The organism is Mycobacterium sp. NPDC048908 (assembly GCF_043197955.1).
Taxonomy (GTDB): domain Bacteria; phylum Actinomycetota; class Actinomycetes; order Mycobacteriales; family Mycobacteriaceae; genus Mycobacterium.
In genome coordinates this window covers 420,859-650,028 of the sequence record NZ_JBICUE010000001.1, presented here as the reverse complement: position 1 = coordinate 650,028, position 229,170 = coordinate 420,859, and the positions used below count along the sequence as shown (strand labels likewise).

Sequence of the window (229,170 nt, the reverse complement as noted above, 5' to 3'; positions counted from 1 at the left end):
TCGGTCTGGGTGTTCTCGACGAGTTGGGTGGCGGCGTCCGTCCCGGCATAGGTGACCTCGCCGAGCTTGGCGGCAGCGGCGTCGTCCGCAACGGCGATGTTCGTCACGCCCGTCTCGGCGCGCTGCTGGGCCAGCAGGTCGGGGTTGCCGCCGCCCGCCGCCAGCCCGACGATCTCGAACCGGTCGGGGTTGGCGGCGATGACCTCCAGCGCCTGGGTGCCGATCGAGCCGGTGCTGCCGAGTATCAACACTCGGGTTCTGCTCACCGACCTATTGTCGCGCACTCGCCACTCCCGCGAACCCACGTTCGTGCTGAGGGAAAAGTGACGCAAATATGACGTGACCCATCCGTGACGGGCCTCACTCCGAATACCCGGTGTCAGAGCAAAGCGCGGGCACCACGCCCGTCACGACAAGGGAGTCACAGCGTCATGAAACTTTTTCACCCTCAGGCGATCTCGGTGGCGGGCTTGGCCGCGGTCGCGGTCCTCGGGCTGTCGGCGTGTTCCAACGACACGTCCACCGCCGCTCCGGCGCCGACCGCTTCGTCCTCGCTGATGGACGCCACCAGCGCCGCGCCGAAGCCGATGGACCAGCCGGTCGATGCAGGCTCCGGGCTGGTCGGGCCGGGTTGCGCCGACTACGCCGCGCAGAACCCGACCGGGCCCGCTTCGGTGACCGGTATGGCGCAGGATCCGGTGGCGGTGGCGGCGTCGAACAACCCGCTGCTCACCACGCTGACCGCCGCGCTATCAGGCAAGCTGAATCCGAACGTGAACCTGGTGGACACCCTCAACGGCGGCGAGTTCACCGTGTTCGCCCCGACCGATGCGGCGTTCGCGAAGATCGACCCGGCCACAATCGACAAATTGAAGACCGACTCCAACCTGCTCAGCAGCATCCTCACCTACCACGTGGTGCCCGGCCAGGCGAGCCCCGGACAGGTCGTCGGCATGCACAAGACCGTGCAGGGCGGCCAGGTCGACGTGACCGGCATGGGCGACAACCTGAAGGTCAACAACGCAGGCGTGGTGTGCGGCGGGGTCCGTACCGCCAACGCGACCGTGTACCTGATCGACACGGTCCTGATGCCCCCGGCCGCGTAGGCCACCGATCCCCCACCAGACGAGGCGGCCCGCCCCCACCGGGCCGCCTCGTCGTGTGCCCTCATCACCAATCAACGACGTTGTCTCACAACGACGCCCGCTTCGACCCAGGCTACGAAGTGCAGACATGACGCCCCTCATCGCAATCGGCTTCATCGGCGGACTGATCACCGGCATCTCGCCGCCATTGACGTCTGGGCGTACTCCTGCATCAACTGTGAGCCCACGATCCCCATGTCGTTGCCGAAAGGGCTGCAGGTGTTTTCGTTCACCTACGGATGACGAACGCACTGTCATAGTTTGGTAAGCAATGTCCCGACAGTTTGAGCCGTCGGCGTCACTAGCCTGAACCCGTGAGCGTCAAAGCGGGCACAGTCCTGACACTGTTCGTGGCATTGGGCGCCGCGCTGTTCGCTGTGCACCTGGGTATCGAACCGGCCCCACGTGCCAACGCCTCGGTAGCGGTTCCGAATCCGGCGATCGACGAGCCCGTGGGTGAACCCGGTACGACCGAGACCGCTTTGCTTGCGGGCGGCTGCTTCTGGGGCGTTCAGGGCGTCTTCCAACATGTGAAGGGCGTATCGGCGGCGGTCTCCGGCTACGCGGGCGGCGACGCGTCGACGGCCCAGTACCAGACGGTGGAAACAGGCACCACCGGGCATGCCGAATCCGTGCGCATCTCTTACGATCCCAGCCAGGTGACGTTCGGCCAACTGCTGCGCGTGTTCTTCGCGGTCGTACACGACCCGACGGAAGTGAACCGGCAGGGACCAGACGTCGGCGAACAGTATCGCTCGGCGATCTTTCCCCAAAACGACATGCAGCAGCGGATCGCCGACGCCTACATCGCGCAACTCAATCAACGGAACGTCTTCGACGCTCCGATCGTCACACAGACGAAGAAGGACTCCGGCTTCTTCCCTGCGGAGGACTACCACCAGGACTACCTGAACTCACATCCGACAGCGCAGTACATCGCGACCTACGACATGCCGAAGCTCGACGAAGTCCAGCATCAGTTCCCGAACCTCTATCGCGCACAACCCGTTCTGGTTCATCCGGTCAACCGCGGCTAGCCGCGGACGGATCGACGGTGGCCTCGATCTTCACGACCCGACCGTCGATCACTGTCAGCATCAGCACCACGGACAGCTCCCGGCCCGCGAACCCGAGCACCTCCCCCTCGGGCCCGGTGACCAGAGTCAAGCTGCCGCCGAGGAAGCGAAGGAGGTTGGGCGCCACCGCATCCCGGCCATGGTTGAGCTGCGGCGGTCCGCCTCCGACGAACGTGGCCACACCCCACACCGTCGGGTCCAGCACCGCGGCCAGGGACTCCAGATCGCCGTTCGCGCACGCGGTGATGAACTTCTCGGTGACGATCCTGTGCTCGACATCCGGCACCTCCGACGGCCCTGACTTTGCGGAGTCGGCGAACTTGGCCCTGGCCCGCCGCGCCAGCTGACGACACGTACCGACAGGCCTGCCCACCGTCTCGGCAATCTGCTCGAACGGCATTCCGAACACGTCGTGCAGGATGAACGCCACCCGCTCTCCGGGGCTCAATCGCTGTAACACTTCCAGCAGCGCGGTACGCACCTCATCGTCGAGCGTGACGCGATCGACGGGGTCCGCGTTTCGCGCAGGGACGACATCGAGAGCGCCTGAATCATCAACCTGTTCGTGCCGAGCCCGCGCTGACCGCAAATGATCCAGGCAGAGTCGCCCCGCGACAACCGTCAGCCAGGCGCGGACGTCGTCAACATCGGAAGCACGCGACAGTCGGAGAAACGCCTCCTGCGCGACGTCCTCAGCCTCCCCCACATCGCTGAGCATCTGATACGCGAGGTTCACCAGATACGGGCGATGGCTGCGTACCGCGGCGTCTACTGGAGTCATGAAGTGATGACGACGCGCGGGTTCGAAAAGTTACGTCGGCCGTTCGGTAACTTTTCACCGCGGGCCGCCGTCCTTGCCTTCATGAACACAATTCTCGTCACCGGCGCAACCGGCAACGTCGGTCGCCCACTGGTCAATGAACTCGCAGCAGCAGGCGTCGGGGTGCGCGCCGTGACCCGGCAGCCCGACGTGCGCTTCCCCGACGGCGTCACGGTCGTCCGCACCGCAGAGGAAGGCTTACCGGGCGCCACGGCGGTGTTCCTGAACTCGCGCGCGCTCGGCGACCGACTCGAGCCACTCATCCACGACGCCCGCAAAGCCGGCGTCACGCGTCTTGTCGCCTTATCGGCCATCAACGCCGACGACGACTTCTCACGCCAGCCGTCGCGGGTCCGCGGTGACCGCAACAGAGAGGTCGAACAACTCGCCGTCGACTCTGGCCTGGAATGGGTGAGCCTGCGCCCCACGGTGTTCATCACCAACTTCTTCGGCATGTGGGCGCCGCAGATACAAGCCGGCGATGTGGTCAGCGGACCGTATGCAACCGCGTCCACCGCACCGATCGTCGACCGTGACATCTCGGCTGTCGCGGCCACGGCACTGCTCACCGACGACCTCGTCGGCCGCAAGATTCCGATGACCGGGCCGAATGCGTACACCAACACCGAGATGGTGGAGATCATCGGCGCCGTCCTCGGGCGGCGGCTGCGCTACCAGGAGGTGCCCCCCGAGCTCGTGCGTCAGCGATTCAGTGGGATCGGCTTCTCCTCCGAGTTCGCCGACGCCTACCTCGCGTTCCTCGAGGCCACCGTCGACAAGCCCGCTCTCGTTACCCACGAGGTGGAGAAGATCCTCGGTAGGCCAGCCGAGACCTTCGCGGACGCGGTTTCCGCACACCAACACCTATTCACCAAATAGCCCGGGAGACAATCAATGTCAGAGTTGCGCCCACCGCGGTATCTGAAGCCGATGAACAAGTTCATGATGGCCGTGCAGAAGCTCGGCCTACCCACCGGCCCGGCGATGGTGCTCACGGTGCCTGGCCGCAAGACCGGTAAGCCGCGCAGCACGCCGATGACGCCGTTCGAGCACGACGGCGGCCTCTACGTGGTGGCTGGTTACCCGGGGGCCGACTGGGCATCCAACGCAAGGGCGGCCGGAGCGGGCGTCCTCTCGCGCGGACGCAAATCGCGCCGCGTGAAAATCGTCGAACTCGACGCGGCGCAATCGCGTCCCGTGCTGCGGGCATTCGCGGTCAAGGTGCCCGTCGGGGTCGGCTTCGCCAAGCGCGCGGGTCTGGTCCGCGACGGCGCGCCGCACGAGTTCGCGGCACTGGCAGGCAAACTCACGGTGTTTCGGTTCGACCCCGGCGACTAGCCGTGCGAACGCGCGTCCACGGAGGCCCGCTGCACGACGACGTCCCCAGAGGCGGTTTGGGCGTGGACGACGAGCGTCTCGTCACCCGGTGACGGGCCGTCCGACTGAGTCAACGAGTTGTGCACCGCCCCTGACCTGGTGTGCACGTCGAGCTTCGCCGCGGTTCCCTCGGCGATTCCGACCATGACGTCGCCGCTCGCGGTCTGCGCCGAGACGCCGCCGCTGACAGCGCTCGCGACAGTGACATCGCCGGAGGCGGTCCGCGTGTTGAGCTGCCCGCGTAGCCGCTTGACCACCACTGAGCCACTCGCCGCGCGGAACTTCAGATCTCCGTCGAGAGTTCCGATCACGGCGTCACCTGACGCCGTCGACACCGATGCCGAGCCGCTGACGTCGGCCACTGTGATACCGCCGGATGCACTGTCCGCCTTGAGGTTTCCCAACACCGAACCGACCTCGACATCGCCGCTCGCCGACGCGAACACGCAGTCGGCGTAGGACCCGTCGGCGGTGATGTCCGCAGACGCTGCTGCCGTATTCAGCCGTGAACCGGATGGCAGCGCGATGTCGACGATGACCGCACCCCTGCGCGGGAACGAGAATCCGCGCCGACTCGACACCAGCAGACCGCCGTTGTTGAACTCGACACGCACCTGCTCGGCGGCTCTGACGTCGTGGCTGCATGATTCGTCACGCGGCCGCACGTCGACCACGGTGTCGTCGCGGTCGCTGGCGATCATCCGTACGGATCCGGCCGAGATCTCCGCGGTCGCTGTAATGGGTTGTGGGGTATCGAATTTCGGCATCACTTCTCCTCATCGGTCTGGTGGGACTAGCGGACCCAGCCGCTGAAGTGCTTGCCGGTACCCCCGCGGGGGCGCCGCGGCCCACCGAGCGCGGCGGTGACCGCGCGAACCAGCCACGCGTTCACCGACACCCCGTCGCCGCGTGCTGCCGCGTCGACGCGAGCGCGCAACTGCTCCGGCATGCGCAGCGTGACCCGCCACGTGCCGCGGTCGTCGTCGGACTCCGGCGTGACGAAAGAGTCGCTGGATTCGGCCGTCCCCACTTCCAAGCCCGACGACACGGTGAATTCCGGGTCGCGGCCGCGTAACCGAACGTCGACCGAACCCGGCGCGAGCTCGCGGGTGATCTGCTCGGCCGCCTCGGACAGTGCCTCGAGCAGTGCCAGCCGGACGGCCGATTCCAGCGGCGCGGTCAGCCGATCGGCAAGCGCCTCGGCATCGGGGCCGCCGGCCGCGGCCGCCACCGATAGCTCGTGACGCACCGCGGCCACGTACGGCTGCAGCTCCATGATGTCATGGTGACACCACTATGGTGTCACCGCAAGCTTCAGGTTGACGCACCGCTTCTGAGCTGCTCCATCAGCCCATGCAAATCGAGTTGGCCGCGGTGGGCGACCAGCATGTCGCCCTGGAAGCGGTCGATGTGGATGCCCGCGATGCACACCTTGGCGCCAGTGGGCGCCACCCCGCGGAACTCTCCGGTGTGGGTGCCGGTGAACCGGCATCGCGAAATCCCGTGAGACCCGTCGACGAGCACTTCCTCGATGACGTGATGGCCGTCCGGAAATGCGCGGATGAACTCCTCCAGATGGGCGCGCCACTCGTCCCAGCCCAACGGCTGCGAGCTGCCCACCTCGACCCCCAACCGGGGCGACACCAACGCTTCTACTGTCGACCAATCACGCCGGTCGACCGCCGCGTACAAACACGCCACCAGCTCCCGCACCGCCTCATCTGACGAATGTGCCACAAAGCCAACGATATTTATCCGCGCACCTTCGCGATGATCGTTTCGGCGAAGCGCGGTCAGCTTCTGCACGAGCCGACCGCATCGTCCCAGGCATAGGCGTAACCGATCCAGCCGTCGCACAGCCGCGCCGCACGCCGTAGCGCCGCTTCGGATTCGCCGCCGCAGAGAATGGGCACCGGCGCGTCGGGGTGCGGCTCGATCATCAGCTCGGGGACGTGGTAGTGCTCGCCGCTCCAGGACACCCAGCCGCCCCGCCACAGCTGCCGCAGCGCCGGAAGCATCTCGTTGAGCCGCTTGCCGCGAGTGTCGAAGTCCTGGCCGAGCAGCTCATACTCCTCGCGCATCCAGCCGACTCCGACGCCGAGCGACACCCGGCCCTCTGACAGCACCGCCGCCGTCGCGACTTGCTTGGCCACCTCGATCAACGGACGCGCAGGCGCGACGTAGACGGCGTTGGAGAATCTCAGCCGTTGCGTCACCGCCGCCATCGCACCGATCAGCACCCCACTGTCGGGCCATGGGGTTTCAGGCGCCCACCCGGGCCGACCCGTCGGCGAATCGGGATAGGGAGAGAACAGCTCGCGCGGATAGATCAGGTGGTCGGAACAGATCAGCCCGTCATAGCCCGCCTTGTCGAACATCCGCGCCACCGCGAGAATCTCCGTGGTCTGCATGAACGGGGTGCCGCTCCAAAACTGCATCCTGTTTCTTTGGCGCGAATTTTGGGCAGCATCAATGGATGCCCACACTGTTGTGGTTCCGACGCGATCTTCGGCTGTACGACATGCCGGCGTTGCTCGACGCGGCGGCCGCCGATGGCGAGGTACTCGCCTGCTACGTGCTTGACCCGCGGCTGGAAGCGTCGTCCGGTCCGCGCCGACTGCAATACCTGTACGAAGCGCTGCGCGACGTGCGTGACCGCCTGGACGGCAGGTTGTTGCTCACCCGTGGCCGCCCAGAACAACGGATTCCTCAGGTGGCCAAGCAGATCGGCGCGACGTCGGTGCACGTGTCGGCGGACTATTCACCGTTTGGCCGGCGACGCGACGACGCGGTTCGCGATGCGCTGGGCGATGTCGCGCTGGAGGAGTCGGGTTCGCCGTACCTGGTGTCACCGGGCCGGGTGACCAAGGGCGACGGCACGCCGTACAAGGTGTTCACGCCGTTCTACGACGCGTGGCGGCGGCACGGTTGGCGTACTCCAGCGGACTCGGGTGCCGAGTCCGCGCGCTGGATCGATCCGGCGAACGTGCCCGGCGGCGTCGACATCCCTGACGCGGGAGTGCAGTTGGACCTGCCCGCCGGCGAGGCAGCCGCTCGTCGGCAGTGGGCGAAATTCGTTACCGGCGGCCTGGATACGTACGCCGAGGATCGCAACCGACCCGACCTCGACGCCACCAGCCGGATGTCGGCACACCTGAAGTTCGGCGCCATCCACCCCCGCACCATGGCCGTCGATCTGGGCCGCGGCAAGGGTGCGCAGGCGTACCTGCGGGAGTTGGCGTTTCGCGACTTCTACGCCGCGGTGCTGCACGACCGACCCGACAGCGCGTGGTGGAACTGGAACAGATCGTTCGACGCCATCCAAGTCGACGAGGACGAAGCGCTCTTCGCGGCGTGGAAGGAGGGCAGGACGGGTTATCCGATCGTCGACGCAGGCATGCGACAGCTGGCCGAGACCGGCTGGATGCACAACCGCGTGCGGATGATCGTGGCGTCGTTTCTGGTGAAGGACCTGCACCTGCCGTGGCAGTGGGGCGCGCGGTGGTTCCTCGAGCAGTTGGTGGACGGCGACATGGCCAACAACCAACACGGTTGGCAGTGGGCCGCCGGCTGTGGCACCGACGCGGCACCGTACTTCCGCGTGTTCAACCCGACGACCCAGGGGGACAAGTTCGACCCGGACGGAGCCTATGTTCGGCGCTGGGTGCCCGAGGTCGACGACGCCGACTATCCCGAACCGATCGTCGACCACGCCGCCGAACGCAAGGAGGCGTTGCGCCGCTACACCGAAATCGGGTAGTCACTTGGCGGTGAGACCGGCGTCGACCGGCAACTGGATGCCCGTGATGTAGCGGCCGGAATCTGCGCACAGATACAGCATCGCCTCGCTGATGTCGGCGGCATCGATCAACTCGACGGGCAGCAAGTTGTCGAATGCGGCCAGTGCCTCGGGATGCTTGCCGAAGTACTGCTCCGCGTACGCGTTGATCAGCATCGGTGTCGCCACCCCGGTCGGGTGCACGGTGTTGACTCGAATGTTCATCTCGGCGAGCGCCTTTGCGTAGTACCGCATCAGCCCGATGACGCCGTGTTTGGCGGCTTGATATCCCGCCAGGCCATGGTTGAGAAGTTCGTAACTGGCACATAGGCCGTTGAGACCGGCTGTCGAACTGGTGATGACAATGGCACCGCCGTCACCATGGCCGACGAGCGCGGGCAGCGCCGCTTCGATGGTGTAGTACACACCGTTGAGCAGGACGTCGACCGCATCGACGTAACACGCGACGGCGTTGAGTTCGTCGTCGGTGGCGGGCAGGATCCCGGCGTTTGCGAGCACGAAGTCGAGCCGACCGAATTCCGCGACGCCGCTGGCGACCACGGCCTTGAGCCGCTCGAAGTCGCGGACGTCGCCCGGCTCTGCGACGATCCGCCTACCCGTCTTCTCGACCAGGTTGACCGTCTCGTCGAGATCTTCTGGAGTGGCCATGGGATACGGCACGCTGGGTATCTGGTTGCACAGATCGAACGCGATGATGTCGGCGCCCTCTTCGGCGAACCTGACCGCGTGCGAGCGGCCTTGACCTCGTGCCGCGCCGGTGATGAACGCGACCTTGCCTTCCAACCGCCCCGCCATGGCCATCCCCCTTCGGCGCGCAAACGACGCTACGCCCCGCACCACCACGAGGTCAGCAAACCGAGAAACGTGAGCAGGACGGGTCTACGGCCGCCCGTAGTAGCCCTGTGCCAGAATGTCTGCAGATTCGCCCCCGATCGTGAGGAGCAGCCGTGGCCAGCACCGAGGTGGAACGACACACCGGCGTCGACGTCGAAGATGTGCCCTCCGCGGCGTGGGGTTGGTCGAAGGAGAACCACAAGTTGATCCACATCGGCGGACTGCTGTCGGCCGTGTTCATGCTCGCGATGCTGCGCGGCAATCATGTCGGCCACGTCGAGGACGGCTTCCTCATCGGGTTTGCGATCCTGATTCTCGTCGTGGTCGCGCGTGACTGGTGGCTGCGCCGCCGGGGCTGGACCCGGTAACCACCTCAGACCGAGTGCAGCGGGCGGATCGATTTCGTCTCGACCCGAAACAGCTCTTCGGTCGCGCCGCCCGCATCTGTGACGACGAGGCCCGCGGCCAGCAGGGCGTGCGATTTGAACGCCCGTGCGGCCGTGCTGACCCGGTGCGTCACCGTGTCCGCCGCCCTGCCGAGGCCGGTCGGCCACCGCCTGCCCCACACGATGACCTCGGTGGCTCCTCGCCCCAACACACGGCTCACCTCGGCGCGCACATCCGCATCGCTGGCGAGGACGTCCGCGCCGACGGCCAGCGTTCCGCCTGGCGCCGAGTTCCTGACCGTCGACAGCAAACCCTCCTCCACGTCGAGTGGTGTGACTCCCAGGATCGTCAGCGGGCGGGCGTCCCCCGCCGCCACCGTCACGTTGACATCCCATCCGGCGCGCGCGCGGTCGCACAACCATCCGCCCGCGGATTGCGGCACGTCCTGTGCGGTGGTGGCGACGACATTGAGTTGATACCGCAGCAGCGCGCCCGCGCCTGACGGCACGGAGTCGGCGGGCAGGACACCCGCGGTGGTCTTGTCGTCAGCGATGTAGGAGCGGGTTGCCATCTCTAGAGCGTGACAGTTTGGCCATGATCTGTAAAGGTTCGATTTTCAGCTGGAACGGGCCCCGCCGACCGTTACGTCCATGGCGATCACCGGGCGCGCGAGTGAGACGCGGGTAGGTGGCTGAGTTCGGCCGCGACGTCACGGTGGCTTGTCATCTGTAGGAATTTCGTCATCGCCCGCGTCGCAAGGGAATCCGGAATCCGCCCTGCCAGCCGCAGCACCGGTTCACTCTGCGGTTGCTGACGCGACGTCACCCACGACACTGCGGCAAGTGGCCGCCGCCGGGTCCGCTCATACCACCGCAGCGCGCCACACAAATCGAACCTGCTGGTGACCGACAGCGCCTTGCGCAGCACCATCGTGTCGAGCAGCGCCTGATTCGTTCCCTGCGCGAGGATGGGCGGCATCGTATGTGCGGCGTCACCCAGCAGCGTCACTGCGCCGCGCCGACTCGGCCGCCGTATCTGGTGCCGGAAATGAGGGAAGGGCGAGTCAGCCAGGTCATCGTCGGTCAACGTGGCGAGTACCCGATCGACCGCGTCGGACCATCCGCCGAAGTTCGCGCGAATCATCTCGATGGGGCGGGCCGGTCTGACGAAATCCCGCGACCAGGGCATCTCGAACCACCACTGCACATCTGAGCCGCCCGCGGGCCACAGGCCCACGTTGCCGCATGCGCCGATCATCTGCACGGCGACGTCCTGGTCGACCACGCCAGGCAACGTGCTCATCCCCTGCCAACTGCACCAGCCGGTCGGCTTCGCAGTTCGCCCACCGATGACGTCCCGAACCATCGAGTGCAGCCCGTCGGCGCCGATCACCAGGTCAGCGCCGACGCTGCTGCCGTCCTCGAAGCGCACCTGCACTCCGGTGGCGCGATCCAGCACTTCGACAGCGCGGGCATTGCAGCGAATGCGGTCGCCGGGAAAGCCGTCCAGCAGGCGGTCGAGCAGCACGCGCCGGGGCACCTGCCGGACGGCCCCGCCGAGCCGATCCGCCACCGACGCGAGGTCGATGGTCATCACGCTGCGGCCGGTCGATGTGGCGATCCGAGCCGAAGACAGCGGCTGCCCAACCCCTTCCATGTCGACGCCCAGCTGCGCCAGCACCGTCGACCCGGTGGGCCAGATCGTCACCGAGCCACCACCCGGCCGCATGTCTCGGCGGCGTTCGACAACGGTGACGTCGTGCCCGTCGCTCAACAATGCCCGCGCGACGGAAACACCGCCCACGCCGGCGCCGATGACCAGGACCCGAAGCGCCGTCATCGCGGTGCTCCAGCGTGGGCGTTCAACACGGCCGGCGGCAAAACCATTGCGTCTCCTTGTGATTCATGCGGCAGTGAGGCTGGTCCGGCGGCGTCGGTCAATAGTTGTGGCAGGTCGACCATTTCCGGCCCACCCAGCTCAACAGCCGCGGGTAGATGATCAGGTATCGAAGCGGTGCGATCGCCGCCAGATAAGCGCGGCCGAGTAATCCGTTGGGTTTGACCAACATCGCTATCTGACCGTGGTAGCCGCCCGGCCCGTGCTGCGTCCAGCCGACGTGGACGACGCCGTGCACGGTCTTGTTGATCAGTTCGGCCGCCCACTCGCTGTCCGTCTGGTACAGCGGCACAAGACCCATCGGCAGGGTCACCGGCGGCGCGTCGTCTGCCAACTCCTCGGGCAGCCGTCGACGCAGACTCGGTCTGCCGCTGCCGGCGAGTTTGCCGTCCCAGCCGAACATTCGGCCGACGGTCTCGCGTATCGCGAACAGTGTGCCGACCAGTGAACCCGGTCTGCGGGCCTCGTCGAAGCCGGTCAAGATCCGCACCAACCGCGGAAAGTCGTCCTTGCCGCCAGGTGTCGGCAGGGCCCACACCCCCTCGAACCGAAAGTCGCGTGTGACGCCGTGGATCAGCCACTGTTGCGTAAAGTGCTCGCTGTCAGGAAGTTTCATCGGATCGCCGCCAAGTCACTCATCGCGCAACGCTGTCGCGGGTGCCGCCTGAGTGTTCTTCCAGGCGGGCACGACCGCCGCGACGACTGCGGCGGCCGCGGCGAACACGGAGTACTTGATCGCTTCCGGCCACGGAAAGCTCAACGGGCTCAGTGACCCCACGACGACGACGGCCGCCCGCCGCACCGCCTCGGTGATGGCGACGGAGAGCACCGCGCCGAAGCCGGCACCCACCGCGCCTGCGATGATCGCTTCTACCGTGGTGATGGCGAAGATCTTCGACTTGGTTGCGCCGAGCGCCTGAATGAGCGCCATCTCACGCTGTCTGCGCAATCCGACGAGCAACAGCGTCGCCGACACCGAGACGAAGGCGATGGCGAGAAGCCCGTATTCGAGCGCGTTCAGCGGCACCAGGAAATTGTTGGCGCCGTCGGCTATCTCGTTGCGGTAGCTGGCCGAATTCACCACTTTGACAGGTTGAGTGAAGGTCGCCGAGTGGATCTCGTTTGCAATCTGCTCGACCGGAACGCCGTGGTCCGGCACGACGCGAACCAGCCCGGCCGGGTGGGAGCCGTAGATCGCCTGTGCCGTCGGGAACGGCATGTAGATTCGTCGACCACCGAGTTCCGGGGTGGCGACTATGGTGCCGACGACCATCGTGCGCGCACGGGTGCCTGTCCCGAGACGCATCGAGTCACCGACGCGAAGGTGCTCGTCGCGCGCGAGCGTGCTGCCGACGATGAGCTCGTCGGCGTGCATTGTGTCCTGCTGGGGCTGTCCTGCCACCACGGGAAACGGCAAAGCCGTATCATCCTCGGCGCGCACGTACGCCGATGCGCCGTCGGCCAGGGACACCTGGATCTCCACCATCCGCTCGACATGCCCGACGCCCGGCAGCGACGCCAACTTGGTGATCGTTTCCGGGGAGAACCCGGAGTCCAGGCCCTGCCAATTGTTGAATCGTGACGTGGTGGCGACCAGCCGACCGGTGGCCTGCGCCTTGGCGAGGACCTCGGAACTGCTGCTGATTCCGACGAGAAACGACGACAGTACCGATGCGATGACGACCGGCACTGCGACAGCGCCCGCCATCGCCGTGGTGCGTGACGCATCGGCGCGAAGACCGGTGAGCGCCACCCGCACCGTGGCGCCGCGCGCCCGGTTCTGCGGAATCCGTAACAGGGTTATCAGCTGGGCACTCAAATATGCTGCGGCCGAGAGAAATCCGACGATGGCCAAGACGACCGCGATGCTGGCGACGACAGCCTGCCATTGCTGCAGGCCACCCGACCGCGTCGTGATCTCGGTAGCGGCGACGCCGGCGCCGCCGACGATCAGCAGCCCCGCCGCTTTGGGCCAGATTCTGCGGGATTCCATGTTCGTCTGCGGCGCACGACCGGAGAGTTCGGATGCGATCGCGGTTTTCAGCACCGACAAGCCGGGCAGCGTGGCGGCCAGGACGGCCAACAGCACTCCGATCGCCACTCCGACGGCGGGGATCCACGGGTGGACCACCACCGAGACGTTCACCCCGAGAAAGATCTGTGTCAGCTCGCTGGCATGCGCGACCACGGGATGGGCGATGGCGACGCCTGCAAGCACCCCGAGGGTCGATCCGATCGCCCCGAGCACGGCGGCTTCGGCGAGGAATCCGGTCACCGTGGCCAGCGGTGAGGCGCCGTGGGCCGCGGCCACAGCGACCTCGTGTCGGCGCTCCTCGACCGAAAGCCGGGTGATCTGCGCGATCAGGATGACGCCCACTCCCACCGCGATCAGCGCGAAGATCGCCAGCAACGGCAGCAGCGCGGCGTTCACGTCGATTCCGGCGTCGGGGTCGCTTCGGGTCAGGACGCTGTAACCCGGTCCGAGCGCGGCGCGGATCTGCGCCTGAATCTGTGGTGCCTTCGAATCGTCGACCAAGGTGACATAAAGCAGGTCGGCCCGATCGCCCCTGGCGAATTGCGCCTTGGCGGTGCTCAGCGGGAGCACCACGGCGAGGCCGTTGTTGACGGTGTCGAGTTGGGACGTGTGCAGTACCCCGGTCAGCGGCAGCTGCCCCTCGTCGGTCACCAGTGTCGTCGGCTGACCGGCCCCTGTCGCGAAAATCGTTGAGGTGGCGGGCACGGGCGGTTCCTGTCGGCCTGGTGGACAGACGGCGGGGTCGATGATCCACCGCGCGGTGCAGTCGAGTCCGAGGGTCAGCACGTAGTCCTCACGGTCCGCGGTGCGCGCCAGAGTCACCGCGCGAACGATGGGGGCCGCCGCCGAAACGCCTTCTACCTGGCGCACTTTCGCTATCGCCTGCGCGTCGATGCCGCCTTCAGCGGCCGCACCGACGACCCGCAGCGGCGCGGGCCCGCCGATCTGGTAGCCCACGTTGTGGACGGCGTCGCTGACGCTGGTGGCCTCGATCATCACGGCGACGACGACGGCCACCCCGCCGCCGAGCGACACGGCGGCCAACAGCGCGCGAAAGCTGTGCCGGCGCAGCGCCCGCAGATTGATGATGCGAAGGACGCTCAGTGTCGCAGCCAGCGGTCGACGCGCCACGCTATGGCCCGATCCGCTCGGTCGATACTATCTGGGCGGCGTTGCGCGACGTGATGTCGCTTTCGATGCGACCGTCCCGGAACGAGATGAGCCTGGGCGCCTTCTCGGCAATCGAGAGGTCGTGGGTGACCAGGATGATGGTCTGCCCCTCGCGATTCAGCTTCTCGAGAACATCGATGACGTTGCGTCCGTTTCGGGTGTCCAGGTTCCCTGTGGGTTCGTCAGCGAGTATGACGTCGGGCTTGGAGAACAACGCCCGCGCGATCGCCACCCGCTGCTGCTCCCCTCCGGACAGCTCGGCGGGCACCCGTTTGGCCTTGCCTGCCAACCCGAACTGATCCAGCAGTTCGATCGCACGTCGGTGTTGCGCGGATCCGGAGTGGCCGGTGAGCAGACCGCTCAGCATCACGTTCTCGGCGACGGACAGTCCTGCCAGAAGGTTGAACGACTGGAAGACATATCCGAGCTTGGTGCCCCGAAGGCGGGCCAGTTGTCGCCGCGAAAGCTGCGTCACGCTGCGCCCGTTGACCAGAACGTCGCCGCTGGACGGTGGTTCGAGCAGGCCCAGAATGCTGAGCAGCGTCGACTTTCCCGACCCGGACGGGCCGATCAACACCACGAACTCGCCTGCGAGAATTTGCAGGTCGATGCCTTTGAGGATCTGTGTCTCGGCGTCATTGCGGCCGAACGACTTTCGCAGGTCGCGTACCTCGATGACAGCGCGTGCAGACACGCCGTTCCCGTTTGTGCCCGGCCGTGGACCGATCGGCGGCGAAGTGCCTGTTGGAGTGGATCGCGTCACTGGAACCTCAGAACCGGTACGTGGTGCAGCCGACCTGCAGGCCCGAACCGACGGTCACGATCAGACCGATGTCACCCGGTTGCGCCAGTCGTTGGCGCACCGCACGATCGATGCCCAGCGGCACTGATGATGTGAAAGGATCGGCCTCACCGTCGAATTCGACGAACCGCCCGATGTCGATACCGATGCGGTGCGCCAACTCCGCGCGGTCATCTGCCGGCAGGAACGGCGGCACCACCACCTTGATATCCGAGCAGTGCAGGTTCTCCATTCCAAGCAGTTCTTCGACAGCGGCGGGCACCATGTCCAGGTAGTGGGTGGCGAGTTTGGGTTCACGGTCGATCTGCAACCAGGTCCGGCCGCCAGCCTGCCGAGTGTAAGTGGTCAGCGCATCGGCGTGTTCGGGATCGTAGTGGAACACGAACCTGCCGAACCCGACCGAGTCGTCGCTTTTCCTGAGTACAACGGCTGACCCGGTTTGTTGAACGCCCAGCAGTGGGTGTTCACCTGCTGAGGCATTGTTCTCCGTCTCCGAGGTCACCACCATCGCGTTCTCGACTTTTCCTCCGCCGATCATCTGAGTGGCGACCTGGCAGGCGTTGAGGAACCCGACTGCACCGTTCAACACGTCGAAAGCCAGAGTCTTTGTGCCGTCTGCGGATCGGATGTCGTCGTTGGCGCCGATGTCGCCGGCGATGAACGTCGCGATGGCCGGTTCGCCGATGAACTCGTCCCGGTACACCCCTGCGTGTATCAGCAGGCCGAGCTGTGACGGCTCGAGACGGGCGTTGCCGAGGCACGACTTGGCGGCGCGTACCGCGTTCTGCACCGAGCCCGTTCCCGCCACATCCGCGGGAACGGTGCCCACCCCCGCGATCCGCACCCGTGGTGTGGCCTTGACATCGGCACTTTTCAATGCCGTAACACCCTGTGCCCGGCGGCTTGTGCGGCCATGGCGCAGGCGGTCGGGTAGATCGTCGAAGGTGTACAGTGCGGCGCCGACGGTCTGCCCGGAGCCGCTGATACCGAACACTGTGCGATCTCCTGATTGGATGCGGTTGTTGAGCATGTGATCCTTGAGCGCCACCCAGTGTGATGTGCTTGCGGTGTTACCACGCTCAGTCAGGTTGAAGATCGTGTTACCCGGATGGGCGGCGGTCTTCCCGAACTCCCTGTTGATCGCGAGCATCGCATCCTTGAGGGACGATTCAGATGTCTGGTGGATCAGAAGGTGGTCCGAAGTCTGCGGCCGCCATCCGTGCCGTCGCATCACCGCGGCGACGTAGGGTACCGCCGCCTTGACCGCGACGACCGTCGCCGCGATGGAATCGGTGACCATCACCGCTCCCCCGTGCTGCTCCTCGGTTGGTTTCGCGACGCAAAGCCTGCTGTACGCGCCCAGCGTGGCCATGTCGATGTCGTGGAACCCGATGCGGTCGTTGGCACTACGCTCCAGAATCACCGCTGCGCCTGCGTCGCCGAGGGTGAGGCACGCCAGACGCGGGTCCATCGGGCCTTCGATCTCCTTCTGCGCCGTCTCGGCAAGCAGGCTGATGTACTCGCCGCTGACCACCATCGCGCGCCGAATCTGGCCGGTCCGCAGATACGCGTCGGCAACGGTGATGCCGGTCCACATCCCGGCACAGGCGTTGCTGATGTCGAAGGCCAGCGCGTTGGTCAGGCCGCAGCGGTCTCGCAGTCGCACCGCGGTGCCTGGCTCGAATACCAGCTTGAATTCCGGCCCGTCGTATCGAGAGGTGTTGCACGCGATGATCAGATCGATGTCGTCCGGTTCGTGACTCGAACGCGCCATGCAGTCATCGATGGCCTGTCGGGCGAGGTCGATCGCATATTCGCCGGGCCCGACGACGCGCCTGTTCAAGATGCCGGTCAGGCGCCCCAGCGGGATACCGACCTCGGCCGTGCACCCCGCGACAACCGCGTCTGTCGAGACGACCTCGGCCGGTAGGTACGTGCCGATGCTCTCGATCACCGTGCTGCCACCCTGCTGCGTAGGTTTTTCGTCGCCGCCGTCAGTGGTTTCCTCTGACCCGCCTTCGTGTTGGGCGGCCAGTTCGGCGATCGTGCCACACACGAACACCGCTTCCGGCGTCAGCGGGATGCCCGCCGCCTTGGCCTTGACGGTGACCTCCATGCTGTGGGTCGAGCAGCCGCCGAGCGCGAAGAAATCGTCGTGTATGCCAACGCTTTCCACTTCGAGCACCTCGGACCAGATCTCCGCCAGGGTCTTCTCGGCCGGTGTGCGTGGGGCGACGAACTCGCGGTCGGGGGTCGGCGCGGCGGCGGCGGCCGCCATCAACGCGCGGCGATCCACCTTTCCGCTCGGGGTCTGCGGCAGCGCCTCGGTGAAACAGAACACCGCAGGCACCATTGATGCCGGCAACTGGTCGCGCAGGAACAGGCGCATCTCAGTGGTGCCGGGCCGATCCTGGCCGCCCGTGACCAGATGTGCGACCAGTCGCGTGTTCCCGCGGTCGTCAGGCCCCGCCACCACTGCGGCGTCCCGGATAGCGGGGTGCTTGACCAGTGCGGCCTCGATCTCCCCCAGTTCGATTCGTACGCCGCGAACCTTCACCTGATTGTCGCGGCGTCCGACATACTCGATGTTGCCGTCGGGCCGATACCGCGCCAGGTCGCCGGTGCGATACATGAGCTGACCCTCTGCGAACGGGTCGGGCGAGAAGCTCGCGGACGTTGCGTCCGGTCGATTGAGGTAACCGCGCCCGACGCCTGCGCCGCCGATGTAGAGGTCACCGACGACACCAACAGGCACCGGTTGCCGTTGTGCGTCAAGCAGATAGACGCGGACATTGGCGATCGGCCTGCCGATCGGAACCGATGGCCCCGACGCACCCCGCTTGCAGTGGAAATAGGTGGCCGTGACGGCGGCCTCGGCAGGGCCGTATTCGTTCCACAACTCGGCGTTCAGAGTGGCGTGGAATCGCTGCGTGAGTTCGTAGGGCACGATGTCGCCGCCGCACGACACGTGGCGCAGCGCGACGCAGTCCTTCGCCGCCGGTTGGGCGAGGAACGACCGCAACGTAGTGGGTACGAAAAAGGCTGCGGTGACCTGGTTTTCAGCGATGCTGTTGGCGATGTACTCGACATCTGTGTGTCCGTCGGGTTTCGCGACGACGATCTGCGCACCGGCGATCAGCGGCCAGAAAATCTCAAGCACCGAAACATCGAAGGCCACCGGAGTTTGGTGTAGTACACGGTCACCGACACCGAGTGGGTCGGTCTGCTGCATCCACAGCAGCCGGTTTCGGATGCCGCCGTGGGTGTTCAGCGCACCCTTGGGCGTGCCGGTAGACCCCGAGGTGTGCACGACGTAGGCGAGGTTGCGCGCTGTCACGCCGACCGAGGACGGGCTGGCGTGCTCGACCAGAGACGGTGAAGGAGCATCGAGGCACACCGGCTCACCGGTGAATCCGGTCAGCCTGTCGAGATGGCGTTGGTGTGTGAGGCAGACCGGTGCGCCGGGCACGCCCGACAGCATGGTGGCAATGCGATTCGCCGGCTGCGCCGGATCGAGGGGCATGAACGCGCCGCCGGCCTTGAGCGCGGCGAGCAGGGCGATGACCAGATCCTCCGAGCGGTCGAGGAGGACCGGAACGAGGGTGTCAGACCCGACGCCCAGGGTCTGAAGCCGGTGCGCCAGCGCGTCGGCGCGCCGGTCGAGTTCGCCGTACGTCAGTTGCCGGTCCTCGAAGGACACCGCCACCGCAGCGGGATGGCGTTGGGCCGTTTGCGCGACCAACTCGTGTAAGCATTCGGGAGCGTCGTAAGTTACCTGCGTTTGATTCCATGCCTTCTGCTCCCGCGACTCGTCGTCCGTGAGCACCGGCAACTGGGACAACCGCTTGTCGGGGTCGGCCACGACACCATGTAGCAGCGTGAGGAAGTGTCCGGACATTCGCTCGATGGTGGCCTGGTCGAAGAGGTCGGTGTTGTACTGCAATGCGCCGATCAGCCGTCCGTCCAATTCGCCCATCATCATCATCAGGTCGCTCAGCGCGCCGCCCTGGCCGATGTGCACCGACGTCAGGTTCAGCGAGTTCACGCCGGCCGCTGCAGAACTGCCCGCATCGCGGAAACGACGGACCTGCTCCCACGCGAAGCTGACCTGGAACAGCGGTGCGTGACTCGGATCCCGGACCGGATGCAGCCGCTCCACAAGCAGGCTGAACGGATATTCCTGATGTTCCAGTGCCCCAAGCACTGTCTGCTTGATGCGCCCCAGCAGGGCGGCGAACGTGGGGTCGCCGCTCATATCGACGCGCAGGACCAACGGGTTGGCAAGGTATCCGACGAGTTCCTGGATCGCCGCGGATTCCCGGCAGGCGAACGGTGATCCGATCGGCAGGTCGGATTGGCCGTTGTAGCGGTGCAGCAGAGCGGCGTACGCGGCGAGCAGGGTCATGTACGGCGTCGCTCCCGCACGACGGCCGATCTCCTTGCACTCGGCGGTGAGTTCGGCGTCGATCGTGAAATGATGTACCGCACCGCGATAGGTCTGCGCCTGCCGTCGCGGGCGGTCGATCGGCAGGTTGGTGACGGGCAATTCACCGGAAAGCTGCTCACGCCAATACTTCCAGAGGCGGTCCCCGTACTCACCTTCCAGCGCGAGGTTCTGCCTGCGGGCATGCTCGACATAGGTGTCCGCGCACCCGTCGGGCGCCTCTGCGCCGAACTGCGCGGCGTAGAGCAGGCGAAGCTCGTCGAGAAGGATATCGAGCGACCAGAAGTCTACTGCGATGTGATGGATGGCCAGGACCAGTACGTGGTCCTGCGGTCCGCGCCTCAGCAGGGTGAGCCGGAATACCGGCCCGGTTTCGAGGTCGAAGGGGCGGCTCGACTCCCGACGCAGCCAGTCCTGCAGTCCGTACTCGCCGGGGTCGAGGTCGTGTCGAGCCATCCTCAACCGCCAACGTGGGTGCACCCGCTGTATCGGTTGGCCGTCGCGGACGCCATAAGTGGTGCGCAAGACGGCATTTCGATCGACAAGAGCCTGAGCGGCGCGTTCCAGCGCATTTACGTCGAGTTCGCCGCTGATCAAACCCGCATACGTGATGATGTGTGCGGGGCTGCCTGGCGAGAGATTCTCCATGAGCCACAGTGATCGCTGCCCGAAGGACAGCCGATGCGTTGACGCGGAAGACTCCGCCTTTTCGCGCAGCAACCGCGACAGCAGTGCCCGCTTTTCGTCAGCGGACAGGCCCGCGATGTCCGCAATGTCTACGTCACGACCAATGGTCTCTGTCATTAGCAGCCTCACCAACATTCAATATTTCGCGGAGTAGAGCATCGACGTCGTCGTCCGACACTTCCTCCACCTGCGTGAGCAAATCGCTCCACCGTGCATTGCCGAAATCATCTGTCCCCGCGTTCGAGTCGGCCGCGACCACACTTCGGTCGGTAGACCCCCTCGCAGTCGATTCGTGCCTGCCCGACTCGGAGAACGCGGCGGCGAGCCAATTGGCCAGCCCGACGACGCTTGGCCCGTCCAACAGCGTGGTGAGAGGCACCACGATGCCGGTGTCGCACTCGACTTGTGCGCGCAGTTCCGCCGCGATCAGAGAGTCGATCCCGAAGCTGATCAGTGGCAGTTCGACGTCGAGGCGCGACGGCGCCATGTCGATTCTGGCCGCGACATGATCACGCAGATACTCCGTCAGGAGCTGTTGGCGCTCCCGCTGATTGGCACGGCTCAGTGCGGCCATCAAGCCGACTTCCGGCTCCAGGACCTCCTCGTCGGGCGTGCTCGCCGCTGCGTCGCCCAGCCAGAAACGTTCCCGCTGCCACGGGTAGGTCGGCGCGACGACCGGTCGGCAGCCCGATGGGTGAAGCGGTTCCCAGGTCACTGCGTGTCCGGCGGTGTACAGGTTGGCAAGCGATGTCAGCATGGCCGCGCGTTCGGATTCGCCGGAGCGAATGGACGGCAACAGAACCCCCGCAGGCACAGCCGCGTCTTCGCCGATGGACGGGTGCGGGCTGATCTCCACGAACGTGTCGTGACCGCGTTCGGCCAGCCGACGGATTGCTGACGAAATACGCATCGGTGAACGGAGATTCGCCATCCAGTGAGCATCGTGCCGAAGCTGGCCGTCCAGCGCGTCTCCGGTCACGGTGGAGTACACCGGGACCTTCGCGGGCTGCGGCGAAAGGTCGTCGAGTACCTCGTTGAGTTCGGCGCGCGCCGCCCGATCACTCGTGCGCCGGACCAGACGCGTGCGCACACAGATCAGGCGGGCGGCGTCCTCCAGGCTCAGCACGCCGGCCACGTGTGCCGCGGCTACCTCGCCGATGCTGTGGCCGATTACGGCCGTGGGCTCGATCCCCCACGACCGCCACAGAGACGTCAAGGCCACCTGCATCGCGAAGACCGCCGCTCCGGCGATGTCGACGTCGTCGAGATAACCGTCGGGACGATCGGCGAGCAACTCGGTGAGCACGGAGCGGGTGAGGTGGGGGCGTAAAGCGCGGTCGGTCGTCGTCAGCGCATCCCTGAAGGCGGGTTCTTGCGCATACAGCTGTCGGCCCATTCCGCACCACTCGGATCCCTCGCCGCCGAACACGAACACTGTGTTCGGTCGCCGGTCCGGACGTCGTCGCCCGATCGACACAGCGGGATGTGGCTGCCCGTTTCGGTGCGCAGCCAGTGCTTCCAACAGTTCGTCGCGCGTCCGGCCGACCACAGCCAGTCGGTGATCGTGGTGGGCGCGGCGGACGCCGGCGGTGTAGCAGAGGCCAGCGACGGGAGCCCCGTCAGCGAGGGCTGATGCGTAGCGCTCCGCCAATTCGACGAGGGCCTCGGGCGAACGGGCCGACAGCGGCAGCAACTGGATGTCGTCATCGGTGCCGTCGTCCGCCGTGCCCGTGGCTGAGAGCTGCGGCGCCTCGGCCAGCACGACGTGCGCATTGGTGCCACCGAAGCCGAATGCGCTGACGCCCGCGACTCCCCGGCCGCTGCCCTGCCACGGTGTCAGGCGCTCGGCAACCCGCAATGGCAGCCTGTCGAAGGGGATGTTCGGGTTGGGCCGCGCGAAGTTCAGGGTCGGCGGAACTGTCCGATGCTGCAGGGCCAGAGCAACTTTGATCAGCCCCGCGATTCCCGAGGCGGCTTCCAGGTGACCGATGTTCGTCTTGACCGAGCCGATCATGCAGGGTTCGTTCGGCGCCCTATCCTCGGCCAACACCGCGCCAAGGGCGTCCGCCTCGACGGCGTCACCGAGGAGGGTGCCCGTGCCCTGTGCTTCCACGTACTGCACCACGCCCGGCGACAAGCCTGCGCGTCGGTAGGCGTCGGTGAGGACGCTTTCCTGCGACTGCCTGCTGGGCGCCATCAAACCATTCGTCCGCCCGTCCTGATTGACCGCACTACCGCGTATCACCGCGTAGATCGAATCCCCGTCGGCCAACGCGGAACTCAACCGTTTGAGGACGACGACGCCTGCCCCTTCGCCACGCACCCAGCCATCGGCGCGGGAGTCGAATGTCTTGCAGCGCCCGTCTGTCGCCAGCACGCCGGTCTTCAAGAAACTGACGTTCGGTTCACGGGTCAGCATGACGTTCACGCCGCCGGCCAGCGAGAGGGTTGACTCGCCGTCGCGCAGACTGCGGCACGCGAGGTGAACGGCGACCAGCGATGACGAACACGCGGTGTCGATCGACATACTCGGCCCGCGGAAGTCGAAGGTGTAGGAGAGCCGGTTGGCGGCGATGCTGATCGCGGTGCCGGTCCCGCTGTAGGCGTCAGCAAGATCCGGGCGGAGCATCGAGAGGTGCTGGTACTCGTTGGTGGAGATGCCGGTGAACACACCGACGCGGCCGCCTGCCAATTCGTCCGGCACCTGCCCGGCGTCCTCGAGCGCCTCCCACGCCACTTCCAGCAGCAGGCGCTGCTGCGGATCCATGCGGGCGGCTTCGCGTGGGGAGATACCGAAGAATGCGGCATCGAACTGGTCGACCTGGTCGAGAAAACCGCCAAATTCCTGTGCGTCAGCCGTGAGACCGGTTTCTTTCCAACGGCTTTCAGGTGCCTTCTGCACTGCGTCCACGCCGTCGCACAGCATCCGCCAATACGCCGATGGCCCATCCGCTCCCGGGAAACGACAACCGATTCCGATGATCGCGATGGGTTCGTCGGCGTCGAGGGTGGGCGAAGGCTCATTAGGCGCCTGCTCGGCGCGCCGCGCATCGGAGGCCAGGTGATCGGCGAGTATCTCGATCGTCGGATAGGAGTAGGCGAGCGTCGGTGACAGCTCGCGCCCGATCCACGATTCCAGCGCCTTCATCAGCTGAATCGACCGCACCGAGTCGAGACCGTATGCCGCGAATGGTTGGGTGATGTCGATCTCGGTGGCTACCAGTCCGAGATCAGCGGCGAGTTGCTCCACGAACCAGGCTTGAATTTCCTCAGCGCTGCGCCCGGCATGCGCGAGTGGTTCAGCCGTCGCTGCCGTGACCAGCTGCCGGTTGCCGACCTCCGGCGCCTGCCACTGCGCGAACGCTTCGAGCCGGCCGTCAACGAACTCCCGCTTGCAGGTGCTGCGGCGAATCTTCCCGCTCGATGTGGTCGGGATTCTCAGCACGTCCACCAAAAGTATTGTGTGCGGCTTGATTTGGTGTTCGTCGGTGATGGCGGTGCGGATCGCGGCGATCACCTTGTCGGTGTCGGGATCGGCGATCTGTTGGCGATCGACCTCCTGCACGACGACAAGCTGCTCGGGCCCCGACTCCCCGGCGACCGAGAACACAGCGCCACGGCCGTTCATCAGACCCGAATGCGTCTGCTGCACAGTGAGTTCGATGTCGGTGGGGTGGTAGTTGCGCCCGCGGATGATCACCACATCTTTGAGCCGGCCCGTGACGAACAGCTCTTCATCGGCGGCCAGGAATCCCAAATCTCCCGTGCGCAAAAAAGGCCCCTCGTCCGTGTCGGCCGTTCGCGCCTTGAACGTCTCCTCTGTCTCGGGCTCCTTGCCCCAGTAGCCATTCGCGACATTCGGGCCCGCGATCCAGATCTCCCCCACTTCGTCTGGGGCGCGCCGGGTGCCGGTGTCAGGGTCGACGATGATGATCTCTTGGCTTGCATCCGCACGCCCGCAACCCACGATCGACATGGCGCTCACGTGATCGGATGGCACCGAGGTGATTCGGTTGTCCCGCAGCGCGGTTTTGTCGATGTGTCGCACGGTCGGCGCCACATCACGGTCCGGTTCGCCGGACACCAGCAGGGTGGCCTCCGCCAAGCCGTAAACCGGGCTGAACGCCTGCTGCCGGAAACCCGCAGGGGCGAAGGCTTCCGTGAAGCGCTGCATCGTCGCCGCGCGGACCGGTTCTGCGCCACTGAGTGCAGCGGTCCAGTGGGACAGGTCGAGCTTGGCCCTCTCCTCGGCGGTGCTGCGTTCAACGCACAGGTCGTAGGCGAAGTTGGGGGCCACGCTGATGTCGGCGCGATAGCGGGAGATCATCTCGAGCCAGCGCATCGGGCGCTGAATGAAAGCCGACGGCGGCATGAGGAAGGCGGTGCCCCCGGCGTAGATCACTTCGAGGGTTGCACCGATGAGACCCATGTCGTGATGCATTGGCAGCCAACTCACCAACCGTACATCGTCGCCGCGTACCAATCTGTGCATGTCCTTGAGATTGGCCAGCAGGTTGCCGTGAGTCAGCTGGACACCCTTGGGGGTGCCCGTCGAGCCGGAGGTGTACTGGACGAACGCCGTTGCCTGCGCGTCGGTCTCAGGCAGGGCCAAATCCCCGGCGTTGCGATAGGCCACGTCCGTGTCGACGGCACACCATTGCAGAGTTGCGCCATCGGGCATCTCGTCGATGACAGGCTTCAGCTCGCTTTGCACCTCCGCCGTCGTGAGCACGAAGCCGGCGTGGGCGTCAGCCATGATGGAGGCGACCCGCGTCATCAGCCGGGTATGGACCGGCGGATGCAGCGGTATCGCAACCGTCCCTGCGTAGAAGCAGCCGAAGATGGCGGCGATGAAGTCGAGGCCGGAGGGGCACAGCACCAGGGCTGTGCCCGTGGCCGTATCGCGGTGAAGCAACGTGGATCCGATCGCTCGCGCCCTAGCGTCGAGCTGCCGATACGTGATGCGCGCAGTCTCCTCTTCACCATCGCGGCTGTAGACGAATGCAATTTTGTCGCCGTAGCGCCTCGCGGCGTTGGCCAGCACATCCGCCAAGGATCCTGGTGGTGTTTGCGATTCCTGCGCCTGCATATTTCTCTCAATCGGTCTGCTAGTCGTGGTTGACGTTCACCCACCTGAGCTGGAGCGGACGAACCCCTTACTGCCTCACAGCGCACCGCGATGGAAATGAATCCCACTGGCAGACAGGCAATTTTGGCGTGGCGTCAAAAGGTCCCACCTCATCTCAAACGCTTTCGCACGTGTTCATGGTTGCGTGACAAATGTCACCGGGCGGCCGTCAGGTCGGCGATCGGCCGGTTGGGTGTCACGATTGGTCGGCGTTGACCGATCAGCAGTCGCAGGATCATCCCAGGGTGCAGTAACCGCACCGGGGAGTCGACCATCCCGGCAACCCTCAGAAATTGTGCGGTGACCGCCGGGTCGGATTCGGCTGCGGTCAGCAGGCGCTCGAGGTATGCGTTCGTCAATCGCATCCACAGTGGTCGCGGGCCGGTGACGCCCGGCAGGCTCAAATCCGACGACACCGCGGTCCGCCAGGCGGCACCGACCAGCTTCCCAGTCGCGCGAAAATATCGTTGCGGCAATCGCGACCGGCCCCGTCGCAGACAGTCCCTGAGCGTGACGGCTTCCAACGCTGCGATGGTCATACCTTGGCCATAGACGGGGTTGAAACTGCAGAACGCGTCCCCGATCACGACGAACCCCTCCGGGATGCTCCGCATCTTGTCGTATCGGCGCCACCGGTTCGACGGCACCCGATGCTTGCTCACCCCGCCGAGCGGCTGCGCGGCGCGAAGCACCCTCAACACGTCGGGCGGAGCGATGTCCTCGATGAACGAGAGGAGGGCGGCGCAATCCTCGGCCGGCTCGTTGGGCCCGGTCGACCCGACAGACAGCCCCCATCGGTCCCCCTCGTTCTCCAGCAGGGCGAACCCGCTGGTATGACCGGGCTCCGGAAAGACACCGGCGACGTCGACGGGCATGGTTCCGTGCGGGATTTGGAACCATTGACTGGTGTAGGTGAGGCGAATCATCAACTCGTCTTCGGCAGGTCTTCCATAACCGAGCTGTTCGAGGAACACCGGGGTCCGCGACCCGCGCCCGGTCGCATCGACGACCAGATCTGCCGCAATTGTCGACGTTTCGTCGGCAGCGCGGTTGGCGACTATGGCACCGGTCACGCAACCGTTGTCTGCGGTCGAGGTCAACGAGACGACTTCGTGGCGTTCGAGAAACCTGACATTCGCGATGGCGCCAACACGACGACGGACGACATCGTCCAACAGCGGACGGCTCGGGCGATAGTCGCGCAACGGACGGCGCATTCGCCCATGCCTGCTCAGCTGGCGGCCGCCTACCCGGATATCCCGCCGCGACAGATCCCCGTCATCCCACTTGGGCACACCGGCTTCCTCGAGCTCGTCGAGCAGCCCAGGGAACAGGTCCGCCAGAACCTCGACGCCGCGGGTGAGCAGGACGTGCGCGTGGCTGGCCTGCGGCACACCCCTGCGCATCTCCGGCCCCACGGGTAGCGCATCGCGCTCGACCACCACCACGGTGTCGTAGAAGTCGGAAAGTACTCGGGCGGCGAGTAATCCGCTCATGCTCGCCCCCAACACCAATGCGCCTGTCATAACGGGGCTAACGCACGGCACGACCATACTCTTCGGTCGCGTGCTGGAAAGGGGGGTATGTCACATGAGCGTGCATACCCGGCCGACCGCGGTCGGCCCATGCGCCGAAGGTGTGAGCGTCGAATGCGTTGGCGTCTCATCAGAGCCGATGCATCTCTCGCGCCATGCAGGTGTCTTGCATGAACCACTCTGTGCGCAGCGAGATTTGGGGCTTACTGGTGCGTATTGTCCGCTGCGGCACCATGGCGCTGAACCAGCTGCGGTAACGAATCCACCAGCTCCGATGCGCAACCCGCGGGCGGGCAATTGTCGAGTCAGCCAGATCAATGCTTGTAGTAACAATCGCTATGTTATCCACCTTGGCATAAACGGTTGCAGCGCCCGGATTATTCAACGTTCCACCGTGGCCCAGCAGGCGGCGTGAACTGCGATCACGCTCGATCGGAGAATCTCCAGAAGATTGACATTCCGGTGTCAGGCAGTCATAAGGATCGGACCGTGACGCCTCCCGCCGACCAGCCGGAAAGTGTTTGGTTCTCATAGGATTACGACTGCCGCCTCAGGGCAGGCGAATGCGACCACGGACCAAGCGCAATACACGGTGAAGTACAGCCCGACAACGTCATTCGCCGTCCGAGCGGCAATCGACTCCGGCATCCACAGATCTCTTGCAGCGTTGCCGGCAACCCAATCCGGGCCGTTGCCGAGATCGCACCGAAATATCCGTGCCGTCCCCGGCGTGCGGTTGACGGATACAGGCCGGGGAACGGTACTTGCTAATACGCCTCGCTCTGCGCAGATCTTCCATGAAGCAAACCGACATGTTTTCAAATGAACTGTGTGGGTTCGACGTTCACCAACGACTCCTCATCGCATCGAGTTGTGTTGGCACCCGCACCGCTTGGTGTCTCCGGGCTGGGCGGGCTGGCGAGTCCAGGCTGGAATCGCTGAGCCAGAAATAGGCACTTTCACGCCGTTGTTGTGTCGCAGGTGTTTTGCACCGTAGGTCGCCCGTAGTGACGTAATTTGAGGGCATGAGTCTCGTCGCAGGCCGCGGCCCCCTCAGCGAGGACCCCGCAGGCTGGTTCTCCTCACCGCTGCCCGACGATGTCGTGTTCGTCGAACCCCATCCGCGACGCGTACAGGCCATCCGCGCCGGACAGACGGTGATCGACACCGAGCGGGCGTTGTTGGTGCACCGACGCGGCCACCCACTCAGCTACGTGTTCCCCGCAGACGGCGTCGGCGACCTCGCCGGGCGCCCCGAACCGCACGCGCCGGGCTATGTCCACGTGCCGTGGGACGCCGTCGACACCTGGTTGGAGGAAGGGCGTCGACTCGTCCACTACCCGCCGAATCCGTACCACCGGGTCGACTGCCGCCCCACCAAGCGGCGACTGCGGGTCACCGCGGCAGGCGCGGCACTGGTCGACACGACCGACACGGTGATCGTGTTCGAGACCGCGCTGGATCCCCGCCTCTATGTAAATCCCACCCTGGTTCGCACCGACTTGTTGCGACGAACCGCGACGAGCAGCTACTGCAACTACAAGGGATACGCGACGTACTGGGCGGCGGTGGTCGGCGACACGGTGATCGAGGATGTGGCGTGGAGCTACCAAGATCCCCCGCCGGAAAGCCTGCCGATCGCGGGATTCCTCAGCTTCGACAGCGCCCGCGCGGACGTGATGGCCGAGCTGCCGGGGTTCGGTGTGACGCCTGTCACACATCGACGTCCGACCTCATACCCTACGGTTCCGTCACCGTAGGTTGCGCCTGGTTACGGTTGCGTACGTTTTCCCCGCTCAGCCACACTTTGCACAGCTTGCCGAGCGGAAGGAATCGCGTGGGCCACTACATCGCCAACGTCCGTGACATCGAGTTCAACCTGTTCGAGGTGCTGCGCATCGGCGACGTGCTCGCCGGTGACGGCTACGGCGATCTCGATGCCGACACGGTTCGCACGATGCTCGACGAGGTCGCGCGGCTTGCAGAGGGTCCGGTGGCCGAATCGTTCGCCGCGGCCGACCGGAATCCGCCCGTCTTCGATACTGAGCACCACACCATCAGCGTGCCTGGCGAATTGGCGAAGTCGGTGCAGGCGATCAAGGATTCGGACTGGTGGCGCGTCAGCATTCCCGAAGAGATCGGCGGGATCGCCGCGCCGGCGCCCGTGGTGTGGGCGATCAACGAGATCCTGGTGTGCGCCAACCCGTCCGCCGCGTTCTGGTGGGCGCTGGGCCCTGCGATGGCGCGGGCGCTGTTCGTCGAAGGCAACGACGAGCAGAAGCGTTGGGCGGCAATGGGTATCGAACGTGGCTGGGCGGCAACCATGGTGTTGACCGAGCCCGACGCGGGCTCCGACGTCGGCGCGGGCCGCGCCAAGGCCATCGCGCAACCCGACGGCACCTGGCACATCGAAGGTGTCAAGCGATTCATCTCCGGTGGCGATGTCGGCGACACCGCCGAGAACATCTTTCACTTGGTGCTGGCCCGTCCAGAGGGCGCGGGTCCAGGCACCAAGGGGTTGAGCCTGTTCTACGTGCCGAAGTTCTTGTTCGACCCCGAGACCTTCGAACTCGGTCCGCGTAACGGCGTCTTCGCGACGGGCCTCGAACACAAGATGGGACTGAAGTCCTCCCCCACATGCGAATTGACGTTCGGCGCGCACGGCATTCCGGCCGTCGGCTATCTGGTCGGCGACGTGCACAACGGCATCGCGCAGATGTTCACCGTCATCGAGAACGCGCGGATGACCATCGGCGTCAAGGCGGCGGGCACGCTGTCAACCGGCTACCTCAATGCGTTGGCATTCGCGAAAGAACGGGTGCAGGGTGCCGATTTGACCCAGATGACCGACAAGACGGCGCCGCGGGTGACGATCATCCACCACCCCGATGTGCGCCGCAGTTTGATGACGCAGAAGGCGTACGCCGAGGGATTGCGGGCGCTGTACTTCTACGCCGCAGCCCACCAGAACGACGATGTGGCTCAACTGGTGTCGGGAGCCACCCCCGATATGGCGCATCGGGTGGACGATCTGCTGCTGCCGATCGTCAAGGGCGTGGGCTCGGAACGGGCCTACGAGCTGCTGACCGAGTCGCTGCAGACACTCGGCGGTTCGGGCTTTCTTCAGGACTATCCGATCGAGCAGTACATCCGCGACGCCAAGATCGACTCGCTGTATGAGGGCACCACCGCGATCCAGGCGCTGGACCTGTTCTTCCGCAAAATCGTTCGCGACCGCGGCGAGTCGCTCGCCCACGTGGCGGCCCAGATCACCAACACGATCGACACCTGCGACGCCGAGCTGAAGACTCAGGGCGCGCAACTGCGCACCGCGCTGGAACACGTCCAGGCGATGACCGCCACCATGACCGGCTACCTGATGGCGGCGGCTGAACAGCCAACGGATATCTACAAAGTCGGCCTCGCCTCGGTGCGGTACCTGCTCGCCGTCGGTGACCTGATCATCGGGTGGCGCCTGCTGGCCCAGGCCAATGTGGCCCACGCCGCGCTGACGGCGGCCACGGGCGACGAGGCGTTTTATCGGGGCAAGATCGCGACCGCGAGGTTCTTCGCCGCCAACATGCTGCCCAACCTGGCGGCGGTCCGCAGCATCGTCGAGAACCTCGATGACGACCTCATGACGCTGCCCGAGGCCGCCTTCTGACCCACCCGCTTTCGCCCAGACTGCGGTGAGATCTCGATTTCCGCCGAAACCGCGATCTGACCGCAGTTTCGGCGCGCTTGTGCGCATACAAGCGCTATAGCAAGACGGTTCCGTAGGTGCCGATCTGCCCGACCAATGCCCGAAGGTGATCGTCGGTGGTGCCCAACGTGTTTCCAATCGCAGTGAGCCGGGCGGCGTAGTGGCCGACAGGGTATTCGGCCGTCATCCCGATGCCGCCGTGCAGTTGAATCGCTTCCTGCGCGATGTGTCGTCCGGACCGCCCGATCTGCAGCTTGGCCCTCGCCGCGATCACCGGGTCGAAGGTGCCGTCGGCGATCGACATCGCGGCATAGAAGTTCATGCTGCGGGCCAACTCGAGTGAGACGTACATGTCCGCGGCGCGTTGCGTCAACGTCTGGAATTTACTCAGCGTCACCCCGAATTGCTTTCGGCTGGTGAGGTATTCGGTGGTCAGCCGCAGCGCCTCCTCCATCGCGCCGACCGCTTCGGCGCACAGGGTCGACTGATAGCGGATCACCGCCCGCGCGATGTGCTCGGTGGCGTCGCCGCCGTCGCCGAGTGGTTCGGCGACAACGGAATCGAGATGGATGTCAGCGCCGCGCTGGCCGTCGAAGGTACGGTACGCCCGCCGTTCGGTGGCGGATCCGTCGACGAGGAAAAGGCCGACACCACCGTCGGGCAGCTTCGCGCTGACGATCACGGCATCTGCGGAATCGCCTGCGAGGACGGGGTTCTTGCGACCTGTGACCGACCATCCCTGTCCATGGTGTGCGGTGGTGGCGATGTCGTCAGACGGCCGGCGCATCCCCGGCTCCAGATGCGCGAACGCCAACAATCTGCTGCCCGAGGCGACGTCGTCGAGCACCTGCTTCTGTTGCTCGTTGCCCAGTTCAGCGATGAGTGTCCCAGGTATCAGGGCGGCGTGGGCCACCGGTTCAGGAGCCAGCCGCCTGCCGATCTCGGTGGCTACCACCATGACCTCGATCGGGCCTGCCTCGCCGGGGTCGAAGCCCAGGCCGAGAATCCCCACTTCCGCAAGTTGATTCCACACCTCACGGCTCCAGCCCAGCTCACTGTCGGTCACCTTGTTGAGGCGCTCGATATCGTAGCTGCGCGAAAGCAATTCACGAGTCGTGTCACGCAACAGCTGCTGTTCTACGGTCAGGTCGAAGTCCATGTCCGGCTCACAATCCCAGAATCGTCGACGCGATGATGGTGCGCTGCACTTCGTTTGTGCCGCCGTAAATCGACGTCTTGCGGAAATTGAGGTACCTCGGCGCGGATTCTTGCGCCCACACCGGTGTGTCGATGTCCTCACCCGCTGCAAACGGCAGCGCGTCCGGCCCCGCCACTTCGACGAGCAACTCCATCGCCGCCTGCTGCAGTTGGCTGCCGCACAATTTGAGGATCGACGACGCAGGGTTCGGCTTGCCGTCGGCCGCCGTGCGTGTGACACGCATCTGTGTCAACTCCAATGCCAAGAGTTGGTTCTCCACTTCGGCGACGCGTGCAGCGAAGATCGGGTCGGCGAGCAGGTCGCCAGCTCGTTCTTTCACCTGCGCCAACCACACCTTCGTGGTGCCGATGCGCGCGATACCCGTGCGTTCGTTGCCGAGCAGAAATTTCGCGTACGTCCAGCCCTGGTTCTCCTCACCGACCAGCTGGTCGGCGGGAACACGGACGTCTTCGAAGAAGACCTCGTTGACCTCGTAGCTGCCGTCGATCAGCTTGATCGGCCGCAGCGTGATGCCTGGCGTGGACATCTCGGCCAGCAGGAACGAAATGCCTGCCTGCTTCTTCGGCGCGTTCGGGTCGGTCCTGGCAAGCAGGAAGATCCAGTTCGCGTACTGGCCCAGCGTCGTCCAGGTCTTCTGGCCGTTGATGACGTACGTGTCCCCGTCGCGCACCGCGGTGGTACGCAGCGAGGCAAGATCCGAACCCGCCTCCGGCTCGGAAAAGCCCTGACACCACCAGATGTCCAGATTGGCGGTCGACGGCAGGAACCGCTGCTTGAGTTCATCGGAGCCGAACTGGGCGATCACCGGGCCGACCATCTTGGCGTTGAACGCCAGCGGTTCGGGCACACACGCCAGTTGCAGCTCATCCATCCAGATCTGCCGCTGCAGCGGCGTCCAATCCTTGCCGCCCCACTCCACCGGCCAGTTCGGCACGGCCAGACCGCGCGCGTTGAGGATGCGCTGGCTGGTCATCATGTCGTCGGGAAATTGGGGGTGGCCGGCCCGCACGCGGTCGCGGATCTCGGCCGGTATCTGCGTGGTGAAGAGTTCACGCAACTCCTCGCGGAACGCGGCATCCTCACTGCTCAACGCCAATTTCAAGGTCAACCCCGATCTATCGCGGACGTGCTGGGCGTTATCGACGATTGTGCCGGGCCTGCCCATGGGAGTTGCGCCGGGCTAGGCCGGAGTTCCCACGGCGGTGAAAAGGAAACGTCGGAGTCCGCTCAGCGTGTCAGTGCGATGACCGATTCGCCGAAGCGTTCGATCGTTTCCAGCACATGCGCCACGTTGTCACCCGGCAGGCTGACCTGCAGCCAGGTAACTCCCAGTGCTGCAAGCTTTTCCACACCGCTGAGGTAGGCGTGGGCGTTGAAGTCGTCGGCGCCGGGGCTTCCGCCCTCGGCGTTGGTGAAGCTGATGTCGAGAGTCGATGGATTCCGGCCCGCCGCCTCGAGTCGACGTTGCAGATCGTCGATGCCCTCGGCAAGGCTTTCCGAGTCCATCTGGGCGGTGCGCGCCGTCTGTGCCAGCGTGGCGGGCGCCGGGAACGGGCACCATCCGTCGCCGTGTGTGGCCACCCGCCTGCGTGCGGCGGCGGTGTTGCCGCCGATCCAGATCGGCGGGTGCGGATCGCTCACCGGTCGCGGATGCGCGGTGATGCCGCTGGCAGTGAAATGCTTCCCCTCGTAGGAGAAGTCGTCGGTGGTCCAGATGCCGCGGATCACCTCGAGTGCCTCGTCGAACAACTCGGCGCGCTCGTCGAACTCCACGCCGAGCGCGGCAAATTCGCGTTTGAGGTAACCGACGCCGACGCCGAGGGTGAACCGCCCATCCGACAGCAGATCCAGCGTCGCCGCCGACTTGGCCACCACGAATGGGTTGCGGTACGGCAAGACCACGATGTTCGGGATCAACCGCAGGGTCGTCGTGTGTGCCGCGGCAAAACCCATCGCCACAAAGGGGTCGAGCGCGTCGTGTCCGCCGGCCTCCAACCACCGCTGTGTCGGCGCCGGATGATCGGTGAAGCCGAATCCGTCGAACCCCGCCGCCTGCGCGGCGGCCGCGACCGTCGCGATGCCAGACCCCGTCAACAACTCGGGGTTGTACGGATGGCTGTGCATCGGGTGGGTGACCGTGTATTTCATCTGGATGCTTGCCTCAGAACATTCTTCTCGATTTGTGAGAATGTCGTTACCATGCGAACCACAGAAAGTACAGAGGTCGGGCATGAGCGAGGTGGTGCCGCCGCCGAAGCGGCACGGCCGCCATCAGCCATGAAGAATGGACTGCGGTCATGAGCAAGCCGGAGATCGGCGTCTACCTACCTCAGATGGGCTTCACCTACGAGCAGATCCTGCACCGGGCCCGACGATGCGACGAACTCGGCATCGACTCCCTGTGGCTCTACGATCACCTCTACGGGCCCGGCGCTCCGGATTACCCGTCGATGGAAGCGTGGACATTGGCCACGGCGCTGCTGAGCCGCACCGAACACATTCACGTCGGACACATGGTGTTGTGCAACCAGTTTCGTCATCCCGCAGTCCTGGCGAAGATGGCCACGACGCTCGACCAGATCTCGGCGGGCCGGCTTCGACTCGGCATCGGGAGCGGGTCGATCGAGGACGAGCACGACAGGGCCGGGCTGCAATGGGCAACGTTTCGTGAGCGCTCCGAAAAGCTGGGCGAAACGCTGGAAATCCTGCACCAGGCGTTCACCGACGAGGTCATCGACTTCACCGGCAAGCATTTCGCGGTCCGGGACATGCCGATCAAGCCTGGCGCGGTGCGGCAACCGAGGCCTCCGATCGTCGTCGGCGGGGTCGGCGAGAAGTACACGCTGCCGCTGGTGGCGCGTTACGCCGACGTGTGGAACGTGCCCACCTACGCGCTGGGTGACCTGGAGCACAAGGTGTCGGTGCTGCGCTCACTCTGCGACGAGGTCGGTCGCGATCCGTCGAACATCGTGCTGTCGGTGGAGGCGGTGATGGCCCTGGCTCCCGACGACGCGTCACTGCCCGCCGTGCTGGCTTCGGCCGAGAAGCGGTTCGGCGCAGCCGCATTCGGCCTCGAGGAAGGCGGGCTGATCGGCACGCCGGGCGCCATCGTCGACCGGCTGCACGAGTTGCGGCGGCTGGGCTTCGGCCAGATCGTGCTGTTCACCCACGACCGCGGATCCGACGAAACGCTCGAACTGCTGGCGTCCGAGGTGATCGCTCAGCTGTAGCGCGGCCGAAACTGTATTCCAGCAGGCGCTTACTCGCACTTCTCCTGGATGATTACAGTTTCGACGATGTGGGCGTGTAGCGCGGCCGGCCCAACCCGAGTGCGTGTTGGGCGATCATGTTGCGGAATACCTCAAGGGTGCCGCCGTAAATACCCGTCGGCCCGGCCAGTCGGAAGATGTACTCGGCGCGCTCGTTTGACAACGCCGCCGCCGTGCCCATGATGTCCATCAATTCCGGCGCGACGTCGCGCATGGTCTGGGCGATGGCCACCCTGCCGAACATGTCCGGACTGCTCATCGCGGCCTCCATCCTGGCGATGCTGCGGCCAAGACGGTACTTCACCGAGTCGTCGTCGCTGACCAGGGCCGCCACCTCATCCACGGCCTCGGCCAACAACAGCAGATGTTCGGTCATCGCGGCGAGTTTCTGCAGACCGTCGTCCTGCCGTTCGACCGTGCCGTGCTCATCGTTGAGCGCATCGCGCAGTACAGTCCACCCGCTGTTGACGTCGCCGACGCGATACCTGTCCTCGATGTGGACGTCGCTGTAGTAGGTGATGTTGGTGCGGTCGCCGTCGACCGTGCGGATCGGCTGGATCTCGACGCCCGGCCTGTCGAGCGGGACCAGAAACATCGTGAGGCTCTTGTGCTTCGGCGCGTCCGGATCGGTGTTGGTGATCAGATAGACGTACTGCGCGTTCTGGGCGTTCGACGTGAACATCTTGGAACCATTGATAATCCAGCCGTCGCCGTCGCGCACCGCGCGTGTCTTGCACGTCGCGACGTCCGATCCACCCTCAGGTTCGGTATAGCCAAGGCAGAGCCGGATGTGCCCCGACAACACCCCCGGCAGCACCTCGGCCTTGAGCTCTGCCGAGCCGAACTGTTCGACGGCCCGCGCCACCATCGCCGTCGTTCCCCAATGGAACCACGGGGTGTGCGCCCGACCGATCTCCAGATTCCAGATGCGGCGGCGCAGCCTGCTGAAGCCGCCGTGGTCCTCGTCCTTGAAGTCGGCGGCCAAGTAGCCCTTCGCGCCGAGCGCCAGGTGCACACCTTCGTCGAAGTTCTCGCCGGTTTCCCGGTCACGGTCGATCACCTCCTGGGTGACCAGGGTCTGCAGGCACGCTCGCAGTTCGTCGCGGAACGCCTGGTCCTCATCGGAGAGCGCTACGCGGGAGAAGTCCAATTTGTCCGCCTTTCCATCGTGTCATCGTCCGACTCGTGGAGCGCTCGGCGCAACGCGGCGCCCTGCAAGTCGAACAGCTGCTGGCTGGTCTCCCACTCCGGGATCAGCGAGTCGAAGCCATGGCACGTGCCAGGGAAGACGTGAAGTTCGCTGCCCACACCGGCCCACATCAGCCTCAGGGCATAGTCGATGGCCTCGTCACGCAGCGGGTCGAGTTCTGCGCTTGAGATGAAAGCCTCTGGTAGACCGCCTAACTCGGCACTGCGAGCCGGTACGGCGTCCGCGGGTGCCCCGCCGTCGGCGAGGTAGTGCCGCCACATCTGACCCACTGCGGGACCGTCGAAGCCCGGGGTGGTGACGAACTCGTCCTTCGACGGCGTCGGGCGGTCGTCGAGCACCGGCTGGTGTAGCAGTTGGAACACCACCGGCGGCGCCGCGCCGCGAGCCGCCCGCTGTGCCAGAAGCGCCGCCAGCGCTGCCCCTGCGCTGCTGCCCGCGACCGCAAGTCGGGCGGTGTCGATGCCGAGGTTCGCGCCGTTGTCAGCGACCCACAGCAGTGCGGCGGCCGCGTCGTCGAGTCCGGCCGGATACGGGTGCTCAGGAGCCAACCGGTAGTCGACCGAGATCACTGCGCAGTGCCCGCGGCGGGCCAACTCGACGCACTGCCGATGATCGGTGTCGAGGTTGCCGAGAACGAACGCACCGGCGTGGCAATAGATCACCGCTGGCGCGGGTGGCGCTGCCCCGCGATAGATGCGTACCGGGATGGAGCCCGCCTCGCGGTTTTCGATCTCCACTCCGACCGTGTTGACCTCGCTGCTGGCCTGGGCGCGGCGCTGGTTGAGCGAATCTCGGACGACCCCGAGGACGCTGGCCGACAGGTCTGTGCGCGCCGCCGCGAACTGCCGCAGAGCCGGGGCTAACCGCTCCGCGACCATGCGGCATTCACCTGCTCTCCTGCCTCGCTCGCGGTGCCGGGGGTGAAGACGTAGTCGGCGGCCTTGAAGCGGCGCGCCATCCGCCAAAATGCGCTGGCGCTGCGCGGCCACTGCGTGACCACCCGGCCGTTGGGGGCGCGAAAGTAATTGCTGCACCGTGTCAACCACACGGTGTCCGCCATCCAGCCGTCGATCTTCGCGGTGAAGTCGGCCATCACGGCGCGCCGCACCGCGATGTACGGCTTGCCCCGGCGCCGCATGTGTTTCAGCGAGCGCACGATGTAGCGGGCCTGCGCTTCCAGCATGAGAATCACGCTGTTCGACCCGACGTTGGTGTTCGGGCCGTACAGCATGAAGAAGTTGGGGAACCCGGGCACCGTCATGCCCAGGTAGGCGTACGCGCCGTCGCTCCACGTCTCCTGCAACGTCACCCCCTGTTCGCCGGTCACGTCGATCTGGCCGAGATAGTCGGCCGCGGCATAGCCGGTGGCGCACACCACCACATCGACATCCAGTTCAGTGCCGTCCTCGGTCACCAGCGACCGGGCGCGTAGCGTCCGCGCGGGACTCGACACCACCTCGACGTGCGGCTGCGTCAACGCCTGTAGATAGTCGGTCGCGAAGACCAGTCGCTTGCAGCCGAACGGGTGATCGGGAGTCAGCTTGCGGCGCAACTGTTCGTCGCGCACGGCCGCCTCGAGGGCGCGCAGCGCGACGCCCTTGAACTCCTGCGTCTTGGCGCTACCGTTCTCGATGACCGCGATGTTGGACTCGCTTCGCAGCCACAACCGCGTCCGGTAGACCTTCTTCGCGAACGGCACGTGGGCGAATATCCACTTCTCCCGACCGGTGTACGCCCGGTCGGGTTTCGGCAGGATCCAGGTGGGCGATCGCTGCACGGAGTACACCCGCTTGGCCACCTTGGCGACCTCCGGCACCAACTGCGCCGCGGTTGACCCCGTGCCGAGGACCGCGACGCGGGCATCGTGCAGATCGACGTTGTGGTCCCAGCGCGCCGTGTGCATGACCGTTCCGCAGAACCGTTCCTGCTCAACGAGGTCCGGCAGCACGGGCTGGATGTACTCGAGATAACCGGGCCGGGCGTTGGCGACCTCTACCCCGGTACCGGGCTGGGCAAGGCTGCCTGCGTTGACGGTGGCCAGCACGTCGGGGGCGAGATCGCCTGGCAGGCCCAACAATTCGCAGACGACCGATGCGGCGACGATCCCGCCGTACTCCTGTGTCAGGTCGAACGCACCACGTGGCAGCAGTTCATCGAGGCGTTGGTTGGCCAGCTCACGGATCCGGTCAGCCAGCGCGGACACCGACTGCGGCCGGAACGGCGCCGATGTGCAGCGGCGCACATTGTCGTAGATCGGTGTGTCGAAGTTAGCGTGGAACGGCATCGGATGCAGGGGCGGATCGGGCGCGGCACCGTCGTTGCGCCGTTCCAAAACCGCTGCGGCGGGCAGCGTTCCCTCGGATGCCACGAACGTACCGTCATTGACCTCGAGTACCTGCCAGATGGCGGAGAATCGGGAAAGGGCGTACGTGTCCCACTTGTCGATGTAGTAGACCGGATGTTCGTCGCGCAGCACCCGGTAGTACGGCAGCGGGTCGGCCATCACGGCCGGATCGAACGGATCGTACGAAAACTTCTGAAGTAGCCGTGTGTTCATTGCAGCGGTGATGGCGGCAGGGCTCGCAGGATGGAGTCCTCCCAGCCGTCGCGCAGAGCGGGCGCGACGCTCATCCAGGTGACGATCTCGGCCGGCGGGCTGTCTTTCCATGACGGATAGTGGTTTTCGAAGCAGCCCCAGTCGCCGTCAAGCGCCCAGTAATGGATCAACCTCGTTGAACCGGAAGGTCGTGATGAAGGAACCGAGCCAGCGCTTGCCGGTGCGCTCCGACCACGGCACGTAGAGCCGCTCGAGTTCGCGGATGTAGTCGTCCTGGCGACCCGGTTTGGTCTGCATGACCTCCTGGATCACCAGCCCCGCGGAAAAGTTCGTCTCCTTCAGTTGAGCGAGCGTCTTGTTGGTCGCACCGGCGTACATGATCCTGCCCTCCCCCGAGGCGCCGATATCGGACAACAACGCCGCCCGTTTCGCCGCGGTTTCTGCGTGGCTGCCGCCACGCGCCTGTGCTCGCCCGATGCGGGCATAGTCGGCGAACGCGTCGATCTCCCAGATGATCGTCACCTGCGGCCAATGCCCGTTGTAGGGCGTAGTCTCCCAGATGGCGAACAGCCGCACCCCGAGGTCTTCCATCATCGGGTGGTAGACGTCACTGAACAGCTCGGTGAATTGCTCGCCGCCCCCGGAGCCCAGGTCGATGGTCTCGTGCAAGTAGAGCAGCGTGTGGCTGTGGTAACGCTTCATCGTCGCCGAACGCCGCACCTGGTTGACAGTGGCACCTAGCGAGCGTGACACTTACGGCGTGATTTGTAAAGGTGCGACATTGACCCCGCTGGCCAACGGTTTCAGCTTCGGTGAGGGGCCCCGATGGTTCGAGGGGCTGCTGTGGTTCTCCGACATGCTCGGTGAGGCGGTGCACACGGTCAACCTGCATGGCGACATGACCAAACTTCCGCTCCCTGGGCACGCTCCTTCGGGTTTGGGTTTTCGTCAGGACGGGTCGTTGTTGATCGCGTCGACAGAGAAACGCCAGGTACTGCGTTATGACGGCGAGACCGTGGCGACCGTCGCCGACCTGTCCGATGTCGTGTCCGCGAACCTCGGCGACATGGTCGTCGACGACGACGGCAACGCATACCTCGGATCGCAGGCGCGCGCGGACGGCGCGATCGTGCGGTTGGGTGCCGGCGGCGATGTCTCCGTCATCGCCCGCGGCCTCGACTTCCCCAACGGCATGGTCATCACGCCGGATGGCAACACACTGATCGTCGCGGAGTCGACGGGCCGACGCCTGACGGCATTCACCATCGCCTGTGACGGATCCCTCTGCGATCGAAGGACTTTCGCCGATGGCCTGGACGGACCACCCGACGGCATCTGCCTCGACGCCGAAGGCGGCGTGTGGACGGCGATGACGCTGGCCCACCAATTCGACCGGATCGTCGACGGCGGCGAGGTCACCGATCGCATCCCCATCGGCGACCGGACCGCGATCGCGTGCATGCTCGGCGGCCCACAACGCCGAACGCTTTTCATGCTGTCGAGCACCAGCGCATACCCCGAGCGACTGGTCGGCACGAGGCTGTCGCGACTCGATGCGACCACCGTCGACATTCCGGGAGCCGGCCTGCCGTGAGCGACTCGTATTACGAATTGATCGATGCGACAGGCAACCTCGGCGAGAAGTTTCATAGCGACGGATCTGGTGCGCAGCACCTGGTCTGCAGCGATCCAGCACGGAGCACCGGTATCAGCGTTGCTGGTGCGCGCGCTGCCGCATTGAGCGTCGAAACTGTATTCCAGCACGCCTCTACTCGAACTTTGTCTGCTGGAATACAGTTTCGGCGCTCAATCAGCCAACCGCAAAGCCGCTGCGGGACACTGTGTTACCGCTTGCTGCATGCGCGCACGGTCCGATTCCGGGCGCTCGCTGTCGTGAATCGGCACGGTGCCGTCGCTTTGCACCTCCAACACGTCATCGGCGATCGATTCGCAGATCCCGTGTCCCGTGCACTTGTCGAGGTCGACTTCGACCCGCATGATGCCTCCTATTGGACGAACGCGGCGACGCGCTTGACGCCGTGCACAAAGCTGCTGTGCAGCAGTTCCGGCTCACCGAACTCGACCGTCGTCAGCCGGGTGAGCAACTCGCCGAACAGGTTTCGCAGTTCGGTCTTGGCGAGCTGATTACCAAGACAGAAATGCGGACCGCCCCCGCCGAAGCCGAGATGCGGATTGGGTGAGCGCTGCAGGCTGAACCTGCCGGGCTCGTCGAACACCGTCTCATCCCGATTCGCCGAACAGTAGAACAAGCCGACCTTGTCGCCCGCGCTGACCGGCTGTCCGTTGATCTCGGTGTCCTGGGTGACGAAGCGTGCGAACTGCAGAACCGGAGAGGAGTAGCGCACGAATTCCTCGACGGCCTGCCCGATCCGGTTATCGAAGTCAGCCATCAGCCAATCGCGTTGATCGGGATTCTCGGCCAACGCCATCATCGCGTGCGTGGTGGTCTGTTTGGTGGTGTCATTACCCGCCGACGCCAGCAGAATCAGGAACGCGCCGATCTCTTCGTCGGTGAGCCGGTGCCCGTCCACTTCGGCGTTGACGATGCTCGTCATCAGGTCGTCGCCCTGGTTGGCCCGCCGGAACTTCGCCAACTCCTGACCTGTGGTGTTGAGCAGCATGATCTCGTTGATGGTGTCCTGCGCGCGCTCCTCGATCGAGCTGTACTCGTCATCGCTGAGGCCGAACAGCTTCTCGGCGGCCTTCGCCACCGCCGGCTGATCAGCTTTGGGCACGCCGAGCATCTCCATGATCGTCAGCATCGGCAGCCGCGCGGAGCACGCCTCGACGAAGTCGACATTGCCCGCACCGACGAGATCGTCGACGATGGCGACCGCGTTCGCGTGTATCTGCTCTTCGATTCGACGCACGTTGCGCGGTGTGAACGCCGAACTGATCAGCCGCCGATAGGTGGTGTGCTGGGGCGGATCCATGGTCAAGAAGAACGACGCGAAGTGCTGGATCTCGGCGGGCATGGGGTCCAGCGCCACGCCGTCGGCCGACGTGAACAAGTCGGGGTGCTGGCTGACGAACGTGATGTCGGCGCGTCGCGTAAGTGCCCAGTAGCCTGGCTCCTCCATCGGGAACAGCGACGGAAACGGTCGGTGCCAGGACAGGCCCTCGCCGGCTCGAAGCTGGGCGAACTTTTCGTCACGCTGCGCGAACGGCTGGCTCCAGAAGTCGTGCGACGTGATGTCGATCGGGCTGTAATCGCGCGCATGCATCGTTGCCGCTGTCACCGAAACAGCGTGACACTTCGCCAAAATTTTGTAAAGCTGTGACGGTGCCGTCGGCCGACAATTCGAGCCGCGAGCGGATCCTTGCCGCTACCGCGGAGGTGCTCGGCCGCAACGGCATGGCAAAGCTGAGCCTGTCCGAGGTGGCGCTGCAGGCGCAGGTGTCCCGGCCGACGCTGTACCGCTGGTTCGCCTCCAAGAAGGAGTTGCTCGATGCGTTCGTGGTGTGGGAGCGGCAGTACTACGAACGCGCAGTCGCCGACGCGACCGCCGGTCTGCCCAAGGCGGAGAAGTTGGACGCGGCACTGCGGGTCATCGCCGGATACCAGCAGTCCTACCCTGGGCTGCGGATGATCGACATCGAACCGGCCCTGGTTACCCGGCGGTTGGCCCGCGTCATTCCTCTGATGCGCTCACGCCTGGAGCGGCTCGCGACAGGACCCGACGCCGCGGTTGCCGTCGCAACCGCCGTCCGTGTGGCGGTCTCGCACTATCTGGTGCGCAGCGACGACGAAAAGGATTTCCTACAACAGCTTCGGCACGCGGCGCGCGTCAAGCATCACGCGCCTTGAGTTCGGCGAGCACTTGGTCGGTGTGTTCACCGAGTCGAGGCGCCACAAATCGCGGCGCGCAGGGCGTGCCGTGGAAGTCGGCGGGCGTCGCGACCATCGGCATGCCGGCTTCTCCGTCGGGAACATAGACGATGCCTCCGGCGGCGTGGAATTGTTCATCGGCCACCACATCTTCGATGGAGTTGATCGGCGACCAGAAGAACTCCGGTTCTGCGGCAAAGACTTTGGCCCATTCCTCGAGCGGCTTGGTTGCAAAGATCTCGTCGAGTTCGCCCACGAGTTCGCCTGCGTTCGCGGCGCGCGCATGCGCTGATGCGAAGCGTGGATCCGTCAGCCAGTCGGACCGCCCGACCGCGCGGCACAGTGCCGGCCAGTGCCGACTGCCCTGCAGGCCGACGATCCAGAACCGTCGCCCGTCGCCTGCCGTGTAGTTGTTCATACACGGGTTGGCCATGGTCTCGCGCTGGCCGATCGCGATGGGATGCCCTGTCATCAAAAAGGTGTTGAGATCGAAGCTGATGGTGTACGCACCCTGCCGGTACAGCGATGTGCTGACCAATTGCCCCTTCTGAGTCCGCGTTCGCGCGATCAGCGCGGCACACACCGCGGCCGCGAGCGTCATGCCTGCCGAGTGGTCGCCCATACCGCCGCGCTGAAACGGCGGGGTGTCACCTGGGCGAGTCAGCAAGTGGGCCAACCCGGCTCGCGCCCAGAAGGCGGCGACGTCAAAGGCTGCCCGGTCGGCATCGGGGCCGCTTTCGCCGTAGCCGGTGATCAGGCCGTAGACCAATCCGGGATTGCGTGCGGCGACCGTGTCGAAGTCGAGTCCGATCCTCTTCAATGCGCCGGGACGGATGTTGGTCAGGAAAACGTCTGCGTCGCTGAGCAATTCGAATGCCGTGGCGCGGCCGTCGTCGCTGCCGAGCTCGAGCACGATGCCGCGCTTGGAGCGGTTGTCCATTTCGAATGGCGGGCTGGTGCCATCTTCGATACCGAGCATCCGCCCGAATGTGCGTGCGGGATCACCGTCGGGTGGTTCGATCTTGATGACGTCGGCGCCCCAGTCGGCAAGTATTCCGCCTGCCGCAGGGCCGGCCACCCAGACGCCGAGTTCGACGACCTTGACGCCCTCCAGCGGTCCGGACACGGTGTACAACGTATCGCCACCGACGCGCTTGTCGACCGCATTCGCTCATTGCCGGTGATCGACCATCTAGGATCATCTCGAAAAACCGATTGAGGTCTTGTGAACGAACCGCTACCCGACGCATCCGGCGCCGCTGAGGACACCTCGACGCGGCACCGGATTCTCGTCGCGACCGCGGAAGTGCTCGGCCGCAGCGGTCAGACGAAGCTGAGCCTCTCGGAGGTGGCGCTGCAGGCGGGCGTCTCGCGGCCGACGTTGTACCGGTGGTTCGCGTCCAAGGGTGAGCTGCTCGACGCATTCGGTGTGTTCGAGCGGGAGATGTTCGACGGTGGCATCAGCCGGGCCACGTCGGGGCTACGGGGCACCGAGAAGCTGGACGCCGCGCTGCGGTTCATCGTCGAGTATCAGCAGTCGTACTCCGGCGTGCGGTTGGTCGACATCGAACCCGAGGTCGTCATCGCCCAGCTGGGCAGGATCCTTCCAGTGATGCGGGCGCGCCTGCAGAAGCTGATGCCGGGCCCGAACGGAGCGGTGAAGGCCGCCACGGCGATCCGGGTGGCGGTCTCGCACTACATCGTGCGCAGTGATGATGGCGACCAATTCCTTGCGCAGCTGCGCCACGCCGCGGGGATCAAGCAGCAGGCCTGATTGCTTCGCCCTCGCCGAAGTGGTGACACTTTGCCAATAATTTGTAAAGCTGTCTGCCATGTCGGGAGTGCAGACAGAGTCCGGTGTGCTCGCCGGTGACGAGCGGATGCTCATCGACGGTGAATTGCAGATCACAAGCAGCAAAGCGACATTTGACGTCATCCATCCGGCCTCCGAGGAGGTGGCAGGCAGGGCGACCGATGGAACGGTCGAGGACATGGCGCGTGCGGTCGGGGCGGCCAGGCGCGCGTTCGACGTGACCGACTGGTCGCGCGACCTGGACTTCCGCTATCACTGCCTGACACAGCTGCACGAAGCGCTGGAGCGCAACAAGGAGCGGCTGCGCCGGGTGCTCATCACCGAGGTCGGCTGTCCCGTCACGGTATCGGGCAGCCAGGTAGAGAGTCCGATTGCAGAGGTCGCGCACTGGACCGAGCACGGAAGAGCGTTCGAGTACCTGGTCGACAACGGGGTGCACGAGACGCCGTTGGGTCCCGCGCGACGCAAGATCCACTACGAGCCGGTGGGTGTCGTCGGCGCGATCACACCGTGGAATGTGCCCTTTTACCTCAACGTGGCCGAGACCGTCCCCGCACTGATGGCAGGCAACACGGTGGTGCTCAAGCCGGCGCAGCTCACCCCGTGGTCGGGCAGCGAGTACGGCAGGATCGTGGCCGAGGAGACCGACATCCCGGCGGGGGTGTTCAACGTGGTGGTGTCGAATGCAAACGAGGTGGGCGCGGCGTTGTCGGCCGACCCGCGCGTCGACATGATCACGTTCACGGGGTCGACGGCGACCGGACGGGCGATCCTGGCCGCGGCAGCGTCGACGGTGAAGAAGACATTGCTGGAGTTGGGCGGGAAGTCGGCGCACATCGTGCTCGACGATGCGGACTTCAATTCCGCGCTGCCGATGGCGGCGATGATGGCGTGCGTGATGTCGGGTCAGAGTTGTATTCTGCCGAGTCGAATCCTGTTGCCGCGCAGTCGCTATGAGGAAGGTCTGGCGATACTCAAGGGCGCGATGGAGAACTTCCCTGTCGGCGACCCGTGGACGCCAGGCAACATGCAGGGGCCGCAGATCAGCCAGATGCAACGGCAGAAGGTGCTCGGGCTGATCCGCAGTGGCCTGGATTCGGGCGCACGGCTGGTGACGGGTGGCGGCATTCCTGAAGACCTGCCAACGGGTTATTACGTGCAGCCGACGCTGTTGGCCGACGTCGATCCGGATTCGCAAGTGGCGCAGGAGGAGATCTTCGGCCCGGTGCTCACGGTGACGCCGTACGACAGCGACGATGAGGCGATCGCGATCGCCAACAACACGATCTACGGACTCTCGGGCGAGGTCAGCAGTGCCGACGTGGACCGGGCGTTCGAGGTGGCCAAGGCGATGCGGACGGGCAACGTCACGATCAATGGAAAGAGCCACTTCGGTATTGGCAGTCCCTTCGGCGGGATCAAGCAAAGTGGGCTGGGCTATCGCAACGGCGAGGAAGGGTACAAGGAGTACCTGGAGGCCAAGACGATCGGCATGCCGAATTGACGGACGAGGTCGAGATCGCCGGTTTGTTGTACCGGTACGCGAGGGCGGTCGACAGCAAAGACTGGGAGTTGTATCGGTCGGTGTTCACCGAGGACGCGTACATCGACTATTCGTCGGCGGGCGCGGCGGTCGGCAATCGCGACGAGGTGGTCGATTGGTTCGCGGCGAACTTCGGCGTCATCCCGTGGAGCATGCACTACATCACCAACATCGAAAGCGATATCGACGGTGACACGGCGAAGGTGCGGGCGATGTTCTACAACCCGATGCAGTTGCCGGGACGGGCATCGATGAGTTCGTGCGGCGGCTATTACCACCACGAATTGGTGCGCACACCGGACGGGTGGCGCAGCAGGCATCTCCGCGAGGAGAACGTGTGGTTCGTCAACGCGCCTATTCGGTAACGCCGAAACTGCGGTGAGATCGCGTTTCCACGCGAGATCGCGATCTCCCAGGGCCTACGCGAAGCCGGGGACAGTCTCGGCGAACCAGTTACCCCTCGGCCGCCAATTGCCCGCAGGCGGCGGCGATTTCGCGGCCACGGGTGTCGCGCACCGTGCAAGAGACGCCGCGCTCCCGGACCCGCTTCACGAACTCGCGTTCGGCCGGTTTCGGGCTGGCATCCCATTCGCTGCCCGGCGTCGGGTTCAACGGAATCACGTTGACGTGTGCCAGCGGGCCCAGCGCCCCGTGCAGCCGTTTGCCCAAAAGGTCTGCCCGCCATGGCTGGTCGTTGACGTCGCGGATCAACGCGTATTCGATGGATACCCGCCGCCCCGTCACGTCGGCGTAATACCGCGCCGCTTCCAGCGCTTCGGAAACCTTCCATCGATTGTTGACCGGCACCAGCGTGTCGCGCAGTTCGTCGTCCGGCGCGTGCAGCGACAACGCCAGCGTCACGCCGAGCCGTTCGTCGGCCAGCTTGCGGATCGCAGGCGCCAGACCCACCGTCGACACGGTCACCGACCGCGCCGAGATCCCGAAGCCCTGTGGCGGTGCCTCCACGATTCTGCGCACCGCCCCAATCACTCGGTTGTAGTTGGCCAGCGGCTCCCCCATGCCCATGAACACGATGTTCGACAGCCTGCCACCGCGCGCTGGGCGCGCGATCCCATCCCCGTCGCGGTCGCGCAACTCCACCGCCGCGGCCCGCACCTGCTCGAGGATCTCCGCCGTCGATAGATTGCGCGTCAACCCACCCTGGCCCGTCGCGCAGAATGGGCATGCCATGCCGCAGCCCGCCTGCGAGGAGATGCACACCGTGTTGCGCTGCGGATAACGCATCAGCACCGATTCGAATGTCGTGCCGTCGACCGCCCGCCACAGCATCTTTCGCGTCTCGCCCGCGTCGCACTCGATCTCCCGCACGGCGTCCAGCAACCGCGGAAACAACGCCGAGGCGACCTGATCGCGCACCCCTGCCGGCAGGTCCGTCATCTGATGTGGATCGGCGATCAGCCTCCCATAGTACTGATTCGCAAGCTGCTTGCCCCGAAACGCAGGCAGGCCCAACTCCGCGACAGCTGCCGCGCGGCCCGCCTCATCGAGGTCAGCGAAGTGCCGCGGCGGCATCGCACGTCGCGGGGCATCGAAGACCAGGGGCAAAGACATGTCCTGCCAGTATCTCACCTGCGGTCGGTTGAAATTGATTGGCGGTGACAGGCGTTGATCGCAACCATGGGAACCATGACCCTGCCCCCAATGCCGCTGCGCGCCGCGTCGAACCTGACGTTCTTCTACGCACTGGGCTATCCCATTGGTGCACTTGCTGTTTCAGCGATGTCGCCGATGGCCGTGCTGGTGTTCCGGTTCGGACTGGCGGGCGCCATCCTCGCGGCATGGGCATTGCTTTCGCGTGTGACATGGCCCACTGGGCGCACTCTCGTGCACGTGCTGATCACCGGATTGCTCACCAACGCGCTGCAGTTCATCTGCCTGTATCTGGCCCTGATGCACGGCGCGCCCGCGGTGCTCGGCGCCGTCGTCATCTCGATGAACCCCGTCGTCACCGCCGTGCTCGCGACGCTGTTCCTGGGTGAAGGCCTGTCGTGGGCACGGGCAAGCGCGCTGGTCCTCGGCGTCCTCGCGGTATTGGCCGCCTGCGCGGGACGGCTGATCACCATCGGCGGCGTCGACACCGTCGTGCTGCTGCTCCTCGTCGCGCTGCTCAGCCTCGCCGCAGGCGGGGTCTACCAGCAGCGCTTCTGTACCGGAGTGGATTTCCGTGCCACCGCCGCCCTCCAAAATGGTGTCGCGCTGCTACCCGTCGCGGTGCTGGCCATCGTCATGCCCTTCTCGGTCACCGACCCGTGGAAGGCCGCAGGCGCGGTCGCGGCCGTCGTCCTCCTCAACGCGACCCTCTGCATGACGCTTTACGTGCGTGCCATCAACAACTACGGTGCCGCCGCGGTGGCGATGCTGTTCGCGGTCATTCCCGCCGTCGCGGGCCTGCTGTCCTGGCTGATGCTCGGCCAACGGCCGGATATCGGAATCGCCGTGGGCCTGGTGGTAGGCGCCGCCGCGTGCTGGCTGAACGCCCGGGTGTCACGCCAGCAGCGTCAAGACGATCCAGCCGGCGACAGCGGACGGCAGCATCGCGTCGATCCGGTCCATGATGCCTCCGTGACCGGGTAACAGCGTGCCCATGTCCTTGATGCCGAGATCGCGCTTGACCTGAGACTCGACCAGATCGCCGAGCACACCGGTGATCACCAGCATCAACCCCAGCGGCACACCGACCCACGCGGGCTTGTCGAGTAGGAACGCCACCGACAAGACCGCGGCGGTGACGCCGAATACCAGCGAGCCGCCAAGCCCCTCGAACGACTTTTTCGGGCTGATCGCAGGCGCCATCAAGTGCTTGCCGAACAACACTCCGGCCACATAGCCGCCGATATCGGCGAACACCACGGTCGCGATCACCGTGAACGTTCGGAAACCCCCGTGATCCTGGAAGATCAACAGCGCACTGAAGCTGGCGAACAGCGGCACCCACGTCGCGATCAGCACGGTGGCCGAGATGTCGCGCAGATAGTTCACCGGCTGCTCGCCGAGCCCCTCGCCGATCAGGCGCCACACCATGCATACGACGATCGTTCCGCCGTAGGCGCCGACCAGTCCGGCGGGGCCGAAGGGCCACGTCAGCCAGATCATGGCAAGGCCGCCGATCAGCAGCGGTATCACCGGAAGCGCGTAGCCTGCCTCTCGCAGCCGCCGCACCACCTCATGCATGGCAATCGGAATGAACACCGACAGCACCGGCAGCCAGCCGATCGGGGCGAAGAACAGCACCGCGATCGCCATCCCGCCGAGGACGACGCCGACGCCGATCGCCGCGGGCAGGTCGCGGCCCGCGCGGGATGTCTTCTTGGGCGGCTCGGTCGGGCCGGCGTCAGTGTCTGCCACGGGGGTCGCGTGCTGTTCGGTCACTAGACCTCCAGCAGCTCGCCTTCTTTGTGCTTGACCAGCTCGTCGATCTGGGTGGTGTAGGTGTGCGTGGTCTTGTCGAGATCCTTCTCGGCCCGCGAGACCTCGTCCTCGCCCGCTTCGCCGTCCTTCTTGATGCGGTGCAGTTCCTCCATCGCCTTGCGACGGATGTTGCGCACGGTGACCCTGGCGTCCTCGCCCTTGGCCTTGGCCTGCTTGACCAGTTCGCGTCGGCGTTCCTCGGTGAGCTGGGGAATCGCGACCCGGATGACGTTGCCGTCGTTGGTCGGATTCACCCCGAGATCGGAGTTGCGGATCGCGTCCTCGATGTGGCGCAACTGATTCGCCTCATACGGCTTGATGACGACGAGGCGAGCCTCGGGCACGTTGATGCTCGACAGCTGGGTGATCGGCGTCATCGAGCCGTAGTAGTCGACGTTGACGCGGGCGAACATGCCAGGGTTGGCTCGGCCGGTGCGGATCGACGACAGGTCGTCGCGCGCCACCGCCACCGCCTTCTCCATCTTCTCCTCGGCGTCGAAGAGGGTTTCGTCGATCAACGTGACTCCTTGTCAGGTGGTGACCAGTGTTCCGATCTTCTCACCTGCCACCGCCCGCGCGATATTCCCGTCGGTAAGCAGGTTGAACACCAGGATCGGCATGCCGTTGTCCATGCACAGGCTGAACGCGGTGGCGTCGGCCACCTTCAGCCCCTTGTCGATGACTTCGCGGTGGCTGATCGCGGTCAGCAACTGCGCGTCGGGGTCGACCCGGGGGTCCGCGGTGAAGACGCCGTCGACCGCCTTGGCCATCAGCACCACCTCGGCACCGATCTCGAGCGCACGCTGCGCGGCCGTGGTGTCGGTCGAGAAGTACGGCAGCCCCATGCCTGCGCCGAAGATCACCACCCGGCCCTTCTCGAGGTGCCTGCGGGCGCGCAACGGAATGTAGGGCTCGGCGACCTGGCCCATGGTGATCGCCGTCTGCACCCGCGTAGCGATGCCTTCCTTCTCCAGAAAGTCTTGCAGCGCAAGACTGTTCATCACCGTGCCGAGCATGCCCATGTAGTCGCTGCGGCTGCGCTCCATGCCGCGCTGCTGCAACTGCGCACCGCGGAAGAAGTTGCCGCCACCGATGACGACCGCCACTTGCACCCCGCTGCGGACCACTTCGGCGATCTGCCGGGCCACCTGGTGGACGACGTCGGGGTCCAAACCAACCTCGCCGCCGCCGAACATCTCGCCGCCGAGCTTGAGCAGCACGCGGGAGTACATCGGCCGGATCAGTGATGGTTCGTTGCCGTTGGGGCTAGTCGGGTCCGCCATCCGACTCCTTCGAGGTCCTCGGCTGTGATCGCACCTAATCCTGCCCCATAACGGCCGAAAAGCCGCTATGGGGTCAGGGGTGCGTGGCGGATCAGCTCGCGGGTAGGTGCGCGGTCAACAGGTGGGCTGGCACCGACTTGCGGCCATTGCCCTCGTCGCGGACGTCGCCGAACGGCATCGGCGCGGTCGCGATGTCCGGCAAATTGGCGTGGATGCGCGCGGGCCGGATCTCATCGATGATCCAGTACTTCGACACCACCTCGCGCAATTCGTCCGCTGTGACGGGGTTGGCCGGACCGTCGGGCAGACCGGCGCGGTCGAACACCAGGATGAAGTAGGACGCTTTCGGCGCGGCGGCACGGACGATGGACTGCTGGTAACCCTCGCGGGCCTCGACCGGAATCGAGTGGAACAGCGTCGAGTCGACGATGGTGCCGAACCGGTCGTCGTAACCGCCGAACGCGCTGATATCCGCGACCTCGAAGCTGGCGTTGGTCAGCCCGCGCCTGGCCGCCTCGGCCTTGGCCAGCGCGATGGCTGTCGGCGACAGGTCCAGGCCGACCGTGGTGAAGCCGCGCTCCGCCAGATGCAGGTCGACGGCCGCCTCGCCGCAGCCGACGTCGAGCACGTCACCGTGAAACTTGCCCTGTTCGATCAGGGCCGCGATTTCCGGCTGGGGCTCGCCGATGCTCCACGGCGGTTTGGTGCCGAGCCCAAGCTCCTCGGCCTCACCCCGGTATGCGGTCTCGAACAGATCTTGTGTGGGTTGGGTCATACCTCCGGTATATCAATGTGCTTGATATGTGTCAATATAGTTGATATGGATGACAACCTCGAGGACGAGCCACTCGGTTACCTGCTACACCGGGTGCTGCTCCCGTTGAAGACAGATGTGACGGCAACCGTCCTCGATCCCCTGGAGGTGGCGTTCCCGGAGTACCTGTGCATGCGGGTGCTCTCGAAATATCCAGGGCATTCCAATGCCGAGTTGGCCCGCGCGCTGAACGTGTCGCCGCAGGCGATGAACATGGTGCTGCGGGGTCTCGAAGACCGCGGACTGGTCAGCAGGCCGGCCAGCGTGTCGTCTGGGCGGTCGCTGCCCGCGCGGCTGACCCGCGACGGCGAGGACCTGCTCAAGCGCACCGACGACGGGGTGCGTGCGGCCGAGGGTCGCTTGATGACCAATCTGAGCGACGAAGAACGGCGCGAGTTCAAGCGAATCCTCGCCACGCTCGGCTCCGACCCGATCTAGGACAACGATGATCTACGTCTCCCGGCTGTTGACCGATCGCGCGATGGCCCATCTTCGCTCGCGCGGGCATGAATTGCGGGTGGGCAACGAAGATCCGCCGAGCCGCGCCGAATTGGCGGCGGGCATCGCCGGGGCCGGCGCCGCCGTTGTCACGCTCACCGAGCGAGTGGACGCCGAACTGCTCGCGGCGGCGGGAAAGCAGTTGAAGGTCATCGCGAATGTCGCTGTGGGATATGACAACATCGACGTCGCCGCCGCGCAGGCGGCCGGCGTCACAGTCACGAACACGCCCGGCGTACTTGATCGCGCCACCGCCGATCACACCTTCGCCCTCATCCTCGCCGCCACTCGGCGCGTGGTCGAGGGCGATCGATTCCTCCGCTCCGGACAGTCGTGGGTGTGGGGACCGCGGATGCTCGTCGGCCTCGACATCAGTGCCGACGCAACGTTGGGCATCCTGGGCTACGGCCGCATCGGCCGGGCTGTCGCGCAGCGCGCCAAGGCATTTGACATGACGGTCATTGCGTCGGCGCGCAGCCGCCAACCCGGGACCGAGGAGGACGGCGTCGCCTTCGTCGACAACCCGACCCTGCTTGCCGACAGCGATGTCGTCAGCGTGCTCACCCCGCTCACCTCGCAGACGCGACACCTGATCGACGCCGCGGCCTTGTCGGCGATGAAACCCACCGCCTATCTGGTCAATACGGCCCGCGGCGGCGTCGTCGACGAAGCGGCGCTCATCGATGCACTGACAGCCGGCCAGATCGCAGGCGCGGCACTCGACGTCTTCGAGGGCGAACCACACGTCAACCCTGCGTTGCTCGAAGCGCCGAATCTCGTTGTCACGCCGCATATCGCGAGTGCAGGCGAGGCGACACGCGACGCGATGGGCATTCTGGCCATCGACAACGCGGCGGCGGTCCTCGCAGGCAAGCCGCCGCTGACCCCGGTGAGTTGAGTCAGGCTCTGCGGCCGATCCCGGCGATCATCATCGGGGTGAGCATCCGGCGGTCCTCTGCGAAGAAGCTCCCCGCGGCCTCGGCTTGGCCGGCAGAGAGTCGTCCAGACTTCACGACGGCTTCACGAAGGCTTTCGAACGTCAACCGGAAGAAGTCGAAGCCCGGTGATGTCGATTCGATGAACCTGGCGCGGCCCTCGCCACGCATATCGGTGAGCCCCGCGGCTTCCATGTCGCCGACCAGTCGGCGTCCGTAGTCGCGCTCGAATCCGGCTGCCGTCATGAAATCGACGATGGCGTCGCCGATCTCGCTGAACTCCCGGGTGCCGTCCTCGAATCCGTAGTTGGTCCAGTCGTAGTCCTCCATGACCATCCACCCGCCGGGTTTCAGTGCGGCGACCAATCGGTCGAGAATCTGTTTGCGATCGGCGAGATGTTCGAGCACCAGCCGCGAGTGGACCAGGTCGTAGGCGGACTCGGGCAGGTCACCGCAACGAAGATCGAAGCGGCACACCGTGATCGAATCCGACGCCAGGTGGTCGATGAAGCGAGTGTCGATATCGATCGCTGTCACGTGGGCGCCGCGAGAAGCCATCCACTCGACCATCGATCCACCACCCGCACCGACCTCGAGGCATGTCCAACCCGGGCCGACGCCGAGTTCGTCGAGCAGCGCCTGGCTGCCCGGGTCCCACAGCGCCTCCATCCCCGCCAGCCTGGCGCGCTCCTCGCCGAAACCAGGGTCCAGGACGTAGTCGCGCGTCATGACTGGATTTTGGCCCAGGGCCGCGCCTCCTCGAGCTCATATGCCAATTTCAGGAGTCGCGCTTCGCCGCCCCATACCGTCGAGAGCATCATGCCGACCGGCATGCCCGAAGCGGACTCCCCAAGAGGCAGCGATATCGCAGGATCGCCGGTCGCGTTCTGCAACGGGGTGAACGCCACCCATTCCAGAAGCCGGTTCATGATCTGGTCGTAGTCCGCAGTCGGATCGAGATATCCGACCGGTGGGGTGTCCTCGGCCAGCGTCGGCATCAGCACCGCGTCGAACTCGCCGGACAACCGTTCGGTGAGGCGGCGCGAGCGAGCAAGTCGCGCGATGGCCAGGGGCACCCGGTGCAAATTCCTGGCCGCCATGCGATCGAGGCCGAGCGTCAGGTTGTCCAGCTTGCCGCGGTCGAAGCTCGGGCCGAACATCCGTCGGCCACTGCGCACGATCGAGAATGCCAGGAACGACCAGTAGGTCAGGAAGTCGTCCTTGAACCGCTCCGGCACGGGATTGTCGATCTCGGTCACCTGGTGGCCGAGCTCCTCCAGAAGCGCGGCCGTCTTCAGCGTCAGCTCGCGCATCTCGGCACTGGCTTCTCGCATGATCGATTTCGTGCAGAACGCGATTCGTAGCCGCGGCGATCCCGGCGCTGTGACGTCGCCGATCGCGGGCAGCTTCGGGTTGCGATGGATGCGTTCGGCTTCCCGCAGGAACGCCGCAGTGTCGCGCACCGAGCGAGTCACCACCCCGTTCGCGACGATGTGCAGCGGCATCCTGGCGGTCTCCTTGTCCAGCGGCAGCCGTCCGCGAGTCGGCTTCAAGCCGACCAATCCGTTGCAGGACGCCGGGATTCGAATGGAGCCGCCGCCGTCGTTGGCGTGAGCGATCGGCACCACACCCGCGGCGACGAACGCCGCCGACCCCGACGATGAGGCACCCGCGGTGCGCTCCGTATTCCACGGATTGCGCACCGGCCCGATCCGCGGATGCTCGGCCGCGCCGCTGAAGCCGAACTCCGACATCTGCGTCTTGCCCAGCGGGACAAGGCCGGTGCCGAGGAACACCTTCGCCCATGCACCGTCGGCCGGAAGCGGGCGCGGCTCCCAGGCGTCAGAGCCCTGCATCGTCGGCATGCCCTCGACGGCCACGTTGTCCTTGATGAAAGACGGCACTCCGTCGAAGTAGCCGCCGTACTGACGCCGGGCGTCGGCCCTGGCCATGGCCCGGCCGTAGGCCTCGAACGCAAGACCGTTGAGTGTTGGATTGACGGCTTCGGTGCGCGCGATGGCGGCCTCGACCAACTCCCGCGGCGACACCTCGCGTGCGCGGAGTTGCTCGACGAGACCGACAGCGTCGTGATCGCCGAGGGCGTCATCGCCGAAGGCGTGGATGCGAACCATGGCCCAGACGGTACCAAGTCGTACCGCGTGCATGGTTGCCGACGCAAAGGGCCCCTGGAATCCCAGGGGCCCTCGCGTGTGGTTTCGCGGCGTTACGCCTGGCCGACCTCGAACCGCACAAAGCGGGTGACGGTCACGCCTGCCTCGTCGAGCAGCGCCTTGACGGTCTTCTTGTTGTCGAACACCGACGGCTGATCGAGCAGCACGACGTCCTTGTAGAAGCCGGTCACGCGGCCCTCGACGATCTTGGGCAGCGCCTGCTCGGGCTTGCCCTCGTTACGGGCGGTCTCCTCGGCGATGCGGCGCTCATTGGCGACGATGTCCTCCGGCACATCCTCACGCGTCAGGTACTTGGCCTTCAGCGCGGAGATCTGCAGCGCGACCGCGTGCGCGGCCTCCTTGTCGGAGCCTTCGTACTCGACGAGAACACCCACAGCGGGCGGCAGGTCCGAAGCCCGCTTGTGCAGGTAGGTCTCCACGGTGCCGTCGAAGTAGGCGACGCGACGCAGTTCCAGCTTCTCGCCGATCTTCGCGCTCAAGTCCGCGATGACCTGCTCGACCGTGGTGTCGCCGGCCCCGCCAACAACCCGAGCCGCCTTCAGCGCGTCGATGTCGGTCGCCTTGGCAGCGGCGGCCGCCGCGACGATCTGATCCGCAACCGCCTGGAATTCGGCGTTCTTGGCGACGAAGTCGGTCTCGGAGTTCAGCTCGATCAGCGCACCGTCCTTGGCGGCCACCAGGCCCTCGGCGGTCGCGCGCTCGGCGCGCTTGCCGACGTCCTTGGCGCCCTTGATGCGCAGCAGTTCGACGGCCTTGTCGAAGTCGCCGTCGGCCTCAACCAGCGCGTTCTTGGAGTCGAGCATTCCGGCGCCGGTCAGCTCCCGAAGTCGCTTGACGTCGGCAGCGGTGTAGTTCGCCATCTCAGCCTTCCGTGATCTTGGGTTCGGTTTGAGTCTCGGCCCCGGCCGTCTCCGTCGACGCCGTGGCGCCTGCCAGCAGCTCCTGCTCCCACTCGGCGAGCGGTTCGGCGGAATCGGCCTCGGGCTTGTCGCCGTCACGGCCCACGTTGGCACGGGCCTGCAAGCCCTCAGCGACCGCCGAGGCGACGACCTTGGTCAGCAGCGCGGCCGACCGGATGGCGTCGTCGTTGCCCGGGATCGGGTAGTCGACCTGGTCGGGATCGCAGTTGGTGTCGAGGATCGCGATCACCGGGATGCCCAGCTTGCGGGCTTCACCGACGGCGATGTGCTCCTTGTTGGTGTCGACCACCCAGATGGCCGACGGCACCTTCTGCATGTCGCGAATACCGCCGAGGCTGCGCTCGAGCTTGTTCTTCTCGCGGGTCAGCATCAAGATTTCCTTTTTGGTGCGACCCTCGAAGCCACCGGTCTGCTCCATGGCCTCGAGTTCCTTGAGGCGCTGCAGACGCTTGTGCACGGTCGAGAAGTTCGTGAGCATGCCGCCAAGCCAGCGCTGGTTCACGTACGGCATGCCGACGCGGGTCGCCTCCTCGGCGATCGATTCCTGCGCCTGCTTCTTGGTGCCGACGAACATGATGCTGCCGCCGTGCGCCACCGTCTCCTTGACGAACTCGTACGCCTTGTCGATGTAGGTCAGCGTCTGCTGCAGATCGATGATGTAGATGCCGTTGCGGTCGGTGAAGATGAACCGCTTCATCTTGGGATTCCAGCGCCGGGTCTGATGCCCGAAGTGGGTGCCGCTGTCGAGCAGCTGCTTCATGGTTACAACAGCCATGAGTCCATGGTTCCTTTTCGTCGGTTGACGCGCGGCGCCGGTTGGCGCCGAGCCCTGGTGTCTGCTCAGATGCCGAACCCTCCGGAGAAGGGACCGACGACATCCGGATATGACCTTGACGAACCGGGTCATGTGTAGACACGCGAAGTCAGCCCGCTCTGCGAGCTGCGGTTAGCAGTTTACACGCTGGACAGGGGTGCTTTTTCCACAGTGGCCCGGCGCTGCACAGATCGTCCCAGCGCACTGGCGCAAACCGGCCGCGCCCCGCTGAGCTGGTCAGATGCGATGGATCACGGTGGTCATGGTCATGGTCATGGTCGCTGCCGCACCGGCAGCAGCCGACGACGGCAGGCTGGATTGGCCGCTGCGGCCGCGACCACCTGTTCTGCGGATGTTCGACGCACCGTCGCCGAACTGGAACCGCGGCCATCGCGGCGTCGACCTCGCGGCCAGGCCGGGCCAGCCCGTCCATGCGGCCGCCACGGGCACGGTGGTATTCGCCGCGGAGCTGGCGGGCCGGCCGCTCGTCTCGATCGCGCACCCCGGCGGACTGCGGACCACCTATGAGCCGGTGCGCGCGACGGTACGGCCGGGCCAACGGGTCGACGCCGGCGCGGTCGTCGGCAGGCTCGAGCCGGGCCATGCCGGTTGTGTTGCCGCCGCGTGTCTGCACTGGGGCGCGATGTGGGGTGCGGCGTCGCGAGCGGACTACGTCGACCCGCTGGGCCTGGTGCTCGGCACCCCGGTCAGGTTGAAGCCGCTGCACGGCTGATGCGCCTACCGTCGTCCTGATGACCACCGACGCTCATCGCTCACGCCCGCTTCGCTTCGGTCTGCACACCGCGCTGCCCCGTGGCACCGACTTCGGCGCATTCGCGAACTCGGTGCAAGACGCCGGGTTCGATGTGCTGACCATCCCCGATCATCTCGTCGCATCGATGTCGCCATTCGCAGGAGCGACGGGCGCCGCCGCGGCCACGAACCGTCTGCACATCGGGACTCTGGTGCTCAACAACGATTTTCGCCATCCGGTCGAGACCGCACGCGAAGCCGCGACCGTGGCCGCCCTCTCCGGTGGCCGCTTCGAGTTGGGTCTCGGCGCCGGGCACATGAAGTCCGAATACGACGCCGCAGGACTGCGATTCGACTCGGGTGGCACACGCGTCGACCGGCTCATTGAGGCGGTCGACGTCATTCGCCCGCTGCTTGACGGCGAGGCCGTCGACGTCGACGGCGCGCATTACTGCGTGCGCGCGGCGGCAGGCGAACTGGTTGCCGCGCCGGGTGTGCCGGTCCCTCTGCTGATCGGCGGCAATGGCACACGCGTGCTGCAACTTGCGGGCAGAGCGGCCGACATCGCCGGGCTGGCGGGTTTCACCCACAACCGCGACGCGACGAAGGTCAGTCTCACCCACTTCGACGCGGGCGGACTCTTGGACCGCATCGCCGTGGTCCGTGAGGCCGCGGGTGACCGATTCGACGCCGTCGAGCTCAACGTGCTGATCCAGTTCGTGGTGCACACCGACGACCGTGACGCATCAGCAGCAGAACTGGCCGCGGTGTTCGGCGGCATCTCGCCGGAGTTCGTGCTCGATTCCCCCTTCGTCCTGCTTGGCACGCACGAGCAGATGGCCGAGGCGCTTGTCGAGCGTCAACAACGGTTCGGAGTCAGCTACTGGACGGTGTTCGACGAATGGATCGGACGCGAGTCGGCGATGCCGGATATCGCGAAAGTCATTGCGCTGCTTCGTTAGCGATTCCGGGATCACGCCCGTGGGTGGGCCTGGTCGTGGACGGCTCGTAGGCGAGCGACCGTGACGTGGGTGTACAGCTGCGTGGTGGCCAACGTCGAATGGCCGAGAAGTTCCTGCACGACCCGCAAGTCTGCGCCACCTTCAAGTAGATGCGTTGCGGCGCTGTGCCGCAGCCCATGTGGGCCGATGTCGGGCGCGCCGTCGACCGCGGCGACGGTCTGATGCACGACGGTGCGGGCCTGCCGCGGATCCAGTCGGCGGCCGCGCGCGCCGAGCAGCAGCGCGGGCCCGGAATCCGCGGTGACCAGTTCCGGGCGCCCATCGGCCAGCCACGCCGTCAACGCGGCCTGCGCCGGCTCACCGAACGGCACCGTCCGCTGTTTGTTGCCCTTGCCGAGGACGCGCAACAGGCGGCGGGACTGGTCGACGTCGTCGATGTCTAGCCCGCACAGCTCGCTGACACGAATACCGGTCGCGTACAACAACTCGACGATCAGCTGGTCTCGTAGCGCGAGCGGATCGCCTTGCTGTGCACCGGATTTCGCCGCAGCCATGGCATCCATCACCTGATCCTGCCGCAACACCGACGGCAGGGTGCGTCGCGCCCTCGGGATCTGCAGCTTGGTGGCCGGATCGCTCGCCAGCAGCCCGCGCCGCATCGCCCACGCCGTGAAGGTCTTGACCGCCGACGTCCGTCTCGCCAGCGTGGTGCGCGCTGCGCCTGCGGACGCCTGCGCGGCGAGCCACGACCGCAACAACGCAAGGCTCAGCCTGTCCAAGTCCCCGCCAGGAATTCGCTCGGCGACAAAGTCGAACAGCGAGCGCAGATCACCCAGATACGCCCGGCGCGTGTGCTCGGAGCGGCCACGTTGCAACGCGAGATACTCGTCGAACTCTTCGAGCAGTGCCTCCACTCCCCTACGGTCGCAGAACCTGCCGCCGAGTCTCAGGTGACGCGCCGCAGCACGTCGGGTGTCAGATCCTTCAGCGTCGGATAACCGTCGACGGCCATGATGAGGTCCGCCTCGGCCAACAGCGAACGCAACACGTGCACCACGCCGTCCTCGCCGCCGATCGCCAACCCGTATGCGAACGGGCGCCCGACACCGACCGCCGTCGCACCCAGCGCCAGTGCCTTGACGATGTCGGCACCGCTGCGGATGCCTGAGTCGAACAGCACGGGCAGTCCGTCGGCGGCCGCGACCACGCCGGGGAGGCAGTCGATGGCCGGTATCCCGCCGTTGGCCTGACGGCCGCCGTGGTTGGAGCAGTAGATCCCGTCCACCCCACCGTCGCGCGCGCGACGGGCATCGTCGGGATGGCAGATGCCCTTGACGATCAGCGGCAGGTCGGTGAGCGAGCGCAGCCATGGGAGGTCGTCCCATGTCAGCAGATTGCCGAACAGCGACACCCAGCGCAGCACCGCGGCTTGCGGGTTCTCTTCGGGTGTCTGTTGCAGGCCGGCCAGAAACACCGGATCGCTGGTGTAGTTCGCCAGACAGCGACCGCGAAGTTGCGGGAAGTTCGACGTGGACAGATCACGCGGGCGCCAGCCAGGCACCCAGGTGTCGAGCGTGACGATGATGCCCTTGTATCCGGCGGCCTCGGCGCGCTGCACGAAGCTGGCCGCCAAGTCACGATCGGTGGGTGTGTAAAGCTGGAAAAACCCTGGGGTGTCGCCGAATTCGGCGGCAATATCTTCCAGAGGGTCCTCGGTCAGCGTCGAGATGACCATCGGCACGCCGGTGCGGGCGGCAGCCCGCGCGGTCGCGAGGTCACCGTGGCCGTCCTGCGCACAGATACCCGTGACACCGATCGGGGCCATGAACATCGGCGACGGCAGCGTCAGCCCGAACACCTCCACCGACAGGTCGCGCTCCCGCTGCGCGTTGAACATCCGTGGCATCAGGCCCCAGTTGTCGAACGCCGTGCGATTCACCCGCTGGGTGCGTTCGTCGCCGGCACCGCCGGCCACGTACGACCAGATGGACGGCGGCATCGCGGCCTCCGCCTTGGCCTCCCACCCCGCGAACGACATCGGGAGCGACGGCACGATGCCCGACAACCCCCGCAGATAGATTTCGAACTGGTAATCGCCGAATGCCATGCCCTTAGCCTGCCAGTCCGGCACCCGCAGCGTCGTTCACCGAACCAAACGGAGCGCCACCCCGGCGTACACCTGCCCCAACTTCTGCGCGTCGCGATGCTGGCGGGACGGAAACCACCGGCACACGTCCACGCACAACGACGAGATCGCCATCACCACCTCGTCGACGTTGTCGACGTCGAACTCGCCCGCGGCCACCCCGCCCGCCACGATCCCGCTGATGACGTCGGTCGCCTGGTGACGCAGCGGGGCGATCGTCCGGTAGTGCGCCGGTGTCAGGCCGTGCAGTTCGTACTGCACGACGCGGGCCTGCTTGTGATTCTCGGCGTGCCAGGAGGCGAACGCCGCCACCACAGCCCGCAGTCGCGCGGTGAATCCGGCGCCCGGATCGTCGGCGCGTTTCAGCGCCGCGAGCAGGCTGCTGTGGCCCTCCAGCGCGATGGCGTAGAGCAGTTCCTCTTTGGAGCGGTAGTGCGGGTACATCGCCGTGGCGCTCATGTTGAGCCGCTTGGCGATCTGCCGGGTCGAGCTGCCCCCGTAGCCGGACTCCGCGAACGCCTCTATGGCGGCGCGCCGCATACGTTCCGCCGCAGCTGAATCCGCAGCTCGATCGATGGTCATGACGGTCGGATCCTACACGTACTTGACTTCCGGTCACGGTCGGCGCATCATAAGCGAGCGCTCATAAAATGAGCGATCGCTAATGTCCACCTACCCCTCGGAAAGGCTGTCCCCGACATGGCGGAGTTCCTCTCGCGGCGTGATGTCGACTTCCTGCTCTACGAGTGGCTGGACGTGGTGGAGTTGACCAAGCGCGACCACTTCGCCGAGCATTCCCGCGACACCTTTGACGCCGTGCTGGATCTTTCCGCCGACATCGCCGCGAAATGCTTTGCGCCGCATAACAAGAAGGGCGACCAGAGCGAGCCGACGGTCGGGCCCGACGGCAAAGTAGTGCTGATCGACGAGATCAAAGACGCTCTGGGCACCTTCAGCGAAGCGGGCCTGCTGGCCGGATCGTTCGACGAGGCGGTCGGCGGTATGCAGCTGCCGATGGTGGTCGCCCAGGCGTCGATGGCGTTCTTCCGGGCCGCCAACCCGAGCACGACGTCGTACGCATTCCTGACCGTGGGGAACGCCAACCTGTTGGTCGAGTACGGCACCAAGGAGCAGATCGACACCTGGGTGCGCCCGATGCTCGAGGGCCGTTACTTCGGCACCATGTGCCTCTCGGAACCCGACGCGGGTTCGTCGCTGGCCGACATCACCACCAAGGCGGTTCCCGCCGCCGACGGCACCTACCGCATCACCGGAACCAAGATGTGGATCACCGGCGGCGACCACGAACTCACCGAGAACATCGTGCATCTCGTGCTGGCGAAGGCACCCGGAGGCGGACCTGGTGTCAAGGGCATCTCGCTGTTCATCGTCCCGAAGTTTCTGCCCGACGGCACCCGCAACGACGTCGCCCTGGTCAGCCTGAACCACAAGATGGGCAACCACGCCACCACCAACGCGCTGCTGAACTTCGGCGACGGCACGCACAGCCCCGCCTCAGAAGCCGGCGCCGTCGGCTATCTGGTCGGCGAGGAGCACAAGGGCCTGGCCTACATGTTCCACATGATGAACGAGGCCCGGATGGCGGTGGGACTGCAGGCGATGGCGACCGGCTACGCCGGCTACCTGGCCTCGGTCGAGTACGCCAAGGAGCGCACCCAGGGCCGCCCGGTCGACGACAAGGATCCCTCGCGGGCGCCGGTGACGTTGATCGAGCACGCCGACGTCAAGCGAATGCTCTTGGCGCAGAAGTCATATGTCGAGGGCGCGTTCGCGCTCGGCCTGTATTGCGCGATGCTGGTGGACGAGGGGCGCACCAGCATCGGGGCCGATCGCGACCGCGCCCGGTTGCTGCTCGAGGTGTTGACTCCGATCGCCAAGAGTTGGCCGTCGCAGTGGTGTCTGGAGGCCAACAGCCTGGCCATCCAGGTGCACGGCGGCTACGGCTACACCAAGGAATTCGATGTCGAGCAGTGCTACCGCGACAACCGCCTGAATGCGATTCACGAAGGCACACACGGCATTCACGGCCTCGATTTGTTGGGGCGCAAGGTCGTCATGGCCGACGGTGCGGGCCTGAGTCTGCTGGCCGAGCGGATCAACGCCACCATCGACAAGGCCTCGCAGTCCGACAGCACCGCGGGCTACGCCGAGCAGTTGCGCCGGGCGGTGCAGCGGTTGGTCGACGTGACCGCAACGCTGTGGGCCGCGGGCGACGTCGCGACCACACTGGCCAACTCGACCGTTTACCTGGAGGCCGCCGGACATGTGGTGGTGGCGTGGATGTGGCTCGAACAGCTGATCGCCGTCAGCGATCATCGCGGCGACTTCTACGACGGCAAACGCGCTGCGGCTCAGTACTTTTACGCCTACGAACTACCGAAAACCGGTCCGCAGTTCGATCTGCTGGCCAGTCTGGACCGCACCACCGTGGACGCCAACGCGGGCTGGTTCTAGACCGACGCTTCCGCCTCGGCCAGCTCGCGCTTCCACTGGCGGAAAGTCTCCTCTGTGCGGCCACGCCGCCAATAACCGGAGATCGACGCCGCCCACTTGGCCTCGACGCCGCGTTCCTTGCGCAGGTAGGGCCGCAGGTTGTGCATGACGGCCTGCGCCTCCCCGTGAATGAAGACCTGCACCTGCCCGGGCAACCAGGCGGCCTCCTTCACCGCCGCGATCAGCGGTGCGTGGTCGCCCGCGGTGTCCTCGGGCACCAGGTCGGCTCGGCCCCCGCGGTAGATCCACCGCACCTCGACACCGGAAGGCGCTGTCAACGCAATCTCGTCCTCGGGGCCGGCGACCTCGATGAAAACCTGACCGACCGCGTTGTCGGGCAACGCTTCCAGCGCTGCGCTGATGGCCGGGACGGCCGCCTCGTCGCCTGCGAACAGGTGCCAGTCGGCCGCGGGGTCGGGCGAGTACGCACCGTTGGCGTTCGTCACGTATGCGGGTTGTCCCGGGGTCACCGACGCCGCCCACGGGCCGGCCACACCGTGCTCGCCGTGTACGACGAAGTCGATGGCGATCTCGCGGCGCTCGTCGTCGACTCGGCGCACCGTGTACGTGCGCACCGTGGGGCGTTGGCTGGGCGGGAGTTCGGTGAAGCTGTCCATCGTCAGCGGTTGGGGCAACGCGCCGACGTCGACGCCGTCGGGCACGAACACGATCTTGACGTACGAGTCGGTGAACTCGTTGGGGACGAACGTGTCGAAGCCGGCACCCCCGAGGACAACGCGAATCAGGTGCGGGGTCAACTGCTCGGTGCGCACCACCTCGAACGTGTTCAACGGTCGCCCTGCCACTGTGTTCCTCCAGATTCGTTAGTCAACCTCATCGAGGATACGAGTGCAGCCGAGTCGGTGGCGTCCTACCTGGCCAGCACGCGGGCTGCGGCCTTGGGCTGCCAGTCCGACGTCAACAGCGCGCCGAAATTGTCCTGCTCGTTGTCCCTGTCGGCGGTGTCTACGTCACGAATCGAGTAGATGAACACCGGGCCGCTGAACCCCGACTCCGCCGACTTCCACAACACATCGGTGATCTGCCGAGCCTGCTCATCCCAGCTGACACCGGCGGCCGACGGCGCACTGGTGGGCGCACCGATCTCGGTCATCCAGATCTTTTTGCCGCCATCCCCGTTGGCGGCCATCAACTGATGCACCCGCTCGACATCCGACCACCCGTTGTGATCGTCGATGCCCAGCCCGTTGGGATAGACGTAGGGATGCATCGCCATGGCGTCGAAGGAACCCTTCGCACCCAGTTCGTACATCGTCTTGACGAATGCAGGCGGATCGTCGGGCGCCCATGCGCGGCTCAATCCCGCGGCGATCACGGTGCTCTCCGGCTGGGACGCCTTGATGGCGGGATACGCAGTCTTGAGCAGTTCGGTATAGCGGGCCGCGCGGTCGGGCACCTGCCCGAAGAACAGCGGAACGTTGGGCTCGTTCCAGATCTCCCAATTGGATACGCGGTCGCGGTACCGCTGCACCACCTTCTCGGCGAATGCGGCGAATGTATTGGGGTCCACGGGCGGCGCGCTGAAGTAGCTTCCCGGCGCCCTGGCCCAATCGGGGGTGTAGGCGATCAGCCCGAGCACGTTGAGGCCGCGCTGTCGCGCGCCGTTGACCCAGTGGTCGACGTAGCCCCAGTCGTAGGCGCCGGGCATCGGTTCGACGAGATGCCAGTCGATGAGCACCCGCAACCACGTCGCACTGGTCTTGGCCACGGCGTCGAGTTCGCGGTCGGCGTCGGCGGTGCTCATGTAGGTCATCGGCGCGCCGACGCCGAAACCGTAGCCGTCCCGCGGCGGGGTCACCGCCTGGGCGGTCACCGCCCGCTGTCCGACGACCGTCATCGCGGCGACGAGCAGGACCACGGTGACAACGCGGGCAACGAGCCTGCTCGTCGCGCTGTGCATGGAGTCAACTTACCGGAGCGCCCGTTTCCAGCGTCCACCCTGGCAGACGACCAAACCCGCGATCTCGAGCATCGAAAGCGGCCCGAGCAGCTGCGTGGGCGGCAAACCGGATGCGACCGCAAGCTCGTCGACGGTGCGGGCGCCGCGGGCGGGGAACGCGTCGTAGACCCGAAGCTCGTTGGCGGCGAGGCTGTCCAGACGCGACGTCGGCCGCTGCAGGTCGGCCGCCAACTCGCCCACATGGCCGACCAGTTCCAGCACCTCGTCGGCGCGGGTGACCAAGGTGGCATCGCCGCGCAACAACATGTGGCATCCGACGGACGTGGACGAGGTGATGGGGCCGGGCACCGCGCACACTCCGCGGCCGAGCGCCTTCGCCCACGCCGCCGTGTTGGCGGCCCCGCTTCGCACACCCGCCTCGACCACCACCGTCGCCCCCGACAGCGCGGCGACAAGCCGGTTGCGGGTCAGAAACCGATGCCGCTGCGGACGCAGTCCTGGCGGATACTCCGTGACGAGCACGCCCTCTCGACCGATCCGCCGCAACAACTCCGCGTGGCCCATCGGGTAGGGCACGTCGACGCCGCCTGCCAGCACCGCGACGGTAAGCCCGTCCGCGGCCAACGCGGCGCGGTGGGCCGACCCGTCGATGCCGTAGGCGCCACCGGACACCACCACCACATCCCGCTCCGCCAGACCCGCGGCCAGTTCCCCGGCGACGTGCTCGCCGTAAGCACTGGATGCCCGCGTTCCGACGATGCCCGCGGCCCGCTCGGCGACGGTATCCAGACGCGCAGGACCCACCACCCACAACGCCAGCGGCGGATGCCCTTCCGGACGCTTCGTCGTATCGACGCCGTTGAATCCCGTGAACGCCAGCAGCGGCCATTCGTCGTCCTCTGCGGTGAGCAGGCGCCCACCCAAGCGGTCCAGTTCAGCCAAATCCGCTGCAGCACAGTCGACTTCGTAACGCGCCTCGGTAAGTCGCAGCAAGCGCTCCTCGACGGCGCGTCGCTTCACTCGGTCGGCGGCCTCGACCGGGCCGACGCCGGCCACCAGCGCCGCCAGTTGCGGGCACGGCGGTTCCGCCACCCGAGACAGATACGCCAGCGCGCGCATATCAGGGTCGGTCATCGCGCACCTCCACCACGCCGGAAACTCAGGGCGGTGCTGACGTGGTCGGCACCCGGTGACGTCCGCCCGTCCAAATCCGCGAGTGTCCACGCGACCCTCAGCGTTCTGTCCGCGCCGCGGATGCTCAGGGAGCCACGATCGAGCGCGATGCGCAACGGTTCCATCGCTTTTGACCCGAGCCGGAAGTTTCGCCGTAGCAGTGCACCGCTGACTTCCGCATTGGTCCGGATGCCATACGGCCGCCACCGCTCTTCAGCGACCGCGCGCGCGGCAGCTACCCGCTGACGCACCGCTTCCGTCGACTCGCCGTCGCCCGCCGCGAACACGCCCGCCCGCGCCATGTGCATTTCGACCCGCAGGTCGACGCGATCCAGCAGCGGTCCGGACAGCTTGCCGAGATAGCGGCGCTTGACCGTCGAAGGACACACGCAGTCCTTCGGATCCGCGGGCGCGCACGGGCACGGGTTGGCGGCGAGCACCAGCTGGAAGCGCGCCGGGTAGCGCGCGACGCCGTCACGGCGGGCGAGCCGAACCTCGCCTTCCTCCAACGGAGTTCGCAACGCCTCCATCGCGCTGACCCCGATCTCGGCGCACTCGTCGAGAAACAACACGCCGCGATGCGCGCGACTCACCGCGCCGGGACGCGCCAGCCCGGACCCACCGCCGACAAGTGCCGCAACGCTCGACGTGTGATGCGGCGCCACGAACGGGGCCTGGGTGATCAGCGGGGTGCTTTCCGCGAGCATGCCCGCCACCGAGTGAATCGCTGTCACCTCCAGTGACTCGGCTTCCGACAGGGGCGGTAGGAGACCGGGAAGGCGTTGCGCCAGCATGGTTTTACCCACTCCAGGCGGTCCGGTCATCATCAGGTGGTGGGCGCCGGCCGCGGCGACCTCCACGGCATACCTTGCGTGCGTCTGGCCCACCACATCGGCGAGGTCGACGGCGGGTTCCGGGGCGGGCGACGGGGCCTCGATCCGGCCCTCCAGCGCAGCGGCGCCCGTCAACCACTTGTGCAGTTGCTTCAGCGTGTGCACACCCCACACGTCGACGCGGTCGATCAGGCTGGCTTCTGGTAGGTTCTCGACGGGGACGACCACGGTGGGCCAGCCTTCGCGCTTGGCCGCCAGCACCGCGGGCAGCACACCCTTGACTGGCCGCACCCGCCCATCCAGTGCCAATTCGCCTAGCAGCACCGTCTTTTCGAGCCGTGGCCACGCCTTCTTTCCGGTAGCCGACAGCACCGCGCAGGCAAGCGCGAGGTCGTACACCGAACCCATTTTCGGCAGCGTGGCCGGCGAGAGGGCCAGGGTGAGCCGGGACTGCGGCCATTGGTGATCACAGTTGGTGATCGCAGCGCGCACCCGGTCCCGCGATTCCTGCAACGCGGCGTCCGGTAAACCCACGAGGTGTACACCGGGCAACCCGGAACTGATATCCGCCTCGATCTCGACGATCTGGCCATCAAGGCCACGGATTGCCACCGAGAAGGCTCGCCCGAGAGCCATCAGCCCACTCCCACGAACGTCTCGGCGCGAGTCGGCGGTTCTGGTTGTCTCCCGTTGTCCATGGCCCCAGGCTCAGCGGGCCCACCGACAGAATCCGCCGCAGCGCGACTGTCGAGGCCCGGTTATCCACAGCTGCCGAGCTGGACCGAGCGGTCAGTGCGGTGCCGCGGTGATGACGGAGAACAGATCCGTGATGAGCTCATCGCGTACGAGCGCCACGTCGAACCCTGTCACGATCGGCGCGTCGCTGTCTGGCGCCACGACATGCCAAGCGAGATAACCGAATCCACGGGTCTGATATACCGTCCCTGCCATGACGAACGACAGCCCGGCCAGCTGCCCCTCCTGAAGCGCTTGCGCTTTCGCGTCGAGGGCCTCGTGGCCGACGGACACGCCCTCGTCATCGGTCCAGCGGACTTCTGGCGAGTAGGTTTCGACTATCGCGGCCCTGCGGCGGGCGGCATCGCGTTCGTTGAAGACACGCAGCAGATTGCTCTCCATCAGTCGCTCGATCGCGTCGGGCATGGCGGCTCCTCATGTTCGGTCGGCGTGCCGATGAGGTTATTCGGTCGACGCTCAAACCGCGCAGTTCAAGCGTTGTCAGCCCACTGCCTGAAGATGGGTGATCTCCGGGCTCCTGGTGCGCCCGATGCGCACCCCGATCACGTCGATGCGGACAGCGGCCCAACTCTGGTGCTGGGCGGCAAGCCACAGCCCGGCGAGGCGCCGCAGCCTTCGCAGCTTGGCAGGTGTCACGGCGTGGGTCACGCCACCGAACTGGTCGGTGGTGCGGGTCTTGACCTCGACGAACACCACGGCGCGCGCCTGGTCGTCGGCGACGATCACGTCGAGTTCTCCATATCGGCACCGCCAGTTGCGGGCCAACACGCGCAGCCCGAGGGAGGTCAGATGCTCGACGGCGAGTTGTTCGCCGAGTGCGCCGAGTTCAGCGCGGGTCAACGTCGTCATGTCGCCACGATCTGAGTCGGCACCGACAATGGCGAAGGTTCATCCCCCGCCGCAGTCTTGTCCACATTTGCCGACCGCACGGTTTCGCCGCCGTAAAAAGCGGGGTATACGCAGCGCCATGGTCGACAATTCAGTGCACGGCGCGGTCGACAGGGCAACCGACAGCGACGCTTTCGAGTACGCCGCCCGCGCGGGATTCGCCGTCAGCGGGGTGCTGCACCTCATCGTCGCTTTCATCATCGCCCAGATCGCGTTCGGCGCAGGTGGCAACGCGGATCAGTCCGGGGCACTGGCCACCCTGGCCGGCCACACCGGCGGGGCGGTGATCCTGTGGATCGTCGCGGCGGGACTGGTGGCGCTCGGCTTGTGGCGCATCGCCGAGTCGATCGTCGGCGCCAAACCCGGAGAAGGGTCTGGGCCTTATCGGGACGACACCCCGGCGTGGAAGCGCGCGAAACCGCTTGGCCTAGCCGCGGTCAACTTCGCGATCGCATTCTCCGCGGCACGTTTCGCGATGGGAAGCGGCCAACAGAGTAGTCAGCAGAATGCCGGCCTGAGCGCGCAGATGATGCAAACCGGTTGGGGTAGAGGAATTCTCATCGCCGTTGCGGTGGGCCTCATCATCGTCGGCGGATACCACGTCTACAAAGGGGCCAGTAAGAAGTTCTTCAAGGATCTGCGCGTCCGCGGCGGAACCGGGGTGACCTTCGTCGGCGTCGCCGGTTACGTCGCCAAGGGCGTCGTGCTGGCCGGCGCGGGCGTTCTGGTCATCGTGGCCACCCTGCAGGCCGACCCGTCGAAGGCCACGGGGTTCGACGCTGCGGTCAAGACACTCGGCCACGCCCCGTTCGGGAAGGTGCTGTTGATCGTCGCCGCAGTGGGCATCGCGGCCTTCGGCGCCTACAGCTTCGTTCGCAGTCGCTACGGCCGCATGTAGTCGGCCCCTGTCACCGCGACCGTGGGCTCCTGCTCGACTGTCGGACGATTTTTCGAGCAGAAGCTCCCGTTGGCCGCGGGCCGTGTCACGGGGAAGGGTAGGTTTCATTAGGTAAAGCTTCGCTAAAGCCGCCTACCACGGAGGGACCTGCTGGATGCGACGACGTTGGAGCCGGATCGCGGCAGCCGCTTCAGTCCTGGCCGTCGTGCTGGGCCTGACTGCCTGCTCAGGGTCTGAACAGTCCGACGAGCTGCTGGTCTACAACGCCCAGCACGAGTCGCTGACCAAAGAGTGGATCGACGCGTTCACCAAGGAGACCGGCATCAAGATCACCTACCGTCAGGGCGGCGACACCGAACTGGGCAACCAGCTGGTGGCCGAGGGCGGCAAATCGCCCGCCGATGTCTTCCTCACCGAGAACTCCCCCGCGATGGCCGCCGTCGAAAAGGCAGGTCTGTTCGCCGACCTGGATCCGCAGACCATCGGCCAGGTTCCCGCGCAGTACCGCCCAGCCAGCGGCAAGTGGACCGGCGTCGCCGCACGCACCACGGTGTTCGTCTACAACACAACCAAGTTGGCGCCCGACCAGCTGCCGAAGTCGATGCTGGACCTGCAGCAGCCCACATGGAAGGGCCGCTGGGGCGGAGCGCCGACGAAGGCGGACTTCCAGGCCATCGTCGCCGCCTTGCTGCAACTCAAGGGTGAGGCCGCCACCTCGCAGTGGCTGGCCGGCATGAAGGCCAACGCGAAGGTGTACAACGACAACATCGCGACGATGAAAGCGGTGAACGCAGGCGAGGTCGACGGCGGCATCATCTATCACTACTACTGGTTCCGCGATCAGGCGAAAACCAAAGAGATGAGCGGCAATACGGCGTTGCACTACTTCCGCAACCAGGATCCCGGCGCGTTCGTCAGCCTGTCGGGGGGCGGCGTGCTCAAGTCGAGCAAGAAGGCCGAGCAGGCCCAACAGTTCATCAAGTTCATCACCGGCAAGGCCGGACAAGAGGTCCTGGAGAAGGGCACGTCGTTCGAGTACCCGGTGGCCAGCGGCGTGCCCGCGAATCCCGCACTGGTGCCGCTGGCCGACCTGCAGGCGCCGGTGGTGGATCCGACAACGCTCGACGCGCAGAAGGTGACCGACCTGATGACGAAGGCTGGTTTGTTATAGGTGGTCGCAATAGCCGTCGGCCGAGCCGACGATCAGAGCCAGTCGCGCCAGGCGGAGCCTGCCTCGGGGCCTGATAAGGCATCGCGACCCGGACCCCTGATCACCGCGACGGTCGCGATTCTGGTGGCCGCGACGCTCATTCCGCTCGGCTATGTCGGATGGGCCGCGGTGTCGATCGGGTGGGTCAGGGCCTATCACCTCGTCGTGCGGCCCAGGGTCGGTGAGTTGCTGTTCAACACGGTGGCTCTGGTGGCGGTCACTGTGCCGCTGTGCGTGGTCATCGGCGTCGGCGTTGCGTGGCTGGTAGAGCGGACCGATCTGCCCGGCAGCGCATTCTGGCGGCCGCTGTTCGTCGCGCCCCTTGCGGTGCCCGCGTTCATCAACAGCTACGCCTGGGTCGGGGTCATCCCGTCGCTGCACGGGGTCTGGGCCGGGGTGCTGGTGTCGACGCTGTCGTACTTCCCGTTCATGTACCTACCGGTGGCCGCGACGCTGCGGCGGCTCGACCCCACGATCGAAGAGTCCGCACGGGCGCTCGGCTCCGATTCGGTAGGTGTCTTATTCCGGGTGGTGCTGCCCCAGCTGCGGCTTGCGATTCTCGGCGGGAGCCTGTTGATCGGTGTGCACCTGCTCGCCGAGTTCGGCGCATTCGCGATGGTGCGGTTCGACACCTTCACCGTCGCGATCTTCCAGCAGTTCCAGGTGACGTTCGACGGCGCGGCGGGCAGCATGCTCGCCGGTGTGCTGGTGCTGCTGTGCTTGGTGCTGCTGGTGGCCGAAGCGTTGGCCCGCGGCACCGCGCGGTTGTCCCGCGTCGGCGCTGGAGCGCCCCGGGTCGCCACACCGATTCGGTTGGGCCGCACCATGGTTCCGGCCCAGGCAGGTTTGGTCGCAGTGGCAGCACTGGCCCTCGGCGTTCCGGTGTGGACGATCGTGCGCTGGCTGTGGATCGGCGGCAGGCAGGTGTGGGTGTTCGACGACATCGCGACCGCGCTCGGCCAAACCATCGGGTTGGCGGCGGTCGCGGCCGTGCTGACCACGGTGCTGGCGTTTCCCGTCGCATGGGTCGCCGTTCGGTCGCACGGCGCGCTCGCCCGCATCGTGGAGGGTGCCAACTACGTCACCGGTTCGCTGCCCGGCATCGTCACCGCGCTCGCGCTCGTCACGGTCTCCATCAACCTGGCCCGGCCTCTGTATCAGAGCGTTGCGCTGATCGTGTTCGGCTATGTGCTGCTGTTCATGCCACGCGCCCTTGTCAACGTGCGGGCCGGACTCGCCCAGGTGCCACCGAGCCTCGAGGAGGCGTCCCGATCGCTTGGCAGCTCACCAACGACCACGTTCCTGCGCGTCACTCTGCGACTGACCGCACCCGCCGCCGCGGCCGCGGCATCGCTGGTGTTTGTCGCTGTGGCAACCGAATTGACCGCGACGCTGCTGCTCGCGCCGACCGGAACGAACACGCTGTCGATGCGGTTCTGGTCGTTGTCCAGCGAGCTGGACTACTCGGCGGCCGCCCCCTATGCGCTCGTGCTGGTGGTGCTCGCCATCCCCGTCACGCTCGTACTGTTTCGGCAGTCGACGAAGGTGGCCGCGCTGTGACCGCCGTCCTCGAAGTCAAGCGGCTCGCCAAGTCTTTCAACGGCCACACCGTGCTTCATGGCGTCGACCTCGACCTCGAGCCAGGCACCACCACCGCCGTGGTGGGCGCGTCGGGCTGCGGTAAGACCACGCTGCTGCGGCTGATCGCAGGGTTCGAAACACCCGACGCGGGGACGATCGCGATCGACGGACGCGAGGTGGCCAGCCAGAGCAGTGCGGTGCCGCCACACCGTCGGGGCGTCGGCTATGTCGCACAGGACGGTGCGCTGTTTCCCCATCTGACCGTCGGGCAGAACATCGCGTACGGGCTGCGCGGCGCCGGCCGACGCGAAACGCGCAGACGCGTCGACGAACTCCTCGAAACCGTCTCCCTCGACCGGTCTTTCGCGTCGCGGCGGCCGCATCAACTCTCCGGAGGCCAGCAGCAGCGCGTCGCACTGGCGCGCGCGCTGGCCCGACACCCCGTGCTGATGCTGCTCGACGAACCGTTCAGTGCGCTCGATACCGGCTTACGCGCATCGACCCGCAAGGCGGTCGCCGGCCTACTCACCGGAGCCGGTGTGACGACCCTGCTGGTCACCCACGACCAGGAAGAAGCGCTGTCGATCGCGGATCAGGTCGCGGTGATGCGCGACGGGGTCTTCACCCAAGTCGGCAGCCCGCAACAGGTGTACCGGCAACCCGCCGACCGGTTCACCGCGGAGTTTCTCGGCGACTGCATCGCCCTGCCCTGCCGGGTCGCATCGGGTATCGCCGAATGCGCGCTCGGCCGTGTGCCGGTGCACGCCGAGGATGGTCCTGGCACCCTGATGCTGCGGCCCGAACAGCTTGTCGCCACCGTGGTTTCGGACAGCGAACGGCTCGACGGTGTGGGCACCGTGATGGCCGTCGAATTCCTCGGCCACGATGTCTTGTTGACCATCGACCCCGCAGGCGACGCCGCGCCGCTCGTCGTCCGGCAGCACAGCCTCAATCCGCCGGCCATCGACGCCAAGGTGCGGATCGAGGTGGTCGGCAGCGGGATCGTGCTCACATGAGCCGACTGCTCGACCACCTTCGCAGCAACGGCCGAAACATCGCCGTACTCACCGAAACTCAGCAGCTGTCCTATTGTCAGCTCGCCGACGCTGTAGCGGACAGCGCGGCGGACCTGGACGGGCCGCGACGTCTGGTTCTGCTCGAAACACGCAATGACATCACCACTTTGGTCCACTACCTGGCGGCACTATCCGCCGGACATGTGGTATTGCCTGCCAGTGCGGGCCGCGACCACACCGCGATACTGCAAACGTACGACCCCGGCATCGTGATCGACGCCGACGGGATTCACCACCGCGGCGGTCGTCATGTGCTGCACGACAACCTCGCGCTGCTGCTGTCCACGTCCGGCAGCACCGGCTCGCCCAAACTGGTCCGGCTGTCCCAGCACAACTTGACCAGCAATGCCGAAGCCATCGCCGACTACCTCGGCATCACCGAAACCGACAGAGCGGCAACGACTCTGCCCATGTCGTATTGCTACGGGTTGTCGGTGATCCACAGCCACCTGCTGCGCGGCGCCGGGCTGATCCTCACCGACCGGTCAGTCGTCGACGACGAATTCTGGCGGCTGTTCCGCAGGCACCGCGGCACGTCGTTCGCCGGTGTGCCCTACACCTTCGAGTTGCTCGAGCACGTCGGGTCGCAGGCGCTGGATCTGCCGCACCTGCGGTACCTCACCCAAGCCGGCGGCCGAATGCCGCCTGAGCGGGTTCGACGCTTCGCCGAACTGGGTCGAGACTTGGGCTGGGACTTGTTCGTGATGTACGGGGCCACCGAGGCCACCGCCCGAATGGCTTACCTGCCACCAGAACTCGCCGCAACCCGGCCCTCGGCGATCGGCAGGCCCATCTCCGGTGGCACGTTCTCCATCGAACCCACTGGCGAGCTGCTGTACCGCGGCCCGAATGTGATGATGGGCTACGCGCACCGGCCCGCCGACCTGGCTCTCGGCAAGACCGTCGATGCGCTGCACACCGGCGACCTCGCCCGCCGCGACCCCGACGGGCTCTACGAGGTGATCGGCCGCAGCAGCCGGTTCGTCAAGATGTACGGGTTGAGGATCGACCTGCACCGTGTCGAGGCTGCGCTGTCCGATCATGGCGTGACCGCGTACTGCACCGACGTCGACGACATTCTCGCGGTGGCAGTCGCACGCGGCGACCGCATGCAGGTGCAGCGGATCGCGGCCGACGCGGCCGGTGTCCCCGCGGGCGCCGTGCGGGCCGTCACGGTCGACGAACTGCCGATGCTGCCGTCGGGCAAGCCCGACTATCCCGCGGTGCGTGACCTCGCCCGCGCATCGACCACCGCCCGCCCGAACAGCGTGCGTGAGTTGTTCGCCGACGTGCTCCACATCGACGCCCAGCGCATCGACCCCGACGCCAGCTTCGTCGACCTGGGCGGCAACTCGCTGTCCTACGTCGCAATGTCGGTGCGGCTGGAACGCGCCATGGGGCGGCTGCCCGCGGATTGGCAGCGACTCCCGCTGCGTGAACTCGAGGCCACGCCGACACAGGCGCGACGCAGGCGGCCGTGGTGGGGGGCGACCCTGGAGACCACCGTCGCACTGCGCGCGGTCGCGATCGTGCTCATCGTCGGGTCCCACGCGGAGTTGTTCGAACTGTGGGGCGGTGCGCATCTGCTTCTCGGCGTCGCGGGATACAACTTCGGCCGATTCTGCCTGACGCCGGTGCCACGCACCGACCGGGTCAGGCACCTTCGCAACACCGTTGCCTGGATCGCCGGCCCGGCGATCGCCTGGGTCATGGTCGCCCTCGTGGTCACCGACGACTACACGCCCACGAACCTGTTGCTGGCCAACAAACTTCTGGGGCCGCATGACAGCATGACCGCGGGCCGACTCTGGTTCGTCGAAGTACTGGTGTGGATCCTGGTCGGACTCGCGGTGCTGTGCTGGTTGCCCGCGTTCGACAGGTGGGAACGGCAGTGGCCCTTCGCCGTTGCGGTGACATTCCTGGCTGTCGGGTTGGCGCTGCGGTACGACGTCATCGGCCTGAACCTCGGCCACGACGCATGGTTCACCATGCTGACGTTCTGGTTCTTCGCGGTCGGCTGGGTCACCGCCAAAGCCTCGACTGCCGTCCAACGCGCCGCGGTGACGGTGGTACTCGTCATCAGCATGCATGGCTACTTCGACCGCACCGAACGAGAACTGTTGGTTTTGGCGGGGTTCGCACTGTTGATCTGGCTGCCGGCGCTGCGCTGCCCTCCGGTTGCCACCGTTGTCGCCGGTGTCGTCGCGGAGGCGTCGCTGTACATCTACCTGACGCACTTCCAGGTGTATCCGCTGTTCGGTGAGCACCGCCTGCTCGGCGTCCTCGCCTCTGTCATCGTCGGTGTGCTGCTGACGCAACTGGTCTCGCGGCTGCGCGCTCGGCTACCGTCGAGACTACGGTTTGTGACGGATTCCGGCCGATTTCCCTCAGAAACCGTAGTCTCGCGGCTGCGCGCTCGGCTACCGCGAGGCGATCAGCCCTTCCTGCGTCATGGTGGCCGCGATGGCGCCGTCGAGCCGGATCAGGCTGGCTGTCACGACGCCGCGCCCGCGCGCCGCGGCGGGTGATCGACACTCGAGCAGGTTCCACTCGTCGGCCCTGACGTCGCGGTGGAACCAGATCGATGAGTCGGTGGTGCCGCTGCGGTGGGTGCGCGCCTTCATCGAATGCCCGTGCACTTGTAGCGCGGGATCGATCATGTAGACGTCGGTGACATAGACCGCTACCAGCGTGTGCAGCGCCGGATCGGCGGGGAGCGGAACCGTGGCCCGCCACCACAGGCGGCGGACGAATTCGCCCGTCGATGTGTCGTCGGCGATCCGGATGTCGAGTTCGTCGAGCGGCATCGACGGTGCTGGCCCGGCAGGCCCGGTGGGCGGCAGCGTCCCGGGGTCATCGGGCATCTCCGAACGGCGGCCGTGCTCAGGGCCGGGCAGTTCCGCAGCAAACGACACCGTTGCGGCGGTCAACATCCGGCCGTTCTGATGGGAGTCGACGCGACGCGCCGCCGCTGTCCTGCCGTCGAAGACCCGTGTCACCGTGTACTCGACCGGGTCACCGGCCTCGCCGCCGCGCAGGAACTGCAGATGCATGTTGGTCGGCGGCCGGTCCGCGGCCACTGTCCGCGACGCTGCGGCCAGGCTCTGTGCGACGAATTGTCCGCCGTAAGAACGCTTTCCAGCTGGCCCGCTGGCGGGTCCTGTCCAGGTGTCGGCGGTGGCGCCCGCCGCAACGTCGAGCAGTTTGAGCAGCGCGCTCATGCGACGGTGCCCGAGGCGGTGAGCCCACTGATCTCGTCACCGGTCATCCCCAGCCATTCGCTCAGCACCGCGGCGGTGTCGTCGCCGAGGGCCGGTGCGGGGACGGCGGGTGGGTAGGTGCCGTCGATCTGGATCGGCAGTCCCGGCGCCAGGTACGGGCCGATCCGGGGTTGATCGACGCGACTGAACATCGGATTGGCGGTCACCTTGGCGTCGGCGGCGGTTTCGGCGAATGTCCGGTAGCGCTCCCACAGCACCGAGGTCGTCGAAAGGGCCGCGGCGACCTGGTCTGCGCGGTGTTGCGAGAACCACTCGCTGAACAGGCCGGAGAGCGCGTCGCGGTGCCGGTACCGCTCGCCTTCATCTGTGAAGTCAGCGCCGAGGGTGTCCTCCAGCGCAGCAACGGCTTTCGCGGTTTCGGTAAGTTCGCACAGATCGCGGAAATGACGGTTGGTGAGCGCGACGATCATGAACGAAACCCCGTCGCTGCTGGTGAAGTCCTGGCCGTACTGGCCGTACACCGAGTTGCCGATGCGCTCGCGCCCGGTGCCGTTCACCATGACCTCGGTGAACAGGCTCAAATTGCCGGCCGTCGCCAGCGCGACGTTCTCCAGCGGAATGCTGATCCGTTGGCCGTGGCCTGTCGCGTCGCGGTGCCGCAACGCGGCGACCACAGCCAGCGCGGTATAGATGCCACACGAGACATCCCATGCCGGCAGGACATGATTGACCGGCGTCGCGAGTTCTGCGGGCCCGGTCACCAACGGAAACCCGACGCCTGCGTTGACGGTGTAATCCACGCCCGTCCCACCGTCGGCGCGGCCTGACACCTCGACGTGAATCAAGTCGGGCCGCAACCGGGTCAGCGTGTCATACGAATGCCATTCCCGTCCAGCGACATTCGTGATCAGCACGCCGGCATCGGCGATCAGCCGCTGCACTAGGACCTGACCGTCGGGCGAGCGGAAGTCGGCGGCCACCGACCGCTTGCCCTTGTTCAGCCCGGCCCAGTAGATGCTGTCACCGTCCCCGGTGACCGGCCAGCGGTGATAGTCGGCGGCGCCGCCCATCGGGTCGACCCGGATCACCTCGGCGCCGAGTTGGCCCAGCGTCATCCCCGCCAACGGCACCGCGACGAAGCTGGAGATCTCGACGATCCGCACGCCGGACAGCGGCTGAGTCGCAGCGGGAGTTTCAGTCATCCGGCTAAGTGTAGGGACTTGGTGCGCAGCCACATCTACAGCTGATGACCTGCGCGTATCTACATGGTCGCGGCCACTGCCAGGTGACCCTCGTAGCCGAGGGATTCACACATCGCCCGGTAGCGGTCCGCGAATTCGCGGTACCCGGCTTCGTCACCATGCGCCCGCGCCAGCAACGCCCGCAGGCGCAACTCCAGCACGTCGAACACGACGAATCGGGTAAGCGCCGCGAAGGACGCCAGGTCGGACACGGCGCGCTCGGCTTCGGACACCGCGGCCGCGCCGCCACGGCGCAGCAGTGACTCCACCAAAACCCAAACCGCAGGCCCGAACACGCCGACCACCTTCCGATCAAGCCGCGTGTATTGACGAAGAAGCTCGATGGCCTCGTCGAGTTGTCCCGACTTCGCCTTCGCCCTCGCGAATTCGACATCGATATACGGCAACACGGGAAGGCTGAAGCGCTCACGCAGCGTCACTTCCCTGACCTGACTGAGAAGGCCGAGGCCCTCCTCACACTGCGGGGATTCGCGATACACCAGCGCCAGACCGCGAGCACCCCGCGCACAGCAGAGTATCGGGTCCCCGCCCGACCGCTCGGCAAGCTCGAGAGTCTCGGCGGTTTCGGTCAGCAGCACCTCATCGCATTGCAGTGTGCCGTGCGGAATCCCGATCAAGCAGATGTAGAAGATCACGATGGCGCGCGTGGCAACATCGGTTTCGCGTGCCATCACCATCGCCTTGCTCAAGTCGGCATGCCAACCCGGAGTACCGATTGCACACCCGATGCACCCGCGAAGCATGATCGCAAGCACCAGCGGCGAGCCGAAAAACAGGCTGCCCATGGCCGGATCGCCGTCGGCCAAGTCGATCACTCGCTGCACCAACCGCAACGCCTCATCGGGTTCGCCTGCGCCGTATTTGGCCACGGCCGCCGCGATGGACAGCGACACCATCAACTCCGGGTCGTCGATCGCCTCCAGCAGCCGGGTGTGCTCGGCGGCGAGACGCGAGGCATTTTCATACTCGGAGTTCAGCGCGTGCTTCATCACCACACCCGTCATTCCGACGGCCAACGAACGCTTGTCGCCCGCGGCCTCGCAGAGCTCGCGCAGTTCGTCGAAGTTGACCTCGGCGCCGCTGCCGCCGATGCGCCAGGCACCGCCGGTCAACAACGTACGCGGTGCGATCCGCATCGCCATCCGTTCGGGGTGGCCGGCGGGCATTCGGTCCGCCACCTGCTGCGCCCTGCGCCATGACGCGTCAGCGGCCGAGACGTCGCGGATGGTGAGCCACGCACCCGCACGCATGTGCCAGCGATACGCGCCGACAAGATCCTCCGCGGCTTCCAGATGCTCGGCGATCAGGGCTGCGTTCTCGTCGGCGGAGGCGGGATCCCGTTGTTCGATGGCGGCGGCCAGTCGCCGGTGCAACACCGCGCGGTCGGCCTTGAGCTGCGACTCGTAGGCGACGGTGCGGATGAGGGGGTGGTGAAACGCGTACTCAGGACGCGGGGTGAACCGCACTTGATCAACGAATTCCATCCGCACCAACTCACCGAGCACGGTTTCGTCGACCAGCGCCGTAAGCATGTCAGCGTCGAACCGCAGGCCGATGACGGCAGCGGCGTTCAGCGTGTGCTTGGCGACGTCGTCAAGCCGGTCGATACGCGCCGCGATAGCCGCCTGAAGCGATGCGGGCACGCTGACTTGTGCTGTGGGGTCAGCACATTCATACGCGCCCCGTCGGCCCTGCAACACTTGCCGCTCTGCGAGATCGCGCACGATCTCCTGGGCGAAGAACGGGTTGCCTCCTGCCCGCTCGGCAATCTGCGCGGTCAAGCCGGCCACTGACGGTTCGCTGCCCAACAGCTCGGCGATGAGCGCCATGGACTCCGAACTGTTCAGCGGTGCAAGTGCGATGGTTTGAGCGCCCGGTGTCCTGCTCAGCGTGCCAACATATTCCGGACGGTGGGTGATCATCACGAGGGATGAGGTCTGCGGAACCACCGAAAGGAAGTCGGCTAGCAGTGATTCACTCGCAGCATCTATCCAATGCGCATTTTCGATGACGTACACCGACGGTATCGATTGCGCCAAGTAAGCGGCGTTCACCAATGCCGTCAACCGCCTCCGACGCGCGTCGGGGTCGATGTCAGGTGGCGACTCGCTCGGTTCGCGAATCGCCAGCAGATCCTCGAGCAGAACCAGATCTTCGTCTTGTGCACCGATTATCCGGGCGCGCAAGCTGCTTCGCGCCGCCTCGTCATCGGCGAGCGCCTCGATTCCGAAGGCGGCCCGCAACAATCGGCTGACTGCTTGGAACGGAACCTCAGTTGCGTGGGATTCGCAATACGTCGAAAACACTGGAATCCCGCGATTCGCGGCCACGGCCGACATCTCGGCGACGATCCGGCTCTTGCCGATGCCCGCAGGCCCCACAATGTTGACGATGCTGCCGTGGCCGTCGACTGAGCGATCGAGCACGCCTTCTACCGCGGCCATCTCCCACCGTCGACCGACGAAGCTCGTCACGGCCCGCGGGGCGAGTTCTTGATGTGGCCCGGCTCCCAGAAGCTTCCGCGCCGCCACCGGCTCGTCGAATCCCCTGATGTGCACAGGCTCCGGTGCGCCGAGTACTACGGAGTTCGCGACTAGCCGCGCGGTCGACTCGCTGACCATCACCCCGCCTGGCGGTGCGACGGATTCCATCCGCTGGGCCATCCCGACCTGATCGCCGATTGCGGTATAACCCAATGTGCCGGAACCGATCTCACCGACTATGACCTCGCCGGAGTTGAGTCCAACTCGTATCTGTAGCGAAACCCCGTCGCGCCGTTGGACTTCGGCAGCGAGCCCCTGCGTCGCCCTCTGCATGTCCTGCGCCGCCAAGCAGGCACGGACCGCGTGGTCCTCGAGCGCGACCGGTGCCCCGAACACCGCCATGATGCCGTCGCCGGTGAATTTGTCGACAGTGCCGCCGTAGTGCTGGACGACCGCCGCGCAGCCTTCGACGAGCGCCGTCATGACCTCGCGCAGCCGTTCCGCGCCCAATGCCGCCGCCAAATCCATCGAGCGCACCACGTCGGCGAACAGCACGGTCACCTGCTTGTACTCGGCGTGCGCGTCAGGTGCGTTGAGAGCGGCACCGCACGCGTCACAGAACCGGGCGCCGGCGCGGGAAGCTTCCGCGCCACACGCCGCGCACGCGATCCCCGTAGCCGTCACCCGAGCCCTCCCCTAGGTCCCGGAACCTTCTCGGCTAAGCATAGGGCCGAGTTCGGTTATCGGACGAGCTTCACCGCGGCTGCCTCGATCGTCTCCTCAGACAGCAACACCTCGAGCGCTGCATCACCGAGCGGTATGAAGCAGTCCTTGCTGGCGACGCGGTCGACGGCACCTGTATATCCGTGCTCCAGCAATGTCGCTAGCACGCCTTCGCCAACCCCGCCGGTCGCACGGGTCTCGTCGACGATCAGCGCTCGCCCCGTGATGGTGGCCTCGCGAACCATGTCCTCGACTGGCAGCGGCGCCAGCCAGCGCAGATCCACGACGCGCACGCGGACGCCGGAAGCCTCCAGCTTGCGGGCCACCCGAAGGCTCATCCGCACCCCGTTGCCGAACGTCAGGATCGTCAGATCCGTCCCGTCGCCGTACGTGCGGGCCCGGCCGATCGGCACCCCCGCCTCGGGGTACTGCGCGAGCCATCCGTCGTCGCCGTCCTCGTACAGATCGCGTGTGTGATACAGCGCGATCGGTTCGAGGAACATGCACACCGCGCCCGCCGACTTGGCCGCCGCCGCGCAGGTGTGCAGCATCGCCGCGGCGTCGTCGGGGCGTGCAGGCGACGCGATCACCACGCCGGGTATATCGCGGATCGCCGCAACAGAATCGTCGTTGTGGAAATGCCCGCCGAAACCCTTCTGGTAGCCGTAGCCGGCCACCCGCACCACCATTGGGTTGCGGTACTGCCGATCGGAGAAGAACTGCAGCGTCGCACCCTCGCCACGGATCTGGTCGGCGGCGTTGTGGAAGTAGGCCAGGTATTGGATCTCCGGGATCGGGAGCAGCCCTGACACTCCGGCGCCCAGCGCGAGGCCGAGGATCGACTGTTCGTCGAGAAGCGTGTCGAATACCCGCGCCGAACTCGTCTTGCCGACTAGTCCGCGCGTCACCCCGTAGACGCCGCCTTTGCGCGCCACGTCCTCGCCGAAGATCATCGCCTCCGGATAGCGATCCAGGATGTCGTGCAGTGCACGGTTGATCGCCAACGCCAGGGTCAGCGGCATATCGGGCTCACCCGACCTCACGGTCGCGGCCAACGACGCAGGCGATGCCGCCGCGGCCTCTTCGAGGCCGTCGTGCAGGGGCTTCATCACCGCAGCCGCGCTGGACAGCTGCGGCAGCTCCGCTACCTCGGTGGCCAGCCCAATCACGTTGGTGCGCTTGGCTTCGTATCGATCGAGCACCTGCTGCGGCGTCAACACCCCGGCCCCGATCAGCGCCAGTGCCGTGCACAGCACCGGATCACGATCGTAGTCGGCAGATATCTCCGCGGGACCGCGGTATGCCGGTTCGTAATCCGATCCGGCATGGCCCATCAGGCGGACCATCCGTAGGTGCAGGAAAGCGGGCCGACGGTGTGTCCGCACATATGCGGTGGCGGCGGCCGCTGCCTCCGACGTCGCCGTCACATCCCAGCAGTCGGCAACGAAATACCGCAGCCCGTCCCGGTTTCCGTAGGTGTGTTCGATCCACCGCCGTGGCGTCTTGACGCTGATCCCGATGCCGTTGTCCTCACAGACGAGCAGCAACGGCATCGGCACACCCTGATACGCCGAGTGCAGCGCGGTGTTGATGGCCCCGACCGCGGTCGAATGGTTCACCGACGCGTCACCGAAGCTGCAGACCGTGACGGCGTCATCGGGCCAGGCGCACGCGACGCCGAGTTTCCTTGTCCGCGCTATGGAGAATGCCACGCCGACAGCCCTCGGCAGGTGCGATGCGATCGTCGAGGTCTGCGGGATGATGTTCAGGTCGTGGCGGCCGAAAACCTTGTGCCTGCCACCGGCGATCGGTTCGTCGGTGGCGGCGACCAATCCGAGCAGCACATCTCGCACCGGGTCTGTGCCGCCGACCTGAGCGGCACGGGCCAGGAAGAAGGCGCCGGACCGGTAGTGCAGAAGCGCAGGATCGGTCGGCCGCAGCGCGGCCGCGACTGCCGCGTTGCCTTCGTGGCCCGACGACCCGATGGTGTAGTAGCCCTTGCCTTTTGACCGCAGCCAGCGGGCGGCCAGATCGAGGTGCCTGCTGCCGAGTTGCGCATCGAACAGCGCCAGCATCTCGTCAGCACGCGATGCGGCGCGGTGCGGCCGCTCCGGGGCTGTCAGCGTGGAGATGGTCGAGGTGAAATACTCGTCGATCGGCTCAGCCAACCGGGCTCCTAAGGGCTTATCGTCGGTCGTACCAACACGTTTCGGATGAATGCCACCACCTGTGAGGCACCCGAACCGCCAGGATCCTGTTCGGGGTCGTAGATGGCGAGGCTGCCGCCGACGCACGACGCGGCCCCGGTGAACAGCGCCGAGACGAGATCGGTGAGCTGATCCCAGGTGAGTCCGCCGGGTTCGTCGTCGACGTCAGGCAGCCCCTGCGCGGGGAACTCGACCGGATCAAGGACGTCGAGGTCGATGTGCAGCCACCATTTGTCGACGTGATTCGACAGGTGCTCGATCGCCTGCCGTCCTGCCGCGAAAGAATCGTCGGCAACTTCGGCAAGCGGCGCCAGCCACACCCTGGAATCCGCGAGACTGCCGACGTTGAACTGCCGCCGCCAGTCATCGTCACGCGGACCGAGGATCGCCAGCTGCTCGGGCCGCAACGCAGGCAGGCGATCGCCGAGTTCACCGGTGAGCAGCCGACCGGTCAGCCCAAGCAGCAGCCCGATCTCGGCGTTGGCCGCCTCGCCGTCCTCGGAAACATCCAGCGGCATGGTGTCTTCGTGGCCGTCGATGAACACCAGTCCGACGTCGCCGACATGATCGCGCAGGCCCGTCACGATGCCGAGCAGCGTCGAGCAGTCGCCGCCGTAGACGAACGGGAATCGACCGGCGTTCACCACTTCTCCGACCTTGCGGTTGAGAGCGTCGGTCATGGCGAGCAGCGCCCGCTCGTTGACCAGGCTGGTCGTCGCGCCACGAGCCGGATCAGGTTCGGGCAGGACGAGATCCTCGTCGTCGATGACGTGGTGGTGGTCGAAGGCGTCGCGAAGACCCGCCGCGCGCAGCGCTTCTGCGGCGCGCGCTTGATGGCCGGGCCGTCCGTACCCGTCGAACGGCACCCCGATCAGTTCGATGTCTGCGATCTTCCCGCTCCTCGCGTCCGCGCCATGTCAGCCCTCGATGACCATTGCGCTGTCGCCCCTGCCGGTCAGCACCACGTCGCTTTCATCGTCGACGATCACTCCCCGAACATAGGTCGTGTAGGGCGTTGCTCCGTCGAAAATTCGGATACTGACGTCATCGCCGTCGACGAATCGCACCATTCGCCATTGGTCCTCGGTTCGGCGACCAACATGTTCTCGTCGACGCAAACGGCTCCTCGCTGCCACGCCGCGTGCACCTCGTGCGGGTTGCACGGGTATCAAACGAGTTCGATGCACTCGGCGATCGAGTCGAGCACCCGACCGGGTCGAAACGGATACCGTTCGATGTCGGCAACTGCGGTCGAACCGGTGAGCACCAAAACGGTGTCCAGTCCTGCCTCGATTCCCGCGACGACGTCGGTGTCCATCCGGTCGCCGACCATCATGGTGCTCTCCGAGTGGGCCTCGATGCGGTTGAGCGCGCTGCGGAACATCATCGGGTTGGGCTTGCCGACGAAATACGGTTCGCGGCCCGTCGCCTTGGTGATCATCGCCGCGACCGACCCGGTGGCGGGCAGCGGACCCTCCGCGGACGGCCCGCTCACGTCGGGATTCGTGGCGATGAACCGCGCGCCGCCGAGGATCAGCCTGATCGCCTTGGTGATCGCCGTGAACGAATATGTCCGCGTCTCGCCGAGCACGACGTAGTCGGGTTCGGTGTCGGTGAGCGTGTAGCCCACCTGGTGCAGCGGTGTGGTCAGTCCGGCCTCACCGATCACATAGGCCGACCCGCCCGGTAGTTGAGAATCGAGGAAGGCCGCGGTGGCCAGGCCGGAGGTCCAGATCGATTCCTCGGGCACCGTGAGTTCGGAGCGCTTCAGCCGGGCCGACAGGTCGCGCGGCGTGAAGATCGAGTTGTTGGTCAGCACCAGAAACGGCCGCTCCCGCTCGACCAGGCGCTGCAGGAACTCGGCGGCGCCGGGAAGCGCGTGTTCTTCGCGGACGAGCACGCCGTCCATGTCGGTGAGCCAGCACTTCGGTGTTGAGCGCACGCCCCCACCCTATGCTGACGCGCATGGGTGGGGCGTCATTACGACGAGCTACCGCTGCCGATGTGGCGGCGATCCGACGACTCGTCGCCGACGCGTACACCAAGTACGTCGAACGCATCGGCAGGTTGCCTGCGCCGATGACCGCCGACTACGCGGCGGCGCTCGAGCGTTCCCGGGTGTGGGTGCTCGACAGCGACGACGCCGTCGTCGGCGCGCTCGTGACCGAGGACCGGGCAGATCACTTGCTGTTGGAGATGATTGCTGTCGCGCCGGGCGCTCAGGGACGCGGTTACGGCAAGGTGCTGCTCGACCGCGCCGAACATGACGCGGCCGAACTCGGGCTGGCCGAGGTGCGGCTGTACACCAACGAGGCGATGACCGAGAACCTCACGTTCTATCCTCGGCACGGCTATCGCGAGACCGGCCGCGGGGTAGAATACGGCTTTCGACGCGTCTATTTCTCGAAAGCGTTGCACTGCAACGAGATCAGCGACTCTCAATAGAATCGTGGCCGATGCTCCTTGCCGGTTTCAGAGGATCTCGATTTGCATTCCCGTCGGTCGACCGCCGTTGATCTCGTTGAGATCCTGCGGACATGCCGAGAGGACGAACACGCAGTCAATGGCCGCGGCGAAGGTGATCGCGTCCCCGGGCCTGCTCGCGGCCGGTAACCAGCCGAGGTCCCCATCCTCCGTAACGGGGATCGACATGAACACGTTGACGGGCTGAGGCACGACGTCGGTATGAAATCCGCGTTGCTTCAGCGCGCTTCGTAAGTTGTTTGCACAGGAGGCGTGGTCTCCGACACCGAGTGTCCGATACCGTTCGGGATCGCACGCCGCGATCAACATGTCGTGAGTCCCTGGCTAGGTGTCCCCGATCAGCGTCAGAATCGGCCGACGCATATTGGTCACGAACGCTTCCCCGATCCGCGGAAACAGCCGACTCGTATGGGCGCGCGTATGCGATGCGCTGAGATGCTCGGACGGATCGTCGGCCGCGAAGGCGAAGACATCACCGACTTGGCCGCCTTCCACGTCCACCACGCGGACGTGCTGACCGGCGTGCAATGCGACCGCGCGGCCTTCGCGTGCCGGTACGGCGATGCTGCCGCTGGTGCCGTTGGTCATCCCCATGCCCTTCATCGAACTGTCCGATACGGCCACCATCGCCGAATTTTTCGGCGTCGACTAGCCCTGGGCAGGCAGCGCCACCGTGTCCGGGTCGTCCTTCGAGGTCCGTCGAGGCTGCGGCGGCAGGAAATGGTAGTCACCGCGCGGGTAGACCACCTGCGGCCACCAGAACCACCGGCCCAACAACGTCGCGATCGACGGCATCAGGAACGAGCGCACCACGAACGTGTCGACCAGCAGCCCGATCGCGATGGTCGAGCCCATCTGCGCCAGCACGATCAGCTTGCTGCCCATCATCGCCGCCATGGTGGCCGCGAACACCAGACCCGCTGACGTGACCACGCCCCCGGTGCCCGCCATCGAGCGGATGATGCCGGTCTTCAAGCCCGCGTGGATCTCATCTCTGAACCGCGAAACCAGCAGCAGGTTGTAGTCCGATCCGACGGCCAACAGGATGATGACCGACATCAGCATGACCAGCCACTGCACCTCGATGCCGAACAGGTCCTGCCAGAGCAGCACCGAGATGCCGAACGACGCGGCGATCGAGCTGGCGGCCGTGCCGACGATGACGAGCGCGGCCACTGCGCTTCTGGTCAGGATCAACATGATCATGAAGATCAGCGTCAGCGACGACACCACCGCGATCATCAAGTCGTACTTGGCGCCGTCGGCCATGTCCTTGTAGGTGGCCGCGACGCCCCCCAGGTAGATCTTCGCGTTCGACAGCGAGGACATCTTCAGGGCCTCTTGGGCGGATTTACGTTCGCCCTCCACCCGCTTGATGCCATCGACGGTCGCGGGGTCGCTCTCGTGCGTGATGAACATCCGGGCCGACTTGCCGTCCGGGGCAAGGAACATCACCAGGCCGCGTTTGAAGTCGGGGTTGTCGAACGCCTCAGGGGGAAGGAAGAACAGGTCGTCGTTCTTCGCCCCGTCGAAGGCCTGACCCATCGCGAGGGCGGTGTCGTTGGAGGCCTCCAACTGGTCGAGCAGGGCCTTCTGCGAGTTGTAGGACGCCAGCGACAGATCCCTGCTGGCCTTCATCGATGCGATCGTTTGCGGAAGCAGCGCGGTCAGTTTCGGCGCGAGGTCCGCCAACTTGTCGGTGTTGACCTGCACTGCCCCCGTCTGGTCGGTCACTTCGTCAATTCCGTCGAGGGACTCGAACAGCGACCTCGTCGCGGCGCACAGTGGAATGTCGAAACAGTGCGGCTCCCAATAGAAGTAGTTCCGGATCGGACGGAACTGATCATCGAAGTTGGCGATGTTGTCGCGAAGTTTCTCGGTGGTGGCAAGCAGATCCTGCGACTTGGCCGCCGAGTCCTGGGTCAGCTTGGTCTGCTCGAGCGAGAGCTGGTATTGCTGCTCCAGGATGTCGATGGAGCGGTTCGTCTCGTCGATTGTCTTGAGCTGATTGGCCAACTGATCCCGCTGAAACGGCAGGTTCATGTTGGTGGTCTGTCCCGAAATGCTCGTCTGGAACGGAATCGAGCTGTGCTGGATCGGAATCCCCAGCGGCCGGGTGATGCTCTGCACCATCGCGATGCCCTCGGTGTGCATGACATTGCTGGCAATCTTGTTCAACACGAGCATGTCGGCCGGGTTGCGCATGTCGTGGTCGGCCTCGACCATCAAGATGTCCGGGTTCATCCGCGCCTCGGTGAAATGCCGGTCGGCCGCCGCGAATCCGACGTTGGTTGGGGCGTCGGCGGGCAGGTAATAGCGGTCGTTGTACGCCGGTTTGTAGCCGGGGACGGCGACCAACCCGATCAGCACCACGAAACCACTGGCCACCAAAACCGGTGCCGGCCAGCGCACCACGATGGTTCCGACACGTCGCCAGAAGCGTCCTTTCGGCGGGCGCTTCCACTCGTAGAGACCGACCCGGCTGCCGAGGAAGAGCACGGCGGGTCCGAGCGTGACCGCGGAGGCCACCACCACGACCATGCCGATCGCGACGGGCGCGCCCATCGTGGAAAAGTACGGGAGCCGCGCGAAGCTCAGGCAGTACGTTGCCCCGGCGATCGTCAGTCCCGATCCCACGATCACCGGAGCGACCGACTTGAACGTGGTGTAGTAGGCGTCTTCTCGGTCGAGACCGGAGGCGCGCGCCTCGCGGTAGCGGCCGAATATGAAGATGCCGTAATCGGTTGCGGCCGCGATGGCGAGCATCGTCAGGATGTTTCCCGCGAACGTCGTGAGCCCGAACGCGCCATGCATGGCCAGTACCGAGATGACGCCCCGCGCGGTCAACAGCCCGATGAAGGTCAAGAACAGCTGGATCAGCGTGGTGACGATCGAGCGGTAGACGATCAGCAGCATCAACGCGATCGCCACAAGGGTGAACAAGGTGATCTGCGCAAGACTCGCGTTGCCGATCACGTGGAGGTCATCGGTGAGCGCTGCCGGGCCCGCGACGTAAGCCTGTACCCCCGGTGGCGCTTTCGTCTCCTCGATGACTTTGCGGACGGACTCCACGCCTTCATTCGCCAGCGTCTGGCCCTGCTCACCCGCGAGGTTGAGCATCACGTAGGAGGCCTTGCCGTCGGCGCTTTGTGCCCCGGCGGCGGTCAGGGTGTCACCCCAGAAGTCCTGAATGTGCTGGATGTGTACGGGATCCTGGCGCAGTTTGCGGATGATCTCGTCGTAGTAGGCGTGCGCGTCCGGGCCGAGGGGCTTCTGCCCCTCCACCACGACCATGATGGTGCTGTTGGAATCGAATTCCTTGAAGTTGGCGCCCATCCGCTTCATCGCGACCATCGACGGTGCATCCTCGGGCGCCATCGGCGCCGAGTGCAGTTCACCGACGATTTCGAGTTGCGGCGCAAGCACATTCACCAGAACCGCGACGACGACCCAGAACAGGATGATCGGCACCGCAAAGATCCGGAGGCTGTGCGCGAGCACGGGCCTCTTCTCGTGCCTGGCTGTCAGACCGGTCATGCGGACTTCACCAGGCAGTACGTCTGGGCGTTGATGCCATCGGCGGACTGTTCCTCACGAACTACTCCGTTCACGGTGACGCGGCAGCCAATCTGGTCGCCGTCGGTTCGCGCCATCAGGTTGGCACTCACCGTGGGCAACGTCGTCGACAGCGTGACCGACCACGGCAGCGACGCGGTCACCGAGTGCACGTTCGCGTCCGGGTCGAAGTAACTGATCTGGGCGGTGGTTCCAGGTGCGCCGTAGACGTCGTACACCATGACTTTCGGGTTGAATTGCACGATCTCGATGCCCGCGCCCGCGCCCGCGTTGAGGTCCTGGGACGCGAACATCTTGTGTAGCCGTGAAACCACCAGGCCCGACACCGCCAACACCACGATGAGAAGCAATGGGATCCAAGCACGTTTGAGCACGCGGCCCGCTGGAACAACTCTCACCCGAACACCTTTCGTGTCACCGCTGGATCCGCCGCAGTGTCATCTGCCGGGCAACCCGCATTCGCCGCCAGCCGATGAAGCGCGGGAAGCGCGACCCGTGCGGCAAGCCACAATGCGGACTCCTCCTCCGGTGTGAGCGTCGCCATCAATGCCTTCAGCCGTTGCCTGCGCAACCGCTTCCGATCGTTGAGTAGCGCCTGACCGTCCTCAGTTATTCCGATCAACGCGGCGCGCCCGTCGTCGGGATCTGCGAGCCTGGCCACCAAACCCAGCCGTTCGAGCCGCTGGATCAGCTGGGTCATCGACGGCTGGCTGACGCCTTCCCGCGTGGCCAGCGCGGTGAGCCGCACTGGCCCTTCCCGGCACACCCTGTTCAACACGAACGCGGCCGACGCACTCAACTCGGCGCGGTCGCTCAAGAACCGGGCGGTGAGATCCATGGCCTGGTCCAACAACTCGCCGACGCAGTCACCCGCGTCGTCCTCACCAGGCTGTTGTTGCACACGGTATCTATATCATGTGCCCTATATAGCGGCAATCCGTAGTGTCTGACAGGCGCTTCACAGGTAGCGATTCGTCCCGATGTCGACTTGGGTAACGCGGCAATCGATTCCGGAAAACTGCCAATGATGCTGTGCGACAGAGATTCTCGGGAGCAGCACGGAGACGCTCCCACTCCCTGGTGCATCGAGAAATTGAAGGTAGCGTCAAACTATATATCCCGGGTTATACAACACCGGGCGGTAGGTTCTGCTCATGCCTGACCGCACCGCTGGCCTCCGCGCCGCCGCAGCACACGCGGAATCGTTTCTCACCACCCTCGATGAGCGCCCGGTGGCCGCCCGTGCCGACGCGACGGCAGTCCGCGCCGCGCTCGGCGGACCACTGCCGGAACAGGGCGAAAGTGCTGGTGCCGTGATCGACGCGCTGGCCGCCGGCGCCGAGGCCGGCCTCGTGGCGACCGCGGGTCCCCGCCACTTCGGCTTCGTCATCGGCGGGGCACTGCCCGCCGCGCTGGCCGCCGACTGGCTGGTGTCAGCGTGGGACCAGAATGCCGCCTTCCATTCGCTGTCACCCGCCGCGGCCGCCATCGAGGAGATCACGTCGGCGTGGACACTCGACTTGCTCGGCCTTCCGCGCACGGCGAGCGTCGGTTTCGTCACCGGCGGGCAGGGCGCGAACACGACGTGTCTGGCCGCCGCCCGTAACGCCGTGTTGTCCCGCCACGGCTGGGATGTCGAGCGCGACGGGCTGATCGGCGCACCGACTGTTCACATCCTCTGCGGTGAGCAGGCGCACGCAACCATCTATACGGCGCTTCGCTTGCTGGGCCTTGGCGCGGAAACTGCGATCCGGGTGCCGGCCGACGGCCAAGGCCGGATGGATCCCGCGGCGTTGGTAGAAGCGTTGGCCGCCAACGACGGGCCTGCGATCGTCTGTGCGCAGGCGGGCAACGTCGCCACCGGCGCGTTCGACGCGTTCGGGCCGATCGCCGACGCATGCGTAAACCATGGCGCCTGGCTGCACGTCGACGGCGCGTTCGGTTTGTGGGCCGCCGCCGCGCCGGCTATCCGGACACTGACCGCCGACGTCGAGCGCGCGGACTCCTGGGCCGTCGACGCCCACAAGTGGCTCAATGTGCCCTACGACGGCGCGATGGCGATCGTCGCGGACCAGGACGCCCACGTCGCAGCGATGAGCCTGGCAGGGCCTTACCTGGTCGCCGATCCCGGCCAGCGCGACGGCACCAACTTCGTTCCGGAAAGCTCACGCCGGGCCAGGGCGGTGCCCATTTATGCGGCGATCAGATCATTGGGACGTGCCGGCATCGCGGAGATCGTGGAACGCAACTGTGCTCAAGCCCGCCGAATGGCCAACAGGCTCAGCACCATTCCCGGTGCCGCGGTGCTCAACGACGTTGTGCTGAACCAGGTGCTGGTCCGACTGCCAGGTGGCGACGATGCCAACCGCGCCGCCGTCGCGGCCATTCAGCACGACGGCACGTGTTGGCTGGGCGGAACCACCTGGAATGGCGAATACGTTCTGCGGCTGTCCATCTCGAATTGGGCGACCACGGACGACGACATCGACCGATCGGCAAGGGCGATCGCAGCGGCCGCGCAGCATTAGCGGGGCTCACCCAAGCCGGCGCGAGCAGACGCAAAGTTATGCTTTTTGTCGGCGTGTCGGGCGATTCTGCGTCTGCTCGCCGGCCTAGGTGACCGGCGTGAACGTGATGTACAGCTCGGCGAGGCCGCGCATGATGAACGTCGGTTCGTAGGTGTAACGGCGGTGATCGGTAGGTCCGTGATGTTCCTCGGAGACCGTGATGTCGGCCATCCGGTCCAGGATCCTGTTCAGCGAGATCCGGCCCTCCGCTCGCGCCAGCGGAGCGCCCGGACAGGAGTGCACCCCGCGGATGAATGCGATCTGCTCGCGCACGTTCGGCCGATCCGGATTGAAGACGTTGGGATCAACGAACTTTCGCTCATCGCGATTGCACGCGCCCGGCAACACCATGACGGTCGTACCCGCAGGCACCTTGACGTCCCCCACCGTCGTCGTGGTGCGGGCCATCCGGAAGTGCGACTTGACCGGGCTTTCCATCCGCAGCGTCTCTTCGAGGAAGGCCGGAATCTTGCTGCGGTCTTCACGTAGCGCCTTTTCGAAGTCGGGCTTCTCCCCGATGATCCGCACCGCCGAGCTGACCAGCTTCGTCGTCGTCTCGGTCCCGGCGGCGAACAGGAACGTCGACAGGTTCATCACGTCCTCGGTGTCCGGGGTCGACCCGTCCTCGTGTTTGGCCTGCGCCAGTTCGGTCAGCACGTCTGCCCGCGGTGTACGTCGTCGATCCTCGATGTAGCCGTAGAACTTCTCGTTCAGCCATTGCAGCGGGTTGTGAGTGGTCGGCGCCTCTTCACCCAGTTGACCGACGAGTTCGCCCGCGAAGACCGCGCGGAACTCTTCGTGGTCCTCGGCAGGCACACCGAGTAGGTCCGCAATGACCAGGAGGGAGAACGGCTTCGCGTAGCCCTCGAGAAATTCACACTGGCCGCGGTCGATGAATGTGTCGAGCTGCTGATCGGCCAATCGCCACATGAACTCCTCGTTCTCCTTGAGGCGCTTGGGCGTGATGAGCTTGTTCAACAGACTGCGCGTCCGGGTGTGCAGCGGCGGGTCCTGCGACGTGATGTGTTCGGCCATCGGAACCACGGCACGGTGCTCTTCGATCAGCTCCGTGACATCATCGCGGCCGTCGGGTCCGAACGGCATGCCGGAGAACGGGCCTGCGACGGAGTTACAGGACGAGAACGCCGGGTCCTTATACACCGCGAGCGCTTCCTGGTAACCCGTGACGGCCAGCACATTGAACGGCGTCGCATGCGCCACAGGACATTTCAACCGCAAGTGGTCGAAATACGGATACGGGTCGGCGACCAGCGACACGTCGGTGAAGTAGTCAACGCTGTCGAAATCGGTCATGACGCGGTCCCGGAGACCGGATCGAAGAGCACCGGTAGCGACGTCGGCGAACGGAATATCATGCCGCGGATGTGCGGGTCGTCGCCATCGGGGTCCAGTCGCAGTTTCGGCAGTCGGTCGATCAGAAGGTTCACCGCCGTTCGCATCTCGAGCCGGGCCAGGTGCATCCCGAGGCACACATGCACGCCGTGGCCCCAGCTGATGGGTACCTTCGCCTGCCGGAAAATGTCGAAGCGGTCGGGGTCGGGGTACCGGTCCTCCTGACGGTTGGCGGCCCCGAGCATCGGCATCACCGACGACCCCTGCGGAATCGGCACACCGGCAAGCTCGGTGTCCCGCGTCGCGACCCGAGTGATGTTGAGCAGCGGCGCATCCCAGCGCACCGCTTCCTCAACGGCCTGCGGTATCAGCGACCGGTCGGCCCGCACCGCGTCCAGCTGATCCTCGTTGGTCAAGAGGCCGAATAACAGGTTGCCAAGCGATCGGTACGTCGTCTCCACGCCGGCCGGGAGCAGCAGCCGGATGAACGAGTAGATGTCCTCGTCGTCCAACTTGTGCCCGTCGATCTCGGCCGCGGCGAGACTGCTGATCAGATCCTCGCGCGGCTCGGCACGCCGTTCGGCGAGAATGGGTTTGAAGTAGTCGACCAACGCCTGCGAGGCGGCCTTGCCGCGGTCCGGGTTGATGGTGAAGCTGAGCATCGAGATCGACCACCGCTGGAACTGTGGGAAGTCCTCCTCGGGCAGGCCGAGCAGCGCGGCGATGATGCGCGTGGGGTATGGGAAGGTGAATGTCTTGACCAGATCCGTTTTGCCGTCGGAAGCGAAACCGTCGATCAGCTCGTTGCCGATGCGACCGACGATCTGGTCTTCCCAGCGCGAGAGCGCCTTCTGGGTGAAGGCCTTGGTCACCAACGACCGCAACCTGCCGTGCACGGGTTCGTCCATACCGAGCATCACACCGTGACCGAGCACGTCACCGTAGGCCTGGATGACGATGCTCGACGAGTAGGTCTCGTTGTCCCGCAACATCGTCTGGATGTCCTCGTGCCGGTAGACGATGAACACAGGCTTGCCCTCCTCCCCCGGCATCGCGGACATGTCGATCCGCTGGATCGGCGTGTCCCGGCGCTGCTGCGCCAACTCCGGGTACGGGTCGCGAACGTTGCCCGACACGACGTCGTCGAATGCCCCGAAGTCCTCGAGGTCGTCAAACAGATCCGACATGCTGCTCCTATCTAGCTGGCGGGGTAGGCCACAGATTTCACCTCGGTGTACTGGTCGAAGCCTGCGACGCCGTTCTGGCGTCCGACTCCGCTGGCCTTGTAGCCGCCGAAGGGCGTGTCGGCGCCGTAGCCCGCGGTGCCGTTGAGGCCGATGAACCCGGCCCGCAACCGCTTGGCCACCGCCAGGGCGCGATCCACGGTGCCTGCCATGACGTTGCCGGCGAGCCCGTATGCGCTGTCATTCGCGATCCGGACGGCGTCGTCCTCGTCTTGGTAGGGAATGACTACGAGCACTGGGCCGAAGATCTCCTCCTGCGCGATCGTCATCGAGTTGTCGACGTCAGCGAAGAGCGTCGGCTTGACGTAATAGCCCTTGTCCAAACCGTCCGGCGGCTCCGCACCGCCGACCACGAGCCTGGCGCCCTCCTCGATGCCTTTTTCGATGTAACCGCGAACCCTGCTGCGCTGTCTATCGGAAATCACTGGCCCACAGATGATTCCGGGATCTTGCGGGTCGCCGGGCACGATGCCTTCGTAGATGCCTTTCAGAATCTCCACGCCCTCGTCGTAACGTGCGCGCGGCAGCAGCATCCGGGTGGGCATCGCACAGCCCTGCCCCGCGTGCATGCAGACCCCGATACCGATCATGCAGCCCATCGCGAAGTCGGCGTCTTCCAACACAATCGTCGCCGACTTGCCGCCGAGTTCAAGGAAGAGGCGCTTCATGGTCGCCGCGCCCTTTTCCATGATTCGCTTGCCGACGACGGTCGATCCCGTGAAGGAGATCAGGTCCACCTTCGGCGACAGCGTGAGCTCTTCACCGACGAAGTGGTCCGACGCGGTCACCACGTTCACCACGCCTGCCGGGATGTCGGTCTGCTCGGCGATCAACCGGCCCAGTCGGGTCGCGTTGTACGGCGTGCTGGGTGCCGGCTTCAACACGACGGTGTTTCCCGTGCCGAGTGCCTGACCGAGTTTCTGGATGGTGACCTCGAACGGAAAGTTCCATGGCACGATCGCGCCGACCACACCGGCCGGTTCACGCCACACCCTACGGGTGGTGTTGACCCCGGTGAGCGAGACCACCCTGTCGCCCAGCGATGTCTCCCAGGGGTATTCGTCGATCAGGCGGGCCGGATACTTGAGGCTGTCTTCCAGCGGGGCGTCCAATTGTGGGCCGAAGGTGACCGCACGGGGGCAGCCGACCTCGAGGATGAGCTCCTCACGCAACTCCTCCTTTTCGGCCTCGATCGCATCGTGCAGTTGCAGCAAGCAGCGCTGCCGGAAGGCGTGATTGGTCGCCCAGTCCGTCTCGTCGAATGCGCGGCGGGCGGCGTCGATGGCGCGGTGCATGTCGGCTCTCGACGCGTCGGCGACCTCGCCGAGCACCTTCTCGGTGGCCGGATTGATGTTGGTGAAGGTACCGGCCTCGCCGTCAACCAGCTTGCCGTCGATCATCATCTTTCGCTCGAACGCGACGTCAGGCATGCTTCTCGCTTTCTCGCAGCGCGCCGAAGCGCGGAATTCCCATCGTCAGCCGGGTCATGTGGTGCAGGCCCGCGGCAGGAAGTAATCGGTTGGCGATCAACAGCATTCGGGCATCGGAGCCGACTGGGGTCCGCACGAACGGGACCGAGCCTTCGAGCGCCTTGGCCAGGCCGACGGCGAACTTGTCCGGCGACTTTGCCACCAGCTTCATCATCGCCCTGCCCCGCTTGTCCATCGTGCGGTGATGCGCGGCATAAGGACCGTCGAGTTCGCGGGTATCCGTGGTGCCCGCGTCGGTGATGATGTCGGTGTCATACGTCCCTGTGACCAGGATGGTGACACCGATACCGAACGGGGCGACCTCGGCGGCCATCGCCTCGCCCCACTTTTCGAGCGCCCCCTTGACAGCGGAATATGGTGCGGTCGCAGGCATTCCGCGGACACCAGCGGCGCTCGAGATGAGCACGATGCGGCCCTGGCCTGCTTGCCGCATGCCAGGAAGCAGCGCCTTGGTGAGTGCCACTGGACCGAAGATGTTCGTCGCGAACATCCTCTCCCACACGCGCAGAGGAGTCTCCTCGATCATCCCCGCGGCCGAGATGCCGCCATTGTGCACAACCGCATACGGCGCGCCGATCGCTTCGTCGATCGATTTGGCGGCGGCGGTCACCGACGCGTAGTCGGTGAGGTCCAATGCCACGCCGATCAGGCGTGGGTCGCCGGCTTGCGCGCCGGTCCTCTCGCGCAGGCGGTCCATTCCCGCGTCGACGGACCGCATCGCGGCCACCACCCGCCAGCCTTGTTTGTACAGATGACACGCGGACGCGAATCCGAGCCCCCTCGAGGCTCCGGTGATGACCACGCTGCGAGATTCAGCCATTGGTGCTTTCCGATGCGCATCGATTGCTCTTCGAGCCGAGCTCGACGTCGGTGTTGCGGAACGGGCCCTGCTGCCAGGTGGACCACTTTCCTACCGAATACGGCCCTTCGACTCCGTTCGCCCTGTAATACCCCTGCGGATCATAAACTTTCGCCTCGGGATAGGGCCACGGGCAGGCGACCGACGTGGCCAGACCGCTGGCCTTGATGGCCCAGAACCAGCCTCCGTACACGAAGTAGGACACGTTGATGATCGCGAACATCACCAGAAAGGTGCCCAGGACCGGCTTCGCCGGAAACAGCTTGGCTTTCGCGGCCAGCTTCTCCGCCACCGACTTACCCGTGTCGTCGCGATAGACGAGGATGGCCGCCGGGATCATCACGAAGGTCACCGACAGCGACTCCCAGATCAGCGGGAACTGGAAGGTGCTGCCGGGGAACAACGTTCCGAACGGAATTGCTTGCGAGTAGATGTACAGCCCTGTCCGCACCAAGCTGATTTCCAGGATGGCGTCGAAGACGAAGCCGATCACCAGCACAAGGGCGCCCAAGCTGATCAGCGGGTGGCGCGAGACGAACGCCTCGGGCCCGCGCTTGGCCTGGAGCCTGCGCAGGATCCAGATCCCAGGGAAATACGGCCCGAAGTAGAACAAGACGTATCCGAACACGATGAACGGTTCAACGGTCGGCGACATCATGATCAGCAGCCAGTTTTCCGGCCAGTGCAGCAGCATCGGGTTGTACACCGCGTACGGCGACCAGTTCATGATCGGGTCCTGCCACACGATCAGCGTCGTGCACAGGACCATCAGCAGCACCGGACTGCCGGGGTTCTTTCGCCACCCGCGGATGAAGGCGACGGTGAACACCACGACGATGATCACCGCCCCCACCTGCGGGATGACCTGCCAGTGATCGAACGATGTCAGGAATCCGACTGGGCGGGGGCGTCCCTCGACGTTCGGGTTGGCCACCCGCGGATCGACGTCGGTGCGCCCGACCGCGGCGAACAACCCGAGGAAGCCAAGCCAGGCGAGTAGCGCGATCACCCGACCCCAGTTGCGGCCGGTGCGCGCGCCCGAGGACGCCGTATCAGTCCCCACCGGTTTCGATTGCTGCGTGGTCACGTCATTCCTCCCCGAAGCGATCGACCAAGTGAGAGTTGACCCCGTCCGGGTCAAGCGTCCTTGCCACCAGATAGCCGGAACCCATCCACGCCCGCCGGGTCCACTTGCCAAGCGACACACGGGTTCCCGGTGCACCCGAAGCAGCGGGCATCATCTTGACCCGCTCCAATGCCTCCTTGACGCCACGTGGACTGAGTGGATGAGCGTCGGAGAAGGCGCGTGCCAACGTGGCCGCGACATCGTGGTTCACCACTGAGACGCAATATTCTGGACGATTGCCGCCGTACCTCTTCGCATACCGGTCCAGCCAGGCCTGGCCGATGGGGTTGTGCTCGTCGTACTGGTCGACGCCGATCCAGCCGAGAAATGCCTTCCACATGATCGGATTCACCCATGCGTTCTGGAAAGCCGTGGTGGTGAATCGCGGCGGATCCCAACCGACCGCCTCGAGGGCAGGGTTGATGAACACGATGCCGAAACCAAACCCGAGGTGCACGATCGCCTGCGCTTTGGCCTCGTAGAGGCTGCTGACCGCTTTGTTGATGTCCTGAGCCGTCTGCGCGATAGCAGATTCCGCGACGATGCGAATCCCCTTGCGGGCACATGCCGTTCGGAGATTTTGCAGGTAGCTCTCGCCGATCAGGTTCTGTTCGACCAGCACACCGATTTCATCGAGGCCACGCTTCGCCACCAGGTCGGTCAGGAAGATCGGCTCGTCGGTCATCGACCCCTGAGGGAAGGCGAATGTCCATTCACCGAGCCAGTCGTCGGTGCCGGTGACGCTGATCGCGGGCACCTTGAACCGCTCCTCGATGGCCTCGCGAACCGGGACGCAGTTGTCGGTGATGTTGGGACCGAAAACCACGAGGCAACCCTCATCGACGAGTTCGCCGTAAGCGTCGATCACCGCCTTGACAGAACCCTTGGGCAGGCCCTCCACCTCGCGGTAGATCATCTGCACCGGGCGGTCCATCACGCCTTGAGCGAGTGCCTCCTCGAAGACGAGTTCGAAGGTCTGGGTGAACGAGGCCAGCAGTTCCTCGGGGAATCCGGGCGGTAGCGTGAAGTCCATCAGGTAGCCGACTTTGATCGGTTCGGCTGTGCTCTCGTAGGACATCCGGCCTCCGTGGTTGTGCGATGCGTCAATCAGTGGGTGACTCGGCGGGCAGATACACGTCGATCATCTCGACGAGACCACGGGTCACGGTGGAATCGTCAGTGAGCGGGCCTGCGATGGCGGCGCGGGCGGCGGCGCGAGGAGTCAGGCCCTCCGCGATCAGTTGGCCCGCGGCAATCAACACGCGCGTCGACGCCACCTCTCGCAGGCCACCGGTTTCCAGCCTGCGGATGGCCTGTCCGAGTCGAACCAACTCGGCGGCGCGTTCGTGGCCGATGCCTGCCTCGTTGACGAGGATCTTCTCCTCGACATCAGGTGTGGGATAGGTGAAGTCGATGGCGACCATCCGCTGCCGGGTCGAGTCCTTGAGATCCTTCAGCACACTCTGGTAACCGGGGTTGTAGGACACCACGAGGCAGAAGCCGGGTGCCGCATCGAGCGTCTCTCCCAATCGCTCGATCGGAAGTTGCCGTCGGTGGTCGGACAGGGGGTGCAGCACCACCGTGGTGTCTTGACGGGCCTCAACGACCTCGTCGAGATAGCAGATCGCGCCCTCGCGCACCGCGCGTGTCAGTGGACCGTCGACCCATTGCGTGTCGCCGCCGCGCAGTAGAAAACGCCCCACGAGGTCGGCGGTGGTCAGATCGTCGTGGCACGAAACAGTGATGAGCGGGCGGTCCAGATCGTGGGCCATCGCCTCGACGAACCGCGTCTTGCCGCACCCGGTCGGGCCTTTGAGTGCGATGGACAGTCCCTGCCGGTAGGCGGCCTTGAACACCTGCTCCTCGTTGGCCACTGGCACGTAGTACGGGCGCGGCGACTTCACCGGCATGGCGTCCTCTCTACACGCTTGGTTTCGTTGCACACTAGCGCGGAACAGATGTTTGGTTCAAGACTGACGGTCTCATAACACCCTGCGGCGCAAGTCCGCCGTGCGCAGTGCACCACGAAACAGCGGTCCGATCACATCGGCCAGCTGCCGCGGCTTGGGAATCGACGCGTGTGCAGCGCTGCCGAAGACCTTGCCAAGCTCGCCGCTGTCGGTGGCAGCGCCGATCGTCAGGCACAGGCAACCGATTCCGTGGCGACGCGCCTCGCTGAGCGCACGCCGTGCGTCGGCGGCACCGTAGTCACGTTCGTATCCGTGGTCGTAGGCCAGCCCGTCGGACAGCACGACCAGCAGCCGACGCGACGTGCCCGCCTTTTCCCTGATGATCGACGTGCCATGGCGGATCGCGGCACCCAACCGTGAGTACGAGCCGGGGACCAGGCTGCCCAACCGCCGCATCACCAGCGCGTCAAGGCTGTCATCGAACCGCTTGATCGGCAGCACGTGCACGGCGGAGCGGCCCTGCGACTGGTAGGCGTACAGCGCGACTCGATCGCCGAGTTCGTGCAACGCAACGGTGAGTGCAGCGGCGGTGTCTCGTTGTTGCTCGTGCACCGTTTGACCGAAAGTTCCTGCCTCAGAGGTAGATCCAGAGATATCAAGCAGAACGAGCACTGCCAGGTCACGACGCCGGCGCAGGCTCTCGAGGTACACGGCTTCGTCGGGGACTGATCCGGCGAGCAATTCCACCCGCGCCTCGACCGCCGCATCGATGTCGATGTCGTCGCCCTGCGCCTGACGGTGACAGCGATCCAGCCCGATGCCGAGCCGGGTCAGCGGACGGCGAAGTGCGTGGACGTCGGGGTGCTTCACCGGATGTCCATCCAGCGGGGCATCCGTCTCGTCGACCGTGCACCAGTCGTGCTTGTAACGTTTGCGGTGCACGTCCCACTCCGGGTACTTCCTGCCCTCACTCCCATCACCGGCATCGTCGAGCTCAGGTGGCGGCGCCGAGGTCGACGTCACCATCCCGGCGCCTCGAATACCGTTGTGCGAGCGATGCGTTGGCGTGTCCGCGCCAGGAGGCCCGCCGCCACTGAGCTGCCTGACCCTGCTCAACAAGCCCTGCAACAGTTTTCCGATCGCGCCACCGCCGCCGACCGGGCTGGAGAACGGATCCTGGTAACCGTCGTCGGCACCGTCCACCTCGTCGTCGAGTTCCGCGAGATCCTTCGCGGGGTTGCGGCGCGCGTGGTGGGTCCCGTCGCCGTCGGTTCGGGCGACCCCGGCATGCGCGGCAATTAGATTGCGGGGCTTGATGACACCGAAGCTGGCAGGCGGATCGGCGATCAGCTTCCCGCGTGCGAGTTCCAGCGATTCGGCGGGTGAATCGGTCCGCATAGCGAGGTTCAGATCGATCATCGATCGCACGGGGTACGGCAGCAGATCTTCGTTCGCCGACAGCGCGCGCTGCCCCTCGACCGCGAGATATCGCCTGGCCAGGGCCCGGCGCCTGACCAGCTCCCGCGCCACGTCGGGTTGCAGTCCCCCGCTGGCCAGCAGCGATGCCTGCACAGTCAACGACTCGAGTTGAGCCCGCGCATCCGCCGCGGCGTCGAGGTAAACGGTGACACCGTCGGTCCACGCCGGTTCCCCCGGCGCCGCGGGCGCCACCGCGACCGTGCGGCCTGCCAGCGCAGACGCCAGCAACGACAGCCGCTGCGGGCCGTCGCGCTCCTCGATCGTTCTCAGGCCGTCCACCGGCCCCTCATTCCTTTGACCAAATATCTGTTCCAACGTAGAGTCCGGCACCATCGCCCGTCAATCACCGGAGGGGACATGATCGAGTTCGCCGAGCAGGTCGCGGTGGTCACGGGCGCGGGCCGCGGGTTGGGCCGCGAATACGCACTCGAATTGGCAAGGCGCGGAGCCTCGGTCGTGGTGAACGACCTCGGTGGCTCGATGGCCGGCGATGGTGCCGACGCCAGCGTGGCACAACTGGTCGTCGACGAGATCACCGGCGAGGGGGGCGTTGCGGTGGCGTCCCACCACTCCGTCGACAGCGCGGAAGGCGGTCAGGCAATCGTGCAGACCGCACTCGACAGCTTCGGCCGCCTCGACTCGGTGGTGAGCAACGCGGGCGTTTTCACCAGCGTGCCGTTCGACGAGCTGTCCGCGGACGACTGGAACCGGATGTTGCGCGTGCATCTTGACGGTGGCTTCTATCTGGCCCAACCCGCCTATCGGGTGATGAAAGCCCAGGGCTACGGGCGCTTCGTGTTCATCGCCTCGTCGGCGGGCATGTTCGGTCAACACCTCGAAGCGCATTACGCCGCAGCAAAGGCCGGTCTTGTGGGTCTGACGAACGTCATCGCACTCGAAGGCGAACCTCACGGAATCTCCGCCAACACCGTGCTGCCGTTCGGCATCTCCCGAATGGTCACCGAAACGGTCGGCGACCCGAAACTGCTCGAAGAAAGCGGATTCTTCAAGGCGATCCGTCCAGAACTGGTGGCGCCGCTTGTGGTGTTCCTTGCCAGCCGTGCCTGCACGTTCAGCCACCAGAATTTCTCGGCGTGCGCGGGCCGGTTCGCGCGGGTGTTCGTCGGTCTCGGGCAGGGCTGGCTGGCGGATCCAGACAGCAACCCCACCGCCGACGACGTCGCGGCGCATATCGCGGAAATCTCTGCAACGCAACCTTTTACCGTTCCCGGGTCGATCTACGAAGAGGTCTTCTCCGTGACCGAGCGGCTCGGGATCCTCGCGTGACCATCGACCAGCTGCTGACCACGACGCGGTCGGCACGAAAAACTCTCGATCTCGACGCTCCACTCGATCGAAGCGATCTCATGGAGTGCCTGTGACGACACTTCACCTGGCACACGAGAAAGCCGTCCGCGATCTACTCGGCATCCCCGATACGTACTGCAAGGCTGCCTGCTTCCCGTCGGTCGGCTACGCTCCGGCGTGACGTTCATCCCGGCCGCCCGTCGCCCCATCGAAGAAGTCGTCGCAATCGATAGCTGGGAAGTCGGCACACCGTGAACGACAGCCTGCAGGATTTGCTCGACCACATCGCTGGTCCATGACTCCCCCGCGCAACCCTTCTACCGGCGCATACCACCGCTGGGAAGGGCTGTGCCGGCACCCCGTTCTGGTAGCGTCAACCAAATATTGGGTCGGTTGGACCACACCGATGGACGGGAGCCTGAGCTTGGAGGCGCTGTGGGGCGTGGCCGGATGACGCCGAAATCCGACCTCGCCGCCCACGCCGGGCATTCGTATGACGACGGCAGCCGTCGCACCGAAATCCTGCAGACCGCAGCAACGTTGATCGCCAGTTCGGGACTACGTACCCCACTGCAAGAAATCGCGGAGGCGGCAGGCATCCTGCCGGGCAGCCTGTATCACCACTTCGAATCGAAGGAAGCCATTCTCGTCGAGCTGCTTCGGCGCTACCACGCCGATCTCGACCGGATCGCCCAGCGGGCGCAGGACAGGTTGGATGACCCTACTGCACTTTCGGCCTTCGACCGCATCGTCGACCTCGGTTCAGCGATCGCCCAATGCGCGGTGACCCATGGCGCCGCCATGCAGATGACCTTCTATGAGGGACCGACATCCAACCCGGAACTGACGGCGCTGGCCCAGCAACGGCCCACTGCCGTATTGCAGGCGATGGTGCAGACACTGCGGGCCGCCAGGTGGAGCGGCTATCTGCGGACCGACGTCGACCTGCCCGTTCTGGCCGACCGGATCGTCCAGACGATGTTGCAGGTCGGCCTCGACGTCATTCGCTCCAACGCGACCGCGCCGAAAGCCGCCACGCTGCTTTGCCGCATCCTGCTCGAGGGTCTGGCCACCGCCCCGCCCACCGACGAAAAGCTCGACGCCTCAAAGGCGTTCATTGCCGCCGATGACGTCGTGCGGTCCTGGGATGACAGCGACGACAAGGGTGACGACAGGGGCGCGCACATCCGCGCGGTGGCACGGGCGGAATTTGGTCGTAAAGGGTACGAGGTCACCACGATTCGAGACATCGCCGCGGCGGCAGGCCTCGGCACGGGCACCGTCTACCGGTTGATCGGTTCGAAGGAGGAGTTGCTCGCCTCCATCATGCAGTCCTTCGGCGAGAAGGTGGCGCTCGGCTGGACCAACGTGTTGCGCTCGGAGTCGTCGCCCATCGAAAAGCTGGACGCATTGTCCTGGGTGAACACCAATGTGTTGGACCGATTCGGGGACGAATTTCGGATCCAATTGGCGTGGATGCGGCAGTCGCCGCCTGACACGCCGAATATCGGCTGGCTGTTCTCCAAGCGGGTGAAGCAGATGAAAACGCTTCTGGCCGAGGGAATCAAGTCAGGCGAGATCACCGTCGACAGCGCATCGAATGAAATGCTGGCGAGGTCGGTCATCGGCGTCGGGTGGATCCCGGAGAACATCCTGCACGCCCTTGGCACTCGGGCGTCGCTGATCCACGTCCGCGACACGACGCTGCGCGGCGTCATCGTCCGCGGCACCTAACTACGCGAATGGTGACGGGCGGCTTGCCTCACCGGGCACGCGTGAGATGCCCGGCCGACCGCGTGAAGATCACAGCGACGGCAACCTGAAATTTGGTCGGGTCTGCTCGCGCCGACGTCGCATCGGCCCGGCCCAGCCCGCTGGCGCCCTCGGCTACCGGAGTGAAGAACGTTCGCCACCATCCGCGCGGCAACACTGCGCGGTTCCGTCGCCCTGCCCTTGGCGATTCCCCGCGGCGCATTCAGCAGCTGTGCCGCAACGCCTACTCGGGCAGCCGCAGCTCGGGCTTCTCGACCTCTTCGATGTTCACGTCCTTGAACGTGATCACCCGAACCTGTTTGACGAACCGAGCAGGCCGATACATGTCCCACACCCAGGCGTCGGCCAGCCGCAATTCGAAGTAGACCTCGCCATCGGAGTTGCGCGGCACCAGCTCCACGCTGTTGGCCAGGTAGAACCGCCGCTCGGTCTCAACGACGTAGCTGAACTGCCCGACGATGTCCTTGTATTCGCGGTAGAGCGAGAGCTCCATCTCGGTTTCGTATTTCTCGAGATCTTCGGCACTCATCTACTCAGCTGTCCTTCATGTCGTTCTCGTCTCATCTTCCCCTACCCGAGTTGGCTCTGGTGCTCGGGTTCCCAGTCGAGCGCGTCATCCGGCACCAGTTCACCTTCGACCGCCACCAGACGCCGCACATTGATGAACGAGTACCGGTGCTGGCTGCACGGTCCCAGTTCGGCCAGTGCGGCGCTGTGCGCCGGGGTGCTGTAGCCCTTGTGATCGGCGAACCCGTAGCCGGGGTGCTCGGCTTCCATCTTCACCATCAGCCGGTCCCGACTCACCTTGGCCAGCACGCTGGCCGCCGCGATACAGGCCGCTGCGGCGTCACCACCGACAACTGGCAGCGACGGCACCGGGAGGCCGGGCACCCGAAAACCGTCCGAGAGCACGTAACCGGGCCGGACCGACAGGCCGGCCACTGCTCTGCGCATGCCTTCGATGTTCGCGACGTGCACCCCGCGCCGGTCGACTTCATCCGAAGGAATGAACACCACGTGGTACGCCAAAGCGTAGCGGCGGATCAGCGGGAACAGTCGCTCGCGTTCCTTCTCGTGCAGCTTTTTGGAGTCGTCGAGCGCCGAGAGGCTTTCCAACCGGTTTGGCCCCAGCACACAAGCCGCCACCACCAACGGGCCTGCACATGCACCGCGGCCGACTTCGTCGACACCCGCCACCGGACCCAGGCCGCCGCGGTACAGCGCGGACTCCAGAGTGCGCAGGCCCGACGACTTCCGGATCACTGTCCGAGGAGGCCATGTCGCCGGCAAGAGCTCAGGCCCTCTTCTCTTCGCGAAAGCGGCTCATCGGGCTCCCTACGGCGATTGAGTCTGCGGGTTCACCGCATGGACTCCACCCCACCGCGCCGGCGGCCAGGCGATGAACCGCGCCTTTCCGATGACATTGTCTACCGGCACCGTGCCTGGCGTCGGGTCGGCCGTGCAGATGAGGCCCTGCTGCGCCGCCTCGGGTGTATTGCCGCAGTGCGCACGGGAATCGGCCGAGTGCGTCCGATTGTCGCCCATCACCCACAACCTGCCCTCTGGCACGTGCACAGGCCCGAATTCGGGGCCCAGACAAGGGTAGATCTTGGGGTCGGCCATCATCGTCGTCGGATCGAGGTAGGGCTCGTCGAGCCGCTTGCCGTCGACGGTCAGTCCGGTGTCGGCCCGGCACTGCACCGTTTGCCCGCCCACCGCGATGACGCGTTTGACCAGATCGTTCTCGTCGGGCGGCACGAAGCCGATGAACGACAGCGTGTTTTGCACGTAACGAACGGCGGTGTTCTTGGAGCGGATCGACTTGTAGCCGATGTTCCAGTTGGGCGGACCCTTGAACACGATCACATCGCCGGGCTCCGGTGTCCCGAACCGGTAGGTGAGCTTGTCCACCATGATCCGGTCGCCGGTGCACCCCGCGCAGCCGTGCAGCGTGGGCTCCATCGATTCCGAAGGGATCAGGTAGGGCCGCGCGACGAACGTCAGCATGACGTAGTAGAGGACCACCGCGATGGTGATCAGGATGGCCGCTTCGCGCAGCGCGCCCCGCTTCTTGGGTTCTTCCGTTGTTTCGTCGGTGACCGATTGGGCGGTCTCGGGCGAAGGATCAGAAGACGAGTCCTGAGGATCCGTAGCGTCGGTCACCGGATCAGAGTAGCCAGCGCGATGCTCGCCGCCGCGCTCGTCGCTTTCCAAGGATCAGACTCCGATGCGCGAAGTCAGCGCTTCTCCTTGATCTTGGCCTTCTTGCCACGCAGCTCGCGCAGGTAGTACAGCTTCGCGCGGCGGACGTCACCGCGGGTGACGACGTCGATGTGGTCGATGTTGGGCGAATGCACCGGGAAGGTGCGCTCGACGCCGACGCCGTAGCTTTCCTTGCGCACGGTGAAGGTCTCGCGGACGCCGCCGCCCTGCCGGCGCAGCACCACACCCTTGAAGACCTGGATGCGTTCCTTGGACCCCTCGATGACCTTGACGTGCACGTTGAGGGTGTCGCCGGGGCCGAAATCCGGGATGTCGTCGCGCAGCGACGTCTGATCGACGAAGTCCAGCGTGTTCATCGGTGACACTTCCTTGTTGTTGGCGGCCGCGGGCGCCTGCGCCACAATGTGACGTGTTGCCGAGCCGGTCTGTCGGGCGTATCTGGGGCGTCTCGCAGCGGGCGAAGTGGGCCAGCGCAGACAACTGCTCAATTGTGCCAGATCGGCTGCATCTGACGAAATCGAGTGAAAACCGTCGTCGGCCGGCGCTCCGAAACGCCAAGGCGGTCTAACCACACGTCGGTTGCTTTGAACGGCTAGGCTACAGACACCGGCAGGGTGGTGGGCGAACCCGATTTCCAGGTTAAACACGCGAGGGAGGACCATGCGAGGGCGGCCGCCGAAACTGGTAACGGCGACCGCTGCTGTCGTCGTCGCGGTCCCCCTGCTGGCTGGTTGCGAAGCGAAGGTCTACGGCGACACTCCCGCGCCTGCCGCGCCGCAGTTGACGGTCGTCGCTCCGATGGGGACCAAGGCGCCGATTCCGGAGTCCCCGCCCGACGAGCCCGCCGCGGCGTTCGCCGGCTTGGGTGACCGGATCCAGCGGGCCACCGCCGAGGCGTCGACAGCCGGCGCCGACGTCTCGATCACCGTCCTCGACCGCAACACCGGGCAGGTGCTGTCCAACGGCAACACCGAGGGGATGCCGATCGCCTCGGTGGTCAAGCTGTTCATCGCCGACGACCTGCTGTTGCAGGAGGCGCACGGACAGACTCAGCTGTCCCCCAGCGACCGCCAAGCGTTCGACGCGATGTTGCGGTCCTCCGACGACAGCGCGGCCGAAGTCTTCTGGAACCGCAGTGGCGGCAGCGCGATCATCTCCCGGGTGACCGCGCGGTACGGGTTGGGGGCGACCTCGACGCCGTACAACGGCCGCTGGTTCAACACCTTGAGCACCACCGGTGACCTCGTTCAGTACTACGACAAGTTGCTGTCCGGCAAAGGCGGGTTGCCGCCGGAGCGGGCCAATCTCATCATGGCCAACCTCGCGGCATCGACGCCGACGGCGCCCGACGGCACCCAGCCCGGCGGGTTCTATCCCCAGCGATTCGGTATCCCCGAGGGCCTGTACGCCGAGCCGGTGGCGGTCAAGCAGGGCTGGTTCTGCTGTTGGAACGGTGGCAATTGGGTGCACTGGTCGACCGGCGTGGTCGGGCCCGACCGTCGCTATGTGGTGGCGATCGCCTCGATGCAGCCCGCCGACGACGTCACCGCGCGCAACACCATCACCCAGGCCGTGAAGACGATGTTCCCCGGCGGCCGAATCTAACCGTGATTTGTGTGCGTTCACGAGCGCTCAGCGCGCTTATCTGCGCACGGACCTCTCAATTGTCGAACAGGTCGGGGCGGCGCTGACGCGTCCGTTGCAGTCCCTGTTCGTGGCGCCACGCCGCGATCTTCGCGTGGTCACCCGAGAGCAGCACCTCGGGCACCTCGAGCCCACGCCAGCTGGCCGGCCGGGTATAACTCGGCCCTTCGAGCAAGCCGTCGGAATGCGAATCCTGTTGATGCGACGCGGGATTGCCGAGCACGTCGGGAAGAAGTCGGACCGTCGCCTCGATCATCACCAGCGCGGCCGATTCGCCGCCGGGCAACACGTAGTCACCGATCGAGACCTCCTCGACCTTCATCCGACGTGCCGCGTCGTCAACGACCCGTTGGTCGATGCCCTCGTACCGTCCGCATGCGAACACCAAGTGCTTCTCGATACTCCAGCGTTGCGCATCGTCCTGCCTGAACAGTCGTCCCGCTGGCGTGGGAACGATCAGAAGCGTTTGGTCCGTGCAGATTTCGTCAAGCGCTTCACCCCACACCGGCGCCTTCATCACCATGCCCGGACCGCCGCCGTACGGGGAGTCGTCGACCGACTTGTGCACATCGTGGGTCCACCGCCGCAGGTCGTGCACCGCGAGATCGACGATACCCGCCTCAATCGCCTTGCCGGGCAAGGACTGTCGCAATGGTTCCAGGTAACCGGGAAAGATCGTGACGACATCTATGCGCATGTCAACCCAGCTCCAGAAGGCCTTCTGGCGGGTCGATCACGATCGTCTGATCCGCAAGCGACACCGATGTCACGATGGCGGTGACGAACGGCACCAACACCTCGCGGTCCTCGGCACGTACCGAAAGCAATTCGCCTGCCGCGGTGTGCAACACCTCCGCGACCGAGCCGACGGGTGCTCCCGCGGTGGTCACCACGCGGAGCCCTTCGAGTTGATGATCGTAGAACTCGTCGGGATCCTCGATCGGCGGCAGATCCGCCGAGTCGACCAGGAACACGGTGCCACGCAGCGAATCCGCGGCATCGCGATCGGTCACCCCTTCGAGCCGCACCAGCAGGCGTCCGCCATGGTCGCGGACCGACTCTATGACGTAACTGCTCTCCTGGCCACCGCGAGACGGCCTGCCCCGCAGCGACGAACCGGGCGTGAATCGGGTGTCCGGATCGTCAGTGCGGACCTCGACGACCACCTCGCCGGTGACGCCGTGCGCTTTGACGACCCGCCCGACTACCAGGTCCATGCCGACCCTTACTGGTCGGTGTCCACCACGTCGACGCGGATGCCGCGGCCGCCGATCCCTGCGACCAGCGTGCGCAGCGCGGTTGCGGTGCGACCACCGCGGCCGATGACCTTACCGAGGTCGTCGGGGTGCACATGCACCTCGACGGTGCGGCCGCGACGGCTGGTCACCATGTCGACGCGGACATCATCGGGATTGTCGACGATTCCGCGGACCAGATGCTCGACGGCGTCAACGACGACAGAGCTCATGGTCGCGGTCAGCTTTCGGTGTTCTCGGCGGCGCCGTCGACGGTGGCGTCCGCGCCCTCGGCGGCCGGCTCGGACTCGTCCTTGACCGGCGCAACCTCGGCCTCAGCAGCCCCCTTGTCGGCGGCCTGCTCGGTCTTCTTTGCAGGCGCCTTCTTCTTCTTCGGCGTGGTGGCCTCGGTGGCAGGCCCGCCTTCGGCCTGGGCAAGCGCGGCGTTGAACAGATCCAGCTTGGACGGCTTGGGTTCTTTGACCTTGAGCGTGCCCTCAGCGCCGGGCAGACCCTTGAACTTCTGCCAGTCGCCGGTGATCTTCAGCAGCTGCAACACCGGCTCGGTGGGCTGGGCGCCGACGCCGAGCCAGTACTGGGCTCGCTCCGAGTTGATCTCGATCAGGCTCGGATCTTCCTTCGGGTGATAACGGCCGATGATCTCGATCGCGCGGCCGTCGCGACGGGTGCGCGCGTCGGCGACAGCGATGCGGTACTGGGGATTGCGGATCTTGCCAAGCCGGGTGAGCTTGATCTTGACAGCCATGATGAAACGATCTCCTGTGGTTGCCACGCTGCAATTCGGCGATCGCGGGCGGATGCCCGGACCCGGTTTTGCCTTACGTGTGTGACCGCCATGCAAGCACCCAGCGAGAAGCCGAAGGCGGGTCGCATGGCAGACAGCCGCCCATTGTGCCAGAACAGCCGCTTCCGGCGAAAATCGCGACCCGTCGGCCTTTACAGCTTCCGCCGCCGATGTCACGCTTCGGCTATGGATGACGCCACCGCACTGCTGGAGATCGAGGCGATCAGAAAGCTGAAGGCATGGTACTGCCGCTACCTCGACACGAAGGACTGGGCGGCGTGGCGTGAGCTCTTCGCCGACGACTTCCTCAGCGACACCTCGCAGGCGGGCGGCAAGCTGATCCGCGGCGCCGACGACTTCGTCGCGTTCACCCGCAAGGGCGTGGGCGACCGGGCCACCGCCCACCAGGTGCATGCGCCGGAGATCGAGCTGACCTCGGCGACCACGGCGCGGGGCATCTGGGCGCTCGAGGACGTGGTCCGGTTGGCGCCCGGGGTGAACCTGCGCGGCTACGGCCACTACCACGAAAGCTACGAAAAACGCGGCGACCGGTGGCTGATCACCAGTTCGACGCTGACCCGGTTGCGTGAGGACATCTTCAACATGGTCGTCTCCGTGTACCTGTCCGACCGGATCAAACGGGCCGTGCGCCTGCTGGTGAGGTGACCGTCATGACGTTCCTGCGCGAGCGGTTGTTGGCCGCGGTGGCCGGGCAGTTGGCCCACCCGCACGGCATCCTCGGTCCGGTTGTCGCGCGGGCGCTCAACCGTGGTAACGAAAAGGCCATCGCGGCCGCCGTCGACGCGGCGGGGGTCCGGCAGAACGACGTCGCCGCGGACGTCGGTTTCGGCGGGGGCGCCGGCCTGCAACTGTTGTTGGCTGGCGTCGGTGACGGCGGGGTCGTCCACGGTATCGAGATCGCCGACGACATGCTGCGCAGGGCGAAGTCGAAGTTCGGCGGGGACGTTCGGCTCCGGTTGGCGCGCGGGTCGCTGACCGACCTGCCGCTCGACGCCGGTTCGGTCGATGCGCTGATCACCGTCAACACGGTGTACTTCATCTCCCGACTCGACGCGGCCTGTGCCGAGCTTGCCCGTGTGCTGCGGCCGGGCGGCCGCGCGGTGATCGGCATCGGCGATCCAGACGTGATGGCGCGACTGCCGTTCACCAAACACGGTTTCACCATTCGCCCGGTCGGCGAAGTCGCTGCGGCACTTGCGGATTCAGGTCTGCGCGTCGAGCAGCGCCGAATCGAGGACCAACCGATACCGCGTCACCTGATCGTCGGCAGCCGCGGCTAGACCACCTTGTCGAAGCACTTCTCCTCGACGCGCCGACTCATCCGCCATCCGTCGGCGGTGCGGACGAACTCGTCGAGGTACCACAGCCCGCAGAACATGACCTGATTGGCTTCTCCCGCGAACACCATCGGGTTGAAGCAGAAGGTCCGTGACGACGCGGTGTCGCCGGAGATCCGCACATCGACGTTGCCGAGCATGTGCGCGTGCGACGCGAAGATCTTCGGCAGGGTGTCCGCCAACCATGCCTTCACCTCGGGGAAGCGGCCGTCGATGCCCCCCATGGCGCGGTAATCGATGTAGGCGTCCTCGGTGAACACCCGGTCGAGGTCATCGAATTGTCGGCTGTCGATCGCCGTTGAGTAGTCGATCAGCAGCTGCTGGATCTCGAACCGATCCGAAATCTCCTCCAGGCTCAGCATCCGTTGATTGAACACGACCATGTGGCGCGGTTAGGCTCCAGACCCCATGGGGAGATTCGTCACGACCCTGGCCACGTGCCTGAGTCTGATCATGCTGTCGACCACGCCGATCGCCTCGGGGGATGCGGACGTCCAGCCTGTCGGCAGCGTGCCGATCCCGGACGGTCCCGCGCCGGCCTGGATCGTCGCCGACATGGACACCGGGCAGGTGCTGGCGGGTCGCGAGATGGACGTCGCACACCCGCCTGCGAGCACGATCAAGACGCTGCTGGCGCTGACCGCACTGGAGGAGCTGCCCAACCTCGACGCGACGATGGTCGGCACGGCAGCCGACACGCAGGTCGAGTGCAACTGTGTGGGCATCAAGCCCGGCGGTACCTACACAGCGCGTCAACTACTGGACGCCGTGCTGCTGGTGTCGGGCAACGACGCCGCCAACGCGCTGGCCGACATGATCGGCGGCTACGACACCGCGGTGGCGAAGATGAACGCCAAAGCCGCGTCGATTGGCGCGGTGAACACCCACGCGACGACGCCGTCCGGACTGGACGGCCCCGCCGGGTCGGGCGCCACCACGCCCCGGGACTTGGCGATCATCTTCCGTGCCGCGATGGCCAACCCGACGTTCGCCCAGATCACCTCGCAGCCGGTGGCGACGTTCCCGTCGGGCGCGGGCGAAAAGCAGCTGGTGAACGAGGATGAACTGCTGCATCGCTATCCCGGCGCGATCGGCGGAAAGACCGGCTTCACCGATGCGGCCAAGAAGACGTTCGTCGCGGCCGCCGAGCGCGGCGGACGACGCCTGGTGATCGCGATGATGTACGGACTGATCAAAGAGGGCGGCCCGACCTACTGGGATCAGGCGTCATGGCTGTTGGACTGGGGCTTCGCACAGAGCCCAGGAGCAGGCATCGGCTCGCTTTGAGTTGCGCAATCGCAACACATCTGAGACCTCGCGGGTGGACGCGCCCCAGTACTCTCGGCGGCCGTGCGGAAATTATTGGCCGCGTTGACCATCGCGCTGTCCGCGGCCGTAATGGTCGCTCCCCCAGCACCGGCTGAGCCGGGTATTCAACCCGCAGGCGCGGTCGATCTACCACAAGGACCCGCGCAGGCATGGCTGCTCGCCGACCTTGGCAACGGCCGAATCCTGGCTTCCCGCAACCCATATGAGCCACACGCGCCCGCCAGCACCATCAAGGCGTTACTTGCCATGGTGGTGTTGGATCAGCTTCCGCTGAACGCGGTGATCACCGCGACACCAGCCAACACCGACGTCGAGTGTTCCTGTGTTGGGGTCAAGGCGGGCCGGGCGTACACCGTGCGTCAGTTGCTCGACGGGGTGATGCTGGTGTCGGGCAACGACGCCGCGAACACGCTCGCACAAGGCCTCGGCGGGTATCAAACGGCGGTGGCCCGAATGAATGCCAAAGCCGCTGCGCTGGGTGCCCGCAATACCCACGCGTCCTCGCCGTCGGGTCTGGACGGCCCCGGCATGGAATCGGTCACCACGCCTTTTGACCTGGCGATCATCTACCGCGCCGCACTTGGTTATCCGGCCTTCGCCGCGATCGTGCGCCAACCGTCGTCGCTGTTCCCGACCGACGACGGGCCGAAGCAGATCGACAACCAGAACCAGTTGCTGAAGCGCTACCCCGGCACGCTTGTCGGCAAGACCGGCTACACGGATCTCGCTCAACACACGTTCGTCGGCGCCGCGCAACGCAACGGCCACAGCCTCGTCGTCGTGCAGATGCACGGCGACGGCGACATGTACGGCCAGGCCATCGGACTCTTGGACTGGGGCTTCAGCCAGTACCGGTGACACTCCTCGGCGAGCAGACGCAAAACTGCCCGAGTATCGCCAAAAGCAGGCAGTTTTACGTCTGCTCGCGAGGGAAGGTGGCGCTAGAAGACGCGGCCGCGCAGGATTACCCGGGCCGGGTGGTTGATCGCGTCGGCACCCGAGCGCGGATCGTCGGCGTAGCACACCAGATCAGCCGAGGCACCATGTTCAATTCCAGGTCGCCCCAACCACTCTCGCGCCGTCCAGCTGGCCGCGCCAAGCGCCTCGGTCGGGCTCATGCCGATGCGCTTGAGCGCCTCGATCTCGTCGGCGATCCGGCCGTGCGCTACCGTGCTGCCCGCGTCGGTGCCCGCGAAGATCGGGATACCTGCCTCACGTGCGGCAGCGATCCGCGGATAACAGCTGGCGTAGAGGTCCCGCATGTGTCGCGCGTATGTCGGGTATTTGTCCGCCGCGGCGGCGATGCCCGGGAAGTTCTCGATGTTGATCAGCGTGGGCACCAGCGCGGTGCCGTGCTCGACCATCAGCTCGATGGTGTCGTCGGTCAGTCCGGTGCCGTGCTCGATGCAATCGATGCCCGCGTTGATCAACCCCGGCAGAGCGTCCTCGCTGAACACGTGCGCGGTGACCCTGGCGCCGTTGTCGTGGGCGGCGTCGATCGCCTCCTTGAGGATCTCGTCGGACCACAGCGGCGCCAAGTCACCGGCGTCGCGGTCGATCCAGTCGCCGACCAGCTTGATCCAGCCGTCGCCCCAGCGGGCCTGTTCGGCCACCGCGTCGGGTAACCGCGACTCGTCCTCCAACTCGATGGCGAATCCGCGCTGATAGCGCTTCGGCCTTGCGAGGTGTCGGCCGGCACGGATGATGCGGGGCAGATCATCGCGGTTGTCGAAGCTGCGCGTGTCGGTCGGCGATCCCGCGTCGCGCAGGAGTAGCGCGCCGACGTCGCGTTCGGTTTCGGCCTGCGCGATCGCTTCGTCGAGTTCGATGACGCCGTGCTCACCGAGGCCTACATGGCAGTGCGCGTCGACCAAGCCGGGCACGATCCAGCCACCGTCGAACACGGTCTCGGCATCGGCGACCGGTTCAGCGCTCAGCAGCCCATCGACGATCCACCACTCGACCGGCCTGCCATCAGGCAAGCCAAGCCCGCGCACGTGAAGAGCGGGGTGGCGCATCCTATTTCTGGCCCGGGAACTTCAGCTTCGACAGGTCGATGTCCGCGAGACCCGGCGGCAACTCGTCGAGGCCTTTCGGCATGTTCGACAGGTCGGGGAACCCGGCAGGCAAGCTCGCGGCGCCGAGTGGATTGCGCGCCTTCGAAGGGGTCGGTCCCCTGCCCTTTTTCTTGCCGGCCTGCTTGTTCTTGCCCTTACCGGACTTGCGGCCAGAACCCTTGCGCCCAAAGGGCATTCCCATCTGGCCTGCCATCTGCGACATCATCTTGCGCGCTTCGAAGAACCGGTCGACGAGCTGGTTGACCTCCGACACGCTGACACCGGATCCGTTGGCGATCCGCAGCCGGCGCGAGGCGTTGATGATCTTGGGGTCGGCGCGCTCGGCAGGCGTCATGCCGCGGATGATGGCCTGCACACGATCGAGTTGGCTGTCGTCGACGGCGGCCAGCGCATCCTTCATCTGTCCTGCGCCGGGCAACATGCCGAGCAGGTTGCCGATCGGGCCCATCTTGCGGATGGCGAGCATCTGCTCGAGGAAGTCCTCGAGGGTCAGCTCACCCGAGCCGATCTTGGCCGCCGCCTCCTCGGCCTTCTGGGCGTCGAAGTGCTGTTCGGCCTGCTCGATCAGCGTGAGCACGTCGCCCATGCCCAGAATCCGGCTGGCCATGCGGTCGGGGTGGAAGACGTCGAAATCCTCGAGTTTCTCGCCTGCCGACGCGAACAGGATCGGGACGCCGGTGATCTCGCGCACCGACAGCGCGGCGCCGCCGCGGGCGTCGCCGTCGAGTTTGGTCAGCACGACGCCGGTGAAGCCGACGCCCTCGCGGAACGCTTCCGCCGTGGTCACGGCGTCCTGGCCGATCATGGCGTCGAGCACGAAGATCACTTCGTCGGGATCGACGGCCTCGCGGATGGCCGCGGCCTGGCTCATCAGCTCGTCGTCGATGCCCAACCGGCCCGCGGTGTCGATGATGACGACGTCGAAGAGCTTGGCCTTGGCCTCGGCAAGGCCCGCGGCAGCCACCGCAACGGGATCGCCGTGACCGGCCGCCTCTGAGCCCGCCGTGGACACGCCTGGATGCGGCGCGAACACCTGCACACCGGCTCGCTCACCGACGATCTGCAGCTGATTTACCGCACCCGGCCGTTGCAGGTCACAGGCCACGAGCAGCGGCGTATTTCCTTGACCGCGAAGCCATTTCGCCAGCTTGCCGGCAAGCGTCGTCTTACCGGAACCTTGCAGACCGGCAAGCATGATCACGGTCGGCGGTGTCTTGGCGAACGCCAGTTGGCGGGTCTCGCCGCCGAGGATGCCGATCAGCTCGTCGTTGACGATCTTGACGACCTGCTGGGCGGGGTTCAGCGCACCGGAGACCTCGGCGCCCTTGGCGCGGTCTTTGATGCGGGCGACGAACGCGCGTACTACAGGCAGCGAGACGTCGGCCTCGAGCAGCGCCAGCCGGATCTCCCTGGCGGTCGCGTCGATGTCGGCGTCGGTCAGCCTGCCCTTGCCGCGCAGCCCCTGCAGGGCGCCGGTCAACCGGTCGGACAGCGATTCAAACACGCCGTTCAGCCTAACGAATGGTCGGTTCCGGTCGCTCGGACGCCTAGCTGGCTTCCGATACCGGCTTCGCAGGCGCCGGGGCCGGTAGCACGGCGAACAGGTCGTGCTCCAGTTCGTCGCGGAGCGACTCAGTGGCGGTGATCGCGAACACGTCGACCACCGACGAGCCCAGCGTGGTGACCTTGGCCCAGGCGATGTCCACCCCTTCGCGTTCGAAGATCACGGTCAGCCTGGCCAACAGGCCTGCCCTGTCGGTGGCACGAATCTGGACAACCAACTCCCCCGGCTGTTGACCGTCGGACCACAGGATCTTCGGCGGCGCGGTGGCGTGGTTGATCGGCACCGCGTCGGGCACCTGCCCCGCCCGCGTCGTCCCGTACTGCACGGAGTCCCTGTCCCGCTTGTCCAAGGAGGCCAGCACGTCGAGTTCCCCTTCGAGCGCCAGGATGAATTGCTGCCGCAGCAATTCGACGGCCGGCGGCGAACCGAAGTGGGGGGATACGACGAACGTGTTGATGGCCGCGCCTTCGTGCCCGTTCACCGACGCGGAGTGCACACGAAGCGAATTGAGTGCCAGCACACCAGCGGCCTTGGAGAGCAGACCCCGGACGTCCGGGGCGATCATGGTCAGGTTGTAGATGTGCGGGCTGTCGCCCGGCGTCATCTCGACATGCACGCCGCCGTCCGCGGCCAGCGAAATGTACCGCGGGTCAACGGGATCCGGCGTCGGAAGTGGCTCGCCCGCCATCACCATCCGGCACCGCCGGACCAGATCGCCGATCAGAGACGCCTTCCAGTCGCCCCACACGCCGGGGCCGGTGGCAAGCGAGTCCGCCTCGGCAAGCACCTGCAACAGTTCGAGCAACACAGGATCGCCGTCGAGCGCGTCGACCACCGCCTCGATGGTTTTCGGGTCCTGTAGATCCCGCCGCGTCGCGGTGTGTGGCAGCAATAGGTGGTGGCGCACCACTTTTGACAGCAGCTCGACATCCGATGGCCACAGCCCCAGCCTGGTGCCGATCTGGGTGGCCAGTTCGGCACCGATGACGCTGTGGTCACCGCCGCGGCCCTTACCGATGTCGTGGCACAGCGCCCCGAGCACCAGCATGTCCGGCCGGGACACTCGGGTCGTGAATGCGCTGGCCCGCGAGACCGTTTCCACCAGGTGGCGGTCGACGGTCCAGATGTGTACCACGTCGCGGGGCGGCAGATCGCGCACGGCGCCCCACTCCGGGAAGAGCCTGCCCCACAACCCCGTTCGGTCGAGCGCTTCGATGGTGGCCACCGCAGTCGGACCGGCGGCCAGCATCACCAGCAGATCCTTGAGCGCCTGCCGCGGCCACGGTGTGCGCAACTCCGGTGCGGTCTCGGTGAGCCGGGCCAGCGTCGACGCCGCGATGGGCAACCCGGTCGTCGCCGATGCGGCCGCCACCCGCAGGATCAGGCCGGGATCACGCTCGGGGCGCGCGTCGCGGGCCAGGATCACCTCGCCCGCATACTCGATCACACCCTCGTCGAGGGGACGGCGCACTGGGCGCTTGAATGCCGCCAGCCCGCGGCGCGGCAGCGCATTCGCGGCAGTGCGGAGTCCCGCGTCGACGTAGTAGCTGACCGTGCGGGCGGCGTCAGACAAGGTGCGCGCCAAGTCAAATCGGTCCCCGATGTGCAGCGCGGCACCGATCTCGTCGGCGTGTTGAGCCAGCAGCAACTCGCGGCCGCGGCGCGACACCCGGTGCAGTTCGGTGCGGACATCGAGCAGCGCGAGATGCGCTTCGCCCAGCGTGCCCGTCGGTGAGGCAAGCGAGCGACTCGGATACACGTCGGCGAGTTGAGCGATCGCAAGCGCGTTGAGTAGCTGTACGTCGCGCAGACCGCCACGGCCGCACTTGAGATCGGGCTCGGCGCGGTGCGCGATCTGGCCGCTGCGCTCCCACCGCTGCTCGGTATGTGCGACGAGTTCGTCGAAACGCGATGCGATTCCGATGCGCCACTGCCGGCGCGCGCCGCTGATCAACAGTGACGACAGGTCGGCATCGCCCGCGATGTGCCTGGCCTCCAGCATGGCCAGCCCGGCGGAAATATCCTCGCCCGCCACATTCAGCGCTTCGGGGACGGTGCGCACGCTGTGGTCGATGCGAATGTTGGCGTCCCACAACGGGTACCACAGCAGTTCTGCGACCTGACTGACGACCTCGCGTGGCATCTTGTCGTGCAGCAGCATCAGGTCGAGGTCCGAGAATGGCAGCAGTTCGCCGCGGCCGAGCCCACCTGTCGCGACGATCGCGAATCCACTTGTGGCGGTTATCCCGATCTCGGTGGCCTTGGTGGTGAGCCAGAAATCGTGCAGATCGAGCAGGGCGTTGCGGAGTGCGGCCGAATCGAGTTGGCGCGCACCGCCGGAGAGCAATTGTTCGCATGCGGCCACCAGATCGGTCGCCGGCCGAGACGAGCCCGCCGCCGGCGCTACCCATTTGGGCGCGCCGGCGGCGACTTTCTGCTCCTCGCGCTCGTTGGCGGAATCCGGTGTCTGCTCAGCCATCTCGAGTCCTCTCCCGGCTTTACCTATTAACGCTCACGGTGCAGATCCGGGAGACGACGACTCATTTCACTTGCGGCTCAAAGGGCGTCGGCTCCCCGTTCCCCGGTTCTCACCCGGACCACGGTGTCGACGGGGCTGACCCACACTTTGCCGTCACCGATCTTGCCGGTACGTGCGGCCTGGACGATGACGTCGACCACCTTGTCCACGGCGGAATCATCGACGACGACCTCGACCCGCACCTTCGGCACGAAGTCGACCGAGTACTCGGCGCCGCGGTACACCTCGGTGTGACCCTTCTGGCGGCCGTAGCCCTGAACCTCGCTGACGGTCATTCCGAGAATACCGGTCTGTTCGAGGCCGGTCTTGACGTCTTCGAGTGTGAACGGCTTGACGATCGCAGTAATCAGCTTCATATTCCTCATCCCTCCGCGCCGTGACGGGCCAGTACCGAGCTGCCACCACTGACCGCGGCGAGGTCGTATCCGGTTTCCGCGTGTTCGGCCTCATCGATGCCTGACGACTCGTCCTCCTCGCTAATACGCAGCCCAATGGTGTATTTCACGATCAAGGCCACGATAGCCGTACCAACGGCGGAATAGAGCAGAACCGCCCCCGCACCGACCGCCTGGCGCCATAGCTGGTCGAAACCGCCGCCATAGAACAGACCATTGACCGCCGCGGGCGCCGCCGACGTAGCGACCAGGCCCACCAGCAGGGTGCCGACCAGGCCACCGACCATGTGCACACCGACGACATCTAGTGAATCATCAAATCCCAGTTTGTATTTCAGCCCAACAGCCAGCGCGCAGATCACACCGGCGGCCAGCCCGACGACGATCGCGCCGACCACGTTCACCGACGAGCAGGACGGGGTGATCGCGACAAGACCCGCCACGATGCCCGACGCGGCACCCAGCGAGGTGGCCTTACCGTCACGGATGCGCTCGGTGAGCAGCCAGCCCAGCATCGCCGTCCCGGTCGCGATGGTGGTGGTGATGAACGTCGCGCCCGCAATGCCGTTCGAGCCCACCGCGGAGCCTGCGTTGAATCCGTACCAGCCGAACCACAGCAGGCCGGCGCCCAACATCACGAACGGCAGGTTGTGCGGCCGCATCGGGGTCTTCGGCCAGCCCAGGCGCTTGCCGAGAATGATCGCGAGCACCAGGCCTGCGGTGCCGGAGTTGATGTGCACCGCGGTACCGCCTGCGAAGTCAATCGCCTTGAGCTTATTGGCAATCCAGCCACCATGCTCGGCGGTGACACCGTCGAACGCGAACACCCAGTGCGCCACCGGGAAGTACACCACCGTGACCCACAGCGCCACGAACAGCAGCCACCCGCCAAACTTCAGCCGGTCCGCCACCGCACCGGAGACCAGCGCCACCGTGATGATCGCGAACATCAGCTGGAACGCCACGAAGACGGTCTGCGGGATGGTGCCTGCCAGCGGAATCGACACCGCCGGATCGGCCGAGTCCAGTTGTAGATAGGTGCCGCCGATCAGCCCCTTGAGGCCCCAGTACTGGGTCGGATTGCCGAACAAGTTGCCGACGTCGTTGCCGAAGGCCGCCGAGTACCCGTACAGCGACCACAACACGGTGACGACGCCCATGGCGCTGACGCTCATCATGATCATGTTGAGAACGCCTCGTGCTCGGACCATGCCTCCGTAGAAGAAGGCCAGCCCCGGGGTCATCAGCAAGACAAGCGCAGCGCTGGCCAGCATCCATGCGGTATCACCGGTGTCCGGTATACCGAGGGTCGGAAATCCATCCACTCGCAGTTTCCTCCTTCGACACGCCACGGCCGCAACGTTTTTTGCGATCGTTGACCTGGTCCAAGACTTTGCTGAGTGGTTGTTTCGGTTAAGACGCCGCGGTGTTTCGCTCGTGTGAACGGATTAGTAGATGACGTTTCGCGGGTGTTACGTCGTGCGGTTTTCGCCGTCGTGCGTCAACCGAGCAGCGCGTCGACGAAGGCCGCGGGTTCGAAGGGAGCGAGATCGTCGGGGCCTTCGCCGAGGCCGACGAGTTTGACGGGCACGCCCAACTCCTGCTGCACCCGAAAGACGATGCCGCCTTTGGCGGTGCCGTCGAGTTTGGTCAGCGCCACGCCGGTGATGTCGACGACGTCAGCAAACACCCGGGCCTGAGGCAGGCTGTTCTGCCCGATTGTCGCGTCGAGCACCAGCAGTACCTCGTCGACCTCTGCCCTCTTGCTGACCACGCGCTTGACCTTGCCCAGTTCGTCCATCAGGCCGGTCTTGGTGTGTAGCCGGCCCGCCGTATCGATGACGACGACGTCCGCGCCCGAATCGATGCCCTTGTCGACGGCGTCGAACGCCACGGACGCCGGATCGGCGCCCTCGGCGCCGCGCACCACCTCGGCCCCCACCCGGGACGCCCAGGTCTGCAATTGGTCGGCCGCGGCCGCGCGGAACGTGTCGGCGGCACCGAGCACCACGCGGCGGCCGTCGGCGACCAGCACACGGGCCAGCTTGCCGACCGTCGTGGTCTTACCCGTGCCGTTGACACCCACGACCAGCAGCACCGACGGCTTGTCGTGGTGCGGCAGCGCCTTGATCGACCGGTCCAGCTCCGGTCGAAGCTCCTCGATGAGCACGTCGCGGACGACGGCCTTGGCGTCGGCCTCGGTGCGCACACGGCTGCTGGCCATCCGAGAGCGCAGCGACGACACCACCGATTCGGTGACAACCGGGCCGAGGTCGGCGATCAGCAGCGTGTCCTCGACCGCTTCCCAGGACTCCTCGTCGAGATCGCCGCCGCCAAGCAGGCCGAGCATGCCGCGGCCCAGCGTGTTCTGCGACTTGGCCAGGCGGCCCCGCAGTCGGTCCAGGCGGCCCTCTGGAGGCGCAATGGCGGCGATATCGGGCGGGGTCGGCGCCACTTCCTCGACGGTGGGTGCCTCGGCGGGCACCTGCGGAGCTACAGGGGGCACCTCGGGAGGCGCTACGGGCTCGACGCGCTCGACGGTCGGTTCTGGCAGCTTGACGTCGGCGATGGGGCGTTTCGGCGCGTCCCGCGGAACGGTGGCATCATCGCCGACGGCGGGCAGGCCGCTGGTGTCGATGCGGTCAACCGGTTCCGCCGGGGCCGACTGCGTGAACGTGATGCCCGAAGACGCGGTATATCCGCCGGAGCGGTCGATAGGGGTGGCAGTGTCTGGTGAGGACAAGTTGACACGCCGACGCCGGTATCGCACCAGCCCGACGACCAGCGCAACCACGAGCAGAATGGCAATGACCGCGATTGCGATCCACACAGCTTCAGACACGACGCCATTGTCTCAGGGGGCATAGCCGGTGACGTCCGACCCCGGCGGGATGGAGACCCGCAAACGGCGGCACATCGACGTGTGCCTGTCCGAGGCGGTCGATTTTCAGACGGTCACCACCGGGTTGGAGCGCTACCGACTGCCGTACAACGCGCTGACTCAGACGGATCTCGGTAGCGTCGATCTGGCCACCGAGTTCCTCGGCGTGCCGTTGCGCGCGCCGGTGTTGATCGGCGCCATGACGGGCGGCGCCGAGCTGTCGGAACTCATCAACCGCAATCTGGCCGTGGCCGCACAGCAGCTCGGCGTCGGCATGATGCTCGGATCGCAACGCATCATGCTGGACAAGGGTGCGGCATCGTCGTCGTTCAGGGTGCGCGACGTCGCGCCCGATGTGCTGTTGATCGGCAACATCGGGCTGGCTCAGCTCAACGCCGTGATGGTCCCCGACCTCGAAACGGCGCTCGACCACGTCGGCGCGAATGCCCTTGCGGTGCATACCAACCCGCTGCAGGAAGCGCTGCAACACGAGGGTGACACCGACTTCTCGGGATCGGTGTCGCGGTTGCGCGACATCGCGGGATCGATCGGTTATCCGGTGATGCTCAAGGAAGTCGGTCACGGCATCGGCGCGGCGGCAGCGGCGGAATTGGTGGACTCGCCCATCGCGGCCGTGGACGTCGCGGGCGCCGGCGGGACGTCGTGGGCGCGCGTCGAACAGTTCGTGCGGTATGGCGAGATTCGCTATCCCGCGTTGGCCGAGTGGGGGATCCCCACCGCGGAGGCCCTGCTTGAGGTGCACCACATGTTGCCCGACGTATCGATCGTCGCGTCCGGCGGCATCCGCACCGGCATGGACGCCGCGAAGGCGTTGGCGATGGGCGCCGACGCGGTGGCGGTGGCTCGGCCACTGTTGGCGCCTGCGATCGAATCGCCTGCGGCGGTGGTTGATTGGCTGCAGCGGTTCATCGACGAGCTGCTGGTGTGCCTGCACGGCTGCGGCGCCGCGAATCTCGCGGCGCTACGCCGCCGCGGGGTCACCAAGCTGTGATTTGTGCGCGTTTCAGAGCGCTCACCGCTCGCGAACGCACACAAATCGCTAGTTGGCGGACACGGCGCCGACCAGTTCCTGGCCCCGCATGCGCTGCGAGATCACCTGAGTGATGCCGTCATCGCGCATCGTGACGCCGTACAGCGCGTCGGCCACCTCCATCGTCGGCTTCTGGTGGGTGATCACGATCAGCTGCGACTGGGACCGCAGCTGCTCGAACAGCCCAAGCAGCCTGCGCAGATTCACGTCGTCGAGCGCCGCCTCCACCTCGTCCATCACATAGAACGGCGAGGGTCGCGCCCGGAAGATGGCCACCAGCATCGCCACTGCGGTCAGCGACTTCTCGCCACCGGACAGCAGCGACAGTCGTTTGATCTTCTTGCCTGGCGGACGGGCCTCGACCTCGATGCCCGTGGTCAGCATGTCATCGGGGTCGGTGAGCAGCAGACGTCCCTCGCCGCCGGGGAACAGCGACGCGAACACCGTCTGGAACTCACGTTCCACATCGGCGTACGCCTCGGCGAACACCTGGAGGATCCGCTCGTCGACGTCGGCGATGACGTCGAGCAGGTCCTTGCGGGCCGCCTTGACGTCCTCGAGCTGGGTCGACAGAAAGTTGTAGCGTTCCTCAAGCGCCGCGAACTCTTCCAGCGCAAGAGGATTGACGCGGCCCAGCTCGTTGAGCTCACGCTCGGCCTTCTTGGCGCGACGCTCCTGGGTGGGCCGGTCGAACGGCATCGGCGCGGGCGCGGTCACCTGTTCGCCGCGTTCACGTGCCTGCTCATACTCCGCCATCTCCAATTCCGAAGGAGGCAACGGCACATCGGGCCCGTACTCGGCGATCAGGTCGGCGGTGGCCATCCCGAACTGTTCGAGCACCGTCGCCTCGAGTTGCTCGATGCGAAGCGCCGCTTGGGCTTTGGCAACTTCGTCACGATGCAGCGAGTCGGTGATCTTGGTGATCTTGGCGGACAGCTCGTTGACTTCCTCACGCGTTCTGGTGAGCGCGCTTGCGCGGTGCTGACGTTCGGCGGCGACCTCGTCACGGGCGCGGGAGGCGACGCCCACCACCGCGCTCAACCGCTGCGCGACACCGCATCCTGACTCGGCCACCGCGGCCGCGACCGCCGCGGCGTGTACGCGTGCCTCGCGCGCCCGCTGGGCACGCAGCCGCGCCTCGCGCTCGGCCGCTGCCGCCCGGCGAAGCGAATCCGCCCGGCCGCGAACGGCATTCGCGCGTTCCTCGGCGGTGCGCACGGCCAGCCGGGCTTCCACTTCGAAGGCGCGGGCGTGTTCCGCGGCGGCCATCGACGCCTGACGGTCAACGGGCTCGGCTTCGAAGGTCGGCTCCTGCTGGGCGTTGTGCAGCCGCTGCTCGAGCTCTGCGAGTTCCTCGACGGTTTGGTTGCGCCCGGCCTCCAACTCGTCGCGCTGCTGGATGAGCCGCTGCCACTCGTCGTCGGCGGCGCGGGCGTCCTGTCCGAGCCTGCCGAGCTGTTCGTAGATCGCCGAGATGGCGGCATCCGATTCGTTGAGCGCGGCCAGTGCCTGCTCGGCAGCGTCCTGGCGGGCCGCCTGCTCGGTCACTGCGCCCGACAGCGCCGCGGACAGCTCGGCGGACTGACGTTCGGCCCTGGCCAATTCGGCGCGCGCCTTCTCGACCTCCGAGGTGATCTCCAGCGTGCTCGGCTTGCGGTCCGAGCCGCCGCTGACCCAGCCGGCGCCGACCAGATCGCCGTCAACGGTGACGGCACGCAGTTGCGGTCGCGACGCGACGAGATCCAGTGCCGCCGACAGGTCTTGCACCACAACGACACCGGAGAGCATCGCGGTGATCGCGCCTTGCAGCCGATGCGGCGCCTCGACGAGGTCGACCGCCCACGACGCCCCGTGGGGCAACGGGTCGCGGGGCGCCGCGTGGTGCGGCCAGTCGCTCAACACGATTGCCGCCCGCCCGCCGTCGGACTCCTTCAGTGCCGCGACGGCCGACCGGGCTGCGCCGAAGTTCTCCGCCGCAAGCGCATCGGCGGCAGCGCCCATCACCGCGGCCACCGCCGCCTCGTAACCGGAGCGCACCTTGAGCAGGTCGGCAACCGACCCGAAAAGCCTTGCGTCACCGTGATTTTGCTGAAGCCAGGCGGCACCGTCCTTACGGTCGAGCCCGACGGACAACGCCTCGATGCGGGCGTGCAGCGAGGCAACCTGCCGCTCGGCGGCGCGCTCGGCGGCCTGCAATTCCGCGACCCGCTCGTCGGCCAGCCGCAGCGCCGCGACCGTGCGATCGTGGTGCTCGTCGAGGCCGACCTCACCGGCGTCGAGTTCGCCGACGCGGCTCTGCACCGTCTCGAACTCGGCCTGCATTTGTTGCGCCTTGGCCCCGGCCTCGTCGATGCCCCCGGTCAGCCGCGCCACGGTTTCGTCGATCGACTCAACGCGGGTGCGCATGGTGTCGACCTGTCCCGCCAACCGCGCCAAGCCTTCGCGACGATCGGCTTCTGCCCGCGCCGCAGCCAGATGGGCGCGTTCGGCCTCTGCGGCGACGCGCTCGCATTCCGACAGTTCAGCGCGCGCCGATTCCAGGTGCGCCCTGGATTCGGTCAATTCGGCGAGCAGTCGCCGCTCCTGCTCGGCCACCTCGTCGGCTTGGGCCTCGAGGTCATCGGGATCGGGACCGGTGGAGGCTTCGGGCTCGGCCTCGAGGTGCTGCGCGCGCTCAGTCGCGATGCGCACCGTCGCGCTGACCCGTTCGGCCAGCGCCGACAGCCGGAACCACGTCTGCTGGGCGGCCTCGGCGCGCTCGCTGAGCGTCGTGACCGCCGCTTCGTGGGCATTCAACTCGACAGTCTTGGCTTCGAGTAGGCCCGCCGCCTCGTCGTGTTCGCGGCGCAGGGTGGTTTCGGCCTGATCGGTGTTGTCGAACTCCGCCTTGCGGGTGACCAGATCGTCGGCGGCCAGCCGAAGCCTGGCGTCGCGCAGGTCGGCCTGGATGGTCTGGGCGCGCCTGGCCATCTCGGCCTGCCTGCCGAGCGGCTTGAGTTGGCGGCGCAACTCCGTGGTCAGGTCGGTCAGCCGGGCCAGGTTGGCCGACATCGAGTCGAGCTTGCGGACCGCCTTTTCCTTGCGCTTGCGGTGCTTGAGTACGCCGGCTGCTTCTTCGATGAACGCCCTGCGGTCTTCGGGGCGCGACTCGAGGATCTCGGAGAGCTTGCCCTGGCCGACGATGACGTGCATCTCCCGACCGATACCGGAGTCGGAAAGCAGCTCCTGGATGTCCATCAAACGGCAACTGCTGCCGTTGATTTCGTACTCACTGGCGCCGTCGCGGAACATCCGCCGGGTGATCGACACCTCTGAGTACTCGATCGGCAGCGCGTTGTCGGAGTTGTCGATGGTCACGGTGACTTCGGCGCGCCCCAGCGGAGCCCGCGACGACGTCCCGGCGAAGATGACGTCCTCCATCTTGCCGCCGCGCAGCGTCTTGGCGCTGTGCTCGCCCATCACCCAGGTGAGCGCGTCGACCACATTCGACTTGCCCGACCCGTTGGGGCCGACAACGCAGGTGATGCCCGGCTCGAAGCGCAGAGTCGTGGGTGCGGCAAAGGACTTGAAGCCCTTCAGCGTCAGACTCTTGAGGTGCACAACGCGCCACACTACCGCCGCGGAGGCTAACGTTCGGTGAACCCCTGAAGCGAGTCGCCCGGTTCTGACCAGTCCGCGATGACCTTGTCGACCCGCCCCGGGGTGTGGCCGCCCTGTAGCAGGTCAAGCAACTTTTCGCAGGCGTCGCGTTGACCCTGCGCGACCACCTGGACACGGCCATCGGGCCTGTTCGAGGCGTATCCGACCAGGCCGAGTTCCAACGCTCGTGAGCGGGTCCACCACCGGAAACCGACGCCCTGGACGTAGCCGTGTACCCACGCCGTCAGCCGTACCTCAGCTAACTCCTGCATCACCAACCTCAAACGTCACTTTTGTCCCAGATTGCAGGGTGCGGCCGACCGTGCACACCTGCTCGATCGCCCGCTCGACGACCGTGAGTACCCGCGCCACCTCGTCCGCAGACAATCCTGAAAGGTCGAGTTCCATGCGCTCCTCGAGCAGGGGGTACCGCTCCTGTTCGCGGTCCGCGGCCCCGGACACCTTGATCGTCGTCTTGTAGTCGTCGCCGAGGCGGCGGCGCAGGGGCGCATCGCTGGCCATCCCGCTGCAGGCCGCCAACGCGATCTTCATCAGCTCGCCGGGGGTGAAGACGCCTTCGACGTCCTCGTTGCCGACAAGCACTTCCGCACCGCGCGTGCTGCGCCCGGTATAACTGCGCACGCCCGTGCGCTCAACCCACAGTTCGGTCACGCCTTATTTCTACAGCGCCCGCCGCACCGGCATTCCCCAGCCACGTGGCCAGCCGAAATGCACGTTTTGTAGGGAAAGTGCGAGTGACGCCGGACAAAACGTGCATTTCGGCGAAACTCGTGGCAGTCAGGCCCGGCGGACGCGCGGGCGCGGTTGGCATTTCGGGCAGTAGAACGATGACCGATTCATGAACTTTTCCCGCCGCATCACCGCGCCACAACGCCGGCAGGGCTCACCCTCGCGGCCGTAGGCATCCAGCGACCGGTCGAAGTAGCCGGACTCGCCGTTGACGTTGACATACAGCGAGTCGAACGACGTGCCGCCCTGTCCAAGCGCCTCCGACATCACCTCCGTGGCCGCGTCGAGCAACTCCGCCAACTTCGCCCGAGACAGCGACGACGCCAGCCGCGCACCGTTGACACGCGCGCGCCACAGCGCCTCGTCGGCGTAGATGTTGCCGATGCCCGACACCACGGTCTGGTCGAGCAGCTGCCGCTTGACCTCAGAATGCTTGCGGTGCAACACCGTAACGACGCCATCGCGGTTGAACGCAGCGTCGAGCGGATCGCGGGCAAGGTGCGCGACGGGCAGCGGCACCTCGGTGCCGTCCACCGTGACGAGGTCCGCGAGCATCCAGCCGCCGAACGTGCGCTGGTCGACGAAGCTCAGCGCGGTGCCGTCGTCGAGCAGCGCGGCGATGCGCAAGTGGTTCTCGTTGGGCACCTCACCCAGCAGCATCTGCCCGCTCATGCCGAGATGCACCACCAACGCGGCGCCATCGTCCAACGTCAGCCACATGTACTTACCGCGCCGCCCGGTGCCGGTGATCTTCGCGTCGAGCAGCCGAGCGGTCAGGTCGGCCGGACCCGCCTCGTGCCGACGCACCGCACGCGGATGGTGGACTCGCACCGCGGTGATGGTTTTGCCCGTCACGTGGGCCGCCAATCCGCGCCTGACGACCTCGACTTCGGGCAGCTCAGGCATCTACACCGGTGGTGGAGAGTGCGGTCCACGCGGCGGCGGCCGCCTTCAACTCGGCCTCCTTCTTGGTCCGCCCTACGCCCTTGCCGTACTCGATGTCGGCAACCACGACCGTCGCGGTGAACTCCTTGTCGTGGTCGGGGCCGGTGGAGGTCACCACATACGACGGCGCTCCCATGCCCCGCGAGGCGGTCAACTCCTGCAGGCTGCTCTTCCAGTCCAAACCCGCGCCGAGTGTCGGGGCGGTGTCGAGCAGAGTGCCGAACAACCGCATGATCACCTCACGCGCGACACTGATGCCGTGCTCCAAATAGATTGCGCCCAAAAGTGATTCGACGCCGTCGGCCAGGATGCTCGACTTGTCGGCACCGCCCGAGTGCTCCTCACCCTTACCCAACAACAAATACGCTCCGAGACCGTCGTCGGAGAGCTGCCTGCCGACGTGGGCCAGCGCTTGGGTGTTGACGATGCTGGCGCGCAGCTTGGCCAGATCGCCCTCCGAGCGGTCGGGGTGCCGATGGTAGAGCTCCTCGGTGATGGTCAGGCCCAGCACGGCATCGCCGAGAAACTCGAGGCGCTCGTTGGTCGGCAGCCCACCGTTCTCATACGAATAGCTGCGATGGGTCAGCGCGATGGTCAACAGTTCGGGGGGTAGATCGACACCCAGGGCTTTGAGCAGCGGTCCCCGATCCGTCACGGCTTGTCCTGGTCCAGCAGACCTGCGAGCTTGGCCCACCGCGGATCGATCTGCTCGTGGTGATGCCCCGGTTCCGCTTCCCCCTCCAGACTGGCCAGCGGCACCCCGCACTGCGGGCACAGCCCCTGACAATCGGGTCCGCACAGCGGCGAGAACGGCAGCGCCAGCCCGATCGCGTCGATGATCGGCTGCTCCAGGTCGACGGAATCGTCGATCACGCGGCCCACCTCGTCGGACTCGGTGGTCTCATCGGTGGTGCTGTCCGGATAGGCGAACAGTTCGGTGAGGTGGATTTCGACGTCGCCGGTGACCGGGGTCAGGCAACGCGCGCACTCACCGGCCGTCGGCGCGGATACCGTCCCGCTGACCAGCACCCCCTCCGACACGGATTCGATCCGCAGATCCAGCGTCAGCGGCGCACCTTCCTCGACCCCGATCAGGTCGAGACCGATGCGCGACGGGCTGGACACCGTCTCGGAGAAGGTCATCATCGAACCGGGCCGACGACCCAACCGGGAAATGTTGATTACCAGCGGCGACCGTGAGGCGCGGCGCGCCGCCGCATTCGCATGCGTCGCCATGGATGTGAATTCTACGGCCGGCCCTCGGGCCCGTGACTACCGTGCGGCGTAGTCGTGAGTGCCCGCCGCAGTGCGAAGCTGATGACGCCCGCGGCCCACCGAGCGCAGCGTTCCGTTCAGGAAGTCCTCGAACTCCGCGAGCTTGCTGTCGACGTAGATGTCGCACTCGCCGCGCAGGCGGTCGGCCTCGGCGTGGGCCGAGTCAATCAATCGGGTGGCTTCTGCCGTTGCGGTCTGCACGATCTCGGTCTGCGACACCAGCCGCTGTTGCTCCTTGATGCCTTCCTGCACGGCCTTCTCGTAGGCCAGGTTGCCGTTCTCGATCAGCCGGTCGGCCTCGGTTTTGGCGCGGCCCGTGCTGGCCTCGTACTCACGTTTGGCGGTCGCGACAACGCGTTGTGCCTCGTCGCGGGCCTCTGCCACCATCCGCTCGCTGTGCTGACGGGCCTCGGCCACCATCCGGTCGGCCTGCGCCTTGGCGTCGGCGAGCAGCCGGTCGGCCTCGGCGCGCGAATGGTTGATCAACGAATCGGCCTCGGCGGTGGCGGTCGCCACCATCTGGTCGGAGTGCTCCTTGGCTTCACGCAGCATCCCGTCCCTGGCGTCGAGGACGTCTTGGGCGTCATCGAGTTCACCGGGTATGGCGTCCTTGATGTCGTCGATCAGCTCGAGGACATCGCCGCGCGGCACCACGCAGCCCGCCGTCATCGGCACGCCGCGGGCTTCTTCGACAATCGCGCCCAACTCATCGAGCGCTTCAAAAACTCGGTACACGGCAACACCCTCCAGGCGTAGTTGACAGTTACTAGTGTGCCTGGTGTTACCCGTGTGACTCAGCTTCCGGGGCCGGTGTGTCGCCGTGACCCTTTTGCTACGCCTGCGCTCCCCCAGGCCGCAACTCCCGTCTGAATTGCTTGGCCGACATTATGTCAACACGTTGCGCCGACGCCACGACCGCCGCCTTCAGCAAACCGAAAACGCCCGTGGCCCGCAGGCGAAAGGCGGCTTCAGTCAGGTTCAGCACACTCAGGACACTGCCTGCTTGATCAGGTCCCTGGCCCTGTCGAGCATCGACGCGAACGGCCCGGCAGCGAAGTTCATCTTCGCCGACTCGACACCCGGGTGCGGACGGGTGGGCGCGATCGCCTGGGCCGCCTGCACGGCCTTGACCATCCTGCCGAGGTCGTCTTTGTCCAACTCGCGCTGCAGCTTGTTGAACTCGTCGTTCTCCTCATGTTCGGCGTGGTCTACCACCGCGTCGCGGAACTTCGTCAGCTCGTCGATGAACTCCTTGGACGAAACGTCCATGCCCTCCAGCTTGGAAAGCTGTTCCTTGGCCGCGTGCTCCTCCTTCAACCGGGCGTCCACGATCTCGTCGCCATTGGCGACCTCGCGGCGTGCCCGCGGGTGCACCACCATTTCTTCGGCGGTCTCATGCACCGCCAACAACTGGCGAAGGTCTATGAACGCCTTCTCCCTGGCCTTCGGCTCAGACGCCGAGAACACCTCTTCGAACAAGTCTTTGATCAGGTTGTGCTGGTCCTTGAGGAACTTCACGACGTCGTCCGTCGACTGAACAAATGTTTCGACCACGGCGATACACCTCCGCTATTCGTGGGTTTGACTGGGCGCAAGGGGGCTGAGCGCCACCGAACACCTACCCGCGGAGCGCTGTGATTAACCCTTGAGCTTCGCCCGCAGGCGCACGTTGACCGGCTCAGGCAACAGTTGGGAGACGTCACCGCCCAGCGTCGCAACCTCTTTCGCCAGCGAGGAGGACACGAACGAATACTGCGGCGTGGTCGCGACGAAGAACGTGTCCACGCCCGCGATGTGCTTGTTCATCTGGGCCATCTGCAGTTCGTATTCGAAGTCGGTACCGGTGCGCAGACCCTTGACGATCGCGGTCAGTCCATGGGCCTTGACGAAGTCGACCACCAGTCCCTGGCCGGACTCGACCCGCAGGTTGGGCAGGTGCGATGTCGACTCCTGGATCATCGCCATGCGCTCGTCGAGGCTGAACATGCCCTGCTTGTTCGGATTGACCAGCACCGCGACCACGACCTCATCGAACTGGGCGGCGGCGCGCTCGAAGATGTCGACATGGCCGAGGGTCACCGGGTCGAACGATCCAGGGCAGACGGCGCCACTCATGATCGGAGACGCTACATGGCCACTAGGTGCGCTCAGCCAACTCGATGCGGGTGTCGCCGTACCGACGTGTCGGCCATGGCCGCCAACCGTCGGGCCAGAGCAGCTCGGGCGCTTGCGTTCCCCGTTCCACGACGACGACGGTGCCTGCGCGCGCCCATCCCCCGGTGTCCAACGCGGTGAGCATGGCCTCGACCTCCGCGCCAGGGGCGTCGTACGGCGGGTCGGCGAAGACGAGGTCGACCGGCCGCGTCGCACCGCCCGCCAAGACGGCGGCGACGGGACCGCGCCGCACGTCGGCGCTCCGCACGCCCAACGCGGCGATGTTCTTCGCGACGACCGCGGCGGCGCGGGTGTCGGATTCGACGAACACCGCCGACGTCGCTCCCCTGGACAGCGCCTCCAGACCCAACGCTCCCGAACCCGCGTACAGGTCGAGCACCGCGGCGCCCGTGAAGTCGATGCGCGACGTCAGCACGTTGAACAGCGACTCACGGACCCGGTCAGTGGTTGGTCGAGTTCCGGTGCTCGGCACAGCGATTCGCCTACCACCGAACGCGCCGGCGACAATGCGGGTCAGCTGACCACCACCAACAGGTCGCCGCCTTCGACCTGTGCGGTGGCCGACACCGCGACGCGGCTGACCTTGCCTGCCTTGGGAGCGGTGATCGCCGCCTCCATCTTCATCGCCTCGATGGTGGCGATCGTCTGGCCGGCCTCGACCTGGTCGCCGTCGGACACCCCGACGGTGACCACACCGGCGAACGGCGCCGCGACATGATCGGGGTTGGCGCGGTCGGCCTTTTCGGCGGCAGGGATATCGCTGGCGATGCTGCGGTCGCGCACGACGACCGGCCGCAGTTGGCCGTTGAGGATGCACATCACCGTGCGCATGCCACGTTCGTCGGCCTCGGAAACCGCTTCGAGTCCGATCAGCAACTCGACGCCGCGCTCCAGCTTGACGCGGTGCTCGTCGCCGCGCCGCAGACCGTAGAAGAACTGGTTCGCCGACAAACTCGAGGTGTCGCCGTAGGTTTCCCGGTGCGCCTCGAATTCCTTTGTCGGGCCGGGGAACAACAGCCGATTCAGGGCGGCCTGTCGCGTCGGGCCCGCCTGGGTGAGCGCCGCCTCGTCGTCGGCGGACAGTTCGTCGGTCGGCTTGGCCGGCGGGCGCCCGGCCAACGCCTTGGTGCGCAAGGGTTCCGGCCAGCCGCCAGGCGGGTCGCCGAGTTCACCGCGAAGGAAGCCGATGACCGAGTCCGGGATGTCGAATTTCGCAGGGTCGGCGGCGAATTCGTCGGCGGTGACACCCGCTCCGACCAACGCCAACGCCAGGTCGCCGACCACCTTCGACGACGGCGTCACCTTGACCAGCCGGCCCAGCAGACGGTCTGCGGCCGCGTAGCTGGCCTCGATCTCCTCGAACCGGTCACCGAGCCCGAGGGCGATGGCCTGCTGGCGCAGGTTCGACAGCTGTCCACCGGGAATCTCGTGGGTGTACACCCGCCCTGTCGGGCCGGGAACTCCGGATTCGAACGGAGCGTAGACCTTTCGCAACGCCTCCCAATACGGCTCCAGATCGCAGACCGCCGACAACGACAGCCCGGTGTCGTATGCGGTGTGTGCGGCCGCCGCCACGATCGACGACAGCGATGGCTGGCTGGTGGTGCCCGCCAACGGTCCCGAGGCGCCGTCGACAGCGTTGGCGCCGGCCTGCCACGCCGCCAGATAGGTGGCCAACTGTCCGCCGGGTGTGTCGTGAGTGTGCACGTGCACGGGCAGATCGAACCGGCTACGCAGCGCACTGACCAACTGATGGGCGGCCTGCGGACGCAGCAGTCCCGCCATGTCCTTGATCGCCAGCACATGCGCGCCCGCTTCGACGATCTGCTCGGCCAGTTTGAGGTAGTAGTCCAGCGTGTACAGGTTCTCGCCGGGGTCGGACATGTCACCGGTGTAACTCATCGCGACTTCGGCTACCGCAGTTCCGGTTTCGCGCACAGCGTCGATTGCGGGTCGCATCGAGTCGACGTTGTTCAACGCGTCGAAGATGCGGTAGATGTCGATGCCGGTGGCCGTGGCCTCCTGCACGAACGCGTGGGTGACCGTCTCCGGGTATGGGGTGTAGCCCACCGTGTTGCGTCCCCGCAGCAGCATCTGCAGGCAGATGTTGGGCACCGCCTCGCGAAGCGCGGCCAACCGTTCCCACGGGTCTTCCTTCAGAAAGCGAAGCGCCACATCGTAAGTCGCTCCACCCCAGCACTCGATGGACAACAGCTGCGGGGTCATCCGCGCGATGTAGGGCGCGACCATCAACAGGCCGGTGGTGCGAAGCCGGGTAGCCAGCAGCGACTGGTGCGCATCGCGAAACGTCGTATCGGTGACACCGACGGACTTCGACTCACGCATCCACCGGGCGAAGCCCTCGGGCCCGAGCTCGGTGAGCAGCTGCTTGCTTCCACGCTGCGGTGCCGCGTCGAGTTCGATCTGCGGCAGCTTGTCGTGCGGATAGATCGTCGACGGCCGCGGGCCGTGCGGTTGATTGACCGTGACATCCGCGAGGTAGTTCAAGATCTTGGTGCCGCGGTCGGCGGGTGTTCGCGCGGCCAGCAGATACGGCCGCTCGTTGATGAACGACGTTGTCACGCGTCCGGCGCGGAAGTCCGGATCGTTGACCACCGCTTGCAGGAACGGGATGTTGGTCGAGACTCCGCGGATGCGGAACTCAGCCAGCGCGCGGCGCGCCCTGGCCACCGCAGTGGAGAAGTCGCGACCGCGACAGGTGAGCTTGACCAGCATCGAGTCGAAGTGCGCGCTGATCTCGGCGCCGAGGTGGGTACCGCCGTCCAGCCGGATGCCCGCCCCGCCGGGCGTCCGGTAACCCGTGATCCTGCCGGTGTCCGGCCGGAAACCGTTGGCCGGATCCTCTGTGGTGATCCGGCACTGCATGGCCGCTCCGTGCAGCTGCAGCGAATCTTGGCTCAACCCAAGTTCTTCCAACGACTCGCCGTCGGCGATGCGCATCTGACTGGCGACCAGGTCGACATCGGTGATCTCTTCGGTGACGGTGTGTTCCACCTGGATCCGCGGGTTCATCTCGATGAACACGTAGTGGCCGCGCTCATCGAGGAGGAACTCGACGGTGCCCGCGTAGGTGTAGTCGATCTGGCGGGCGAACGCGACGGCGTCCGCGCATATCTTGGTCCGCAGCTCGTCGGGCAGGTTCGGCGCAGGTGCCAGTTCGATGACCTTCTGGTGCCTGCGCTGCACGCTGCAATCGCGTTCGAACAAGTGCATGACGTTGCCGTGCCGGTCGGCCAGGATCTGCACTTCGATGTGACGCGGATTGATCACCGCCTGCTCGAGGTACAACGTCGGATCCCCGAACGCCGACTCGGCTTCACGCGAGGCGGCCTCGATGGCCTCCGGCAGCGAGGTGATGTCGGCGACGCGCCGCATGCCGCGCCCGCCGCCGCCCGACACCGCCTTGACGAACAGCGGGAAATCCATCGTCGCCGCCGCCGCCATCAGCTCATCGGCCGACGACGACGGCGCCGACGAGGTCAGCACCGGCAACCCGGAGGCCCGCGCCGCCGCGATGGCGCGCGATTTGTTGCCCGCCAGCTCGAGGATATCGGCGTTGGGACCGATGAACGTGATGCCCTCGGCCGCACACGCCGCAGCGAGGTCCGGATTCTCCGACAGGAAGCCGTAGCCGGGGTAGATCGCGTCAGCGCCGGCTTGCCTGGCGACGCGGACGATTTCGTCGACCGACAGATACGCCCGAACCGGATGGCCCTTCTCGCCGATCTGATACGACTCATCGGCTTTGAGCCGATGCAGCGAATTGCGGTCCTCGTACGGGTAGACCGCCACGGTCGCGATGCCCATCTCATAGGCCGCCCGGAAGGCACGGATCGCGATTTCCCCGCGGTTGGCGACCAAGACCTTCGAAATCACCTGTTGACCCTATCGCCCGGAGGCCCCGCGGTGTCCCGCGGTCAGAGCAGGGTGGACCAGTAGTCCCAGAAGCGGACCAAGATCATCAGGATCAGTGCGGTGAACCACAGTGCGACCAGCGACCACCGCCACGTGTACAGCACCCGGGCAACCGAGTTCGACCGCAACGGCTGCAGCGCGACGGACGCGGCGACGACGAACAGCGGAATGGTCACGGCCCACACCGCCATGCAGTACGGGCACAGCGCGCCGATCCGGTAGAGGCTCTGGAAGATCAGCCAATGGACGAACACCACGCCCAGCAGGGTGCACCCGGCAAGGGCCGCCCAATACCAGCGCGGCAACCTCGCATTCGCCAGCGCGACCACGCCGGTGACCACCACGACCGTGAACGCGACGATGCCGATGAGCGGGTTGGGGAAACCGAAGGCCGACGCTTGCGGCGTCACCATCACCGAACCGCACGACAAGACGGGGTTGATGCTGCACGACGGGACGTAGTCGGGGTTGATCAGGATCTCGATCTTCTCGACCGTCAGCGTGAGCGCGGCGGCCAGGCCGACGACGCCGGCGATGAGAATCCAGACGGCGCTCGCCCTGCGCACCGGCACCCGGTTCGACTCATCCGACGAGGGTTCGGCCGGCTGGACGTCGCTGCTGGGTGCGGTGGCGGTCATGGCGCGGCGGGGGCCGGGGCCTGGGCGGGGTTGGGCGCCGGTGCCGGCGGTGCGGCGCCGTCGAGACCCGGTACGTTGCCGACGGTTTCCTTGATCTTGGCGACCAGCGCGTCCGGCGTCGTAGGCGAGTACTCCTGACCGTTGATCTTGATGGTCGGCGTCGCTTCGATGCCTGCGGCCTGGGCCAAGCCCTGCGCCATCTCGGTATAGCGGTCCTTGTTGATGCAGTCCGGCACACCGCCGGCAACGCCGGCCTGGCGGGCGATCTCGATCAGCCGGGCGTTGTCAGGAAACGATGCCGCCCCCTCGTGGGGCTGCTGGGCAAAGAGCGCGGCATGGAAACGGCGGAAGGCTTCGTTGGATTCGTCCGCGACGCAGTAGGCGGCGTTGGCGGCCCGTGACGAATACCCGTCGCCCTGACGATCCAGGATGGCGACCATGTAGTAGTCGGCGGCCACGGCGCCGGTGTCGATGAGCTTGTTCACGGTCGGACCGAACTGCTGCTCGAACACGCCGCAGTGCGGGCAGAGGAAGTCCTCGTACATCGAAAGCACGACCTTGGGCTCGTCGCTGCCTTCCTTCTTGATGACATTGCTCGACGCCACGCGGACGGCCTTGGTCTCACCGGACTGGGGCTTCTTGTCGTTGGACAAGACGATGTACCCCACCAGCACGACGGCGAAGATCACCACGATCGAGGTCAGCCCGATCTGGATCGCCAGGTTGCGCTTGCGGTCGGCCGCCTTCAGGTCGTAGCTGGCTTGCTTCTTGGGTTTGGTCGCCACGGGTCAAGAGTACCGGCGGCTCACAGCGATGATTTCAGGCGCGGGCAAGATGGGCGCGCAGGGCAGAAATGGTTTCGGCCATGGCTGTCCTGCTGCCCCCGCCGACCGGGAAGAAGTTGGCGAACGCATGTATGAGTGACCCGAACTCGCGGTGATCGACCGGCACGCCCGCCTTTCGCAGCGCGTCTGCGTACTGCCTGCCCTCATCGCGCAGCGGGTCGAAGCCCGCGGTGAGCAACAGCGCGGGCGGCAGCCCGGAGAAATCCTCGGCCAACAGCGGAGACACCCTCGGGTCGGCGGCGTCGAGTTGCGCGCCGTCGAGGAACTGGTGCCGGCAGAAATCCAGATCCCACTTGGTGAGGAAGAACCCGTCGGCGAACAGCGTCTGCGACCGCGTCTGATCGCGGTAATTGGTGACCGGGTAGAGCAGGAACTGCAATGCGGGCAACGCGGCACCCTCGTCGCGGGCTCGCAGCGACACCAAGGCCGCGAGGTTGCCTCCCGCGCTGTCGCCGCCGACGGCCACCCGGGCCGGATCGGCGCCCAGCTCATCGGCGTGGCCGATAGCCCACCGGAAGGCCGCGTACGCGTCGTCGGAACCCGCTGGCGCCTTGTGCTCGGGGGCGAGGCGGTAATCCACCGACAGCACGTGCAACCGGCCGTCGTGACAGATGAGCCGGCACAGGTCATCGTGAACGTCGAGGTCACCGATGACCTGACCGCCGCCGTGGAAGAAGACCAACAACGGTTCGCCGTCTGCGTCGACCGGCCGGTAATGCCGCGCACAGACCGGGCCGCCGGGGCCAGGAATCGAGAGATTGGTCACCGATTCGACGGGGATGTTCTGCCTGAAGCCGGCGGCCGTGACGCGCAATTGCGCCCTCGCCACGGCGACGTCCGGGCTGGCGACCAGGCGGTTGAGGCCGGTGGCCGTCATGCCGGTGAGCAACAGGTGCAGCGTGGTGTCCAGCGTGTTGCCGTCGATGGTGATCGAACGACCGCCCAGCAGAAGGCGTTTCACGGCGTCCGGGATCCGGGGCAGTGCCCGCAGCGTGAACCCCGAAAGCGTGTTGACGATCCGACCCTTGGCCGGCCGCGGCGCCACGCGGGCGGTCGCCGGTGCTGGCAGACTTTGAGTCATGGCTGCTCCCTTGATCACGCTCAACGACGGAAATTCGATGCCTCAGGTCGGGCTTGGCGTCTGGCAGACACCACCGGAAGAGACCGAGCGTTCGGTCGCGACCGCACTGCAGGCCGGATATCGCCACGTGGACACGGCCGCAGGTTACTTCAACGAGCGCGAGGTGGGTAAGGCGGTCACGGCGTCCGGTCTGCCACGTGAAGACGTCTTCATCACCACCAAGCTGTGGAACGCCGACCAGGGCTACGACAGCACGCTGGCCGCGTTCGACGCCAGCATGGAGCGTCTCGAGATGGACTACCTCGACCTGTACCTCATCCATTGGCCGATGCCGGCGAAGAACGCGTTCGTCGACACCTTCAAGGCGTTCGCTCACCTACGCGATCAAGGCCGCATCCGGTCGATCGGCGTGAGCAACTTCGAGCCCGAACACCTGCGAATCCTGGTGGACGCCACTGGGATCGTGCCCGCCGTCAACCAGATCGAGTTGCATCCGCTGCTGCAGCAGCAGGAGTTGCGTGAACTGCACGCGCAACTCGGCATCGCGACCGAGGCGTGGAGTCCGCTGGGGCAGGGCTCGCTGCTGACCAATCCGACCATCGCCGGCGTCGCCGACAGCCACCGCAAAACACCAGCACAGGTACTGATTAGGTGGCATATCCAACTCGGCAATATAGTCATCCCGAAGTCGGTGACCCCCGAGCGAATTGTGAGTAACTTCGACGTGTTTGATTTCGAGCTGAGCGAACAGGACATGGCGTCCATCTCGTCGCTCGGCGACGGAACGCGACTGGGTCCCGATCCACGGACGTTCAACTTCACAGGATAGGTGCCATGACGCCGGCTGCGATTCCCACCGTCACCCTCAACGACGAGAACACGATCCCGCTGATCGGCCTCGGCGTCGGCGAATTGACCGATTCGGAGACCGAGCGGGCCGTGGCGACGGCGCTGGAAGCCGGCTACCGGCTGATCGACACGGCGGCGGCCTACGGCAATGAACAGGCCGTCGGCCGGGCGATCGCCGCCTCCGGCGTGCCCCGCGACGAGCTGTTCGTCACGACCAAGTTGGCCACTCCCGACCTGGGGTTCCAATCCTCGCAGGACGCGCTCAAGGCCAGCCTCGAACGGCTCGGGCTCGACTACGTCGACCTCTACCTGATCCACTGGCCCGCAGGCGAGCAGGGCAAGTACGTCGACAGCTGGGGCGGCATGATGAAGCGCAGGGAGGACGGCGACACCCGGTCGATCGGCGTGGCCAACTTCCACGCCGAGCACCTGGCGAACGTCATCGACCTTTCGTTCTTCACCCCCGCCATCAACCAGATCGAGTTGCATCCGCTGCTCAACCAGGCGGAGCTGCGCAGGGTCAACGCCGAGTACGGCATCGTGACCGAGGCCTACGGTCCGCTGGGAGTCGGCAAGCTGCTCGACAACCCGACCATCGCCGCGGTTGCCGAGGCACACGACAAGACACCTGCGCAGGCGCTGATTCGCTGGAGCATTCAACTCGGCAACGTGGTCATCCCCCGCTCGTCGAATCCTGAGCGCATCAAGTCGAACCTCGATGTGTTCGATTTCGAGCTGACCGAGGAGCAGATGGCCACGCTCAACGGCCTCGACAACGGCACCCGGTTCCGTCCGGATCCCGAAACCTACACGGGTACCTGATCGGTTTCACCGGCACCGAATACGAGTACGCGCCTACTCTATTCGGCGGGCCCGCGCGCCATCACGATTGCTGAGGAGGCACCTCCGAGAGCATCGACGATCGGCACCGCATGAAGGTCTTCTGCACGGGAGCCACGGGTTTCGTCGGCGCGCACAGCGCGCTGGCCCTGCTCGCGGCCGGCCACGAATTGCGGTTGCTGGTCCGCGATGAACACGCGGCCCGCGCCTGGTTCGAAGCGCACGAACGTCCTATCCAGCGATGCGTCACCGCCGACATTCGTGACAGCGCCGCGTTGGCGCACGCGATGGCTGGCTGCGACGCCGTCTTGCACGCGGCCGCCGCGGTGTCGGTCAACCCGCGCAGAGCGCGAGAGATGTATGACACGAACGTCGGTGGGACGACGGCGGTGCTCGGCGCCGCATCCGAGGCCGGCATCCGCAACATCGTCTACGTCTCCAGCGTCATGGTCTACTTCCACCCCGGCGCGCCTCGGGTCGACGAATACACCGCGCTGGCCGACGTTTCCGATCCGTATACCCGGTCGAAGCGCGACAGCGAAATCTTCGCCCGCGATCTGCAGCGCCGCGGCGCACCGGTGCAGATCACCTATCCGACAGCCGTCATCGGGCCAGACGACCCCAAGCTGAGCGCGGCCAACCGGGCCCTGGCGAACTGTATCGCCACGGCACTGCCGCGCAGCAGCGGCGGGTTTCAATGCGTGGACGTGCGCGACCTCGCCGACGCGCATGTGTGGCTGCTGGAGCATCCGCGCGTGGCCGACTTCGAGGGCGGTCGCTATATCGTCGGCGGCCAGTTCTATCCCTGGGACGACCTGCGGCACCGCCTTGAGGCGATTCTCGGCAAGCGTGTGTTCAGTCCGCGCGTTCCGCCAAGGCTGCTACGGGGGATGGGCGCAGTTGCGGATGCCGTCAAGCAACTCGTGCCGTTCGACACCCAACTGTCCGCCGAAGCCATGGCCATCAGCACCCAGTGGCCACCCGCGGATTCCAGCCGCTTCTTGGCAACGTCGGGCTTCCGGTTCCGCGGCGCCGACGAAACATTCACCGACACCATTCGCTGGATGCTCGAGGCCGGACACGTCCCCGCCAAGAAGGCCGGTCGGCTGGCTGCGCCGACCTTATCTGTGAGCGAAAGGCCCAGTGCGCCATGAAGTTCTCGCTGACAATGCCCAACACTGCACGCGTGATGGCGCTGTCCCAGCCGTTCGAGTCCGACGTGACGGGCGCCGATCAAATCATGGTGGCCAGGCGAGCCGAAGAACTGGGCTACGACATGATCCCGATCCCCGAGCATTTCGTGGTATCGAACTCTCATGTCGAGCTGTCGGGTCCGCACTACTTCCACTCCACCGTGGCGCAGGCGTTCCTCGCCGGTGCTACCCAACGGATTCGGCTCATCTCCAGTGTCACGTTGCTGCCATTGCAGCACCCGGTGGTCATGGCCAAGGCCATCTCGACCGCCGACTGGATGAGCAATGGCCGCATCGGCGTCACCTTCGGCGTCGGTTGGGATGCCGAAGAATTCGCGGTCCTCGGCGTGCCGTTCAGCGAGCGTGGCCGGATGGCGGACGAATATCTCGCCGCCATCATCGAGTTGTGGACGAGCGATTCCCCCGAATTCGACGGCAAGTACGTCTCATTCAAGGACCTGACATTCGAACCGAAACCCATCCAGAAGCCACACGTGCCGATCTGGATCGGCGGCGACGCCGCGCCGATGCTCAAACGAGCGGCCAGGTACGCCACCGGATGGTTCCCATGGCTGACCCCGCCGGCGGAAATACCTGCCAAACTCGACTTCATCAAGTCCCAACCCACATACGACGGCAGGCCGTTCGACGTGCTGTACGGCCTGGGCACCTCACTGATCGGCGAGGGACATCAAGTCGTCGACGACCCCACGCAGCGGCCAGGCATGACTGTCGACCAGATCATCGACCAACTCGGATGGTTCTCCGAACTGGGGGTGACAGTCACCGGCCTCGCCATTCCACCGGTGAACGACCTCAACGCCTACCTCGACTACTTGCAGTGGGTGATCGAGGAGATCAAGCCCAAAGTGCCCTGACCCGCGAGCGGACGCAGAACTGCCCATTTTCCGCTGAGATGCGGCAGTTTTGCGTCTGCTCGTCGCAGAGGGTCAGCCCCTGGGGCAGGTGTCAGCGGCTTGCCGCAGCGCCGCCGCCGACGGCGCATCGACGGGTAGCGCGTAACCGCGCAGCACGGCGATGAACTGCACTGCGTATTGGCAGCGGAAAGCGACGTTCGGTGGCATCCACACCGCCGGTTCTTTATCGCCCTTGTCCTGGTTCGCCTGGCCTTCGACTGCAAGGAGATTCGCCGGATCGTTGGCGAAGCGCAACCGCATGTCGCCGGGCCAGTTGCGGGCACCGAGATCCCACGCCAGCGCCAGCGGAACGATGTGGTCGATCTGCACCGCGGCGCCGACCTGGGCGCCGCGTACGAAGGCGACGGTGTCGTTGGTGTACGGGTCGTGCAGAGTGCCCGTGGCAACGGCGGTGGGACATCGCTTGATCGACACATAGGTCTTGTCGATCAGATCGCGATTCAGAATGTCGTTGCGGGTGTCACAGCCGTTGTGCCCGCCGGGCGCGGAGTTGTCGTCGCTCCAGGCGTCGCCGAACGCGTCCCTACGGTAGTCGTAGCTTCGAATCCGGATCGGGACCACCGGGATGCCGGCAAGCACGTCGACACCCGGTGCCACGGTGGGGATGTCGGCCTCCGCAACGAATGGGCTCCGGCCGCTGCCCGTCACGGTTTGAACGGCGACCACCACCGCCAAGACGACGATCAGCGCCAGCCAGACCAGCCTGCCCCGGCTCATGTCTTGTCCAAGAACTCGACCCGGTCGGCATTGGTGAACGGCGCCGCCAGAACCGCCATGCCACGATGGTCCGGCTCGAGTTCGTAGAAATTTTCGCAGAACTCGCGCGCGGCCAGAATGACCTCGAGATGTCTTGAGAGCGACAGGAATCGCAGCGTGATGGGCCGTCCCGATTGGCTGTAGCCCAAAACGTCTCCCTCTTGCCGCTCCTCCAGGTCGAGGTCGGCGAGCTTGAAGCCGTCCAGCGTTCCCGCCACCGCCTTCAGCCGTGCGCCCGCTTTCGACGCCTCCGGCAGCTGGGTGGCCAGCAGGCACAGGCTGGGATGCTGGCCGCGGCCGATGCGACCACGGAGCTGGTGCAACTGACTGATGCCGAACCGGTCGGCGTCGATGACGACCATCACCGTCGCGTTCGGCACATCAACGCCGACTTCGATGACGGTGGTGCAGACCAGCACATCGACGTTGCCAGCCCGGAAGTCCGCCATCACCGCGTCCTTCTCGTCGCTGGGCAGCCGGCCGTGCATCAGGCCGAGGCGCAGGCCGGAAAGCTGGCCGTGCCGCAGTTGGTCGAACAACTTCACCACCGTGGTGGCTGGTGGTCCTTGCTCGCCTTTCGCTGGTGTGTCGCTGTCGTCGATGCGCGACGCCACCACGTATGCCTGTCGGCCCGCGCGCACTTCTTCGATCACGCGTTGCCAGCCGCGCTGGAGCCATGCGGGCTTCTCCCTGACGAAGATGGCGTTGGTGGCGATGGGCTGTCGTCCGCGCGGCAACTCGCGAAGCGTGGACGTTTCGAGGTCACCGAAGTAGGTGAGCGCAACGGTACGCGGGATCGGCGTCGCCGTCATCACCAAAAGGTGCGGTGTCAAGCCATCGGGAGCCTTGGCGCGCAATCGATCTCGTTGCTCGACACCGAAGCGGTGTTGCTCGTCGACGACCACCATGCCCAGCCGCTGGAACTCCACCGCCTCCTGAAGCAGCGCGTGCGTCCCGATGACGATGCCCGCCTCACCCGCGGCGATCTCGTCACGCACCGCCCGCTTCTGCTGGGCCGACATGGAACCGGTCAACAGCGCGACGCGGGTGGCACGGTCCGCACCGCCCAACTGACCGGCCATGGCCAGCTCGCCGAGCACGCCGCGAATGGACCGCGCATGTTGGGCGGCAAGGACTTCCGTCGGTGCAAGCAGTGCACACTGGTATCCCGCGTCGACCATTTGCAGCATCGCGAGCACAGAGACGATCGTCTTCCCCGAACCGACCTCGCCCTGCAGCATGCGGTTCATGGGACGACTTGCCGACATTTCGGCCGACAGCACCTCGAGCACTTCTCGCTGACCCTGCGTCAATTCGAACGGCATCTGCTTGCGCATGGCGCTCAGCATGCCGTCATCGATCGGTTCGGCGACCGGTCCGGTTTGGCTCAGTTCGCCGTGCCGCCGCGTCACCAAGGCCCATTGCAACCCGATCGCCTCGTCGAAAGTCAACCGTGTTTCCGCACGTTCGCGCTCCGCGGCGTTCTCCGCGAGGTGGATGGCCCGCAAGGCCTCATCCTCGGATATCAGATTCCGCTGCTGCAGAATCGGTTTCGGCAACGGCTCGTCGATCGGGTCGAGCACGTCGAGCACCTGCCGCACGCATGCGTAGATGTCCCAACTCTGAACCTTGCTGTTGGCCGGGTAGATCGGGAAGAAGTCCCTTTCAAACACCTCCAGCAGATCGTCACCGGTGGCGTCCGACGCTTCAGCGATGGTCTTGAGAGACTTCGTGCCGAAATGCTTGCTGCCGGTGGGTGATTCCAACACCAGAAACGCCGGGTGAGTCAATTGCATTGTGCCCCTGAAGTATCCAACCTCTCCCGACAGCATCAGGCGGGTACCTTCAACCAGGCCCTTCTTCAAGAACTTCGCGTTGAAGAAGGTGGCCGTCACCTTCGGCCGTCGGTTCCCCAGTGTGACAACGAGATACTCCCGCTTGGGCGTGCGATTGGTCCACTTCGCCTCGGCCTTCGCAATCACGTCGACGAACGTGACGTGCTCGCCTTCCTCGAGCTCCTCACCTTCACCCAGCACGGTCATGCCGTCGCTGTACTTGCGCGGGTAGTGGCGTAGCAGATCGTTGACCGTGCGGATGCCGAAGTGCTCTTCCAGCGGCCCCGCCGCCTTCTTGCCGAGGACGTAGTCGAGCCGGTCGGTCAGCACGGCCACGGCTACTCCACCCCGATCAGCAGCGCGTCGCCGCGGTGGCCGGTGGGATAGGTGACCAGCTCGGTGCCCGGATGTTGGCGGTGGGCGTGCTCCTGCAGCGCTTCGCCGACGCCGCCGTCGACGCCGGCACCCGTCAGCACCGTCACCAGCTCGCCGCCCGAGGCCAGCAGCAGGTCGATCAGGCCCGCGGCCGCCTCGGCGATGCCGTCGCCGACGATCAGCACCTCGTCGCCGGCGATCGCCAACCCGTCGCCCGGTTTGCAGGTGCCCGCCCATGTCAGCGCCTCTTCGGTGGCCACGCGCACCGAGCCGTGTCGGGCCCCGGCGGCGGCGCGGGCCATGGTGTAGCCGTCGTCGACGGCTTGCCGCTCGGCGTCGTGCACAGCGAGCGCGGCCAGCCCCTGCACCATGGATCCGGCGGGCACCGGGACGACGTCGATGCCCCAGCCGATCGCCGCGGTGCAGCCCGCGACGAGTTCCTCCGCGGCGACGTAGCCGTTGGGTAGCACCATGATCTGGGCAGCGCCGGTGTTGACCAGCGCGTGCAGCAGCTGCTTGGCGCTCACCGGCGTGTCTTCTTCCTGCCGCAACACGTGCGCGCCCTCACCCGCGAACAGTTCGGTGGCGCCGTCACCGTCGACGACCGCCAGCACCGCGCGTTCGCGGCTCCACCCGCCCGCAGGCCGCGCGCCAGAACCGGCCGACAGGGAGGTGATCTGGATTCGGCTTGGCGTCCCGAACGACAGCGCGGCTTCCACCGCCGCGCCCGCATCGTCGGCGTGGACGTGCACGGAGTAGTGGCCGTTACCCCCCGCCGACGCGGCGATGGCCACGGACTCGCCCAGCTGATCCAACCGATCGCGCAGCGTGTCGACGCCGCGGGCGTCGCAACCGCTCAGCAGGTACATGACCTCGAATTGCGGCGTCGTGACGGTGACCGCCGCGGTGTCGGCCACCGGCGGCGACGGCACGTACTCGTGCCTGCGCGGTGCGTGTCCGCTCACGGTCCTGCTCATCGCGTCCAGCAGTACCAGCAGCCCACGCCCGCCGGCGTCCACCACGCCGTTCTCGGCCAGCACATCGAGTTGCGTCGTCGTCTTGTCCAGTGCGACGGCCGCGGCATCGGCGGCGGCGGACACCACCTCGGCGAGGTCGGCGCCGTCACCGCCCACATGTTCAGCGGCGCCCGCCGCGTCCTGCAACACCGAGACGATGGTCCCCGGAACGGGCTCACCCATCGATGCGACAACCAGACCCACCGCGTGCCGCAGCGCCGCCGCGAAGATCTTGCCGTCGATGTCTGCGAGCGCGCCGCGGTCGGCCGCCACAGATGCGACGACGTCGGCGAGACCGCGCAGAATCTGCGACAGGATGACTCCGGAGTTGCCTCTTGCGCCGTGTAGCGCCCCCGCAGCCAGCGCGGCGGCCACCTCGACGACATCGTCTCCATCGGCGTGCGTATCGGCCTGGGCCCACGCCGAACGCATGGTGAACAGCATGTTTGTCCCGGTGTCGGCGTCGGCGACCGGGAACACGTTGAGCCGGTTGATCTCGTCGGTGTGCGATATGAGGTCGCCGACGGCGGCGTGCGCCCAGTCGCGTAGGGCGGAGGCATCGAGCCGCCGAGCCGACATCCGCAAACCTCCATCAAATGTGGCGCCCGCGCGCCAGCCTAGCTACCGTCGCTGACAGTCCCGTCGCAACGTTCACGCCGGTGGATGCGTTTTTGGTGTTCCCTGGCTTGGCCGGTATTCTGGTCAGGTTGTCGGGTCGAACCCGTCGCCGGTATCCGGCGAGACGAATCCAGACCCCCAGTACTGACTCGAGGAGTTCTAGATATGGCTGCCGTCTGCGAGATCTGCGGGAAGGGCCCCGGCTTCGGCAAGTCGGTGTCGCACTCCCATCGCCGGACCAGCCGTCGGTGGGATCCCAACATCCAGACCGTCCGCGCGGTGACCCACCCCGGCGGCAACAAGAAGCGCGTCAACGTGTGCACCTCCTGCATCAAGGCAGGCAAGGTCTCCCGCGGCTGACGGCCTTCGCGCCCAAGCGTCGACTTCGGCTGGCCGTTCAACCCGCTAAGGCAACCGCCAGTCGATCGGCTCGGCGCCCATCTTCTCCAGCAGTTCGTTGGCGCGACTGAACGGTCGTGAACCGAAGAACCCGCGCGACGCCGACAGCGGGGATGGATGCGGCGATTCGATCGACACGCAGTCCTCACCCTCCAGCCACGGCTTCAGCGTCGACGCGTCGCGCCCCCACAACACCGCAACCAACGGTTGCCGTCGCGCCACCAGCGCCCGGATCGCGCATTCGGTCACCGCCTCCCATCCCTTGCCGCGATGTGACGCCGGGTTGCCGGGTCGCACCGTCAGCACCCTGTTCAGCAGCATCACGCCACGCTCGGCCCACGGCGACAGGTCGCCCGTGGACGGCGGCGGGAAGCCCAGGTCCTTGCCGTATTCGACGAAGATGTTGTCCAGGCTGCGCGGCAGCGGACGCACATCGGGCGCCACCGAGAAACTCAACCCGACGGCGTGCCCTGGAGTCGGGTAGGGGTCTTGCCCGACGATCAGCACCCGCACCTGATCGAACGGAAATGTGAATGCGCGCAGCACATTCGACCCTGTCGGCAGGTACCGGTTTCCGGCTGCCAGCTCGGCTCGCAGGAACTCCCCCATCTGAGTGATCTGCGCGCCGACCGGTTGCAGTGCGGCGGCCCAGCCAGTTTCGACGAGTTCATCCAGTGGTCGTGCAGTCACGGGAAGCCAACCTAGCGGGCCACGCCGGTCAGAACGACTGCCATCCGGGATTTCCGCGCCACGTGTCGCCGTCCAGCAGCACTCGCGCAGGTCCGTCGACGACCACGCCGATCTGGCGCCAGCCCGCCGGCGGCCCGCCGGGGAACGTCGCGACCAGCGCGTGGTCTTCGCCGCCGCCGAGCACCCATGCCAGCGCATCCTGGCCGGCCGCGGCGGCGGCATCCGCGAGCGCGTCGCGGTCAGCGGACAGCGCCGCGCTCGACACGTCGATCCCCACCCGCGAGGCCGCGGCCACGTGACCGAGGTCGGCGATCAGGCCGTCGGACACATCGGTCATCGCCGTGGCGCCCGCCTCGGCCGCGATCCGCCCCTGCCCGTAGGGCGGTGCAGGGATCAGGTGTCTACGGCGCAGCTCCCCGAACTGGCGAATGCCCGTGTGCCACAACGCATGTCCAGCGGCAGAGCGGCCGAGTTCGCCGACGACGGCCACGATGTCACCCGCGCGCGCACCGCCGCGGCGCACCGGCTCTCTGCCGCCGAGGTCACCCAGCACCGTCACCGAGATCACCCACTGCGGCGCGCTGACCAGATCACCACCCACGATTCCGGCGCCGAAGACCGCGGCCTCGTGCCACATGCCGTCCGCCAACTCGAGGGCTTTGGACGTGGGTGTATCGGCGGGCGCGCCGAATGCGACGACGAATGCGGTGGCGCGCGCGCCCATTGCCTCGATGTCGGCGGCGTTCTGCGCGATCGCCTTACGGCCGATGTCGTGCGGGGTGGACCAGTCCAGCCGAAAGTGCCGTCCTTCGACGAGCATGTCGGTGGACACCACCGTCCTGCCGTCGCGAGCGACGACCACCGCCGCGTCGTCGCCCGGCCCCAGCGCGACCGCGGCGGGCTGCTCGCGCCCGGCGACCAGACGGTCGATCACGGCGAACTCCCCCATACCGGCCAATGTGTCGGCCTCGTCGCTCGCCATGTCACCTTCCCCGGCCTGCGGTACGTTTGGGCCCTGCGGCCAGGAGTCTATGCAGCGAGACGGAGGGAACAGCGGGTGGTGGAGGCTTTCATGCTGATCCAGACCGAGGTGGGCCGCGCGGAGCTCGTCGCCACCCAGCTCGCCGGCCTGCCGGGCGTGCTGTCCTCCGAGTACGTCACCGGCCCGTACGACGTGGTGGTCCGGATCGGGGCGGACAACCTGGCTGACCTCCAGACCAACGTCGTGCCGAAGGTGCAGCAGGTCACCGGAATCACCCGCACGCTGACCTGCCCGATCGCAAACGGGGCGGGCACCTAGAGTTTGGGCCGTGGATGCCGAGACCCACGACGGACCCCCGAAGCCATTGCTGATCGCGGCGGTCGTGGTAGCGGCCGGTGCGATCGTCGCTCTTCTCGTCGTCGCCGCCCTGCGACAGTCACCGCCCGCGCAGCAGCCGGTGGCGATTCCCCCCGTGCCGGCGCCGAAAGCCGACAGCGCCGAATGCAAGACGCTCCTTGACGCGGTTCCCGAACGGTTGGGTGACTACCACCGCGCCCCCGCGGCTCAGCCGGCCCCGGCCGGTGCGGCGGCCTGGAAGTCAGACGGCGAATCGGTCGTCCTGCGTTGCGGTCTCGACCGACCTGCCGAGTTCGCCATCGGGACGCCGCTGCAAGTGGTCGACGAGGTGCAATGGTTCCAGCTCACCGACGAGGGGCGCAGCACCTGGTTGGCGGTCGACCGCGCGGTGTACGTCGCCCTGACATTGCCGCAGGGGTCTGGACCGACGCCGATTCAAGAAATCTCGGACGTTATTTCGAAAACCTTGCCAGCCAAGCCGATTGATCCCGCGCCGGCGCGCTAACGCAAACCGGTGCCGCGCCGCAGCGCCGTTTCGACCATGGTCGCCAGCAGCGTCGGGTAGTCGACACCGCTGGCCGCCCACATCCGCGGATACATCGAGATCGTCGTGAAGCCGGGCATCGTATTGATCTCGTTGACCACCGGCCCGTCCTCGGTGAGGAAGAAGTCGACGCGCGCCAAGCCTTCGCAGTCAACGGCATTGAACGCTCGAATGGCCAACTGCTGCACCGTGTCTGCGACTTCATCATCGATCTTGGCAGGCACGTCCAGTTCGGCGGCGTCATCGAGGTACTTGGTCTCGAAGTCGTAGAACCCATCCTCGCGACCGCGCACCCCGGCGACCCGGATCTCGCCGACAGCGCTGGCCTCGATCCGACCATCAGGGAATTCCAGGACGCCGCATTCCAATTCGCGGCCCGGGATCGCCGCCTCGACAATCACCTTCGGGTCATGTCTGCGGGCCAGCTCGATCGCCGAGGGCAACTGGTCCCACGCCGTGACCCGGCTGACGCCGATCGACGACCCGCCTCGCGCGGGTTTGACGAACACCGGCAGCCCCAACCGTTCACGATCGTCGAGTTCGACGGTGTCCTGCCGTGGCCGCAGCACGACGTGATCACCGACCGGCAGGCCCTCGGCGATCAGCAGCTTCTTGGTGAACTCCTTGTCCATGCCGGTGGCGCTGGCCAACACGCCTGCACCGACATACGGCACCCCGGCGAGCTCGAGCAGGCCCTGAATGGTGCCGTCCTCGCCGTAGGGGCCATGCAGCACGGGGAACACCACATCGACGGCCGCGAGCATCTCGCCGCCCTGCCCGAGGGACAACAGCTGGCCGCCACGGCTGGGGTCGGCCGGTAACGCCAGTTCGGCGCCGGACTGCCCGCTGACCTCGGGCAGCCGCCCGTCGGTGATGGCAAGCGTTTCCGGCCTGCCATCGGTCAGCACCCACGAGCCGCCGGGGGTGATGCCGACGGCAACCACCTCGAACCGCTCCGGGTCCAGGTTGCGCAGGATGCTGCCGGCCGAAACGCACGATATGGCGTGTTCAGAGCTGCGCCCGCCGTACACGACAGCGACGCGGATGCGTCCGGAGGCTGCGGGCTGTTCAGTCACAACCTAGAGAGGCTACCGGCCCGGCCGGGCGGCGCAGGATTCAGCGGTGAGATCGGACCGAACGGAACTTCTGCGCGTTATCTCGCGCATTTTTCGAGTGCACGCTCACGTTCGAGCGGTCGCTACCCCAGTGCTTCCTCGAAATCGGCAATCAAATCGTCGGTGTCCTCGATGCCAAGTGAGATCCTGGCGAAGCCGTCTGTGACCGGATCACCCCAGCGCGCCCGCCGGTCCACCGAGGTGTGGATGCCGCCGAAGCTGGTCGACGCGACCAGCAGGGCGCTGCGCTCCACTAACACATGCACCGCGGCGGCGTCGGCCAACTCCACGGCGATCAAACCGCCGTAGCGCTTCATCTGCGAGGTGGCGATCTGATGCGACGGATCACCGGGCAGCCCCGGATAGCGGACAGACTTCACCGCGGGATGCGCACGCAGCGCCACCGCGAGCGCCTGTGCGTTCTGACACTGCCGTTCGAACCGCAACCCGGCACTGCCGAGGCTGCGCAGCACCAGCCATGCCTCGAACGCACCGAGTATCGGCCCAGCCAACAACCGGTCGCGCTCGATCGCCTGCATCAGGTCGGGTTGGCTGCCCGCGACATAGCCGGCGAGCAGATCGCTGTGCCCCGACAGTGCTTTCGTCGCGCTTGCCACCACCAGGTCAGCGCCCAACGACAACGGCTGCTGGCCAAGGGGGGTCGCGGTGGTGTTGTCGACGATCAAGGTGGCGCCGCGGCCGCGACAGCCCATCGCAAGGTGGTGCAGATCGACGACGTCGAGGCCCGGATTGGTAGGCGTCTCGGCGAGCACCACATCGGCATCCGCCGATACCGCACACATGTCGGCACTCTGCGCCTCGACGACGGTAACTCCCTGTGGCGCAAGGTATTCAGCCGCGTAACGGCGCACCTGATAATAGCCGTCCGCAGGTACGACGAGCTTGCTGCCCGGTTTGGCGAGCACTCTCAACGCTGCGGTGATCGCCGCCATACCGGACGCGAATGTCAGCGCCGTCGCCGCTCCTTCGAGTTCTGCGAGCGCTGATTCCAGTTGACGCCATGTCGGATTGGAGCTGCGACCGTAACTGTCCAGCGACTCGGTCTCATCGGGTGACAAGTGGTACGCGGACGCGGGAACGGGCGGAGGCGCGACGGGGCTACCCGGGACCGCCTCCGAGCCAACGGCTTTGACGCTGCGGGTGGAATCGCCATACGCGCCGTCCATCTGCCATCTACTCCGGCTTCGTGCTGCGCCCGAGCAGCAGTGCAACGGCATCGTCGACGGACAACCCCTTGTGGCAGACCCGTTGCACCGCGTCGGTGAGCGGCATTTCGACGTCATAGCTGGCCGCCAGCGCGAGTACTGATTCGCACGACGTAACACCTTCGGCGACATGGCCGCCTGCGGCGTGTAGCGCCGACTCCATGGTGCCGCCTCTGCCCAGTCGCTCCCCGAAGGACCGGTTGCGCGAATGCGGGGAGGTGCACGTCGCGACGAGATCGCCGACGCCTGCGAGCCCCGCCATGGTCGCGGGTTTGGCGCCAAGGGCTATTCCCAACCGCATAATCTCGGCGAGCCCTCTGGTGATGATCGCGGCCGCGGTGTTCTCGCCGAGTCCGACGCCTGCCGCCATGCCGCACGCCAGCGCGATCACGTTCTTGCACGCGCCGCCGACCTCGGCTCCGATCACGTCGGCGTTGGTGTAGGGCCGCAGATATTTGGTGGACAAGGCCCGTTGCAAGGCCACCGCCCTGCCGGAGTCACTGCATGCGACAACGGTCGCCGCCGGCTGTTCGTCGGCGATCTCACTGGCCAGGTTCGGTCCGGTGACCACCGCCACCCGCGACGGGTCGACACCCGTCACCTGAACCACCACCTGGCTCATCCGCATCAACGTGTCCAGCTCGATGCCTTTGGCCAGGCTCACCAGCGTGACGTCGTCGCCGATCAGCCCCGTCCACTGCGCAAGGTTCGCGCGCAGGGTCTGCGACGGCACCGCCAGTAGCACCGTGCAGGCGCCGGCCAACGCCTCGGCCGGGTCGCTGGTCGCGCGAATCGACGTCGGCAGCCGCACGCCGCTCAGATAAGAGGTGTTGCGGTGGGTGGCGTTGATCTCATCTGCCAGTTCGGGACGACGCGCCCACAAAGTGACGTTGTTACCGGCATCAGCCAAGACCTTCGCCAGCGCCGTCCCCCACGCACCGGCCCCCATCACCGCCGCCTCGACCACCGCTTCACATTAGTTGAACGGTGGCCTGCGGTCTCGTGCCATGCCCATCGTGGGTGGGCCAACCGCTCCCCCGCACCGCGACCGCCGGTGCTGGCAGGATGGCGCTCATGAGCGGCACCAGGACAGGCGACGCCGCCGACGTGGCGCTGGTGATCGCCGTGAAGCGGTTGTCGGCCGCCAAGACCAGGCTGGCGCCGGTCTTCTCGGCGGCTACCCGGGAGAGTGTGGTGCTGGCCATGCTGATCGACACAATCACTGCCGCATCCGCGGTCCCGGGACTGCACTCCATCACGGTTGTCACCCCCGACGAGGTTGCCGCAGACGCCACCCGATCGCTCGGGGCGCGCGTGCTGATCGACCCGACACCGCAAGGCCACCGCGATCCGTTGAACAACGCAATTGCCGCCGCTGAAACGTCAATCCGGGCGCAGACGCCCAATGTCGTTGCGTTGCAGGGTGATTTGCCGGCCCTGCAACCCCAGGAGCTGAACGAGGCGATCGCTGCCGCTCGCGGCTACCCGCGAAGCTTCGTCGGCGACCGACACGGCACCGGAACGTCGGCCTTGTTTGCTTTCGGTGTCGCACTCGACCCGCATTTCGGACCTGATTCGGCTCAGCGCCATCGACATTCGGGCGCTATCGAGCTGACCGGGCCCTGGCCCGGCCTGCGATGCGACATCGACACTCCCGACGACTTGCTCGTCGCTCGTCGACTCGGCGTCGGCGCTGCAACAGCGCAGGCGGTCGGCCGCCCCAGATGAACAGCTGGCGAAGGGATCGGCCATCGCGGTAGCCGGGCGAGCAGTCAATAAGGGATTATCGGAACCATGACCGAAGCCGAAGCCCAGATCCGACCCGCCAGCGCGGACTTGGTCGACTCGGCGCCCGAGTCGCCACCCGCCGCGACGTCGCCGACCGTTGAGGACGCGCTGCCCGAGGATCGCTACCTCAACCGCGAACTCAGTTGGCTGGACTTCAACGCACGCGTGCTGGCCCTCGCCGCCGACCCGTCATTGCCCCTTCTCGAACGAGCGAAGTTCCTGGCGATCTTCGCCTCCAACCTCGACGAGTTCTACATGGTGCGTGTCGCAGGCCTCAAACGCCGCGACGAGATGGGTCTGTCGGTCCGGTCGGCCGACGGGTTGTCGCCGCGCGAACAATTGCGCCGGATCAACGAGCGCACTCAGCAGATCGCCGACAGGCATGCGCATGTCTTCCTCGACTCCGTGCGTCCGGCGCTGGCCGACGAAGGCATCGTCATCGTCACGTGGGCCGAACTCGACTCCGACGAACGCTCCCGGCTGTCGACATACTTTCACGAACAAGTCTTTCCGGTGCTGACGCCGTTGGCGGTCGATCCGGCGCATCCGTTCCCCTTCGTGAGCGGACTGAGTCTCAACCTTGCGATCACCGTCAAACATCCCGACGACGGCGGCCAGCACTTCGCTCGCGTCAAGGTGCCCGACAACGTGGACCGCTTCGTGGAACTCGCTCGCCGCGAAGGCAGCTCGGATGTCGTGCGGTTCCTTCCGATGGAGGAGTTGATCGCCGCTTTTCTTTCGGTGTTGTTCCCTGGCCTGGAAGTCGTCGAGCACCACGCGTTCCGCATCACCCGCAATGCCGATTTCGAGGTCGAAGAGGACAGGGACGAGGATCTGCTTCAGGCGCTGGAACGAGAACTCGCACGGCGCCGTTTCGGCTCGCCGGTGCGTCTCGAGGTCTCCGACGATATGACCGAGAGCATGCTGGAGTTGTTGTTGCGTGAACTCGACGTCGCTCCCGGCGATGTGATCGAGGTGCCGGGTCTTCTGGATCTCTCGTCGCTGTGGCAGATCTACGGTGTGGACCGCCCCGCGTTGAAGGATCCGCCGTTCGTGCCTGCGACACCGCCAGCATTCGGTGAACGTGAGACACCGAAGAGCATCTTCGCCACGTTGCGCGACGGTGACGTACTCGTCCATCACCCGTACGATTCGTTCTCCACCACGGTGCAGCGCTTCATCGAGCAGGCCGCCGCCGACCCCAACGTGTTGGCGATCAAGCAGACGCTCTACCGCACCTCCGGCGATTCACCGATTGTCAACGCGCTCATCGACGCAGCGGAGGCGGGCAAACAGGTGGTCGCGCTCGTCGAGATCAAGGCACGCTTTGACGAGCAGGCCAACATCAAGTGGGCGCGCGCCCTTGAACAGGCCGGTGTGCACGTCGTCTACGGCCTGATCGGATTGAAAACGCACTGTAAGACTTGTTTGGTGGTGCGCAGAGAAGGTTCGACGATTCGCCGCTACTGCCATATCGGCACGGGTAATTACAACCCGAAAACCGCTCGATTGTATGAAGATGTCGGCCTGCTCACGGCGGCGCCGGACATCGGCGCGGACCTGACCGATCTGTTCAACTCGCTGACGGGGTACTCACGCAAGGAGTCATACCGCAATCTGCTGGTGGCGCCATATGGGGTGCGCAAGGGGATCATTGAGCGCATCGAGCGCGAGATCGCGGCCACCCACGACGGCGCGCAAGGCCGGATCAGGATGAAGGCCAACGCGTTGGTCGATGAACAGGTGATCGACGCCCTGTACCGCGCTTCTCAGGCGGGAGTGCGGGTGGAGGTGGTGGTGCGTGGCATCTGCGCGTTGAAGCCAGGCGCGCCCGGCTACTCGGACAACATCGTCGTACGTTCGATTCTCGGCCGGTTCCTGGAACACTCGCGGATCGTCCACTTCAATGCCATCGACGAGTTCTGGATCGGCAGCGCCGACATGATGCACCGCAATCTCGATCGGCGAGTCGAAGTGATGGCGCAAGTAAAAGATCCGCGGTTGACCGCGCAATTGAACGATGTGTTCGAATCCGCGATGGATCCTGCGACTCGCTGCTGGGAGTTGGGGACCGACGGGCACTGGACGGCGTTGCCGAGCGCGGGCGAATCCGTGCGCGACCACCAAGTGTCGCTGATGGAACGCCACCGACATCCGTGAAGGTGACGATGCGACCCGTTGCGGTCGGATGACCCGCAGGAGTTGACGTGCCGAAGGAGAATTCCCCGGATGCGGTCCCGGGCAGCAAGGCCGTACTGGCTGCGGGTGCCGTCCTGTGGCGGCACAACGATGACCTGTCGGCGCCTGAGGTGGCGATCATCCACCGCCCGCGCTACGACGACTGGTCGCTGCCCAAGGGCAAGGTCGATCCCGGCGAAACCGAACCGGTGACCGCCGTACGCGAGATTCGTGAGGAGACGGGCTTCTCGTCGATCCTCGGCAGGCGCCTCGCCACGGTGACCTATCCCGTCGAGCAAGGTGTCAAGAAGGTGCGCTACTGGGCGGCCCGTGCCGGCGACGGTGAGTTCGATCCGAACGCCGAAGTCGATGAACTCAAGTGGCTTCCGGTGGCAGAAGCGATGAAGCAGCTTGAGTATCCACATGACCGAAAAGTGTTGCGGCACTTCGTAAAGCATCCTGCTAACACCAAGACGCTGCTGATTGTGCGGCACGGTACTGCGGGCAGCAAGTCGCGCTACAAGGGAGACGACCGCAAGCGCCCGCTGGACAAGCGCGGACGTGCCCAGGCCGAGTCACTTGTCGGTGTGCTGACGGCGTTCGGTGCCGATGCGTTGTACGCCGCGGACAGAGTGCGGTGTCATCAAACGCTTGAACCGCTCGCGGAGGAACTCGACGTCGGCATCGGCAACGAGCCGTTGTTGACCGAGGAGGCCTACGCCGACAGCCGTAAGGCGGCCAGGCACCGGTTCGTCGAAATTGCCGGGACCGGAGGCACGCCCGTGATCTGCACCCAGGGCAAGGTGATTCCCGATCTCATTGCGTGGTGGTCAGCGCGCGACGGGGTGCGTCCCGACAAATCGCGCAACCGCAAAGGCAGCGTGTGGGTGATGTCGTTCGTCGACGATCGGTTGGTGGCCGCCGACCATATCGGCAGCCCTCTGGCCGTCAGGAAATAGCGTCGCGGCCGGGCCGCCTGCCGGTTGAATCCAAAGTGCGCGGGGCACCACAAGACTCACCGCACACAGACGCGCCGTGGGTCACGGTGACCCACGGCGCGCTGATGCCGAGATTTAGCGACCGCCGCGCTTGGCGGGAGCCTTACGCGCCGGAGCCTTACGAGCCGTCTTCTTGGCGGTGGCCCTCTTGGCGACAGCCTTCTTGGCCACGGCCTTCTTGACTGCCTTCTTGGCGGCGGCTTTCTTCACTGCCTTCTTGGCGGCGGTGCGCTTGACTGCCTTCTTGGCGGCGGTGCGCTTGACTGCCTTCTTGACGGCAGCGCGCTTCACGGCCTTCTTGGCGGCGGTGCGCTTCACGGCCTTCTTGGCGGCGGCCTTCTTCACCGCCTTCTTCGCGGCCGCTCTCTTCACGGCCTTGCGGGCGCCGCCGCCCGCCGTCACGCCACGCTTCACTGCTGGTCCTTCCGCCGGGAGCTTTTGTGCGCCAGAGACAACCGCTTTGAATTGAGCGCCGGGCCTGAAGGCCGGCACGGAGGTGGGCTTTACTTTCACCGTCTCGCCAGTGCGCGGATTCCGCGCAACACGGGCGGCGCGACGGCGCTGCTCGAATACGCCGAAGCCGGTAATGGTGACACTGTCACCCTTGTGCACGGCGCGCACGATGGTGTCGACAACGTTCTCCACCGCCGCCGTTGCTTGCCGACGGTCCGAGCCCAATTTCTCCGTGAGTACGTCGATGAGCTCCGCTTTGTTCATGCAAAACCTCCGAAACCAGTGGTCCTCTTTGGACCGACTAGAGGACACGGTAAACCCATTGACCACTGATTTCCAAGAGCCACGCGCAATTTCAAGCGAAACTAGCGAACTTTCTTGCCCCCCTTGGGCTCCAATCGAGGGCCCCGAGAACTGGGATGAAGGTGGCGATTTCGGCTCGCCGCGGCCGAATCATCACACCGGCAGAGTGCGCGGTTTCCAACTCGGACGGCTCGCCTCATAGGACTCGACCGCATCGAGTTTTCGCAGCGTAAGGCCTATATCGTCGAGCCCTTCGAGTAGCCGCCAGGCGGTGTAATCGTCAATCTTGAACGGCACCATGACCGTTCCCGCGACGATATTCCGATCTTGAAGATTCACAGTGATTTCCACCCCCGGATGCTCCTCGATGAGCTTCCACAGGAGTTCCACATCATCTTGAGCGACTTCTGCCGCCAGCAGGCCCGCCTTGCCCGCATTGCCGCGAAAAATGTCGGCGAATCTCGAAGAGATAACGACCCTGAAGCCGAAGTCCATCAATGCCCAGACGGCATGCTCGCGCGAGGAGCCGGTGCCGAAATCGGGACCCGCGACCAACACCGATCCCTTGTCGAACGGTGCCAGATTCAATATGAATGACGGATCTGCGCGCCAGGCGGCGAACAGACCATCCTCGAAACCTGTTCGGGTGACCCGCTTAAGATAGATGGCGGGGATGATTTGGTCGGTATCCACATTCGACCGGCGCAACGGGACGCCAATGCCTGTGTGGGTGTGAAAGGCTTGCATCAAAATCTCCCTTTACTGAGTCAGGTCGGCGGGCGAGGACAACGTGCCGCGTACAGCGGTGGCGGCGGCGACGGCGGGCGACACCAAATGAGTCCGCCCGCCTTTTCCTTGCCTGCCCTCGAAATTGCGGTTGGACGTCGACGCGCAACGCTCGCCGGACGCCAACTGGTCTGGATTCATGCCAAGACACATCGAACAACCGGCCTGGCGCCACTGCGCGCCAGCGGCGGTGAAGATCTCGCCCAGCCCCTCGGATTCAGCCTGCGCGCGCACTCGCATAGACCCCGGCACGATGAGCATCCGCACCCCGTCGGCGACCCTGCGATCACGCAGGATGTCGGCCACGACACGCAAGTCCTCGATCCTGCCGTTGGTGCACGAACCGACGAAGACGGCGTCCACCGCGATGTCGCGCATCGCCGTGCCTGGGCGAAGATCCATGTAGGCCAAGGCTTTTTCGGCCGACTGGCGTTCATCCTCGGCGGACATCAGCTCGGGATCGGGCACCGACTCCGACAACGGCACGCCCTGGCCGGGGTTGGTACCCCATGTCACGAACGGACTCAACGTGGAGGCGTCGAGGTACACCTCGGTATCGAATTCGGCGCCTTCGTCAGTGCGCAGGGCCGTCCACGCGGCGATCGCCTCGTCCCATTCGGCACCCTTCGGCGCGTGCGGACGACCACGCAGAAATTCGAACGTGGTTTCGTCCGGTGCCACCATGCCGGCGCGGGCGCCAGCCTCGATGCTCATGTTGCAGATCGTCATCCGGCCCTCCATGGACAGCGATTCGATGGCGCTGCCGCGGTATTCGATGACGTGCCCCTGTCCCCCGCCGGTGCCGATCTTCGCGACCACCGCGAGGATGATGTCTTTGGCACTGACCCCGGGTGGCAACGGGCCGTCCACATTGACCGCCATGGTCTTGAACGGACGCAGCGGCAGAGTCTGCGTTGCGAGAACGTGTTCGACCTCGGATGTGCCGATGCCCATCGCAAGTGCACCAAACGCACCGTGCGTCGAGGTGTGGCTGTCGCCACACACCACCGTCATGCCCGGCTGAGTCAGTCCCAATTCCGGGCCGATGATGTGCACGATGCCTTGCTCGACGTCGCCCATCCGATGCAACCGGACGCCGAACTCTTCGCAGTTGCGTCTCAGCGTCTCGACCTGTGTACGCGACACCGGGTCGGCGATGGGCTTGTCGATGTCGACCGTCGGCACGTTGTGGTCCTCGGTGGCGATGGTCAGGTCGGGCCTGCGCACTGTGCGGCCGTTGAGCCGAAGTCCGTCGAAGGCCTGCGGACTGGTCACCTCATGTATGAGGTGCAGGTCGATGTAGATCAGGTCCGGGTGGCGCGCTGCGCCTTCGCCTGTTCCGTGGGCCACGACGTGATCGGCCCACACCTTCTCTGCCATGGTGCGCGGGGTGGTCATACTTGACATTCTCACATTCTGGGACGTTAGTATCTCTACGTGAGACAGGATAGCGGCATCGGCGTGCTGGACAAAGCGGTGGGCGTACTGCACGCGGTGGCCGGCTCGCCGTGCGGACTTGCCGAACTGTGTGAGCGCACCGGCCTGCCTCGCGCGACCGCCCATCGGCTGGCCGCTGGCCTCGAGGTGCATCGGCTGCTGAGCCGCAATGGCGACGGTCGATGGCACCTTGGACCCGCCCTCACCGAATTGGCCGGGCATGTCAGCGACCCGCTGCTTGCCGCGGGCGCGGTGGTGCTGCCGCGGCTGCGTGAGATCACCGGCGAGAGCGTGCAACTCTATCGCCGCGAAGGTACGACGAGAATCTGCGTCGCCGCACTGGAACCGCCTGCGGGACTTCGCGATACGGTGCCGGTGGGAACCCGGTTGCCGATGACGGCGGGGTCGGGCGCCAAAGTCCTGCTGGCATTTGCCGACGCCGCGACGCAGCAGGCGGTGCTGCCGACCGCGCTGTTCACCGACCGGGCACTGGCGGAGGTTCGCAAACGCGGCTGGGCGCAAAGCGCGGCAGAGCGGGAACCGGGCGTGGCCAGTGTCTCGGCGCCCGTGCGCGACGGTCGCGGTGCGGTGGTCGCCGCGGTATCCGTTTCCGGCCCGATCGATCGAATGGGACGTCGGCCCGGCGCGCGTTGGGCCGCAGACTTGTTGGCGGCCGCCGAAGCGCTTACGCGCCGACTCTAGATTCGGCTCTGCGCAGCTTCTCAACTAGCCGTTCGGCCGGTGGCGACGCACTAAAAGCCTTATCGTCTTGCGCTGAGGCTCTGCGGAATCGCTGGAAGGTCACGGTACTTGTCGTCGCAATCAGCACGGTGGATCGCTACCGCGCGCCTGTTGCGGCGTTGCGGTTTCGGCGCGACCGGGCCGCAAATCGACGCCGTCGCAGACCAGGACTGGTCGGCCTATCTCGACCATGCGCTCGGCCTCGACCCCGATTCCGATCCAGGAGCCCTCGCTACGCCGCGGCCGATGCCCATCACGCCGGATCTCCCCGATGACGCCGCAGGCGATGCGGAGTTCCGACAATTCAATCGCACACTGTTCGATCAGATGACCGAGCTGACGTCATGGTGGGTGCGACGAATGGCCGCCGTTGAGGAGCCCATTCACGAGAAACTCACCCTGCTGTGGCACAACCACTTCGCGACCTCGGCGCAGAAAGTGCCTGCAGCCGAATGGATGGGGCACCAGAATCAGAAGTTGCGCATGCTGTCGCTCGGCGACTTCCGCAGTCTGGCCTACGCCATGTTGACCGACGCGGCGATGTTGTTCTGGCTGGACGGCGTGCGCAACAGCGCAGGCGCGGCGAACGAGAACCTGTCGCGCGAGTTCATGGAGCTGTTCACGCTCGGACACGGAAACGGCTACACCAAACACGACGTTCGCGAGGGCGCCCGAGCGCTTACGGGTTGGTTCATCGGGCGCGGTGGCCGTGCCGACGTCGCCGCAACGCACCGCGACACCACGTTGAAAACGGTGATGGGCGTCACCGGTGAGTTGGACGAAGCCGACTTTTGTGACATCGTGCTCGGCCAGCCACACTCGGCGACGTTCATCGCGGCGAAGCTGTGGCGCATGCTCGCGTCCGACAATGACCCATCGACAGGGACGCTGGACCGACTCGTCGCCGCCTTCGGACCGGGGCGCGATCTCAAATCGTTGACCAAAGCGGTCCTGCTCGATCCCGACTTCGCCGGTTGCGCGGGCACCGTGGTCAACACTCCGGTCGAATGGCTCATCGGAGTGGTCCGCGCACTCAAAGCGCCGATCGACGATCCGGATCTGTTGGACGCGATCGTCGTCGCGCTGACCGTGATGGGGCAGCGGCCGTTCTATCCACCGAATGTCGGCGGCTGGCCGAGCGGTCAGGCGTGGCTGTCGACAAGCAGCATCTCGGCACGCGCATGGGCCGCGGACAAGTTCACCCGCTCGGGGGATTTGTCGGTGGTGGAGCAAGCCGCACCGAGTGACCGTATCGATGCCGCCGGCTATCTGGTCGGAATCGGTCGTTGGAGCGACCGCACGGCGAAGGCGCTGACGCCCCTTGTGCACGACCCACGGCAGTTGGTCGCCGCCGCGATCAACGCACCCGATTACCTGACGTCATAGCGGGATTCAACGATGCCGGAATTCGACAGAAGGAAGTTCCTGATCGCCAGCGCCGGCGCGGGCGCGGTTGGCCTGCTCGGCGGTGTGGGAGCGCTCACTCTGCCCGACCTGTTGCGGCACGGTCAACGCCAACCTCCCCTGGCGGCGGGCAGCGGAATTCTGGTCATTGTCACCCTGTACGGCGGAAACGACGGGCTCAGCACGCTAATTCCATACGCTGACAAGGCTTATCACGACGCCCGCCCCGAATTGGCTTACTCGCCCGAGGAAGTCCTGCGGCTGGACGGGCAGCTCGGACTCAATCCGGCGTTGGAAGGACTGCACTCGTTGTGGACCGACAACGAACTGGCCATCGTGCGTGGTGTCGGGTATCCCGAGCACGACCGCAGTCATTTCCGGTCGATGGACATCTGGCAGACCGCGTCGCCCAATGAGCCGGTGAAGACCGGGTGGATCGGCCGCTGGCTCGACGCGACGGGCGATGACCCGTTGCGTGCGGTGAACATCGGAGCCGTTCTCGCACCGCTGGGAATCGGCGAGAAACATGTTGCCGCAGCGTTGTCGGATTGGGTACCGCAGCTCCCCGGCGATCTGGCCACCACCTTGGCGGCGATGAGCGCCGACGATCCCCGCGACACCACGGCAATGGCCGCTGTCTGCGAGGCGTACCGGGCGAACAGTCAGACGGCTCCGCAATTCGCACGGGTGGTCAACGGCACGACACCCAGTGCCAAGACGACGGGCAGTGGCAACGCGCAGACGCTGGCCGCCGACCTCGAACTGGTGGCCACGTGCATCAAGGCCGGCGTGCCGTCCCGGGTCTACCTGGTGTCGCTCGGCGATTTCGACACCCATGCCGATGAGCGCGGGGCGCATCAGTCGCTGCTGAAGGCTCTCGACGACGGGCTGACGGCCTTCATGCAGCACATGCGCACAAGCAGTTTCGGCAGGAACGTGGTCGTGATGGCGTATTCGGAGTTCGGCCGCAGGGTGGCGGCCAACGCGTCGGCGGGCACCGACCACGGCACCTCGGGTCCTGTTTTGCTAGCAGGAGCCCACGTCAAGGGCGGGCTGTACGGCGACGAGCCGAGCCTCACCGACCTCGACGACGGCGACCTGAAGACCACGACCGACTTTCGTGACATCTACCACGAGCTGCTGGGCAAGACCCTGCACACGGACCCTGAAGGGGTGCTCGGCGCTGGACGCAGAGAGCTCGGCTTCTTGTAGAGGGACGGCGAGCAGACGCAAAAGCACCCAATTCCTCGTCGAAATGGGTGACCTTGCGTCTTCTCGCGAAGAGAAGTAGCCCCGATGGGATTCGAACCCACGCTACCGCCGTGAGAGGGCGGCGTCCTAGGCCGCTAGACGACGGGGCCAGAACCGGATTGCCAGCATAGCGCACGCATTCATGCCGACCTAATCCGTTACTGCAGCTGGGGTACCAGGACTCGAACCTAGAATGGCTGAACCAGAATCAGCTGTGTTGCCAATTACACCATACCCCATTGGCCACCTATAACCGCAGGTCATAGGCTGTTTTTGACCCGATCAAACGACGGAGGGCCGCCACCGCCTTTTGTATCGGGCCGACGAGCAGATTACCAAAGATTCAACGCGGGCTTCTCACGCCTCTGCTGCGGCCGCGGCGGCGGCCGCGTACTCTCGCCCAGCGCGCAGCCGGGTCAAGCTGCGGTCGCGGCCCAGAAGCTCGAGCGACTCGAACAACGGCGGGCTGATCGATGCACCTGTGACCGCCACCCGGATGGGCCCGAACGCCTTGCGCGGCTTCAGCGCCAGGTTCTCCAACAACGCCACCTTCAGCGCTATTTCGATCTTGGCCGTGGTCCAGTCCCCGACCTCTTCGAGCGCGCCGATCGCCGCATCCAGCACGGGGGCCGCGTCGCCGCGCAGTTCCTTGCCGGCCGCCTTCTCGTCGAGCGCGAATTCGCCGTCGTTGAGGAACTTGAGCAGATCCCAGGCGTCGCCCAGCACCACGATGCGGGTCTGCACGAGCTTGGCCGCCTCGGCGAACTGCGCGGCGTCGAGGCCCGTGTGATGGCCGTTTGCGGTGAAGTAGGCGCGCAGTCGCTCGGTGAAATCGTCCTCCCCCAACAGCCGGATGTGTTCGGCGTTGAGCGCGTCGGCCTTCTTCTGGTCGAACCGCGCGGGGTTGGAGTTGACGTCGACGACGTCGAACGCGGCAACCATCTCGTCGAGGTAGAACACGTCGCGATCTTCGGCGATGCCCCAGCCGAGCAGCGCCAAGTAGTTGAGCAGTCCCTCGGGAATGAAGCCGCGCTCGCGGTGCAGAAACAGATTCGACTGCGGATCACGCTTGGACAGCTTCTTGTTGCCCTCCCCGAGAACGCTTGGCAAATGCCCGAATTGGGGAACCCATTCGGCGACACCGATGCGGATCAACGCTTGATAGAGCGCGATCTGGCGTGGCGTTGACGGCAGTATGTCCTCCCCGCGCAGGACATGCGTGATCTTCATCAATGCGTCATCGACCGGGTTGACCAAGGGGTACAACGGATCTCCGCTGGCACGCGTCAACACGTAGTCCGGCACAGTTCCTGCCGCGAAGGTGGTCTCTCCACGGACGAGGTCGTGCCACGTGATGTCGGTGTCCGGCATGCGTAGCCGCACGACCGGCTTGCGGCCCTCGGCGACGTACGCCACCCGTTGCTCGTCGCTGAGGTCTCGGTCGAAATTGTCGTAACCGAGCTTGGGGTTGCGGCCCGCGGCCACGTGTCTGGCTTCGACCTCGTCGGGCGTCGAGAACGCCTCGTACGCCTCGCCCGCGTCCAGCAACCGTTGCACGATGTCGCGGTAGATATCGCGGCGTTCGGACTGCCGGTAGGGCGCGTACGGACCCCCGATGTCCGGACCCTCGTCGTAATTCAGCCCGAGCCAACTCAGCGCGTCCAGCAGCGCCAGATAGCTTTCGTTGCTGTCACGTTGGGCGTCGGTGTCCTCCAACCGGAACACAAAGGTGCCGCCGGTGTGACGGGCGTAAGCCCAATTGAACAGCGCGGTGCGGATCAGCCCGACGTGCGGCGTCCCCGTCGGCGACGGACAGAATCGGACCCTTACGTTGCCCTCGCTCATCGCGGGTGTGACTGTCCCCATCATTTTCCTTTGCGCACAACAGGATTGCTCAACGTGCCAATGCCCTCGACGGTGACGCTGACAGTGTCGCCGTCCTCGATGGGGCCGACACCCTCGGGGGTCCCGGTGAGGATGAGGTCGCCGGGCAGCAGCGTCATCACCGCCGAGATCCATTCGACGATCGCGCCGACATCATGGATCAGCAGCGATGTCCGGCTGTCCTGCTTGACGTCACCGTTGACCTCGGTGCGCAGGCTGAGGTCGGCAGGGTCCACGTCGGTCACGATCCACGGGCCGACGGGACAGAACGTGTCGTAACCCTTGGCACGCGTCCACTGGCCGTCCTTCTTCTGCTGATCGCGCGCGGTCACGTCGTTGCCGATCGTGTACCCGAGGATGTTCTCGGCGGCCTGCGCGGCGGGAACGTCCTTGCAGGGGCGTCCGATCACCACGGCCAGTTCGCCTTCGAAGTGCACCGGGTGCGCAGCGGCGGGCATCTGAATCGGCACGTTCGGACCGATGATCGCCGTGTTGGGTTTCAGGAAGATAACTGGGTCGGGAAAATCACCGCCACCCATCTCGGCGACGTGCGCGGCGTAGTTCTTGCCGATGCAGACCACCTTGCTCGCGAGAATCGGAGCCAGCAGTCGCACGTCGGCGAGCGGCCATTGACGTCCGGTGAAGTTGGGCGTGCCGAAGGGATGCTCGGCGATTTCCCTGGCGATCGCTTCTGCCGGGTCATCGGTGGGTCCCTCAATGCTGACAAAGGCCACTCCGTCTGGACTGGCGATTCGACCAAGGCGCATGGTCTCAGCGTAGTGGCCGTGTCGGCGCCGCCTCCGCCGTGGCGGGTGTCTCACTATATGAAATACAAATTCAACATCTTGAGACGTTGTGCGACGATGTCCGGGTGCCCACCGCGACGATCAGCTCAGTGCGCCGCTGGTCGATGTTGGTCATCGCGCTCAGCGCGACTCTGTGCGCCAATGTCTTCATCAACGGCGCGGCGTTCCTCATTCCGACGCTGCACACCGAACGCGGCCTTGATCTGGCGAAGGCCGGCTTGCTCTCCTCGATGCCCAGCCTCGGCATGGTGCTCACGCTGATCGCGTGGGGTTACATCGTCGACCGAGTGGGTGAACGGATCGTGCTGGCGCTGGGTTCGGCGCTGACGGCGGCCGCGGCGTTCGCGGCGGCGTCGGTGCAGTCGCTCATCGCCGTCGGCGCCTTCCTGCTGCTCGGCGGAATGGCGGCCGCAAGCAGCAATTCGGCCAGCGGTCGCCTCGTCGTCGGCTGGTTCCCGCCGCAGCAACGCGGGCTGGTGATGGGCATCCGGCAGACGGCCCAACCGCTGGGAGTCGGGCTGGGCGCCTTGGTGATTCCACGGCTGGCGGAAAGCCATGGCGTGTCGGCGGCACTGCTGTTTCCGGCCGTGGTCTGTGCGGTGTCCGCCGTGGTGTGCGCGGTCGCGGTGCTCGACCCGCCGCGCCCGCCGCGGCACGAGGCCGACGAAGCCGACCTCGCCAACCCCTATCGCGGCTCATCGGTGCTGTGGCGCATCCACGCGGTGTCGTGCCTGCTGGTGGCGCCGCAGGTGGTGGTGTGGACGTTCACCCTGGTTTGGCTGATGAGCGATCGCGGATGGTCGGCCGCGTCGGCGGGCGCGATGGTGACGGCAGCCCAATTTCTTGGCGCAGGCGGACGAATCGCGGCGGGCCGCTGGTCGGATCTGGTGGGTTCCCGACTGCGTCCCATCCGCACCATCGCGCTGGGTGCGGCGGCGGCGATGGGGCTGTTGGCGCTGACCGACTGGCTCGACTCCCCCGTCAGCGTGGCGGTGATGGTGATCGCCTCGGTAATCACCGTGTCCGACAACGGCTTAGCGTTCACCGCTATCGCCGAGATCGCCGGGCCGTTCTGGAGCGGGCGCGCGCTCGGCACCCAGAACACCAGCCAACTGCTGACCGCCGGCGTCGCGCCGCCGCTGTTCGGCGCGCTGATCGGGACCGTTGGCTACCCCGTCGCGTTCGCCGTGTGCGCGTTGTTTCCGCTCATCGCGATGCCCCTGGTTCCTGTCGATAACGACCGTTGAGGAAGGTCACAGCGTTACGCTCCCGACGTGAGCGCGTCTTACCTGGACATCATCGACAAGTACTTCACGTGTGAGTTCACCACCTTCTCGCGCGACGGGGCCCCGGTGACGTGGCCGGTGTCCCCGCGGTTGCTCGAGGATGGCCGGTTGATCGCCGCCACCAGCATCGGCCTGCCCCAGAAGGCATTCAACATCCGCCGCAATCCGAAGGTGAGCCTGCTGTTTTCGGATCCCACCGGAAGTGGCGTCAGCCAACCAGGCGCGGTGCTGATCCAGGGCGACGCCACCGCGGAGGATCGCATCGTGACCGACATGGCGTCGAATCCCGACCTCGCGGCGGCGCTGCAAACGGTCATGGCGCGCCAACCCGCAGGCGCACTGTGGAGCACGTGGCTGGGCAAGCGACTGTGGTGGTCGTATTACATGCGCATCCTGATCTATGTGACACCGCGCCGCGCGTTGTTCTGGCCCGACCGGGACTTCTCTGCTTCACCCGAGGAACTCGACCTGAGCGAGGTGCGCCGTGTGGGATGAAGCTGCGAAGTGGCTCAACAAGTTCAACGATGTGGTGGTGACCGGCGTCGACGTGGACGGGTATCCGGTCAGCATCCGCGTCGACTCCCGCGACTACGACGCCACCACGGGCACGCTGGCCGTGACGTTTCCCGCAGCGCTGCACCCCGTCGAGGGCCAGGCAAACTTGTTGGCCCACAGCCACGATGAAAAGTTGTGGAAGCTCAACATGATCCAGATCAAGGGGCGCCTCGAAAGTCGGGGCGAGGGCTGGGTGTTCCAGAGCATCAAGTTCGACGCTCCGACGAGACTGGCGTTCGTCCAATTCCTGAGGACCAACAGCGCTTCGGCGCAGAAGTACCTCGACAAGCGCGGCATGCAGCGGCCTCCAGTCGATTGGGCCGCCGTCAAAGAACTTCAGCGTCGCGCCAAAGCTCGCTGAACATCGCCTGAGAGTTCACTGGGCATCTTTTTCGTCGACTCTGCACGCAAAGTGCGGTCTGTCCGCAGATTCGCGCCGTGGACGCAAAGCCAACGCCGCGGCGGGCATACGGGATAACAATTAGGCGTTCTAGTCTAGTAACTAAAGTTGTTGTGCCGCTTGGTTATTTGACGCCTATGTAAGGAGACGATAGGTATGGGCATGCCCGTTCCGGCATTTCTCGCCATTGGAGTAGCCACCGCTGGACTCAGCGTCGCGCTCGCCGGTCCCGCGGCGGCCGCGCCGTCAACGGCTGGCAACGCCAGCCACACCTCGAACCAACACGTTGTACGAACCTCCGCGAAAGCAACGCCGAACGGCGGCTACAGCAAGGGTTCGTCGACGGCGAGCACATCCAGGTCTTCCGGTTCGACGGCGAAATCCGGGTCAAGCGCCCGGTCCACCACCGACTCAGTTTCGGTGACCACTTCGACGGCACACAACTCGGCGACATCCTCGTCGCGGACTGGTACCGCATCGACTACCCAGGGCTCGACACCCACCTCGAAGGCGTTTGTGTCGGCGTCCGATGACGCCGCCGCGAGTGGGGCCGTCAAGCACCATTGGGGCACACATCACGGGCACGGACTGTTCTAGACCGCTGGCGGTTGCTCTCTCGCCCGCCGCGGAAGAATCAGCAGAGCCGCCACCAGAAAGCACAAGGCCCCGACGAATGTGCCCGCGTTCGCGAGCCGAGCATCTTCGGTGACGCCCGATTTCGTCACGAACGCGCCGACCGCGGATATGCCGAACGCGACGCATCCGATCATGTTGATCCACTCCGCCTGCCAATCACGGTTCCTCAACTCGAGGAACCCCACAACGGCGGTGACCGCGACGATGCCGAGCGCCCCGCTCACCAGAAACGCCAACGAGCCGAGGAAGTCCGGCGCCCACACCAGGCGCCGCTCCGGCTTGACCGCGTGCGCCCACAACGCGGCACCGGTACTGAGGTTGAACAGGATCGTGCCTGCGAATTGTGCAGCTGCCGAGAGCCAGCCGATGCGTAGCGCAGGACCGGACAACACCAGCTGCATCCAGCCCGCGGTGGTGAAGAACCAGGAGCCGATGAAACACAACAGGTTGGCCACGCCGGCACCTGTGACAGCGGACAACCCCGGCAGCGTCGCGATCGCGAACAACGTGGATCCGATCGCGAACAACCAGCACTGCCGAGACAGTGTCGCCACGTCGGGCGCCCTACAGGCTGGCCGCGATCCGCTCGCCGACCTGCGCCGTGGTCAGCTTCTCGTCGCCGCGGGTGGCCAGGTGCTGTTCGACGGCCTTGTCGACACGGGCCGCGGCGTCATGTTCGCCGACGTGTGCCAACAACAACGCCACGGACATGATCGCCGCGGTCGGGTCGGCGATGCCCTGGCCCGCGATGTCCGGCGCGCTGCCGTGCACGGGTTCAAACATCGACGGATTCTTCCGCGTCGCATCGATGTTGCCGCTCGCGGCGAGCCCGATCCCACCGCACACAGCTGCGGCAAGATCGGTGATGACATCGCCGAACAGATTGTCGGTGACGATCACGTCGAACCGGCCGGGGTCGGTCACCATGTGGATCGTCGCCGCATCCACATGCTCATACGCGATCTCCACATTGGGGTATTGCCCAGCAATCTCCTGCACCGTGCGCCACCATAAGGCGCCTGCATACGCCAGCACGTTGTTCTTGTGCACCAACGTCAGATGTTTGCGGCGCTGTTGCGCCCGGCGGAACGCGTCGTGCACTACCCGCTGAACACCGAACGCGGTGTTGACGCTGACTTCGGTGGCGACTTCGTTGGGCGTGCCTACCCGGATGGCTCCGCCATTGCCGGTGTAGGGACCCTCGGTGCCTTCGCGGACAACCACGAAGTCGATGTCGGGATCACCGGCCAGCGGGCTCTTGACGCCGGGATACAGCCGCGACGGCCGCAAGTTGACGTGGTGGTCGAGCGTGAACCGAATGCGCAGCAGCAGGCCCCGTTCCAGCACACCGCTTGGCACCGACGGGTCACCGATGGAGCCGAGCAGGATCGCGTCGTGGTCCCGCAACTCGTCGATCACCGAGTCGGGCAGCACCTCGCCGGTTGCGTGGTAGCGCCGCGCACCGAGGTCGTATTCCGTCTTGTCGACACCGGGCACGACGGCGTCGAGCACCTTGAGCGCCTCACCGATGACCTCGGGACCGATGCCGTCGCCGGCAATGACCGCCAGTCTCATTACAGGTCCACCACTTCCAGCAGTTTGGCGCCGACAGCGTCGGCGATCGCGGACCGCAGATCGGGGGGCACATCGCGGTCGATGCGCAACAGCACCGTCGCGCCCGGCCCTTCGGCGTCCTCGCTGAGCTGAGCCGCGTGAATGTTGATGGCGGCCCCGCCGAGCAGCGTGCCGATCTTGCCGAGTGTGCCCGGTTGATCGACGTAATTGACGATCAGGTACACACCTTCGGCCCGCAGATCGAAATTTCGGCCGTTGATCTGGACGATCTTCTCGACCTGCTGCGGCCCCGACAACGTCCCTGCGACGTTGGTGGTCGTGCCGTCGGCGTATACCGCCCGCACATCGACCACGCTGCGGTGGTTGGGACTCTCAGTGGCTGTGCTGATTTCGGCCTGCACACCCCGTTCAGCGGCCAGCGCCGGTGCGTTGACGAAGGTCACCGGGTCTTCGATGACAGCCGAGAACAGCCCGCGCAGCGCCGAAAGACGCAGCACCTCAACCTGTTCCGAGGCCAACTCGCCGCGCACCTGAACTGCGAGTGAAACGGGCAGCTCGCTGGACAACACGCCGACAAGCACCCCGAGCTTGCGAACCAGATCGAGCCACGGCGCGACCTCTTCGCCGACTACGCCACCACCGACATTGACTGCGTCGGGCACGAACTCGCCGGCGAGAGCCAGGCGCACACTTTCGGCCACGTCGGTGCCTGCGCGGTCCTGCGCCTCGCTGGTCGACGCGCCGAGGTGCGGCGTGACGACGACCTGCGGCAGTTCGAACAGCGGACTGTCGGTGGTCGGCTCGGTCGCGAACACGTCGATGCCTGCGGCCCTGACATGCCCCGACCTGACCGCGTCGGCCAGCGCCTCCTCGTCGACCAATCCCCCGCGCGCGGCGTTGACGATGATCACGCCCGGCTTGGTCTTGGCCAGCGCCTCCTTGCCGATCAGTCCGGCGGTCTCCTGCGTCTTCGGCAGGTGCACCGAGATGAAGTCGGCGCGCGACAGCAGCTCGTCGAGGTTCAGCAACTCGATGCCCAGTTGCGCGGCGCGTGCGGCCGACACATACGGGTCGTACGCGACGACGTGGGTGCCGAAAGCCGCGAGCCGCTGCGCCACCAACTGTCCGATGCGGCCGAGGCCCACCACGCCGACGGTCTTGCCGTAGATCTCGGTCCCTGAGAACTTCGACCGCTTCCAGGTGCGCTCACGCAGCGACGCGTCGGCCGCGGGTATTTCCCGCGCGGCCGCCAGCATCAGCGCCAACGCGTGTTCCGCGGCGCTGTGGATGTTGGACGTCGGCGCGTTGACCACCAGCACACCGCGGGCCGTGGCGGCGTCGACGTCGACGTTGTCCAGGCCGACACCGGCGCGCGCCACGATCTTGAGCTTGGGTGCGGCGGCCAGTACCTCGGCGTCGACGGTAGTCGCCGAGCGCACCAGCAGTGCGTCGGCGTCCGGCACCGCGGCCAGCAGCTTGGGTCGGTCCGGTCCGTCGACCCAGCGGACCTCCACCTGGTCACCGAGCGCAGCGACCGTCGATTCAGCCAGTTTGTCGGCAATCAGCACAACAGGAAGACTCACGTTCACACAGCGTAGTGGGCTCTAATACTGAGGTGGACGTCACCGTCGTCGGCAGTGGACCCAACGGGCTGGCGGCCGCCGTCATCTGTGCGAGGGCCGGGCTGTCAGTGCAGGTGTTCGAGGCTCAACCCACTTTCGGCGGCGGGGCACGCACGCTGGCCGACCCCGAGTTTGCCGGGGTGGCGCACGACATCTGCTCGGCTGTGCATCCGCTGGCGCTGGCCTCACCTTTTCTCGCCGAGTTCGACCTGCCTGCCCGGGGCGTCACCCTCAAGGTTCCGAGGGTGGCGTATGCGAACCCGCTACCGGGCCGACCCGCCGCCGTCGGCTATCACGACCTGGACCGCACGTGCGCGGAGTTGACCAATGGCGCGTCGTGGCGCCGCCTGCTCGGCCCGCTCGTCGAACGCGACGACGCGGTGCTGAAGGTGCTACTCGGCGACAAGAGGTCGATCCCGACCGACCCGATAGCCGCCGTCCAAGTGGGCATGCGACTGCTCGAGCAGGGCACGCCTGCCTGGCGCGCACTGTCGGGAGCCGATGCCCGGGCGTTGTTCACCGGCGTTGCGGCACATACCATTTCACAGATGCCGTCGTTGGTCTCGGCCGGCGCCGGGCTGATGCTGGCCACCTTGGCGCATACAGTCGGCTGGCCGATACCCGTCGGCGGCAGCCAGGCCATCTCTGATGCGCTGATAGCGGATCTGAAGGCGCACGGCGGAACCTTGACGGCCGGGCAGGAAATCGCCGAACCTCCCTCGGGCGTCGCCCTTTTCGACACCGCGCCAACGGCGCTGCTGTCGATCTACGGCGATCGGGTTCCCGCCCGTTACGCGAAGGCACTGCGGCGCTACCGGTTCGGCCCGGGGGTGGCAAAGGTGGATTTCGTGTTGTCCGGCGAAATCCCTTGGGCGGACCCGCGACTGGCTGACGCTCCGACGTTGCACATGGGCGGCACCCGCGAACAGATGGCGCACGCCGAGCGGGAATCCGCCGCCGGGCGCCATCCGGAATGGCCGATGGTGCTCGCGGCGTTGCCGCATCTTGTCGATCCCACCCGCATCGACGCACAGGGCCGACGCCCGCTGTGGACCTATGCGCACGTGCCCTCTGGTTCTACTATCGATCAAAGCGAGACCGTCACAACGCTTTTCGAGCGATTCGCGCCCGGTTTCCGCGACGTCGTGGTGGCGGTCCGCTCGATACCCGCATCGCGGTTGGCCGACCACAACGCCAACCTCGTCGGCGGCGACATCGGCGTCGGCGGCAATACGTTGGTCCACGCGCTGGCAGGGCCGACGCCGCGACTCAACCCATGGAGCACGCCGATCCCGAAGGTGTACCTGTGCTCTTCGGCCACACCACCTGGCGGTGGCGTACACGGGATGGCCGGGTACTACGCGGCACGCACCGTGCTGCGCCGCGAGTTCGGCATCAAAAACCTGCCCAGGCTTTCGCCGTGACACTGAAACTGCCGATACCGCTACCCCAGCGTCACTAGGCTGCTGTCGTGACGAAACTCGCGGTGATCTACTACTCCGCCACCGGACACGGCACCACGATGGCCCGGCGCGTCGCCATGGCCGCCGAGACGGCAGGTGCCGAGGTCCGCATCCGTCCGGTCGCCGAAACGCGTGACCCGGCGTCATTCGCCCACAATCCCGCGTGGACGGCGAACTACGAAGCCACCAGGGATCTGCCACACGCGACGGGCGACGACATCGTATGGGCCGATGCCGTGATATTCGGGTCGCCGACGCGATTCGGTTCGGTCGCTTCGCAATTGCGGGATTTCCTCGACTCGCTCGGCGGCCTGTGGTCGCAGGGCGACCTCGCCGACAAGGTGTACGCCGCGTTCACGTCGAGCAACACTGCGCACGGCGGGCAGGAGACCACGCTGCTCACGCTGTACGTCACCTTGATGCACTTCGGCGGCATCATCGTGCCACCCGGATACACCGACGCATTGAAATTCGTCGACGGCAACCCCTACGGCGTCGGCCTCATCGCGGGCCACGACAACATCAGCGAAATCGACGAGGCCACCACCAATGCACTCGATCACCTGGCCAAACGGGTCGTCGCGGTCGCCGATCGCCTGGCCCGCTGACCACACCGGCACCCGTCCGTCAGTCGAAGCCGCGCCCCGGGTCGACGTATCGATGCATAATCGATGCAATGATCCGGTAGAAATTGGGTATGCAAGCCATAGCCCGATTGGTTTGCCCGCAGGCGGGTAGTTCAACCGCGGGGTGTCGAAGGAGGCTCGTTGGGCGGGAATGAAGGTTCCGCGCAGGGTGAAGTGCTGGACTTTGCGCCGACAGCACCGCGGCAAGAAATCCACCTCGGAACGCACACCACCGATTGGCGCAATCAACTGCGCGTCGACGTGCTCGCCGCAGTCGGCGACTTCGTCGACGACCGGTGCGCCACCGAACTAGGCCAGGCGGGCATCGACGTCGCCGCGGACGTGCTGCAGGACTTCGTGCGAGGGGGTAAGTGCCTGCGCTCGACGTTCGCTTACCTGGGCTGGCTGTGCGGTGCCGCCGAAGACGACGCGGCGCTGCGCGCGGCGGCCAGCTTCGAGTTGTTGCACGCCTTCGCGTTGTTGCAGGACGACGTGATGGACTGCTCCACCCTGCGACGCGGACGCCCGACAGCACACGTCTTGTTCGCACACTGGCACCGCGCGCGGCAATTGGCTGGGTCCTCGGCGCGGTTCGGCGAATCAGCGGCCGTGCTGCTCGGCGATCTGTGCCTGGTCTGGGCGGAGCAGATGCTCCGCGAAAGCGGCCTCGGCCAGGACGCGCTCTCACGGGTGTGGCCGCATTACGACGCGATGCGCACCGAGCTCGCGGTCGGCCAGTTCGCCGACCTCATCAACCACAGCAGTGCGTTTCCGACACTCTCGCACGTTCTCGACGTCTCGCGACGCAAGTCGGGTAACTACACCGTGCGTCGGCCACTGGAAATCGGCGCCGCACTGTCGGGCTGCAGTTCGTGGGTAGTGACGGTGCTCGGACACTACGGCGATGCGGTCGGCGAGGCGTTTCAGCTGCGCGACGACGTGTTGGGCATCTTCGGCGTTTCGACGGTCACCGGCAAGCCCGCAGGCGGGGATCTCGCGGAGCAGAAAGCCACCAGCGTCGTGGTCGCGGCTCATCACCTCGCCGACGCGGGTACCCGCCGCCAACTGTGCGAGCTGATGAGCGCAGAAGCACTCGACGACAACGATGTTCGGCGGTGGCGCTCGTTGATCGCGGCGTCCGGAGCGTTGGATTGGGTTGAGCAGCAGATCGATTCGCGGATCGATCGGGCGCTGCAGTGGATCGACACCCGGCAGATCGATATGGCGGTTCGGGCAGCACTTGCCGATATGGCCGCCGCATGCGCCGAGCGGGCAGCCTGATGCGCACGGTCGGGGGCAGGACCAATCGGGTGGTGGTGGTCGGTGCGGGGCTGTCCGGGCTGTCCGCCGCACTGCATCTCGCCGGGCGCGGTCGCGCGGTCACCATCGTCGAACGACACCCCTATCCTGGCGGCAGAGTCGGCCGCCTCGACATCGACGGCTACCGCCTCGACACCGGACCCACGGTGTTGACGATGCCGGACATCATCGACGACGTGTTCGCCGCCGTCGGCGAGACCACCTCAGACCGGCTCGATCTCATCCCCGTCGAGCCCGCCTACCGCGCGACGTTCGCCGACGGCAGCGCGTTGGACGTCCATGCCGACCGCGACGCCATGGCCGCGGAGATCGAACGCTTCGCAGGGCGCCAACAAGCCGAGGGCTATCTGCGATTGCGGGCATGGCTGGCGCGGCTGTACCGCACCGAGTTCGACGGATTCATCGCGGCGAATTTCGACTCGCCGCTGTCGCTGCTCACTCCGCAGTTGGCTCGGCTCGCCGCGATCGGCGGGTTCAGGCGCTGGGACCGAATGGTGCGACGGTTCATCACCGACGAGCGACTGCTGCGCGTGTTCACGTTCCAAGCGCTCTACGCCGGTGTCCCGCCGCAGCGAGCGTTGGCCGTGTACGCCGTGATCGCATACATGGACACCGTCTCTGGGGTGTACTTCCCGCGCGGCGGCGTGCGAGCGCTCCCCGATGCGCTGGCCGCCGCGGCTACCGACGCTGGCGTCGATATCCGCTACGGCGCAACGGTTTCCGCACTGGAACACAGCCAGGGCCGGGTCACCACGGTGTGCACCGACGCGGGCGATCGAATAGCCGTCGACGCGGTCGTGCTGACAACCGAACTGCCCCAGACATATCGGCTGCTGGGCCGGACGCCGCGCCGCCTGCTGCCGCTGCGGCCGGCGCCCTCTGCAGTTGTCGCGCACGTCGGCTGTCGAGCCACCGGCGCCGACATCGGACACCACACCATCGTTTTCGGCGACGCATGGCGACAGACCTTCCGCGACATCATCGACGAGGGACGTTTGATGGGCGACCCCTCGTTGCTGGTGACCAGGCCCACCGCGGGCGACCCCGGACTGGCTCCCGCGGGCCGCGATCTGCTCTACATTCTGGCGCCGGCACCCAATACGGCTGTCGGCAAGGTGGATTGGGATACCGCAGGCGAGGCGTATGCGGAGCAGATCCTACAGATAGCCGCCCGCAGGCTGCCGCAACTTGGTGTCGATGCCGAGCTGTTGCATGTCGTCGACCCTGACGGCTGGGCGCAGCAAGGCATGGCGGCCGGTACCCCGTTCGCGCTGGCGCACACCTTCGGCCAGACCGGGCCGTTCCGGCCGGCCAACACCATCCGCGGCATCGACAACGTGGTGCTCGCGGGTTCTTCGACGGTGCCCGGTGTCGGGGTGCCGACAGCTCTCATCTCCGGGCGGCTGGCTGCCGACCGAATCACCGGCGTCGTCAGTCGACACCGGCCAGCACAGGTGGTACAGACATGATCAGTTCCGAACTCGACGCCGCGGGAGTCCGTGATCCAGAGCTGCGCGACGCCTACCGGCGCTGCCGCACCCTGAATGCCGAGCACGGCAGGACGTTCTTCCTGGCGACCAGATTGCTTGCTCCGCATCAACGGCCCGCGGTGCACGCCCTGTACGGATTCGCCAGGCGGGCCGACGACATCCTCGACGATTTCGACCCGTCTGTGCCGGTCGCCGAGCGAGCGGATCGGCTGCAGCAGCTGACCACGCAGCTGTTCAATCGGTTGGTCCAGGACGACACCACCGACGGTGACCCCGCACTGGCCGCGGTGGTACACACGGCCCACAAGTACGACATACCGTGGGGCCTGTTCGACGATTTCCTCGCCTCGATGCGGATGGATCTGACGGTGACCGACTATCCCGACCGCAATGCCCTGAACCGTTACATGTACGGCTCAGCCGAGGTGATCGGGCTGCAGATGCTTCCGGTTCTCGGGACCGTCTGCCAACGCGAGGAAGCCGCGCCGTACGCCGCAGCGCTCGGCAAGGCGTTCCAGCTGACCAACTTCCTCCGCGATGTCGACGAGGATTTGCAACGCGGGCGCGTCTATCTGCCCGCTGACGAGCTTGCGGCTCACCAGGTCGACCGTGACGTGTTGATGTGGTGCCACTGGAATCAAAGCACCGACAAGCGGGTGCGTCAGGCGCTCGTCGAGCAGCACGCTGAAACACGACGCGTCTACGATTTCGCGAAGAAGGGCATTTTGATGCTCAAGCCTCGCTCACGTCCGTGCATTGCCGCGGCACTGACGCTGTACTCGGAGATACTCGACCGCATCGAAGACCTCGACTTCGCCGTCTTCAGCCAGCGGGCCACCGTCGGCACAGGCAGGCGAATTCGAGTCGCCGCCAACGGGTTGGCCAAGGCATGGTCGGCCGGACTGCGCGCACCGAGGGCGTCAGGGACGTAGTGATGGACCGTTGGCAGTACCTGCTCGTGTTGGCAGCGTGTCTGGCGATAACGGCTCCGCTGGAGTTCTTCGGTCCAGGCGTCTACCGACAACCGCGGCGTCTGGCCGGGGCCGTCCTGCCCATCACGGCGATATTCGTGCTGTGGGACGCAATCGCCATCGCGGCCCACGTCTGGACGTATAACCCGCAGTACGTCACGGGCATCGAGTTGCCTGCGTCCTTGCCGATTGAGGAACTTCTCTTCTTCGTGGTGATACCTCTCTGCGGACTGCTCACGTACAACGCAGTTGACACGATCCTGCGCTGGGTTCGACAGCCCGAGCGACTCGAGGAGCACGTACCGTGACCGGCTTGGGCTACACGTTGCCGGCCCTGCTGGCGGTCGGAGCGGTGTGCGCCGCCGAATTCACCGTGTTGCGCACCGGGTTGTTCCGCCGCGCGGCGTACTGGGTCTCGATGGTGATCGTCGTCGGTTTCCAGATCCTCGTCGACGGCTGGCTGACCAAATTGTCCGCACCGATCGTCATCTACTCCGACCGCCACACCAGCGGGTTGCGATTTCCGTTCGACATCCCCGTCGAGGATTTTCTGTTTGGCTGGGCGATGGTCACCGCAGTGCTGCTGCTCTGGGAGCACCAACGCAGACGCCAGCGCCGGAAGGACGCACGATGAGTCTGACCCACAGCGATGTGCCGGGCGCGTTCGACGCCGGCGCGGCAAGCTACGACAAGCTGGTGGGAGCCAACCCCGGCTACCACGCGCACCTTCGTATCTCCGCTGAGCGGATGCGGATACCGGACGGCGGCCGCGGGTTGCGCTTGCTCGACGCCGGTTGCGGCACCGGCGCTTCCACTGCCGCTCTGCTCGCCGCGGCGCCACATGCCCAGATCGTCGCCGTCGACGGTTCGACGGGCATGCTGGCTCAAGCGAGGTCGAAGAAGTGGCCCGAATCAGTGCGTTTCGTGCACAGCCGCATCGAACAGCTCACCGACGCCGGTGTGGTCGGCCCTTTCGATGCCATCTTCGCCGCCTACCTGATCCGCAATGTCGCCGACCGGGACGCCCAGTTGCGCTCGTTCGGTTCGCTGCTGCGGCCCGGCGCCACGCTGGCAATCCATGAGTATTCGGTGCGTGATTCGCGGATCGCCGCTGCGATCTGGAACGCGGTGTGCACCGCGATCATCATCCCGAGCGGCCGGTTGCGTACCGGCGACGGTGCCCTCTACCGATATCTGCGCCGCAGCGTCAACGAATTCGACGGCGCAATTGCGTTCCGCAACCGGTTGCGAGCCAACGGATTCGTCAACGTGCGCAGTCAAACGATGCCGGGTTGGCAACGCAACATCGTGCACACGTTCCTTGCCGAAGCGCCACAATGACCGATCCCCGCGCGGTGACACACCGAACGCATCACGGACTACCCGACGCGGATTCGCTGGCCGAGACACCGCGCGTTGTGGTGGTCGGCGCGGGAATAGCCGGTCTCGCAGCCGCAACAGGACTAGCCGAACGCGGTGTCATCGTCGAGGTCATCGAGCGGGAAAGCTATCTGGGCGGGCGCGTCGGCGGATGGGCAGAACCGCTGTCCGACGGTACTTCTGGCGCGATGAACCGGGGATTTCACGCGTTCTTCCGCCAGTATTACAATCTGCGTTCCCTATTGCGGCGCGTCGACCCTGCATTGAAAATTCTGACCCCGGTCGACGACTACCCGTTGATCGACGCGTACGGCAGGCGTGACACCTTCCGCGGCCTCCCGCAGACACCGCCGTTCAACGCGCTCGCCTTCGCCCTGCGCAGTCCGACCTTCCGGCTTCGGGACATGGCTCGGCTCAACGCTCGTGCCGCTGCGCCGCTGGCCGCCGTGTCCGTGCCCGACACCTACCACCGGCTCGACCACATCGATGCCGAGTCGTTCCTACGCGCCATCAACTTCCCAGAAGCCGCGCGGCACCTGGCCTTCGAGGTGTTCTCCCGCAGCTTCTTCGCCGAACCGCGCGACCTGTCCGCTGCGGAACTCGCGACGATGTTTCACATCTATTTCCTCGGTTCCAGCGAGGGCTTGGTGTTCGATGTCGCGAACGACAACTTCGACGTCGCATTGTGGAACCCGCTCAAGGACTATTTGAGCTCCCTCGGCGTGCGGTTCCATACCGGCCAATCGGTGACCGCCGTGCACGCAGGCAGCCGATTCTCGGTCGAGTCCGACTCTGCACGAGCCCATGATGCCGACGGCGTGGTGCTGGCGACCGATACGGCGAGCTTGCAACGTATTGTCGCGAATTCGCCCAGCCTGGGCGATGACACATGGCGACGGCGCGTCGCTGCCCTGCAAACTGCCGCACCGTTCGTGGTGCACCGACTCTGGCTTGATCGCGCGGTGCGCCCCGACAGACCTGCGTTCCTCGGCACCGGCGGGCGGCCGCCGCTGGACAACGTCAGCGTCTTGGAACGCTACGAGCGGCAAGCTGCCGAATGGACACGCCGCACGGGCGGCTCGGTCATCGAATTACATTCCTACGCAACGACTTCACATGACGGCCTTCGCGAACGGCTACTCACCCGGCTGCACGAAATCTATCCGGAAACCGAACAGGCGCACATCGTGGACGAAAAGACGCTGTACCGCAACGATTGCCCCCGCTTTGCACCCGGCGACTTCGCCAACCGTCCGACCGTTACCACACCGCAGGACGGGCTGATGCTGGCAGGCGACGGCGTCCGGATCGACTTGCCGGTGGCACTGATGGAACGGGCTGCGACCACTGGATGGACCGCAGCCAACGAACTGTTGAAGCGGTTCGGCGTGATGGGCCACGACATACAGACGGTGCCGGTGCGGGGTCGGTCGGCCGCGCTGCGACGCCTGGCCGATCGGGAAAGGCGAGTGCTGCAATGAACATCGCGGACGGGATCGCGGCGCGGTGGGCGAAAACGGCGCCCTTCGACGTATTGCCCCGGATGCGGTGGTCGCAACAACGACCCACGTATCGCGACGCTGAACCCGCAATCATCACTTCTGCGCTGCGACGCTCACAACGGCGACCGAGCGGCAATTGGTACGCAGTGGCCGACAGCGACCGAATTGGCAGGCACCCCGTCAGCCTCACGGTCGCAGGCAAAGACCTCGTCGCCTGGCGCGGCGAGGACGGCACGTTACACGTGGGCCCGAGCGAATGTCCGCATCTCGGCGCGGATCTCAGCACGGGAAAGATCGACTGCGGCGCATTGATCTGCCCGTGGCACGGCCTGCGACTCGACGGCGGACGCCGATTCGGATGGCGACCCCGCCCGTCGCACGACGACGGCGTGCTGGTGTGGGTGCGACTCGATGACGTCGGCGGCGAAGAGCCCACCGACGCACCGGTGGTGCCGCCGCGGCCCGAAGGTGCCCGCATCCACGCCGTTACCCGCCTGGTCGGCACCTGCGAGCCCAGCGACATCATCGCCAACCGCATGGATCCGTGGCACGGATCGTGGTTCCACCCTTACTCATTCACACGGCTGGAGGTGCTCAGCAGCCCGCCACCGGGCGACGATGTCCCCGAGGACCTCGATCGCTTCCTGGTCGCCGTCACGTTCCGGATCGGAAGGCTGGGCGTTCCGGTCATCGCCGAATTCACCAGCCCGCAACCGCGCACCATCGTGATGCGCATCATCGACGGCGAGGGGTCGGGCAGTGTGGTGGAAACCCATGCCACACCTTTGGGTTTGGGTACCGACGGGCTGCCACGAACCGCCGTACTGGAGGCAGTGATCGCACATTCGGACCGACCCGGTTTCGCGCATGCATTGCACGCCGCGCCGCTGATCGCACCTCTGATGCGGCGTGCGGCCGGCCGGTTGTGGCGCGACGATCTCGACTACGCGGAGCGGCTTTTCCATCTACGCGCCCGCACGTGAATCGTTTTCGCGTCGTTGGGTACACCGCCATCATGAGCGAAAATTTGAAGAAGGGCGACAAGGTGCAATGGCGCAGCCACGGCAGCATCGTCACCGGAACCGTCGAAGAGAAGATCACCTCTGACACCGAGAGCGCCGGTCGCTCGGTGCGCGCATCCAAGGAGGAGCCGCAGTACCGGGTGCGTAGCGACAAGAGCGGTCGCGACGCTGTGCACAAGCCCGACGCACTACGGCGAGCCAAGTAGGGCGCGGTGTCCGACGACAACGCCACGACTTACCAGGATTTCAGCGACACCGTCAACATGACCGCGGCGGAACTCGAGAAATGGCTTGCCACCGACGAATCCAAGACGGTTGGGCAGAAGTCCGGCAGTAGCGAATCGACCGGCCACGCCAGCGGTCGGCGAATCATCGAATTGTTGAGGGCGCGCAAGTCCGACCTCACCGAGGACGACTACGCACACATGCGGAAGGTCATCGGTTACGCGCATCGACACCTGGCACAACGACCGTCGGGTGACGTCAGCGGGTCGGCGTGGCGCTACTCGTTGATGAACTGGGGCCACGATCCATGTAAGTAGACGGCGTCAGCAGCGGAATCTGCTGGACCGCCCACGGACTGATGGTCCACGGCAATTCCGCCGCTGAGCGCAGGTCGTTCCACGACACCCAGCGGTGCTCTATCACCTCATCGGGCACCGGGCGCACGGGCCCGTCGGCACGTGCGCAGAAGACCGGGCATATCTCGTTTTCCACCGTGCCATCGGCCGCGACGGCCCGGTACCGGAAATCGGGCAACGCGCATTCCACCGAATACAGCGACAGCCCGAGCTCCTGTCGGCCGCGCCGATGTACCGCCTCAGCAGGGCTCTCCCCCGGCGAGGGATGGCCGCAGAACGAATTCGTCCACACCCCTGGCCACGTCCGTTTGCCGAGTGCACGCCTGGTCAGCAACACGCGTCCGTCCCGGCCGAACACATAGCACGAAAACGCCAGATGCAAAGGGGTCTCGTGATGGTGAACAGCGGCTTTGGCGGCGGCGCCGATCGCCCGACCATCCTCGTCGACCAGCACTACCTGCTCATCATCGGTGCACAAAGATGTCAAAGACACCCAGCAGTTATACCCGATAAGCCGATGCGTAATCGATGCAATCTAGTTATGCTGTCAGATAGTCAACGGCGGTAGCCAGGCTGTCGAGTCGTACCGCCTGTTTCGGCAGTCTCGCGGACGCCCAGCCTGGGCCCCCCACCATCAGCAGGGCGTCCGCTCCGATGACAGCCTTCACCGTCGCCATGTGAGCGGTTCGCGTCGTCTGCGACCACAACACCACCGTCACCGTCTCACGATGACGCTCAACGGCGTCGATGACCGCCGCGCTCGGCACGTCGGCGCCGAGCATCAGCGCACCACGACCGCGATCGCCGAGCGCGGCGCGTAACGCCTCGAGCGCCAAGGTGTGAGTTTCGTTTTCCGTGCAGGCCAAGATGATTGAAGGGTTTTCATCCGGAACGATGGGCAACCGCTGAAGTGATCGTGAGACCGTCCATGACAACGCGTGCTCGACGTCGATGCACCCTTCTCCTTCGAACTGCCGCGCTTCGACCGCAGCGAACGCCGGCCGGACGAGTTGCTCCCAGGTGTCGACCACGCCGAAGTGCCGCAGGTATCGATCCAACTGTCGGCCCGCGCCCACGACGTCGAGATTGAAGGCGCACGTGATCAACGACGCCGCGTCCGGCCCGGCCGGCACCACCGCGTCCAATGCTGCGCGGGCCGCGCTCCCGGGATTTGCGCCCGCGTCAATCATTTCACGCATGCGCTCGACAACGGCGATGTCGGCTTCGCTGTACAACCGGTGACGGCCTGGACTGTGACCCGCCGGGCCGACGCCGTAGCGCAGATTCCAGCTGCGCAGCGTCGGGACCGGCACGCCGACGCGGTCGGCCACCGCACCAACGGTGTACCGAGGCAGCTCCGCATCGTCGTGCGCGCGGCCGCCCTTGCGTTTCGGTCTCTGGCTCACAGCTTCTCCAACTCCGACAGGATAAGTCCCGAATAGCCCGATGTGACCATCCAATGCACGAACGATGCAATATTTTTGTCCGACGGGGTACTCCTGACCGCATGAGCGCATCGGTGGATGACAAGCACAGCCGTCCTGACGGGCTGGACGACGCAACCGTGGAAGCGGTGGGGAAGGTATCCGAGGCATTGGAGTGCGTCGAGCGCGCACGCGGTGAACTGTACTCGTTCCACCAATTGATGGGCCACGCCGACCTGATGCTGGGCGAGGCCTGTGACATGCTGCGCGAGGCCGGGCACCGTGACGTCGCCGATCGACTGGAGGACGAGGTGGTTGGCCGCAACGTCCTGTACGGCCGCTGGACGTTTCAGATCGTCGAGGACTTCGACGACAGCTACTGGTCGGTGTTCCGGGACAATGAGCGTCGAGTGCGCGACGAATTACAGAAGGGTCGCAGGCACATCTTCGAAGCGGAGATGAAGGAGCGGCGCCGCAGCCACGGCAAAGCGGGCCACGAACGCCGCCCCTAGTGCGAAATCGCTATGCGGTCTCGGTGATCGGCCTGTCGACCCAGCTCATCAGGTCGCGCAGCTTCTTGCCGGTCACCTCGATCGGGTGCTCGGCGTTCTGCTTGCGCAGCCCCTCGAGTTCCTTGTTGCCACCTTCAACATTGGCGACGAGTCGCTTTACGAAGCTGCCATCCTGAATGTCTCTGAGGATGCCGCGCATCCGCTCCTTGGTGCCCTCGTCGATGACGCGTGGGCCGGAGATGTAGCCACCGAATTCCGCGGTGTCAGAAACGGAGTAGTTCATCCTGGCGATGCCGCCCTCGTACATCAAGTCGACGATCAGCTTGAGCTCGTGCAGCACCTCGAAGTAGGCCATCTCGGGTGCGTAACCCGCCTCGACCATGATGTCGAAACCGGCCTTGACCAATTCTTCGGTGCCGCCGCACAACACGGCCTGCTCGCCGAACAGGTCGGTTTCGGTTTCTTCCTTGAAGTCGGTCTTGATCACACCGGCGCGCGTACCACCGATGCCCTTGGCGTAGGACAGGGCAAGCGCCTGGCCCTCACCCTTGGGGTCCTGGTCGACCGCGATCAGGCAGGGGACGCCCTTGCCATCGACGAACTGACGGCGCACCAGGTGGCCCGGCCCCTTCGGGGCGACCATGCCGACGGTGACGTTGGCGGGCGGCTTGATCAGATTGAAGTGGATGTTCAGCCCGTGACCGAAGAACAGCGCATTGCCGTCTTCCAGATTCGGCTCGATGTCGTTTTTGAAGATCTCCGCCTGCGCGGTGTCAGGCGCGAGCAGCATGATGACGTCGGCCCACTTGGCAACCTCGGCGGGCGTATCGACCTCGAGGCCCTGCTCGGTGACCTTGTCCCGAGACTTCGAGCCCTCCTTGAGGCCGACCTTCACCTGTACGCCGGAGTCACGCAGCGAAAGCGAATGCGCATGGCCCTGGCTACCGTAGCCGATGACGCCGACCTTGCGTCCCTGGATGATCGACAGGTCCGCATCGTCGTCATAGAACATCTCAACTGCCACTGAACTTCCTTATCTTCGAACTGATTTGGGGCTTACTTGACGGTCCCGATACCGCGCGGGCCGCGCGACAACGAGACCACGCCGGACTGCACGAGCTCACGGATGCCATATGGCTCCAGTACCCGCAGCAACGCCTCCAGCTTCTCGGGGGTGCCGGTGGCCTCGATGGTCAACGACTCCGTAGACACATCAACGACCTTGGCACGGAAAAGATTCACTGCCTCGATGACCTGGCTGCGCGTGGTGGCATCGGCGCGCACCTTGATCAGGGCCAATTCCCTGTCGACCGAGTTGTCGGGCTCCTGCTCGACGATCTTGATCACGTTGATCAGCTTGTTCAACTGCTTGGTGATCTGCTCGAGCGGCGAGTCCTCGACGTTGACCACGATGGTCATCCGGGACATGTCTTTCTGCTCGGTCGCCCCGACCGCAAGTGACTGGATGTTGTAGCCGCGTCGCGAGAACAACGACGCGACTCTGGCCAGCACGCCGGGTTTGTCCTCGACGAGCACCGACAGCGTGTGCGTCTTGGTGGTCATCAGGCGTGTCCTTCTTCGGGGTCGTCGAACAGCGGGCGGATGCCGCGTGCGGCCTGGATTTCGTCGTTGCTGGTCCCTGCGGCCACCATCGGCCACACCTGGGCGTCGGCGCCGACGATGAAGTCGATCACCACGGGACGGTCATTGATCTCGCGGGCCTGCCTGATCACGTCCTCGACGTCTTCGGCACGCTCACAACGCAATCCGACACATCCCAGCGCCTCGGCCAACATCACGAAATCCGGGATGCGATGCGAATGCGTGGCGAGATCGGTTTGGCTGTACCGCTCCTCGTAGAACAGCGTCTGCCACTGGCGCACCATGCCCAGATTGCCGTTGTTGATGATGGCCACCTTGATCGGCGCGCCCTCCACGGCGCAGGTGGCCAATTCCTGGTTGGTCATCTGGAAGCAGCCGTCGCCGTCGATCGCCCACACCTCGGCCTCTGGGCGGCCGAACTTGGCGCCCATCGCAGCGGGAACGGCGAAGCCCATGGTGCCGAGCCCTCCGGAATTGAGCCACGTCTTGGGGTTCTCGTATTTGATGAACTGGGCGGCCCACATCTGATGCTGTCCAACGCCCGCGACGTACACGGCATCGGGTCCTGCCATCCTGCCCAGTGTTTCGATGACGTACTCCGGCGAAAGGCTGCCGTCGCTCTGCGGCCCGTAGCTCAACGGATACGTCGCCTGAACCCCGCGCAGGTACTCCCACCAGGTGTCGATGTTGATCGAACCGATGGTGCCGTCCTTGCGTAGGGCCTCGACCAGATCTGTGATGACGGCCTTGACGTCGCCAACGATCGGAACGTCGGCGTGCCGGTTCTTACCGATCTCGGCCGGGTCGATGTCGGCGTGGATCACCTTGGCCTCGGGAGCGAAGGAATCCAACTTGCCGGTCACGCGGTCGTCGAAGCGGGTGCCGAGCGCGATCAGCAGGTCGCTTCGCTGCAACGCGGCCACCGCACCAACCGAGCCGTGCATGCCCGGCATGCCCATGTGCTGCGGATGACTGTCGGGGAAGGCGCCGCGGGCCATCAACGTGGTGACCACGGGGATGCCGGTCAATTCGGCCAGGTTCAGCAGTTCCTCGGTGGCCTCGCCCCGGATCACGCCGCCGCCGACGTAGAGCACCGGCTTGCGGGCCGCCGCGATCAGCTTGGCGGCCTCGCGGATCTGGCGGTTGTGCGGTTTGGTGTTCGGTTTGTAGCCGGGCAGGTCCATCTGCGGCGGCCAACTGAAGGTGCACTGACCCTGCAGCACATCCTTCGGGATGTCGACGAGCACCGGCCCCGGCCTGCCCGAGGAGGCGATGTGGAAGGCTTCGGCGATCGCCCGTGGGATGTCGTCGCCGTTGCGCACCAGGAAGTTGTGCTTGGTGACCGGCATCGTGATGCCGGAGATGTCGGCTTCCTGGAACGCGTCGGTGCCGATCAGCCCCCGACCGACCTGGCCGGTGATGGCGACCATCGGGATCGAGTCCATGTGCGCGTCGGCCAACGGGGTGACCAGGTTGGTGGCGCCGGGGCCCGACGTCGCCATGCAGACACCGACCTTGCCGGTCGCGTGCGCGTATCCACTGGCCGCGTGGCCGGCGCCCTGTTCGTGGCGGACCAGCACGTGACGCAGCTTCTGCGAGTCGAAAAGCGGGTCGTAGACCGGCAACACGGCGCCGCCGGGAATGCCGAAGATCACGTCGACGTCGAGTTCCTCGAGTGACCGGATCACGGCTTGCGCACCGGTGAGTTGATGCGGCGCAACGCGTTTCGGTTGCGCAGGGGCTGCCTTCGGCGCTGGCTTGGCGGCAGCAGCCATGGGGTGACCCCCGTTGGTCTGCTCCGGCGGTCGCGTGGTGGGTGCGCTCACGGTGTCCTCGTCATCTCCGTCGTCGTCTCTAGGGTCTCAAATCGGTGTTGGGGCAAGAAAAAACCCCCGTCAGCTGGGTCGCTGTACGAGGGTCGCGCGTCGATGCTGGTTGCTATGCCCGGCAGAGGGCGAGCGCGGCATCAACGCGCTTCCCAATTACTACGAGCATTGCCGGAGTCTGCATAACCGTCGACGGTAGCCTCCGCACTGGTCACTGGTCAAATTGCCCACATGCAATCATGACAGCGTGAGCTCACCCTCCGCCGCGGTCGTCATCCGGATCTCGCCGATGGCGCACTTCGCCGTCGGTTTTCTGGCGCTCGGCTTGCTGGCTGTGGTGCTCGCCGGACCATCGTGGTTGGCGCTGCTGCTGCTCATCCCGATCAGCCTGTCGATGGTCATCGCCCGCTACCGCACCACGGCCGACCGCGACGCCGTCACCGTCCGCACGTTGCTGGACAGCCGAACCATCCCCTGGGATGACATTGCAGGGCTGCGGTTCGGCAAGGGTTCCTGGGCCTACGCCCAATTGAAGGACGGCGACGAATTGAGGCTGCCCGCGGTGACCTTCTCGACACTGCCGCTGTTGACCGAGGCCAGCGGCGGAAGGGTACCCAACCCGTACGGCTAGCCCAGGGGGTTGCCGCCGTTGAGCAGCACCCACACGGCGATACCGCCGCCGATGCCGAGCAGCAGCGCGACGAACGAGCCGATGAACGGGCGGCGCGCCCACCCGCGGCCGGCGTCGAAACCGTATCGGCCGGGGCCGATCAGGATGATCGCGGCGACCACCGCGAGCAGGACGATCTTGAACTCATGGCCGTCGGTGAGGAACGACCCCAACCTGGCTTCTTCGTGGGCGGTCATCGCGTCTGCCAGGACGCCCGTCACCAGGTACGCAAGCGCGCCTGCGGCCGCCACCGGGGTGAACAGTCCGAGCACCAGAAGCACACCGGCGGCGATCTGACCGCCGGTCGCCACGTAAGTGAGGATGTCGGCGTACTTGAAGCCGCTGTCAGCGAGTTGTTGTTCGAGACCGTCGAAGCCCGGTCCGCCCCACAGTCCGAACGCTTTCTGTAGTCCGTGGCCGATGAACATGGCGCCGATCGCCACGCGCATGACAAGGAGGCCGAGATCCTGAGTGCCGCGGCGGTCGCGGGCGCGGTCCCCGGCATCGGGTTCGATCTCGACGGGTTCGGCGCCATAGGGCCCGAGGGAATGTCTGCCGGCCGGCTGCACATACGGCAATGGTTCCGGGTCGCTGATCAGGCCGAACGGCTCGCCGGTCGGCGACTTGGCCGAGTCGTATCGCGGGATCGCGGTGGTCTCGAAATCACCGGCGTAGTTCGACGACGGAAGATCGTCTTCGGGGTCGACCAGGCTTGCAGACGCCGGGCGCTGCCACGTGTGCGGATCAGGTTGACTGGTCACGCCTGCCAGGGTAATGGCTCGTCCCCCCGGAATGGAGGATTGGCGCGGCGCTTTGACGACCCTATTCGCGCCGTGTCGTCGGGCGCGCGTGGCGCGTAGCGCCACACAATCCGTAACCTGGCTCGCATGAGACAGCGCAGGCCCATGCGGGGTGTGATCGTCCTGCTGTGCGCGGCGTTGCTCGTCGGGTCCGGATGCGCCCGCTTCGATCAAGCGCAGTCGCAGCCCTTCACCACCGAACCGGAACTGAAGCCAGGCCCGTCGTCCTCGCCGCCTCCCCCGCCGCCGCTGCCGCCCAAGCCGTTCCCGAAAGCATGCCCGGCGCCCGGCGTCATGCAGGGCTGCCTGGAGAGCACCAGCGGCCTGATCATGCTGCCTGACAGCCAGTCGGCGCTGGTGGCCGAGCGGACAACTGGCGCCGTGAAAGAGGTCTCGACCAGGGCCGAACCCAAGGTCAAGCTGACGATTCCCGTCGACCCGTCGGGTGACGGCGGCTTGATGGACATCACGCTGTCGCCGACCTACTCCCAGGACCGGTTGATGTACGCCTACGTCAGCACCCCGACCGACAACCGGGTCATCCGCATCGCCGACGGCGACATTCCCAAGCCGATCCTGACCGGCATTCCCAAGGGAGCCACGGGTAACACCGGCGCGCTGATCTTCACCAGCCCGACGACGCTGGTGGTGCAGACCGGTGACGCGGGCAATCCCGCGCAAGCCGCCGACCCTGCGTCGCTGGCGGGCAAGGTGCTGCGCCTGGAACAACCGACCACCGTCAACCCGGCGCCGCCGACCACCGCACTGTCGGGGATGGGCGCCGGCGGTGGCATGTGCATCGACCCCTCCGACAATGCGCTGTACATCACTGACCGCACCCCGACCGCCGACCGTCTGCAGCGGATCACCAAGGACTCCAAGGTTTCGACCGTGTGGACCTGGCCCGACCGGCCCGGTGTGGCGGGCTGCGCGGCGCTCGACGGCACGGTGCTGGTCAATCTCGTCAACACCAAACAGACCGTCGCCGTCCGGTTGGCACCCGATACCGGCGCGGTCACCGGTGAACCGGAAGTGGTCCGCCAGGATCAGCACGGACACGCCTGGGCGTTGCAACTGGCACCCGACGGCAACGTCTGGGGCGCGACGGTGAACAAAACGTCCGGGGATGCGGAGAAGCTCGACGACGTCGTCTTCCCGTTGTTCCCGCAGGGCGGCGGATTCCCGCGCAGCAACGCCGACAACACCTGACGGACAACACGTTTCAGGCGTCGGGGGAAGTGTCGGCGCCTGCGATGATCGCCGGATCAGACACCTGGTCGGCTGACTACGCAGGCACCGCTAGCGCGTCATCGCCCGGGCCAGTGCCAGTTGGCCGTTCGAATTGCGCGGCCTGCGCCGTGGCCAGGTGGCGATTGGCATAGTTGCGGTATTGCTCCATATCGCCCTCTGCCGACGCAACCAATGCCCGCATGCGCAACAAGGGCAGTTCGTACAGCACGAAGCCGGGACTGGTCGCGGCGGCGAGTGTGTCCACCGCGGACCGCGCGTCGTCCAGGTCCGCGCTGCTTCCCCGCCCAAGCAGAGACTCGACCAAAACGCTTGTCGCCGAACCGAGGTCAAGCGCCGCACCCGACTCGAACTGTCCTGCGATGACGCGCCGCGAGATTTCGACAGCACCGTCGAGATCGCCGACGCGCCTCCTTTCCGCGGCGATCTGCACATCGATGGCAGGCAGTTTCGCCAACATGAACCGTTCCTCGACGGCGGCCGTACGAACGTTCTCGAGCAGGTGCAGACCAAGCGCGCGGTCACCACCGTCTGCCGCCAACAACACGATGGCGCGCGTGAGATGCGCCATGTGCAGGGCGAACTCCTCACTGCACTGTTCGGCGATCTGCAGGGCCTCGGCGGACTCCCGCTGCGCCGTCGCATCGGCCAGCGAAGCGCCGTAAGGAACGCCGAGGATGTACTTGAACATCACCGTCGATACGTAGGTGGTCGGATCCACTCGCGAGAACTCGATCGCCTGGTCGAAACGCTCCTTCCACTTCTGTTTGCCCAGCGCGCATTTCGCGATCGCGACCATTCCGGTTGCGAATGCCAGCGGGGAACCGGTCAGGAAATTCCCTTTGGTGCGATCGCCCTGCGCCAAGTCGACGACGCGCTGAGCCAACCGTTCGACGTCGGCCATCTCGCCCGCCTCGAACTTGGCATGGATTGCCGGGTAGAGCATTCCGACGGTGAGGTCGGGCTGGTCGATCGCATCGATGAGCGCGACGTATTCCGAAGCAAGTCCTGATGCCTCCCGCACCCGGGCGTTGACCGCGAGCTGGGAAATGTAGCCGGCCATCCCCATGGCCAGCGGGATCTGATCCTCTGGCCGAGTGCACAGCGCGCGTAACTCGTCGAAACCTGTGTCGGCCACACTGCCGCCCGCGCGCCACGTGCTCCCGCAGAGCAGCGCACGGGGCACGATCTGCATCCAGTGCCGGTCGGCGTCGCCCGCGGGCAGTTCGTCGGCCAGCGTCTTTGCCCACTGCCAACTCGTTCTGGCGGCGCCGATGTCGCGGTTGGTGAACCAGTTGCCCGCCCTCATATGCCAGCCGAACGCGTCGCGCGTGTCTCCGGCGGCTTCCAGGTGCCCGGCGATGATGGCCGCGATGTCATCTGCGGCCCCCTGGCGGTGCTGGAGCGCGGCAGCAAGACGGCGGTGAGATTGTGCGCGTGCGGTTTTCAGCTGTGACTCGTACGCGACGGTGCGAACCAGTGGATGGCGAAACGCATACTCGGCTCGGGGCGTGAACACCACCTGGTCGATGAGCTCGGAGTGCACCAGCTCGGCCAGCTCGGTCTGGCCGAAGTCATCGGCGTCGGCGAGCACAGTGGCAAGAAGGTCGACAGCGAACCGAGAGCCGATGATGGCTGCGGCATGCAGGGCTCGCTTCGCGGGTGGGGTCAGTCGGTCAAGCGGGCGCCGATCGTCGCTTGCAGTGTCGGCGGCACACTGATGTCGGCGATCTCGACCTGGCGGCGATATGCGCCGCGGTCGCCGACGATCACCCTCCGTTCGGCGAACTCCCGCACTATTACCTGAACGTAGAACGGATTCCCGGCTGAGCGCTCGATGATGTTGGCCGCGAGCTCACTGACCGATGGGTCAGACCCGAGTAGCTCGGTCGTCATCTCCCACGCGGCTGAATCGTCCAGCGGCGCAAGCGCAATACAGCGAAAATCAGCGAGTCGGGTAAGCACGCCGCGGTATTCGGGGCGATAGGCAAGGACCACCATCGCGTGGCCAAGGGATACCTCTGTCAGCAAGTCGGCGATCATCGCCTCGCTGGCAGCTTCGATCCAGTGCACATCCTCGACGACGTAGACCGTTGGCTGTTCGGGCGACATGGCCCGGCTACCCACCAGCGCCGCCAGTCGCCGTCGTCGAGCCTGCGCCGAGACGTTGGGACGGACGGCGTCTGCGTCCCGGATTCCCACCAGGTCTTCGAGCAGCAGAAGATTTTCTTCACCGGCGTCACCGAACCGCATCCGCAACGCCGCTCGGCTGACCTCGGAATCATCTCCGATCTGCAATATTTGGCGAAGCAACCGGGCCACCGCACGACAAGGCATTTCACTTGTATGTGACTCGCAGGAGGTGGAAAACGTTCTCATCCCGGCACTCTGAGCGATCTTGAGCAGCTCACTGCAGAACCGGCTCTTGCCGATCCCGGACTGCCCTACGACGGCCAGGACACAGCCGTTGCCATCGATGGTTTCGGAGACGATCCCCGTCACCGCAGCGATATCGTCGTCACGCCCGACGAGCGTCGACTCGCGTCGGCCGGCCACGGTTCGGCTGGCGAGCATTCCACGCAGCCTGCGTGCCGAGACGGGCTGCGCCACATTCTTGATGTTGACCAACGACGGATCATCGAGGACGGCGATGTATTCGACCAGCCGCGCCGTGGATTCGCTGATCATCACGCCACCGGCCGGTGCGACTGATTCCATTCGCTGCGCCATCCCGACTGGGCTACCGAATGCCGTGAAATTGTCTACGCTGGAACCGATTTGGCCGAACACGACGTCTCCGAAGTTCAACCCCACCCGCATCGCGATCGTCATTCGATCTCGTCGTGCGAGTTCATCGGCGAGTTTGGCCGCTTCCTTCTGTATCTCCAACGCAGCGGTGCAGGCTCGAACAGCGTGGTCCTCCAGAGCGATCGGAGCTCCGAACAGCGCCATGATGCCGTCGCCGGTGAACTGCTGAACCGTACCGCCGTAGCGTTGGGTGACGGCACCACATAAGTTGAACAGCTCGCCCATCACCTCGCTCAAACGCTCGGGGCCCAGCGCCGCCGCCAAGTCCATGGAACGCTGCACGTCGGCGAACAGCACGGTGACCTGTTTGTGCTCGGCCTCTCTGTCAACCGCCTCAATCATGCCCGCAGGCGTCACAAAATCGGGCACCGGCGCGAGGTTCGCTACCGCACTTCCGGCACGCTGACGCTGACATGTACTCCCCGTACTCCGAGATCAGTGCGGGTCAAGCGTAGGCAGAGGTCGTCAGCCGACGGCCGCGATCCGCCCGATCGGTGTCAGCTGCAGGCGGCCAGCACCAGTTCGCGCACCCGTGCGGCGTCGGCCTGCCCCTTGGTGGCCTTCATCACGGCGCCGACTATGGCGCCCGCGGCCTGCACCTTGCCGCCGCGGATCTTCTCGGCGACGTCGGGATTGGCGGCCAGCGCCTCGTCGACCGCGCCCTGAAGTGCCGAGTCGTCGCGCACCACCTCGAGCCCGCGGTCCTTCATCACCTGGTCGGGCTCACCCTCGCCGGCCAGCACGCCCTCGACCACCTGCCGGGCCAGCTTGTTGGACAACTTGCCGTCATCGACGAGCTTGACCACCGCGGCCACCTGCGCGGGACTGATCGGCAGTGCATCGAGTTCGACGCCTGCCTCATTGGCCTTCTGCACCAGGAAGTTTCCCCACCACGCGCGGGCGGCCTCGCTCGATGCGCCGTGATCGACGGTGGCGGTGATCAAGTCGATGGCGCCGATGTTGACCAGGTCGCGCATCACCTCGTCGGAGATGCCCCAGTCCTGTTGAATCCGCTTGCGCTGCAGCCACGGCAACTCGGGGATGGACTGACGCAGCCGGTCCACCAGTTCGGCGTCCGGAGCCACCGGTTCGAGATCGGGTTCCGGGAAGTAGCGGTAGTCCTGCGCGGTCTCCTTGCTGCGGCCCGGCGAAGTGTAGCCGTCCTCGTGGAAGTGCCTGGTCTCCTGGACCACCCGGCCACCGGACTCGAGAACCGCTGCCTGGCGGCGCATCTCGTAGCGAACCGCCACCTCGACGCTTTTCAGCGAGTTCACGTTCTTGGTCTCGGTGCGGGTGCCGAACTCTTTCTGCCCGATCGGTTTGAGCGATACGTTGGAGTCGCAGCGCATCGAGCCCTGGTCCATCCGGACATCTGAAACACCCAAGCCCCGCAACAGGTCTCGCAACGCCGTCACGTAGGCGCGAGCGATCTCGGGCGCGCGGTCACCGGTGCCCTCGATCGGCTTGGTGACGATCTCGATCAGCGGCACACCGGACCTGTTGTAGTCGATCAACGACGTCGTTGCGCCCGCGATGCGGCCGGTCTCGCTGCCGAGATGGGTCAGCTTGCCGGTGTCTTCCTCCATGTGGGCCCGCTCGATCTCGACACGCCAGGTGGTGCCGTCGTCGAGCGGGACCTCGAGATAGCCGTTGACCGCGATCGGCTCGTCGTACTGCGAGATCTGATAGTTCTTCGGCATGTCCGGGTAGAAGTAGTTTTTCCTAGCGAACCGGCACCATGGCACGATTTCGCAGTTGAGCGCCAGCCCGATGCGGATGGCCGACTCCACCGCCGTCTGGTTGAGCACGGGCAGCGATCCCGGCAGACCGAGGCAGACCGGGCACACCTGGGTGTTGGGCTCGGCGCCGAACTTGTTGGCGCACGCGCAGAACATCTTGGTGTCGGTGGACAGTTCTACGTGCACCTCGAGGCCGAGCACCGGTTCGTAGTGTGCGACGACGTCGTCGTAATCGAGCAGTTCAGCAGCGGCGACAGTCATACCTTGATCCTAGTGGTCCCGTTTTCCCGGCGAGCAGACGCAACGTCGCACCCAATGCGCGGTGGTAATGCGATTCTCTGTCTGCTCGCGCCGCGAACTCAGCCGAAGAACTCGGCGGCGTCGTCGTAACGGGACTGCGGCACCAGCTTCAGCTGGCGCACCGCGTCGGCCAACGGCACCCGGCCGATCTCCTGACCACGCAGCGAGACCATCATCCCGTATTCACCCGCGTGCGCGGCGTCAGCGGCGTTGACGCCGAACCGGGTCGCCAGCACGCGGTCGTATGCGGTTGGCGTGCCGCCACGTTGCACATGGCCGAGTACGGTGACGCGGACATCCTTGCGGATCCGCTTTTCCACCTCGACCGCCAACTGCGCCGCCACGCCGGTGAACTTCTCGTGGCCGAATTCGTCCATACCGCCTTGCCGCAGCTGCATGGTGCCCTCGGCCGGCTTCGCGCCTTCGGCCACCACACAGATGAAGTGCGAATCGCCGCGGACGAACCGCTGTTTCACCAGCCGGCAGACCTCCTCGACGTCGAACGGCTGCTCGGGAATCAACGTCATGTGCGCACCGGAGGCCATTCCGGCGTTGAGCGCGATCCACCCGGCGTGGCGGCCCATCACCTCCACGAGCATGACGCGCTGGTGCGATTCGGCGGTACTGTGCAGCCGGTCGATCGCTTCGGTCGCGACCTGCAGCGCGGTGTCGTGTCCGAATGTCACATCGGTGCAATCGATGTCGTTGTCGATGGTCTTCGGCACGCCGACCACCGGCACGTTCTCCTCGGACAGCCAGTGCGCGGCGGTCAACGTGCCTTCCCCGCCGATCGGGATGAGCACGTCGATGCCGTTGTCTTCGAGGGTCTGCTTGATCTGGGGCAGGCCTGCGCGAAGCTTGTCCGGGTTCACCCGGGCGGTGCCGAGCATGGTTCCACCCTTGGCGAGCAGGCGGTCGTTGCGGTCGTCGTTCTTCAGCTGGACACGCCGGTCTTCGAGCAGGCCGCGCCAGCCGTCTAGGAAGCCGACCACCGATGAGCCGTATCGCGCATCGCAGGTCCGGACCACCGCCCGAATGACCGCGTTCAGGCCTGGACAGTCACCTCCGCCGGTGAGAACTCCGATCCGCATGCTGGTACCTCTCTTGCTCCTCGCGTCTGCTCCATCCTCCCCTGTTAGACCGCCGTTGGCAGCGGGCCGCGGGCAACTTCATACGCGGCGCCGACGCGGTACAGCCGGTCGTCGGCGAGCGCGGGTGCCATGATCTGCAAGCCCACCGGCAGGTTGTCGTCCGGCGACAGGCCCGACGGCACCGACATGCCGCAGTGGCCCGCCAGGTTCAGCGGCAACGTGCACAGGTCGAACAGGTACATCGCGAGCGGGTCGTCGACCTTCTCCCCCAGCGGGAACGCGGTGGTCGGGGTGGCAGGCGAGATCAACACGTCGACGCTCTTGTACGCCTCGTCGAGGTCGCGCGCGATCAGCGTTCGCACCTTCTGCGCCTGGTTGTAATAGGCGTCGTAGTAGCCGGCCGACAGTGCATACGTGCCAATCATGATGCGGCGCTTGACTTCTGGACCGAATCCCGCGGCCCTTGTCATCGCCATCACCTCTTCGGCGCTGTGTGTGCCGTCGTCGCCGAGGCGCAGCCCGTACCGCATCGCGTCGAAACGCGCCAGGTTCGACGACACCTCCGACGGCAGGATCAGGTAGTAGGCGGCCAACGAGTAGTCGATGTGCGGGCAGTCGACCTCGCTGACTTCCGCGCCCAGCTTGGTCAACACCTCGACCGCGGCGTTGAAGGACGCGAGCACCCCGGCCTGGTAGCCCTCACCGCGCAGTTGCTTGACGATGCCGATCCGCACGCCCTTGAGGTCGCCGGACGCCCCCTCCCGTGCGGCGGCCACCACGTCTGGCACCTCCGCCTCGACGGACGTGGAGTCCTTCGCGTCGTGCCCGGCGATGACCTGGTGCAGCAGCGCGGTGTCGAGCACGGTACGGGCACACGGGCCGCCCTGGTCCAGCGACGACGCGCACGCGATCAAGCCGTACCGCGACACCGTGCCGTACGTCGGTTTCACCCCGACGGTCGCCGTCAACGCCGCGGGCTGGCGGATCGACCCGCCGGTGTCCGACCCGATGGCCAGCGGCGCCTGGAATGCGGCCAGCGCCGCCGCGCTGCCGCCTCCCGACCCGCCCGGCACCCGCTGGACATCCCACGGATTGCGCGTCGGCCCATACGCCGAATTCTCGGTGGACGACCCCATCGCGAACTCGTCCATGTTCGTCTTGCCGAGGATCGGAATGCCCGCCGCGCGCAACCGTACGGTGACGGTGGCGTCGTACGGCGATGTCCAGCCCTCGAGGATCTTCGAGCCGCATGTGGTCGGCATGTTCGTGGTGGTGAAGACGTCCTTGAGCGCCAGCGGCACACCGGCGAGCGCCGACGGTAGCGATTCGCCCGCCGCGACGGCCGCATCGATGCGTGCGGCCCTGCCCAACGCCTCATCGGCAGCGACGTGCAAGAAGGCGTGATACTTCTCGTCGGTCTCGGCGATTTGATCGAGACACGCGCGGGTCGCCTCGGTGGACGACACGTCCTTCGCGGCGATCTTGGCGGCGAGCGTCGCAGCGTCGAGCCGGATCAGCTCGTTGTCGCTCACTCAGCCTCCCCCAGAATCCGCGGCACCGCGAACCGACCCTCGGCTGACTTCGGGGCGGCCGCAAGCGCCTGCTCCTGGGTCAGGCAGGGCTCGACGACGTCGGCTCGGAACACGTTGACGTCCTTGAGCGGGTTGCCGGTCGGTTCCACCCCGGTCACGTCGACGGCCTGGATCTGGCTGACGTGGCCGAGGATGGCGTCGAGCTGGCCGGCATAACTGTCGAGTTCGTCATCGGTCAGCGCCAAGCGCGCGAGGCGCGCCAGGTGGGCTACCTCGTCTCGGGAGATCTGCGACACGACAAGCAAGCCTAGTCGGACGACGATCAAGCGGCCCCAGCCGCGATGAGATGAGGAGTGCGACAAACAGGCCGCGTCGGACGACGATGCCCGCCGAGTGGCCGGAGTGCTGACCTGCCGAGGCTGTGGAACAGTGTGCGCGTGCCTTCGTATCTGCTGCGGGTCCAGCTGGAGGATCGACCGGGCAGCCTCGGCTCGCTGGCCGTTGCGCTCGGTTCGGTAGGCGCCGACATCCTGTCCCTCGACGTCGTGGAACGGTCGGCGGGGTACGCGATCGATGATCTCGTGGTCGAGCTGCCTGCCGGTTCGATGCCAGACATGCTGATCACGGCGGCCGAGAACATCAAGGGCGTCTACGTCGATGCCATCCGCCCGCACACCGGGCTGCTCGAGGCGCACCGCGAACTGGAGCTGATCGATCACGTGGCCGCCGCCGAGGGGACACACAAGCGGTTGCAGGTCCTCGTCGACGAGGCGCCCCGCGTGCTGCGTGTCGGCTGGTGCACGGTGATCGAGCTGACCGAAACGGGGCCGAAGCGGGTCGTCGGCAGCCCCAGTGCGCCCGAGACGCAGGCGGCCGAGACACCGTGGCTGCCGCTCGACCGTGCGAAAGCGCTCAACGACGAGTGGGTGCCCCAACTGTGGCGGGACATGGACACCACACTGGCGGCCGCGCCGCTGGGCGACCCCCGCACCGCAGTGGTGCTGGGCAGGCCGGGGGGTCCGCACTTCCGGCCGTCCGAGGTGGCCCGGCTCGGCTACCTGGCCGAGATCATCGCAACGATCCTGCGCTAGCTACCCTCCGGCGGGCACGGGAAAGCGGTCGTTGACGTCGGCGTTGGTGTCCTTGCGTGCGCAGTGCGCACAACAGAACATGCCATCGGGTGTCTCGATGCCGTGGCCGAGGATCCGGCAGCCACAATGCTGGCATTCGGGCGCCAACTGCACCGCGGCGCACTCGACGCTGTCGAACGTTGCGGTGCGGCCGTCGTGGAAGGTCACCGTGAACGCCTTGTCGTAGTGGTTGCCACACGTATCGCAGGTTCCCATTGCGCAACTCCCTTTCACTCGTCCGCTGTGTTCCCGATGCGTGAGATGGCAAACGCCGCGGTTTGGCGCGAGGCGGTGCGGGGTATCGGTTGCGTCGGCGCGCAGCCCCTTGCGCCGGACAGCCAACACCTCGAGAAGCGGAGGTTCTTCGCGTGACACAGTCGATTTCGTCGGCTCAAGACGTGGTCGAGTATCTGAAGGCGCAACACCAGACGATCAAGCAGTTGTTCGTCGAGACATTGGACGCCGCGGACACCGCTGAGCGGCAGCACGCGTTCACGAGGCTCAGGACGCTGCTCGCAGTGCACGAGACAGCGGAAGAGATGATGGTCCACCCCCGGGTGCGTCGCAAGATCGACGACGGCGGCGTGGTGGTCGATGCCAGGCTCGCCGAAGAGCACGACGCGAAAGAGGCTCTCGCAGAACTCGAGAAGATGGATATCGGGACCGCCGAATTCACCAAGGCGCTGATCCATCTGCAGTCCGCGGTACTCAAGCACGCGGAAAACGAAGAAGCAGAAGAGTTTCCGCTGCTCGAAGAGCAACTCGACGAGGACGAACTGCAAAAGCTGACCGTGGCGGTGCAGGCGGCCGAGCGCATCGCGCCGACTCATCCGCACGCAGGTGTGGAATCGGGCGCGGCAAACCTCGCGGTGGGCCCCTTCATGTCGTTGCTCGACCGGGTCCGCGACGCTCTCGGTAAGGCGGTCGCCTAAACGCCGTCCGGGCCGTTGTCCAGCAGGCGACGGAAGCCGTCCTCGTCGAGGATGGGCACTCCGAGTTCGACGGCCTTGTCGTACTTCGAGCCCGGCGAGTCGCCGGCCACGACGTAGGCGGTTTTCTTCGACACCGAACTGGCCGCCTTTCCGCCGCGCGCGACGATGGCCTCCTTCGCGTCGTCGCGCGAGAATCCGGCCAGTGACCCGGTGACCACGATCGACATGCCCTCGAGGGTGCGCTCGATGCTGGCGTCGCGCTGGTCTTCCATCCGCACGCCCGCGGCGCGCCACTTGTCGACGATCGCGCGGTGCCAGTCGACGGTGAACCACTCGGTGACTGCGGCCGCGATGGTCGGACCGACACCTTCGACGACGGACAGTTCCTCCTCCGTCGCCGCCATGATCGCGTCCAGGCTGCCGTATTCGGTGGCCAACGCGCGCGCCGCTGTCGGCCCGACGTGCCTGATCGACAGCGCGACAAGCACCCGCCACAGCGGCTGCGATTTGGCTTCGTGCAGATTGACCAGCAACCGCTTCCCGTTGGCGGACAGGTCGCCGCTCTTGGTCTTGAACAGGTCGGTGCGCAACAAATCCTCGCTGCCCAACGTGAACAGATCGCCTTCGTCGGTGATGACGCCCGCGTGCAGCAGCGCGACCGCCGCCTCGTAGCCGAGGCCCTCGATGTCGAACGCACCGCGGCCCGCGACGTGAAAGACCCGCTCCCGCAACTGCGCCGGGCATGACCTGGTGTTCGGGCAGCGGATGTCGGCGTCACCCTCCTTGGCAGGCGCAAGTGTGGTGCCGCACTCGGGACACCTTGTGGGCATGACGAATTCACGTTCGGTCCCGTCACGCAGATCGACGACGGGTCCGAGCACCTCGGGGATCACGTCGCCCGCCTTGCGGATCACCACGGTGTCCCCGATCAGCACGCCCTTGCGCTTGACCTCTGAGGCGTTGTGCAAGGTGGCCTGGCTGACCGTGGAACCCGCGACCTTCACCGGTTCCATGAACGCGAACGGTGTGACACGCCCGGTGCGCCCCACATTGACCTTGATGTCAAGCAGCTTGGTGGTGGCCTCCTCGGGAGGATATTTGTAGGCCACCGCCCAGCGAGGCGCCCGCGACGTGGCGCCGAGCCGGCGCTGAAGCGCGATCTCGTCGACTTTGACTACCACGCCGTCGATTTCGTGTTCGACGTCGTGGCGGTGTTCACCCCAGTACGCGATGTGCTCGGTGACGGCATCGATGCCCTGTACGCGTGCGGTGTGTTCGGACACCGGCAGGCCCCACGCGGCCAGAGCCCGGTAGGCGTCGTGCAGCGTCTTGGGTTTGAAGCCCTCGGCATGCCCGAGTCCGTGGCAGATCATTCTCAGCTTGCGCCGGGCGGTGACGGCCGGGTTCTTCTGCCGCAGCGAGCCCGCCGCGCTGTTGCGCGGGTTGGCGAACGGCGGTTTGCCCTCGGCGACCAGACCCGCGTTGAGGTCCTCGAAGTCGGCGACCCGGAAGAACACCTCGCCGCGCACCTCCAGCACCGCGGGTACCGGAAACTCCTTGCACGCCTTCAGTTTTTCAGGCACGTCGTCGATGGTGCGCGCATTGAGCGTGACGTCCTCACCGGTGCGGCCGTCGCCGCGGGTGGCCGCGCGTTCCAGTCGACCGTCGCGGTAGACCAGCGCCAACGCCACCCCGTCGATCTTCAGCTCGCACAGGTAGTGCGCCTTGTCCCCGATCTCACCCTTGATGCGGGTGGCCCAGGCCGCCAGCTCCTCGGGTGCGAACACGTTGTCAAGCGAGAGCATCCGCTCGAGGTGTTCGGCCTGGGTGAAGTCGGTGGCAAACCCGGCACCGCCGACCAGTTGTGTCGGCGAGTCCGGGGTGCGCAGTTCGGGGTGCTGGTCCTCGAGCGCCTGCAGTTCGCGCAGCAGCTTGTCGAACTCGGCGTCCGAGACGATCGGCGCGTCGCGGACGTAGTAGCGGAACTGGTGCTCACGCACCTCGTCGGCGAGTTCTTGCCAGCGGCGGCGCAGGTCGGCATCCGGGGCTTCTTCGGCCTGTTCGGCCAGCACCGTCTCGGCATCGATTGCGCCTCGGTCCGGGGTTGCCTTTGGGCTCACTCTGGTGAGGCTATCCGAGCAGGCCGACACGTCGACAGCAGCGGCTACGCTGGCGGCATGCCGCACCCGATCATGTTTCGCGACGACGACCTGGGGCTGGCGGAAGTGCGCGAGATCTGCCTGGCCTTCTCAGGAGCCTTCGAGAAGATCTCGTGGGGCAGGCCGGTGTTCTGCGCGCCGAAGATGTTCGTCATGTACGGCGGCAGCGCCAAGACCGACGTGAAGGGCGAGTACCGGCAATACCCACATTCGATTCTGGTGAAGGTCGACGAGAGTGACCGCAGAGCGCTCGAGCAGGACAGCCGTTTCTTCTTCCCGGCTTATATGGGGCCGTTCGGCTGGCTGGGTTTGGATTTCACGGCGCGCAAAAAAATCGACTGGAACGAAGTGACCGAACTCGTCGACGCGTCGTTCCGGTTGATCGCACCAAAGAAGCTCATCAAACAACTCGACGAAGTCTGATCGGAGGCCAATGAGTTTCGCCAGCCCCTTCCCCGAAGTCGACATCCCCTCCACGAGCGTGTACGACTTCCTGTTCGGCGACATAGACGACGGCGATCTCGACCGCGTCGCGCTCGTCGACGCCAAGTCGGGCAGGCAGACCACGTACCGCGAAATGATCGGGCGTATCGACGCGTTCGCCGGCGCACTGGCGAGCCGGGGCATCGGTGTCGGCGATGTCGTCGGCCTGCTGTCGCCGAACAGTTCCGGCTTCGCGGTGGCGTTCCACGGCATTCTGCGGTCGGGGGCCACGGCCACCACCATCAATGCGTTGTTCACCGCAAATGACATCTCGAAGCAGTTGACCGACTCGAAGGCCAAGATGCTGGTGACGGTCACACCGCTGCTGGCGCACGCGAAAGAAGCCGCCGCCGCAGTCGGTTTGGCCGACACCGAACTGGTGGTGCTCGACGGCGAGGGGCAAGACGCCACCGGCCATCCCAACGCCGCGGATCTGATGGCCAGCGGTGCGCCTGCGCCGGAGGTGAGTTTCGCCCCGTCGTCGCATCTGGCGGCGCTGCCCTACAGTTCGGGCACCACCGGCAATCCGAAGGGTGTGATGCTCACCCACCGCAACCTGGTGGCCAACGTCGCGCAGATCCGGCCGCTGCACGGGATCGTCGCCGACGACGTGGTTTTGGCCGTGTTGCCGTTTTTCCACATTTACGGAATGACTGTGCTGCTCAACGCCGCTCTGCATGCACGCGCCCGGTTGGTGGTGATGCCGAGCTTCGACCTCGGCGAATTCCTCGGCAATATCCAGAACCACAAGTGCACGATCGCGTTCATCGCGCCGCCGGTCGCGGTGGCGCTGGCCAAACATCCGCTGATCGACGACTACGACCTGTCGTCGCTGAATGTGGTGATGTCCGGCGCCGCCCCACTGGACGCCGACCTCGGGCATGCGGTCGCCAAGCGGCTTGGCTGCCGGGTGGTGCAGGGCTACGGCATGAGTGAGCTGAGCCCGGTCAGCCACATCACCCCATTCGACGGCGGCGTGGCCAACATGGGCACCGTCGCGCCGTTGAGCTCGGTCGGCTGGACGGTGTCCAATGCCGCGTCCAAACTCATCGACCCGGAAACCGGCGATGAAATCGACCCTCCTGCAGAGGGTCTCAGCCAGACCGGTGAGCTGTGGTTCAAGGGCCCCAATGTGATGGCGGGCTATCTCGGCAACGAGCAGGCCACCAAGGAGACCATCGACGACGAAGGTTGGTTGCACACCGGCGATTTGGCGCAGGTCGACGCCTGCGGCTGCGTGTACATCGTGGACCGGCTAAAGGAGCTGATCAAGTACAAGGGCTACCAGGTGCCGCCCGCCGAATTGGAGGCCGTGTTGCTGTCGCACCCCGGGATCGCTGACGCCGCCGTCATCGGCGCCAACGACGCCGAAGGTGAGGAGGTGCCAAAGGCGTTCGTGGTCAAGCAATCCGGCGCCGAGCTGACCGCTGACGAGGTGATGGAGTTCGTCGCCGGCCAGGTCGCCCCGTACAAGAAGGTGCGCCAGGTGGAGTTCATCGACGCCATCCCGAAGTCGGCGTCCGGCAAGATCCTGCGTAAGGATCTACGAGCGGCGACTTAGCTCCGCCGCCGAATGCGCGCCGCGCGCCTGCCGGTACCCGAGCACAGCCCCGGCCGCGGGGATCAGCAGCAACCCGGCCACGCCCCACAGCGGATCTGCGGTTCCCGCCGTCGGCGACACCACCAACTGCTCGACGACGCCGGGGTGCGGCGGCGCGGGACGGACCGCGGGCGGGTTCAGTGGAACCGTGAGGATCGGCGGTGGCGGCGGTGGCGGCGCCGCCGGTGCAGGCGCGCGCCAACCCCACCGCGGCCCAGGATCTCGACTCTGGATGCCGGGACTGCGGCCGTCGCCGACGGTCACCTTCGGGGCGTTGCTCTGTCCCCCCGCGTTGGGGCTGTAGTCATTGCTTGGCCGCTCCTCGGACGTGCCGGATGCCCGGCCCGACCCCACTCGGGTCGACGGCCTGCCCTCCCTGGTGGAGTTGGCGCCACCGTTGATCTTGTCGTCGCTGTAGTCAGATCCACTGCCGCGCGGATTGGCGTTCTCCGCGCCCCGCTTGCTGCTGGTGTTGTCTCGCTGGTGGCTGCCGTGTCGAGCACCGGGGTCGGCGACGGCCACCGCCGCGCACGGGGCGGTGACCAGAAGGCATGCAGCCACAAGACCGACGCCTGCCGCAATGCGGCGGTTCGCTCGAGCCACAGTTCCTCTCCCGCGAGTGGCAAAGACTTGGACAGACGTGCGAAATGAATTCTTGCATGGCGACGTCCCGTCAAACCATCCGTTTGACGAAACAACGCAAATACGTTAGCGACGCTATTCGTTTTCATTCGTTTTCGACGTAGGCGCGCAACCGCTCGATGGCATTGTCCCAGCGTTTCGACAACCCTGTGAGGTATTCACTGGCCTCGGTGAGCGGTCCGGTCTCGATCCGCCAGATGCGTTGTCTGCCATTGCGCTCGCTGCTCACCAGGCCTACCGCCGCGAGCAGAGACAGATGCTTGGTGGCCGCTTGCCTGCTCACCGGGATCACCTCGGCGACTTGCGACGTCGAACAGGGGCCGTCTTCGCACAGCCTGACGACGATGCGCAGCCGATTGGGATCGCCGAGCGCGTCGAACACAGGCGCTCTGGCGACGACTGCGTGGCCGCTCACACCTGCTCGCTGAGCGCCAGGTACTTGCCCACCAGTTCGGTCTGCTTGGCCCACCCTTGGCTGTTGCCCTCGAATGCGGCCGCCCGACGCTCGGCGGGAATCTTGTCGAATCCGGATTCGACGATGCGCAACAGCACTCCGCCGTCGGTCTCGGTGAGGGTGAACTCCACCAGCGTGGTCGGCTCCGGTTCGCCCCCCGCCTCGACCGGGTAGGGATGCCAGCGGAAGGCCAGCCGCCGTTGCGGCTCGACCGCGACGATGTGCCAGGTGTCGGCGGTGCCCGCGTGCGGCTCCTGCATGCGGGCGACGTCCTCGTCGACGGTCGTCGGAGTGATCACTCCCGTCACGGAGGTGCCCTCGACGAACGGGCCGTCGAAGCGAACACCGAACCACTGGCCGAACTGGTCGGCGTCGCTGATCGCCCGCCACACCCGCTCGAGCGGGGCCCGCAGCACGACTTCCTTTTCGATTCGATCGCTACTCATGCGCAACCTCCTGGTTGCCTTAGACGGTAGCGGTGCATCGCCCCACACGCAACCTTTTGGTTGCGCGAATTAGATCGCGTCGGGATCGGCTGCGAACCCGTCGGCGGCCTTCTGCGCGAGTTCGACGGCGATCCGAGCCCACTGCGGGGTGGCGCCCGCGAGCCCGCAGGCCGGTGTGATGCCGATGCGCTCACGAAGCACCGAGCGCGGGAATCCCAGCCGGTCGGTGACGGCTGCCGCGGACTTCGCGACCTCCTCTGCCGACGGCCGCGACGCGGGCGCAGTCGCTGAGACGGTGCCCAGCATGACGGTGCGACCGCCGTCCACAAAGTCGCCCAGTCCATCCAGATCCGCCGCGGTCAACGTCGACACATCAACGGACACGGCGTGAATTGCGCTGCCTTGCAGAGCTTTCCACGGCAATCCGGGTGCGCAGCTGTGCAGCAACACGTCACCGCCGATTACGGCCACGCAGTCGTCCAGCAGCCCCATGGCCATCGGCTCGTCGACCGGGTGGACCGGCGTCAAGCTCGTCACTCCGGTCAGCCTGCCCGCCAAGGCCGCAGGCAACGACGGTTCGTCGAACTGCACCACCACCGGCGTCTGAAGGCGCTTTTCCAACTGCGCGCGGTGTGTCGCAACGCCCTCGGCCAGCGAGCCCGCCAAATCCCGCAGCGCACCCGAATCGGTGATCGCGCGGTGGCCGCCTGACAGCTCGAGTTCGGCGGCCAGCGTGATGGGCCCTGGCGCCTGCACCTTCACGGTGCGGGCCCCGCCGCGCAGGCCTGCCTTCTCCCACGCCTCCTCGAGCGCGTCGACGTCCTCGTCGAGCAGGCTGGCCGCCCGTCGCATCACCGAACTGCGGCCGCCGGCAATGCGATAGCCGCGGGGCACGGTGTCGATGCCGATGTCGACCAGCAGTGCGCCGGCACGCCCGATCATGTCGGCCCCCACGCCGCGGGCGGGTAGCTCGACAAGATGGGGCAGCGTGTGCAGTTCACCGATCACGATCTCGGCTGCTTCGCGCGGCGACGATCCTGGCCACGACCCGATCCCGGTCGCTGCGGCAAAAACACTCACTCGTTCGACGATATGCGATCCGGTTACTCTCGATCCGGAAGGGGACCACGGCATGAGAACGTTGGCGGTCTGGTGCGGCGCGATCTTGGTCGCGTCGGGATGTTCTCAGACCGTTGGCGGTAACCCGGTGCGGGCCGTTCCCGGCGTCGACGACGAGTCGCTGTCACCGGTCGACGTCGAGACCGTGATGCTCGACCAGGCACAGATGCGGGCGATCACCGGAGCGGGCGACGACCTGACGATCATCCCGAGCATGGACGGCAAGGTGCCTGTCGACATTGATCAACTCGCGAAAACCACTCCGCCGCAATGTCAATGGGTGTTCGAAGAGACTCAGACGTTCGGCCGCGACGTGGAAGAGTTCCACAAGACCACGTTTCAGAATCCACCCGACGGTGGGCTGATCTCCGAGGGTGCCGCGGCATACCGGGACCCCGCGACTGCGCATCGCGCTTTCGACGGACTGGTCGCGCTTGTCGACGGCTGCAGCACGACACCGCTGGGTGGGATGTTCGTCGGGGACTGGAGTTCGACGCCGGACTCGCTGCAGATGCGGCCCGGCAACGGCTGCGGTCGCGACTACCGGGTGAAGAATGTCGTTCTCATCGAAGTCACGTCATGCGCGTTTCCGGAATCGGTGCCCGACATCGTGATGACGAACATACTGGCCAACGTCCCGGACTGACTGGCCCGCGAACGTGCATTACCGCTCGAATCATCAGCGATTTTTCGCGCACGAGCTCACGTTCGCCGAGCGTCAGCGGGTGATCGTCGCGCTGCCGATGACCTCGTCGCCGTCGGGGTCGCGGCGGTAAAGCACCATCGTCTGCCCCGGCGCCACGCCACGCAGCGGGGTGCGAAGGTCGACGACCAGTCGCCGGTCGCGCACCTCGGCGACGCCGTCGGCGACGCCGCCGTGCGCGCGCACTTGCACGTCGCACTCCACGGGTCCGTGCGGTGGCGCCCCGGCCGTGAACACGGGCTTGGCGCCGGTCAGCGTCCAGACGTCCAAAGCGGTTTTGTCCCCGACGTGCACGGTGCCGGTGTCGGCGTCGATACCGGTCACGTAGCGCGGCCGCCCATCAGGGCCGGGGCCCGCGATGCCAAGCCCCTTACGCTGTCCGATGGTGAATCCGTGGATACCGTCGTGTTCGGCGAGCACGGTGCCGCCCGCGTCCACGACGGCGCCGGGCCGAACGCCGATTCTGGCGCCAAGAAACGCGCGGGTGTCCCCCGACGGGATGAAGCAGATGTCGTGGCTGTCGGGTTTCTCGGCGACGGCCAGCCCGCGGTGTGCGGCTTCCTCGCGAATCCGCGGCTTGGGCGTGTCGCCGATCGGGAACACCGCGTGTCGCAGTTGCTCGGCCGTCAGCACCCCGAGCACATAGGACTGGTCCTTGTCCGCGTCGACGGCGCGGCGCAGCCGACCGTCGGAGAGCCTGGCGTAGTGGCCGGTGGCGACGGCGTCGAAGCCGAGCGCCAACGCACGAGCAGACAACGCCGAGAACTTGATTTTCTCGTTGCACCGCACGCATGGATTCGGCGTCTCACCGCGCGCATACGACGCGACGAAGTCGTCGATCACATCGTCTTTGAACCGGTCTGCGAAATCCCATACGTAGAACGGAATGTCGAGCACATCGGCGACGCGGCGAGCGTCGCCTGCATCCTCCTTCGAGCAGCAGCCACGCGATCCGGTCCGCAATGTGCCCGGAGCCGACGACAACGCCAGATGCACACCGACGACGTCGTGTCCGGCGTCGACCATGCGCGCGGCCGCCACTGACGAGTCGACCCCGCCGCTCATCGCGACGAGCACTCTCATTGTTCCGCCGCCCCCGCGCTGGCCAGCGCCGCCTGGCGCGCCCGTTCGACTGCCACGGGCAGTACCGCCAGTGCGGCGTCGATGTCGGCTTCAGTGCTGGTGTGGCCCAACGACAATCGCAGTGAACCCCGTGCGCTGGCGGGCTCGACGCCCATCGCCAGCAGCACGTGCGAAGGCTGCGCGACGCCCGCGGTGCACGCCGAACCCGTCGAGCATTCAACGCCCTTGGCGTCGAGCAGCATCAGCAGCGAATCGCCTTCGCAGCCGCGGAAGGTGAAGTGTGCGTTACCCGGCAGCCGGCCGTCACCGGTGGCGCCATTGACGTATGCGTCGTCGATCCCCGACAGCACGCCGTCGATCAACCGGTCGCGCAGGGACTGCACGCGCACGCTGTTCGCCGCCAATCCCTCGATCGCCACCTTCGCGGCGGCGGCCATCGCGACCGCGCCCGCGACGTCCGGTGTGCCGGACCGCACGTCGCGCTCCTGGCCGCCGCCGTGCAGCAGCGGCACGCAGGCTGTGTCACGTCGCAACAGCAGCGCGCCGACACCCATCGGGCCGCCGAATTTGTGGGCTGCCACGCTCATCGCCGACAGGCCGCTCGCGCCGAAGTCCACCGGAATCTGACCGATGGTCTGGACGGCGTCGCTATGCATGGGAACATCGAATTCCGTTGCGATAGAGGCCAATTCAGGGATCGGCATGATGGTTCCGACCTCGTTGTTGGCCCACATGATCGAGACCAGTGCCACGTCATCGCCGGCCTGCAGCGCTTCTCGCAGATCTGCGGGCGCGACGGATCCGTCGTCGCCGACAGGCAACCACGTCACCTCGGCGCCTTCGTGCTCGGCCAGCCACTGCACCGCATCCAGGACGGCGTGGTGCTCGACGGGCGTGGTGACAATGCGTCGACGGCGCTGATCAGCGTCGCGGCGGGCCCAGTAGATACCCTTGACGGCGAGGTTGTCGCTCTCGGTACCGCCCGCGGTGAAGATCACCTCCGACGGGCGGGCGCCCAGCAGGTGGGCCAACGATTCGCGGGCCTCTTCCATCCTGCGGCGCGCGACCCGGCCTGTGCCGTGCAATGACGACGCGTTGCCGACCGTCGCCAACACCGCCGTCATCGCCTCGATGGCAGCAGGGTGCATCGGGGTGGTGGCGGCGTGATCGAGGTAGACCGTCCTGTTCGAGGTCATAACCGTTCCATGCTAACCGGCACGCAACGGCGACCCCGAATCCGAGGTCAGGCCACCAGGGCGTGACCGTGGCCGCGCCGCGACGTGTCGCCGCGCACCGCCGCTTCGCACCGTGCCGCCAGGTCGCGTCGGGAGATTCCCGGCAGCTGCAGCGACTCGACCTGCACGTGAACGACCGTTCGGCGGGCCGTAACGAGCCGTCGAATGGAGGCGATCAAGGTGTCGTCGCCGACGTAGGCGGCCAGCGTCGACGGCCTACCGTCACGATGGTGGTAGCTCAGCCGCAACGGCTGCACCGGCCTGCCCGCGTCGACGGCGGCCTGGAACATCGCGGGCCGGAACGGGCCGTACGCAAGGCCGCACCAGGTGGTGCCCTCCGGAAACGCCACCACCGTGTGGCCCGCCCGCAGCCTGGTTGCGACGGTGCTCACCACATCGGGCAGCCGTCGCAGGCTGGCCCGGTCGATCGGGATGACCTTCATGATGCGGGCCAGCACGCCCAGTGCGGGCCAGTCGATGAGGTCGGCGCGTGCCACGAACGATCCCGGCATGACGGCGCCGATGGCGAAGATGTCCACCCACGAGACGTGGCCGCTGACCACGAGCACTCCGCGTAGGTTCCGGATCGGCCCGCCGGAGACCGTAATTCGCATCCCGAGGCAGCGCAGCATCATTCGGCAGTACCCCCGTTGCAGGTGGGAACGGCCTGGCATCGGGACGGCCAGCAACGGCAGCGCGGACAACAGGAGCATCGCAAACGTCGCACGCACCGCGATGCGCCAGGCCACCGCCACTGAATGGCCGGCCGCGTGGTCGCTGTGCACACAACTGGTGTCGCACGTCGCGCGTGGCACCCAGGAATGGTCGGTGGTCATGACGGGATTCCGCCTGCCATTGCGGTCGCCGCCCCCACCGACCGCAACCGCTTGAGGTACCGGGTGTCGGCCTTGCGCTTGTCGAGCAACGCGGGGAAGTCGCCGACACCGAAGTCGGGATCGTGGGCGGGTTCACCGCAGACCTGGGCTCCCAGCCGCAGGTAGCCGCGCATCAGCGGCGGCACGTTCACCCGGCGCGGCGGGTCGATCTCGTCGAGGCGCCGGCCGGCGACGGTCACCGGCCGGTACGGGTGGACGGTGTACTCCGCGGGCGCGGCGTGGCGGCGTCGCACGTAGTCGCGGACCCCGCGGATCTGGCTGCCGGGCGCCTCGTCCGCGCAGCCGTGGACGGGCACGGACACGCAACCGGTGACGTAGTCGTAGCCGCAGCGGTCCAGGTAGGCCAGGATGCCTGCCCACATCAGCAGCACCACGCCGCCGTTGCGGTGGTCTTCGCGCACCACGGCGCGGCCCATCTCCACCAGCGAGGGTCGCAGTGCGTCGAGCCCCTGAACATTGAATTCCGTTGCGGTGTAGAGCCCTCCGGCGGCGATCGCGCCCGGCGGTGGCAGCATCCGGTAGCAGCCGACGAGTTCACCGGAGTTGTCCTCGCGAACCAGGAGGTGATCACAGTGCTCGTCGAACCGATCGGCGTCCAGGCCATCGGCCGCGCCAGCCAATGCGAAACCGGGCTCGGAGGTGAACACGTCGTGGCGGAGGCGCTGCGCGGCCTCGACGAGCGCAGGGTCGGTGGACAACAGCAGGGTGTAGCGAGGGGTGTCTGTTGACAGGGTCGGCGGATCTGCGGCGATGAGTACAGAAGCAGTGCTCATACGCTGCACGGTCGCGTAGCCGCATCTCGGGACGGCATCGCGGCGGTGACGTGTTTGTGAGCGCTAGGTGACGACTTGGGCGGTCGCGTCAGCTATCCAGGAACACCACGTTCGACTCGATCGGCTTTCGCGGGGTCGCGAGGTTGTTGGCGGGGAACGCGGGGTCCGGGTACCCGATCGACAGCCCGCAGAGCACGGTCAGGTCCTCCGGGATCCCGAGGTGGGCCCGCAGCACGTCGGGATAGGCCGCAATGGAGACCTGCACGCAGGTGCCCAGCCCGCGTTCGGTGAGGGCCAGGACGAGTGTCTGCAGGAACATGCCCACCCCGACCGCGTCGACCGGCCCGAGGTCGCGGTGCATGCACACCACCGCGCCGACAGGCGCACGGAAGAACTCCCAGTTGCGCAGCTGGGCCAGCCGCCTGCCCTCCTTGTCGTGTCGTGCGATGCCCATCGAGCCGTAGACCAGCGCTCCGAGTTCGCGTCGCAGGGGCAGGTAGCTTTCCGGGATGCCCTTGGTCACGGGCAGCTCGACGGCGGCCTCCTCGAGAAGCGCCTCGACCAACCGGTCGCGCCGCGGCCCCGATGCGACGAACACCCGCCACGGCTGCACGTTGGAGTTCGACGGCGCACGCATCGCCAGCGCGAACGCCTCGTCGAGCAGTTCGCGGGGCACAGGCTTGTCGCGCAGGAACAACCGGGTGGACCGGCGTTGCCGCACGACTTCGTCGAACTCGGTCATGATCGTGGGACGCGCCGGTCCTTGCGCTGCTCGAGTTCGTCGTCGTCGACGACAACGAGCATCGGCACACCCGGCAGACAGATCATCGTGACGAGAAACCGCAGCGCAACGTCGGTGCGGTTGTTGGCGTCCGAGTAGTGGATGATGTCACCGCCCGGCTCCCAGAACGCCTCACCGGCCTTGATCACCCGCGGGGCTTCGCCCTCGAGCTCGAAGAGCATCTCGCCCTCGAGCACGTAGCCGAATGACGGCCCGCCGGGGTGGCGGTGCGGCGGCGCGCCCGCGCTTCCCGGCGGCCACTCGATGATCACCGTCATCACCTCGGCGCCCTCGGGAATGAAGGGAGGTTTGACGGTTTGGATGGTGGTGATGGCCTTGGCCAGCTCATCGGTGTCGAACATTGTTGCTCCTTGATCGATTTGGGATCAGTCAGGCGGTGACCAGACTGGTGCGCTGCAGCGCGGCGCCGAAGTAGGTGGCGTGCGGATCGACCACGACAGGCTTGTCGACGCCCTGCTTGGCGAGCACGCGCCGGGCCAGGTCGGCGAACGAAATCTTCTGCGGTCCACCAATGTTGACGACACCGCGGGTGGCACCCGCGACCGCAGCCCGGGCCACCTCGGCGGCGACGTCATCGGCGGCGATCGGCTGGATCAGCGCGTCCGGCGCGCGCACCTCATCGCCGGTGTCCAGTGCCGCGACGATCGACTCGGTGAACTCATCGAACTGCGTCGCGCGCATGATCGTGTACGGCAGACCGGAGTCGGCAATCGTCTTCTCCTGCGCCACTTTTGCGCGCATGTAGCCACTGTCGGGCAGTCCGTCGACACCGACGATCGACAACGCCACGTAATGACCCACGCCCGCCTGTTTGGCGGCCGCCACCAGGTTCGCCGAGGAGCGGGTGAAGAAGTCCATCACAGGTTCGTCGTCGAACGACGGTGAATTGGTCAGATCGACGAGAACGTCGGCGCCCGCCAGCGCGTCGGCCAGCCCCTCGCCGGTGAGCACGTCGGCCCCCGACGCGCGCGACACCGCAACGACATCGTGTCCTTCACCCTCTAGCAGGGCGACCACCTTCGAACCGATCAGGCCAGTGGCGCCGATGACTGAAATCTTCATACGTCAACACTGACACTCGAGGGCCGCGGCCGAACCCTTGAAAGTCCGTAGTCTCATCCGGAAACGACAACGCCCCCGAACACCGACGTGTCCGGGGGCGTTGGTACGGGTGGATTAACCCTTGCGTGCCTTGATCGCCTCGGTCAGCTGCGGCGCGACCTTGAACAGGTCGCCGACGATTCCGAGGTCGGCGATCTCGAAGATCGGCGCCTCCTCGTCCTTGTTCACCGCGATGATCGTCTTGCTCGTCTGCATGCCTGCGCGGTGCTGGATCGCACCAGAGATGCCCAGCGCGATGTAGAGCTGCGGAGACACGGTCTTGCCGGTCTGGCCCACCTGGAACTGGCCCGGGTAGTAGCCGGAGTCGACCGCGGCGCGCGACGCACCGACCGCGGCACCGAGCGAGTCGGCCAATTCCTCGACCACGCTGAAGTTCTCGGCGCTGCCGACGCCACGACCACCGGAGACCACGACGGTGGCCTCGGTGAGCTCTGGGCGGTCGCCTGCGACGGCGGGCTCACGCTTGGTGATCTTCGTCGCATTCTCGGCCTGCGCGGGCACCTCGACGTTGACCACCTCACCGGCGCCCGCGGCGGGCTCGGCCTCGATCGCGCCAGGACGGACGGTGATCACCGGGGTCTCACCGGTGGACTCCGCCTCGACGGTGAACGCGCCACCGAAGATCGAGTGGATGGCCTTGCCGCCCTCCTGGACGTCGACCACGTCGGTCAGGATGCCGGAGCCGATACGAGCGGCCAGCCGGCCGCCGATCTCCTTGCCGTCGGCGCTGGCCGCCAGCAGCACACCGGCCGGGCTGGCCGACTCCACCAACGCGGCGAGCACGTCCACGTACGGGGTGATCAGGTAGTTCTCGGCGTCGTCGGACTCCGCGACGTAGATCTTCGCAGCGCCCGCCTCCTTCAACGCATCGGTCAGCGCCGCCGCGGTGCCCGGCTTGCCCACCACGACCGCGGAGGGCTCGCCCAGCCTGCGGGCGGCGGTGATCAGTTCGGCGGTGATCTTCTTCACCGCACCATCGGCATGCTCGACGAGCACAAGTACTTCAGCCATATGTCTCTGTCTTCCTGAGTCTTTGGGAGGTGTCGGCTAGATGATCTTTTGCGCAACCAGGTACTCGGCGACCTTCGTGCCGCCGTCGCCCTCGTCGGTGACCTTCTCGCCTGCCGTCTTCGGCGGCTTCGGGGTGGACGTGGTGACCTTGGAACCGGCATTGGCGACGCCAACCTCGTCGGCCTCGACGCCGATCTCGGCCAGCGTCAGCGTCGTCACTTCCTTCTTCTTGGCGGCCATGATGCCTTTGAAGGACGGGAAGCGGGGCTCGTTGATCTTCTCGTTGACCGACACCACCGCGGGCAGCGGCGCCTCGACGGTGAACACGCCGTCATCGGTTTCGCGCTCGCCGGTCACCTTGCCGCCCTCGACGGACACCTTACGAAGGTGGGTCAACTGCGGCAGGCCCAGGTACTCCGCGATGATCGCGGGAACCGCGCCGCCGACGCCGTCGGTGGCCTCGTTACCGGCGATCACCAACTCGGTGCCCTCGATGGTGCCCAGCGCGCGGGCCAGCGCCCAGCCGGTCTGCACCATGTCGGAGCCGTGCATGCCGTCGTCGAGCAGGTGCACCGCCTTATCGGCACCCATCGACAGGGCTTTGCGGATGGCCTCGGTGGCACGCTCGGGGCCGGCTGTGAGCACTGTCACAGTGCTCTCGGTTCCGTTGGCGGCTTCCTTCTCCTTGATCAGCAGCGCCTCTTCGACGGCGCGCTCGTTGATCTCGTCGAGCACAGCGTCGGCCGCATCCCGATCGAGGGTGAAATCGCCGTCGGACAGCTTGCGCTCCGACCAAGTGTCAGGGACCTGTTTGATCAGGACCACGATGTTCGTCATGACTCTGGTTCGTCCTCCTCAGCAGAGGCCGGGCGACCGGCCTGCATTACCACGTTTGAAGCAACCACCACCATGTTACCCGCCGGTAACTTGTGCTGGTGCGCACGAACACCATAGCTGGTCGAAGTTTGCGTTCTAGCAGCCCGTAGTCGACGAACCATTCGCCATCGGGCCGATCCGCGTTAGCCTGCCTTGCAATGAGCGCCTCATTCGTTAGCAACGGTTCGCTTGGGTGCCCCGACGAGGGCGCCGCGTTGCCCCTTACCGGCGAACGCACCATCCCCGGGTTGGCGGAGGAGAACTACTGGTTCCGCCGCCACGAGGTGGTCTACGCACGGCTGGTCGACCGCTGCGCCGGCCTTGACGTGCTCGAGGCCGGCTGTGGCGAGGGCTACGGCGCGGACTTGATCGCGGAGAAGGCGCGGCGAGTCATCGGGCTCGACTACGACGAGTCGGCCGTCGCGCATGTGCGCGCCCGCTATCCGCGCGTCGACATGCGCCACGGCAATCTCGCCGAGCTGCCGCTGGAAAACGGCGCGGTCGACGTCGTGGTCAACTTCCAGGTGATCGAACACCTGTGGGATCAGGGGCAATTCGTTGCCGAATGTCATCGTGTGCTGCGGCCGGGCGGAGTGCTGTTGATGTCGACACCGAACCGGATCACCTTCTCCCCCGGCCGCGACACCCCGATCAACCCGTTCCACACCCGCGAACTCAACGCCGCGGAATTGACGGAACTTCTGAGCGGGGGCGGCTTTTCGGTGGAGTCGATGTTGGGAGTATTCCACGGGCCTGGTTTGGCCGAACTCGACGCACGGCATGGTGGGTCGATCATCGATGCCCAGATCACCCGAGCGTTGGCCGATGCGCCGTGGCCCGATGAGCTGCTCGCCGACGTCGCCTCGGTGACGATCGACGACTTCGACGTCACGGCTGACGGCAATATCGACGACAGCCTCGATCTGGTCGCAATCGCGGTGCGGCCGTGACGACTCCGGCTCCAAGGCCAGATGTCGCCGGCCCCCCGGCTCCGGGGTTAGATGTCGCCGGCCCCCCGGCTCCGGGGTTAGATGTCGCCGGCCCCCCGGCTCCGGGGTTATTCACCCTCGTTCTCCACACCCATCTGCCATGGCTGGCGCACCACGGCCGCTGGCCGGTCGGCGAGGAGTGGCTCTACCAGTCGTGGTCGGCGGCCTATCTGCCGTTGATGCGGGTGCTGCGCACGCTCGCCGACGAAGATCGCACGCATCTGGTGACGTTGGGGATGACGCCGGTGGTGACCGCGCAACTCGACGACCCGTACTGCCTGTCCGGCATGCATCACTGGCTGGCCAACTGGCGGTTGCGGGCGTTGGAAGCCACGACGCTGAGTGAACCGTTGCGCGCGTTCGGCATTCGAGAGCTCGCCGAGGCAGACCGTGAACTCGACGACTTCGCGACGCTGTGGCGGCACGGCGGCAGTCCACTACTGCGCGGACTGATCGACGCGGGCACCATCGAACTGCTCGGCGGCCCGCTGTCCCACCCGTTCCAGCCGCTGCTGAACCCGCGATTGCGCGAATTCGCGTTGTGCGAAGGATTGGCCGACGCCGGTCAGCGCTTCGCGCACACCCCGAAGGGCATCTGGGCGCCGGAATGCGCATATGCGCCAGGCATGGAAACCGGTTATGCCGCAGCGGGTGTCGGCCACTTCATGGTCGACGGCCCGTCTCTGCATGGCGACACGGCGCTGGGCAGGCCGGTCGGTGCGTCAGACGTCGTGGCGTTCGGCCGCGACTTGCAGGTCAGCTATCGGGTGTGGTCGCCGAAGTCCGGCTACCCCGGCCACGCCGCGTATCGCGATTTCCACACCTACGACCACGTCACCGGCCTCAAGCCGGCGCGGGTCACCGGGCGCAACGTGCCGTCGGAGGCCAAGGCGCCCTACGACCCCGAGCGCGCCGACCACGCGGTCGACGTGCACGTCGCCGATTTCGTCGGGTTGGTGCGCGACCGGCTGATCAGCGAGTCCGACCGCATCGGCAGACCCGCGCACGTGGTGGCGGCATTCGACACCGAACTGTTCGGCCATTGGTGGTACGAGGGCCCGATGTGGCTGGAGCGGGTGCTGCGCGCGCTGCCAGCGGCTGGGGTGCGGGTCGGCACGCTTTCCGACGCGGTCGCCGACGGATTCGTGGGCGCACCCGTCGAATTGCCGCCCAGCTCTTGGGGTTCCGGCAAGGACTGGCAGGTGTGGGCCGGCGAACAGGTCGCCGATCTGGTGCGGTTGAACACCGAGGTCGTCGACACCGCGCTGACCACCGTCGACAAAGCGCTCGGCGAAACCAACACGCCGCCCGCGCGTAACTTCGTCGCCGACCAGATTCTGCGCGAGACGTTGCTCACGGTGTCCAGCGACTGGCCCTTCATGGTGAGCAAGAACTCCGCGGCCGACTACGCGCGCTACCGCGCCCACCTGCACGCGCACGCCACGCGCGAGATCGCCGACGCGCTGGCGTCGGGCCGCAGCGCGCATGCGCAGCGCCTGGCCGACGGGTGGAACCGCGCCGACGGATTGTTCGGCGGCCTCGATGCAAGGCGGCTACCCCGGTGAGGACCACGCCGAGCGACCGTGTTTGCACGCGACACGCCGCAAATTCTTGGCACTTTGGGGTCACTCACCGATGAAAGTCTTGATGGTGTCGTGGGAGTACCCGCCAGTGGTGGTCGGCGGGCTCGGCAGGCACGTCTACAACTTGGCGACGGCACTGGCGGCGGCCGGACACGAGGTCGTGGTGCTGAGCCGCAGGCCGACAGGAACCGACCCGAGCACGCATCCGTCGACCGACGAAATCACCGAAGACGTCAGGGTCATCGCCGCCGCGCAGGATCCGCACGAATTCGACTTCGGCGCCGACATGATGGCGTGGACGCTGGCCATGGGGCATTCAATGGTCCGCGCCGGATTGGCCATCAAGGACCGCCGCGGCCGGCCCTGGCGGCCCGATGTCGTGCACGCCCACGACTGGCTCGCCGCGCATCCGGCGATCACGCTTGCCGAATACTTCGACGTGCCACTGGTTTCCACCATCCACGCCACCGAGGCGGGCAGGCATTCAGGTTGGGTGTCCGGGGCGATCAGCCGCCAAGTACACGCCGTCGAATCGTGGCTCGTGCACGAATCCGATTCGCTCATCACGTGTTCGGCGTCGATGAGCGACGAGATCACCGAACTGTTCGGCCCCGGACTTGTCGAAACACGGGTGATCCGCAACGGAATCGATGCGGCGCTCTGGCCGTTCGCCAGGCGGCAACCGCGTAGCGGACCCCCGCAATTGATGTACCTGGGACGACTCGAGTACGAGAAGGGCATTCACGACGCGATCGCCGCGCTGCCCCGCATCCGGCGCACTCACCCCGGCACGACGTTGACCATCGCCGGTGACGGCACGCAGCAGGGTTGGCTCGTCGAGCAGGCACGAAAGCACAAGGTACTCAAGGCGACAACGTTCGTCGGCAGGCTCGATCACGACGAGTTGGTGCAGCTCCTGCACACCGCCGACGCCTGTGTGCTGCCCAGTCACTACGAACCATTCGGCATCGTCGCGCTGGAGGCGGCCGCCACCGGCATCCCGCTCGTCACGTCCAACGTCGGCGGCCTCGGTGAGGCGGTGATCAACGGGCAGACCGGCATGTCGTACGCGCCGCGCGATGTTGCGGGCCTGGCCAACGCCGTCCGTAGGGTGCTCGACGATCCAACCGCCGCGCAGCGCATGGCGATTGCCGCCCGGGAACGCCTCACGAACGACTTCGACTGGCACACCGTGGCCGACGAAACCGCACAGGTCTACCTCGCCGCCAAACGCCGCGAACGCGAACCGCACCGTCGGCGCACCATCGTTGAGCATCCACTGCCTGACCGCTGAGAATAGTTCGACTGGGGTCGAATCATTCCGGGCATACGTTCGGGTGCATGCACACGAGAAGGTTCAACTCACGCACCGCGTTGACCTTGATCGCCGCCTACCTGGGACTTTTCGTCGGCCTCATCGACGCCAACGCGGTCAACCTGGCCTTGCCCGCCATCCGCGACGACCTCGGCGGCGGCATCTCAGGGGCTCAGTGGACCATTGACGCGTACAACGTCACCTTCGCCGCAGTTCTGCTGACCGCGGGATCGCTTGGCGACAAATTCGGTAGACGGACGCTCCTGCGGATCGGACTGGCGACGTTCATCGGCGCGTCGCTGGCGTGCGCGGCGGCCCCCACGCTGCCGCTGTTGCTGGTCGCCCGCGGCGTCCAGGGTGTTGGCGCGGCAGTGATGCTGCCGCAAGGGCTGGCGATCACCGCCGCCGCATTTCCCGATCCCGTCGAACGCGCCCGCGCGACGGCAGCGTGGGCGATGGCCGCCGCGATGAGCACCGCGATCGGCCCGATCCTCGGCGGCGTGCTGACCGACGGCCTGGGCTGGCGCTACATCTTCTGGCTGAACGCGCCGGTCGGCGTCGTCGCGCTGCTGATGACGTACCGCTACCTGCCCGAATCCCGTGACCCGGATGCGGCCAGGTTCGACGTCCGCGGGCAGGCTCTGGCGATGCTCGGCCTCGGCGTGCTGACCATCGTCCTGGTCGAGGGACGCACGATGGCATCGACGTGGACCGTCGCGTTGGCCGTCGTCGCGGGCGCAGCCGTCACCGCGTTTATCGCGAGCCAGCGACGCAGCGCAAATCCGATGCTGCCGCTGGATCTGTTCCGTAGCACCAGACTCGTCGCCGCGCTGATCGCGACGTTCACGATGACGTTCGGCATCTACGGGCTGCTGCTGGTGAACAGTTTTGCCTTCCAACAGGATCGGGGCGCCAGCGCGTTGGCGACCGCGATGTGGTTCCTGCCGATGCCTGTCACCTATCTGGTGTTCATCCCTGCGGTCAACGCGTTGGCGCACCGGATCGGACCACGGCTGCCTATGGCAGGTGGGCTGGGCATGATGGCGTCGGGGATGGCGTTGTATGCCGCCGTCGGGCCGCAGGCCAATGTGTGGCTGATCGAGCTGTCATTCGTGCTCGCGGGTGTTGGGCTCGCATTGACCACTGGCCCGGCGATCGGCGTGGCGATGTCGGCTGTGCCGCTGCAGCGGGCCGGGCTGGCCTCCGGCGTCGTGAACCTCGCGCGCCTGGTGGGTATCACTGTCGGTGTCGCGGTGTTGGGTAGCGCCATGGCTTCCTTCGGTGCACAGGGCGCGATGGCAGTGGGTGGCGCAGTCCAATTGATCGGCGCCGCGGTGGCGCTGCGCTGGGCGCGGGCCGAAACACCTACACAGGAGGAGGTCAGCCATGCGTGACGCAGCCGAGCTTCCGATTACCGGGGATGCCGACATCGCCGCGGTGGCCTCGCTGTTGGCCGACCCGGCGCGGTGCAAGGTGCTGCTTGCCCTCGACGACGGGCGGGCGCTACCGGCCAGTGTGCTCGCCGACGAGGCAGGCATCAGCAGGCCGACTGCGAGCAGCCACCTCAACAAGCTGACCACCGCTGGCCTGTTGACCGTCGAAACGCACGGCAGACACCGCTACTACCGGCTGTCCGGTCCCGACGTCGGTGAACTGCTCGAGCAACTCGGACGCCTTGCGCCGCGGCGGCCTGTCCGCTCGCTGCGCGACGGCACTCGCGCCGCCAGGCTGCGCTCGGCGCGCACCTGCTACGACCACGTCGCTGGGCGGCTCGGCGTCGCAGTGATGGGCAGCCTGCTGGATCGCGAAGCGCTGGTCGGCGGCGACGGGCGCTACGACCCGCAACGAGACAACCACGACGGGCTGAGCAAGCCGGGCCACGATCTCACCTATGAGCTGACCGAAGAAGGCCGCGCCTTCCTCACCGGCATCGGGGTCCAAATGCCAACGGGGAAAAGACCTCTGGTGCGCTACTGCGTCGACTGGACCGAGCAGCGCCACCACCTGTCCGGCGGCTTGGGCCGCGCCGTCTTCGACCGTTTCGTGTCAGCTGGATGGGTCAAGCGGGTGCCGCGCGGGCGTGCGTTGACGGTCACCGACGACGGTCGCGCCGCGTTGGCCGACGCCTTTGGCATCGACTGGGACGCCTAGCCTCCGCCGAGCGACCGCCTTTGCACAGGGATCCGCGGCGCGTCGCCGTACAAACACGGTCAGTCGGCGAAAAGAGTCAGCGGGAGGCCTTCTTGCGCTCGATGTCGGCCAGCGCCGCGGCCAGTTCGGCGCGCTGCGCGGCGGACGTCTCCCACGCCAGCTGCCGGTTCTTGACCACCTTCGCCGGCGCGCCGACGGCGATCGAGAAGTCAGGGATGTCGCCCTTGACCACGGCGTGTGAGCCGAGCACGCAGCCGCGGCCGATCGTGGTGTTGCGCAGGATGGTCACTTTGGTGGCGATCCAAGTGTCCGGCCCGATGCGCACCGGGCCCTTGACGATGCCCTGGTCCTTGATCGGCACGTTGATGTCGTCCATCCTGTGGTCGAAATCGCAGACGTAGACCCAATCCGCCATCAGCACCGAATCGCCCAACTCGATGTCGAGGTAGGTGTTGATCACGTTGTCGCGGCCAAGCACCACCTTGTCCCCGAACCGCAGCGAACCCTCGTGGCAGCGGATCGTGTTCTTGTCACCGATGTGCACCCACCGGCCGATCTCCATCGTGGACAACTCGGGCGTCGCCTGGATCTCGACGCCCTTTCCAAGGAAGACCATGCCTCTGGTGATGATGTGCGGGTTGGCCAGTTTGAACTTCAGCAGCCGCCAGTAGCGCACCAGGTACCACGGCGTGTACGCCTTGTTGGAGATCACCCATTTCAGGGAAGCGATGGTCAGGAACTTGGCCTGACGCGGGTCACGCAGCCGGGACCCGCGCCAGCGCTTGTGCAGCGGCGCGCCCCACATGGTCGTCATGGCCGGAAAGCCTACGCGAGCACTCTCGGGTCAAGCGGTTACCCTCACGTGGACCGAACGATAGGAACAGGAAGGATCGTGTGTTCCGGCGATTGATCGTGCTGGCGTCAACGGCGCTGATCACGGGCGTGCTGGCCGGTTGCGGGACCACCGATTCCTGGGTCGCGGCGCACGCCGCGGATGGTTGGCCTGCCCAGTTCGGCAATGCCGCCAACAGCAGCTACGCGCCCGTCGCGGGCGCTGACAAGCTACGCCTCGAGTGGCGCCGCTCGGTCAAGGGCAGTCTGGCCTCGCAAGTGGCGCTCGGCTCGGGCAGCTACCTGGCTGTCAACGCGCAGTCTCAGGCCGGGTGCTCACTGATGGTGTGGGAGACCGACAACAAGGGCAGACAACGCTGGTGCACCCGGCTGTGGCAGGGCGACGGGCTGTCCAGTCCTCTTTTCGACGGCTTCGACAACCTCTACATCGGTCAGCCCGGTGCCATGATGTCCTTCCCGCCGACGCAGTGGATCAGGTGGCGTCGGCCGGTTATCGGAATGCCCACCACGCCAAGGATTCTCGCGCCCGGCCAATTGCTGGTGGTGACGCATCTCGGGCAGGTGCTGGTGTTCGACGCCCACAAGGGAACCGTCGTCGGAACGCTCGACTTGCTGACCGGACTCGACCCCACCGATTCCTCGCGCGGGCTGGCTGACTGTCAACCGGCGCGACGCGGCTGCCCCGTCGCCGCGGCGCCGGCGTTCTCGTTGGACACCGGCATCATCGTGGTCAATGTGTGGGAACCGGATGCCGCGGCGCCGGTGCTGGTCGGCCTTCGTTACCGATCCGGTGATCCGGCGTCGCTCAGCCGCGAATGGTCCAGCAACGCGGTGGGTCAGGGTCCGATCGCCAGCCCGGTGCTGTCCGCCGACGGTAAGACCGTCTACGTCAACGGTCGCGACGAACGCCTGTGGGCGCTCACCGCCGCCGACGGCAAGCCGAAATGGTCTGTGCCACTTGACTATCTGGCGCAGACGCCGCCGTCGGTGTCGCCCGACGGTCTGATCATCGCGGGTGGCGGCCCCGGTGCAAGGCTGGTGGCGGTCCGCGACGGCGGCGACAAAGGCGATGTGCTGTGGACACGCGACGACGTCGCACCGCTGACCACGTCGAGTCGGGCAGGCGGCGACGTCGCGTACGCCGTGGCCAAGGACGGCGATACCGGCCAGGCGCTCCTCGTCTTCAATCCCGCCGACGGCCACACCGTCCACAGCTATCCCCTACCGCAGGCGACGGGTTGGCCGGTCGGGGTTTCGGTCAACCACGACCGCCGAGTCGTAACCGCCACCAGTGACGGACAGGTGTACGGATTCGTGCCGGAGCGTTAAGCAAGCAACGGTGCGACCGTCGCACGCGGCACCGACGCCTCGACGGGACCCGCGGACTCCGCGAACAACTCCCCCTGGCCGAAGAAGAACAGCAGCGCGTCGTCGGTCAACGCGAAGTTCTGATACTTGGCGGGGTCGAGCCCGACACTGGCAGGGATGCCGTCGATCAGTCCCTGCTGCTTCTGCAGATACTGCTCGACGGCCGGGTAGATCACGTCCAGCGGCTTGGCGCCCGGCTTGAACAACGTGTCGAAGGTGATCGGCGCCTTCTTGCCGACATCCCAGTTGAAGGACTTGTACCAGGTCTGCGGGTGCACACCGCCCACGTTCTGCCACATCGTGAGCACCACGCTCTGAGTGCCGGTGGTCGGCGAACCCGAGCGGTACCCGGTCCCTTTGGCATCGAGTTCGTAGGGCAGGTTGTATGACCCCGGCATCTCGGAGACGTTGACGAACCCGTCGCGCGCCTGCGTGAGATATGCCGTCAGCGCTTGCTGGTCGGGATACTCCGTGGGGAACGTCATGTCCAGCGTGTACGTGGAGTTCGAGGTGTGCACGGTGCAGACGCCGTCCGGCCCGACCGTGCCGTTCAGATCGGCGCAGGCCGTCTGCGCTGCACCCGGCGACGCGCCGAGCACGGCAGGCAGGACAGCAGCCACGAGAATCGCGGCCACCCTGAGAATGCGCATCGTCGACGTCCTCGCGAGCCGGCACCGGCTTCGGCACCGGCGCATTGCTACCAGGGTACGTGGCCGCTAGCGCGACGGGCGACAAATGAATGCCGTTGCCCGGCTTGCCGCCCCGGAGCCGAGCCGGGCGATGACAACCGAGACCGATTCGCTGCCACGCAACCGCAGACGCGCCCGCAGGGCGTCCGGGTCGATGTCGACACCGCGCACCAGTATTTCGGCGGCGCCGGCATTGCGCGCCGAAAGCGCCTGTCGCAGTCGCCGTTCGCTGTAGGCGAGTTCCTCGAGCACCTCGAACCCGCGCACGTTGTCGGGTAGTCGATCTCCGGATAGGTAAGCGATGTCGGGGTCGAGCTGCCACAGTCCGTGGCGAGCGGCGTAATGCCGCACCAGACCTGCGCGCACCACCGCACCGTCGGGATCGATGATCCACCGACCGACGGTCGCCGCGGGGCAATCGGCAGGGTCGGCATCGGTGACGCTTTCCCCGGTGTCGAGCAGCGTCGCGCGGCGGTTCGCTACCGCCAGGCCTACCGACCACAGACACGCCTCACGCACGCTGCCCGCTAGCGAGGTGATCTCGATCTCGCCACGAAACCCCAGCCGAGCCAACGCATCGAAATCGATTCCAGGGGCACACTTCACGACCAGGTCGCGCTCGCGATAGACGTCGAGCAGCGCATCGAGAGGAGGTGCGTAGTCGGCCGTGTTGAAGCGGCGCCGTCCGCCGCTGCGCCTGGCGGGGTCGACGACGACGACGGTGTCACGGGTGACGGGTTGCAAGGCATCGGCGCGGCAGAGGTCGACGTCGGCAACATTGTGCGCCGCCATCGCCAAACGGACCGGATCGATGTCGCTGCCGACGACGTATGTGGCCGAAGTACGCAGTGCGGCAAGCTCAGTGCCGATCGAGCACGTTGCGTCGTGGACCTTCGTCCCGGCCAGCCGATGCGCCCGGTGTGCTGCAACCTTTTCCGCAGTGGCTTGTTGCAGCGCCTCGTCGGTGAACAACCACCGCGAAGGGTCGTCGAACTTGGCCGCCGCCTTCCGCCGCAACAACGTCGTCTCCACCAACACCGCGGCGCGGTCGCCGAAACGCCTTCTGGCTGCTGCGACATTGGCAATCAACGACGTGTCGGTCAGCGGGAGGTCATCGACTTCGGCCAAGTCCCGCGCGCCGGCGTCCGAACTCAGGTAGCTGACATCGTCAAGTCGAAACGCTACGACGGCTTGACCCCGGTCACCATGGCGTTGTAATACCAGCTCTTCGGGATCACCAGCCGCCACACGTTGTGGTCGATCCAGCTCAGCGTGATCCAGCTGTGGAACGCGAATCTCGCGTAACCCCAGGCCAGCCGGCCCGGTGGCACCGCGGCCTCGAAAGTGCGCAGCGGCCAGCCCAGCATCGCGGCGGTGAATTCCGTGGTGGCGGTGGACACGTCGACGGCGCCCGCGTTGCGGGCCATTCGCTCCAGATCGTCGGGCGAGAACGTGTGCAGGTCCACGATCGCCTCCAGCGCGGCCGCGCGCGAGGATTCGTCGAGCTCGGTTTGTGGCCTGCGCCAACCGCCGAGACCCGGCAGCCGCGTCACGTTGGTCACCGCCCGCCATGTCAGCGTCGACAACGGGCGTGCGTAGTTCTCGCCCGCATTCGTCGGTTCCCCCGCGAACACGAACCGGCCGCCCGGCTTGAGCACCCTGACCACCTCGCGCAGCGACAGCTCGACATCGGGGATGTGGTGCAACACCGCGTGGCCGACCACCAGATCGAACGTGTTGTCCTCGTAGGGAATGCCTTCGGCATCCGCGACGCGGCCGTCGATCTCCAGACCCAAGTTTTCGCCATTTCGGGTGGCCACCTTGACCATGCCCGGCGATAGATCGGTCACCGAGCCCCGCCGCGCGACGCCGGCCTGGATCAGGTTGAGCAGGAAAAATCCACTGCCACACCCAAGCTCGAGCGCCCGGTCGTACGGCAGCTCACGCAGTTCCTCTTCGGGCACGGTCGCGTCGAACAGATCGCGGGCGTAGTCGACGCAGCGTTTGTCGTAGCTGATCGACCACTTCTCGTCGTAGCTCTCGGCTTCCCAGTCGTGGTACAGCACCTGGGCGAGCTTGGAGTCGTGGCGGGCCGCCTCGACCTGCTCCGCGGTGGCGTGCGGCGTCGGAGCCGGGTCGCCGGCGACATCAGACGTCGGAGCCGGGTCGCCGGCGACATCAGACGTCGGAGCCGGGTCGCCGGCGACATCAGCGACAGTGCGGGGTTCGTCAAAGCTCATAACAGGGCAGCCTAAACGTCGAAGGAGCCTTTGGCGGCGGCCAGGACCTTCGGTGGACGGTCCACAAACCGCTTGGCCCAGGCCAGGGCCGCGTCGAAGACGCCGTCCGGGGCCACCATCTCGTCGATCAGGCCCATCGCCAGTGCCTCCTTGGCGTTGACGAACCTGCCGGTGAACACCAGGTCCTTGGCTTTGCTCTCACCGGCAGTGCGCGCCAGGCGGGCGGTGCCGCCCTGCGGTACCCGCCCGGCCAGGATCTCGGTCGCGCCGAATTTGACGTTGTCGCCCGCCACACGCCAGTCCGCGGCCAGCGCGAGGTTCAGCCCGCCGCCGAGGGCATACCCGGTGATCGCCGCGACCGTCGGTTTCGGCACCGTGGCCAACGCCTCGACCGCCTCCGTGCACACCCGTGCGGCCGCCTCGGCTTCCGCGGCGCTGAGTGTGCTCAGCTCTGGCACATCGTCGCCTGCGGAGAAGACCTCGTGACCGCCGAACACGATCACCGCGCAGAGGTCTTCACGCTTGCCGAGATCAGCTGTCGCGGCGACGATCTCGCGATACAGCTGGCGGGTCAGTGCATTGCTGGGCGGTCGCGACAGCAGCAGTGTCGCGATGCCGGGCTGCTCATCGCTGGTATGGATGGAGACGAACTCGTTCATCGGTTGCCGTACCCATCGGGTGCGCGCCGGTTGCGGGCGGCGTTGTAACGGTCGCTGTTGAAGAACTCGATCTCCCAGTTGCCGGTGTCCTTGTTGGCCGCCAGGTGCGGTTCGACAGCGACGATCTGACGCTGGACGGCAAGCACTTCCGCGACGGTGCGGCCGTTGAGCGAATCGAGCTGCGTCCACGTCGGCGGCAGCAGGAACGTCTTGCCGTCGGCGAATTCGTCGAGGGCGGCCTGCGGCGTGGTCCAGAAGGCGCGGTCGGTTTCGGTGTTGTCGCCGTCGGCGCGCTGACCTTCTGGCAGGGCGCCGACGAAGAAGTAGGTGTCGTAGCGGCGGGTGCGCTCCTCTTTCGGCGTCACCCAATTCGCCCACGGGCGTAGCAGATCCGCGCGCAGCACGAGGTTTTCCTTGCGCAGAAACTCGCCGAACGACAGTGATCGGTCTTCCAGCGCGGCGCGCTGGTCGGAGTAGATCGATGCGTCGCGCACGATGCTATCCGGATCGTCGAGGGGGCCGGCGAACAGCACGCCCGACTCTTCGAACGTCTCGCGGGCGGCGGCGCAGACCAACGCCTCGGCCAGGTCCGGCTCGACGCCGAACCGCTGGGCCCACCAATCGCAGTCCGGTCCGAACCATGCGATGTCGGCGTTGCGGTCCCGCTCGTCGACGCCACCGCCGGGAAACACCATCACCCCCGCCACGAAATCCATCGCGGAGTGCCGCCGCATCAAGAAAATCTCGATGCCATCGGCGGTGTCGCGCA

214 protein-coding genes, 2 tRNA genes and 5 pseudogenes (2 of these 221 cut by a window edge) are annotated in these 229,170 nt (G+C 66.1%); 79 read left to right on the top strand and 142 right to left on the bottom strand.

The window, feature by feature from the left end; all coding sequences use genetic code 11:
- Positions 1–284, bottom strand: the start of a protein-coding gene (gene dxr / locus ACGFK1_RS03165) for a 1-deoxy-D-xylulose-5-phosphate reductoisomerase (protein ID WP_393425410.1). 892 nt of this gene lie to the left of the window's left edge; 284 of the gene's 1,176 nt are visible here — the first part of the coding sequence; the start codon lies at positions 282–284; the stop codon falls past the left edge of the window.
- Between the two features lie 273 nt (positions 285–557).
- Here dxr and ACGFK1_RS03160 point away from each other — a divergent pair, with 273 nt between their 5' ends.
- The gene (locus tag ACGFK1_RS03160; protein ID WP_393426325.1) at positions 558–1,106 is read left to right on the top strand and encodes a fasciclin domain-containing protein; all 549 of its coding nucleotides are present in this window, start codon (positions 558–560) and stop codon (positions 1,104–1,106) included.
- A 353-nt stretch (positions 1,107–1,459) separates the two neighbouring features.
- A complete protein-coding gene (gene msrA, locus ACGFK1_RS03155) occupies positions 1,460–2,182 on the top strand; it encodes a peptide-methionine (S)-S-oxide reductase MsrA (protein ID WP_393425408.1) in 723 nt (240 codons plus the stop codon).
- Here the strand turns inward: msrA and sigI are convergent.
- The gene (sigI, locus tag ACGFK1_RS03150) at positions 2,169–3,002 is read right to left on the bottom strand and encodes an RNA polymerase sigma factor SigI (RefSeq protein ID WP_393425405.1); all 834 of its coding nucleotides are present in this window, start codon (positions 3,000–3,002) and stop codon (positions 2,169–2,171) included. The two genes, msrA and sigI, sit on opposite strands and share 14 nt — an antisense overlap.
- A gap of 81 nt (positions 3,003–3,083) precedes the next feature.
- Between sigI and ACGFK1_RS03145 the strand changes: the two genes are divergently transcribed.
- Positions 3,084–3,920: an NAD(P)H-binding protein gene (locus ACGFK1_RS03145; RefSeq protein WP_393425402.1), complete on the top strand. Its 837-nt coding sequence runs from the start codon at positions 3,084–3,086 to the stop codon at positions 3,918–3,920.
- A gap of 15 nt (positions 3,921–3,935) precedes the next feature.
- Positions 3,936–4,379 (top strand): nitroreductase family deazaflavin-dependent oxidoreductase, encoded by a 444-nt coding sequence (locus tag ACGFK1_RS03140; protein ID WP_393425400.1) that lies wholly within the window; start codon positions 3,936–3,938, stop codon positions 4,377–4,379.
- Here the strand turns inward: ACGFK1_RS03140 and ACGFK1_RS03135 are convergent.
- The 3 genes and pseudogenes from ACGFK1_RS03135 to ACGFK1_RS03125 form a co-directional block, all read right to left on the bottom strand.
- Positions 4,376–5,185 carry a DUF4097 domain-containing protein gene (locus ACGFK1_RS03135; RefSeq protein WP_393425398.1) on the bottom strand — a complete coding sequence of 270 codons (810 nt, stop codon included), beginning with the start codon at positions 5,183–5,185 and terminating at the stop codon, positions 4,376–4,378. The genes ACGFK1_RS03140 and ACGFK1_RS03135 overlap by 4 nt on opposite strands.
- Before the next feature lie 26 nt (positions 5,186–5,211).
- Complete coding sequence (locus ACGFK1_RS03130) at positions 5,212–5,694, bottom strand: histidine kinase (protein WP_393425395.1); 483 nt, start codon at positions 5,692–5,694, stop codon at positions 5,212–5,214.
- 38 nt (positions 5,695–5,732) lie between these two features.
- Positions 5,733–6,856: pseudogene (locus tag ACGFK1_RS03125) on the bottom strand (TIGR03619 family F420-dependent LLM class oxidoreductase).
- A gap of 38 nt (positions 6,857–6,894) precedes the next feature.
- Between ACGFK1_RS03125 and ACGFK1_RS03120 the strand changes: the two are divergent.
- Positions 6,895–8,178, top strand: coding sequence for a cryptochrome/photolyase family protein (locus ACGFK1_RS03120; protein WP_393425392.1), 1,284 nt, complete (start codon positions 6,895–6,897; stop codon positions 8,176–8,178).
- Here the strand turns inward: ACGFK1_RS03120 and ACGFK1_RS03115 are convergent, their stop codons facing one another.
- A complete protein-coding gene (locus tag ACGFK1_RS03115) occupies positions 8,179–9,012 on the bottom strand; it encodes a mycofactocin-coupled SDR family oxidoreductase (protein ID WP_393425389.1) in 834 nt (277 codons plus the stop codon).
- Between the two features lie 152 nt (positions 9,013–9,164).
- Between ACGFK1_RS03115 and ACGFK1_RS03110 the strand changes: the two genes are divergently transcribed.
- Positions 9,165–9,419 (top strand): DUF2631 domain-containing protein, encoded by a 255-nt coding sequence (locus ACGFK1_RS03110; RefSeq protein WP_393425386.1) that lies wholly within the window; start codon positions 9,165–9,167, stop codon positions 9,417–9,419.
- Between the two features lie 5 nt (positions 9,420–9,424).
- Here the strand turns inward: ACGFK1_RS03110 and ACGFK1_RS03105 are convergent, their stop codons facing one another.
- The 8 genes from ACGFK1_RS03105 to ACGFK1_RS03070 form a co-directional block, all read right to left on the bottom strand.
- Positions 9,425–10,009 (bottom strand): hypothetical protein, encoded by a 585-nt coding sequence (locus ACGFK1_RS03105; protein ID WP_393425384.1) that lies wholly within the window; start codon positions 10,007–10,009, stop codon positions 9,425–9,427.
- Between the two features lie 86 nt (positions 10,010–10,095).
- Positions 10,096–11,277 carry an FAD-dependent oxidoreductase gene (locus ACGFK1_RS03100; RefSeq protein ID WP_393425381.1) on the bottom strand — a complete coding sequence of 394 codons (1,182 nt, stop codon included), beginning with the start codon at positions 11,275–11,277 and terminating at the stop codon, positions 10,096–10,098.
- A 97-nt stretch (positions 11,278–11,374) separates the two neighbouring features.
- The gene (locus tag ACGFK1_RS03095) at positions 11,375–11,950 is read right to left on the bottom strand and encodes a DUF2867 domain-containing protein (protein ID WP_393425378.1); all 576 of its coding nucleotides are present in this window, start codon (positions 11,948–11,950) and stop codon (positions 11,375–11,377) included.
- A gap of 15 nt (positions 11,951–11,965) precedes the next feature.
- A complete protein-coding gene (locus ACGFK1_RS03090) occupies positions 11,966–14,500 on the bottom strand; it encodes an ABC transporter permease (RefSeq protein ID WP_393425375.1) in 2,535 nt (844 codons plus the stop codon).
- 1 nt (position 14,501) lies between these two features.
- Positions 14,502–15,233 (bottom strand): ABC transporter ATP-binding protein, encoded by a 732-nt coding sequence (locus ACGFK1_RS03085; RefSeq protein WP_393425372.1) that lies wholly within the window; start codon positions 15,231–15,233, stop codon positions 14,502–14,504.
- Positions 15,234–15,309: 76 nt separating this feature from the next.
- Positions 15,310–20,589, bottom strand: coding sequence for an amino acid adenylation domain-containing protein (locus tag ACGFK1_RS03080; RefSeq protein ID WP_393425370.1), 5,280 nt, complete (start codon positions 20,587–20,589; stop codon positions 15,310–15,312).
- Positions 20,567–25,561 carry a beta-ketoacyl synthase N-terminal-like domain-containing protein gene (locus ACGFK1_RS03075; RefSeq protein WP_393425367.1) on the bottom strand — a complete coding sequence of 1,665 codons (4,995 nt, stop codon included), beginning with the start codon at positions 25,559–25,561 and terminating at the stop codon, positions 20,567–20,569. Before ACGFK1_RS03075 ends, ACGFK1_RS03080 begins: the two co-directional genes overlap by 23 nt.
- Positions 25,562–25,755: 194 nt before the next feature.
- Positions 25,756–27,126 carry an FAD-dependent oxidoreductase gene (locus tag ACGFK1_RS03070; protein ID WP_393425364.1) on the bottom strand — a complete coding sequence of 457 codons (1,371 nt, stop codon included), beginning with the start codon at positions 27,124–27,126 and terminating at the stop codon, positions 25,756–25,758.
- Positions 27,127–28,160: 1,034 nt separating this feature from the next.
- Here ACGFK1_RS03070 and ACGFK1_RS03065 point away from each other — a divergent pair.
- Both ACGFK1_RS03065 and ACGFK1_RS03060 read left to right on the top strand, forming a co-directional pair.
- The gene (locus ACGFK1_RS03065; protein WP_393425361.1) at positions 28,161–28,895 is read left to right on the top strand and encodes a DUF427 domain-containing protein; all 735 of its coding nucleotides are present in this window, start codon (positions 28,161–28,163) and stop codon (positions 28,893–28,895) included.
- 77 nt (positions 28,896–28,972) lie between these two features.
- Positions 28,973–30,799 carry an acyl-CoA dehydrogenase gene (locus ACGFK1_RS03060; protein WP_393425358.1) on the top strand — a complete coding sequence of 609 codons (1,827 nt, stop codon included), beginning with the start codon at positions 28,973–28,975 and terminating at the stop codon, positions 30,797–30,799.
- Positions 30,800–30,893: 94 nt separating this feature from the next.
- On the opposite strand, the gene ACGFK1_RS03055 is transcribed toward ACGFK1_RS03060, so the two are convergent.
- The 3 genes from ACGFK1_RS03055 to ACGFK1_RS03045 all read right to left on the bottom strand — a co-directional run bounded on the left by ACGFK1_RS03055 (position 30,894) and on the right by ACGFK1_RS03045 (position 34,205).
- Complete coding sequence (locus tag ACGFK1_RS03055) at positions 30,894–31,997, bottom strand: acyl-CoA dehydrogenase family protein (protein WP_393425355.1); 1,104 nt, start codon at positions 31,995–31,997, stop codon at positions 30,894–30,896.
- Between the two features lie 7 nt (positions 31,998–32,004).
- Positions 32,005–33,159 carry an acyl-CoA dehydrogenase family protein gene (locus ACGFK1_RS03050; protein ID WP_393426322.1) on the bottom strand — a complete coding sequence of 385 codons (1,155 nt, stop codon included), beginning with the start codon at positions 33,157–33,159 and terminating at the stop codon, positions 32,005–32,007.
- A gap of 125 nt (positions 33,160–33,284) precedes the next feature.
- Complete coding sequence (locus ACGFK1_RS03045; protein WP_393425352.1) at positions 33,285–34,205, bottom strand: LLM class F420-dependent oxidoreductase; 921 nt, start codon at positions 34,203–34,205, stop codon at positions 33,285–33,287.
- Positions 34,206–34,354: 149 nt separating this feature from the next.
- On the opposite strand from ACGFK1_RS03045, the gene ACGFK1_RS03040 reads away from it, so the two are divergent.
- Positions 34,355–35,287, top strand: a complete 933-nt coding sequence (locus ACGFK1_RS03040; protein WP_393425349.1) for an LLM class flavin-dependent oxidoreductase — start codon at positions 34,355–34,357, stop codon at positions 35,285–35,287.
- Positions 35,288–35,339: 52 nt separating this feature from the next.
- Here ACGFK1_RS03040 and ACGFK1_RS03035 read toward each other — a convergent pair whose 3' ends face one another.
- The 4 genes and pseudogenes from ACGFK1_RS03035 to ACGFK1_RS03020 form a co-directional block, all read right to left on the bottom strand.
- On the bottom strand, positions 35,340–36,476 hold the full coding sequence (locus tag ACGFK1_RS03035) for an acyl-CoA dehydrogenase family protein (protein WP_393425346.1): 1,137 nt from the start codon (positions 36,474–36,476) through the stop codon (positions 35,340–35,342).
- The gene (locus tag ACGFK1_RS03030) at positions 36,458–37,414 is read right to left on the bottom strand and encodes an alpha/beta hydrolase (protein ID WP_393425343.1); all 957 of its coding nucleotides are present in this window, start codon (positions 37,412–37,414) and stop codon (positions 36,458–36,460) included. Before ACGFK1_RS03030 ends, ACGFK1_RS03035 begins: the two co-directional genes overlap by 19 nt.
- The gene (locus tag ACGFK1_RS03025) at positions 37,396–39,093 is read right to left on the bottom strand and encodes a hypothetical protein (RefSeq protein WP_393425340.1); all 1,698 of its coding nucleotides are present in this window, start codon (positions 39,091–39,093) and stop codon (positions 37,396–37,398) included. Before ACGFK1_RS03025 ends, ACGFK1_RS03030 begins: the two co-directional genes overlap by 19 nt.
- Positions 39,090–39,795, bottom strand: a pseudogene (locus ACGFK1_RS03020) (NIPSNAP family protein). The gene ACGFK1_RS03025 and the pseudogene ACGFK1_RS03020 overlap by 4 nt, the downstream one beginning before the upstream one ends.
- A gap of 79 nt (positions 39,796–39,874) precedes the next feature.
- Between ACGFK1_RS03020 and ACGFK1_RS03015 the strand changes: the two are divergent.
- Both ACGFK1_RS03015 and ACGFK1_RS03010 read left to right on the top strand, forming a co-directional pair.
- Complete coding sequence (locus tag ACGFK1_RS03015) at positions 39,875–40,687, top strand: SMP-30/gluconolactonase/LRE family protein (protein ID WP_393425337.1); 813 nt, start codon at positions 39,875–39,877, stop codon at positions 40,685–40,687.
- A pseudogene (locus ACGFK1_RS03010) lies at positions 40,684–40,825 on the top strand (thioesterase family protein); the annotation flags it as partial. The gene ACGFK1_RS03015 and the pseudogene ACGFK1_RS03010, both read left to right, overlap by 4 nt.
- 74 nt (positions 40,826–40,899) lie before the next feature.
- Here ACGFK1_RS03010 and ACGFK1_RS03005 read toward each other — a convergent pair.
- Together ACGFK1_RS03005 and ACGFK1_RS03000 are read right to left on the bottom strand one after the other, a co-directional pair.
- Positions 40,900–41,091 (bottom strand): ferredoxin, encoded by a 192-nt coding sequence (locus tag ACGFK1_RS03005; RefSeq protein WP_393425334.1) that lies wholly within the window; start codon positions 41,089–41,091, stop codon positions 40,900–40,902.
- 8 nt (positions 41,092–41,099) lie between these two features.
- A complete protein-coding gene (locus ACGFK1_RS03000; protein WP_393426319.1) occupies positions 41,100–42,338 on the bottom strand; it encodes a cytochrome P450 in 1,239 nt (412 codons plus the stop codon).
- 53 nt (positions 42,339–42,391) lie between these two features.
- Between ACGFK1_RS03000 and ACGFK1_RS02995 the strand changes: the two genes are divergently transcribed.
- Positions 42,392–42,922: a TetR/AcrR family transcriptional regulator gene (locus tag ACGFK1_RS02995; RefSeq protein WP_393425331.1), complete on the top strand. Its 531-nt coding sequence runs from the start codon at positions 42,392–42,394 to the stop codon at positions 42,920–42,922.
- On the opposite strand, the gene ACGFK1_RS02990 is transcribed toward ACGFK1_RS02995, so the two are convergent.
- On the bottom strand, positions 42,903–44,069 hold the full coding sequence (locus tag ACGFK1_RS02990) for a CaiB/BaiF CoA transferase family protein (RefSeq protein WP_393425328.1): 1,167 nt from the start codon (positions 44,067–44,069) through the stop codon (positions 42,903–42,905). The two genes, ACGFK1_RS02995 and ACGFK1_RS02990, sit on opposite strands and share 20 nt — an antisense overlap.
- 99 nt (positions 44,070–44,168) lie before the next feature.
- On the opposite strand from ACGFK1_RS02990, the gene ACGFK1_RS02985 reads away from it, so the two are divergent.
- Genes ACGFK1_RS02985 through ACGFK1_RS02975 form a run of 3 tightly spaced genes read left to right on the top strand, consistent with a single transcriptional unit; the run spans position 44,169 to position 46,664 of the window.
- A complete protein-coding gene (locus ACGFK1_RS02985; RefSeq protein WP_393425325.1) occupies positions 44,169–44,717 on the top strand; it encodes a TetR/AcrR family transcriptional regulator in 549 nt (182 codons plus the stop codon).
- A 58-nt stretch (positions 44,718–44,775) separates the two neighbouring features.
- Complete coding sequence (locus tag ACGFK1_RS02980) at positions 44,776–46,260, top strand: aldehyde dehydrogenase family protein (protein WP_393425322.1); 1,485 nt, start codon at positions 44,776–44,778, stop codon at positions 46,258–46,260.
- Positions 46,257–46,664 (top strand): nuclear transport factor 2 family protein, encoded by a 408-nt coding sequence (locus tag ACGFK1_RS02975; RefSeq protein ID WP_393425319.1) that lies wholly within the window; start codon positions 46,257–46,259, stop codon positions 46,662–46,664. The genes ACGFK1_RS02980 and ACGFK1_RS02975 overlap by 4 nt, the downstream gene beginning before the upstream one ends.
- An 88-nt stretch (positions 46,665–46,752) precedes the next feature.
- Here the strand turns inward: ACGFK1_RS02975 and rlmN are convergent, their stop codons facing one another.
- A complete protein-coding gene (gene rlmN, locus ACGFK1_RS02970; protein ID WP_393425316.1) occupies positions 46,753–47,871 on the bottom strand; it encodes a 23S rRNA (adenine(2503)-C(2))-methyltransferase RlmN in 1,119 nt (372 codons plus the stop codon).
- Between the two features lie 66 nt (positions 47,872–47,937).
- Here rlmN and ACGFK1_RS02965 point away from each other — a divergent pair, with 66 nt between their 5' ends.
- On the top strand, positions 47,938–48,894 hold the full coding sequence (locus ACGFK1_RS02965) for a DMT family transporter (RefSeq protein ID WP_393425313.1): 957 nt from the start codon (positions 47,938–47,940) through the stop codon (positions 48,892–48,894).
- Here the strand turns inward: ACGFK1_RS02965 and ACGFK1_RS02960 are convergent.
- The 4 genes from ACGFK1_RS02960 to ACGFK1_RS02945 all read right to left on the bottom strand — a co-directional run bounded on the left by ACGFK1_RS02960 (position 48,805) and on the right by ACGFK1_RS02945 (position 51,786).
- Entirely contained in the window at positions 48,805–49,689 is an 885-nt protein-coding gene (locus tag ACGFK1_RS02960; RefSeq protein ID WP_393425310.1) for a phosphatidate cytidylyltransferase, read from the bottom strand. The two genes, ACGFK1_RS02965 and ACGFK1_RS02960, sit on opposite strands and share 90 nt — an antisense overlap.
- The gene (gene frr, locus ACGFK1_RS02955) at positions 49,689–50,246 is read right to left on the bottom strand and encodes a ribosome recycling factor (protein WP_393425307.1); all 558 of its coding nucleotides are present in this window, start codon (positions 50,244–50,246) and stop codon (positions 49,689–49,691) included. Before frr ends, ACGFK1_RS02960 begins: the two co-directional genes overlap by 1 nt.
- A gap of 12 nt (positions 50,247–50,258) precedes the next feature.
- A complete protein-coding gene (pyrH, locus tag ACGFK1_RS02950; protein WP_393425304.1) occupies positions 50,259–51,011 on the bottom strand; it encodes a UMP kinase in 753 nt (250 codons plus the stop codon).
- Positions 51,012–51,102: 91 nt separating this feature from the next.
- Complete coding sequence (locus ACGFK1_RS02945) at positions 51,103–51,786, bottom strand: class I SAM-dependent methyltransferase (protein WP_393425301.1); 684 nt, start codon at positions 51,784–51,786, stop codon at positions 51,103–51,105.
- Between the two features lie 45 nt (positions 51,787–51,831).
- Between ACGFK1_RS02945 and ACGFK1_RS02940 the strand changes: the two genes are divergently transcribed.
- Both ACGFK1_RS02940 and ACGFK1_RS02935 read left to right on the top strand, forming a co-directional pair.
- Complete coding sequence (locus ACGFK1_RS02940; RefSeq protein ID WP_393425298.1) at positions 51,832–52,263, top strand: MarR family winged helix-turn-helix transcriptional regulator; 432 nt, start codon at positions 51,832–51,834, stop codon at positions 52,261–52,263.
- Positions 52,264–52,270: 7 nt separating this feature from the next.
- Positions 52,271–53,221 (top strand): 2-hydroxyacid dehydrogenase, encoded by a 951-nt coding sequence (locus tag ACGFK1_RS02935; protein ID WP_393425295.1) that lies wholly within the window; start codon positions 52,271–52,273, stop codon positions 53,219–53,221.
- 1 nt (position 53,222) lies between these two features.
- Here the strand turns inward: ACGFK1_RS02935 and ACGFK1_RS02930 are convergent, their stop codons facing one another.
- From ACGFK1_RS02930 to rpsB, 4 genes are all read right to left on the bottom strand, one after another.
- Positions 53,223–53,987, bottom strand: a complete 765-nt coding sequence (locus ACGFK1_RS02930) for a class I SAM-dependent methyltransferase (protein WP_393425292.1) — start codon at positions 53,985–53,987, stop codon at positions 53,223–53,225.
- Positions 53,984–55,390: an amidase gene (locus ACGFK1_RS02925; RefSeq protein ID WP_393425289.1), complete on the bottom strand. Its 1,407-nt coding sequence runs from the start codon at positions 55,388–55,390 to the stop codon at positions 53,984–53,986. Before ACGFK1_RS02925 ends, ACGFK1_RS02930 begins: the two co-directional genes overlap by 4 nt.
- 92 nt (positions 55,391–55,482) lie before the next feature.
- Entirely contained in the window at positions 55,483–56,310 is an 828-nt protein-coding gene (tsf, locus tag ACGFK1_RS02920) for a translation elongation factor Ts (RefSeq protein ID WP_393425286.1), read from the bottom strand.
- A 1-nt stretch (position 56,311) separates the two neighbouring features.
- Positions 56,312–57,145 carry a 30S ribosomal protein S2 gene (gene rpsB, locus ACGFK1_RS02915; protein WP_393425283.1) on the bottom strand — a complete coding sequence of 278 codons (834 nt, stop codon included), beginning with the start codon at positions 57,143–57,145 and terminating at the stop codon, positions 56,312–56,314.
- Between the two features lie 280 nt (positions 57,146–57,425).
- Here rpsB and ACGFK1_RS02910 point away from each other — a divergent pair, with 280 nt between their 5' ends.
- The gene (locus tag ACGFK1_RS02910) at positions 57,426–57,917 is read left to right on the top strand and encodes a M23 family metallopeptidase (protein WP_393425280.1); all 492 of its coding nucleotides are present in this window, start codon (positions 57,426–57,428) and stop codon (positions 57,915–57,917) included.
- Between the two features lie 19 nt (positions 57,918–57,936).
- On the top strand, positions 57,937–58,899 hold the full coding sequence (locus ACGFK1_RS02905; protein ID WP_393425277.1) for an LLM class F420-dependent oxidoreductase: 963 nt from the start codon (positions 57,937–57,939) through the stop codon (positions 58,897–58,899).
- A gap of 11 nt (positions 58,900–58,910) precedes the next feature.
- Here the strand turns inward: ACGFK1_RS02905 and ACGFK1_RS02900 are convergent, their stop codons facing one another.
- From ACGFK1_RS02900 to ACGFK1_RS02890, 3 genes are read right to left on the bottom strand one after another with little or no spacing between them, the layout of a single operon-like run.
- A complete protein-coding gene (locus ACGFK1_RS02900; protein ID WP_393425274.1) occupies positions 58,911–59,813 on the bottom strand; it encodes a tyrosine recombinase XerC in 903 nt (300 codons plus the stop codon).
- Positions 59,814–59,845: 32 nt separating this feature from the next.
- The gene (locus tag ACGFK1_RS02895) at positions 59,846–61,006 is read right to left on the bottom strand and encodes an alpha-hydroxy-acid oxidizing protein (protein WP_393425271.1); all 1,161 of its coding nucleotides are present in this window, start codon (positions 61,004–61,006) and stop codon (positions 59,846–59,848) included.
- A gap of 36 nt (positions 61,007–61,042) precedes the next feature.
- Positions 61,043–61,627, bottom strand: coding sequence for a TetR/AcrR family transcriptional regulator (locus ACGFK1_RS02890; protein ID WP_393425268.1), 585 nt, complete (start codon positions 61,625–61,627; stop codon positions 61,043–61,045).
- 117 nt (positions 61,628–61,744) lie between these two features.
- Here ACGFK1_RS02890 and ACGFK1_RS02885 point away from each other — a divergent pair, with 117 nt between their 5' ends.
- On the top strand, positions 61,745–63,520 hold the full coding sequence (locus ACGFK1_RS02885) for an acyl-CoA dehydrogenase (RefSeq protein WP_393425265.1): 1,776 nt from the start codon (positions 61,745–61,747) through the stop codon (positions 63,518–63,520).
- On the opposite strand, the gene ACGFK1_RS02880 is transcribed toward ACGFK1_RS02885, so the two are convergent.
- The 6 genes from ACGFK1_RS02880 to ACGFK1_RS02855 form a co-directional block, all read right to left on the bottom strand.
- Positions 63,517–64,365 (bottom strand): siderophore-interacting protein, encoded by an 849-nt coding sequence (locus ACGFK1_RS02880; protein ID WP_393425262.1) that lies wholly within the window; start codon positions 64,363–64,365, stop codon positions 63,517–63,519. The two genes, ACGFK1_RS02885 and ACGFK1_RS02880, sit on opposite strands and share 4 nt — an antisense overlap.
- 65 nt (positions 64,366–64,430) lie before the next feature.
- Complete coding sequence (locus ACGFK1_RS02875; RefSeq protein ID WP_393425259.1) at positions 64,431–65,480, bottom strand: hypothetical protein; 1,050 nt, start codon at positions 65,478–65,480, stop codon at positions 64,431–64,433.
- Between the two features lie 9 nt (positions 65,481–65,489).
- Positions 65,490–66,614, bottom strand: coding sequence for a DNA-processing protein DprA (gene dprA / locus ACGFK1_RS02870; protein WP_393425256.1), 1,125 nt, complete (start codon positions 66,612–66,614; stop codon positions 65,490–65,492).
- The gene (locus tag ACGFK1_RS02865) at positions 66,611–68,122 is read right to left on the bottom strand and encodes a YifB family Mg chelatase-like AAA ATPase (protein ID WP_393425253.1); all 1,512 of its coding nucleotides are present in this window, start codon (positions 68,120–68,122) and stop codon (positions 66,611–66,613) included. The genes dprA and ACGFK1_RS02865 overlap by 4 nt, the downstream gene beginning before the upstream one ends.
- Before the next feature lie 153 nt (positions 68,123–68,275).
- On the bottom strand, positions 68,276–68,647 hold the full coding sequence (locus ACGFK1_RS02860; RefSeq protein WP_393425250.1) for a nuclear transport factor 2 family protein: 372 nt from the start codon (positions 68,645–68,647) through the stop codon (positions 68,276–68,278).
- 75 nt (positions 68,648–68,722) lie between these two features.
- Positions 68,723–69,091 (bottom strand): YraN family protein, encoded by a 369-nt coding sequence (locus ACGFK1_RS02855; RefSeq protein ID WP_393425247.1) that lies wholly within the window; start codon positions 69,089–69,091, stop codon positions 68,723–68,725.
- Between the two features lie 118 nt (positions 69,092–69,209).
- On the opposite strand from ACGFK1_RS02855, the gene ACGFK1_RS02850 reads away from it, so the two are divergent.
- From ACGFK1_RS02850 to ACGFK1_RS02830, 5 genes are all read left to right on the top strand, one after another.
- Positions 69,210–70,028, top strand: a complete 819-nt coding sequence (locus ACGFK1_RS02850) for a DUF1206 domain-containing protein (protein ID WP_393425244.1) — start codon at positions 69,210–69,212, stop codon at positions 70,026–70,028.
- A 154-nt stretch (positions 70,029–70,182) separates the two neighbouring features.
- Entirely contained in the window at positions 70,183–71,199 is a 1,017-nt protein-coding gene (locus ACGFK1_RS02845; RefSeq protein WP_393425241.1) for an iron ABC transporter substrate-binding protein, read from the top strand.
- A 96-nt stretch (positions 71,200–71,295) separates the two neighbouring features.
- A complete protein-coding gene (locus ACGFK1_RS02840) occupies positions 71,296–72,798 on the top strand; it encodes an ABC transporter permease (protein WP_393426316.1) in 1,503 nt (500 codons plus the stop codon).
- Positions 72,795–73,835: an ABC transporter ATP-binding protein gene (locus ACGFK1_RS02835; protein WP_393425238.1), complete on the top strand. Its 1,041-nt coding sequence runs from the start codon at positions 72,795–72,797 to the stop codon at positions 73,833–73,835. Before ACGFK1_RS02840 ends, ACGFK1_RS02835 begins: the two co-directional genes overlap by 4 nt.
- A complete protein-coding gene (locus ACGFK1_RS02830; RefSeq protein WP_393425235.1) occupies positions 73,832–76,423 on the top strand; it encodes an AMP-binding protein in 2,592 nt (863 codons plus the stop codon). The genes ACGFK1_RS02835 and ACGFK1_RS02830 overlap by 4 nt, the downstream gene beginning before the upstream one ends.
- Here ACGFK1_RS02830 and ACGFK1_RS02825 read toward each other — a convergent pair.
- From ACGFK1_RS02825 to ACGFK1_RS02795, 7 genes are all read right to left on the bottom strand, one after another.
- Entirely contained in the window at positions 76,316–77,116 is an 801-nt protein-coding gene (locus tag ACGFK1_RS02825) for an acyl-CoA thioesterase (protein WP_393425232.1), read from the bottom strand. The two genes, ACGFK1_RS02830 and ACGFK1_RS02825, sit on opposite strands and share 108 nt — an antisense overlap.
- Positions 77,113–78,318: a CoA transferase gene (locus ACGFK1_RS02820; protein WP_393425229.1), complete on the bottom strand. Its 1,206-nt coding sequence runs from the start codon at positions 78,316–78,318 to the stop codon at positions 77,113–77,115. Before ACGFK1_RS02820 ends, ACGFK1_RS02825 begins: the two co-directional genes overlap by 4 nt.
- Positions 78,319–78,377: 59 nt before the next feature.
- Positions 78,378–81,545: an AAA family ATPase gene (locus ACGFK1_RS02815; protein ID WP_393425227.1), complete on the bottom strand. Its 3,168-nt coding sequence runs from the start codon at positions 81,543–81,545 to the stop codon at positions 78,378–78,380.
- Between the two features lie 56 nt (positions 81,546–81,601).
- Positions 81,602–83,752: a thiamine pyrophosphate-dependent enzyme gene (locus tag ACGFK1_RS02810; protein WP_393425224.1), complete on the bottom strand. Its 2,151-nt coding sequence runs from the start codon at positions 83,750–83,752 to the stop codon at positions 81,602–81,604.
- Between the two features lie 8 nt (positions 83,753–83,760).
- Positions 83,761–84,672, bottom strand: coding sequence for an arginase family protein (locus ACGFK1_RS02805; protein WP_393426313.1), 912 nt, complete (start codon positions 84,670–84,672; stop codon positions 83,761–83,763).
- Between the two features lie 36 nt (positions 84,673–84,708).
- On the bottom strand, positions 84,709–84,861 hold the full coding sequence (locus ACGFK1_RS02800; protein ID WP_393425221.1) for a hypothetical protein: 153 nt from the start codon (positions 84,859–84,861) through the stop codon (positions 84,709–84,711).
- A gap of 98 nt (positions 84,862–84,959) precedes the next feature.
- Positions 84,960–85,733 carry an HAD-IIA family hydrolase gene (locus ACGFK1_RS02795; RefSeq protein ID WP_393425218.1) on the bottom strand — a complete coding sequence of 258 codons (774 nt, stop codon included), beginning with the start codon at positions 85,731–85,733 and terminating at the stop codon, positions 84,960–84,962.
- Between the two features lie 23 nt (positions 85,734–85,756).
- Between ACGFK1_RS02795 and ACGFK1_RS02790 the strand changes: the two genes are divergently transcribed.
- Positions 85,757–86,236: a GNAT family N-acetyltransferase gene (locus ACGFK1_RS02790; protein WP_393425215.1), complete on the top strand. Its 480-nt coding sequence runs from the start codon at positions 85,757–85,759 to the stop codon at positions 86,234–86,236.
- A gap of 27 nt (positions 86,237–86,263) precedes the next feature.
- Here ACGFK1_RS02790 and ACGFK1_RS02785 read toward each other — a convergent pair.
- The 4 genes and pseudogenes from ACGFK1_RS02785 to ACGFK1_RS02770 form a co-directional block, all read right to left on the bottom strand.
- Positions 86,264–86,863: pseudogene (locus ACGFK1_RS02785) on the bottom strand (DUF1989 domain-containing protein).
- Between the two features lie 60 nt (positions 86,864–86,923).
- Positions 86,924–89,812, bottom strand: a complete 2,889-nt coding sequence (locus ACGFK1_RS02780; RefSeq protein ID WP_393425212.1) for an RND family transporter — start codon at positions 89,810–89,812, stop codon at positions 86,924–86,926.
- Positions 89,809–90,249, bottom strand: coding sequence for an MmpS family transport accessory protein (locus tag ACGFK1_RS02775; RefSeq protein ID WP_393425209.1), 441 nt, complete (start codon positions 90,247–90,249; stop codon positions 89,809–89,811). Before ACGFK1_RS02775 ends, ACGFK1_RS02780 begins: the two co-directional genes overlap by 4 nt.
- Entirely contained in the window at positions 90,246–90,752 is a 507-nt protein-coding gene (locus ACGFK1_RS02770; RefSeq protein WP_393425206.1) for a MarR family winged helix-turn-helix transcriptional regulator, read from the bottom strand. The genes ACGFK1_RS02775 and ACGFK1_RS02770 overlap by 4 nt, the downstream gene beginning before the upstream one ends.
- Positions 90,753–91,005: 253 nt before the next feature.
- Here ACGFK1_RS02770 and ACGFK1_RS02765 point away from each other — a divergent pair, with 253 nt between their 5' ends.
- Positions 91,006–92,379, top strand: a complete 1,374-nt coding sequence (locus tag ACGFK1_RS02765; protein WP_393425203.1) for a pyridoxal phosphate-dependent decarboxylase family protein — start codon at positions 91,006–91,008, stop codon at positions 92,377–92,379.
- A gap of 84 nt (positions 92,380–92,463) precedes the next feature.
- Here ACGFK1_RS02765 and ACGFK1_RS02760 read toward each other — a convergent pair whose 3' ends face one another.
- From ACGFK1_RS02760 to ACGFK1_RS02725, 8 genes are all read right to left on the bottom strand, one after another.
- Positions 92,464–93,732, bottom strand: coding sequence for a cytochrome P450 (locus ACGFK1_RS02760; protein ID WP_393425200.1), 1,269 nt, complete (start codon positions 93,730–93,732; stop codon positions 92,464–92,466).
- Entirely contained in the window at positions 93,729–94,958 is a 1,230-nt protein-coding gene (locus ACGFK1_RS02755; RefSeq protein WP_393425197.1) for a cytochrome P450, read from the bottom strand. The genes ACGFK1_RS02760 and ACGFK1_RS02755 overlap by 4 nt, the downstream gene beginning before the upstream one ends.
- A gap of 11 nt (positions 94,959–94,969) precedes the next feature.
- On the bottom strand, positions 94,970–96,445 hold the full coding sequence (locus tag ACGFK1_RS02750; RefSeq protein ID WP_393425194.1) for an aldehyde dehydrogenase family protein: 1,476 nt from the start codon (positions 96,443–96,445) through the stop codon (positions 94,970–94,972).
- The gene (locus tag ACGFK1_RS02745; protein WP_393425191.1) at positions 96,438–97,325 is read right to left on the bottom strand and encodes an SDR family oxidoreductase; all 888 of its coding nucleotides are present in this window, start codon (positions 97,323–97,325) and stop codon (positions 96,438–96,440) included. Before ACGFK1_RS02745 ends, ACGFK1_RS02750 begins: the two co-directional genes overlap by 8 nt.
- Entirely contained in the window at positions 97,318–98,451 is a 1,134-nt protein-coding gene (locus ACGFK1_RS02740; protein WP_393425188.1) for a spirocyclase AveC family protein, read from the bottom strand. The genes ACGFK1_RS02745 and ACGFK1_RS02740 overlap by 8 nt, the downstream gene beginning before the upstream one ends.
- A 1-nt stretch (position 98,452) precedes the next feature.
- The gene (locus ACGFK1_RS02735) at positions 98,453–99,568 is read right to left on the bottom strand and encodes an ABC transporter substrate-binding protein (RefSeq protein WP_393425185.1); all 1,116 of its coding nucleotides are present in this window, start codon (positions 99,566–99,568) and stop codon (positions 98,453–98,455) included.
- A 25-nt stretch (positions 99,569–99,593) separates the two neighbouring features.
- Positions 99,594–100,400: a CbbQ/NirQ/NorQ/GpvN family protein gene (locus ACGFK1_RS02730; protein WP_393425182.1), complete on the bottom strand. Its 807-nt coding sequence runs from the start codon at positions 100,398–100,400 to the stop codon at positions 99,594–99,596.
- A 72-nt stretch (positions 100,401–100,472) separates the two neighbouring features.
- On the bottom strand, positions 100,473–102,212 hold the full coding sequence (locus tag ACGFK1_RS02725) for a nitric oxide reductase activation protein NorD (protein WP_393425179.1): 1,740 nt from the start codon (positions 102,210–102,212) through the stop codon (positions 100,473–100,475).
- Positions 102,213–102,236: 24 nt separating this feature from the next.
- Here ACGFK1_RS02725 and ACGFK1_RS02720 point away from each other — a divergent pair, with 24 nt between their 5' ends.
- From ACGFK1_RS02720 to ACGFK1_RS02710, 3 genes and pseudogenes are all read left to right on the top strand, one after another.
- Entirely contained in the window at positions 102,237–103,166 is a 930-nt protein-coding gene (locus ACGFK1_RS02720) for an SDR family NAD(P)-dependent oxidoreductase (protein WP_393425176.1), read from the top strand.
- A gap of 88 nt (positions 103,167–103,254) precedes the next feature.
- Positions 103,255–103,442: pseudogene (locus tag ACGFK1_RS02715) on the top strand (nitroreductase); the annotation flags it as partial.
- A 195-nt stretch (positions 103,443–103,637) separates the two neighbouring features.
- The gene (locus ACGFK1_RS02710; protein WP_393425173.1) at positions 103,638–104,921 is read left to right on the top strand and encodes a TetR/AcrR family transcriptional regulator; all 1,284 of its coding nucleotides are present in this window, start codon (positions 103,638–103,640) and stop codon (positions 104,919–104,921) included.
- Between the two features lie 262 nt (positions 104,922–105,183).
- On the opposite strand, the gene ACGFK1_RS02705 is transcribed toward ACGFK1_RS02710, so the two are convergent.
- The 4 genes from ACGFK1_RS02705 to rplS all read right to left on the bottom strand — a co-directional run bounded on the left by ACGFK1_RS02705 (position 105,184) and on the right by rplS (position 107,539).
- Complete coding sequence (locus tag ACGFK1_RS02705) at positions 105,184–105,489, bottom strand: DUF2469 domain-containing protein (RefSeq protein ID WP_064398671.1); 306 nt, start codon at positions 105,487–105,489, stop codon at positions 105,184–105,186.
- 41 nt (positions 105,490–105,530) lie between these two features.
- Positions 105,531–106,250: a ribonuclease HII gene (locus ACGFK1_RS02700; RefSeq protein ID WP_393425170.1), complete on the bottom strand. Its 720-nt coding sequence runs from the start codon at positions 106,248–106,250 to the stop codon at positions 105,531–105,533.
- Between the two features lie 45 nt (positions 106,251–106,295).
- Positions 106,296–107,123, bottom strand: a complete 828-nt coding sequence (lepB, locus tag ACGFK1_RS02695) for a signal peptidase I (RefSeq protein WP_393425167.1) — start codon at positions 107,121–107,123, stop codon at positions 106,296–106,298.
- 74 nt (positions 107,124–107,197) lie between these two features.
- Positions 107,198–107,539, bottom strand: coding sequence for a 50S ribosomal protein L19 (rplS, locus tag ACGFK1_RS02690; protein WP_393426310.1), 342 nt, complete (start codon positions 107,537–107,539; stop codon positions 107,198–107,200).
- A gap of 304 nt (positions 107,540–107,843) precedes the next feature.
- On the opposite strand from rplS, the gene ACGFK1_RS02685 reads away from it, so the two are divergent.
- Positions 107,844–108,788 carry a hypothetical protein gene (locus tag ACGFK1_RS02685; RefSeq protein ID WP_393425164.1) on the top strand — a complete coding sequence of 315 codons (945 nt, stop codon included), beginning with the start codon at positions 107,844–107,846 and terminating at the stop codon, positions 108,786–108,788.
- Between the two features lie 55 nt (positions 108,789–108,843).
- Here the strand turns inward: ACGFK1_RS02685 and trmD are convergent, their stop codons facing one another.
- Genes trmD through rpsP form a run of 4 tightly spaced genes read right to left on the bottom strand, consistent with a single transcriptional unit; the run spans position 108,844 to position 110,828 of the window.
- Positions 108,844–109,524 carry a tRNA (guanosine(37)-N1)-methyltransferase TrmD gene (trmD, locus tag ACGFK1_RS02680; protein WP_393425161.1) on the bottom strand — a complete coding sequence of 227 codons (681 nt, stop codon included), beginning with the start codon at positions 109,522–109,524 and terminating at the stop codon, positions 108,844–108,846.
- 1 nt (position 109,525) lies between these two features.
- On the bottom strand, positions 109,526–110,044 hold the full coding sequence (gene rimM, locus ACGFK1_RS02675; protein ID WP_393425158.1) for a ribosome maturation factor RimM: 519 nt from the start codon (positions 110,042–110,044) through the stop codon (positions 109,526–109,528).
- 8 nt (positions 110,045–110,052) lie between these two features.
- A complete protein-coding gene (locus ACGFK1_RS02670) occupies positions 110,053–110,295 on the bottom strand; it encodes an RNA-binding protein (RefSeq protein ID WP_003881089.1) in 243 nt (80 codons plus the stop codon).
- An 8-nt stretch (positions 110,296–110,303) separates the two neighbouring features.
- Complete coding sequence (gene rpsP, locus ACGFK1_RS02665) at positions 110,304–110,828, bottom strand: 30S ribosomal protein S16 (RefSeq protein WP_393425151.1); 525 nt, start codon at positions 110,826–110,828, stop codon at positions 110,304–110,306.
- Positions 110,829–111,053: 225 nt separating this feature from the next.
- Here rpsP and ACGFK1_RS02660 point away from each other — a divergent pair, with 225 nt between their 5' ends.
- A complete protein-coding gene (locus tag ACGFK1_RS02660; protein ID WP_393425148.1) occupies positions 111,054–111,533 on the top strand; it encodes a nuclear transport factor 2 family protein in 480 nt (159 codons plus the stop codon).
- Positions 111,534–111,538: 5 nt separating this feature from the next.
- Positions 111,539–112,168, top strand: coding sequence for a class I SAM-dependent methyltransferase (locus ACGFK1_RS02655; RefSeq protein ID WP_393425145.1), 630 nt, complete (start codon positions 111,539–111,541; stop codon positions 112,166–112,168).
- On the opposite strand, the gene ACGFK1_RS02650 is transcribed toward ACGFK1_RS02655, so the two are convergent.
- On the bottom strand, positions 112,165–112,587 hold the full coding sequence (locus tag ACGFK1_RS02650) for a nuclear transport factor 2 family protein (protein ID WP_393426307.1): 423 nt from the start codon (positions 112,585–112,587) through the stop codon (positions 112,165–112,167). The genes ACGFK1_RS02655 and ACGFK1_RS02650 overlap by 4 nt on opposite strands.
- A gap of 46 nt (positions 112,588–112,633) precedes the next feature.
- Between ACGFK1_RS02650 and ACGFK1_RS02645 the strand changes: the two genes are divergently transcribed.
- Both ACGFK1_RS02645 and ACGFK1_RS02640 read left to right on the top strand, forming a co-directional pair.
- Complete coding sequence (locus ACGFK1_RS02645; protein ID WP_393425142.1) at positions 112,634–113,512, top strand: D-alanyl-D-alanine carboxypeptidase family protein; 879 nt, start codon at positions 112,634–112,636, stop codon at positions 113,510–113,512.
- A 63-nt stretch (positions 113,513–113,575) separates the two neighbouring features.
- Positions 113,576–114,412: a D-alanyl-D-alanine carboxypeptidase family protein gene (locus tag ACGFK1_RS02640; protein WP_393425139.1), complete on the top strand. Its 837-nt coding sequence runs from the start codon at positions 113,576–113,578 to the stop codon at positions 114,410–114,412.
- Between the two features lie 83 nt (positions 114,413–114,495).
- Here the strand turns inward: ACGFK1_RS02640 and ACGFK1_RS02635 are convergent, their stop codons facing one another.
- The 6 genes from ACGFK1_RS02635 to ftsY all read right to left on the bottom strand — a co-directional run bounded on the left by ACGFK1_RS02635 (position 114,496) and on the right by ftsY (position 122,972).
- Positions 114,496–115,572: an amidohydrolase family protein gene (locus ACGFK1_RS02635; RefSeq protein ID WP_393425136.1), complete on the bottom strand. Its 1,077-nt coding sequence runs from the start codon at positions 115,570–115,572 to the stop codon at positions 114,496–114,498.
- A gap of 1 nt (position 115,573) precedes the next feature.
- The gene (gene ffh, locus ACGFK1_RS02630) at positions 115,574–117,136 is read right to left on the bottom strand and encodes a signal recognition particle protein (RefSeq protein WP_393425133.1); all 1,563 of its coding nucleotides are present in this window, start codon (positions 117,134–117,136) and stop codon (positions 115,574–115,576) included.
- 43 nt (positions 117,137–117,179) lie between these two features.
- Complete coding sequence (locus ACGFK1_RS02625) at positions 117,180–119,675, bottom strand: [protein-PII] uridylyltransferase (protein ID WP_393425130.1); 2,496 nt, start codon at positions 119,673–119,675, stop codon at positions 117,180–117,182.
- A gap of 77 nt (positions 119,676–119,752) precedes the next feature.
- On the bottom strand, positions 119,753–120,091 hold the full coding sequence (locus tag ACGFK1_RS02620) for a P-II family nitrogen regulator (protein ID WP_003881099.1): 339 nt from the start codon (positions 120,089–120,091) through the stop codon (positions 119,753–119,755).
- A gap of 5 nt (positions 120,092–120,096) precedes the next feature.
- Positions 120,097–121,455, bottom strand: coding sequence for an ammonium transporter (locus tag ACGFK1_RS02615; RefSeq protein WP_393425124.1), 1,359 nt, complete (start codon positions 121,453–121,455; stop codon positions 120,097–120,099).
- A 176-nt stretch (positions 121,456–121,631) separates the two neighbouring features.
- Complete coding sequence (gene ftsY / locus ACGFK1_RS02610) at positions 121,632–122,972, bottom strand: signal recognition particle-docking protein FtsY (RefSeq protein ID WP_393425121.1); 1,341 nt, start codon at positions 122,970–122,972, stop codon at positions 121,632–121,634.
- 49 nt (positions 122,973–123,021) lie between these two features.
- Between ftsY and fni the strand changes: the two genes are divergently transcribed.
- Positions 123,022–124,023 carry a type 2 isopentenyl-diphosphate Delta-isomerase gene (gene fni / locus ACGFK1_RS02605; protein WP_393426304.1) on the top strand — a complete coding sequence of 334 codons (1,002 nt, stop codon included), beginning with the start codon at positions 123,022–123,024 and terminating at the stop codon, positions 124,021–124,023.
- Positions 124,024–124,071: 48 nt separating this feature from the next.
- Here fni and smc read toward each other — a convergent pair whose 3' ends face one another.
- The 14 genes from smc to ACGFK1_RS02535 all read right to left on the bottom strand — a co-directional run bounded on the left by smc (position 124,072) and on the right by ACGFK1_RS02535 (position 139,346).
- A complete protein-coding gene (smc, locus tag ACGFK1_RS02600; RefSeq protein WP_393425118.1) occupies positions 124,072–127,662 on the bottom strand; it encodes a chromosome segregation protein SMC in 3,591 nt (1,196 codons plus the stop codon).
- Between the two features lie 26 nt (positions 127,663–127,688).
- Entirely contained in the window at positions 127,689–127,973 is a 285-nt protein-coding gene (locus tag ACGFK1_RS02595; RefSeq protein WP_393425115.1) for an acylphosphatase, read from the bottom strand.
- Positions 127,957–128,373 (bottom strand): OsmC family protein, encoded by a 417-nt coding sequence (locus ACGFK1_RS02590; RefSeq protein WP_393425113.1) that lies wholly within the window; start codon positions 128,371–128,373, stop codon positions 127,957–127,959. Before ACGFK1_RS02590 ends, ACGFK1_RS02595 begins: the two co-directional genes overlap by 17 nt.
- A 126-nt stretch (positions 128,374–128,499) precedes the next feature.
- A complete protein-coding gene (gene mutM, locus ACGFK1_RS02585; RefSeq protein ID WP_393425110.1) occupies positions 128,500–129,357 on the bottom strand; it encodes a DNA-formamidopyrimidine glycosylase in 858 nt (285 codons plus the stop codon).
- Entirely contained in the window at positions 129,350–130,051 is a 702-nt protein-coding gene (rnc, locus tag ACGFK1_RS02580; RefSeq protein WP_393425107.1) for a ribonuclease III, read from the bottom strand. Before rnc ends, mutM begins: the two co-directional genes overlap by 8 nt.
- Positions 130,048–130,632, bottom strand: a complete 585-nt coding sequence (locus tag ACGFK1_RS02575) for a YceD family protein (protein ID WP_393425104.1) — start codon at positions 130,630–130,632, stop codon at positions 130,048–130,050. The genes rnc and ACGFK1_RS02575 overlap by 4 nt, the downstream gene beginning before the upstream one ends.
- A 36-nt stretch (positions 130,633–130,668) precedes the next feature.
- Complete coding sequence (sepIVA, locus tag ACGFK1_RS02570; RefSeq protein ID WP_393425101.1) at positions 130,669–131,406, bottom strand: cell division protein SepIVA; 738 nt, start codon at positions 131,404–131,406, stop codon at positions 130,669–130,671.
- A gap of 252 nt (positions 131,407–131,658) precedes the next feature.
- Positions 131,659–132,225, bottom strand: a complete 567-nt coding sequence (locus ACGFK1_RS02565; RefSeq protein ID WP_393425097.1) for a hemerythrin domain-containing protein — start codon at positions 132,223–132,225, stop codon at positions 131,659–131,661.
- 84 nt (positions 132,226–132,309) lie between these two features.
- Complete coding sequence (gene coaD, locus ACGFK1_RS02560) at positions 132,310–132,786, bottom strand: pantetheine-phosphate adenylyltransferase (protein WP_393425094.1); 477 nt, start codon at positions 132,784–132,786, stop codon at positions 132,310–132,312.
- 22 nt (positions 132,787–132,808) lie between these two features.
- Positions 132,809–133,363: a 16S rRNA (guanine(966)-N(2))-methyltransferase RsmD gene (rsmD, locus tag ACGFK1_RS02555; protein WP_393426301.1), complete on the bottom strand. Its 555-nt coding sequence runs from the start codon at positions 133,361–133,363 to the stop codon at positions 132,809–132,811.
- Positions 133,360–136,743, bottom strand: coding sequence for a pyruvate carboxylase (locus ACGFK1_RS02550; protein ID WP_393425091.1), 3,384 nt, complete (start codon positions 136,741–136,743; stop codon positions 133,360–133,362). Before ACGFK1_RS02550 ends, rsmD begins: the two co-directional genes overlap by 4 nt.
- Positions 136,744–136,784: 41 nt before the next feature.
- Positions 136,785–137,420: a vitamin K epoxide reductase family protein gene (locus ACGFK1_RS02545; protein ID WP_393425088.1), complete on the bottom strand. Its 636-nt coding sequence runs from the start codon at positions 137,418–137,420 to the stop codon at positions 136,785–136,787.
- On the bottom strand, positions 137,417–138,205 hold the full coding sequence (locus tag ACGFK1_RS02540) for a DsbA family protein (protein WP_393425085.1): 789 nt from the start codon (positions 138,203–138,205) through the stop codon (positions 137,417–137,419). Before ACGFK1_RS02540 ends, ACGFK1_RS02545 begins: the two co-directional genes overlap by 4 nt.
- A 34-nt stretch (positions 138,206–138,239) precedes the next feature.
- A complete protein-coding gene (locus ACGFK1_RS02535) occupies positions 138,240–139,346 on the bottom strand; it encodes an alpha/beta hydrolase (protein ID WP_393425082.1) in 1,107 nt (368 codons plus the stop codon).
- Here ACGFK1_RS02535 and ACGFK1_RS02530 point away from each other — a divergent pair.
- The 4 genes from ACGFK1_RS02530 (at position 139,345) to ACGFK1_RS02515 (ending at position 143,106) form a co-directional block, all read left to right on the top strand.
- Positions 139,345–140,175, top strand: coding sequence for an aldo/keto reductase (locus ACGFK1_RS02530; RefSeq protein WP_393425079.1), 831 nt, complete (start codon positions 139,345–139,347; stop codon positions 140,173–140,175). The two genes, ACGFK1_RS02535 and ACGFK1_RS02530, sit on opposite strands and share 2 nt — an antisense overlap.
- Positions 140,176–140,180: 5 nt before the next feature.
- Positions 140,181–141,017, top strand: a complete 837-nt coding sequence (locus tag ACGFK1_RS02525; protein WP_393425076.1) for an aldo/keto reductase — start codon at positions 140,181–140,183, stop codon at positions 141,015–141,017.
- 110 nt (positions 141,018–141,127) lie between these two features.
- A complete protein-coding gene (locus ACGFK1_RS02520; RefSeq protein WP_393425073.1) occupies positions 141,128–142,189 on the top strand; it encodes an NAD-dependent epimerase/dehydratase family protein in 1,062 nt (353 codons plus the stop codon).
- Complete coding sequence (locus ACGFK1_RS02515) at positions 142,186–143,106, top strand: TIGR03619 family F420-dependent LLM class oxidoreductase (RefSeq protein WP_393425070.1); 921 nt, start codon at positions 142,186–142,188, stop codon at positions 143,104–143,106. Before ACGFK1_RS02520 ends, ACGFK1_RS02515 begins: the two co-directional genes overlap by 4 nt.
- Positions 143,107–143,178: 72 nt before the next feature.
- Here the strand turns inward: ACGFK1_RS02515 and ACGFK1_RS02510 are convergent, their stop codons facing one another.
- The 3 genes from ACGFK1_RS02510 to ACGFK1_RS02500 are packed head-to-tail and all read right to left on the bottom strand — an operon-like array spanning position 143,179 to position 147,727.
- Entirely contained in the window at positions 143,179–143,883 is a 705-nt protein-coding gene (locus ACGFK1_RS02510; protein WP_393425067.1) for an HNH endonuclease family protein, read from the bottom strand.
- Complete coding sequence (gene recG, locus ACGFK1_RS02505; RefSeq protein ID WP_393425064.1) at positions 143,880–146,093, bottom strand: ATP-dependent DNA helicase RecG; 2,214 nt, start codon at positions 146,091–146,093, stop codon at positions 143,880–143,882. The genes ACGFK1_RS02510 and recG overlap by 4 nt, the downstream gene beginning before the upstream one ends.
- Positions 146,094–146,095: 2 nt before the next feature.
- The gene (locus ACGFK1_RS02500) at positions 146,096–147,727 is read right to left on the bottom strand and encodes a DAK2 domain-containing protein (protein ID WP_393425061.1); all 1,632 of its coding nucleotides are present in this window, start codon (positions 147,725–147,727) and stop codon (positions 146,096–146,098) included.
- 204 nt (positions 147,728–147,931) lie between these two features.
- Here ACGFK1_RS02500 and rpmB point away from each other — a divergent pair, with 204 nt between their 5' ends.
- Positions 147,932–148,126: a 50S ribosomal protein L28 gene (gene rpmB, locus ACGFK1_RS02495; RefSeq protein WP_015306200.1), complete on the top strand. Its 195-nt coding sequence runs from the start codon at positions 147,932–147,934 to the stop codon at positions 148,124–148,126.
- Between the two features lie 45 nt (positions 148,127–148,171).
- Here rpmB and ACGFK1_RS02490 read toward each other — a convergent pair whose 3' ends face one another.
- Together ACGFK1_RS02490 and ACGFK1_RS02485 are read right to left on the bottom strand one after the other, a co-directional pair.
- Positions 148,172–148,855 carry a uracil-DNA glycosylase gene (locus tag ACGFK1_RS02490; protein WP_393425057.1) on the bottom strand — a complete coding sequence of 228 codons (684 nt, stop codon included), beginning with the start codon at positions 148,853–148,855 and terminating at the stop codon, positions 148,172–148,174.
- Between the two features lie 28 nt (positions 148,856–148,883).
- The gene (locus tag ACGFK1_RS02485; RefSeq protein WP_393425054.1) at positions 148,884–149,837 is read right to left on the bottom strand and encodes a thiamine-phosphate kinase; all 954 of its coding nucleotides are present in this window, start codon (positions 149,835–149,837) and stop codon (positions 148,884–148,886) included.
- 75 nt (positions 149,838–149,912) lie between these two features.
- On the opposite strand from ACGFK1_RS02485, the gene ACGFK1_RS02480 reads away from it, so the two are divergent.
- Both ACGFK1_RS02480 and ACGFK1_RS02475 read left to right on the top strand, forming a co-directional pair.
- A complete protein-coding gene (locus ACGFK1_RS02480; protein ID WP_393425051.1) occupies positions 149,913–150,155 on the top strand; it encodes an Lrp/AsnC ligand binding domain-containing protein in 243 nt (80 codons plus the stop codon).
- A gap of 49 nt (positions 150,156–150,204) precedes the next feature.
- Positions 150,205–150,699 carry a DUF3515 domain-containing protein gene (locus ACGFK1_RS02475; RefSeq protein WP_393426298.1) on the top strand — a complete coding sequence of 165 codons (495 nt, stop codon included), beginning with the start codon at positions 150,205–150,207 and terminating at the stop codon, positions 150,697–150,699.
- On the opposite strand, the gene ACGFK1_RS02470 is transcribed toward ACGFK1_RS02475, so the two are convergent.
- From ACGFK1_RS02470 to ACGFK1_RS02460, 3 genes are all read right to left on the bottom strand, one after another.
- The gene (locus ACGFK1_RS02470) at positions 150,696–151,814 is read right to left on the bottom strand and encodes a D-alanine--D-alanine ligase family protein (protein ID WP_393425048.1); all 1,119 of its coding nucleotides are present in this window, start codon (positions 151,812–151,814) and stop codon (positions 150,696–150,698) included. The two genes, ACGFK1_RS02475 and ACGFK1_RS02470, sit on opposite strands and share 4 nt — an antisense overlap.
- A 122-nt stretch (positions 151,815–151,936) precedes the next feature.
- Positions 151,937–153,040, bottom strand: coding sequence for a cystathionine gamma-lyase (locus ACGFK1_RS02465; protein ID WP_393425045.1), 1,104 nt, complete (start codon positions 153,038–153,040; stop codon positions 151,937–151,939).
- 7 nt (positions 153,041–153,047) lie between these two features.
- Entirely contained in the window at positions 153,048–154,028 is a 981-nt protein-coding gene (locus ACGFK1_RS02460) for an NAD(P)H-dependent glycerol-3-phosphate dehydrogenase (protein WP_393426295.1), read from the bottom strand.
- Between the two features lie 125 nt (positions 154,029–154,153).
- Between ACGFK1_RS02460 and cofC the strand changes: the two genes are divergently transcribed.
- The 3 genes from cofC to ACGFK1_RS02445 all read left to right on the top strand — a co-directional run bounded on the left by cofC (position 154,154) and on the right by ACGFK1_RS02445 (position 158,004).
- The gene (gene cofC / locus ACGFK1_RS02455) at positions 154,154–154,807 is read left to right on the top strand and encodes a 2-phospho-L-lactate guanylyltransferase (protein ID WP_393425042.1); all 654 of its coding nucleotides are present in this window, start codon (positions 154,154–154,156) and stop codon (positions 154,805–154,807) included.
- A gap of 66 nt (positions 154,808–154,873) precedes the next feature.
- The gene (locus tag ACGFK1_RS02450; RefSeq protein ID WP_393425039.1) at positions 154,874–157,027 is read left to right on the top strand and encodes an RNA degradosome polyphosphate kinase; all 2,154 of its coding nucleotides are present in this window, start codon (positions 154,874–154,876) and stop codon (positions 157,025–157,027) included.
- 47 nt (positions 157,028–157,074) lie between these two features.
- The gene (locus ACGFK1_RS02445) at positions 157,075–158,004 is read left to right on the top strand and encodes an NUDIX domain-containing protein (RefSeq protein WP_393425036.1); all 930 of its coding nucleotides are present in this window, start codon (positions 157,075–157,077) and stop codon (positions 158,002–158,004) included.
- 114 nt (positions 158,005–158,118) lie between these two features.
- Here the strand turns inward: ACGFK1_RS02445 and ACGFK1_RS02440 are convergent, their stop codons facing one another.
- The 3 genes from ACGFK1_RS02440 to leuC all read right to left on the bottom strand — a co-directional run bounded on the left by ACGFK1_RS02440 (position 158,119) and on the right by leuC (position 160,992).
- Positions 158,119–158,760: an HU family DNA-binding protein gene (locus ACGFK1_RS02440; protein WP_393425033.1), complete on the bottom strand. Its 642-nt coding sequence runs from the start codon at positions 158,758–158,760 to the stop codon at positions 158,119–158,121.
- Positions 158,761–158,952: 192 nt separating this feature from the next.
- A complete protein-coding gene (gene leuD, locus ACGFK1_RS02435; RefSeq protein ID WP_393425030.1) occupies positions 158,953–159,546 on the bottom strand; it encodes a 3-isopropylmalate dehydratase small subunit in 594 nt (197 codons plus the stop codon).
- A 12-nt stretch (positions 159,547–159,558) separates the two neighbouring features.
- Positions 159,559–160,992 carry a 3-isopropylmalate dehydratase large subunit gene (gene leuC, locus ACGFK1_RS02430; protein WP_393425027.1) on the bottom strand — a complete coding sequence of 478 codons (1,434 nt, stop codon included), beginning with the start codon at positions 160,990–160,992 and terminating at the stop codon, positions 159,559–159,561.
- Positions 160,993–161,022: 30 nt separating this feature from the next.
- Here leuC and ACGFK1_RS02425 point away from each other — a divergent pair, with 30 nt between their 5' ends.
- The 3 genes from ACGFK1_RS02425 (at position 161,023) to ACGFK1_RS02415 (ending at position 164,379) form a co-directional block, all read left to right on the top strand.
- Positions 161,023–161,724, top strand: a complete 702-nt coding sequence (locus ACGFK1_RS02425; protein WP_393425024.1) for an IclR family transcriptional regulator — start codon at positions 161,023–161,025, stop codon at positions 161,722–161,724.
- 108 nt (positions 161,725–161,832) lie between these two features.
- The gene (locus tag ACGFK1_RS02420) at positions 161,833–163,149 is read left to right on the top strand and encodes a DUF1800 family protein (RefSeq protein ID WP_393425021.1); all 1,317 of its coding nucleotides are present in this window, start codon (positions 161,833–161,835) and stop codon (positions 163,147–163,149) included.
- 12 nt (positions 163,150–163,161) lie between these two features.
- Positions 163,162–164,379 (top strand): DUF1501 domain-containing protein, encoded by a 1,218-nt coding sequence (locus ACGFK1_RS02415; RefSeq protein WP_393425018.1) that lies wholly within the window; start codon positions 163,162–163,164, stop codon positions 164,377–164,379.
- Between the two features lie 76 nt (positions 164,380–164,455).
- Here the strand turns inward: ACGFK1_RS02415 and ACGFK1_RS02410 are convergent.
- From ACGFK1_RS02410 to ACGFK1_RS02395, 4 genes are all read right to left on the bottom strand, one after another.
- Positions 164,456–164,528, bottom strand: a tRNA-Glu gene (locus ACGFK1_RS02410).
- A 57-nt stretch (positions 164,529–164,585) separates the two neighbouring features.
- A tRNA-Gln gene (locus tag ACGFK1_RS02405) sits at positions 164,586–164,657 on the bottom strand.
- Positions 164,658–164,775: 118 nt separating this feature from the next.
- A complete protein-coding gene (gene gltX, locus ACGFK1_RS02400; RefSeq protein ID WP_393426292.1) occupies positions 164,776–166,263 on the bottom strand; it encodes a glutamate--tRNA ligase in 1,488 nt (495 codons plus the stop codon).
- A 20-nt stretch (positions 166,264–166,283) separates the two neighbouring features.
- Positions 166,284–167,069 carry a fumarylacetoacetate hydrolase family protein gene (locus tag ACGFK1_RS02395; protein ID WP_393425015.1) on the bottom strand — a complete coding sequence of 262 codons (786 nt, stop codon included), beginning with the start codon at positions 167,067–167,069 and terminating at the stop codon, positions 166,284–166,286.
- Between the two features lie 143 nt (positions 167,070–167,212).
- Here ACGFK1_RS02395 and ACGFK1_RS02390 point away from each other — a divergent pair, with 143 nt between their 5' ends.
- The 3 genes from ACGFK1_RS02390 to ACGFK1_RS02380 are packed head-to-tail and all read left to right on the top strand — an operon-like array spanning position 167,213 to position 169,310.
- On the top strand, positions 167,213–168,355 hold the full coding sequence (locus ACGFK1_RS02390; protein ID WP_393426289.1) for an MFS transporter: 1,143 nt from the start codon (positions 167,213–167,215) through the stop codon (positions 168,353–168,355).
- A gap of 27 nt (positions 168,356–168,382) precedes the next feature.
- Positions 168,383–168,889 (top strand): pyridoxamine 5'-phosphate oxidase family protein, encoded by a 507-nt coding sequence (locus ACGFK1_RS02385; RefSeq protein WP_393425012.1) that lies wholly within the window; start codon positions 168,383–168,385, stop codon positions 168,887–168,889.
- Complete coding sequence (locus ACGFK1_RS02380) at positions 168,879–169,310, top strand: hypothetical protein (protein WP_393425009.1); 432 nt, start codon at positions 168,879–168,881, stop codon at positions 169,308–169,310. The genes ACGFK1_RS02385 and ACGFK1_RS02380 overlap by 11 nt, the downstream gene beginning before the upstream one ends.
- Before the next feature lie 362 nt (positions 169,311–169,672).
- Here the strand turns inward: ACGFK1_RS02380 and ACGFK1_RS02375 are convergent, their stop codons facing one another.
- Genes ACGFK1_RS02375 through serA form a run of 4 tightly spaced genes read right to left on the bottom strand, consistent with a single transcriptional unit; the run spans position 169,673 to position 173,143 of the window.
- Complete coding sequence (locus ACGFK1_RS02375) at positions 169,673–169,906, bottom strand: hypothetical protein (protein ID WP_393425006.1); 234 nt, start codon at positions 169,904–169,906, stop codon at positions 169,673–169,675.
- 36 nt (positions 169,907–169,942) lie between these two features.
- Positions 169,943–170,539, bottom strand: coding sequence for a hypothetical protein (locus ACGFK1_RS02370; protein ID WP_393425003.1), 597 nt, complete (start codon positions 170,537–170,539; stop codon positions 169,943–169,945).
- Between the two features lie 10 nt (positions 170,540–170,549).
- Entirely contained in the window at positions 170,550–171,560 is a 1,011-nt protein-coding gene (locus ACGFK1_RS02365; RefSeq protein WP_393425000.1) for a 3-isopropylmalate dehydrogenase, read from the bottom strand.
- A complete protein-coding gene (serA, locus tag ACGFK1_RS02360) occupies positions 171,560–173,143 on the bottom strand; it encodes a phosphoglycerate dehydrogenase (RefSeq protein ID WP_393424997.1) in 1,584 nt (527 codons plus the stop codon). The genes ACGFK1_RS02365 and serA overlap by 1 nt, the downstream gene beginning before the upstream one ends.
- A 32-nt stretch (positions 173,144–173,175) precedes the next feature.
- Between serA and ACGFK1_RS02355 the strand changes: the two genes are divergently transcribed.
- The 12 genes from ACGFK1_RS02355 (at position 173,176) to ACGFK1_RS02300 (ending at position 183,498) form a co-directional block, all read left to right on the top strand.
- A complete protein-coding gene (locus tag ACGFK1_RS02355) occupies positions 173,176–174,606 on the top strand; it encodes a phytoene desaturase family protein (protein ID WP_393424994.1) in 1,431 nt (476 codons plus the stop codon).
- A 47-nt stretch (positions 174,607–174,653) separates the two neighbouring features.
- Entirely contained in the window at positions 174,654–175,253 is a 600-nt protein-coding gene (gene wrbA / locus ACGFK1_RS02350; protein ID WP_393424991.1) for an NAD(P)H:quinone oxidoreductase, read from the top strand.
- A gap of 195 nt (positions 175,254–175,448) precedes the next feature.
- Positions 175,449–176,552, top strand: coding sequence for a polyprenyl synthetase family protein (locus ACGFK1_RS02345; protein ID WP_393426286.1), 1,104 nt, complete (start codon positions 175,449–175,451; stop codon positions 176,550–176,552).
- Positions 176,552–178,060: a phytoene desaturase family protein gene (gene crtI / locus ACGFK1_RS02340; RefSeq protein ID WP_393426283.1), complete on the top strand. Its 1,509-nt coding sequence runs from the start codon at positions 176,552–176,554 to the stop codon at positions 178,058–178,060. Before ACGFK1_RS02345 ends, crtI begins: the two co-directional genes overlap by 1 nt.
- On the top strand, positions 178,057–179,013 hold the full coding sequence (locus ACGFK1_RS02335; RefSeq protein WP_393424988.1) for a phytoene/squalene synthase family protein: 957 nt from the start codon (positions 178,057–178,059) through the stop codon (positions 179,011–179,013). The genes crtI and ACGFK1_RS02335 overlap by 4 nt, the downstream gene beginning before the upstream one ends.
- Before the next feature lie 2 nt (positions 179,014–179,015).
- Positions 179,016–179,360, top strand: a complete 345-nt coding sequence (locus ACGFK1_RS02330) for a lycopene cyclase domain-containing protein (RefSeq protein ID WP_393424985.1) — start codon at positions 179,016–179,018, stop codon at positions 179,358–179,360.
- On the top strand, positions 179,357–179,686 hold the full coding sequence (locus tag ACGFK1_RS02325) for a lycopene cyclase domain-containing protein (protein WP_393424982.1): 330 nt from the start codon (positions 179,357–179,359) through the stop codon (positions 179,684–179,686). The genes ACGFK1_RS02330 and ACGFK1_RS02325 overlap by 4 nt, the downstream gene beginning before the upstream one ends.
- Positions 179,683–180,393, top strand: a complete 711-nt coding sequence (locus ACGFK1_RS02320) for a class I SAM-dependent methyltransferase (RefSeq protein WP_393424979.1) — start codon at positions 179,683–179,685, stop codon at positions 180,391–180,393. The genes ACGFK1_RS02325 and ACGFK1_RS02320 overlap by 4 nt, the downstream gene beginning before the upstream one ends.
- Positions 180,390–181,913 (top strand): FAD-dependent oxidoreductase, encoded by a 1,524-nt coding sequence (locus tag ACGFK1_RS02315; protein WP_393424976.1) that lies wholly within the window; start codon positions 180,390–180,392, stop codon positions 181,911–181,913. Before ACGFK1_RS02320 ends, ACGFK1_RS02315 begins: the two co-directional genes overlap by 4 nt.
- Positions 181,910–182,917, top strand: a complete 1,008-nt coding sequence (locus ACGFK1_RS02310) for a DUF5914 domain-containing protein (RefSeq protein ID WP_393424973.1) — start codon at positions 181,910–181,912, stop codon at positions 182,915–182,917. The genes ACGFK1_RS02315 and ACGFK1_RS02310 overlap by 4 nt, the downstream gene beginning before the upstream one ends.
- A gap of 32 nt (positions 182,918–182,949) precedes the next feature.
- On the top strand, positions 182,950–183,162 hold the full coding sequence (locus tag ACGFK1_RS02305; RefSeq protein WP_393424970.1) for a DUF2945 domain-containing protein: 213 nt from the start codon (positions 182,950–182,952) through the stop codon (positions 183,160–183,162).
- Positions 183,163–183,168: 6 nt separating this feature from the next.
- The gene (locus tag ACGFK1_RS02300) at positions 183,169–183,498 is read left to right on the top strand and encodes a DUF3140 domain-containing protein (protein WP_393424967.1); all 330 of its coding nucleotides are present in this window, start codon (positions 183,169–183,171) and stop codon (positions 183,496–183,498) included.
- Here the strand turns inward: ACGFK1_RS02300 and idi are convergent.
- Both idi and ACGFK1_RS02290 read right to left on the bottom strand, forming a co-directional pair.
- A complete protein-coding gene (gene idi / locus ACGFK1_RS02295) occupies positions 183,440–184,030 on the bottom strand; it encodes an isopentenyl-diphosphate Delta-isomerase (protein WP_393424964.1) in 591 nt (196 codons plus the stop codon). The genes ACGFK1_RS02300 and idi overlap by 59 nt on opposite strands.
- A gap of 46 nt (positions 184,031–184,076) precedes the next feature.
- Entirely contained in the window at positions 184,077–184,943 is an 867-nt protein-coding gene (locus tag ACGFK1_RS02290; protein WP_393424961.1) for a MerR family transcriptional regulator, read from the bottom strand.
- Between the two features lie 101 nt (positions 184,944–185,044).
- Between ACGFK1_RS02290 and ACGFK1_RS02285 the strand changes: the two genes are divergently transcribed.
- Entirely contained in the window at positions 185,045–185,473 is a 429-nt protein-coding gene (locus ACGFK1_RS02285; protein ID WP_393424958.1) for a hypothetical protein, read from the top strand.
- 10 nt (positions 185,474–185,483) lie between these two features.
- Here the strand turns inward: ACGFK1_RS02285 and ilvC are convergent, their stop codons facing one another.
- From ilvC to ACGFK1_RS02270, 3 genes are read right to left on the bottom strand one after another with little or no spacing between them, the layout of a single operon-like run.
- On the bottom strand, positions 185,484–186,485 hold the full coding sequence (ilvC, locus tag ACGFK1_RS02280; protein ID WP_393426280.1) for a ketol-acid reductoisomerase: 1,002 nt from the start codon (positions 186,483–186,485) through the stop codon (positions 185,484–185,486).
- A 44-nt stretch (positions 186,486–186,529) separates the two neighbouring features.
- Positions 186,530–187,036, bottom strand: a complete 507-nt coding sequence (ilvN, locus tag ACGFK1_RS02275) for an acetolactate synthase small subunit (protein WP_067802166.1) — start codon at positions 187,034–187,036, stop codon at positions 186,530–186,532.
- Positions 187,036–188,901 carry an acetolactate synthase large subunit gene (locus ACGFK1_RS02270; RefSeq protein ID WP_393424954.1) on the bottom strand — a complete coding sequence of 622 codons (1,866 nt, stop codon included), beginning with the start codon at positions 188,899–188,901 and terminating at the stop codon, positions 187,036–187,038. Before ACGFK1_RS02270 ends, ilvN begins: the two co-directional genes overlap by 1 nt.
- A gap of 289 nt (positions 188,902–189,190) precedes the next feature.
- On the opposite strand from ACGFK1_RS02270, the gene ACGFK1_RS02265 reads away from it, so the two are divergent.
- Entirely contained in the window at positions 189,191–189,532 is a 342-nt protein-coding gene (locus tag ACGFK1_RS02265; protein WP_393426277.1) for a PH domain-containing protein, read from the top strand.
- Here ACGFK1_RS02265 and ACGFK1_RS02260 read toward each other — a convergent pair.
- Positions 189,529–190,332, bottom strand: coding sequence for a DoxX family protein (locus tag ACGFK1_RS02260; RefSeq protein ID WP_393424951.1), 804 nt, complete (start codon positions 190,330–190,332; stop codon positions 189,529–189,531). The two genes, ACGFK1_RS02265 and ACGFK1_RS02260, sit on opposite strands and share 4 nt — an antisense overlap.
- Positions 190,333–190,458: 126 nt before the next feature.
- On the opposite strand from ACGFK1_RS02260, the gene ACGFK1_RS02255 reads away from it, so the two are divergent.
- Entirely contained in the window at positions 190,459–191,580 is a 1,122-nt protein-coding gene (locus tag ACGFK1_RS02255) for a PQQ-dependent sugar dehydrogenase (protein ID WP_393424948.1), read from the top strand.
- Between the two features lie 76 nt (positions 191,581–191,656).
- Here the strand turns inward: ACGFK1_RS02255 and ACGFK1_RS02250 are convergent, their stop codons facing one another.
- The 6 genes from ACGFK1_RS02250 to gatC all read right to left on the bottom strand — a co-directional run bounded on the left by ACGFK1_RS02250 (position 191,657) and on the right by gatC (position 199,385).
- Positions 191,657–193,213 carry a hypothetical protein gene (locus ACGFK1_RS02250; protein ID WP_393424945.1) on the bottom strand — a complete coding sequence of 519 codons (1,557 nt, stop codon included), beginning with the start codon at positions 193,211–193,213 and terminating at the stop codon, positions 191,657–191,659.
- A gap of 74 nt (positions 193,214–193,287) precedes the next feature.
- Positions 193,288–194,796 carry an AAA family ATPase gene (locus ACGFK1_RS02245; protein ID WP_393424942.1) on the bottom strand — a complete coding sequence of 503 codons (1,509 nt, stop codon included), beginning with the start codon at positions 194,794–194,796 and terminating at the stop codon, positions 193,288–193,290.
- Between the two features lie 128 nt (positions 194,797–194,924).
- Complete coding sequence (gene gatB, locus ACGFK1_RS02240) at positions 194,925–196,427, bottom strand: Asp-tRNA(Asn)/Glu-tRNA(Gln) amidotransferase subunit GatB (RefSeq protein ID WP_393424939.1); 1,503 nt, start codon at positions 196,425–196,427, stop codon at positions 194,925–194,927.
- 98 nt (positions 196,428–196,525) lie between these two features.
- Positions 196,526–197,557 carry an ATP-dependent 6-phosphofructokinase gene (locus tag ACGFK1_RS02235; protein WP_393424936.1) on the bottom strand — a complete coding sequence of 344 codons (1,032 nt, stop codon included), beginning with the start codon at positions 197,555–197,557 and terminating at the stop codon, positions 196,526–196,528.
- 44 nt (positions 197,558–197,601) lie between these two features.
- Positions 197,602–199,089, bottom strand: a complete 1,488-nt coding sequence (gene gatA, locus ACGFK1_RS02230; RefSeq protein ID WP_393424933.1) for an Asp-tRNA(Asn)/Glu-tRNA(Gln) amidotransferase subunit GatA — start codon at positions 199,087–199,089, stop codon at positions 197,602–197,604.
- Entirely contained in the window at positions 199,086–199,385 is a 300-nt protein-coding gene (gene gatC / locus ACGFK1_RS02225) for an Asp-tRNA(Asn)/Glu-tRNA(Gln) amidotransferase subunit GatC (protein ID WP_393424930.1), read from the bottom strand. The genes gatA and gatC overlap by 4 nt, the downstream gene beginning before the upstream one ends.
- 141 nt (positions 199,386–199,526) lie before the next feature.
- Between gatC and ACGFK1_RS02220 the strand changes: the two genes are divergently transcribed.
- Entirely contained in the window at positions 199,527–200,180 is a 654-nt protein-coding gene (locus ACGFK1_RS02220) for an amino acid-binding protein (RefSeq protein WP_393424927.1), read from the top strand.
- Here the strand turns inward: ACGFK1_RS02220 and ACGFK1_RS02215 are convergent, their stop codons facing one another.
- Entirely contained in the window at positions 200,181–200,435 is a 255-nt protein-coding gene (locus tag ACGFK1_RS02215; protein ID WP_393424924.1) for a hypothetical protein, read from the bottom strand.
- Between the two features lie 152 nt (positions 200,436–200,587).
- Between ACGFK1_RS02215 and ACGFK1_RS02210 the strand changes: the two genes are divergently transcribed.
- Entirely contained in the window at positions 200,588–201,151 is a 564-nt protein-coding gene (locus ACGFK1_RS02210) for a hemerythrin domain-containing protein (protein ID WP_393424921.1), read from the top strand.
- Here ACGFK1_RS02210 and ligA read toward each other — a convergent pair.
- Positions 201,148–203,223: an NAD-dependent DNA ligase LigA gene (ligA, locus tag ACGFK1_RS02205; protein WP_393426275.1), complete on the bottom strand. Its 2,076-nt coding sequence runs from the start codon at positions 203,221–203,223 to the stop codon at positions 201,148–201,150. The genes ACGFK1_RS02210 and ligA overlap by 4 nt on opposite strands.
- A 105-nt stretch (positions 203,224–203,328) precedes the next feature.
- Between ligA and ACGFK1_RS02200 the strand changes: the two genes are divergently transcribed.
- Entirely contained in the window at positions 203,329–203,733 is a 405-nt protein-coding gene (locus ACGFK1_RS02200) for an MmcQ/YjbR family DNA-binding protein (RefSeq protein WP_393424918.1), read from the top strand.
- 10 nt (positions 203,734–203,743) lie between these two features.
- The gene (locus tag ACGFK1_RS02195) at positions 203,744–205,354 is read left to right on the top strand and encodes a 4-coumarate--CoA ligase family protein (RefSeq protein ID WP_393424915.1); all 1,611 of its coding nucleotides are present in this window, start codon (positions 203,744–203,746) and stop codon (positions 205,352–205,354) included.
- Here ACGFK1_RS02195 and ACGFK1_RS02190 read toward each other — a convergent pair.
- From ACGFK1_RS02190 to ACGFK1_RS02175, 4 genes are all read right to left on the bottom strand, one after another.
- Positions 205,337–205,996, bottom strand: a complete 660-nt coding sequence (locus tag ACGFK1_RS02190) for a hypothetical protein (RefSeq protein WP_393424912.1) — start codon at positions 205,994–205,996, stop codon at positions 205,337–205,339. The two genes, ACGFK1_RS02195 and ACGFK1_RS02190, sit on opposite strands and share 18 nt — an antisense overlap.
- Before the next feature lie 124 nt (positions 205,997–206,120).
- On the bottom strand, positions 206,121–206,450 hold the full coding sequence (locus ACGFK1_RS02185) for an ArsR/SmtB family transcription factor (protein WP_393424909.1): 330 nt from the start codon (positions 206,448–206,450) through the stop codon (positions 206,121–206,123).
- Complete coding sequence (locus ACGFK1_RS02180) at positions 206,447–206,935, bottom strand: SRPBCC family protein (RefSeq protein ID WP_393424906.1); 489 nt, start codon at positions 206,933–206,935, stop codon at positions 206,447–206,449. Before ACGFK1_RS02180 ends, ACGFK1_RS02185 begins: the two co-directional genes overlap by 4 nt.
- Before the next feature lie 69 nt (positions 206,936–207,004).
- Positions 207,005–208,015 carry a methionine synthase gene (locus ACGFK1_RS02175; RefSeq protein WP_393424903.1) on the bottom strand — a complete coding sequence of 337 codons (1,011 nt, stop codon included), beginning with the start codon at positions 208,013–208,015 and terminating at the stop codon, positions 207,005–207,007.
- Between the two features lie 52 nt (positions 208,016–208,067).
- Between ACGFK1_RS02175 and ACGFK1_RS02170 the strand changes: the two genes are divergently transcribed.
- Positions 208,068–208,700: a sensor domain-containing protein gene (locus tag ACGFK1_RS02170; protein WP_393424900.1), complete on the top strand. Its 633-nt coding sequence runs from the start codon at positions 208,068–208,070 to the stop codon at positions 208,698–208,700.
- A gap of 72 nt (positions 208,701–208,772) precedes the next feature.
- Here the strand turns inward: ACGFK1_RS02170 and mnmA are convergent, their stop codons facing one another.
- The 9 genes from mnmA to ACGFK1_RS02125 all read right to left on the bottom strand — a co-directional run bounded on the left by mnmA (position 208,773) and on the right by ACGFK1_RS02125 (position 216,516).
- Positions 208,773–209,840, bottom strand: coding sequence for a tRNA 2-thiouridine(34) synthase MnmA (mnmA, locus tag ACGFK1_RS02165; protein WP_393424897.1), 1,068 nt, complete (start codon positions 209,838–209,840; stop codon positions 208,773–208,775).
- The gene (locus ACGFK1_RS02160) at positions 209,837–211,036 is read right to left on the bottom strand and encodes a cysteine desulfurase family protein (protein WP_393424894.1); all 1,200 of its coding nucleotides are present in this window, start codon (positions 211,034–211,036) and stop codon (positions 209,837–209,839) included. Before ACGFK1_RS02160 ends, mnmA begins: the two co-directional genes overlap by 4 nt.
- Before the next feature lie 47 nt (positions 211,037–211,083).
- Positions 211,084–211,911, bottom strand: coding sequence for a lysophospholipid acyltransferase family protein (locus tag ACGFK1_RS02155; protein ID WP_393424891.1), 828 nt, complete (start codon positions 211,909–211,911; stop codon positions 211,084–211,086).
- Complete coding sequence (locus ACGFK1_RS02150) at positions 211,908–212,744, bottom strand: GNAT family N-acetyltransferase (RefSeq protein WP_393424888.1); 837 nt, start codon at positions 212,742–212,744, stop codon at positions 211,908–211,910. The genes ACGFK1_RS02155 and ACGFK1_RS02150 overlap by 4 nt, the downstream gene beginning before the upstream one ends.
- A gap of 88 nt (positions 212,745–212,832) precedes the next feature.
- Positions 212,833–213,486 carry a nitroreductase gene (locus ACGFK1_RS02145; RefSeq protein ID WP_393424885.1) on the bottom strand — a complete coding sequence of 218 codons (654 nt, stop codon included), beginning with the start codon at positions 213,484–213,486 and terminating at the stop codon, positions 212,833–212,835.
- The gene (locus tag ACGFK1_RS02140) at positions 213,483–213,887 is read right to left on the bottom strand and encodes a cupin domain-containing protein (RefSeq protein WP_393424882.1); all 405 of its coding nucleotides are present in this window, start codon (positions 213,885–213,887) and stop codon (positions 213,483–213,485) included. Before ACGFK1_RS02140 ends, ACGFK1_RS02145 begins: the two co-directional genes overlap by 4 nt.
- Positions 213,888–213,915: 28 nt before the next feature.
- Positions 213,916–214,608 (bottom strand): SDR family oxidoreductase, encoded by a 693-nt coding sequence (locus ACGFK1_RS02135; RefSeq protein WP_393424879.1) that lies wholly within the window; start codon positions 214,606–214,608, stop codon positions 213,916–213,918.
- Positions 214,609–214,722: 114 nt separating this feature from the next.
- Positions 214,723–215,679 (bottom strand): electron transfer flavoprotein subunit alpha/FixB family protein, encoded by a 957-nt coding sequence (locus tag ACGFK1_RS02130; RefSeq protein WP_393424876.1) that lies wholly within the window; start codon positions 215,677–215,679, stop codon positions 214,723–214,725.
- 36 nt (positions 215,680–215,715) lie between these two features.
- Positions 215,716–216,516 carry an electron transfer flavoprotein subunit beta/FixA family protein gene (locus tag ACGFK1_RS02125; protein ID WP_393424873.1) on the bottom strand — a complete coding sequence of 267 codons (801 nt, stop codon included), beginning with the start codon at positions 216,514–216,516 and terminating at the stop codon, positions 215,716–215,718.
- Positions 216,517–216,713: 197 nt separating this feature from the next.
- Between ACGFK1_RS02125 and ACGFK1_RS02120 the strand changes: the two genes are divergently transcribed.
- The 5 genes from ACGFK1_RS02120 to ACGFK1_RS02100 all read left to right on the top strand — a co-directional run bounded on the left by ACGFK1_RS02120 (position 216,714) and on the right by ACGFK1_RS02100 (position 222,593).
- On the top strand, positions 216,714–217,505 hold the full coding sequence (locus ACGFK1_RS02120; RefSeq protein ID WP_393424870.1) for a class I SAM-dependent methyltransferase: 792 nt from the start codon (positions 216,714–216,716) through the stop codon (positions 217,503–217,505).
- Positions 217,502–219,109, top strand: a complete 1,608-nt coding sequence (locus ACGFK1_RS02115; RefSeq protein ID WP_393424867.1) for a 1,4-alpha-glucan branching protein domain-containing protein — start codon at positions 217,502–217,504, stop codon at positions 219,107–219,109. The genes ACGFK1_RS02120 and ACGFK1_RS02115 overlap by 4 nt, the downstream gene beginning before the upstream one ends.
- A 70-nt stretch (positions 219,110–219,179) precedes the next feature.
- Positions 219,180–220,421, top strand: a complete 1,242-nt coding sequence (locus ACGFK1_RS02110; protein WP_393424864.1) for a glycosyltransferase family 4 protein — start codon at positions 219,180–219,182, stop codon at positions 220,419–220,421.
- A 47-nt stretch (positions 220,422–220,468) separates the two neighbouring features.
- Positions 220,469–221,836 (top strand): MFS transporter, encoded by a 1,368-nt coding sequence (locus tag ACGFK1_RS02105; RefSeq protein ID WP_393424861.1) that lies wholly within the window; start codon positions 220,469–220,471, stop codon positions 221,834–221,836.
- Positions 221,829–222,593, top strand: a complete 765-nt coding sequence (locus ACGFK1_RS02100) for an ArsR/SmtB family transcription factor (protein ID WP_393424858.1) — start codon at positions 221,829–221,831, stop codon at positions 222,591–222,593. Before ACGFK1_RS02105 ends, ACGFK1_RS02100 begins: the two co-directional genes overlap by 8 nt.
- A gap of 76 nt (positions 222,594–222,669) precedes the next feature.
- On the opposite strand, the gene ACGFK1_RS02095 is transcribed toward ACGFK1_RS02100, so the two are convergent.
- The gene (locus ACGFK1_RS02095) at positions 222,670–223,407 is read right to left on the bottom strand and encodes an acyltransferase (protein WP_393424855.1); all 738 of its coding nucleotides are present in this window, start codon (positions 223,405–223,407) and stop codon (positions 222,670–222,672) included.
- Positions 223,408–223,487: 80 nt separating this feature from the next.
- On the opposite strand from ACGFK1_RS02095, the gene ACGFK1_RS02090 reads away from it, so the two are divergent.
- On the top strand, positions 223,488–224,774 hold the full coding sequence (locus tag ACGFK1_RS02090) for a PQQ-binding-like beta-propeller repeat protein (protein WP_393424852.1): 1,287 nt from the start codon (positions 223,488–223,490) through the stop codon (positions 224,772–224,774).
- Here the strand turns inward: ACGFK1_RS02090 and ACGFK1_RS02085 are convergent.
- From ACGFK1_RS02085 to ACGFK1_RS02065, 5 genes are all read right to left on the bottom strand, one after another.
- Complete coding sequence (locus tag ACGFK1_RS02085; protein ID WP_393424849.1) at positions 224,771–225,463, bottom strand: esterase; 693 nt, start codon at positions 225,461–225,463, stop codon at positions 224,771–224,773. The genes ACGFK1_RS02090 and ACGFK1_RS02085 overlap by 4 nt on opposite strands.
- A 66-nt stretch (positions 225,464–225,529) precedes the next feature.
- Positions 225,530–226,750, bottom strand: a complete 1,221-nt coding sequence (locus tag ACGFK1_RS02080) for a class I SAM-dependent methyltransferase (protein WP_393424846.1) — start codon at positions 226,748–226,750, stop codon at positions 225,530–225,532.
- Positions 226,684–227,742 (bottom strand): class I SAM-dependent methyltransferase, encoded by a 1,059-nt coding sequence (locus ACGFK1_RS02075; RefSeq protein WP_393424843.1) that lies wholly within the window; start codon positions 227,740–227,742, stop codon positions 226,684–226,686. Before ACGFK1_RS02075 ends, ACGFK1_RS02080 begins: the two co-directional genes overlap by 67 nt.
- Before the next feature lie 11 nt (positions 227,743–227,753).
- Positions 227,754–228,401 carry an enoyl-CoA hydratase gene (locus ACGFK1_RS02070; RefSeq protein WP_393424840.1) on the bottom strand — a complete coding sequence of 216 codons (648 nt, stop codon included), beginning with the start codon at positions 228,399–228,401 and terminating at the stop codon, positions 227,754–227,756.
- Positions 228,398–229,170, bottom strand: the 3' portion of a protein-coding gene (locus ACGFK1_RS02065) for an NUDIX hydrolase (RefSeq protein WP_393424837.1). It continues 49 nt past the right edge of the window; only the last 773 of its 822 coding nucleotides appear in the window; the start codon falls outside the window, past its right edge; its stop codon occupies positions 228,398–228,400. Before ACGFK1_RS02065 ends, ACGFK1_RS02070 begins: the two co-directional genes overlap by 4 nt.

What these genes read in the sequence shown, in the direction of transcription:
- ACGFK1_RS03160 (WP_393426325.1), top strand. Translation starts at nt 558, where the DNA reads ATGGACGCCACCAGCGCCGCGCCGAAGCCGATGGACCAGCCGGTCGAT.
- sigI (WP_393425405.1), bottom strand. Translation starts at nt 3,002, where the DNA reads ATGACTCCAGTAGACGCCGCGGTACGCAGCCATCGCCCGTATCTGGTG.
- ACGFK1_RS03145 (WP_393425402.1), top strand. Translation starts at nt 3,084, where the DNA reads ATGAACACAATTCTCGTCACCGGCGCAACCGGCAACGTCGGTCGCCCA.
- ACGFK1_RS03140 (WP_393425400.1), top strand. Translation starts at nt 3,936, where the DNA reads ATGTCAGAGTTGCGCCCACCGCGGTATCTGAAGCCGATGAACAAGTTC.
- ACGFK1_RS03135 (WP_393425398.1), bottom strand. Translation starts at nt 5,185, where the DNA reads ATGCCGAAATTCGATACCCCACAACCCATTACAGCGACCGCGGAGATC.
- ACGFK1_RS03130 (WP_393425395.1), bottom strand. Translation starts at nt 5,694, where the DNA reads ATGGAGCTGCAGCCGTACGTGGCCGCGGTGCGTCACGAGCTATCGGTG.
- ACGFK1_RS03120 (WP_393425392.1), top strand. Translation starts at nt 6,895, where the DNA reads ATGCCCACACTGTTGTGGTTCCGACGCGATCTTCGGCTGTACGACATG.
- ACGFK1_RS03115 (WP_393425389.1), bottom strand. Translation starts at nt 9,012, where the DNA reads ATGGCGGGGCGGTTGGAAGGCAAGGTCGCGTTCATCACCGGCGCGGCA.
- ACGFK1_RS03105 (WP_393425384.1), bottom strand. Translation starts at nt 10,009, where the DNA reads ATGGCAACCCGCTCCTACATCGCTGACGACAAGACCACCGCGGGTGTC.
- ACGFK1_RS03100 (WP_393425381.1), bottom strand. Translation starts at nt 11,277, where the DNA reads ATGACGGCGCTTCGGGTCCTGGTCATCGGCGCCGGCGTGGGCGGTGTT.
- ACGFK1_RS03095 (WP_393425378.1), bottom strand. Translation starts at nt 11,950, where the DNA reads ATGAAACTTCCTGACAGCGAGCACTTTACGCAACAGTGGCTGATCCAC.
- ACGFK1_RS03080 (WP_393425370.1), bottom strand. Translation starts at nt 20,589, where the DNA reads ATGACAGAGACCATTGGTCGTGACGTAGACATTGCGGACATCGCGGGC.
- ACGFK1_RS03075 (WP_393425367.1), bottom strand. Translation starts at nt 25,561, where the DNA reads ATGCAGGCGCAGGAATCGCAAACACCACCAGGATCCTTGGCGGATGTG.
- ACGFK1_RS03070 (WP_393425364.1), bottom strand. Translation starts at nt 27,126, where the DNA reads ATGACAGGCGCATTGGTGTTGGGGGCGAGCATGAGCGGATTACTCGCC.
- ACGFK1_RS03065 (WP_393425361.1), top strand. Translation starts at nt 28,161, where the DNA reads ATGAGTCTCGTCGCAGGCCGCGGCCCCCTCAGCGAGGACCCCGCAGGC.
- ACGFK1_RS03055 (WP_393425355.1), bottom strand. Translation starts at nt 31,997, where the DNA reads ATGGACTTCGACCTGACCGTAGAACAGCAGCTGTTGCGTGACACGACT.
- ACGFK1_RS03045 (WP_393425352.1), bottom strand. Translation starts at nt 34,205, where the DNA reads ATGAAATACACGGTCACCCACCCGATGCACAGCCATCCGTACAACCCC.
- ACGFK1_RS03040 (WP_393425349.1), top strand. Translation starts at nt 34,355, where the DNA reads ATGAGCAAGCCGGAGATCGGCGTCTACCTACCTCAGATGGGCTTCACC.
- ACGFK1_RS03030 (WP_393425343.1), bottom strand. Translation starts at nt 37,414, where the DNA reads ATGGTCGCGGAGCGGTTAGCCCCGGCTCTGCGGCAGTTCGCGGCGGCG.
- ACGFK1_RS03025 (WP_393425340.1), bottom strand. Translation starts at nt 39,093, where the DNA reads ATGAACACACGGCTACTTCAGAAGTTTTCGTACGATCCGTTCGATCCG.
- ACGFK1_RS03005 (WP_393425334.1), bottom strand. Translation starts at nt 41,091, where the DNA reads ATGCGGGTCGAAGTCGACCTCGACAAGTGCACGGGACACGGGATCTGC.
- ACGFK1_RS03000 (WP_393426319.1), bottom strand. Translation starts at nt 42,338, where the DNA reads ATGCATGCGCGCGATTACAGCCCGATCGACATCACGTCGCACGACTTC.
- ACGFK1_RS02980 (WP_393425322.1), top strand. Translation starts at nt 44,776, where the DNA reads ATGTCGGGAGTGCAGACAGAGTCCGGTGTGCTCGCCGGTGACGAGCGG.
- rlmN (WP_393425316.1), bottom strand. Translation starts at nt 47,871, where the DNA reads ATGTCTTTGCCCCTGGTCTTCGATGCCCCGCGACGTGCGATGCCGCCG.
- ACGFK1_RS02965 (WP_393425313.1), top strand. Translation starts at nt 47,938, where the DNA reads ATGGGAACCATGACCCTGCCCCCAATGCCGCTGCGCGCCGCGTCGAAC.
- pyrH (WP_393425304.1), bottom strand. Translation starts at nt 51,011, where the DNA reads ATGGCGGACCCGACTAGCCCCAACGGCAACGAACCATCACTGATCCGG.
- ACGFK1_RS02945 (WP_393425301.1), bottom strand. Translation starts at nt 51,786, where the DNA reads ATGACCCAACCCACACAAGATCTGTTCGAGACCGCATACCGGGGTGAG.
- ACGFK1_RS02940 (WP_393425298.1), top strand. Translation starts at nt 51,832, where the DNA reads ATGGATGACAACCTCGAGGACGAGCCACTCGGTTACCTGCTACACCGG.
- ACGFK1_RS02935 (WP_393425295.1), top strand. Translation starts at nt 52,271, where the DNA reads ATGATCTACGTCTCCCGGCTGTTGACCGATCGCGCGATGGCCCATCTT.
- ACGFK1_RS02930 (WP_393425292.1), bottom strand. Translation starts at nt 53,987, where the DNA reads ATGACGCGCGACTACGTCCTGGACCCTGGTTTCGGCGAGGAGCGCGCC.
- ACGFK1_RS02925 (WP_393425289.1), bottom strand. Translation starts at nt 55,390, where the DNA reads ATGGTTCGCATCCACGCCTTCGGCGATGACGCCCTCGGCGATCACGAC.
- tsf (WP_393425286.1), bottom strand. Translation starts at nt 56,310, where the DNA reads ATGGCGAACTACACCGCTGCCGACGTCAAGCGACTTCGGGAGCTGACC.
- rpsB (WP_393425283.1), bottom strand. Translation starts at nt 57,145, where the DNA reads ATGGCTGTTGTAACCATGAAGCAGCTGCTCGACAGCGGCACCCACTTC.
- ACGFK1_RS02910 (WP_393425280.1), top strand. Translation starts at nt 57,426, where the DNA reads ATGCGATGGATCACGGTGGTCATGGTCATGGTCATGGTCGCTGCCGCA.
- ACGFK1_RS02905 (WP_393425277.1), top strand. Translation starts at nt 57,937, where the DNA reads ATGACCACCGACGCTCATCGCTCACGCCCGCTTCGCTTCGGTCTGCAC.
- ACGFK1_RS02895 (WP_393425271.1), bottom strand. Translation starts at nt 61,006, where the DNA reads ATGGCATTCGGCGATTACCAGTTCGAAATCTATCTGCGGGGGTTGTCG.
- ACGFK1_RS02890 (WP_393425268.1), bottom strand. Translation starts at nt 61,627, where the DNA reads ATGACCATCGATCGAGCTGCGGATTCAGCTGCGGCGGAACGTATGCGG.
- ACGFK1_RS02885 (WP_393425265.1), top strand. Translation starts at nt 61,745, where the DNA reads ATGGCGGAGTTCCTCTCGCGGCGTGATGTCGACTTCCTGCTCTACGAG.
- ACGFK1_RS02875 (WP_393425259.1), bottom strand. Translation starts at nt 65,480, where the DNA reads ATGCACAGCGCGACGAGCAGGCTCGTTGCCCGCGTTGTCACCGTGGTC.
- dprA (WP_393425256.1), bottom strand. Translation starts at nt 66,614, where the DNA reads ATGACCGACCCTGATATGCGCGCGCTGGCGTATCTGTCTCGGGTGGCG.
- ACGFK1_RS02865 (WP_393425253.1), bottom strand. Translation starts at nt 68,122, where the DNA reads ATGGCTCTCGGGCGAGCCTTCTCGGTGGCAATCCGTGGCCTTGATGGC.
- ACGFK1_RS02860 (WP_393425250.1), bottom strand. Translation starts at nt 68,647, where the DNA reads ATGCCCGACGCGATCGAGCGACTGATGGAGAGCAATCTGCTGCGTGTC.
- ACGFK1_RS02855 (WP_393425247.1), bottom strand. Translation starts at nt 69,091, where the DNA reads ATGACGACGTTGACCCGCGCTGAACTCGGCGCACTCGGCGAACAACTC.
- ACGFK1_RS02850 (WP_393425244.1), top strand. Translation starts at nt 69,210, where the DNA reads ATGGTCGACAATTCAGTGCACGGCGCGGTCGACAGGGCAACCGACAGC.
- ACGFK1_RS02845 (WP_393425241.1), top strand. Translation starts at nt 70,183, where the DNA reads ATGCGACGACGTTGGAGCCGGATCGCGGCAGCCGCTTCAGTCCTGGCC.
- ACGFK1_RS02830 (WP_393425235.1), top strand. Translation starts at nt 73,832, where the DNA reads ATGAGCCGACTGCTCGACCACCTTCGCAGCAACGGCCGAAACATCGCC.
- ACGFK1_RS02825 (WP_393425232.1), bottom strand. Translation starts at nt 77,116, where the DNA reads ATGAGCGCGCTGCTCAAACTGCTCGACGTTGCGGCGGGCGCCACCGCC.
- ACGFK1_RS02820 (WP_393425229.1), bottom strand. Translation starts at nt 78,318, where the DNA reads ATGACTGAAACTCCCGCTGCGACTCAGCCGCTGTCCGGCGTGCGGATC.
- ACGFK1_RS02800 (WP_393425221.1), bottom strand. Translation starts at nt 84,861, where the DNA reads ATGGTGCGATTCGTCGACGGCGATGACGTCAGTATCCGAATTTTCGAC.
- ACGFK1_RS02790 (WP_393425215.1), top strand. Translation starts at nt 85,757, where the DNA reads ATGGGTGGGGCGTCATTACGACGAGCTACCGCTGCCGATGTGGCGGCG.
- ACGFK1_RS02780 (WP_393425212.1), bottom strand. Translation starts at nt 89,812, where the DNA reads ATGACCGGTCTGACAGCCAGGCACGAGAAGAGGCCCGTGCTCGCGCAC.
- ACGFK1_RS02765 (WP_393425203.1), top strand. Translation starts at nt 91,006, where the DNA reads ATGCCTGACCGCACCGCTGGCCTCCGCGCCGCCGCAGCACACGCGGAA.
- ACGFK1_RS02760 (WP_393425200.1), bottom strand. Translation starts at nt 93,732, where the DNA reads ATGACCGATTTCGACAGCGTTGACTACTTCACCGACGTGTCGCTGGTC.
- ACGFK1_RS02755 (WP_393425197.1), bottom strand. Translation starts at nt 94,958, where the DNA reads ATGTCGGATCTGTTTGACGACCTCGAGGACTTCGGGGCATTCGACGAC.
- ACGFK1_RS02750 (WP_393425194.1), bottom strand. Translation starts at nt 96,445, where the DNA reads ATGCCTGACGTCGCGTTCGAGCGAAAGATGATGATCGACGGCAAGCTG.
- ACGFK1_RS02745 (WP_393425191.1), bottom strand. Translation starts at nt 97,325, where the DNA reads ATGGCTGAATCTCGCAGCGTGGTCATCACCGGAGCCTCGAGGGGGCTC.
- ACGFK1_RS02735 (WP_393425185.1), bottom strand. Translation starts at nt 99,568, where the DNA reads ATGTCCTACGAGAGCACAGCCGAACCGATCAAAGTCGGCTACCTGATG.
- ACGFK1_RS02730 (WP_393425182.1), bottom strand. Translation starts at nt 100,400, where the DNA reads ATGCCGGTGAAGTCGCCGCGCCCGTACTACGTGCCAGTGGCCAACGAG.
- ACGFK1_RS02725 (WP_393425179.1), bottom strand. Translation starts at nt 102,212, where the DNA reads ATGGTGCCGGACTCTACGTTGGAACAGATATTTGGTCAAAGGAATGAG.
- ACGFK1_RS02720 (WP_393425176.1), top strand. Translation starts at nt 102,237, where the DNA reads ATGATCGAGTTCGCCGAGCAGGTCGCGGTGGTCACGGGCGCGGGCCGC.
- ACGFK1_RS02710 (WP_393425173.1), top strand. Translation starts at nt 103,638, where the DNA reads ATGACGCCGAAATCCGACCTCGCCGCCCACGCCGGGCATTCGTATGAC.
- ACGFK1_RS02705 (WP_064398671.1), bottom strand. Translation starts at nt 105,489, where the DNA reads ATGAGTGCCGAAGATCTCGAGAAATACGAAACCGAGATGGAGCTCTCG.
- rplS (WP_393426310.1), bottom strand. Translation starts at nt 107,539, where the DNA reads ATGAACACGCTGGACTTCGTCGATCAGACGTCGCTGCGCGACGACATC.
- ACGFK1_RS02685 (WP_393425164.1), top strand. Translation starts at nt 107,844, where the DNA reads ATGCGAGGGCGGCCGCCGAAACTGGTAACGGCGACCGCTGCTGTCGTC.
- trmD (WP_393425161.1), bottom strand. Translation starts at nt 109,524, where the DNA reads ATGCGCATAGATGTCGTCACGATCTTTCCCGGTTACCTGGAACCATTG.
- rimM (WP_393425158.1), bottom strand. Translation starts at nt 110,044, where the DNA reads ATGGACCTGGTAGTCGGGCGGGTCGTCAAAGCGCACGGCGTCACCGGC.
- ACGFK1_RS02670 (WP_003881089.1), bottom strand. Translation starts at nt 110,295, where the DNA reads ATGAGCTCTGTCGTCGTTGACGCCGTCGAGCATCTGGTCCGCGGAATC.
- rpsP (WP_393425151.1), bottom strand. Translation starts at nt 110,828, where the DNA reads ATGGCTGTCAAGATCAAGCTCACCCGGCTTGGCAAGATCCGCAATCCC.
- ACGFK1_RS02660 (WP_393425148.1), top strand. Translation starts at nt 111,054, where the DNA reads ATGGATGACGCCACCGCACTGCTGGAGATCGAGGCGATCAGAAAGCTG.
- ACGFK1_RS02655 (WP_393425145.1), top strand. Translation starts at nt 111,539, where the DNA reads ATGACGTTCCTGCGCGAGCGGTTGTTGGCCGCGGTGGCCGGGCAGTTG.
- ACGFK1_RS02650 (WP_393426307.1), bottom strand. Translation starts at nt 112,587, where the DNA reads ATGCTGAGCCTGGAGGAGATTTCGGATCGGTTCGAGATCCAGCAGCTG.
- ACGFK1_RS02645 (WP_393425142.1), top strand. Translation starts at nt 112,634, where the DNA reads ATGGGGAGATTCGTCACGACCCTGGCCACGTGCCTGAGTCTGATCATG.
- ACGFK1_RS02635 (WP_393425136.1), bottom strand. Translation starts at nt 115,572, where the DNA reads ATGCGCCACCCCGCTCTTCACGTGCGCGGGCTTGGCTTGCCTGATGGC.
- ACGFK1_RS02625 (WP_393425130.1), bottom strand. Translation starts at nt 119,675, where the DNA reads ATGGCTGAGCAGACACCGGATTCCGCCAACGAGCGCGAGGAGCAGAAA.
- ACGFK1_RS02620 (WP_003881099.1), bottom strand. Translation starts at nt 120,091, where the DNA reads ATGAAGCTGATTACTGCGATCGTCAAGCCGTTCACACTCGAAGACGTC.
- fni (WP_393426304.1), top strand. Translation starts at nt 123,022, where the DNA reads ATGGAGACCCGCAAACGGCGGCACATCGACGTGTGCCTGTCCGAGGCG.
- ACGFK1_RS02595 (WP_393425115.1), bottom strand. Translation starts at nt 127,973, where the DNA reads ATGCAGGAGTTAGCTGAGGTACGGCTGACGGCGTGGGTACACGGCTAC.
- mutM (WP_393425110.1), bottom strand. Translation starts at nt 129,357, where the DNA reads ATGCCTGAGCTGCCCGAAGTCGAGGTCGTCAGGCGCGGATTGGCGGCC.
- ACGFK1_RS02575 (WP_393425104.1), bottom strand. Translation starts at nt 130,632, where the DNA reads ATGGCGACGCATGCGAATGCGGCGGCGCGCCGCGCCTCACGGTCGCCG.
- coaD (WP_393425094.1), bottom strand. Translation starts at nt 132,786, where the DNA reads ATGAGTGGCGCCGTCTGCCCTGGATCGTTCGACCCGGTGACCCTCGGC.
- ACGFK1_RS02545 (WP_393425088.1), bottom strand. Translation starts at nt 137,420, where the DNA reads ATGACCGCCACCGCACCCAGCAGCGACGTCCAGCCGGCCGAACCCTCG.
- ACGFK1_RS02530 (WP_393425079.1), top strand. Translation starts at nt 139,345, where the DNA reads ATGGCTGCTCCCTTGATCACGCTCAACGACGGAAATTCGATGCCTCAG.
- ACGFK1_RS02535 (WP_393425082.1), bottom strand. Translation starts at nt 139,346, where the DNA reads ATGACTCAAAGTCTGCCAGCACCGGCGACCGCCCGCGTGGCGCCGCGG.
- ACGFK1_RS02525 (WP_393425076.1), top strand. Translation starts at nt 140,181, where the DNA reads ATGACGCCGGCTGCGATTCCCACCGTCACCCTCAACGACGAGAACACG.
- ACGFK1_RS02520 (WP_393425073.1), top strand. Translation starts at nt 141,128, where the DNA reads ATGAAGGTCTTCTGCACGGGAGCCACGGGTTTCGTCGGCGCGCACAGC.
- ACGFK1_RS02515 (WP_393425070.1), top strand. Translation starts at nt 142,186, where the DNA reads ATGAAGTTCTCGCTGACAATGCCCAACACTGCACGCGTGATGGCGCTG.
- ACGFK1_RS02510 (WP_393425067.1), bottom strand. Translation starts at nt 143,883, where the DNA reads ATGAGCCGGGGCAGGCTGGTCTGGCTGGCGCTGATCGTCGTCTTGGCG.
- ACGFK1_RS02500 (WP_393425061.1), bottom strand. Translation starts at nt 147,727, where the DNA reads ATGTCGGCTCGGCGGCTCGATGCCTCCGCCCTACGCGACTGGGCGCAC.
- rpmB (WP_015306200.1), top strand. Translation starts at nt 147,932, where the DNA reads ATGGCTGCCGTCTGCGAGATCTGCGGGAAGGGCCCCGGCTTCGGCAAG.
- ACGFK1_RS02485 (WP_393425054.1), bottom strand. Translation starts at nt 149,837, where the DNA reads ATGGCGAGCGACGAGGCCGACACATTGGCCGGTATGGGGGAGTTCGCC.
- ACGFK1_RS02465 (WP_393425045.1), bottom strand. Translation starts at nt 153,040, where the DNA reads ATGGACGGCGCGTATGGCGATTCCACCCGCAGCGTCAAAGCCGTTGGC.
- ACGFK1_RS02460 (WP_393426295.1), bottom strand. Translation starts at nt 154,028, where the DNA reads ATGGGGGCCGGTGCGTGGGGGACGGCGCTGGCGAAGGTCTTGGCTGAT.
- cofC (WP_393425042.1), top strand. Translation starts at nt 154,154, where the DNA reads ATGAGCGGCACCAGGACAGGCGACGCCGCCGACGTGGCGCTGGTGATC.
- ACGFK1_RS02450 (WP_393425039.1), top strand. Translation starts at nt 154,874, where the DNA reads ATGACCGAAGCCGAAGCCCAGATCCGACCCGCCAGCGCGGACTTGGTC.
- ACGFK1_RS02440 (WP_393425033.1), bottom strand. Translation starts at nt 158,760, where the DNA reads ATGAACAAAGCGGAGCTCATCGACGTACTCACGGAGAAATTGGGCTCG.
- leuD (WP_393425030.1), bottom strand. Translation starts at nt 159,546, where the DNA reads ATGCAAGCCTTTCACACCCACACAGGCATTGGCGTCCCGTTGCGCCGG.
- leuC (WP_393425027.1), bottom strand. Translation starts at nt 160,992, where the DNA reads ATGTCAAGTATGACCACCCCGCGCACCATGGCAGAGAAGGTGTGGGCC.
- ACGFK1_RS02415 (WP_393425018.1), top strand. Translation starts at nt 163,162, where the DNA reads ATGCCGGAATTCGACAGAAGGAAGTTCCTGATCGCCAGCGCCGGCGCG.
- gltX (WP_393426292.1), bottom strand. Translation starts at nt 166,263, where the DNA reads ATGAGCGAGGGCAACGTAAGGGTCCGATTCTGTCCGTCGCCGACGGGG.
- ACGFK1_RS02395 (WP_393425015.1), bottom strand. Translation starts at nt 167,069, where the DNA reads ATGCGCCTTGGTCGAATCGCCAGTCCAGACGGAGTGGCCTTTGTCAGC.
- ACGFK1_RS02390 (WP_393426289.1), top strand. Translation starts at nt 167,213, where the DNA reads ATGTTGGTCATCGCGCTCAGCGCGACTCTGTGCGCCAATGTCTTCATC.
- ACGFK1_RS02365 (WP_393425000.1), bottom strand. Translation starts at nt 171,560, where the DNA reads ATGAGACTGGCGGTCATTGCCGGCGACGGCATCGGTCCCGAGGTCATC.
- crtI (WP_393426283.1), top strand. Translation starts at nt 176,552, where the DNA reads ATGCGCACGGTCGGGGGCAGGACCAATCGGGTGGTGGTGGTCGGTGCG.
- ACGFK1_RS02335 (WP_393424988.1), top strand. Translation starts at nt 178,057, where the DNA reads ATGATCAGTTCCGAACTCGACGCCGCGGGAGTCCGTGATCCAGAGCTG.
- ACGFK1_RS02330 (WP_393424985.1), top strand. Translation starts at nt 179,016, where the DNA reads ATGGACCGTTGGCAGTACCTGCTCGTGTTGGCAGCGTGTCTGGCGATA.
- ACGFK1_RS02320 (WP_393424979.1), top strand. Translation starts at nt 179,683, where the DNA reads ATGAGTCTGACCCACAGCGATGTGCCGGGCGCGTTCGACGCCGGCGCG.
- ACGFK1_RS02315 (WP_393424976.1), top strand. Translation starts at nt 180,390, where the DNA reads ATGACCGATCCCCGCGCGGTGACACACCGAACGCATCACGGACTACCC.
- ACGFK1_RS02310 (WP_393424973.1), top strand. Translation starts at nt 181,910, where the DNA reads ATGAACATCGCGGACGGGATCGCGGCGCGGTGGGCGAAAACGGCGCCC.
- ACGFK1_RS02305 (WP_393424970.1), top strand. Translation starts at nt 182,950, where the DNA reads ATGAGCGAAAATTTGAAGAAGGGCGACAAGGTGCAATGGCGCAGCCAC.
- ACGFK1_RS02285 (WP_393424958.1), top strand. Translation starts at nt 185,045, where the DNA reads ATGAGCGCATCGGTGGATGACAAGCACAGCCGTCCTGACGGGCTGGAC.
- ilvC (WP_393426280.1), bottom strand. Translation starts at nt 186,485, where the DNA reads ATGTTCTATGACGACGATGCGGACCTGTCGATCATCCAGGGACGCAAG.
- ilvN (WP_067802166.1), bottom strand. Translation starts at nt 187,036, where the DNA reads ATGACCACCAAGACGCACACGCTGTCGGTGCTCGTCGAGGACAAACCC.
- ACGFK1_RS02265 (WP_393426277.1), top strand. Translation starts at nt 189,191, where the DNA reads ATGGCGCACTTCGCCGTCGGTTTTCTGGCGCTCGGCTTGCTGGCTGTG.
- ACGFK1_RS02255 (WP_393424948.1), top strand. Translation starts at nt 190,459, where the DNA reads ATGAGACAGCGCAGGCCCATGCGGGGTGTGATCGTCCTGCTGTGCGCG.
- gatB (WP_393424939.1), bottom strand. Translation starts at nt 196,427, where the DNA reads ATGACTGTCGCCGCTGCTGAACTGCTCGATTACGACGACGTCGTCGCA.
- ACGFK1_RS02235 (WP_393424936.1), bottom strand. Translation starts at nt 197,557, where the DNA reads ATGCGGATCGGAGTTCTCACCGGCGGAGGTGACTGTCCAGGCCTGAAC.
- ACGFK1_RS02215 (WP_393424924.1), bottom strand. Translation starts at nt 200,435, where the DNA reads ATGGGAACCTGCGATACGTGTGGCAACCACTACGACAAGGCGTTCACG.
- ACGFK1_RS02200 (WP_393424918.1), top strand. Translation starts at nt 203,329, where the DNA reads ATGCCGCACCCGATCATGTTTCGCGACGACGACCTGGGGCTGGCGGAA.
- ACGFK1_RS02195 (WP_393424915.1), top strand. Translation starts at nt 203,744, where the DNA reads ATGAGTTTCGCCAGCCCCTTCCCCGAAGTCGACATCCCCTCCACGAGC.
- ACGFK1_RS02180 (WP_393424906.1), bottom strand. Translation starts at nt 206,935, where the DNA reads ATGAGTAGCGATCGAATCGAAAAGGAAGTCGTGCTGCGGGCCCCGCTC.
- ACGFK1_RS02170 (WP_393424900.1), top strand. Translation starts at nt 208,068, where the DNA reads ATGAGAACGTTGGCGGTCTGGTGCGGCGCGATCTTGGTCGCGTCGGGA.
- mnmA (WP_393424897.1), bottom strand. Translation starts at nt 209,840, where the DNA reads ATGAGAGTGCTCGTCGCGATGAGCGGCGGGGTCGACTCGTCAGTGGCG.
- ACGFK1_RS02160 (WP_393424894.1), bottom strand. Translation starts at nt 211,036, where the DNA reads ATGACCTCGAACAGGACGGTCTACCTCGATCACGCCGCCACCACCCCG.
- ACGFK1_RS02155 (WP_393424891.1), bottom strand. Translation starts at nt 211,911, where the DNA reads ATGACCACCGACCATTCCTGGGTGCCACGCGCGACGTGCGACACCAGT.
- ACGFK1_RS02150 (WP_393424888.1), bottom strand. Translation starts at nt 212,744, where the DNA reads ATGAGCACTGCTTCTGTACTCATCGCCGCAGATCCGCCGACCCTGTCA.
- ACGFK1_RS02145 (WP_393424885.1), bottom strand. Translation starts at nt 213,486, where the DNA reads ATGACCGAGTTCGACGAAGTCGTGCGGCAACGCCGGTCCACCCGGTTG.
- ACGFK1_RS02140 (WP_393424882.1), bottom strand. Translation starts at nt 213,887, where the DNA reads ATGTTCGACACCGATGAGCTGGCCAAGGCCATCACCACCATCCAAACC.
- ACGFK1_RS02135 (WP_393424879.1), bottom strand. Translation starts at nt 214,608, where the DNA reads ATGAAGATTTCAGTCATCGGCGCCACTGGCCTGATCGGTTCGAAGGTG.
- ACGFK1_RS02130 (WP_393424876.1), bottom strand. Translation starts at nt 215,679, where the DNA reads ATGGCTGAAGTACTTGTGCTCGTCGAGCATGCCGATGGTGCGGTGAAG.
- ACGFK1_RS02125 (WP_393424873.1), bottom strand. Translation starts at nt 216,516, where the DNA reads ATGACGAACATCGTGGTCCTGATCAAACAGGTCCCTGACACTTGGTCG.
- ACGFK1_RS02120 (WP_393424870.1), top strand. Translation starts at nt 216,714, where the DNA reads ATGAGCGCCTCATTCGTTAGCAACGGTTCGCTTGGGTGCCCCGACGAG.
- ACGFK1_RS02110 (WP_393424864.1), top strand. Translation starts at nt 219,180, where the DNA reads ATGAAAGTCTTGATGGTGTCGTGGGAGTACCCGCCAGTGGTGGTCGGC.
- ACGFK1_RS02105 (WP_393424861.1), top strand. Translation starts at nt 220,469, where the DNA reads ATGCACACGAGAAGGTTCAACTCACGCACCGCGTTGACCTTGATCGCC.
- ACGFK1_RS02100 (WP_393424858.1), top strand. Translation starts at nt 221,829, where the DNA reads ATGCGTGACGCAGCCGAGCTTCCGATTACCGGGGATGCCGACATCGCC.
- ACGFK1_RS02095 (WP_393424855.1), bottom strand. Translation starts at nt 223,407, where the DNA reads ATGACGACCATGTGGGGCGCGCCGCTGCACAAGCGCTGGCGCGGGTCC.
- ACGFK1_RS02085 (WP_393424849.1), bottom strand. Translation starts at nt 225,463, where the DNA reads ATGCGCATTCTCAGGGTGGCCGCGATTCTCGTGGCTGCTGTCCTGCCT.
- ACGFK1_RS02075 (WP_393424843.1), bottom strand. Translation starts at nt 227,742, where the DNA reads ATGAGCTTTGACGAACCCCGCACTGTCGCTGATGTCGCCGGCGACCCG.
- ACGFK1_RS02070 (WP_393424840.1), bottom strand. Translation starts at nt 228,401, where the DNA reads ATGAACGAGTTCGTCTCCATCCATACCAGCGATGAGCAGCCCGGCATC.